Raw genomic sequence first — 230686 nt, 5'->3', positions numbered from 1 at the left:
CAACCGCATACGGTTATAACATTTAAAAACAGAAGTCATGGCAAACAGTGTATATCCGATCAATAAGGGCATTAACCAAAGTATAGAATTTATGGGGCTGAAAGCACAGTACATCTGGTACCTGGGTGGCGGCGTAGTGGCACTGCTTATCGTGTTTGCAGTATTGTATTTTATCGGCCTGCCTTCACTGGTATGTGTAGGCATTATAGGTGCGCTCGGCACTGTGCTGGTGATGAAAATTTATAGTATGAGCAATAAATATGGGGAGCATGGGCTGATGAAGGCGCTTGCCCGAAAGCAGGTGCCCAAAGCCATCCGATCCAGGAGCAGGCGGCTGTTCCTGCGTAAGAAATAAGAAGGATTTTAAAGCAAGGTAAACAAGTGGGTTATGGAAAAAGTGTTGGATGAAATTTTACCGATCATGGATGTGGAACATGACTGCATCCTGAGCAAACAGGGAGATATTACGGTCGTGTTCAAAGCTGACCTGCCGGAGCTGTTTACGCTCTCGGATCAGGAATATGAAGCCTTTCATCAGTCATGGGTGAAGGCCATCAAGGTGTTGCCCAAACACAGCGTATTTCAGAAGCAGGATTGGTTCCTGGAAAGCGGTCACCGTCCTGATTTTACAAAGGACGACACCAGTTTTCTCAACCGTGCCAGTGAGCGTTTTTTCAATGAACGCCCCTTTCTGGAACATAGCTGTTATATCATGCTCACTAAAAAGCCGGAAGGAAGAAAAGCGGCCAGTTCGATGTTCTCCAGTCTGCTGCGCAAATCCATTGTGCCGGAAGAAACATTAAAACCCGCCATGTTGCAGGATTTTTTGGACAGTACTGGTCAGTTTGGGCGCATCCTGGAGGATAGCGGTTTTGTAAAGCTTACCCGCTTACGGGAAAGCGATCTGCGCAGCGATGCCCGCAAGGCAGGACTGATCGAACGGTATTGTTACCTCTCCGGCCGAAGTGACAGTTTTATGCTCAGTGACATTGATTTTGACGAGGGGATGCGTGTGGGCGATAAGTATTGCCAGTTGTATACACTCGGTGATGCAGCCGATCTTCCGGCGCTCTGTGGCAGCCGCATCAATTACGACCGGTACAGTACCGACCGCACCAAGTTCAGTGTAGGCTTTGCTTCCACGCTCGGACAACTGCTGCCCTGCAACCATATCTATAACCAATATATTTTCATAGAGGACGCGCAGAAGACCATCCAGAAACTGGAAAGCAAAAGGCTGCGCTTACAGTCGCTGTCCTCTTACAGCCGGGAGAACAGTATCGCTAGGGATGCGACCAACGATTTTTTGAATGAAGCTATTGGCCAGCAACGCCTGCCCGTAAAGGCACACTTCAATGTGCTGGTGTGGACGGATGACAAAGAACGGCTGAAAGACCTGAAGAACATGGTCTCTTCGGCACTCGCACAGATGGACGCCGTAGCCAAACAGGAAACCATCGGCGCACCACAGATTTTCTGGGCGGGCATTCCGGGTAACGCAGCAGACTTTCCGATGAATGACAGCTTCGATACGTTTGCCGAACAGGCCACCTGTTTTCTTAATTTGGAAACCGGCTACCGTTCCTCGCTCAGCCCGATGGGTATCCGTATGGGTGACCGGCTCACCGGCAAACCCGTGCATGTGGACATCTCGGATGAACCCATGAAAATGGGCATCTGTACCAACCGTAATAAATTTATTCTCGGCCCATCAGGTAGCGGCAAATCTTTTTTCACCAATCACATGGTGCGGAGCTATTATGAGCAGGGGACACATATTGTACTGGTGGATGTGGGACATAGCTACAAGGGCTTGTGCGATATGGTGAACGGCTATTATTTCACCTATACAGAGGATAACCCCATCCGTTTCAATCCTTTCTTTATCGGTGAAGGCGATAGCCTGGACACGGAGAAAAAGGAAAGCATCAAAACCTTACTGCTGGCACTCTGGAAGAAAGATGATGAAGCGTTCAAACGCAGCGAATATGTAGCCCTGTCCAATGCCATCAGCGGTTATTACGAATATCTCTCCAAGCACAAAAACTGCTTTCCCTGTTTTGATACTTTCTATGATTTCCTACGGGATGAATACACAAAGGTGCTGGAAGGCGACCGGGTGAAGGAAAAAGATTTTGACATTGATAATTTCCTGTACGTACTGCGACCTTATTATCGCGGTGGTGAATTTGACTACCTGCTGAATGCTACCGAAAACCTCAATCTCTTACAGGAACGCTTTATTGTTTTTGAGTTGGATAATATCAAGGATCACCCCATTCTTTTTCCAACGGTGACGATCATTATCATGGAAGTATTCATCAACAAGATGCGCAAGCTGAAAGGCATCCGTAAGATGATATTGATTGAAGAAGCCTGGAAAGCACTCATGAAAGAGGGTTTTGCAGAATACATAAAATATTTGTTCAAGACCGTCAGGAAATTTTTCGGCGAAGCCATAGTGGTGACCCAGGAAGTCGAGGACATTATTTCTTCGCCAATCGTTAAACAGGCGATCATCAACAACAGCGATTGCAAGATACTGCTTGACCAAAGCAAGTACCAGAACAAGTTTGACCAGATACAGGAACTGCTCGGTCTTACTGAAAAGGAAAAAGCACTGGTACTCTCTGTCAACAAAGCCAATGACCCGACCAAAAAATACAAAGAGGTGTTCATTTCGCTAGGTGGCATGCTCAGCAAGGTCTACCGTACCGAAGTGAGCCTGGAAGAATATTTAGCCTACACCACGGAGCAGACTGAAAAAGTGAAGCTGATGGAATACGCCGCCCGGTTTGACGGTGATATCCGAAAGGGCATCGCGGCAATGGCAGCAGATATGAGAAACAAGGGATAGCAACATAAACAGAGTATTAAAAAATAAGGACATGAAACCATCATGGTTTATTCAGAACATAGGGATGAATAAACCTGATAGCTTCATCACCACTAAAAAACAAATAATAAGCAGATGAAAAAGATATGGATCATCACATTACTGGCCACCACGCTGATGGTGGTGGCACCCACGCAGCAGAGCCATGCCATCGTATGGACGGTAGTCAAGGCAGCAGCCAAAAAAGTGATCAAGGCCATCGACCTACAGATACAGCGTTTGCAGAACAAAACGGTATGGTTACAGAATGCGCAGAAAACACTGGAGAACACGCTCAGCAAACTAAAGCTGGACGAAATATCCGACTGGACAGAAAAGCAGAAAGAGCAGTACCGCAAATATTATGAAGAACTCGCTAAGGTTAAGTCCATTATTTCCTATTACCAGCGCATCCGGGATATTACCCAAAAACAGGTTCGGCTGGTGGATGAATACAAAAGAGCATGGAACCTTATCCGACAGGACAAACATTTTACGGCGGATGAAATCGAGTACATGGCATTCGTGTATTCAGGTATCCTGGAAGAAAGCATCAAGAGCATCGACCAGATAGCCCTGATCGTAAAATCATTTACCACCACCATGAGCGATGCCAAACGGCTGGAACTGATCAACCAGGCAGCAGACCAGGTGGATATCCACTATACTGACCTCGTTCAGTTCAACCGGCAGAACATGCTGCTCAGTCTCAGCCGTGCTAAAACAGCGCATGAAGTGGAAGTTGTCAAAAGATTGTATGGGTTGGATTAAAGCAATTATTATGAAATGTCCATGATTGCCAAACACTACATCAATGAGTTTAATCTGGACATTCCATATGGCCATTAAAAAAAATAATTAAACACATATGAATAAGATACTATCGTTGTTGCTGGTGCTGATGGCTGTTTCAGGCAGCGGGAAAGCGCAAACCTTTGCCGAATGGTTCCAGCAAAAAAAGACGCAGAAAAAATACCTGATCCAGCAGATCGCTGCCTTACAGGTTTATATCGGCTACGCTAAAAAAGGTTACAACATTGCTAAAGATGGGTTGAATACCATCGGTGGGTTTACAAGAGGTGAGTTTGACCTGCATGGAGATTTTATCAATTCCCTGAAAAAAGTAAATCCCGAAATCAAACGCTATGCAAAGGTGGCCGATATCATTGCCTTACAGATGAAGATCGTACAACAATCCGGCGGTGCTTACCGGCAGTTACAACGCAGCGATATGTTCTCGGCAGGTGAGCTGTCCTATGTAAACAGGGTGCTTGGAAGACTGCTGGACGATTGTGAAAAAATACTGGATGAACTGATCACCGTTACGACTAGCGGCAAACTGGAAATGAAGGACGATGAGCGCATGGCTCGTATTGACCGGCTCTACCTGGATATGCAGGACAGCTATACGTTTAGCAAAAGTTTTACCGATGAAGCGCAGTCGCTCGCCCTCTCCCGAAAAAAAGATATAACCGATGTGTCGACCAGCCGTGCATTGCAGGGCATTAAAACCAATGAGCCATGAAAAGGATAATGATTATTGTGGTGGTAGCGATAGCTATGCTACTGCCATCAGCAAAAGCTTCGGCACAGGTCGATGAGATCGCCCAACTGGTACTGAACATCGAAAAGCTGTCCCAGTTCAAACAGATACTCAGCGACATGAAAAAAGGATATCAAATCCTCAATGGCGGTTACAATACCATCAAGGATATATCACAGGGCAATTTCAGTCTGCACAAAACATTTCTGGATGGATTGATGGAAGTAAGCCCCACCGTGCGGAACTACCGCCGGGTGGTGGAGATTGCCGATTACCAGATCACGCTGGTAAAGGAATACAAAAACGCCTACACCCGCTTCAGGAGGGATAACAACTTTAATCCGGATGAACTGGCCTACCTGGGACGTGTCTATGATAAGCTCTTCAAAGCAAGCCTGCGTAACCTGGATGAACTCCTGACCGTGGTCACTGCCGGTAAAGCCCGCATGAGCGATGATGAGCGATTACAAGCCATTGACAGGATCTATGCAGACATGCAGGACAAACTGCTGTTCCTGCGGCATTTCAATAACAATACAACGGTACTGGCCGTGCAAAGAGCAAAAGAACGAAACGATGCACAGGTCTTGCAGAAAATACATGGCGTGAACGATTAAAGCAAAAGACAATGGGAAAATATAATAAGGTGCTTGTGCTGCTGTTGATGGCTACTGCCTTACCCTTTATCGGTATGGCACAGGGAATAGCGGGTGAAATGAAAGGGATGCACGGCGTACTGGAAAAACTCTACGACCAGATGATGCCGCTGTGCAGTCAATTGATCGGCGTAGGCCGTGGACTGGCAGGGTTTGCCGCATTGTGGTATATCGCTTCACGGGTATGGGGACATCTGTCGAGGGCGGAGCCGATAGATTTTTATCCGCTCTTCCGGCCTTTTGTGATCGGCTTCTGCGTGATGGTCTTTCCTTCGGTCTTAGGGTTGATCAATGGTGTCATGAAACCCACCGTAACCGCTACGGCAGCGATGGTAGAGGGATCAGACAAAGCCATCAGTGTGCTGCTCAAAAAGAAAGAGGAAGCCATCAAAAAAACAGACGTATGGCAGATGTACGTAGGAGAAACAGGGAGTGGCGACCGCGATAAGTGGTATAAATATACCCATGATGGCGAAGATCCTTCCGATGAAGGTTTCTTTGACGGTATCGGCAACGACATCAAGTTCGCCATGTCCAAGGCTTCCTACAACTTTCGTAATTCGGTCAAGGAGTGGATGAGTGAAGTGCTGCGTGTGCTGTTTGAAGCTGCATCACTCTGCATTGACACGCTACGGACATTCCAATTGATTGTGCTGGCTATCCTCGGGCCGCTGGTATTTGGCATTGCCGTGTTTGATGGTTTTCAGCATACGCTGACGGTGTGGATCGCCCGTTACATCAATATCTTTTTATGGTTGCCGGTAGCCAACATCTTCGGCAGCATCATCGGTAAGATACAGGAGGAAATGATCAAGCTGGATATATCGCAGGTGCAGGAATACGGCGATACCTTCTTTAGCCGTACAGATGTGGCTTACCTGGTCTTTATGATCATCGGTATTATTGGCTACTTCACGGTTCCCTCTGTTGCCAATTACATTGTTCATGCCGGTGGTGGTGGCGCACTCGGAAGTAAGGTAACCAGCCTGTTCAGCAGTTCTTCACGTACGGCAGTAAACACCGCCTCTGCGGGAGCAGGAATGGTCATGGATGCGATGGGCAATGCTGCCGGAAAAATGTCGCAGAGCATGGCGGGTAGCAGCAGCTCCGGGCCCTATTTCGGGGAAGGCGGCAAAACTGGTTCAGGGTATATGAGTGATAAGTTAAAAGGAAATTCATAAGCAATAAACGGAGGTGATATGTTCAAAAAAATGAAAAATATAGATACGGCTTTTCGTCATGTCAGGGGCTTTACCTTACTGCTCATCGTGGGCTGCGTGGTGATCTGCTGTTTTGCACTGTACCGGAGCTTTAACCTGGTATCGCAGATGCAAAGCAAGGTTTATATCCTGGCTAACGGCAAGGCTTTGGAAGCCTACGGCTCGGATCGTAAGGACAATATTCCCGTAGAGGCCAGGGATCATGTAAAAACGTTCCATGTGCTGTTCTTCACGCTTGATCCCGATGAAAAAGCGATACAGTCCAATGTGACCAAAGCCCTGTACCTGGCTGACGGCACCGCCAAGCGTGCTTATGATGACCTGAAAGAAAACGGTTATTTCTCCGGGCTGATCTCGGGCAATGTCAACCAGACCATTGTGGTGGACAGCGTAGCGGTGGATATCAACGAATACCCTTACCGCTTCCGCTGTTACGGCACACAACAGATCGTGCGGCCTACCAGCATCACTACCCGAAACCTGTTGACGGAAGGCTCACTGCGCAATGTGTCACGCAGCGACAACAACCCGCATGGTTTTCTGATCGAACGTTGGAATACCATAGAGAACAGGGATATCAAAACCGTAGGCAGACGATAATTATAAAATACAGGATCATGAAACGCAAGGAAAATAAAGCGCATGGAGAACAGGAAGAAAAAAGAAATATCCTGAAAGAGAAAATGAGCAAAGGGGTTCACGTAGTGCAATCCTCCTGGGCGCAGTGGATGCTCCGGCGTACCCGTAGCATCCCGCCAAACAGGATGCGGATCATACTGATCCTCTTTGTGGTGAGTGTGGGCAGTTATTGTGCCTGGCTGACCTACGGCGGCATTACCGGCAAGTCGGTGTCCTTCTTTTCGATTACGCCCATTAAAAAACCTGCACATGCAACGGGTATGGATAGCTCACAAATAATGATACCACATTTATCGGATGCGGAGTACAAACGTATCGGCCGCTTTAGGCTGTACATGGACAGCCTTGCCCGTAGCCCGACCGGGAAGCGCATTTACGACAGTATCATTCACCATCGTCCCGGACTGATGGACAGCATCGGTTATATCGAAAAATATTACAGACAATTTAAAAACAAGTAAAATGGAAAAGCAAACAAAATCACCAAAGGAAATCAGGCAGCGTAAATTTTTGCTCGTGCTGCCTTTACTGGCCTTGCCTTTTATGACAATGGCGTTCTGGGCATTGGGCGGAGGTAAAGTAGCTGAAGCACAGGCTACCGATGAGCAGGCAGGTTTTAACCTGAAGCTGCCCGGTGCAGACTTTAAAGAAGACAAACCGATGGATAAGCTTAGCTACTATGATCAGGCGCAGCGGGATTCCATCCGCTTTCTGGAACTGATGAAAAACGATCCTACTTATGGAAGCATGGCCTTTAGGGATACGGACGATTACCTGACGGGCGAAGATGATAGGCTGTTTGAAACGGAAAGCAGCCAGCGGCTGAACACTTCGGTTTACGGTGGCGGTCGCAGCAACGATCCCAACGCCGACAGGATTTACGGGAAGCTGGCCGAGCTGGACAGGGAACTGAAAAGACCTGTAGCCGATCCCATGTCAGGTACGGAAACATATCAGACGCCGGCAAGGTACGGCAGTACTTCAATGGGTTCAGCGGATGTGGACAGGCTCGAAAAGATGATGGAGATGATGAACCAGCCGGAGGCTCCCGATCCCGAGTTACAACAACTCAGCGGGATGCTGGAAAAAATACTCGATGTGCAGCATCCGGAGCGGGTACAGGAAAAACTCAAACAGGTATCCGAAACCCGGAAAGGACAGGTATTTGCCGTTTCTTCAAAAGTCCGTGAAACGCCGGTATCCCTGCTGGATGCCATTCAAACGGAAACACCCGCAACTAATGGTTTCTATTCATTGGATGATCTGAACTTGCCTGCCGATTCGCAGAATGCGATACAGGCGGTCATCCATGAAACGCAGACCATTGTGGACGGCTCAACGGTGAAGCTTCGTCTGGTGAACGATGTATTTATTAACGGTATCCATATTCCGAAGGATAACTTTTTGTTCGGTACGGCATCACTCAATGGGGAACGTCTGAACATCAAGATCGGCAGCCTGCGCTATGGCAATTCCCTGTTCCCCGTAGAACTGGCTGTCTACGATATGGACGGACTGGACGGCATCTATATTCCCGGAGCGATTACCCGTGATGTAGCCAAACAATCGGCAGACCGCTCGATGCAGGCCATTGGGCTAACCTCACTCGATCCATCCTGGCAGGCGCAGGCAGCGGGTGCGGGCATCGAGGCGGCAAAAACATTATTCAGTAAGAAAGTGAAACTGGTCAAGGTGACCGTTAAGGCAGGCTACCAGGTTCTTCTTCGTGACGAAAAACAAAAACAATCCAATTAATCATTTATTCATTCACATAAAATTCCAAAAGATGAAAACGATCAGTGCAGTAGTAACAGGAATTTTTCTTTTCCTTATAAGTGTAAGCGCTCATGCGCAACAAAATAACACCTCAGCCATCGAACCTTACCGTCTGGCAATTGCCTATTCAAAAACCACCAACATTATTTTTCCGTACGCTATCCTTAGTGTGGACAGGGGCAGCAAGGATGTGCTGGCACAAAAAGCAAAGGGCGTAGAGAATATCCTCCAGGTCAAAGCCGCAAAAGAGGATTTTACGCAGACCAATCTGACCGTGGTAACAACCGATGGGAAACTCTCTTCTTTCATCGTTGACTTTGCGCAGCAACCTTCTGTGCTCAATCTTTCATTGCTGCCACAGGAAAGCCGCAACACTATTGCCATTGCCTCAGAAAGTGTCAATCGTCAGGAGATAGAAAATTGCGCAAAGCAGGTATCTCTATCGGAGAAAAAAGTACGTGGCGGCAGGGACAGGAAGTTTGGCATACGATTGAAACTGGATGGAATCTTCATCAACGATGGGGTCATGTACCTGCGCATGAACATTGCCAACAGTACGCATATCAATTATGATATTGACCAGCTACGTTTCTATATACGTGACCAAAAGAAAGCCAAGCGTACAGCAACACAGGAACTGGAAATAACACCCATCCTTATCCATAACCAAACGGATAACATAAAGGGATATACCGATCACAGTATCGTACTAGCCGTCCCCAAATTCACCATTCCCGATAGAAAATACCTTGCCATCCAGCTCATGGAAAAGAATGGCGGCAGGCATCTGGAACTCGCTGTTAAGAACAGGACTATTGTAAAAGCTATTCCGGTTGAGTAGATAAAGTATTGTGGGCATGAATAAGGGGAGAAAGAAATACGACATTGTCTATGCAGATCCGCCCTGGGAATATAAGGTGTGGAGCGAAAAGACCGCTGGCAGGACAGCATCCAGGTATTACAATACGCAGTCTCTTGGTTATTTAGCCTGTATGGATATTGCTTCGCTTTGCAATGCCGATTGCGCCCTGTTTATGTGGGCAACCTTTCCATGTCTGCAAGAAGCGATTGTACTGGGCAAAGCCTGGGGCTTTTCGTATAAGACCGTTGCCTTTGTATGGATCAAGCGTAACCTGAACAACCAGGAACTCTTTGTCGGTATGGGCTACTATACCCGTGCCAATGCTGAAATCGTATTGCTGTTTACGAAAGGGAAACCGTTGAAGCGTATCCACAAAGATGTAAAGCAGGTGCTGGTCAGTCCCAGGGGAAGGCATTCGCAGAAACCACCTGAAATCCGTAACAGGATCGTAAGGCTGTTCGGTGACCGCCCACGACTGGAGCTGTTTGCAAGAAGCCGTGACGGACTGTTTTCCGATAGCGAGTATGATGGTTGGGATGTATTCGGAAACGAAGCAAACCATTCCATCCCTATGAATTTCAACCAGTATCTTTTTCCACTTAAAATCTGAAGCGATGAAAATCAGTACCGGAGATTACGAAACTTTTTTTAAGCACCTGACGGCCGAGCGATGGCAGGGCAATGAGTTTGTTGCCTTTCCCGATAACGAAATCATTATCGGAAAAGAATACCTCGCTTTTTTTCCTTCCCTGTACGAAGCGCAGGAATACTGCTATGAAAACACGACCGATGTTGACAGGTATGATCTGCTTTCGGTACAGTCTGCCTGTTACGCAATGTCCGATGCTGCAAGGGATAAAAACCTGATGATCGAAAACGGCGGCGTGGTGGATATTGCTGCGATGGTGCGTGAGCGGTACAAGCGAATGGAGGATACACAATTTCAGAATGAACAAAAACAAAATGTCATGAACATAAAAAATTTTGAGTACCTGCGTGACCAGGTAAAGTACACCGGTTTCGGTGAAGCGTTGGAAGGTGAGCTGAAGAAAGCCATTGAACAGGGACAGCCAGAGTTCCGGCTAAAACATCAGGCCAATTATGGCAATGACCAGGTATTTGCAGAACTGCATTTCAGCAAGTCCAAACAAAGCGATATGTATTTCTTCAATTCCTACAATGTTGCGCTGCAAAAGGGAAATAATACAGATGCGATGGAACATACCTTTTACATCAATAAAGGAAATAACATCACATTAAAAGAAGCCTATAACCTGATGGAAGGCCGGTCGGTCAACAAGGATTTGATTAACAAGGACGGACAGGTCTACAATGCCTGGCTACAGATGGACTTTAAGGAAACGGAGAAAAATGGCAACTTCAAAGTAAAGCAGTTCCATCAAAATTATGGGTATGACCTGGAAGCCGCACTTGCCAAACATCCGATCAAAGAGTTGGGGCATGATGAATATAAAAACAACCTGCTTGATTCCCTTAAAAAAGGCAACCTGCAATCGGCCACTTTTCAAAAAGATGGTACCGAGCAGAAACATTACGTTGAAGCCAATCCACGCTTTAAGACCGTTAATGTGTACGACAGCAACATGCAACGGATGGACAACCGGCAAGCGAAAACCGAACGTCAGTCTGAAGGTGAAAAGCAGGCTGCCTCTACATCCCAGAAAGCGGCAAGGCAGGCAGGTCATGAAGATGATGGCCCTGATATACCGCAGGCAAAAAAGAAACGCCGGAAGCAGTCGCAATCGGCATAAGGCATTTTGTGATCAACTTTAAATACTGGAGTCATGAACAATATACATCCCGTCAACCGTGTGGAGAACGATCTGCACCAATGGCGTTCAAGGGAGGAACGCTTCAGCAAACTGTTCTCCTTTAATCTCTCCGGCAACAAGGCTTTGCTAAAGGAGAAGCTGCGTTACTACGATAGCGTTGCATCCAAGTACAGGAATACAGCCAGTCCTGATGAACGCTTCGCCCTGCGCATGTTGAGGCAGGAAAGAAATCAGATCGAAAGAAAATTGTATCCCAACCTGTTGTTGCGTTTGCTCCGCAGGCTGATCGTCCCTGTGCGCCAGCAGTATATCCTGAAACAGGAAATAAAGCAAACAACCGCCAATACGGACGCATTGCGGAATACCCTGCAACGTACCGGCTTTGGTAATGTCATCCATAAACTGGAGGAAAATATGGCGAAGGGACAAGCACAGTTTTCGATACCCGTTTCGCAGTACGTGAATGAAAAGGAAAGACTGGACTACAATCTTTCTTTTTCCAAAGACCATAACGGCACCTACAGTTTCGATGGCTATAAGGCCGAACTATATAATGGGCAAAAACAGGATATCCGAAGACAGCAATATTTCGGTATGGATACGGATAATGAAATTACTGCATCCCAGGCATATAACCTGCTTGCCGGTCGTGCTGTGTTGAAAGAACAATATCAGAGTCAGGGCAAGTGGATGCAGCTTGATTTCAACGATAAGGATATGCAGGGTAATTTCCGGCTCCGGGAATTTCAAACAGCTTACGGATATGATCTGATGAAAGCTTTGCAACAACTACCGTTAAAAGAATTGCAGGAGCACCGCAGCACACAAAAATTATTGGATGGTCTGAAAATGGGTGATCGGCAAGCAGTCAGTTTTCTTAAAGACGGTAAAGAACAACGTTTTTATATCGAAGCTAATCCGCAACACAAGTCCATCAATATCTATGATGAACATGCTAAAAAAATCAGCTTAACGGCTGCGCTGGGTAACAAGACGATGGAAGCGGTAAAGGTGTCGCATAAGATGGGTGAAGAACAGGTTCGTTCACAGGGCAAAAGAAATGGAATGCGTGTGATGTAGCAAGTCATGTTATGGAGATGTTGAAACCCTTATCGGATTTTTTTACTGCCATTGAAAAAGATGGCCGTGTTGGCATTGCGCATATTGGTATTTATGCGGCACTCCTGCAATGCTGGAAACAGAAGGATTGTCCAAGTCCGCTTGTTGTGTTCAGCTATGAGATCATGCAGCTTGCCAAGATAGCGTCACGGGATACGTATTTCCGATGTGTAAAGGAACTGAGTGATTATGGCTACATCAGGTATGTGCCATCGTTCAAGCGGAACCAGGGAAGCAGGATATATTTTAACGATATGAGTTAGGGCTTACAGTAAGAATATTTATGAACTTGATTGAAAGCCCGCTTTGGGCTTTTGTCATTATTTAAAGGAGGTGTGAGATGGAAAATGTGAAAGAAGGAAAAAAAATAACTCCAGAAAAAGCTTTAAAGATTCTAAAAAAAGGGGGCTTGAATGTTACGTTAGAACAGGCAAAGATGATATTGGAATTTTTATATAAAATGGCTGATATTGCGATTTCGCAATGCTTTAAAAGACCGGTATAATTTCGTAAATTTACCACTGATAATTAGATAGTTTAACTAATCTTATGAAGTTATGAAAATTGCAGATTTATATATCCGGGTTAGTACAGATGAGCAGGCCGATAAAGGTTATTCCCAACGTGATCAGGAAGAAAGGCTCAGGAGATATTGTGAGATAAATTCCATACAGATTCGCAAAGTTATTTTTGAAGATCATTCTGCAAAAACTTTCAATCGACCTGAGTGGGTTAAGTTGTTATCTGATTACAAGAAGTCTAAGGGAAAATCGGATTTTGTGATTTTCACCAAATGGGATCGGTTCAGCAGAAATGCCGGAGATGCGTATCAAATGATCAGCACACTTAGGCGTTTTGGAATTGAGCCACAAGCGGTAGAGCAACCATTGGATATGTCTATTCCAGAGAACAAGATGATGATGGCTTTTTACCTGGCCGCACCTGAAGTAGAAAATGACCGGAGGGCGTTGAATACATTTTATGGGATGAGACGAGCAAAGAAAGAAGGACGTTGGATGGCAACCGCACCTGTAGGATTCATAAATAAAATTTCTGAAGATGGGAAAAAATATATTGCTATACATGAGAAAAATGCGGAGATTTTAAAATGGGCTTTTAAAGAAATTGCTTATGGTACTCTTGCTGCTGACCAGGTAAGAAAGGAGGCTAACAAAAAAGGTTTGAAATGTAGCCGAAGTAATTTTTGGACAATAATCAGGAACCCAGTGTATTGCGGTAAGATTTTTATTCCAAAACATAAAGATGAAGAAGCTCATTTTGTAAAAGGTCAACATGAGCCAATGATATCAGAAAAATTGTTTTATGACGTACAGGATGCTCTTGATGGAAACAAAAGAAAAGAAAGACCAAATACTAAAATTGCATCTGATGATAATCTACCGTTGAGAGGATATTTAGCTTGTCCAAAGTGCGGACGTATGATAACCGGAAGCGCATCAAAAGGACAATATTCGCTCTATTACTATTACCATTGCATTTCTTCCTGTGGGTTTAGAAAACGTGCGGATAAAGCCAATGAGCTTTTTGTTGATGAACTTAAAAAGTTTAAACCACATCCCGCTGTTATTGATTTATCAAAAGCAATTATAACGCAGGCATATCAATTCCATTTTAAACAAAATCAAAGCAACAACAAACAGGTTGTAGAAGAAATCGACAAGCTTAACGCCAAGCTCTCCAAAGCAAGGGAGTTATTGCTAAGCGATGCAATTGATGCAGGGGATTATAAAGAAATAAAAACGGAATGCGAATCTAAGCTGGCACGTTTGGAAGGACAGCTTGCTGACAAATCAAAAACGACATCGGTTATTAGTATTGAGAAGTCACTCGATAAAGCGGTACAAACCTTGACCATGATCGATGTGATGTTCGAAAATGGGACTGTATCTGATAGACGTGCTATAATAAGTTCGATATTTCCGGAAAAAATCACTTTTGACGGATTGGAATATCGAACTCCTCGAATGAATAGTGTTGTCAATTATATTTACCTTATTAACAGCAACTTACACCAAATAAAAAACCGGAAAAGTGAAGATTTTTTTCACCTTTCCGGTATGGTAGTCCCGACAGGGATCGAACCTGTATCTAAAGTTTAGGAAACTTCTATTCTATCCATTGAACTACGGGACCATCCTTCCTTCATGCGAACTGCATTTCCGGATTGGGAGTGCAAAAGTAAGTTTTTTCAGTTAATTTTCTAAATACTTTCAAAATCATACCTCATTGCCGGAAGGGGGGTACAGACTGTCTATTTCCTGGCGGTATTTTTCCATGATCACTTTCCGCTTCACTTTCAGGGTGGGTGTCAGTTCTCCGCCATCTACGGTCCATTCATGTGGCAGCAGTACAAATTTCTTTACCTGTTCTATATGGTTGAAGAACTGGTTGTACTTTTCTACCGCCTGCTGGAACATGGCCAGTACTTCAGGATTTTTTACCGCGGCTTCATTAGAGGTATATTCGATGCCATTTTTCTGGCACCAGTTCCGGAGATTATTATAAGAAGGTACGATCAATGCCCCGGTAAACTTACGGTCTTCGCCCACTACCATGATCTGTTCAATAAAAGGCGATTCCTTGAACTTGTTTTCGATGGGTTGTGGTGCTACGAATTTACCACCAGATGTTTTAAAGAGTTCTTTTTTACGGTCTGTTATTTTCAGGAATTTGTTATTCACCATCACGCCTATATCGCCGGTATGAAACCAGCCATCCTTGATGGCATCAGCAGTAAGGTCGGGCCGTTTATAGTAGCCAATGGTCACATTAGGGCCTTTACAGAGGATTTCTCCGTCTTCTGCTATTTTCACCTGTACATTGTCGATGACAGGTCCTACGGTACCAAACATGCGGTCGGCCACTTCAATACGGTTTACCGCTATTACGGGAGATGTTTCGGTAAGGCCATATCCTTCCATAATAGGGATCCCTGCTGCCGTAAATATCTTCAGCAAGCGTACCTGGCAGGCAGCAGCACCATTGATGATGGCCTGGATATTACCTCCCAGGGCTTCCCGCCATTTATTAAATACCAGCTTATTGGCAATACCCAGCTGGAAATTATACCAGAAGCCCAGGTTTTTGTTGATCTCATATTTTTTGCCCAGCTCCAGCGACCAGAAGAACAAGGCACGTTTGATGCCTTTTAACTCCAGCCCTTTGGCCATGATCTTTTCATACACTTTTTCCAGCAAGCGGGGTACCGTACTGAATATCGTAGGTTTTATCTCCCGGAGATTATCAGAAATAGTATCCATGCTTTCCGCATAATAAATGGGAACGCCGGAGGTAAGATAGATATAGGTAACGGTACGTTCAAATATGTGGTTCAGGGGCAGGAAGCTCAGTGCTTTGGCGTCCTTGTTTACCGGCAGGCAGGGCACGCAGGCCTCTACATTGCTCATAATATTATGATGGCTGAGCATTACCCCTTTGGGCGTACCGGTAGTACCGGAAGTATAAATAATGGTAGCAAGCTCGTCTTTACCGATCTTGTTTTTTATGTCTTCAATGCGGGGGAAGTCTTCTTCCTGCGCCATGTCCAGTATTTCTGTCCAATGACGGGCACCCGGTACTTTGTTGAACGTGAATATCTCCCGGATAGTGGGAAACTTGCCACGCAATTCCTGTACTTTATCCAGCATCTCTTTATCCTGTACAAACAGGATACTGGCAGCAGCATCATTCAGTACAAATTCCAGTTCATGTACACTGATGGTAGGATAAATAGGAGTAAGTACCGCGCCTATCTGCTGACAGGCGAGGTCAGTGATGATCCATTCCGGGCGGTTAGGTGATATCAGCGCTATTTTGTCTTTTCCTTCATTGGTAGGATCACCGGCTTTGATGCCCAGCCTTATCAGGCCGGAACTGAATCTGCGGGTAATGTCTGCTACATCCTGTGTGCTGTATTTTTTCCATTCTCCATTCTCCTTTCCCACCAGCATGTCCTGCTTCGGGAATTTTTCGAGTTGATAAGCGATAACGTCAAATAATCTTTGCGGTTGATCCATCATGCTGCTATAATTTGGTGTAGGGGAAGCGTATTACAATCCCCGTCTTTCTTGTTCGGCCTGTAGTTTTTCATACTCTTTCAACGTATCTCCAAAAGGATCCCGGTGAAAGGCATTGAAGTATTGAAAAGCTAAACCAATGCCCCAGCCTAATCCAGGCCATACGGGCCAGGGAGTACCGGAGTTATGATTGTCTGTAAAGAACCAGATGGCCCAGAATCCTGCATTTATTACCAGATAGATAATGAGATGAGATTTAAAACCGGCCCTGGCTTTGGCAATACGCCATAACCGCTCATCTCTTTGCTGAATAGTTTCCATTGTAATCAGTTTTTAGTGATAGAGGCATGACTAAATTTAATCTATTTAATTGTTTTTACCCGGTATTTTTTACGCTGGTGCCACGTTTTGCCCACCTGTAATCTACCTGGCTGCCTTTATTGTAAACGTGATGTTGACCATGGAGTTGATCAGCTTATCCTGCAGGGATTTATCTGCCCGGTAGGTCATTCCCCATAGGGTACGGTCCATATTGAAGGTAGCACTTGCCAGGATTTCACTGGCATTGATGGAGATCTTTGCAGGGAAGGCAATGTTTTTGATCACATCTTTCATAGTAAGATTACCCTGGATGGTATGGGTAGCGTCTTTCATCAGTATTTCATCTCCAACAGCCGGGCGGAAGGTAGTAACGGAGGTAATTTCGAAGGTGGCTTCCGGATATTTATCTACATCGAAGAAGAGGTTGCCTTTCAGTTCATTTTCCAGTTTTACTTTCATCGCAGGATCTGCTGCCAGGTCAGTATCTTCCAGGGAGTGCATGTTGATGATGAACTTCCCCCCATTAATGGCGCTGTCTTTTACATAAATGGTGCCTTTCAGTAGCTTAAAATACCCCTGGTGTTTGCCGGTAGGTTTGGTGCCCACCCAGGCTACCCGGCTGGTAAGGGTATCTACCACATAGGGATGACCTGTACCGGTTTCCACGATCTGTGCATCGGTTACTTTGGCCTTGTCTGCTTTAGGCGCTTCCTGGCAGGCCGTGAGCCCGCAAATAGCGATGATCAGTACGATGAAATTCCGCATACCTCAGTGAGTTTATAGTTTAATTGCAGCCCTATGGTAACGGCAGTTTGCAGTGTATAACTTCCGTCTTCCCCTGCAAACTGCCGGCTGAATACTATTCTGCCAACTCGCGGTTGCCTACCCAAACAAAGCGTTTTACAATAAACTCCTGGTTCGTAAAACTGGCATTGCCGGCCGGATTGCCGCCGGTAACATGAAAATCAGAAAAGGCAGCATGCTGGTTCACCCATATAAACCCGGTCAGGTTAAAGGACACTGGTGTAAATACACTGTTCATGGCAGCTGCTATCTGTGTTTTGGTGGTTTCGCTGGTGGTGTAGGCAGCACAGGTAATAGCACCGTGTTGCTGCGCCATTTGCCTGGCCAGCTGTATCGCATGAGCGGTATCTTTTGTTTTAATCAGTAAGATCACCGGCCCGAATAATTCTTTCTCGTAAATATGGGTATCTGCGCTGCTTACTTCCAGTATAGCCGGAGCACATACCCGTGCATTGCCAAATTCTTCATTGGACACCGCTGTGCCTTCCAATATTACTTTACCTCCCAGGTTATGTATTTCCCTGGCCCGGTTAAGGGTAGTATCATTTTGTACGGCGCCCAAAGTACCGGCACCCATTTTTGGATTGGTGGTCAGGCTTACTACGGCATCTTTCAGTTTTTGTACCACTTCGTTAAAAGGTACTATACCCGAAGGGGTGGTAATGCCTTGTTCGGGAATGAAAAAGTTCTGTGGGGCGGTACACATCTGTCCGGAATACAGGGATACGGAAAAGGCAAGGTTTTGCGTCACGGCATCCAGGTCTTTCACGGAATCGAGGATAACGGAGTTCACACCTGCTTTTTCTGTAAATACGGTTTTGCCGGGCAATCCTTCTACATAATTGCCAAAAGCGCTTCCGCCGGTATAGTCAATGAGGCGTATCGCCGGATGCTCGCAAAGGTCTTTCGTAATGAGCTGTCCGGTGCTATCGGCAGCCAGCTGGCATAAATTGGGATCTACACCATTTTCCTGCAATACCTGCTGAATGGCACCTACCACAATTGCAATAGGTAATACCGCCTGCGGATGCGGTTTTACAATAACCGGGTTGCCGGTGATGAGGTCTGCATAGATACCTGGTAAGGAGTTCCACACCGGGAAGGTAGAGCAGCCTATTACCAGACCGGTGCCTTTAGGAATCGCGCGGAAGGTCTTTTTCAGCTTGATGCTGATCTTACCCATCGGCTTTTCCCACATCAGTTCGGAGGGAAAACGCTGTAGTTCCTGATATCCCATAGCAATTGCTTCCAGGGCACGATCATTGGCGTGAGGGCCGGAAGCCTGGAAGCTCATCATATAACTCTGGCCGGTGGTATGCATGGTAGCATGTGCAATGGCAAAGAAGTGATCTTTTACTTTTTCCAGTGTTTCAATCAGGATGGCAGCACGGGTGGCAACAGGCACTTCAGCCCAGTCTTTTCCGGCAATCGCTGCTTTTTTAGTCAGGTCTTCTACGGAAAAGATAGGGTAGGTAATACCCAGCTTTTCCCGGGTATAGGGAGAGGTTTCTTCTCCTGCCCAGCCGGTTTCGCCTGTTTGCAGCAATTGTTTGAACGGTTGATGCAGCATTTGCTGGTAACGTTCAGTGCCTTTGACGGGGGCCTCTTCCCCATAGGCTTTAGGATGCTCAGGATACTGTGCAAAGAATACTCTTTCCTGGTTCGCTTTTACCGCGTTGTCAATCGTGTTTTGGTGTTTCGTAACGAGCATATGCTGTATTTAGATTTGTTGGTTATTTGCACAATAACGGCCCGCCAGCTGCTTCATTATCTCAATAACGTGAATTTCCCATCGTTATAGTATTCATCAGGCCTCAGTTTAAACGCATGACTACGTTGGAATTGGGTAAATTTGTCATACTCCTGCTTATGAAGGGTGGTCCAGGCCCTGTAGGCTGCCTGATTGGCCACTGGTCCGAAGATCCATTGATTATAGGATTCAAACAGCCCGTCCCGCAACAGCTTCCGCTGAAAATCGAACAGCGCAAAAGGGAATTTTTCCGCATGTGTACTGTACCAGTCCAGCAGAAAACGGGTACGCAGCATAATCAGCGTTTCCGGATCAATACCCCCTGTTACCACACCTATTTGTTTGCCTATAGATTGTTTGAAAGCGGCAACAAAATCGCCGGACTTCTTCCTGCTCTTTTTGCTATCCTCTTCCGGCATAATGCTGCTGAATATATCCGGATCGTTAAACAGCTTTTTATAAGATTCTATCAGCATATCCCGTACTTCTGCCGTACGGGTGGTATAGCTTTCCAGGTTTACGAAGATTTCCCCGTATAGAATACACCATACCGGATCCTTGCTATAGTAATAGGTACGGGCGGCATTGTAATAGTTGCCCGGAAAATTCGGGTCTTTTTCAATCCCTTTGATCCAGTTGGTCAGCGAGGCATCAAACATCTTGAAATTGAGCAGCAATAAGCCATTATCATTGTACAACTCCCCACTTCCCGGAAACTTTTTAATCCCGCGATCGTATAATTTCTGGGCCGTTTTCCATTCCTGCCGGGCCTGGTAAATATTGCCGGCCATCTGGAAGATCTGTACATCTGCTTCTTTTTTATTGAGCAGCGGTTCAATAATGTTTTTGGCCCGGTTCATATCCCCCTTGAGGTAAAATGCAAACCCCAGCTGCTTTTTATATTCGTAATTATCGGGCTCCAGTTGTAATGCCTGGTTTAATACCAGGATAGCATTGGAATAATCCCCGCTCCGCATAAAGTTGCTGGCTGTACTATACAACTCTTTAGCGTCCTGCCCCACGGCTGTCTGTGAAAAAAACAATCCTAAAATCAGTAATGTTTTCAATAAAGATGACCTCATATGCATTCCTGTCTGCGTTTGTTGTAAAAGTAAGGAAAATTACAGGGATAGGAATGGCCTCCAACTGTTTAAAGCTGAGTTATTTAAAATAAAATGATGATATGTTTTATGGTATGATGAAGCCGGAGCAGGAATACTTCCTGGTATCCAGCATGCATTTCCATGGCTACGTCCTTGTTTACCATAGTATAAGTTATATCTCCGCCACATATATTCCATAGATATCCCGTAGATATCCCGACTAGCTACATTGTCGGGATATCTACGGGACATATACGGGATATATACGGGATATCTACGGGATATCCCTATTGAAACGTAGTGCCATAGCAGTGTTAGGCCTAGTCCTGGTCTAGTCCTGCTATAGGTTTACACCTATTGTTAATAAATCCTGTTATGAGTTTACATTCGTTGTTGGGTAATCCTGATTGAAGTTTACAAGCTGGTGGCGGAGAAAAGGGAAGGAAACATCATTGGAGAGCAGTGTCTGCTGTCCTAAAGTGAAGGAGTGGATGCAAGGGTAGGCATTGTTTAAAATGGCAACAAGGAATGGTCAGGTACCGAATAAAAAATGGGCTGACCATTAGTGGTTGGTCAGCCCATGGTTTTCTTTTATGTGGGAAGATTATGCAATCAGGTGGGTGAGGAGTCCGTCCCGGAGTTTAGGTTCAAACCAGGTGCTTTTGGGGGGCATTACCTGGCCACTGTCGGCGATATCAAACAGCTGCTGGATGGTAACCGGGTACAGGGCAAAGGCGACCTGCATTTCACCGCTGTCTACCCTTTTTACCAGCTCCTGTAAGCCACGGATACCACCTACGAAATCGATCCTTTTATCAGTACGCTGGTCTTTAATGCCCAGGAGCTTGTCTAATACATTTTGCTGCAGGATGGTTACGTCCAGGATACCAATAGGATCGGTGGTGTAGGTGCCTTCCCGGGCTACGAGGCGGTACCAGGTATGATCCAGGTACATACTGAATTCATGCAGCATAGCCGGCTGTTGTGGCAAATGGCCAATGGCCTCTACTGTAAAATCATAATCCAGCCTGGATAATAATTCAGCTTTGCTGAGACCATTGAGGTCTTTTACTACGCGATTATAGTCCAGTATGGCCAACTGGCTGGCAGGAAAGATGGTGGTCAGGAAAAAATTGGCCGGGTCTTCGGCCGACTTTATCATTCCCTTTTCCTGGAACTCTCTTTGTACCAGTGCCGCAGAAGCAGCCCGATGATGGCCGTCGGCAATGTAGGTGCAGGGTACCTTTTGTGCAAAGAGCACGGTGATGTCCTGCACGGTGGCCGGGTCATTTATGACCCATACGGTATGCCGGATACCATCATCTGCAGTAAAATCGTATGCCGGTGACTGGCTTTGCTGCCAGTGGTCAATGATCACATTCAGCTCAGGGACGTCATTATATGCCAGGAATACATTACCGGTTTGTGCCCGGGTGGTTTTAATATGATTGATCCGGTCCAGTTCTTTGTCGGGGCGGGTAAACTCATGTTTTTTGATAATGCCGGTATTATAGTCGGTAATAGCGGAAGCACATACCAGTCCTACCTGTGCGCGGCCATCCATTATTAATTTGTAAATATAATAATGGGGGGTAGTATCCTGCAATAAAGTGCCTTCCTGGATAAAACGTTGCAGATTGGCGGCGGCTTTATCATATACGGGTTGGCTGTGCACATCCGTATCATCAGGTAAATCTATTTCAGATTTTGACACATGATAATAAGCGTAGGGATTACCGGCAGCAGCTGTTTTGGCTTCAGCAGCGCTAAGCACATCATATGGTCGTGCTGCTACTTTGGCAGCTAATGCCTCTTGTGGTCTTAATCCTTTAAACGGTCTGATAATGGCCATAGCTATGAATTAAAGATGCGTGAGTAATGTGATACTATGTTATAAAAATAAAGAAAGGCTTTGGAATATATTCCAAAGCCTGTTTAATTTATGTGGTTAATCAACGTCTGAATGTGTCGGAGTTCAGGGGTAAACCTATGTTATGATGCTGCTATCATAAGTATAGCGGCAGATCATTATGCCTTTTTAAGGCTGAAGTACTTCATGGCTTCCACCATTACTTCTACACTTTCAAGCGGCAACGCATTGTAAAGGGAGGCACGGAACCCACCTACAGAGCGATGGCCTTTGATACCCACGATATCTTCTTTTGCGCAGAATTTCAGGAATTCCTCTTCCATTTCCGGTTTGTCCATAATGAAACAAACATTCATCTTACTGCGGTCTTCCTTGGCAACAGTACCACGGAACAGGGGATTATGATCTATTTCATCATACAGCATTGCAGCTTTCTTATCATTGATTTTTTCAATAGCTGTAATGCCACCTTGTTCTTTCAGCCAGCGAAGGGTAAGCATGGAGATATATACTGCAAATACCGGTGGGGTATTGAGCATGGAACCATTTTCGATATGCAGCTTGTAATCCATGATGGTAGGTATTTTGCGGGTAATTTTACCCAGCATGCTTTTACGCACAGCTACCATGGTGGCACCAGCGGCTCCCATATTTTTCTGTACCCCTGCATAGATCAGCGAAAACTTGTTGAAGTCCATGCTGCGGCTCAGGATATCGCTACTCATGTCTGCCACGAGGGGCACATCAGTAACAGGTGTCATTTGCCACTGCGTACCATAAATGGTATTATTAGTGGTAATATGAAGATATTTGGCCTGGGGCGGAATATTAAATTGTTTGGGAATGTGATTGTAGTTGCTCTCTTTGGAAGAGGCGATTACATCTACAAATCCAAATGATTTGGCTTCCTTGATGGCTTTGTTGGACCAAACACCGGTATCCACATAAGCTGCCGTATCACCATTTTCGAGGAGATTCATAGGTACCTGCAGGAATTGCATAGTAGCGCCGCCTTGTAAATACAGGATCTCAAAGTCGTCTTCCAGTTGCATCAGTTCCTTTACCAGGCTGCGGGCCTCTTCCATCACCGCTATAAACGGCGAAGTACGGTGACCGATTTCCAGTATAGACATTCCTGAACCTTCAAAGTCGATCAGGGCTTTGCTGGCTTTGTACAACACCTCATTGGGTAATACAGAAGGACCTGCGTTAAAATTGTGCACCTTCATGTTGCGATCTAGATTAAATTCATTGTTAGCTCTTTCCACTATGTTTGGTTTTTCTAAGGAACGGAAAAAAAAGTTTGGCTTTTCAAGCACCAGATGTAAGATCTGAGGTATAGGACAAGGTTAAAAAGGATGGTATAAACAAAGATAAAATATCTTTCATTAATAATCCCTTTTAATAATAAATATTTTAACAGTTAATCTGTTATGACTGAAAAGGACTGTTAATAAGGAGTTTAGTCATGTTCCCTGCCAAGGATTTTACCGCGTTGCCATTGGAGATTCAACTGCCGGAAGGCAGCTTCGTCTTCCGGAGAGGTGGTAATACGGGTAAATGTTTTTAAGGATGGCTGGCCGGCATTTGTCCATGCAGTGTACCAAAAGGCCGCCACGGCTGCGATAGCGCCTTGCATCCGGCGTTCCACCATATTACCCATTGACCGGTGATAGGCTTTCGTATACGCTTCTGCGTAATTTCTGAGTAATACCCCGTTCCTGTTTTCAAAAGCATACCGTTGTCCGGATGGGAAAGTATTACGCAGCTGTTTTTCATATTGCAACACAGTATCTGCAGCTTGCGCACTGGCTATCAGAATTTGCCAGATATACTGGCGGGGATACTCAATATAGGTAGCTTTTCCTGCCCAGTAGCTGAAGGTACGGTCGGCCAGGAGTTCGGGGGTCCGGGTTTCCCACAATGCATGGATGCCGTGCTGGCCGGTCAGCTGGCCATTATGGTTACTGCAGACATGCAGGGGTACATGGGCGTCGGCCATGTAATGCCCCAGGTCGGCGGATAATTTAAGAATCCGTGCGGGATCCCGGGCTTCAAAGGCGCGGGTAAGCCTGGCCAGCATCGTTTCCAGGTGCCAGGGCAATACCCCGTAACGTTGCAGGGTATCTGCACTATACCGGGTTACGGCCTGGCTCCAGGACCGCGGCAGGAGGTTGAAGGGAGGCATACCGTAATAGTCCAGGTCGATAAAGTGCCGGGCACCTTCCCCCGCTAAGGCATACCTCCGCTTGTCGGGGTCTACGGCATGGATGGTAATATATTCCAGGTTAGCCTTGTAAAAGACCAGCATTTCGGGAGGCAGGCAAAAGACGGCCAGCCTGTTGATACGCTTGTGAGCAAAGAATCCCCAGGCAGATAACTTTAAAGGTAATACGGAAAAAATCAGTATCAGCAGCAGGCAACAACGGGGGTGGAGGGTTAACATACGGTTGATTTTACAGGTGAATAACAAAACATACCTGCTGCTAGGATAGCAGCAGTCTTGCAAACCTGGTTATTTTTTTTCAATCAGCCGTTAACTGTAAGTTAATGTGGAAGGTGTGCTATAGTGATATGCCCCGGTTATACTCCGGGGTCTTCGGTTTCCCTGCGTACTACGTTAGTGACCCCACCGCTTACGGCAAACTTCATCGCTTCACCTGCAGAAATGTTTTCCAGTGGTTTTACTTTTTCCTTAGGTACAATAAACACCTTACCGGTAATGGCATAGGCATGTGGTACATATACCGCCAGATAACCTTCCATACCCAGGTTGCTGACATCTGTCTGCGTGATGAAACCAATTTCCCATACATCTACCCCATAGATCTGGGCCAGCACAGGATGGTCAAATTTCTTTTTATCACCCACAAAAGCATCAAAGACATCCTTGATAGAAGTGTAGATGTATTTGATAAAAGGCGTACGTTCCAGCAGGTGGTCGAACAGGTCGAAAATACGGCCAATAATAAACGAAGAACTGAGATAGCCCACCACTATCACCAGGATCAGCACCAGCGCAAATCCTACACCTTTGTAGCGTAAAAATTCAAAGGGAGCACCTTCCGGGATGAATTCCTTGGGAATAATATTGTCAATGGTCACGAAGGCCCAATACAGGGTCAGTGCAGTAATACCAATAGGCGCAAGTATCAGTAATCCCTGGAAGAAATAACGTAATATGCGGGAGGCAAGTACCTTGAGTTTCAATTTAGGAGACATATTTTAAGATGTGCAGACACCGCAAAATTAGACATTATTTTCCATTAATGAGAGCGGGATCATGCGTGTAATAACAGCTTTAATACGGCATCTGTAGCTTCTATATGCGGATAGTGGGCAGTAGCTTCCAGTTCATAGGTATCCAGCTGTGGCCACCATTGCTGCAGCAGGCTGGTTTCAGATTCCCGGGAGATAATAATATCGTGCATGCCAAATATGGCTGCGGCTGGTATGGCAGAGGGACGCATCTGAACAGGATGCCAGGACTGACGTACGCCAAAGAAGGCAGTGGCATCAATATTATATTCAGCAGGCTGATACCAGGAAAGAAAGGAGGCCATTTGCTGCTTATCATGCCAGTAGTAATCAAACAGGCAGCCACTGTCGTACATCAGCAGGAATGCATTCTGTGTGGCAGCATCCATTTTACCATTATAATAACGCAGTGTTTCCGATAATATATCCGCCCGTTTATCCTTTTTGCCCCGGTAATAGCTGATCATATGATGAAACCGGTGAATATCGGCATGGGTAACAGAGATGTCGGGAGCGATAAAAAATACCTGCCTGATCAGTTCCGGATGCCGGTTGCATAAAAAACAGGCGGCCTGAGCGCCAAAGGCATGTGCCATTATAACCAGGGGAGTGCCCCGGTAATGCTGTAACAGAAACTGTTCTGCCTGCTCAAGATAATTATAGAAGGCATGTGCATGCTCATAAAGCGGCCCTTCCGGGCGAAGAATGGAAGGCTCATTCCATAAATGTAACTCAATGCCCGCCGCCGCAAATGGTGCTGAAAGCAGGTGCTTTTCAGGATTTGAATTAAACCCCGGCCCACCGTGGAAATAAAGAATTTGTATGCGGTTATGATTGGATGGCATCATCCTAATATACTAAATAACCCGGGTAAAACGTATTATGTTTTTGTGCAAATAATTGTTATCCACCCCTTTAGAATGATTTGGCCCAAGTATACAATAAAAACGTGCTGGAAACTTTGGTAGTTTAAAAAGTTTCCATAGTTTTGTGTGAGCATAGCATAAATCTGTTATAGAAGATACATATATGGAAGTACAGGAGCGCATATTAGACACGGCTTTCGGCCTGTTCAGGCAGTATGGCACGAGGTCTATTACCATGGACGACATTGCTAACAAGATGGGCATTTCAAAGAAAACTTTGTACGCCCATTTTGCGGATAAGGATGATCTGGTGGTAAATGCTATATCGCGCGAGCTGAAGATGATGGAGGAAAATTGTGCTACTAACCGGGACAGGTCCTCGGATGCTATCCAGGAATTGTTCCTGGTAATGAAAACACTGGAACAGCTATTCCGGAATATGAACCCGGTAGTAATGCTGGACCTGCAAAAGTTTCATGCCAAGGCATACCAGGTATTTCAGGAATACCGGAACAATTACCTGCATAATACCGTGCGTGAAAACCTGGAACGTGGGATTAAAGAGGGGATCTACCGGGCAGATATCAATGTAGATATCATGACCTTATTCCGGGTATCATCAGCCATGCTTTGTTTTCAACCAGAGGCGTTTCCCATTTCGGGATGGGACCTGAGCCAGGTGCAGAGAGAGTTGCTGGAACATTTTCTATATGGTGTGGCCTCGATGAAAGGGTATAAACTTATCGAAAAGTACAAACAACTATCGCAAACCAAATAAGCAATATGCAACTAAAAAGAAGGCACACCGGTATCGCATGCCTGGTGCTGCTGTTGATGATGATTAGCCGGGCACAGGCCCAACAACCTATTACCCCGGGAGTAGTACCATTGTCTGCCCAGCAGGCAGTGGAATTTGCACTGGCTAATCAGACAGCAGTCAAAACAGCCAAACTGGACGAGCTGATACAATTAGCCAAAAATAAAGAAGTAAGTGGAATGGCCTTACCGTCTTTGTCTGCAAATGGTATGTACCAGGATAATCCCATTATTCAGAAACAATTAATAGACGCTTCCAATTTTGATCCCAGTGTTCCTAAAGGTACACTGGTACCTTTTGAGTTTGGATTGAAATACAATGCGGTGGGCGAAGTAAAGCTCAATCAAACACTGTTTGATCCAAGTGTACTGGTAGCCTTACAGGCCAGGAAAACTCTGGAAGACCTGGTGCGGAAGAATGTACAGAAAACAGAAGTGGATGTGAAAGAAGCGGTATATAAGGCTTATTACAATGTACTTTCCGGCAGGAAGGCGCTGAGTATCCTGGAAGGGAATATTACTAACCTGGAAAAAATGCTGCACGAAGTAAAGGTGTCTTATGATAACGGACTGGTAGAAAAACTGGATGTAGACCGGCTGATGGTACAGCTGACAAATCTGCGTACTGAACAGACCAAATTAAAGAACTTACTGGAAGTAGGCACCGCAGCACTGAAATACCAGATGGGTATGCCGATCAAACAACAGATTGAGTTGACAGACTCTTTGTCTACCAGCCAGATAAAAGCAGGGGTTGCAGAGATAACCGATTTTGACTACACACAACGGATAGAATACCAGTTGCTGGATGCACAAAAGAAGGCCAATGAATATGATCTGAAAAGATATAAGATGAAAGGACTACCCACCTTATCTCTCTTTGGTACAGGAGGGGTTTCCAGGGCCAGTAATAAGTTCAATTATTTTAACAGTGAGATGTGGTACGGATATGTAGGATACGGATTAAATCTCTCCATTCCCATATTCAGTGGTTTTCAGCGGAAACGGCAGGTAGATCAGGCATTTCTGGCTGTGAAAAAATCGGAAGTGTCTATGGAAAACCTGCGGCAGAGCATAGATCTTCAGCAGGAGCAATCAGCTTCCACACTCCGGAATAATGTGTTAACACTGGAATCACAGGAAAAGAATATGGCGCTGGCACAAGATGTATATAATACTACCCAGATCAAATACCGGGAAGGGGTAGGTTCCAGTCTGGAAATGAGTACAGCGGAAACAGATCTGCTGAAGGCACAGAATAATTATTTCACCGCATTATATGATGCTGTGGTAGCTAAAATTGAATACCTGAAATCATACGGTAAACTTTAAAATACGGTTGTTAGCCTTTAGCTATCTGCTATTGGCAAAGGTTAACAGCTGATAGCTAAAGCCAATAGCTAATTTTTAAAATACAGTTTTTATGACCAAAAGATATTTCGTAGTTCCCTTCCTTACCTTATTACTGGCTGCCTGCGGTGGTGGTGATAGCAGTAAAAATGGTGCTGCCAAACTGGAACAGTTAAAGCAACAAAAAGCTAAACTGGAAACAGAAATAGCTGCTTTGGAAAAAGAAGTGAACAAGAATGATACCAGTGCCAAAGTGAAAACAGTGTCCATTGCCAGTGTAGAGGATACTTTGTTTGAGCACTTTATAGATGTACAGGGAAGTGTGGATGCCAGGGAAAATGTAAATGTGACTTCCAAAGTGCCTGGTATTATTACGGCCATTTATGTAAAAGAAGGACAACAGGTAAAGCAGGGACAAGTACTGGCCCAGGTGGATGACCAGGTACTAAAGGCAGGAATGGCTGAATTGAAAACCCAGCTGGAACTGGCCACTACCTTGTATGAAAAGCAGCAAAACCTGTGGTCACAAAAGATAGGTTCAGAAGTACAGTTCCTGAGCGCCAAAAACAATAAAGAAAGCCTGGAAAGGAAGATGGGGACCATGCAGGATCAATTGAATCAGACCCGTATCATTGCTCCTATCTCTGGTTCCGTAGATGCGGTAATTGCAAAGATTGGAGATGCTGCACAGCCTGGTGCACCGGCTTTCCGGGTGGTGAATTCCAACAACCTGAAAGTAGTGGCCAATGTGGCAGAATCTTATGCAGGCAAAATAAAAACCGGAGATGAAGTGGTAGTAGTATTCCCGGATATAGATAAGGAAATACGTACCCGCATCACGTTTGCTTCCCGCCTGATTGATCCGCTGAGCCGTACCATTAAAGTGGAAGTAGGATTGAAGCCGGATGCCGCCTTACGGCCTAATATGATTGCCCGGATCAGGATCATTGATTATGTAGCCAAAAATGCCGTAGTAATACCTGTAAATGTGATCCAGTATTCCATGGGTAAACCTTATGTAATTGTAGCAAAAGAAGCTAATGGCAAACAAATGGCACAAAGAAGGAACCTGGAAGTAGGACATACTTATAATGACATGGCAGAGATCAAGAGTGGTTTGCAGCCCGGCGATAAAATTGTAACCATGGGCTACCAGGGACTGAATGATAATGACCTGATCAAGTTATAGCTGACGCCAGTAACAGGAATATACACACGACATTACGTTTACCTGTTGTAAACACACTTTTATGCAAGACAACCTGAATAAAGAGTTTAAACCTACCAGTTGGGCCATTGATAATAAGGTAAGCATTTATGTAGCCACTATTATCATTGCCCTGGCCGGTATATTATCATATAATTCCCTGCCCAAGGAGCAATTCCCGGAGGTGGTATTTCCACAGTTTTATATCAGTACGGTATATTTTGGCACCTCACCGGAGGATATGGAAACACTGGTGACCAAGCCTATTGAAAAAGAATTGGGCGGGATTTCCGGGGTGAAAAAGATCAAGAGTACTTCTATGCAGGATTACTCGGCTATTTCCATTGAGTTTGAAGCCGGGGAAGACATGGACAGGGCCAGACAGGAAGTACGGGAAAAGGTAGACCAGGCCAAGAAAGACCTGCCAGTCACCAGCCAGGAATTCCAGGAGCCACAGATCATCAAGATAGATGTATCCCAGATCCCGATCATGAACGTGAACCTGTCGGGCGATTTTGAGTTGCAGCAGTTGAAGGAATATGCGGACGAAATGCAGGACCGCATTGAAGCACTGACAGAGATCACACGGGTGGACATTGTGGGTGCATTGGACCGGGAGATCCAGATCAATGTAGATAAGAACAAAATGGATGCGGCAGAAATAGGTTTTTCTGATATCATCCAGGCAATACAGGGAGAGAACATTACCATTTCCGGTGGACTGGTAACCATGGGAGGCCAAAAACGCACCTTGAGTGTAAAGGGGGAATATAAAGACCCTACCAAGATCGCCAATATCAAAGTGCGCGGACAATCCGGAGCTACAGTGTACATTAAAGATATTGCAGAGGTGGTGGATGGCTTTAAAGAACAGGAGAGTTATGCCCGTCTGGATGGGAAGAATGTAATCACCCTGAACGTGATCAAACAAAGTGGTAAAAACCTGATTGATGCTTCGGATAAAATCCAGGCAGTGATCAAAGATATGCAGGCCACTTATCTGCCTAAGGGATTAAATGTGACGATTACTGCAGACCAGTCTAAGTCTACCCGTGTTACCCTGCATGATCTGATCAATACCATTATCATCGGGTTTGTGCTGGTAACCGTGATCCTGATGTTCTTTATGGGAGCGGTGAACGCGATCTTTGTGGCACTCTCCGTACCGATATCCATGTTCATTGCATTTTTGCTGATGCCAATGTATGGGTTTACGCTGAACATGATGGTACTGTTCTCGTTCCTGCTGGCATTGGGTATTGTGGTGGATGATGCCATTGTGGTGATTGAGAACGTGCACCGTATATTTTATGAACGAAAGGACCTGGGGATCGTCAAGGCCGCAAAAGTAGCCGCGGGAGAAGTGTTTCTGCCCGTGTTTTCCGGCACACTGACGGTACTGGCACCATTTGTACCCTTGTTGTTCTGGCCGGGTATCATCGGTAAATTCATGTATTTCCTGCCGGTAACGTTGATCACTACACTGGGAGCATCTCTGATAGTAGCCTATATTATCAACCCGGTATTTGCGGTGGATTTTATGGATAGGCATGAAGGAGAAAACCATCCCAAGCCGAAGTTTGACAAGAAGTTTAAAATACTCACTGCTATATTCGGCGTTTTGGCACTGATTGGTTATGCCAGTGCCTTTGGTGTGGGCAACTTTGTAGTATTCGTGTATCTGCTGATTGTACTGGAGCGCTTCTGGCTGGGCGGTGTAGCCCGCCGTTTCCAACACAACATCTGGCCACGGGTACAGGAATGGTACAAACGTATTTTAAAATGGTGTATCGTAGGCTGGCGTCCGGTAGGGATCGTGATAGGTACTTTCGGGTTACTGTTTTTCAGTATCTTTCTGACTGCATTACGTAGCCCCCGGGTGGTGTTTTTCCCACAGGCTGATCCCAACTTTATTTATACGTATATCGATCTGCCTAATGGTACCGATCAGCGGTATACAGATTCTATTACACATATCATAGAAAACAGGATCACTAAAGTAGTAGGGGCAAACAATCCTATTGTAGAATCCATTATTTCCAACGTAGCAAAAAATGCAGGAGATCCATCACAGATGGACCTGAGTACACAGCCACAGAAAGGTAAGGTAACTGTAGCCTTTGTGGAATTTGGTGCGAGGAACGGACAATCCACTGTACAATATCTGGACAAAATAAGAGAAGCAGTGAAAGGTATACCAGGAGCAGATATTACGGTAGAACAGGAACAGGGTGGTCCGCCAACCGGGAAGCCTATTAATATAGAAATTACCGGAGATAATTTTGATGATCTGACGGCTACTTCATTCAGGCTGAAGCGTTATCTGGACTCCTTACAGATTGGAGGAGTGGAAGAATTGAAAAGTGATTTCCAGAGCGATAAACCTGAAATTGTAGTGAGCATTGACCGTGAGCGGGCTAACCAGGAAGGAATTTCCACCGGACAGATCGGTAGTACTTTACGTACTGCGTTGTATGGTACGGAAGCTTCCAAGTTCCGGGATGCTAAAGATGATTACGAAATCATGGTACGTTTAAGAGAGGATCAGCGGAATAATATTAATACGCTGATGAACCTGAACCTGGTTTACCGGGATATGAATATGGGAGGAGCGGTGCGTAAAGTGCCCTTATCAGCAGTAGCAGATATTAAGTTCTCCAATACCTATGCCGGTATTAAGCGGATAGATCAGAAGCGGGTGATTACCCTTTATTCAAATGTGCTTACCGGTTATAATGCCAATGAAATAGTACAGAAGATCCAGCAGGAACTTGATCATAATTTCACCCGTCCTAATGGGGTTACGGTAAGGATGACCGGTGAGCAGGAAGACCAAATGGAAACGATGAACTTCCTGATGCTGGCTATGCTGGGGGCATTTGGATTGATCCTGATGATCATGGTAACGCAGTTCAATTCTATTGGCCGTCCGCTGATCATCTTCATGGAAATCCTGTTCAGTATTATCGGGGTGTTCCTGGGCTTTGCCATATTTGGAATGGATATCTCGATTGTAATGACGGGGGTAGGTATTATGGCGCTGGCCGGTATTGTAGTACGTAATGGTATTGTACTGGTAGAGTTTACCGATTTGCTGATCCAGCAGGGAACACCGGTGCATGAAGCTGTAGTAGAAGCAGGTAAAACCCGTATGACTCCGGTAATCCTGACTGCGATTGCCGCCATTCTGGGCCTGATACCATTGGCAGTAGGATTGAATATTGACTTTGCCGGGCTGTTTTCCAGATTTGACCCACATATTTTCTTTGGGGGAGATAACGTAGCATTCTGGGGGCCGCTGGCCTGGACAATGGTATATGGGTTAGTGTTTGCTACCTTCCTGACGTTGATCCTGGTACCGGTGATGTATGCGATGAATAAGCGTTCTATTGATGTGCTGGATTATTATAATCTGCCCCGTGGGCTCAAGTATGTACCGTTCCTGGTGCTGATCCTGAAGTTGTTTATGAAGAAGGAAACGGTGCGTAAGCTGCATGATCTGAAATATGTATCTCCCAAGCCTTATGAATTTTTTAACGGGGTAGCAGATGCAGAAGAGAAAGAACATGCGCATCAGGTAAAGGGCATTTCCGTGAATTAAGCTATTAAACTTTTTTTAATACGGGTGACTGAGAGGTCACTCACACAGTGTAACAGTTGTAGGTAACAGATCGCCGTCCTGATTCTTCAGGACGGTTTTTTTTGCTTTTTTAGTAATAACATTACATTTGACAGTTATTTATTACCTTGCATATAATAACCTGTCAGAGAGAAACCAAAAACGTTAAAAAAAGCTAAAAGTTAGTATAAGGCAACCAGAAAGCGCCGCTTGTTCGGTAAGTTTGGCATTGAAAAGTAGCGAACCAGTATGTACGAAGCATCATTATCCTATGCTGAAGCGCAGGACCTGCAAGATCCACTGAATAAATACCGGGAGCAGTTTTATTTTCCACAACGTAACGGGAAAGATGCTGTTTATCTGTGTGGTAATTCACTTGGGCTACAGGCAAAAGGAGTAAAAGGTGCGATAGAACAGGAGTTGCAGGACTGGCAGGACTATGCGGTAGAAGGGTATTGGGCAGCAAAAAATCCCTGGTTGTATTACCAGCAGTACTGCAGCAAGCCTTTAACGGAGATGATGGGAGCCAGTGTAGCGGAACTGACGGTGATGAATACGCTGACGGTCAACCTGCACCTGATGATGTTGAGTTTTTACCGGCCTACGAAGCAGCGTTATAAGGTATTGATGGAGGCAGGGGCATTCCCTAGTGACCAGTATGCAGTAGAAACCCAGGTAAAGTTTCATGGATTTGATCCGGAAGTAGCGATAATAGAGGTTTCCCCCCGGCCTGGAGAACATTTGATAAGATTAGCAGATATTTTACAAATAATTGACGCGGAAAGTGATAGCTTAGCGTTAGTATTGCTGGGAGGAATTAATTATTACACAGGACAGCTTTTTGATATACAGGCCATTACCGCAGCAGCGCACCGTGTGGGTGCCTTTGCCGGATTTGACCTGGCCCACGTAGCAGGAAATGTACCCGTATCACTGCATGACTGGGGAGTAGATTTTGCCGTTTGGTGCTCTTATAAGTACCTGAATGGCGGTCCTGGCGCAGTAGGAGGAGCATTTGTTCATGAAAAGCATACCAGTACCCAGGGATTGATCCGGATGGGAGGCTGGTGGGGAAATGAAGAAAGTACCCGTTTTAAGATGGAGAAAGGGTTTGTGCCCAAAAAGACAGCAGAGGGATGGCAATTAAGTACGGCCCAGGTTTTTAACATGGTAAGCCTGAAAGCGTCCCTGGAATTGTTCGAGGCAGCCGGTATAACCGCATTACGCACTAAAAGTACAGATTTAACCAACTATCTGGAATACCTGTTGGAACAGGTGAAAGGAATAAATTTTGAAATAATTTCGCCAAATAATTGTAGGGAACGTGGCGCTCAATTATCTTTGCTGTTCCCTGATAGAGGTAAGGAGATACATCAACAAATGACAAAAGCCGGTATAATAGTGGATTGGAGGGAACCCGGAGTAATACGGGTATCACCGGCTCCCTTATATAACTCATATAGAGATGTTTTTCATTTTTATGAAATCATTGCTAGTATTGCTTCAAACGCTTAATTAAGTAAGATGAATTTTGAGAGAAATGAACGCCCCCGCAGGTACTCTTCTGATACCAACAAAGAGAATGATCCCAATAAGGAGCAACGCCCAGGAGGTTACAGACCCAACTTCAACAGTGAAAGGGAAGGCGGAAAACCCGGAGAAGACAGGCCCGCATATAACAGGGGCGACAGAGAAAACAGACCCGATTACAACAGGGGTGGAGGTGACAGCGGTGGATACCGTCCTCCAAGAGATTACAACCGTGGCGACCGTGATGGTGGCGGCTATGGTGGTGGGTACAATCGTGGCGACCGCGATGGCGGTGGCTATGGTGGTGGTTACAACCGTGGTGACCGCGATGGCGGCTACAACCGTGGCGACCGTGATGGCGGTTATAACCGCAGCGACCGTGATGGCGGTGGTGGTGGCTACAATCGCGGTGGCGGTGGTGGTGGCTATAACCGTGATGGCGGTGGTGGCGGCTACAATCGTGGCGGCGGTGGTGGAGGTGGCTACAACCGCGGTGGCGGTGGTGGTGGCTACAATCGCGGCGGTGGTGGCGGAGGTTACAACCGTGGCGGTGGTGGCGGTGGCTACAATCGCGGCGGCGGTGGCGGATATCGTCCTAATCAAGGTGGCAGACAACAACGCTTTGAACCGAAACCTGATAATAAAATATACTTTATAGCCCTGCTGCCTACAGCAGAGGTGGGTAAGGAAATCATCAAAGTAAAACAGGAATTTGCTGAAAAATATGGCCCAATGTATGCCCTCAAGGTATTACCCCATATCACGCTGCAGGTGCCGTTTACTGCTGATCCTGCCCTGGAAAAGGCTTTCTGTGATGAATTGACGGAGTTTGCCAAAACCCAGGCACCTTTTGAAGTGTCCCTGAATGGTTATGGTACCTTCCCGAACAAACAGAACCGTGTACTGTTCATCAACGTGGAAAAAAGCGAAACCATGTCTGCTATGCACCGGCAGCTGATCAACTTCCTGCGTAAGGAATTTGGTTTCAGTACCATGCTGGCACGTACCGGATTTACGCCTCACGTTACCGTGGCGTTTAAAGACCTGGAAGATGAGCAGTTTAATAAGGCATGGCCTGAATATGAAAACAAAGAAATCAAGGCTACCTTTAAGGTAAATAACCTGTATTTCCTGCGCCACAATGGCAAATCATGGGAAGTACTGCAAAAATGCAAATTAGGCGGCGCTTAATTTTAAGTACCGTGTAATGATACAACACTAAAGACCAATTACAGCATAGCTGTAATTGGTCTTTTTATTTATTGCTTTTTAGGGATATCCGGGTCCTGGCAGCCATCAGAATGCTACCTTATATCCTGCATAAGGAAATAAACCCATTTGATGATCTGTGGTAATGTCTCCGGTGTGGGGAGAAAACCAGTTGCCTAATACATTGCGTTTGCCTAATAGATTATCAGCAGCTACAAAAAATTGATGGGTAGCCTTCTGCCGGTTGATCCGGTAGCTTATTTTGAAGTCAATCCGGGAATAATCCTGATACCTGTTTGCATAAAACCCGTCCGCTGCCACTACGATTACCCGGGCCTTTCTTGACGCTGCCAGATCTATCGGTAGCTGCCTTTTATTACCTGCCTGAATGATCCTGCCGTCCAGCGACAGGGCATTTTTAGACTGCTTGCCTACCGGAATCTCCACACCTCCGCAAAAGTTAATAATGTAATTGCCATTATAAGTAGAATTGTACCACTTGGGGAGCAGGGTACGGTACTGGCTGTTGTACAAGCTGGTGGTGAGCAAAAAATAATAATGCCGGTGCAGGAATTTTTCGATGGTAAATTCTATGCCATAATTTCTTCCCAGTCCTTTGTTTACCAGGGTGTCCGGTACATAGTCATTATGTTCCAGCCCTTCATTGATAGCGGAATAGAAGGAAGGGGATACCGTTACCGGCACCTTAAAAAGATGCTGATAGTAAGCCGCCGTTTTAAACCGCAGGTACTTGTTGCAGGAGTAGTCATATTCCAGGATGGTATGGTGGCTGCCGGTAAATCCCAGTTGGGAATTAGCAGGTGTATACGTTTGTGAAATACGGTTATAGTTACGGTTGATATACATATACACGGGTTGCATCTGGTGATGCAGGCCATATCCTGCTTTCAGGCGATGTTGTTCATTGATACGCCATTCGGCGGAAAAGCGAGGCTCCAGGGCCTGGGAATGATTATAAAACAGGTGCTGGTAGTGTAATCCGGTGTTGAAGGTCAAAGCAGGAGTGAGCTGATATTGCCAGTGCACATAGCCCTGCAGTAGTTTCATCGTTACCTGGTCGTCAATATTCAGCATATAGGCATTGCTGGTATCACTCACCAGTTTGGTGAGGAAATACCGGTAATGCCTGGGCATGTAGCTGATACCTGCTTTTAATAAATGCCGGCTATTCCATTTATGTGTAAGTGTATAGCTGAGATACGTATCCTGCTCGCGGAACATGCCTTCAAAATCTTTCAGCCGGCTATGGTCGATATATTCCAAGTCCCTTTTTGACATGATATAACTGCCGGAAAGTGCAGCGGCCAGGCGGCCGGTAGTATGGGCAGAAAAGCTGTGCTCATAATGCATGCCCAGTACCCCCATATCTGAAGTAAACTGGCTGTAATTATTGACCACCTTACGGGAAAGGCCCCTGGTGTCTGTTACTTTTTCCTGGAAACTGATTCTGCTCTTACCTCCCAGGCCAAATAAGGTAAGTGCACCGTAACCTTGATCCCTGAAGTGAAGTTTGAAGGTGAGGTCCTGAAATTTTGGAGCACCATCAATATTCAGATCCACCCCTATATGCTGCAGCATTCCATAGTTCAGCAACCGGTAGCCGATCAGATAGCTGCTTTCCTGTTTTTGACTGACAGGTCCTTCTGCATTCAGCTCCAGCCCATTTAAGCCTGCCTGTGCATTGAATTCATGTTTTTCCGGGTTACCTTCCCGCAGGCGCACATCATATACTGCTGCTATTTTATTACCGTATTCGGCAGGGAAGGCGCCACTCATGAAATCAGAATTGGCCAGCAGATTATTGTTCAATACACCAAATGCACCACCTGAAGTATTAATGTACGTATAATGGTTGGGGTTAGGTATATCTATTCCTTCTACCCGCCAGAGTATCCCAAAAGGATTATTACCCCGTACAATAATATCATTATTACGGTCATCCAGATTGGCCACCCCGGCGTAGTTGGCAGCCATACGACTGGGATCGGCACGCGTACCGGCAAACCGGTTAGCCTCTTCTACCAGTACAATACGTGTACTTACATTGGCAAGTGGGTTAATGGTTTTGTCTTTATCAATCAGCCTGGGGGCCTTTACCTGTACTTCCCGGGTAAGTAAAGCACTCTCTTCCAGGGTAATGGGCAGGAGGGTTTGCTTCCCGGAAATGACCAGCACATTGGGTATTTGTGCAGTTTGGTATCCGATAGAGCGCACCTGTATTTCATGGCGGCCCACAGGGATATGCATGATCTGAAAGCGGCCATTTTCATCTGTAACGGTACCTTTTCCCGGAAGGGAGGTAATCATTACCGTAGCACCTGCTATTGGCAATAGTAAGGCTTTATCCATTACTGTCCCTTGTACAGTTTGGGTATAGGTACTGTCATTTTTAGCAGCGGTAAGCGGAGGACTTAAAATAATCTGCGTGCCTGCCTCATGAAAGGTAATTCCTGTACCCTGTAGTGCCTGTTGTAATACCGTGCTTAAAGGCTGGCCATTGGCACGAACAGTTACTTTGTGCTGTAAAGGGATTAACTGCCGTACGTAAGAGAAGGAGATGTTATAACGTTGTTGAATATTGGTCAGCAGTTCTTCCAATGAGCCATGTGTAACTACTACGCTCACACGTTGTTGCAAACGGGAGGTTGTTTGCGCTGTAGCAAAGAAGCACAGCAGCAGGAACAGCAGTGACAGCAGTTTAGCGGGCATTCCTATTATTACGGTATTTTCGTACTTATTTTATATTGGTCTTTTTCTTTTGTCCAGGTAAGGTTTGCCGATGTACAGATAGCGTTTAATGTTTCTTCCAGCCGGGGTGCATCAAAACTGCCTGTGTATTTGTACGTTAAAACTTCCGGGGTAATGACCGTGATATCCACGTTGAAATAGCTTTCCAGGGTACCTATTACGGTTGACAATGGGGTATCCTGGAAAAGTAGCCTGTTTTCTTTCCAGGCCATAAAGTTAGGGTCTGCTATTGGAATCTGCCGGATATTCTGGCCGGACTGTAAAATAGCTTTATGACCGGTAGCCAGCGTAACGGGAGACTCCTTCCCTTTTTTGTCAGAGAAAGCTACTTTCCCGCTTAATACCGCTATTTCTACCGCCTGTCCATCATATGCCTTTATATCAAAAGAGGTACCCAGCACCTTTGTTTTAGAGATGGAGGTAAGTACTACAAATGGTTTGGCCGCCTGCTGCGTTACTTCAAAGAAGGCTTCCCCCTGTAAACGTACTGTTCTTTCTGCACCGGAAAACCCCGGCGCATATTCTATACTGCTTCCCTGGTTCATAAATACTGCGGTACCATCTGGTAGGGTTATTTGTTTTTTCTCTCCCACTGCGGTGAGAACAGTAGTATCATATTGCGTAAAGAAAAGCAGGTACAGCAGCGTAGCCCCAGCCAGAACAATAAGCGCTGCCGCCACCCTGAAAATGTTGCGGTAAGTGATTACAAAGCGGGGCTGTGGGGTAGTACCTTGTTCGGCCACCCGTTGCTGAAAACGCTCCCAGTTGTGGATGGTATCAGGCGTATAATTCGGATTGGATTTGCCGGCAAACAACCAGGTGTTTTTCAGTGTTTCAAAATATTGCCGGTTGGCCACATCTTCCTGCAGCCAGTTATCCAGCTGCGCCTGTTCTGCAGGAGTGATGGTGTTTTCAATGGAGCGGGCAATGAGCGTATCTATCTGGTCAATCATATGATGCATTCCATTAAAAGTTTAAAAATAAAGGGTAAAGTGGTGTCGCTATCACCAGCAGATATGCCTGCAGATATTCCTGCAGCGAAACCCGTAATTTTTTCAGTGCGGTGATCACCTGGTTTTCTACTGTTTTGACAGAAATATTTAAGGTGTCTGCAATTTCGCGATAAGACATTTCTTCATACCGGCTGAGGATGAATATTTCCCTGCATTTTTCCGGCAGGCGGTTAATAGCCTCCTGAATATGTATTTTAGTTTGCTGGATGTTTTGTCCGGAATGTGCGGATTGCACCAATACCATTGTTTCATCCAGGGGCGTATGCTGCCCTTTTCGCCTGGTTTTATCCAGGTAATCCAGGGCCATATTAATAGCAGACTTATGGAGATAGGCTTTGAAATAAATATCCTGCAGGCTGTTACGTTTATTCCATATTTTAATAAACAGTTCCTGTGCCAGGTCTTCTGCAACAGGAGCATCCTGTACCAGCCTGTAAATGGTTTTGCATACCATAGGGAAATAGGCCTTGAACAAAGCTTCTATAAATGCCTGTTCATTTTCGGCTAACAGTTCATGTAACCTGGTATTTTCCGGCATAGTACAAAAATAGCTTTTCACACTATTGGGTGTATGTGTGCCATCGTCGATAACAGGAGATGTGTTTTTAATTGTTAGCATGTGTGACAGTCAGAAATGAATGATCAGCGTTTAATTACTTTACCGGAGCCTTGTACATTGGAATTGACCTTGCCGGGATTGCCTTTGTACTGTACATTACCGCTGCCATAAATATTCACATCCAGTTGGGTATCAACACTGATGCTTTGATCCCCGGAGCCATGCACAGTGAGAGAAGCATTATGGGTAAGCAGATCCAGTCCATTGATATCGCCGCTACCGTTAATTTCACTATTATAACTATTGGCTTTGCCTTTAAAACGCATATTACCGGATCCGTTAATAATGGTTGCTATCTGGTCGGCATTCAGGGTCAGATTAGCAGAAGCGCTGCCATTCAGCTCGTAGGTAAACTTGCTGGCCCGTATGGTATCCGTTGTATTGAGTGAGCCGCTTCCGGAGAAAATAACCCGGTTAAAAGCAGCGCTGTGAACATATACCTGTATTGTTTTATAACGGCGGAGATTAGTATGGTCTTTTATTTTTATCCGCAGGGTATTGCCGCTTACGTAGGTTTCTACTACCCGCATTACATTGTCTTCTGCCTCAATTTTAAGGGGCTGGTTACCGTCTTGCGTCAGTTGTATATCGAATGAACCATCAACAGTTACTTCGGAGAAAGGATCAATAGGACGTTCTTCTGTAATAACATGCCCGGAACCAACGATCGTATCCCGCCTGCAGCCGGACAAGATAAAGCTGAATATGGCAATCATCAGTAATAACCAGCTAATACTCAGGCTGGTGTATGTTACCACCACTTGTTTTTTTATGTCATTTTTGAGGAAGGGGTATCTCATTTTACATCGTGTTTAGTACTATGACGGTATTTTGAAGCCCTACCCCTATAAGTAGCATAAAAAAAGAAGCCGGCCATACAGAAGTATGGAACCGGCTTTTTGATTAACCCCTATGAAAACCAACTATTGCAAATGTTTATTCAGATAGCTTGATCTCACCAAGATCAGTTGCTTTCCCGTCTTCCACTTTTACATCGTTCAGTACTGCTGGTTTAAATGGTGTTTTTGCAGCTACCATTACGGTGTAGGAGCCTGCTTTGGCATCCTGAAAAGTGAAAGCGCCATCAGATACGGCTGTTTTTAGTGTATCTGTTCCCTGGATAGCCCAGGCTTCTGTAGCAGCATCAGCAGGTGTTACTTTACCTGTAATAGATCCACCGTCAATACCTTTAAATGAAAAGGTGCCAAATGCTACAGTGGCAAGTGCTATCATTGTTAATTTTAAGTTTTTCATGGCTAAAAGTTTTAAATGGTTCAACAATAAAAAATATGGTAATAATATAGGTCAGCAATTCCTGCGGTGTTTCCATTTTTATAGTAAAGGACTGCTAACAGGTTCAATGGTAATTTTGCAATTACCATGCCACCGGTGCCACTTTTTTTTCAGATCAATTGGTTTAACATTTCTTTAGAAAAGCTTTAACAATAAGGGCTTGAGTGTAATTGGCCGTGTGCGGCTGTATTTTATTGAATAAAAAAAGACTGCTGAAAACCAGCAGCCTTTTTTATCGTAAACAGATTCGTAGCAACTCATCTGCTACCTGAGATTGTTATCTTTTTTGCTGTTGTTTTTCCAATATCTCCAGCCTGTTTTCCAATGCAGTATTTTTCTTTTCGTTGGCTATGAGCTGGCGCTCCAATGCTTCATTTTTTTTGTTGCCTTCAATCAGGTATAACGTAAGTTCTTCTACTTTCTGTAACAGTTTCCTGTTCATTTCTCCCAGATCTAATCCTTCCTGTGCTACCGTAGCAGCAGTGGGCATATCAGGAAGATGTTTATTCGTGGTAATATATTGTTCTACTTCCTGTAGAGAAGGTAGCCGGTAGGTGGGTTCAAATACAAAATCCGGCCAGGCACCAAATTCTTTTACTTTTATTTTCGTAAAAATTCCCGCACCATTCACTGCCAGTTTATAACCTTTGGTATCATTAGTACCAATACCTACGTTACTATCAAAATAGGCATTACCCTGTACATCGTGGTAGGGTAGTTTGTAAAACTGGTTATTATCGAAGTCGCATTTAAGGCCATAATCTGTTGTGATAACGAGCGCACTGACGGGACGTACAAGACTAGGGGTGTATGGCGCTGTAACCATTGGGCTATCATGGAAATCGGCGATAGTACGATAAAATACATATCCCCATAAATAATTGGAAGATACCCATAAAGCGTCATTATAAACAAAGAAGGTTGCACCACGGGCATTGCCGGAAATACATTTTATTTCCATACCGTCAAAACGGGTAGTAGTACCAGGTACTTTATCCACCCGAATGCGATAGGTACTTTGATGATTAAAATAATTAGGATCGCCCTCAATGGATAGCTCTATGATACTTGAATACCGGTGCGCCGGATCATTTAGCTGCAAAAGCTTGTAGTAATAGGGGCGATAGGGAGCTACCCATTCCTGAGTATAACCCATATAAGTCCAATCTCCTGTGTTATAGGCCAGGGGGCTGATAAGCGCATTATTTTTCACCATCAGGTTGGGCATCTTTTCCTGCGGAGCTACCATATGAATGGCCGTATCCGGTGGAGCTGGTGCAGCAAATGTATTAAGGCTGACAAAGGACGTTAGTAGTGTTACTAATAGGGCAAAACATGCTTTCATAGTTGAGCGGGATAAAAGGGTTTTAAAATGATTAACAAAAATGATTAGCAACAAATATAATGGATAGGCAGACTTAATGCAAGATGCTGTATACTAAAAAGGGCCGTATCAGCATTGATACAGCCCCATTATATCGTTTTATGACGACGGTTATCTTCTGTTCAGTTTGGCCAGCAAACGGAGTATTTCCAGGTATAACCATACCAGGGTAACGAGGAGGCCAAAACCTGCAAACCATTCGAAGTATTTGGGAGCTCCCTGTGCCGCACCGTTTTCGATCATGTCAAAATCCAGGATCAGGTTCAGCGCTGCGATACCTACCACCACAAAGGAGAATATAATACCAAAGGTGCTGCCTTCATGAAGGAAAGGAATATTGATATTAAACATACGCAGGACCATCGCAATTAAATAAAATATAGCGATACCGGCAGTAGCAGTGATAATAATGGCCCTGAATTTTTCAGTAGCACGGATCACCTGGAACTTATACAATGCCAGCATAGCCAGGAAGGTACCAAAAGTAAGTCCTACCGCCTGCAATACAATACCTTCATACAGGCTGCCATAGTAAGCGGAGATAGCACCCAGGAATAAACCTTCTGCCAGAGCATAGGCCGGAGCCAGGTATGGTGCCCATTCTTTCTTAAATATAATGACCAGTGCGAGTATAAAACCACCAATAGCACCACCTATCATAAAAGGTGTTACATTTTCACCTTTGGAAAACAGTCCCCAGGAATAAACTGCAGCAGCCATTACCATCAGCAGTAAAAAAGCTACTTTATTTACGGTACCTCCGATGGTCATTACTCCGCCATCGTGTATACGGGAAGCTTCTTCAAAGGTTTTTTGTTTCAGTACAGGGTTATTCGATTCAAAAATTGCCATATAAAATATGTTTTTATTGCGGGATAAAAATACAACTAAATCGGTGAAAGTTTTGTTAAAGCGTGCTGGGCCGCGTTTTAATCAGTTGGGTCATAACTTTTGGTTATGTGGTATAACCAAATATCAATATGGACAAGTGCCAGCGGGCTATAAAGTCTACTAAGTTTGTGTACTTTTGTGGTGTAATTAGTATTATTCCGCTTACGAGTAACATTACTTCCTGGCGAATTGCTAAATTTACAGTCTTAAATGGATGAGCAATGGCTAATACTACGATACAACAGATAGAAGATGTTGTTATAAAATTTGCCGGGGATAGTGGAGATGGCATGCAGTTGACCGGTAGTCAGTTTTCAAATAATACCGCATTAATAGGAAATGACCTGAGTACTTTCCCGGACTTTCCGGCCGAAATACGTGCCCCGATAGGCACCTTGCCAGGCGTGAGCGGCTTCCAGCTGCATTTTTCTTCCAACCGTATTTTCACACCAGGCGATGCCTGTGATGTGCTGGTAGCCATGAATGCGGCAGCACTGAAAGTGAATATGAAAGGGCTGAAAAAAGGAGGGATCATTATTGCCAATACAGACGGCTTTGATGCCAAGAACCTGCGGCTGGCCAATTATCCCGAAGGCGTAAATCCTTTGGAAGATGGATCACTGGCTGATTATCAGCTACATACCATGGACGTTACAAAAATGACCCGGGAAGCGCTGAAGGATATTAACATGGGTATGAAGGAGAAAGACCGTGCCAAGAACATGTTTGTATTGGGCTTCCTGTACTGGCTGTACGACCGTAACATGGAGAACACGGAAACTTTCCTCGTGGAGAAGTTTGGTAAAAAACCGGAGATACTGGAAAGTAACCTCCGTACCCTGCGTGCCGGTTATAACTTCGGAGATACGGTAGAGGCGTTTACCACGCGTTTCCGTGTGGAGAAAGCCCGTATGGAACCGGGTACTTACCGCAGCATTACCGGAAATACAGCCCTTTCTTATGGGCTGGTGGCAGCTTCCCAAAAAGCGAACCTACCTATTTTTCTGGGTACTTATCCTATTACACCGGCATCAGACATCCTGCATGACCTGAGTAAATATAAAAACTTCGGTATCCGTACTTTCCAGGCAGAAGACGAAATTGCGGGCATTAGCTCGGCGATTGGCGCTTCTTATGGTGGGCATATGGGTGTAACCACCACTTCCGGCCCTGGTATGGCCCTGAAAGGGGAAGCCATGGGGCTGGCAGTAATGCTGGAAATACCGCTGCTGATCATTAATATTCAGCGTGGAGGCCCTTCTACGGGATTACCTACCAAAACGGAACAGTCGGATTTGTTGCAGGCTTATTACGGCCGTAACGGAGAATGCCCGATGCCGATCGTTGCGGCAGCCACCCCTGCTGATTGCTTCAACGGCATATTTGATGCCTTCAGGATTGCCGTACAGCACATGACACCGGTGATCTTCCTGAGCGATGGTTATATTGCCAATGGTTCTGAACCCTGGAGATTCCCTAAGAGCGCCGACTTACCAGCTATTGAAGTGAAATTCAAAAAGGGACTGGAAGAAGGAGAAGAAACCTTCTTACCTTATCACCGGGATGAAAACCTGGTACGCCCCTGGGCAATACCTGGTACACCTGGACTGGAACACCGTATTGGCGGGCTTGAAAAGCAAAACATCACCGGTAATGTGAGCTATGATGCAGAAAATCACCAGCTCATGGTTAAGATCCGCCAGGAAAAAGTAGATAAAATAGCGGACCATATCCCTCTGCAAAAGATTGAACTGGGCCCTGAAAAAGGTAAAGTACTGGTATTGGGATGGGGCTCTACTTTTGGATCTATTAAAAGTGCCGTGCTGGAATTGCTGGAAGAAGGCCATGAAGTGGCACATGCCCATCTCCGTCACCTTCGCCCTTTCCCTAAGAATCTGGGAGATATCCTGCACAGCTATGATAAGGTGTTGATCCCTGAAATCAATAACGGACAGCTGATCCGCATTATCCGTGATCAGTATCTGATTGATGCACAGGGATATCATAAGATCATGGGCGTACCTATTACCAAGAGTGAATTGGTAGTAAGGATCCGTGAGATGCTTGCATAATAAGGAACGATATATGTTAAAAAATTATAAAATCCTGCCTCCGGGCGGGATTTTTTGTATTTTCAGGTAATTGCAATTGCACTATTTACGTTGTAATAAGAAGTTTAAGCCCGATTATGATAAGATGCCTTTTTCGCGTATTGTTCAGCATAGTGATAGTCATTGCGGGTACCCCCATTGTTTGGGCGCAATCCTACAACTTTGAATTACGTTTTGCCAATCAAACTATCGGTACCATTGCCGCCCAACGCAAAACGAACGGTGCTGCGAAGAGCATCACTATTACCACCCGTGTACAATCATTGCTTTCCAAGGTAAATCTGGACATCCTGAATGAGTATAAGGGGGATGTACTGGTGCAGGCAAAATCAGGGCGCCAGAGCGGCAAGAATGGGGAATCCAGGGAAACTACGGTGCTCAGGGAGGGGAATGATTATAAGGTGGTGGTAGATGGTACCAGATCAGTGTTGAATAATACCGAAATCACGGATTGTGTGGCCGAACTATATTTTGCAGAGCCGAAGCAGGTAAGCCGGATCTTTTCAGAAACCCTGGGGCGTTTTCTGCCTATCCGGTCAATTGGTAAAGGACATTATGAGCTGGTGCTGCCTGAGGGGAAAAAGAATATTTATAAATATGAAAACGGCACCCTGGTGGAAGTGGAAGTTAGTCATCAGCTGGGCAAAGCACTTATTGTGCGGGTAAGTTAACAGATAAAAAAGACTGATGAGCAGAACCGCTTAACTATCTTTTTAACAGCAAGCGATATTTACTCATCAGCCCTTATTATATCAGTGGGATCAGGAAATGGTTCTTTCGATGATCTGTCCGCTTTTTTTATCTTTCAGGATCAATTTTTTAGCACCGAAGTGCGTCATTTCTTCTTTTACCAGGTAGAAGTCGGCATCAAAATCTGTTAAGGTTTTGCCATCACCTACCCCTTCCTGGCCCCGCCAGATTTCGAGATTGACAGGTTCCCATTTTTTACTTTTGGCACTCACATAAGCAGCATCCAGTATTGCATTCACGACATATCCATCATAAAATGTTTCCCTGGGAGCTTTACCACTTTCCATGGCATTAAACATGTCGGTAAACATGTGATTATAACCCAGTTCATTGAGTTCATCACCTACAGGAAACAGCCAGCCGGTGTTGCTCTCTGCCTTTTCTGCTACATAGTCGGCGCCTTTGCCGGTGGTAAACATATCAAAGCCGGTACGTAAAAAGCTGTTGAGCCAGATAGTACCTTCCGTACCCATTACTTCATCACGTAAATCCAGGCCACCCCGGAAAGTCCAGCTCACCTCAAACTGGCCGATAGCGCCATTTTCATATTTCACCAAACCAATAGCATGGTCTTCTGCATCAATGGGTTTTACCTGGGTATCAGCCCAGCACATTACTTCTATTGGTTTGATATCTTTTCCGATGAAGCTGCGTCCTATTTCCACGCAATGACAGCCAAGGTCCAGCATACAGCCACCGCCGGCCTGTTCTTTATCCCAGAACCATTCACTGTGCGGGCCAGGGTGTGTTTCGCGTGATTTAGCCCAGAGGATACGTCCTAATGCCCCATTTTTAACGCTTTCGAGCGCTTTGATGAGCTTAGGTGTATATACCAGGTCTTCCAGGTAACCATGGAAAATACCTGCCTTTTCTACCGCTTCCAGCATACGTTTGGCTTCTGCGGCATTACGGCCCAGGGGTTTGGTACAGATCACTGCCTTTTTGTGTTTACAACATAAGTTGACTGCTGCCTCATGCAGATTATTAGGCAGGGATACACATACTACTTCCACTTCCGGATGTGCGATGGCCTCCTCCATGTCCAGTGTCCAATGTGGCACCTGGTAGTCGGCTGCAAATTTCACGGCACTTTCTTCCCGGCGGGAATAAATACTTACAATTTTATCTCTGCTCCTTTGTCCTTGCAGAGAGTCTGCATAAAAGCGCCCGATGAATCCCGAGCCAAGCATTGCAATTTTTGCCATAGAATTTTTTTTAGCTGTTAGCTTTTAGCTACTAGCTGTTAGTAATTATGTTTTGTTAAGCTATTAGTGGTTAGCTTTTAGCTATTGTATGTTTTTAGTTGTTGGCTTTTGCTGGTGTTTAGCATTATGCTTATTGTACGTGTCTGTTAAGATAATAAAAAGGATGTTGCTTTTACCTGCCTCAATTGCCCAATGCAAAAAGTTAACAATTAGTTTCCATCCACATCAATGACTAACAGCTTTTTTTTCCTTAAACAACAACAGGAACAGGAGCAAAACAACCAATGCGATACCGGCAGGGATCAGCCAGATCGATTGCCAGTCATGTCCGCCATCTGCAGTTTTAAAAGCTTCTACGATAGGGCCGGAAATAATAGAGCCGATCAGCATACCCACGCCATAGGTAGCGAGGGTCACCATTCCTTGTGCAGCACTTTTGAATTTTTCACCTGCCAGGTTATCGGTATAGATTTGTCCGGTCACAAAAAAGAAATCGTAGCAAATACCGTGTAATACGATACCACCAATAAGCATCCAGTAGTTGGCATCTACATTGCCGTAGGCAAACAATGCATAACGTATCACCCATGCCAGCATACCCAGTCCCAGCATCTTTTTAACACCCAGGCGTACAAAGAATAGCGGCATCAGCAACATGAACAGCAATTCAGACATCTGCCCCATAGATTGTTTGCCCGCAGCAGCAGTCATACCTATTTCGTTCAGGTAGGGATTAGTGAAGTTATAGTAGAATGCTAAGGGAATACAAATTGCGATAGATGATACAAAGAACAGCAGGTAAGATCGGTTTTTCAATAAGCGGATCGCATCCAGTCCGAGGATTTCGCTTACTGATACTTTGGTATCTCTCTTTACAGGTGGCGTGGAGGGAAGGGTAAAACTGAATAAGCCTAACAGGGCAGAAGCGCCCGCAGCCATTTTAAAAGTCATTTCCAGGGAGCCGCTTTTTTCCCATCCCAGCCAGCCAATGGTGAGGCCGGCAATGATCCAGCCGGCCGTGCCAAACACCCGGATGGTAGGAAACTCTTTACTGGGATCTTTCATCTGCCGGAAAGATACGGAGTTGACCAGCGCCAGGGTAGGCATAAACAGGATCATGTATACCAGTAAAACAGGATAAAAAGTAGAGAAGTCTACCGTAGAAGAAGCTACCCACAGTAGTATTGCTCCTGCAATGTGGATTACACCCAGTATCAGCTGAGCCGCAAAAAAGCGGTCTGCTATCAGTCCTACGATAAATGGTGCAATGATAGCACCGATGGATTGTGTCAGGAAGGCCATGCCCACCTGTGTATCGTTGGTATTTTGTAAGCTTTTAAGCACAAAGGTGCCTAATGTTACAAACCATGCTCCCCAGATAAAAAACTCGAGGAACATCATGAAGGATAATTGTACTCTTACGCTAAATTTCATAACAGTCTGATGATTTGTTGATTGAATCTATTGGTTTCTTTGACAGATTAAGGTACGAAAATTATCGGGGGTGGTCAACAGAGGGCCGGATGAACGTTTAAGCTTCTTTTATTAACTGGTGATAGTATTTGCATGCCGGTCTCAGCCCGCATTCCCCGCATTTGGGGCTTCGTGCCACACAGATATAACGGCCATGCAGGATCAGCCAGTGATGAGCGATATGGACCTGCTCTTCCGGGATATATTTCAGGAGCTGTAATTCTGTTTGCAGGGGAGTGGTAGCATTGGTAGTGAGTCCTATCCGTGCAGACACCCGGAATACGTGTGTATCCACTGCCATGTTGGGTTGCTGATGTACCACAGAGGTGATCACATTAGCCGTTTTACGCCCCACCCCTGGCAGGGTGATCAGTTCCTTTACGGTAGCCGGAATTTCCCCGTTAAATTCTTCCATTACCTTTTGGGCCATGCCAATGAGGTGTTTGGTTTTATTGTTAGGGTAGCTGATACTGCGGATCAGTGGAAAGAGTTCATCAAACGTAGCATGGCTCAGGGTCTCTACGGTAGGGTATTTTTCAAAAATAGCCGGTGTGGTCAGGTTTACCCTTTTGTCTGTGCATTGCGCGGAGAGGATAACCGCCACCAGGAGCTGATAAGGATTATCATAAATCAGTTCGGTTTCCGCATTAGGTACATGTGTTTCGAAGTACTTGAGTACAAAGGCGAAACGCTCTTTTTTGGTCATGATGTAAAGATAATAAAAACGGAGCAGGGGGACACAGGCCAACAGATGTGTAAGGTATAGCGCTGTACCACAGCCGTGGTGCAGGGATGATTTTTTAGCCGGGTGCAAAGCGCAACTGGCAGCCAGTCAAAATAGGTGGTGATGATGTTACCAGTTACTGTTATCCGCAGATAAGGAGTTATAGGTATTTTCTCCTGCTGCATAATCAAATATTGCCTGTAAGGTAGCAGCTCTTGGTGAATAGGTGATGGTAGTTAAGGCTTTTTTAGCTTGTGCTATACCAGCCAGTTCTTCCAGTGAAAATGCAGGGTCTTCCTGTAAATATTTGGTGGAGAGTTTGCTATCAGGAACAGGATATAAGGTAATTGGTAAAAGTGGTGTAAAATTGCTCATGCAAATTATTTTTAATACAATTAATTAATTTACAACCATATAACGGCATACAGACAGAAAGTATTGTTAATTTAAGCTAATTTTTTATAACCGGCAAATAGGGGGAGCTTATTCCTTTGGAGGGGCTGTAGTGATGATGAAAAGGTCCTCATTATCTTTTTTCATGAGGTACTTTTCCCTGGCAAATTTCTCTAATTTTTCGGGGCTGGAGAGTAATTCCTGTTGTTCTTCCCGGGTTTGTGAGATTTCGGTTTGATAGAAATTTTTCTGGGTTTCCAGCTTATTGACTTCAGTCTGGAGCTGGTACTGGGAAAGGAGGTTATTTCTGTCCAGAAAAACGAGCCATACCACAAAAGCCAGGGCTGCTACGAAATATTTGTTTCGGAGTATGCCTGGAAGTGAAATGGACTTTAATGCTGACATTGGCTCGGTTTTCAGAAATTCCGGATACTGTCATAGACAGTACCCGGAATGGTTGCTCACTATTATAACGTGAAAAGCGCTTATTTCTTACCAAATTTAACAGAATTTTTCGGATAAATAGCGCAATCGCCCAGCTGTTCTTCGATGCGGAGCAATTGGTTGTATTTAGCCATTCTGTCTGTACGGGAAGCAGAACCGGTTTTGATCTGTCCGCAATTCAGTGCTACTGCCAGGTCGGCGATAGTGGTATCTTCTGTTTCGCCGGAGCGGTGGCTCATGATGGAAGTGTAACCGGCTTTGTGGGCCATGTTCACCGCGTCGATGGTTTCAGTAACGGTACCGATCTGGTTTACCTTGATCAGGATACTGTTACCGATTTCCTGGTCAATACCTTGTTTCAGGCGCAGTACGTTGGTAACAAACAGGTCATCTCCAACCAGCTGTACTTTAGCACCTACAGCGGTGGTCAGTTTTTTCCAGCCATCCCAATCATCTTCCGCCATACCATCTTCGATAGATACGATAGGGTATTTATTGCACCATTCAGCCCAGAAAGCCACCATTTCATCGCTGCTCAGCACTTTCTGAGAGCTCTTGTAGAATTTGTAAGTTTTGTCTGCATCGTTAAACATTTCGCTGCTGGCAGCATCCAGGGCAATACCTACCTGTTCGCCTGGTTTGTAACCTGCTGCTTCAATCGCTGCGAGTACAGTTTCGATGGCTTCTTCATTGCTCTGAATTTCAGGCGCAAAACCACCTTCATCACCTACGTTGGTGCTGTAACCTTTTTTCTTCAGTACAGATTTCAGGTGGTGGAATATTTCCACGCCCCAGCGTAAGCCTTCAGAAAAGGTGGAAGCACCTACCGGAACGATCATAAATTCCTGGAAATCAATTTTATTGTCTGCGTGTACGCCACCATTGATGATGTTCATTAAAGGAATAGGCAGGGTCAGTGCATTTACACCACCCAGGTAGCGGTAAAGCGGCATATTGCACTCGTCGGCAGCAGCTTTGGCAACCGCCATACTTACTGCAAGCGTAGCATTGGCACCCAGTTTTGCTTTATTGGGAGTACCATCCAGTTCGATCAGCATTTTATCAATACCAGCCTGGTCGGTTACATCCCAGCCTATCAGTTCTTCGGCAATGATTTCATTTACGTTGTTAACTGCCTGTAATACACCTTTCCCCATGTATACGCTCTTGTCATTATCCCGGAGTTCTACGGCTTCGTGCTTGCCGGTAGATGCACCGGATGGAACTGCTGCCCGTCCGAAATGACCATCTTCTGTAGTTACATCTACTTCAATAGTAGGATTGCCACGGCTGTCTAAAATCTGCCTTGCATGGATCTCTGAAATGATACTCATGGTGAATTATTGTTTTAAATCGTTAGTGTTAAATTGTTGGCAATTCTACCCGCAGCGCACTGCCAACTATTTCGTCAGTTCCCGGAAAATGTCTTCCAGACGCTGCGAATTGCTCTGCAAAGAAAGGATGTTCCGGTTATTTATCAAAGCAAATTGCAGGAGGTTTTTACGTACCTCTTCGATCCGGGAGGTAAATAGCTGCCAGGTATGGCCTTCCTGCTGCATCACACGTGATATTCCTTCAATTTGTTCCAGTTCGGCAGCGGTGACTGGTTCGCCAAAAGTAACCTGAATATAACCATTGCCGGCGCCACTTTGTTGTAAACGGGCCAGTTGATCGTCGGCAATGATCTTTCCTTTGTTGATAATGATTACCCGGCTGCAAAGGGCTTCCACTTCCTGCATGATATGGGTAGACAGGATCACCGTTTTGTTGTTGCCCAGGTCTTTGATTACCTGGCGTATATCGGCCAGCTGATTAGGATCCAGGCCGGAAGTGGGTTCATCCAGGATCAGTACTTCGGGATTGTGGAGCAGGGCCTGTGCCAGGCCTACGCGCTGTTTGTACCCCTTTGACAGGGCGCCTATCTTTTTGGCGCTTTCGGGCCGTAAACCGGTGAGATCGATCATTTCATCGATCCGCTGTTTGCCGGCGCGCCCCAGCTCATGTACGGCAGCGATAAATTCCAGGAATTCCCGTACGTACATATCGTGGTACAAAGGGTTGGCTTCCGGTAAATAGCCTACCCGTTTACGTACTTCCAGGGAATGTGTAACCACGTTGTAGCCACAAACGCTGGCCTGTCCGCTGCTGGGAGGTAAAAAGCCGGTAATCATTTTCATGGTAGTAGACTTGCCGGCGCCGTTAGGCCCCAGGAACCCTACTATTTCCCCTTTGTTCAGCTCAAAAGAAAGCGCATCTACGGCTTTTTGCTCACCATATATTTTACTCAGTTGTTGTACAGCTATAGACATGTCAGTAGCGGGCATTTAGGAGCACCAAAGTAAGGTCAAAAAAGTGAAACGGCCATACTGTTATCCTGGAATGACTGCCTGTTGCCTGCTTTCCGTGATCATGTGGGTAAGTTCGGGGAGGGAAGGAACGTGATTGCTTACATGGCGGAGGTCATTGATCAGCTGGATACGGCTGTACAGGTTGGCAGGGTCCTGGGTATTTAATTGTGATACGGTGTATACGCCGGCTGTTTCCAGTAGTTCTGCCAGCTGGTCGTCCATACCGCTGATATCAAGTAGCGCGGTGTGATGCATCCATTTCAGGATTAAACTTTCCGGTATGCCCGTAGCGGTGATCAGTAAAGCTCTGTCTGCTTCCGTGCCGGCTGCTGCTGCTAACTGCTGTAAAGTATCAATACCCTGTGCCTGTAGTTTGCTGGCATAGTAAGGGCTTATACTCATAATTTCATGAACAGGATGACTCATAATCATTGGTATTTTTTAGTGTTCTCGATCTGCATCAGCATTTGTCAGGATAAATAGTACAAGTGTTTATACGAAATCGTTATATGTACTAAGTTAATAGTTTGTTGATGGCCCTGCAACCCTTTTTTAAAAAAGTATATATATGAGGAGTGGTTTGGTGAGGGCTGAACAATGCTTACATTTGCACCATGAAGAGAATGCTTGGCCTTATCTGCCTGATACCCCAGTTGTTACAGGCGCAATACTTACCCAATAAAGATTATCCAAAAGGTTATTTCAGGAATCCCCTGAATGTACCAATAGAACTGGCTGGTAATTTTGGAGAATTACGGCCTAACCATTTTCATTCCGGTATTGACATTAAAACGCAGCAACGCGAAAACCTGGAAGTGCATGCGGTAGCAGATGGTTATGTGAGCAGGGTAGGCGTTTCGCATACCGGATTTGGAAACGCATTATACATTACTCACCCTAATGGGTATACGACTGTTTATGCGCACCTGAACCGCTTTTATCCGCAGCTGGAAAAGTACGTAAAGCAAAAACAGTATGAACAGGAAAGCTGGGCTACCAGTCTGGAAATACCTGAAGGAATGTTTCCTGTAAAGAAAGGAGAGTTTGTAGCCTGGAGTGGTAATACCGGTGGATCCGGTGGCCCGCACCTGCATCTGGAAATCAGGAATACAGCTACTGAAAAGCCATTAAACCCATTACTGTTTGGTTTTGACGTGCCGGATAAACGTGCACCGGAAGTATACCGGGTAGCCTTGTACGACCGCAGCAAAAGCCTGTATGAACAGCAACCTATTATGCTGCCGGTAAAGCTGGTCAATGGCCAGTACGTACCTGCACAGCCGGTAGTGAAGATAAGAGCAAGCGAAGTAGGGGTGGCCGTCCAGGCGATAGACCGCATGAGCAATTCTGCCAATGCCAATGGTATCTATGAAGTGGTATTGCTGGATAATGATGTGCCCAGCATTGGCTTTCAGCTGGATGATATCGGGTATGATGAAACACGTTATCTGAATGCACATATTGATTATAAAGTAAAGAAAAGCGGCGGCCCTTACCTGCAACTGGTATTTGCCCTGCCTGGTAATAAACTGGATGTATATCATGATCTGAAAGGAGATGGGATCCTGAACCTGTCTGACGGAGCGGTGCACCAGATAAAACTACTGGTAAAGGATGCTTATGGTAATACGTCTACCGTAAAATTCGGCTTACAGCAACAAGCAGGGGAAACCTCTGAAAAGGTCTGCGCCAATACCATGTATCCGGATTCAAGAAATATTTTCGAAAACAACCAGGTAGAGTTTTTCCTGGAAGAGCAGGCATTATACGACCGGATTTGTTTTAACTACCTCGAACTACCCAGTAAAAATCCCAAAGCCTTGTCTAATACCTTCCGGCTGCATACCGCATTGGTACCTGTACATAATACCTATAATCCGCGGATCAAAACCAACCGTTTAGTACCGCTGGGGCTGGAACATAAGGTGGTGATGGTGCGGGAAGGTGCCGGCGGATCAGGCGTATCTGCTACTGTGCTGGAAGATGGCTGGTACAAGGGCAGCTTCCGCGACTTTGGAGATTTCCACCTGGAACTGGATACCGTAGCGCCTAAAATTGGTGTGATATCCGGTGGTAAAGGCGGTAAAATTGCTTTTTCTATGAGCGATGCCAGCGGTATCAAAAGTTATCGCGCAGAGCTGGATGGTAAATGGCTCATGTTTGTTCGCAGAGGCAACGTACTTACTTACACTTTTGATGAACACTGTCCTCCAGGCAGTCATAACCTGAAATTAACTGTTACCGACGAGGTAGGAAATACTGCGGTACAGCATTTGAAATTTAGCCGTTAGCTATTAGCCTTTAGCTGTTAGCTTTCCTGGGTCATGTTCCTAGCGGTTAACTAATTGCAGTGACTCACTAACAAAACCTACTTGCTAACGGCTAATAACTAAAAGCTAACAGCTCAAAAGAATAACACAATAGCTAACAGCTCAAGAAATGTTACACTTAAAGGAAGGAGATAAAGCACCGGTATTTAAAGGAAAGGATCAGCATGGTAATACTGTATCGCTGAAAGATTTTAAAGGCAAAAAAGTAGTCCTGTATTTTTATCCCAGGGATATGACTCCCGGATGTACAGCACAAGCGTGTAACCTGCGTGATAATTATGCGGTATTGACCCAGAAAGGATTTGTAGTGATAGGGGTAAGTGCAGATACAGAAAAAAGCCATCAGAAGTTTACTCAAAAATATGATCTGCCTTTTATCCTGCTGGCAGATGAGGATAAGAAGATCGTGGAGCAGTATGGGGTATATGGGGAAAAGAAGTTTATGGGAAGGGTTTTTGATGGGATTCACCGTACCACTTTCCTTATTAATGAAAAAGGCATCATTGATAAGATCATCAACAAGCCCAATACAAAAAATCATACTGCTGAAATATTGAGCTGTTAGCCTTTGGCAGTTAGCTTTTAGCTGAATGCAGCGAGTGAAAAGAGCTATTAGCTTTTGGCTATTAGCTATTAGCCTAATGCAGCGAGTGAAGACAATATGCTATTTAACATAATGTGAGGAGTGCCCTTTTCAGCCATTATCCTGCCCTTTGCCAGGGATTTGGCTGGAAGCTATTAGCAGTTAGCCAATGGCTCAACTATGCTTCAAGACAGCGGAAGCAGTCTTTTGCCTCCATTTGTTTATAAACATAACACAATAGCTAAAAGCTAAAAGCTAAAAGCTATAAAAAAAGCCTCCCATGCGGGAGGCTTTTTTTGTATCCAGAAGTTGGCGATTATTATCTTTTTTGTCTTTGTTTGCGGAAGAGGTTACCTGTTTTGAACTTGTTACCTTCCGGACTACCTACACGGTCCATTGCACAACGGAAGCCCACGGTATTGGTAGCCATATCTTCCTGCATGTAGCGGCGGTTGCCTGGAGAAAGCCAGTAAGCGCGATCATTCCAGCTACCACCTTTGATTACGCGTGATTTGTCGTTGATCAGGGTAGTGATACCGTAGCCGTATTCCACCTGTGATAATGAGTCACCATCCAGGTAGTTGATCACATCCCCTTTCTGGTAGTTGAGGCGGTTGGCACTTTCTTCATCTGTCACGTCCCTCATTTTCAACTGGCCAAGACTGTCTTTTTCCAGTTCATTTTCAGCATTCTTATAAGCTGTCTGGAATTTGTTACCACGGAAGTAGTTGAAGTCATCACCATCAATGGGACTTAATGGTCTGTAAACATCCAGTACCCATTCTGCTACGTTACCAGACATATTATATACACCGAAAGTATTCGGGAAGAAAGCTTTTACCGGGCCGGGGATAGAGGCGCGGTCATTCAAACCACCCGCGATACCCATGTTATCACCGGAGCTGCGTTTAAAGTTGGCGAGGAATTGTCCCTGCCAGTTGCCCCGGCGGATATCTCTCAGCCCGCTGGTATTGGTACCCCAGGAATACACCTGACGGTTCATGATCATTTCCTCTCCGCGTTTTCCTTCTTTCTTGGAAGCGCCGGGGTTTTGACCAATCAGTCCCAATGCAGCATATTCCCATTCCGCTTCTGTTGGGAGGCGGTAGTTGGGAAGCATGATACCATCTTCAAATTGTGCAGTACGCGGACTACCATCCGGGTTCTTAAACTGATTTTTAGTTCCCTTCGACATTTTACCCGGCGTACCTTCATACAGGCCTGCCATGTAAGATTTGGTATCGAAAGAGTTGTCATCCGCCTGATTGGAAATGTCTGCTTTGGATAATAAGCCTTTATCCATCAGCAGTTTTTCATTTACACGGTTAGAGCGCCATTTGCAATAATCACTTGCCTGTTTCCAGGTTACCCCTACTACCGGGTAATCATTATAGGCAGGATGGCGGAAGTAGTATTCTACCAGGGGTTCGTTATAAGCCAGTTCGCTACGCCATACCAGGGTATCCGGCAATGCATTGCGATATACGTCCGGGAAGGATTCATTATACACCCGGCCCAGCCAATAGAGGTACTCCCGGTAGTGTACGTTGGCCACTTCAGTTTCGTCAATATAAAACGACGAAACAGTAATGCGCCTTGGAATGTTATTCCAGTCGCCCATTACATCCTGTTCGGTAGCACCCATTACAAAGGTACCACCCTGTACAAACGCCAGCCCGGGGCCTGTTTGCTGATCTTTATTTTTAGCTACGCTGAAGCCGCCCATTTTAGGGTCATTATAACTCCAGCCAGTAGCAGAGGATTGTTCCTTTTTCTTACCAAATAGTCCGCCACCACCCTTGTTACAGGCGGCCGTGGTAAGCATTACGCCAGTGCCTACGAGCAATGAAACAGCGGTTAATCTACGCATGCGATACAGCTTTTGATCGATTATAATAATGGTAAACGCAAATGTAATATTTTTTATTTTATGGCAAAAATAATTAATTTGTAAATTAATGCCTTTTAATTAAAGGACAAACAGCCATAGGACGTGGTTTCCCATAATTGCCATGAAGTTAAGGAGTCTGATTTTTTTTCTGTATTATTTTATAGTGATCCCTGTCTGGGGCAGGGATAGCCGCATGGCGGTATCTGACACAACCGGCAGATTTGCCCCCCAATCTGTACTTGCCAATGGCACCTGGTACAAAATAGCTACTGCCGCCCCTGGCATTTACAAAATAGACGTGCCCTTTTTAAAAAGCATGGGTATTCCGGCTGGCTCTCTGTCTTCCACCAGTTTACAACTGTATGGTAATGGCGGGCAAATGCTGCCGGAGGATAATGCAGCGTTCCGGTATGATGATTTGCAGGAAATCGCCATCATGGTAATAGATGGGGGAGATGGGGTACTGGATGGGAACGATTATGTGCTTTTTTATGCCCCGGGCGCGCATCGCTGGACCTATGTGCCCCCTACCGGTCAATACCGGCATGAATACAACCTGTACAGTGATACCGCCTATTACTTTTTAACAGTAGGCGATAATGGGCGGCGTATACCGGTGGAGTCTACCATACCATCCGCCACGACCACTGTGAGCACTTATGATTTTCATGCGTTTTATGAAAAGGACAGCATTAATTTTTTAAGCAGCGGCAAACAATGGTGGGGGGCATTATTCGGCAATATACCTGGTGGCAGCATACAGCGTAATTTTTCCTTCACACTTCCGGCTATTCCGGAGGGGCCGGTAAGGCTTACTGCCCGGGTTGCCGCCAGAGGGGGCAGCACCAGCCGGTTTGAGTGGCAGATGAATGGGACCAGAGCAGGCGATCTGGATCTGGGGCCTGTGAATGGGAATATTTTTGAAGCAGTGGCCACTGCAGCAGCAGGTACTTTTATGGCCACGGTTCATACCGCGAATATAGACGTGGGTGTAAACTTTGTGCCAGGTGGGAACGATGCAAGAGGGTGGCTGGATTACCTGGAAATTCAGGCCCGCAGCCCATTGGTAATGCCGGAAGAAGGCGCATTTTTTTTCCGGGATGCCCACAGTGTCACTTCCGGCGGCTATGCCCGGTTTGTGCTGCAAAATGCGGCAGCTTCAACACGGATCTGGGATGTTACAGATGTTTTATCGCCGGTACAGGTAAAGACTTCCACCGAGGAAACCAGCAGTGCTTTTGTACGCAATTGTGCCCAATTACGGGAATATATTGCTTTTGATGAAAAAAGGTGGCTGTCGCCGGTATTTAATGGTATGGTGGCCAATCAGAACCTTCACGGAGAAGCCCCGGCAGAGATGCTGATCATTACCATTCCTGCATTTTTGCCGGCAGCCAATAAGTTGGCCGCTTATCACCGGGTACATGATGGCCTGGAAATGAAGGTGGCCCTGGTACCTGATATATATAACGAGTTTGCGTCAGGCAGTCCTGATCCGGTGGCTATCCGCGATTATATGAAAATGCACTATACCCGCAGCGGTGGTAAGCTGCAATACCTGCTGTTGCTGGGGGCAGCATCTTTCGACTATAAAAACAGGGTAAAAGAAAATACCTCCTTTGTACCTTCCTGGCAAAGCCAGGCTTCGCTGGACCCTATTAATTCCTATGTTTCCGATGATTTTTTCGGTTTGCTGGAAGCTACCGGAGATATTGAACAGCCAGGCAATACTCACCTGATGAACATCGGAATCGGGCGTATTCCCGCGCGGGATGTAGCGGCAGCAGACAGAGCGGTGGCAAAAATAATCAACTATCATACCCCGGCAGGTTTTGGCACCTGGCGCAATGAAGTAACCCTGGTAGCAGATGATGAGGACAGGAACCTTCATCTGGCAGATGCGGAAGCTGTGGGGGAAGTGATTGCAGGTACAGGGAAGGCGCTGCATATTGATAAGATTTACCTGGACGCCTATGAAGCAGTAGCAGCCCCTGGCGGCAGCAGGTATCCGGCTGTAAATACAGCCATCAATCAGCAAATGCAAAAAGGGACACTGATCTGGAATTATAGTGGCCATGGCAGCAATTCCCGGCTGGCAGCAGAGGCAGTGGTAGATGATAACAGCCTGAAGGCCTGGAACAATGAGCATAAACTGCCTCTGCTGATCACGGCTACCTGCGATTTTGTGCCTTTTGATAATCCCGCTATTACTTCTCTGGGAGAAAAAATATTGTTACAGGAAAAAGGAGGAGCCATTGCATTAATGAGCACCACCCGTGCAGTATTTGCCGCCTCCAATAAAGTAATGAATGTCAATTACTTCCGGGCAGCACTCACGCCGCAGGCCAATGGCACCAAACCCAGCCTGGGGATGGCTATCCGGGCCGCTAAAAATGCTACTACCCTTCAAAACGGGGATATTATCAATAACCGTAAGTTCCAGTTAATGGGCGACCCTGCCCTTACCCTGGCTTTCCCGGAATACCGGGTGGTGACGGATTCCATTAACGGAAAAGCGATAGGTGATGACGCCGATACCCTCAAAGCGTTGGGAAAATATGTGATAAAAGGTCATATTATTACCGCTGCCGGGGAGCGGCTTAATAATTATAACGGTACATTATATACCACGGTATATGATAAGCCAGCAGTTAAACGTACCCTGGGGAATAAAGGAGATAGTTATCCGGCAGATTTTGCGGTGGAGGAACATATATTATTTAAAGGGGTACAAACTGTGGAGAATGGATTGTTTACCATTACCTTTGTGGTGCCAAAAGATATTGACTACCGGAATGGCCCGGGCCGGATTAGTTATTATACTGCCAATGCAGCTAAGGATGGCAGTGGTTTTTTTGACCAGGTAACCGTGGGCGGAGCAGTAACTGCTGCGCCGGATGACCAGCAGGGACCTGCTATTCAGGCCTATCTCGATGATCCTTTTTTCAGAGATGGCGGCATTACGGGGGAAAATCCGGTGCTGATAGCAGTGCTGGCAGACAGCAGTGGTATTAATGCTTCGGGATATGGTATAGGGCATGATATGGTAGCTACACTGGATAATGGTGCACAATATTTTATATTAAATGATTATTTTGAAGCATCTTTGAATAGCTATACCCGTGGTGTTATCCGGTTTCCCTTACCACAACTGGAGGCTGGACCGCATATTTTGGAGGTAAAAGCCTGGGATGCCAATAATAATTCCAACAGTGTGAAACTGCATTTTACTGTAGTAAAAGCAAATTCGCTGGCCATAGAAGAGGTAAGCACTTACCCCAATCCCTTTCATGATGTTACGCGTGTTGTATTTACACACAATCAACAGGGACAGGAATTGGATATTTATATGCAGATATACAACAGCAGCGGACAGGGAGTAAAAACAATGCGGCATACAATAAATGCAACCGGGAGCCGTTTTGATGGAGTACTTTGGAACGGTACGGGCGATAATGGAGCAAAGTTGTCACCCGGTGTGTATTTTTACCGGATTACCGTCAAAGGGAATGGAAATGAGAAGGTTTGGGGCGGTAAGCTGTTATTATTATAACCTATGTTCTGATCAGTAACAAGATAATAAATAAAGAGAGTATTCCCTTACCAGATCCCTTTCTTGAATAATATATAAAATTGTCATTATTTTTACAATCTGTCAAAATACAAATACTGCATGATCCGTAAGGTAACATTAGGCCTTGTGTGCATTTGTGGCACATTCATTAGTCTTGAAACCTCAGCACAAATAGGAACCGGCCAGCTGGACGGCCGTGTAAACACCATTAATACAGCTGTACCCTTTTTAAGAATTTCTCCGGATGCCCGGAGTGGTGCTATGGGAGATGTGGGGGTAGCTATTTCACCAGATGCCAATGCGATGTACTGGAATCTTTCCAAGTTGCCTTTTGCTCCTGTAAAATCTGCGGTATCCGTTACCTATACTCCCTGGCTGAAAGAACTCGTAAACGATGTTTTTCTGGCCAATGTGAGTGGCTATACACAGCTCGACGAACTGCAGGCGGTATCTGCTTCCCTTCGTTATTTTTCACTTGGTAATATAGAATTTACAGATATCACGGGTGGATCACTGGGTAACTACCGGCCCCGTGAATTTGCGTTTGATGCCGGATATGCCCGTAAACTTTCCGATCATTTTTCTGTGGGAGTGGCTTTAAGGTATATCTACTCTAATCTTGCCTCCGGCCAGAATGCAAATGGCCAGGCTATCCGTGCCGGGAAAACAATAGCAGGAGACGTTTCTGCCTTTTATACCAAAGATTTTGAAAAAGATGATGGTACGGTAAACACCCTGAACCTGGGGTTGGCACTGACCAATCTCGGTGGTAAGGTGTCTTACACCCAATCTGCGCAGAATAAGGATTTTATCCCCAGCAACCTGGGATTGGGAGCGGCGTATACTGTAGGATTGGATGAGTATAATAAACTGACCTTTGCCCTGGATATCAATAAGTTATTGGTACCCACTCCGGATAGCGCCCGAAAATACCAGGAAAAAGGAGTTGTGGAAGGTATTTTCTCTTCCTTCGGTGATGCTCCTGGAGGGTTTAAGGAAGAATTGCAGGAGCTGATGTATTCTGTAGGGATGGAATATTGGTATAATGACCAATTTGCTGTCAGGGCTGGTTATTTCAATGAAAATAAAAATAAGGGTAACCGTAAATACTTTACTGCAGGGATAGGAGTGAAGTATGATATTTTCGGGCTTAATTTTTCTTACCTGGTACCATCAGGTTCAGGCATTCAACGGAATCCGCTATCCAATACCTTGCGTTTTACCCTTACCTTTGACCTGGTAAGAAGGGATGAGCCGAGCAGAAGCGGATTTTAATGCGGCCTTGTCGCGATACAGATAACACTTATAAGCCGCAGGAAATGCGGTATAAGATATGGAAATCATTAACTTACAAATCCTCCGGGCAATTGCCGGGGGATTTGTAGTTTAACACTTAAACAAGCTAAACAGATATGAGCAAGTTACGTATTGGATTAGGAGTAGACTTTCATCAATTGGTAGAAGGCCGTGAATTTTGGTTGGGAGGTATCCTGGTACCCCATCACAAAGGCGCACTGGGGCATAGTGATGCGGATGTATTGCTGCATGCTATTTGTGATGCGATGTTGGGCGCTGCTAATCTGGGGGATATTGGTGTTCATTTTCCGGATACAGATAATGCTTATAAAGATATAGATAGTAAGATTCTGCTGTCGCAATGTGCGCAGCTCATCGGGGAAAAGGGGTATCAGGTGGTGAATATTGACAGCACCCTTTGTTTACAGGAGCCTAAAATAAAACCATATGTGCCGCAGATGCAGCAGGTAATAGCAGAAAGGCTAAGGATCAGTACAGAAGATATTTCTATCAAAGCCACTACCACGGAGCGGATGGGATTTGTGGGCCGGGAAGAAGGTATTATGGCATATGCTTCCGTATTACTGGAAAAGGCATAACGGAAGCGGGGGCTTTCTGTTTTCCCTATTCAGCTTTTAGCTTAAATAAAATATCTTTGTCCGATGGCTGAAATAATTGTAAAAATCATTAATAAGTCGGCAAATGAATTGCCGGCATATGCTACGGCAGACGCTGCAGGGATGGACTTGCGTGCACACCTGGAAACAGCGGTTACTTTACAATCACTGGAAAGAATGCTGATTCCTACCGGTTTGTTTATGGAATTACCAGCCGGATATGAGGCACAGATACGCCCCCGCAGCGGTCTGGCTATCAAGCAGGGACTGACTTTACTGAATACGCCTGGCACGATAGATGCGGATTACAGGGGAGAAATTAAGATCATTATGATCAATTTATCCGGCGAACCACAAACGATTCAGCCAGGCGACCGTATTGCACAAATGATAGTAGCTCCTTTTGTACAGGTGACAATGGCTCCTGTAGAAGTGCTGACTACCACCGACCGGGGGGCAGGCGGGTTTGGACACACCGGAAAATCCTGATAAATGCGTGTATTAGTCACCGTAATAGGGTTGGGGGGTATGCTGCTGTTAGGGGCATGCAACAGCGCCAAAAAAGCGACTGGCCCTGGCGGTATGACCATCAAAGACCCTGGTTTATTGGAACAGCGGGCCGACAGCCTGTTTTTTGCCGCACAGCGTTCTAAAATGCTGGGCGACTATAAGACAGCTATTACCCAATATTCTGATTATCTGCGGCTGAATAAACGCAACCCCACGGTGTATTACGAGCTATCCAGGTTATTTCTGGAAGTAAGAAACCCGGCTTATGCGCTGATATTTGCCCGGAAGGCCGTAACCCTGGATACCAGTAATCACTGGTTTCAGCTGGCCCTGGCAGAGGCGTTGAGTGTGAATGAGCAGTTTGATAGCGCAGCTACTGTATTTGCAGGGCTTAGCCGGAAATACCCGGAAAGTGAGGATTACCAGTTTAACAGAGGGGTATTATTAGCAAAAGCCAACAAAACCGATGAAGCCCTGGAAGTATTTGACACCCTGGAAGGAAAGGTGGGGGTGATGGAAGAGCTGGTATACCAGAAACAGAAGTTACTGCTAAAGCAAAGCCGGGTAGAAGACGCTGCCAATGAAATCAGAAAGCTCATTGCCCAGGATCCTCAGGAAGTACGTTATTACCAGTTACTGGCAGAAGTGTATGATGCCAATGACCGGGTAGCTGAAGCTACTGATATTTACAAGTTTATACTTTCCAAAGATGCACATAATCCCCGTGCATTAATAGCCCTGGCCAATTACGCCAAAAAAGACAATAACCAGCCCCTTTACTGGGAATACCTTACCCGTGCTTTTGCCAATCCGGATTACAGCATTGATGAAAAGATTGCCTACGTGTACCCTTATCTGCAAATGCTGGAAATGGATACTACCAAGCTGGAAGAAGGTTTGCTTTTAACAGATCTGGTTATAAAAGCGCATCCCACAGAAGCCAAAGCATACGCTTTACGGGCGGATATGTACTCACAGGCAGATATGCTGGACAGTGCCCTGGCCTGTTATAATAAGGCGATCAGCCTGGATGATACGCGATTTTCCGTATGGTATCAGCTGATGTGGATCTATTCCCGTAAGGAAGACCCGCATGCCTTGCTGGTGATCAGCAATAAAGTAACAGATAAATTCCCGCAGGAATTCATGGGATATTATTTTAAGGGTGTGGCCAGTTTTTTGCTGCAACAATATCCATCAGCGGTAACTACTTTAAATAAAGCGTTGACGATAGGCAGCGGGGATAAAAAGTTTATGGCCGATGTATATTCTCTGCTGGGAGATGCCTATCATGCCACCGCCCAGCATGAGTTGTCGGACAGCAGCTATGAGCGGGCGTTGATGCTACGCCCTAAAGATGCGGTAGTGCTGAATAATTACAGTTACTACCTGTCACTGCGGGGAGAGCACCTGGAAAAAGCAGCCTCCATGTCGCGCCGCTCACTGGAACTGCAGCCGGAAAGTGCCACTTACATGGATACCTATGCGTGGATTTTATTCCGCATGGATAAATTTGAGGAGGCAAGACAATGGATTGAAAAAGCGTTACAGTACCCGGTAGCGCAGGAAGATCCTAATGTGTTGGAACACTATGGGGACATTCTGTTTAACCTAAAAGAAGTAGCCAAAGCAATGGAATACTGGCAAAAGGCCAGGGATAAGGGAGCATCTTCTGTAGGATTGACCCGTAAAATTGCGGAGAAAAGATATATTCACGCATCGCAGCAATAGCTGATTCCAGCTTTTAGCAATTCGCGGCTAGTGATTAGCAAAATAATATCCTGCTAACGCAGCTAAAGCCCATTGCTAAAAAGCTAAAAAACTAACTGTCATTAAATGAAGCAAAAAGTTGTAGTACAAATATTTCTGGGGATATTATGTTTGGCCGCTATCTCATGCAGACATACCCGTCAAATTCCACGTAGCACATTTCCAGCGGTAGACAGCACCCATCTGCCTGCAGGAAAAGACAGTGCACTATCAAATGAAGATATCGCATTTAATGAAAAGCTTTTAACCGGTATTAAGGCCAACCGTATTGAGTTTAATACCTTTTCTGCCAAGCTGAAAATAGATTTTGAGAATGACAAGCAAAAGCAGCAGAATATCAGCACGAATATCCGGATGCAAAAAGACAGTATGATATGGATTTCCGTATCAGCACCTATTATCGGAGAAGTAGCCCGTGCGGTTATCACGAAAGACAGTCTGAAAGCATATGACCGCCTGAATAAGAAAGTGTTCCTGCGGGATATGACCAGTGCACAGGATTTGCTGAAAATACCTTTTGACTTTAAGACCCTGCAGGATATGATTATCGGTAACCCGGTATTTTTATCAGATTCTGTATACCGTGTGGTGAAAACACCGGCTGTTATTTCTTTCAGCTGTGACAGTACCTTATTCACCAGCCTGTTTAATGTGTTTGCGGATGATTACGTATTACAGCAAAGTAAGGTAATGGACAAGGATAGTACCGGAGAGCATAAACGTTCCTGTGAACTTACCTATGGTGATTATAAAGATACCGGTGGGCGTAAATTTGCTACGAAACGCCGGGTATTTATTGAAGAAAAGAATGTCACTAAAATAGCGATGGACTTTAACCGGGTAGAGTTTGATCAGCCTGTAACCTTTCCGTTTGTGGTGCCTTCGTCCGGATACACCATACAATAAAGGATGGCTGGTATCGGAGCCAACTGCCGGCAGGTAATAGCTAATACCTGAGAGCTGTTTACAATTATCGTTGTATATTTATCGTTTATATAGAAACGCTTTTAGCAGTTATTTAAACTATTTATGTTGTATTTGAAGAAGCTTATCCCGTTAATATTGGTGATGTGGTTAGTACCAGCTGTTTTGAGTGCTCAAAACAACAATCAGCAATCCCGGGAAGAGCTGGAGCACAGGAAACGTGAACTGCAAAAAGAGATAGATGAAGCCAATGATGCCCTTCGTGAAACTAAAAAGTCTACCAAGGAAAGTTTAGGACAGTTACGTGCGCTGCGCGATAAGATTACCCTGCGTAGCCGTCTGATCAATAACATTAATGAAGAGATCAATTTCATCAACGGTGATATTAATACGGCTGTCAGGGATGTAAAAACATTGCAGAAAGACCTCGATACCCTGAAAGCACAATATGCCCAGCTGGTGATATATGCGTATAAGAACCGCAGTTCTTATGACATGCTGAACTTTGTTTTTTCTGCAGAGAATTTTAATGACGCCATCAAGCGGTTTCAATACCTGAAACAATACCGGGAGTATCGTCGCCGGCAGGCAGAAAATATCCTGGAAACACAGTCGCTGCTCAATAAAAAGATTGAAAGCTTGCAGGGGCAGCGTAACAAGCGTTCTGATGCCCTGAAGACGGAGCAGGAGCAGCGTGCCACCCTGGAAGCAGATAAGAAGGAAAAAGATGAGGTGCTGAATAAGCTGAAAGGCCGGGAGAAGGAGCTGATAGCGGATATTAACAAACAGAAGAAGGATGCGCAGAAAGTGCAGCTGGCTATTAAGGCGGTGATACGCCGTGAAATTGAGGAAGCCCGCCGCAAGGCTGCAGAAGAGGAAGCTGCCCGCAGAAGAATAGCAGAAGAAAAACGCAAACGGGAAGAAGAAGCCAGGAAGGCCGCCATCGCTGCTGCCAATGCTGCAAAAGCTGCCAATACCAACAATGCGAATAGCAGTGCTAATAATCCACCACCGCCTCCGGTAGCTGCAGAAAAGCCGAAGGAAGAAGAGCCGGCAGCAACACCACCACCACGTAGAGAGCATGTGCTGGAAGCTACACCGGAAGCCCTGGCCTTATCTGAAAACTTTGAGGCCAACAGAGGGAAACTTCCGTGGCCGGTAGATGCCGGAACTATTATCGGAGAGTTTGGATTGCACAAACATGCCGTAGTAGATAAGATCAGCGTGGAAAATGATGGTATTATCCTGGGTACTGCCAAAGGAGCCAGGGTGAAGGCGATCTTTGATGGTGAGGTAAGAGCCGTGGTGGTAGTACCCGGATCGGGATATGTGGTATTAGTAATGCATGGCCAGTATTTTTCCAATTACATCCGGCTGCAATCTGTTGCTGTGAAGAAAGGAGATAAAGTAAAAACAGGTCAGACAATAGGAACCGCCAGCACGAATGAAATTGAGAACCTGGGAGAAGTGGAGCTGCAGATATTCAAAGGCGCAGCCAAGCAGAATCCGGCATTATGGTTAAGACGTAAATAATAAAGACATCATAAAGACAAGGGGCTGGCCATATTTGACCAGCCCCTTTTTTATTCAGTTCCTCCTTCAGGAGGTTTCGTTTCATTGTCCTTAGAGATTCATTTTTACTTTTAGCCTACGGCTTATATACTGGCAGCTTGTTGTTGCCTGATCCGGCTGCCTTTGCCTGCCAGCACCTGATCATACAATGCTTCGTACTGCGGGATAATATTGTCGATGTGGAAGCGTTGCGCCTGTTCCCAGGCTCCCTGCCGTATCCTGGCCAGCAGTTTTTCATCCTTCAGTAAATGGATGGCCTGTGCAGCCATGCCATCTACATCGCCTACAGGGCTCATATAGCCGGTTTCGCCCGGGATGTTAATTTCCGGCAATCCACCCGCATTGGAAGAGATAACAGGCACATGTGCCGCCATGGCTTCCAGTGCTGCTAATCCAAAGCTTTCATAATCTGATGGCAGCAGGAAGAGGTCGCTGATAGACATGACATCTTCCAGTTGCTCCTGCTTGCCCACAAAACGTACATCTTCACAGATACCCATGTCCCGGCACATGCATTCAATAGTAGGCCTGTCCGGACCATCACCTACCAGTAATAATTTGGCTGGCAGCTGGTCGCGCACCTGTTTAAAGATCTTCACCACATCCGGCACCCGTTTTACTTTACGGAAGTTGGATACGTGCAGCAATATTTTCTCATCATTAGGAGCAATAGCTTTGCGGAAATGGGGTAATTGCTGGCGTTTGAAACGTTGGGTATCCACAAAATTGTAGATAACATCTATTTCCTTCTCGATCTGAAAAGATTTGTAGGTTTCTTCCCGCAGGTTGTCTGATACGGCAGTAATAGCATCAGATTCATTGATGGAAAAAGTAACTACAGGGGCATAGGTTTTATCTTTGCCTACCAGGGTAATATCAGTACCGTGGAGGGTGGTAATAAACGGAATATGCTTGCCCTGTTTAGCCACGATCTGCTTGGCCAGGTAAGCAGTAGATGCATGCGGAATGGCATAATGTACATGCAGGAGATCTAACTTCTGATTAATGATTACGTCTACCATGGTGCTGCTCAGTGCAGATTCATAGGGCGGAAAATCAAAGAGGGGGTAGGTAGGCACCTGTACTTCATGATAATAAATGTTGGCATGAAACGCGTTTAGCCGTACCGGTTGCTGATAGGTGATAAAATGAACCATATGCCCTTTATCCGCCAGCGCTTTACCTAATTCTGTTGCTAATACACCACTACCGCCATAAGTAGGATAACATACTATTCCTATACGCATTTGTTATTTTTTGAGTTGAGTCATGTACTGAATACAAAGCGTGCGCTCATCGTGTATAACTAAGTGATTAAACAGTTGTGTGCCGCTATGAACGTGCCTTGTTCAGCGTTATGCATATCGAAGGTAACGTACAAAATTTAATTACGCCCGGTCGTAACGCCATTTATTTGTAAGAACACAGCTAATTAATTAGTTTTAATTTAAAATTAACCTGCAAATGAAAAAATACCTGTTGCCAATCTTTTTCGTTTGTTCCCTTTCAATAGCCCATGGACAACAGCAGGATTCTTTGCTGCTGCGTCGTCTGGCCACAGAGATGCTGACAAACAGTACTGCTTATGAAAATCTTCGTACCCTTACCAAACAGATAGGAGGCCGGCTGGCCGGTTCCCCGCAGATGCTGAAAGCCGAGAAATGGGGAGAACAGGCCTTAAAGGAGGCTGGTGCTGATAAGGTATACCTGCAGGCATGCCAGGTGCCGCATTGGGTGAGAGGGGCAAAGGAGGAAGCCCGTATCATTTCTAACCGCCGTGATTTTATTCCCCCCTTACAGGTACTGGCCCTGGGCAACTCCGTAGGCAGTGACCCTAAAGGGATTACCGCTCCTGTGCTGGAGGTGGCATCATTTGACGACCTGGAGGCTAAAAAAGACCAGGTGAAGGGGAAGATTGTTTTTTACAATTATGCCTTCAATCCCACTTTTATTAAAACTTTCTATTCTTACGGAGATGCGGTAAAATACCGGGGGCAGGGCGCCAGCAGGGCCGCTAAGTATGGTGCGCTGGCTGTTATTGTACGGTCTATGACACATAGCACCGGTAATCTGCCACATACAGGGGCCATGTCTTATAATGACTCTTTTCCGAGGATACCTGCGCTGGCCATTGGCTTACAGGATGCAGACCGCCTGAGTACACGTATTAAAACAGATCCTTCTGCCAAAGTATTCCTGCGTAGTAACAGTAAAATGCTGCCGGATGTTACAGGGCATAATGTCATCGGAGAGATCACTGGTAGTGAATTTCCGGATAAGATCATTACTGTAGGCGGCCATCTGGACTCCTGGGATGTATGTGAAGGCGCACATGATGACGGTGCGGGCTGTGTGCAGTCAATTGAGATATTGCGTGCCTTCAAGGCCCTGGGTATTAAGCCCCGGCATACCATCCGGGTAGTATTATTTGCCAATGAAGAAAATGGTACCCGGGGAGGTAAGCAATATGCCGCATTAGCCAAAGCCAATAAGGAGCAGCATGTATTTGCACTGGAAAGTGATGCAGGAGGGTTTACGCCCCGTGGTTTCTCGCTCACCATGTCGCCGGAACAAAGAGCTAAAGTCCTTAGCTGGCAATCGCTGTTCCTGCCTTATGGCGTATACGATTTTTCTGAAGAAGGCGGCGGGGTGGATGTAGGGCAGCTACATGCTGCTATAGGTACACCCATGGGTGAACTTTTGCCGGATTCGCAGCGTTATTTTGATATTCATCATGCCGCTTCCGATGTATTTGAAGCGGTGAATAAAAGAGAGCTGGAACTGGGCGCGGTAAATATGGGGGCATTGATTTACCTGATAGATAGATATGGTTTGTAAACCGTAACTTGCAAATTAGTACTGTTGCTGAATTTAACATTATTCATTCTTAATTACCCTGATACATGCGCAAATTTGTTGTTATCATCGTAGCCATCGTCTTATTGGTACTGGGCGGCTTTTTCTTTTACAAGTTTTATTTTGTGTTTGGGAGAGGGGTGAAAGCCGGAGAACTGAATTATTTCATGGAAAAAGGATATGTATTTAAAACATTTGAAGGCAAGCTGATCCAGACAGGATACAAAGGTCGCCAGGCCGGTACGATACAATCCAATGAGTTTGAATTTTCGGTAACAAATGAACGCATTGCCCGGCAGCTGATGACTGCCAGCGGGAAAACCCTGGAGCTGCATTATAAGGAATACCTGGGAGCATTGCCATGGAGAGGATTCAGTAATTATGTGGTAGATAGCATTATCTCCATTACAGACCCTACTACTAATCAGCGGGTGATTCCATAAGTACTTTGTTATTAAAATATAAAGCCGTGCAGCCATTTGGCAGGCACGGCTTTTTTATTGTAGAAAAGCTACTTGTCAGGGAGCGTACAAGAGAAATATAGCCGGCCTTTTATGCAGCTCCGGTATATTTTTCTTCCATTCTTTTACAGTTTTGGTTTTAATAAATTCTTCAGGAGCGGTGATGTCTGCCGCAATACATAATTGCGTTTGATCCTTGCAATTAGCCAGTATATCCTGCAGTACCTGGTTATTGCGATAGGGGGTTTCAATGAAAAGCTGTGTTTGTTTTTTCTTTTGAGACTGGAGTTCCAGCTCTTTGATCATTTTCACCCTTTCAGGAGGCCTTACCGGAAGATACCCCACAAACTGAAAATTTTGGCCATTCATGCCCGCTGCCATCAGGGCCAATAACATGGAATTAGGACCAATCATGGGGATCACCTGTGCATCGATGCTATGGGCCACCTGTACTATCAGGTGCCCCGGATCAGCGATGGCAGGACATCCGGCTTCGCTCAGGATGCCAATATCCGTACCGGCCAGCAGCAGCTTTTTAGCGAGGGCAGTATCCGGTGGATGATTTTCATGCATGAGCAGCAGCTGTAAAGCATCAATATTAATATTTCTGTCCAGTGCTTTTAAATAACGTCTGGCCGTACGTTCATTTTCCACGAAAAACACCGTAAGCTTTTGCACGGTGGTGGTAATATAGGCAGGTATGGTAAACAAGGCGTCGGCACTCAGTACGGTAGGCACCAGGTATACTTTTCCGGGAGCAGTCATTACAGCAGGCGTTTGTGTTGTAAATCAATAGTAGCAGCTATTACTGCATAGGAGGGAGCCAGCATCCAGCCAATTACAGGAATGAACATGAATAAATAAAATACCATTCCATTACCCAGGGCCATGCCCCGGTGCTGGCGGATAAAGGCAATACTTTGTTTCATAGTGAGCTGATGCCTTTCACAGCTATAGTCCATCATGGAAAACCCGTAAAAATAACATTCAATGAAAAAGCAGATCAGCGGTGTGGTCCAACCGATCACCGGTATAAACGACAGCACAAACATGCATAGAATGGTAATGGTTTGGAAAAACATATTGCGAAAGGACATTTTAATGCCCCGCAGAATATCTTTAAATAATTGTGCCCAGCTGAAAGGAAAGTCCCGGTGCTGCAGGATGGATTCTGTTTTTTCCGACAGGTAAGCAAAGATAGGAGAGCCTACTATCAGGAACAGATATTTGAAATATGCGAAATAGAGGAGTAACAGCACCATACGTATAGAAAAGGCCAGCAGGAAAAAGAAGAAGCTGAGCCAGCTGTTTTCCATTTCGGTAAGCCAGTTTTTTACGAGGGGCAGGTTATACATGTATTGTACAAAATCGTCTGAGTATCCCCAAACGAAGTAAACACCGGTGATAAATAGTACACAATAAATGATTCCCGGAATAAGTATCCATTTCCACAGCTTATGCTGCATAATAAAATGGTGTGCTTTTCCGTACGATTGTATTGCCGACAGCCCTTCTCTAAATGAAAACAACGCGTGATTTTTTATGTAACAGTATAATTATACCCCAGTTATATGATGGATGAACGAAACTAAGGTAAAATTATTTTCCGGGAAGGGGAAGAAACAGGAAAAAGTTATAAAGTGAAAGTCAGGCAGATGCGTTGCTTTTCTTTCACTTTTCAGGTAAAAATGTAGTCCGGCTTAGAAGCTGGGACATAAAGTTTTATACTTGTTGTTCTCGTTCTTTTGCCGGATATAGATCACAGAAAGTTCCATACCACCCCGGTAGTTGGAAGCGGGCTTAAGTGTAGACACGTTGATATCATAGGAGAGCCCTACTTTGAAGCCCGATATCTCCAGTCCCAGGTACGGATTGATCGCATCTTTCAGGCGGTACCAGCTACCTACGTAGAATACCGTAGGCGCATCGTTATTGCTGTCCATAGTGAAGCCATAGGCACCGCCGAAACTGATTTCTGAGGCGGTACTTTGTTTCATATACATGGCACTGGTATGGATTCGGTTATTACCATTTACAGGGAAGGATCCTCCTCCGTGTACCGTCCAGCGATAGCTGAGGCGGTTATTATTCTGGTTCATAAATGTTTCAATAGGCTGTGTAATATGGTAGTAGGAGGCTCCCAGATAAATATTGGAAGCTTCACCTATCAGCCCGTTGTATAGAATACCTATGTTAGGATCAAAATAGGAGATTTTGTTGTTGGTGATCAGTTCCTGGGTAGGGATGGCCGGATTATAGCCATTGTTATCGATCTGGTCTTCAAAGATCAGTTTATGAGGATCAATTGTTTTACGGACCCAGGTAGCCTGCAGGCCAATGGCCAGGGTATGGTTCCCTTCCGGGTCCAGGCCTTTGTGGTAGGCAGTACTTAACCCTACATAATTGGCTACCAGGCCGCCGGCGCCCGATTTATCGTACATAGCCATCAGCCCCACCCCCCAGATATCAGTATATGAAATTACATTTTTCAGGATGCCAAAGTCGGCAGATACAGTACCCGTAACAAAGGGAGTAGCAATACTTCTCCATTGAGAGCGGTAATTGCCGGCAATCCGGTAGTCACCGGAAAAAAGGCCTGTAAATGCAGGATTGAGTGTTAGCGGAGACGCAAAGAACTGCGAGAAGTGCGGATCTTGTGCCTTTGCCGGGTTTAGGTAAAGGATAAAGGTTAAAAATAGTAAAGCTTTTTTCATATTAGGTTAAGCTTATAGCATAGGTAGCACATATGGTTTACAAGTGAAGGTAGGGAATAGTCTTCATATTTCAAATTAAATTTATATAAAGACGATTGCTGCCAATCACTTAAATGTGCCCGCTGCCCTATTATTATTGCAGCCTGGTGATATTTACTTACTACATAGCTACTTATTGGCTAATATATAACTAATCAACAAATTAGTGGAGGTTATTGTTGCAGTTTGTTTCCGAAAGCAAGGTCGCCGGCATCTCCTAATCCCGGCACGATATATCCTTTGGCAGTAAGTTCGTCATCGATATCTCCGGCCCAGATGCTGATGGGGGTATTGGAATGGCGTAATACATATTCTATACCTACGGTGCAGGCAATAGCCACTACCAGGTGGATATGTTTGGGTTTGCCCAGATCTTCCAGGTGTTCAATGGTTTTTACCAGGGAAGAGCCAGTAGCAAGCATCGGATCTGAAATGATCAGCACCTGATCCTCCACAGAAGGGCTGGAAACATATTCCAGGCTGATTTCAAAAGAGCCATCCCGGTTATGCTTACGGTAAGCAGAGATGAAAGCATGATCCGCCTTATCAAAATAATGTAATAGTCCCTGGTGTAATGCCAGCCCTGCACGTAAGATGGTAGCCAGTACCGGCTGATGTTTCAGCACCCTGCAGGTAGCGATGCCCAATGGTGTTTGCACCTCTTTATCTTCATACTCCAGTGTTTTGCTGATTTCGTATGCTGCTATTTCACCCACCCTTTCCATATTCCGCCGGAAGCGCATACGGTCGGTTTGTACTTCCATACTTCTGATTTCACTCAGCCATTCTCCTACCAGCGAATTGGTTTCACTTAAGTTAATAATCATGTGCAAGCCATTTGGGACAGCAAAATACCATTTTTTGCCGACAATGGAAGAAAGGGCAAGAGGCTTTTACTGCTGTGTGCAACGTTACAGTTATGGTGCGCGGCATTTCAGCAGACATGTATTCCATGTATCAAATTGCTACCTTTGGCAAAATTTAGGACGATGGTATATAAGGTGATTGGCACAATGTCTGGCAGCTCATTGGATGGGCTGGATATTGCTTTTGTAGAATTAACAGAGGTGAGGGGTAAATGGGAATATGTGATCCGCGCTGCAGATTGCATGCCGTATGAACCGGAATGGGTAACGCGACTGGCCTCGGCTACTGCTTTGCCGGCGCAGGAGTATCTGTTGTTACATAGTGAATATGGGCATTATACCGGGAAAAGGATCCTGGAGTTTATTAACCAGCATCAGTTGGATCATCAGGTACATTTTATTACTTCACACGGTCATACTACCTTCCATATCCCGTCAGCAAAAATGACAGCCCAATTAGGTGATGGTGCTGCAATAAGTGCCGTTACCGGTTTGCCTGTGATCAGTGATCTGCGGGCAATGGATGTAGCATTGGGCGGACAGGGAGCACCTATCGTGCCTATAGGGGAACGATTATTATTTCCGGGTTATCAGTATTGGTTGAACCTGGGAGGAATTGCCAATATTTCTGCCACATCACCAGCAGGTTTTGTTGCTTTTGATATATGTCCGTGTAACCGGGTACTGAATGGGCTGGCCGCAGCATTGAACCGCCCGTATGATGAAGGCGGCGCATTGGCGGCAGGCGGTGTGCAGGATGTTACTTTGCTGAACGCACTGAATGCTTTACCTTATTATGCAGCAGCATGGCCCAAATCACTGGCCAATGATTTTGGTACGGATACCGTACTGCCACTGATTGATCAATATCGTATATCCATACAAGGTAAGTTGCGGACCTATACGGAACATATTGCTATACAAGTGGCCCGGGCAGTAGCTGCCTTACCGGCAACAGGCGATGCTGCACCTAAGCTCCTGGTTACAGGAGGTGGTGCATTAAATACTTTCCTGGTCAATAGTATACAGGAACAATTACAGCCGCATGGTATTACAGTAGTTGTGCCTGATGCACAGACCATTAATTTTAAGGAAGCATTGGTGATGGCGTTGATTGGCGCTTTGCGCTGGAGGCAGGAAAGTAATGTACTCAGTTCTGTTACAGGTGCTTCCCGTGATAGTATCGGTGGCGCCCTGTGGACTGTCTGAGAAAATAACGATTGTATTAAGTGGGATATATCAGTAATAAACGAATACCCACCTGTTTTAATCGGATTGCTGAATAAGAAGAGGGAGTAACAGATAGCTGCTACTCCCTCTTTTGTATGGGCAACCTGTTTATTTTTTTGCAGTAAGTTTTTCCACTTTGTTACTGGATGCCTGTAAACTATTGAGGTAGGCATATACTGCCCTCAGATCCGTAGTATCCATACCACTGTACATGGCCCAGGGCATGATGGTATTGAATGCCCCTTTTTCTACCGCTGGTGTACCATTGGCATACGTCTTAAAACGCTCCACAAAATAATCCGCCGTCCAGTTGCCGATACCTGTTGTGGTGTCCGGTGTAATGTTGGCAGAACGAAGAATGCTACCATCCGGCATTTTAAATTCGAAGCCTCCGGCCATATATTCACCGGTAATACTACCTTTTTCCTGTTTGGTATGGCACTCGCCACAACCGGCAATTGTAGTAAGGTATTTACCATAAGCCACCGTGTCGGCAGGAGTTACTGCTGCCATCGGTTCCGCTTTTTTGGGAATGGTGTTAATAATAAAGTTCATGGGGAAATCCGGTACGGAAGCAGGAATCTCTTTATCAATCGCCGGCAGGGTACGCAAATAAGCTATAATCGCTTTTACGTCTTCAGTATGCATCTGGCTGTAACTGCCATAGGGCATAACCGGAAATAAAGCGTTCCCGTTTTTGCTGACGCCGGTAGTGATGGCCCTGTAAATTTCTCCATCCGTCCAGGAGCCGAGATGATGAGGTGTAATGTTTTTTGCATAAAATTTTCCGGGAAAGCCGAATTGCTGGTCAAATATTTCACCACCGTTGCCATTGGTACCTGGTACAATGGGACCTGCAAATTTGCTGAAATCGCGGGTAGAGTGGCAATCAATACAAACCGCTACGTGATTGGCCAGATAGGCGCCTCTTTTTACGGCTTCAGGAGTCGCCTCAATCTTGATATCCGGAGCCGGGCCTATATCTGGCAGCATGTATTTTACATAAGCCAGTAATACGCCTATGCCCGAAAGGAGGACTAAAAACAGGATGCCTGTGATGCGTAGGAACTTTTTCATAAGTAAAGTGGAATAAGGGGTATTAAAGTATAAGGAAAGGCCAAAGATATATTTTTTTTTAATCAGGGTTGGCTAAAAAATAAAGGGCCAACCCTGATTATTTGCGGGGTTTGATATAAGGCTGCATACATTGGGCTGGCACTTGCCTTTATGCTGTGATTGCAGTAAAAGAAAAAGCATCCCCGTCAAATAACCCCAGGTCACTGAGTTTCAGGTGAGGGATCACTAATAGTGCCATGAATGACAACGTCATAAATGGCGCGGAAAGAGTGGAACCGAGTGCTTTTGCCGCCTGATCCAGCGCACTGTATCTTGCTGCAATGGTATAGCCATCCAGATGGCTCATGAGGCCGGCTACCGGTAAGGGTAATACTTCTGTTTGCTGCTGGTTAGCTACACTTATACCGCCTTGTTGTGCTATGACTGCATTAACCGCTTTACATAAGCTATCGTCATCTACTCCAACTGCAATGATATTGTGGCTGTCGTGTGCAACGGAAGACGCAATTGCGCCATGTTGCAGGCCGAAGTTACGGATAAAGCCCAGTGCTACCGGTGCTGGCCGGTATCTGTTTACTACGGCTATTTTTAAAATGTCTTTTTCAGGATGGGAACTGATGATGCCATCGGTAACCGGTAGGGGAGCTGTGATACAGTTGGTAATAAGCTGACCATCCAGTGCTTCAATAACTTTTACATTTACAGTACTGGCTGTACTATCCTGTACGGGCACACGAAAATCATCCGGTGTATGTAAGTTACAGTGGAAATTATTTTCCGGAACAGCAGGTACTGAAGAAATCAGTGTTTGCCCGTTTGCGGCTACTTTATTTCCATTGATATAAGTAGCCAGGATATCAAAGTCCTGCAGGTTATTAATTACAATAAAGTCTGCTGCATCATTGATACGGAGCAAACCTGTTTCCAGATTATAATGTAATACAGGGTTTATACAGGCTGCCCTTAATACTTTAAACAGATCGATTCCTTTGGCCAGTGCACGTTTTACCAGTTCGTTGATATGTCCTGCCACGAGACTGTCAGGATGTTTGTCGTCACTGCAAAACATGATCCGTTCGGGATGATCATGAAGCAGTGGAATCAGCGCTTCAAAGTTTTTGGCGGCACTGCCTTCCCTGATCAGGATATGCATACCGTATTGCAGTTTTTCGAGTGCTTCTTCTATTGTAAAACATTCATGGTCTGTACTGATGCCGGCATTGATGTAAGTACGTGCCGCTTCACCACGTAATCCCGGCGCGTGGCCATCCACGGGTTTATTGGCCTGTTTGGCTGCTGCCAGTTTGGCCATCACTTCAGGATCCTGCTGCAATACTCCCGGGAAGTTCATCATCTCTGTGAGGTATTTGATTTCTTCCCGCTGCAGCAGATTGGTTACATCCTGTACACTGATAACAGCACCTGCGGTTTCAAAAGTAGTAGCCGGCACACAGGAAGGTGCTCCAAAATAGAATCTGAATGGTACCTGTTTACCATTTTCCAGCATGTATTCCACCCCTTTTACCCCCATTACATTGGCTATTTCATGCGGGTCGGAGATCGTCGCTACAGTACCATGTACTACCGCCAGCCGGGCAAATTCGGAAGGGATCAGCATCGCACTTTCCACATGCACGTGTGCATCAATAAAGCCGGGAAGTATATACTGGTCGTACACACCATTATCCGGTATTATTTGCTGAATGCGTCCTGCTGCTATCCAAACGGTGGCAGGGTAGATACTTTGCTGCAGGATATCTATCAGATTACCTGAAATCTGGAATGTATTCATGGCGCAAAGCTAATAATAAGTTTTCTTTAACATTTAGAGGGGCAAATAGGTGCAATTATTGACCATACATTTGCCAAACAAAAAAACATGTATGAAAAACCTGAAGATATTAGCCCTTACATTGGGTATAGCAGCTACCGGTTTTGCTGCCAAAGCACAAACAACCGATGAAGTAGTCAATAAATATGTAAAAGCGATGGGTGGAGCTGATAAGCTAAAGGCAGCCAAAACCCAATATACAGAAGGGGTGATGTCTATGGGAAATATGGAGATACCCATCAAGCGATGGGTGGTACAGGATAAGGCCATGCGACTGGAATTTTCTGTGAATGGTACGAACAATGTACAGGTGATCACTAAAGATAGTGGTTGGGCACAGATGCCCGTGCAACAGCAGCCTGAGGCAAAGCCACTGGATAAGAAAATGGTAGGTATGATGCAGTCCCAGCTGGATATTTCCGGCGAACTGTTTAATTATAAAGCCAAGGGTAAGAAAATAGAATTTCTGGGAAAAGAGGCCGTAGATGGTGTGGATATGTACAAGTTAAAGGTAATTAACAGCAATGGTACGGATGGGATTGCCTATATCAATGCCAGCAATAATTATATCGTGAAGACGGTCAATAAGATCAATATGCAGGGCGCAGATGTGGAACTGGTGACTTTATTATCTGATTATAAAACCACCCCAGATGGGTATGCCTACCCGGCAGCTACCGCTCAAACACCATCCGGAATCCGGATCAGCATTAATAAAGTAGAAATGAATAAGCCTATGGCAGACAGTATTTTTGCCATGCCGCATTAAGAAAATGTACCAGGCCTTAGGGAGAGCCCTGGCCTGGTGCATTTTTATGTTACAATAGACGGCTGTGTAGCCTTTAATTCTTAGTAGCCGTTACCTGGCCGCGAATCTCTCCACCCCCATAAGCAGCGGTATGAATATTAGCATACCATTTTCCTGCCAGCAGGTCGGCACTCTGTTCAGCAGTAAGCGTACCTTGTCCGGTTATACTACTGGTAGCATTGGATGGGAAACTGGCTATGCCTAAAGCCACAGATGCATTGGCGCCCGCTGCTGCTGGCCCGTGGAAGTGCATAGCGGTGGGTACACCCGACAGGTTGCTCCAGCTAAGCGTGTAATTGATCTGGTAAGTAGTCGCATTGTAGGTACCTGTGAGTGTACCGGTTGCAGTACTGGCATTGGGAGGTACCTCTGCGGTACCGCTAAGGGTAGCACTGAGGGTGTACATATTACTGCTGGGCGGGGGCGTTTCATCCTTATTCTTACAGGCACTGAATACACAGCATGTCAGGAATATTACGCCTAACAATAGCCCTATTCGGCGATAACGGGCAGTGAATTGGAGTAGCATAACAGATATTTTCTGTTAATACGTGGCCTGAGAACAGAAGGTTGCCTGTCGGAAGAATTACTTCCTGGCAGTTGCTTTTCCATATAATTGCTGCATGTGTTGTACTTCTCCTGCTATTTTATCTACCAGCTGCCGGGGAGCAAGCACTCTTACATTGGCGCCATAGCTTAGTACCTGCATAATCAGTTCATGATTGATCACTACGTTGAGGGATATACGGCACTCTGTATCATTATCCTGTACTATTTGCTGGGAAGCATGCATGGGCTGGGTTTTTAGGTATTTAGCCTGCCTGGGAGTAAAGGCAAGTAATACTTCTTCGGGGGCTCCTTCAGGTACTGTAATACCTATGGCATGCTGGAAATGACTGGCATCATCAAAATTCTTTTCATCAAAATGATCATTGGTAGGCCACAGCTTTACGATACGGTCCAGTGCAAACGTGAGGAGGGTACCCCCTTTAGCTTTCTGGCTTTTGCCTACCAGGTAAAACCGCTGCTGGTACTCCCGTACGTGATAAGGTTCTACCCAATGTTCTTTGGGTTCGTCCCGGTCAAAACTCTGGTAGGCAATGCGGATTACTTCCAGGTTTTTAATAGCATCTACAATTTCAGGGATGTGTTCTGCTCCTTTGTAATGTGTAGCCCGCGTAAATTTGATCATCCCTTTGTGTTGCAGGGATTCCCGGTTCATTTTAAGGCTGGCTGCTATTTTTAAAATAGCGTCTTCAAACTGCTGTACTACCGGCAGGCTACGGAATTGTTCCAGTATCCCAATGGCTATTTCAAGGCCTTCCAGGTCTGCTTCATCAATAGGCATATTACTGATAGAGAAGCTGTCGTCTTCATACCGGTAAGTGCGGGAGCTGCGGTCATAAACAATCGGCGCCATATAATTCAGCTCCGGATCATGACGCATATCCTGTATATCTTTTTGTATAGTACGTGTAGAAACGGTATTATCCATTTTGTCAGACACATACTCAATCAGGTCTTCCAACGTGGGTTTGGGCAAACGCTTATTTCTTAAACGGTCATCTATCCAACGGTAACGTGATACCGCATCCTTATTCTTGGGCATTCCATTCAATTTGCAACTAAAGTACACAATTTTTTACCACGCATATTCCCTGCGTATTGTACGTATAATTTTGATACTGTTATTAAAACCAGTCAACATGAAAACGGTAAATACAGTAACAGCAACACAATATACAGCGATCTCTATTGGACAAATCATCCTGGATGATTCCAACTATTTAACTTTCTGGGGCTATCTGCAGCATCCGGATGGATGGCACCGTTGTGATTTCGTTACCAGCTATGACGTATTAAATGCCATGCTGCGTAATAATCACCATGATAAAAGTGATGCCGTGCAAATGACGATTGTGCAGAAGCTGGAAGATATGCGGCAGATCCCTGAAATGATTGACCTGGAAGCTACCTGGGGAGAGCCGGTAGTATTTGATAATATGGCATTTGAACTCACCAAACCCTGCTTTAGTGAGCATGGCAACTGGGAGGAATATGCCAACGAGGAATGCTATTTTATACAGAAAGTAGTTGCATTGCCAACGACTACTACCTTGCCACCTGCAGCCCGCACTAATTATGGACCAGCAGTAGACCAATGCCTGGAGCTGCTGTGCAAAAATTATGAGCTGTATCTGGGATATATAGAACTGGAGTTTGAAGTAGAAATGGCCCGGGAAAAAGCAGATTTAATAGATGATATGAAATACACCCTGGCATATTATGCCTGGCAGCAAAAAGAATTAAATGCATAATCCATTGTTAACCATTTTATTATCCTTGTTTTAGCCCCTGTTTGTTAACCCCTTTTATTTTTCCTTGTTAAAAACCGGTAAATTTTTTCCCTAAAGTCTATAATATTTGTAGGAAATCACTACTTTTGATAAGTAAATCGTGAAACTATGAGTTTAAGACTAGGAGATACAGCACCCAATTTTAAAGCGACCACTTCGGCAGGCGAAATTGATTTCTACGATTACCTCGGTGATAGCTGGGGCATATTATTCTCACATCCAGCGGATTATACGCCGGTATGTACTACGGAATTAGGAAAAACGGCCCTGTTGAACGGTGAGTTTGCTAAACGTAATGTAAAGGTACTTGCCTTAAGTGTGGATCCGGTGGATAAGCACCTGGGATGGATCAATGATATCAACGAAACGCAGCAGTGCGATGTTAACTTTCCCATTATTGCAGATGAAGATAAAACAGTAGCTAACCTGTATGGTATGATCCATCCGAATGCTTCTGAAACATTTACCGTAAGGTCTTTGTTTGTAATAGGCCCGGACAAAAAGGTAAAGCTCACTTTAACGTATCCGGCTTCTACCGGAAGGAATTTCCACGAAGTATTGCGTGTAATAGATTCCTTACAGCTTACGGCTAATTACAGCGTAGCTACTCCTGCCGATTGGAAGGATGGTGAAGATGTAATTGTGGTACCAGCTGTAAAAACAGAAGATATTCCGGCTCGTTTTCCGAAAGGACACAAGATTATTAAGCCTTATCTGAGGACAACACCACAGCCGAATAAATAAACAAAATGGCGTGTTATGAAGAGGTTGTTAATAATAATTGTGCGGTGGTTTACAACACCCCCTAAAAGGGACAAGAACAAGAACGAAACAAAGCCACAAAACCACAAATGGGTGGAGGGCTTTTATTCATAAGATTTTTTAATGGTTGGTTTTTGATTTTTACGAAGCGGGGATTTCTCCCCGTTTTTTTTTGCCCCTATCTCCCGGCCTCCTTTTAATGCTACCGAAGCCTGTGGTAACCCAGGCGGGTATACTGAATTACCAGCGTGTGCTTGTACATAAAGAAAATACAAAGGGCTGACTAAAAAGGATTTCCTTATTAATCAGCCCTGAAAAGCGTAACGCCGGGAATCAGCTGATGGAAGTATCAGGATTGGTTTTCTGCGCAGGTGCCTGCTTCCGCAATTGTGTTAATACGGCCTGCATGTCCTTTGGTAATGGCGCTTCCACCAGGTGCTCTTTTCCCTGCTGATCAGTAAAGGAAAGCTGTGCGGCGTGTAAGGCCAGCCTGCTTAATAAAGGCCTTTCTTCTTCCGTATGTTTTCCCAGTTTAAATTTCTTTTTGATGGCCGACAGCATTACCGGCTTATCTGAACCATATAGTTCATCCACGGCTACAGGGTGGCCCAGATGTTTCATATGCACGCGTATCTGGTGGGTACGACCCGTATGGATCTGTAGTTTTACGAGACTGAACAGGCCAAATTCTTCCTGTACCTGGTAATCTGTAAGGGCACTTTTCCCTTTTCTGTTAGTCACCATTTTACCCTTTACCACCGGATGATCCATAATCGGTTCATTCACGCTGCCTTGTTTAGGTACCAGCTGCCCGCTTACAAATGCCAGGTAAAATTTCTTTACGTTCCTGCTTTCAAATAACTGGGAATAGTATTTATGTGCCGCTTCATTACGGGCAAACAGGATGATTCCACTGGTGTCCCTGTCCAGCCGGTGCACGGTAAATATTTCACCATATGCATTTTTCATGCTGGTTTGCAGGCAAGGGAGTTCATTGTTATGCCGGTCGGGAATGGTGAGCAGGCCGGAGGGCTTGTTTACCACCACAAAATCCGGAGTTTCCAGTATAATATGTTCTTTTGATAATCGCATGTCTGAACCTTTGCAACTGTCGGTTGCCTGCTATTTCTTAAAGTGTTTTAATAGTATTACTTCCTTTTCAGAAAGGATACGCCATTTACCACGGTTGATGTTTTTCTTGGTAAGGCCGGCATACATTACACGATCCAGCTTTTCCACGTTATAATCCAGGTGCTCAAAAATGCGGCGTACGATACGGTTTTTCCCGCTGTGTATTTCGATACCGATTTGTTTTTTATCAGCATTGTCTACATAAGCCAGCATATCTACACTTGCCAGGCCATCTTCCAGGGTTACACCTGCCAGGATTTGTTCGAAATGTGCTTTGGTAAGTGGTTTATCCAGCTCTACCTGGTAAATCTTTTTGACATTGTTGCTGGGGTGAGCCAGTTTCTGGGCCAGTTCTCCATCATTGGTGAGCAAGAGCAAACCGGAAGTATTACGGTCCAGGCGGCCTACCGGATATACTCTTTCCTGTGTAGCTTCTGTAATCAGGTCCATTACGGTCTGACGGCCTTCGGGATCATCAGTGGTGGTGATAAATCCTTTGGGTTTATTCAGTAAAATGTATACCAGATTTTTTTGAATGGTGATTTTTCTATCGCCTATTTTTACCACATCATTGGCGGTTACTTTAAATGCAGGCTCCATCATAGGCGCGCCGTTTACTGTCACTTTACCCTCTTTGATATAATCCACTGCCTTTCTGCGGGAGCAGAGGCCACAGTGGGCAATATATTTATTCAATGGCATTTCACCAGTGGAAGCAGCAGTTTCTTCCCGCTCTTCTTTATGACGGCGGGAAGCTTTCTCGCCATCGTCTGTATTTCTTTGTCTTTTTTCCTTTGCTCTTTCCTGTTTATCTGCAAAGCGGTCATTGGCTTTATCGAAGAACTTTTTACGGTTAAATCCACTGGGCGTTTCCCGGTTAGGGTTGCCGCCAGCTTTTTTAGCAGCAGGTTTGAAATCACCGTGAAAGTCGCTGTCGTCGTTGAATTTTCGTGGTTCCGCAGGTTTGCTGTCGGCGGCAAAGCGGTTGCGGAAGCGTGGTGCACCTTCACTGCTGCGGGCAATGCTGTTCCTGTCGGTACCAAAAGGTTTTTTAGGGAAGCGGTCGCCTCCGCTGGTACGTGGTTTAAATTCCCTTTTGGGTCTGTCAGCACCAAAGGGTTTTTTGGTGAAACGTTCACCGGTATCTTCTTCACGGGCATCTTTTCCGAATGTTCTTTTAGGACCATCGGTACCAAAAGGCTTTTTGGCAAAACGTCCACCGGGCGCATCGCTGCGGGCATCTTTTCTGAATTCCTTTTTAGGGCTGTCGATACCAAATTCTCTTTTGGTACCATCGAAGCTAAAAGGTTTTTTATAACGATCAGGTGCACCGCTACGTTCGCGGCCATCTTTTTTATCTCCCCTGGGTTTGTCAGCATCAAAAGAAGTACGGCTGCCTTTACCGGCGGCTTTTTTACCGGCATGACTGCTTTTGTTTCCTCTAAAGGCACCAGTGCCCTTTCTGGCAGGGTTGTTTTTTTTCATATGCTGTTAGTGTATGTTCCATGGCACTTCCCCATGGCTGATAATATTTTATTTAAAAGCCTATCCTGCCGCATTGGACAGATAGGCCTCTTGGTGGCGTTTGTTATGCCTGTTGCCAGGCAGTTTTGCCAGCAGTAAATCTATTTATTGGCCAACTGGCCACAGGCTGCATCAATATCTTTCCCACGGCTGCGGCGTAGACGTGCATTCACCCTGTTCTTACCCAGGTATTGCATAAAGGTGTCTACCACTTCTTCATCTGGTTTCTGGAACCGGGCGTTCGTTATCGGATTGTATTCGATAATATTCACCAGGTCTACAGGTACCTGCCGGTAGATGCGGATCAGCTCATCTGCATCCTGTAAAGTATCGTTGAAGTTTTTGAACAGAATATATTCAAAAGAGATTTCGTTTTGGGTAGCCTTATAGAAGTAGTTGAGTGCTTCTATCAATACCTTCAGGTTGTTGGTATCATTAATAGGCATGATTTCACTGCGCTTGGCATCATTGGCGGCGTGCAGGGACAGGGCCAGATTAAATTTTACCTTGTCATCACCCAGTTGGCGGATCATCTTGGCCACCCCGGCGGTAGAAACGGTAATACGTTTGGGCGACATGCCAAGGCCATCAGGAGAAGTGATACGTTCTATGGACTGCAATACATTCTTGTAGTTCAGTAAAGGCTCACCCATTCCCATGTATACGATGTTGGTGAGTTTTTTACCGGCATTTTCCAGCGCCTGTTTATTAATGAGGGCTACTTCGTCATAGATTTCATCAAAATCCAGGTTACGTTTACGGTCCATATAACCGGTAGCGCAGAATTTGCAGCTCAGGCTGCACCCTACCTGGGAAGAAACACAGGCAGTCTGCCGGTTTTCGGTAGGGATCAGGACCCCTTCTACCAGATGGCCATCATGAAGACGGAAGCGGCTTTTTACGGTACCATCTGTACTTTGTTGTACAGTATCCACGGTAATAGCAGGCAGGGAAAAATGTTCTTCCAGATTTGCTCTTAACTGTTTGGAAAGGTTGGTCATGTCTTCAAAGCTGGAAGCATGTTTAAGCCAGAGCCATTCATAAACCTGTTTTGCACGGAATGGCTTTTCACCAATAGACTTAAAGTATTCTTGTAATTCCGATAGATTGATGTGTCGGATATTCTTCTTTGCAGACTTCATTATTGACCTTTATATGAGCAAATGGCTGCCTTACGGCAGTCGGAAAGTAACTGCAAAGGTAGGGGAAATAAATGAGACGCAGGGCTGCCGGAAAAGTAAAGCAGTTGGCACTGCATAAAGAGGGGCTGGCCAGTACTTTGGCCAGCCCCAGGGGTATCCTTAATGGTGTCAGGGGCAAGGAGCAGGTGTTATGGATGGCCACCAGCAAGGTATGATCCGGGCAAAGCGGCAAACAGCTACTATCCCTGGCGCATGTGGCTACTTCATCCAAATGGCGGAAAACAGCCCGGAATTAGCATAGCCCTGTATCCGGAATAACTGAAAGCCTTGCTGGCCCAGGCTGTTGAATTTACTTTGGTATTCGGCAGGCGACATATTGTAATAAGCATAATATGCCTTGTTTCTGGGCCACCATACGCCGCCAAACGCGGTTTGATTGCCTGATTCCTCGGCATTTACATTGATGGTCATAAAGCCTGCCTTGTGCAGATCGTCAAATTTCTTGTTAAAATCTGCCGGATTCATGCCATAGTACTCATAAAATCCGCCGGGATTGATATTCACAAACACCCCGGCATGAAGGCGTTTGCCATTTACACTATAGGCCACATGCTCGGCCACCCGCATCTTTTGCTGTTCTACCAGTGTTTTCCATTTGGTATTCCAGGCAGCATCGTCTATGTTATGCACGGCAGCAAAGGCTTCATTGGCAGCTTTCTTTTTCCAGATGACGGTAAACAAGGGGTTGCCGCTATTATCTTTTGTTACGGAAATCTGCCGGGGCATATATCCCTGGCTGCCGTATTGGTTAAAATATTGCTGATACTGGTCAGACGACATATTGATGCGGCAGTACCAGGCTGAGGGGAGTCCGTACTGGAAGGAGCCGGAGGCCAGGTAGGTATTCCCTTTTTTATGAACGCTCAGGGTTTGTAAAGCCATGCCCATACCAGTATAATATCCCCAATAGCGGGTGATGTACTGCACCGGTACATTATGAAAGGAGGGATAAAAAGGGGCAAAAAAACGATTAAAAGCGCCGTTGGCCCCTACTTCATAACATTCATTGGTGTTGCTGTTGGCTTTAGCATATACACCATAGGGATCTACCTCCATCCAGTCAACGCCGGTAGCCGGATTCGGACTTTTTACCCACAGCATAAAGTGAAGGTGGTTGTTGCCGGTATTGGGATCACTGGGCGTACCATCCTGGTTGAGGCCCCATCCTGCACCGCCAAAGCCGGTATTGCCGGCATAGGCTATTTGCTGTCCCGCATTCACATAATCACCTGCCTTCACCTTCAGTTTTTGCGCATTGGTACCCCATAGCAGGGTAGAGGGATTGGCCAGGTTGGCAAATTTTTTATACTTGGTATCCCTGGCATCTTTGTCATTGGGATTGCTGACCGCAATATTTTTTGCCATTTGGATATCGTGGTCGAAGCCATTGCGCAGGTGGAAATAGCCGGTGCGGTATTTAGTACCATTAGCTGCGGTATGTTCAATGATCACCACATTGCCGAAAAGATCATTCCACATAGCAGTCAGTACCCGGCCGGGAGCAGCCGCGTATACGCCAAAGGTAGGGTCAATGCCGGAGCCATAGGCATCTGCTGTTTTCAGGAAGTCTACTGATCCATGTCCGTTGCCATTATCATATTGCCAGGCACCTGCGGGATATACTTTACTGTTGGTATAAGGCAGATAAAAAGGCATGGCCGGCTGCAGGCTTTGTGCGAAAGCACGGGCATCATTTTCATTATTATTGAAAACGGAAGCAGGAGAGGCATAGTTTACATTTTTATTATTGTACTCATCTTTAATACCATACCAGCAGCAGCCAATAGCCACCGTGGGGGTGGTACAGAATGCAGGAGCGGTGCCATTCATCACTTTTACCGGGGCTGCCGCTACCGGCAGAAGTTGTACATTATCTACCTCCAGTTGCTTATTGGCAGCTGTAGTTAGCTGCCGGCTCCACAAAGGTGCTTTGGTAAAGCGGGCAGTATTGATACGGGCAGCATTACCAGCGGGTACAGGAGTGGGTTTCATGAGTGAAGGCTCATTCCCTTCCAGTACTTTGGCGGTGGGCTTGATAGCACGGTAATGCAGTTCCGACAGATTTGCCTCTTCTTCTTCGGCAGGCTGTTGGGCGATGAGGGTACTGGTTAACAGTAATAATGTACTCAACAACGGGGCAGTAAACTTTAGTGCTTTTTGCAGTTCGCAAACAAGGGTCAGGGGCCTGGCATACCAGGAACGCCCTGTAGTGTGGGGAGTTTTCATTTTCTGGGGTTTGATGAAATAAAGTAATTCGGTTAATAGTGGAGCAAAAATAGCCTTTGCGTTTTGCGGGCATAGCACCACTTTATAAAAGGCAGGGCTGAGCACATAACTGGTTACTTATAGCGGATGGTTGTGCTTCCTTCATTTTCCCTACCTTAGCCGGGCAATAAATTTTTCAATATCCATATGCAAGCTGCTTATATAGTAGATGCTGTTCGTACACCAATAGGACGTTATGGTGGTGCGCTCAGCACAGTAAGGCCAGATGATATGCTGGCGCTGGTGATAAAAGCGTTGTTACAACGCAATGCCAGTCTTGATCCCCATGCAATAGAAGATGTGATAGCAGGCGCTGCCAATCAGGCGGGAGAAGATAACCGGGATGTAGCCCGTATGGCTGCGTTATTAGCAGGATTGCCCGTAACGGTGGGTGGCAATACGGTCAACCGCCTTTGTGCATCCGGTTTGCAGGCCATTATGGATGCTGCCCGTGCAGTTATGTGCGGTGAGGGAGATGCTTATATAGCTGGTGGCGTAGAGAGTATGACACGCGCCCCGTTTGTGATGGCAAAAGCAGAAGGCGCATTCAGCCGTAAAACGGAAATGTATGACTCTACTATCGGATGGCGTTTTACCAACAAAAAGATGGCAGAGTTGTATCATCCGTTTTCTATGGGAGAAACTGCGGAGAATGTAGCCCGTCAGTGGCATATCAGCCGGGAAGATCAGGACCTGTTTGCCCTGCGTAGCCAGCAACTGTACAAAAAGGCACTGGATGCCGGTAAGTGGGAAAGAGAGATTATTCCCGTTCCTATTACCCCTAATAAAGAAGAGCAGGTAATCTTTTCCAGGGATGAACATCCGAGAGAAACCACGCTGGAAAAGCTGGCCGGCTTACGTCCTGCTTTTGCAAAGGATGGTACTGTTACGGCTGGTAATGCATCGGGAATTAATGACGGAGCTGCAGCGGTATTGATTGTTTCAGAAAAAGCATTGCAGGAATTTAACCTTACGCCGGTGGCACGGATAAAATCGATGGCGGTAGCAGGTGTAGATCCGGCAATTATGGGGATAGGGCCAGTGCCTGCATCTCAAAAAGCCTTGCGTCGTGCAGGTATTACGGCTGCTGATCTTGGACTGATAGAACTGAATGAGGCCTTTGCTTCCCAGGCGTTGGCGTGTATGCGTGATCTGGAACTGGATCCGGAAAAGATCAATGTAAATGGCGGGTCTATTGCTATTGGTCATCCGTTGGGATGCAGCGGCGCACGTATTACCGCTACATTGATGCAGGAGTTAAAGTTACGGGAGCAGGCAAAATACAGCCTGGCTACCATGTGCGTAGGTGTGGGGCAAGGCGCTGCTATTGTATTTGAGCGGATGTAATGATGGTGCAGCTAGCCGTTGACTTTTTATAAGATATCAAAATAGGGGCTGACTAAAAGGAAAATGAAGATACGAAGCGTTGTGTAAGCATGGTTTTTGTCTTCATTACTTCCCGGGATGGGAGGATCCTTTTAGTCAGCCCCTGCATTTAAAACAGGGTTTTTCTTCGGATAGGCATCAGCGAAAGCCTCTTATCAGTGCTGTGCAACGGCTTCATTAATGAAGCCGTTTCGTTAAAAATTGAATTGCACAGCGCTGTATATATTTCTTCCCTGCCGGGGAATACGACCCCAGTCGAGGTGATCGTAATAGTTCCGGTCCAGGATATTTTCTACCCCTGCATTTATTTCCAGTGCATGTTTTCCTAGTTTGGTCTGCCATCCTCCGCGTAAATGCAGCAGGTGATAAGCAGGAGTAGCCTGCTCTCCGGCGTATGTGGCAAAACGTTGCTGGTGTGCAGCATATTCGTGTTCGGCTTGTACATGCACGGTTTTATATTGATACCGCACAGAAGTGATGCTGCGGTAAGGTTGTATCAACGGCAAAGGTTGTTTTTCAAAAGTGCTGCCGTGTGTATAGCGGGAAATGTGTATCAACAGCCAGTTATTTGCAGGCCGTATTTTTATATTGGCTTCTATTCCTTTCAGTACCGCATAGGCGATGTTTTCATATACTCTTACCCCGCGCGCACCTGGCGTCATGGTGCTGAGTTTTTCATCGGTTTGTCCCAATATATAATGATCAATATGATTATAAAAAGCGGTGATACCGGTTTCCCATTTGGGATGCTGATAGGTGAGGTGCGCTTCAATATTACGGGCAGCTTCCATTTTTAAACCGGGGTTGCCTATATAGTCAAAACCATCCTGCCGGTTGAACAGGTAAAACCCAAATAATTCACTTACAGAAGGCAGGCGCTGTGCATACCCTGCGCTGATGCTGGCCTGTAGCTGCCAGGGCAGTTTATAGGCAATACTGCCATTAATATTCAGGGGTACTTGCGTAAATACGTTGCTGACATCGTAGTTAAAAACATGCAGTTGTTGTTTGCCCATCTCTGATGTAAGTTGGGTACGGGCATAATCTATTCTTCCGTTCATGCCCAGCGTAAGCCGTTGGTGAGCCTGCCAGGAGTAGTTAGCATAAAGGCCAGCTACTTCACGGCGTGTATGTGGCCAGGTGAGCATGTACATAGGAGATTCTTTTTCCGGGTACATGGTCATAGAGGCGTGGGAATTGTGCTGATAGGCATCTGCCCGGATCAGCAACTGATGGGCGTCCTTTCTGAATTCCATTTCGGTATAGGCTCCTGAAGTCTGGCTGTAGCCAGGCATATCCATATGCATGGCAACGGCCGGCCGGCGGGTATCATCCATAAAGTGCCCGATATTGTTGGTATAGATTTTAGCCACTATTTTTTCCAGTGTACGATTATTAAACACTTCCTGGTAGGAGAGTCCGTAGATCCTGGTGCGGGCATATCCGGCATCCATAGGCAGGCCGGGGAATCCTATGTTCCAGCCATCATCCAGCAATACATCTGCTTTCAGCCATCTGCTGGAGGATAGCCGGTATTGTGCACTCAGTTGCAGGTTACCTTTTTCATATTGAGAAAAGGGGATTTTAGTGCCCCATCCGGCGCGATAATTAGCTGCTTTACGATAGGTGCCATTCACTCTCACCGCCCATTTTTCCTGACTGTAATTGAGGGATAATGATTGTTGAAAAGCCTGTGCTGCGCTTTGATAACCGGTACGTACATACCCGCTCCAGGGAATGGCTGCATTCACGGTAGCATCCTGCAATTGCAGGTTGAGGCTACCGCCAATGGTGCTGCCCATGTGTGCGCCGCTGGTACCTGGTGTATTCTGGATGTTTTTCAGGTTGTCTGGTTCTGCATAGATCGTAACCGGATCCATTTTATCTGTACAGGCGCCAAACAGGCGCATGCCATCTATGGTCACATTGATCTGCCCGCCTCCCAGGCCACGCAGGAGTGGTTCCATACCATAGTTTCCCCGCCTTACAAGAGAGATGCCCTGCATACGTTGCAGGATATCTTCTGTAGTAACCAGGCCGGAGGTCCTGTAAAAATTAAGGGTAGCATCTTTTTTGCATCCACAACAGTTACCACTACACGTAATTTGTACTTCCTGCAGCTGGTATTGTTTCATCGTGGTATCTACCTCCTGGGCCGCCAGTGGTAATGTGCCAGAGAGCGGGAGGGCCAGGATTAAATATATACGCTTCATTGCTTCAATAGATTAAGGGTAGAAAGAAATACCGGCAGGGCATTTTTTTTGCTTGCCTTTGATTTGCCCTGCCGGACTGCTGTTTATGGCAGGGTGGTTTCAAAAAACAGTCCGGTGGTAACCGGTGCGCCTTCTTTAAAAAGGCTCATATTAATACGCCATAAACCGGTCATCGTAAAATTTACCTGACCCTTATAATGTCCTTTGCCGGTATGTACCGGGTCGATATTGTTAGGAGAGCCATGTCCCATGGAAGGCATCTCCGGGGTGATCGTTAATTTGTAGGAAGAGTCGGCAGGGAAATGCATCCCATCCTGTTTACGATGCACCGTACAAATAAAATCATTGGCTCCCACCACTAATTTGGGTGGCATGATCCAGGTAATGATCAGTGTTGTTTTATCAGTAGTGGTGGTGATCACTTTTACATTATTTTCCGGATTTTGTTTAACTGTAACGGGTAGTAATGCGGTGCCGCTGTGTTGATTTTGTTTGTTATCAACAGCTATTGCCAGTTGCCAGGTACCGGTTTCGCTGGTAGGCATCGTAAATACGACAGCACCTTCCAATAGTCCGCTGGCGGCTATTTGCGGATCCTCTTTAGGTGCAGCATGCTGGTGTGTCATCCCGTTCATCTTCATGTCCATCAGGGGATTGAGCTGCACAACGGCGTTAGTTGTTTTTTGCTGGCTTACAGAATCATACAGCACTACCGTAAGTGGATTGTAGCCGGTAGTGGGTAATTGTGCTGCCCATACTTCTACCTTAGTAGCGGCGCCGATAGCGTAGCCGCTCGCGATCAGCTGTTGGTCTTTTAAGGGATCGGGCAATACAGGAGTGGTGTTATTGTCTTTTGAGCAGGCCATCCATAAAAGGCTGGCAGCAAAAATGGAAAGGATGGAGCGGAGGTATGATGATAACATAAATTAATAATTTGTAAATAATGATCAGTTGTAAGAACCTTGCTGCATAGGCATAACAATGCCTGTTACATGCTATGACAAAGCATATAGTGCAGTTATGTGAAGCGATGTGATCAGGCTACTTCGGGCGGATGAAAAGGAGCGCCGGGATTAAAGAGGGATCTTACCGGTTGCAGTGGCAGGACGTATACCTGTAACAGCTGATGGCTGGGTGTTAAGACCGGTGTAGTTGTTACGAGGAAAGCAGGTATTTCTATAACAGCAAGGGTATCATGGGGAGGGTGGTTGGCACCGGTTTTCTGCAATTGTTTTTGCAGATAACATTGTCCGTCGCAATGTAGCTGGGGTTTATCCTTGTTTACGCAAAAAGTATTGGTAATATATGCCTTGTTGAAATTATAATAAGCCAGCACCCCTAATTGCAGGAAGCACTGGAAAACCAGCGCCAGCAGTAAGATAAAGGATGTGATTTTTTTCAGCAAGGGTAAGTATGCATTAGTGATAGTGCAAAACTAAGCTGCTGAAAATTGCAGGCCAATGATATTTGTCATGGCGCACAAAAAAACGAGCGGTCAGACATTACATCTGGCCGCCCGTCTATGGCAAGCAAAAAAAGGGTTCTATAGACAAATCTGCTTCTCCGTCATCATTTTGCGGAGATTGATCAGGCCATATCTCATACGGCCTAATGCGGTGTTGATACTCACCTGGGTGAGATCAGCAATTTCTTTAAAGCTCAATTCCGCATAATGTCTTAGAATAATTACTTCCCGTTGTTCTTCGGGGAGCATATCCAGCATTTTACGAACGCGGTCATGGCTTTGACGGGTAATCATTTTTTCTTCTGCACAACTGTCGCTGAAGCCCAGCACATTAAAAATGTCCTGGTCATCACTCGTCTTGATCATTGGCGTACGTTTTACTTTACGGAAATGATCTACGCACAGGTTGTGGGCGATGCGTATGGCCCAGGGAAGGAATTTACCCTTTTCGGTATAGCGCTCTGCCCGTATGGTATCTATTATTTTAATAAAAGTGTCCTGAAAAATATCTTCTGCCAGGAAAGGGTCTTTCACCAACAATATAATGGACGTGAATAATTTGTCCTTATGCCGGTGAACTAATTCTTCCAGTGCTGAAGTGTGTCCTTTCTTAAAAAGGTTGATCAACTGCTCATCGCTCAATTTGTACATTATTTGCATAAACTTCCACAATAGACGGGTTTGTAAATTGTATATACGGACTTTAACGTCAGTAGGTTGTTTGTAGGTAAAGTTTATGCTATAATGAGCCGTTTTTTAGTTAAAGATGATATGAATGTTCCAAGGTATAGATCTGGTCCATTGCAAATATAATTGAATAGTTCAGAAAAACAAGACCTCCCAATGAAAATTGATGGAAGGTTCATAGTGCCAGGCAGGCGGTAAATGGTAGTTGGCAGCTTAGGGCTGATAACCGGTAGAGATAAGGATATAATTAGATTTAATTTTTTTTGTGCTGTCCAAGCACCTGGTCATGAAAGTATTATTGACTGATATTCCGTTCAAAAAAGGAGGGAATAAAGGTTATAAACAGTGATGGATGTACTCCCAACTTTTAGCTAAATTTGTTCCTGTAATGGGAACAAAAGTAAAAAAGCAGGAAACCGTCATTGATCAGCAGGCAGTTAGCCCCCAGGATCAGATATATATAAAAGGCGCCAGGGTACACAATCTCAAGAATGTAAGTGTAGGCATCCCGCGCAGTAAACTGGTAGTTGTTACTGGTGTGTCAGGGTCAGGGAAATCATCCCTTACCATGGATACCTTGTATGCAGAAGGGCAGCGCCGCTATGCGGAAAGTCTCAGCTCCTATGCCCGTCAGTTTCTGATGCGGATGAACAAGCCGGATGTGGATTACATCAAAGGTATTTGCCCCGCCATTGCTATTGAGCAAAAGGTAATCACCCGTACACCCCGCTCTACCGTAGGGTCTATGACAGAGATCTATGATTATCTCCGGCTGTTGTATGGCCGGATTGGCAAAACTTATTCCCCTATATCAGGTGGGCTGGTCAAAAAACAGGAGGTAAGTGATGTGGTGGATTATATCTGTGCATTGACCACCGGCGCCAAGGTACAGTTGCTCGTACCTTTCCGTAAGCATGCCAAGCGGGATGCAAAAGAAGAGCTGAACATATTATTGCAGAAAGGGTTCTCCCGGTTGTATGCCACCGGTAAAAGCGGGGGGAGCTTATTACGTATAGAGGAGCTGCTGGAAGAAAAAAAGCCGGCGCTGCCTGAAACCACTTATGTGCTGATAGACCGGTTGGTGGTGAAAGATTTTGATGAAGAAGACAAACACCGGATAGCGGATAGTGTGCAAACCGCCTTTTATGAAAGTGAGGGCGATTGTTACCTCGAAATAGACGGGAAAGAGCTGGTGCATTTTGCCAACCGGTTTGAGCTGGACGGACTTACTTTTGAAGAGCCGGTACCTAACCTGTTCTCTTTTAATAATCCTTTTGGGGCCTGTCCTACATGCGAAGGTTTTGGTCAGGTACTGGGCATTGATGCCGACCTGGTGATACCGGATAAGCGCCTCAGCGTTTTTGAAGGCGCGATTGCTGCCTGGCGGGGGGAAAAGATGGGCGAGTATAAAGAAGCATTGATAAAAGCTGCCCGTAAGTTTGGTTTCCCTGTCCATAAGCCGGTGTCTGAACTTACAGAGGAGCAGTACAAAGTGCTGTGGACGGGCAACGAGCATTTCTACGGACTGAACGAGTTCTTTAAAATGGTAGAGCAAAACCTGTATAAGGTGCAATACCGGGTATTACAGGCCCGCTATCGTGGACGTACCGTGTGTCCGGATTGCGGAGGCGGCCGCCTGCGTAAGGAAGCGCTTTACATAAAAGTAGCAGATCGTAATATTGCCCAGCTGGTAGACTTGCCGGTACAGGACCTGCAAACCTGGTTTGCCAACCTGCAGCTGAATGAATACGACCAGCAGGTAGCCAAACGTATTTTAATAGAGATCAATCATCGCCTGAAAACATTGCTGGATGTAGGGCTAGGGTACCTTACCCTCAACAGGGTGGCCAATACCCTGAGTGGTGGGGAAAGCCAGCGTATCCAGCTGACCCGTACCCTGGGCAGTAACCTGACCAACTCACTGTATATCCTGGATGAACCCAGTATAGGACTGCACGCCCGCGATACCCACCGGTTGATCCAGGTGTTAAAAGACCTGCGTAACCTGGGCAATACGGTGGTGGTGGTAGAGCATGATGAACAGATGATGCAGGAGGCCGATTTCATTATCGATATGGGACCACTGGCCAGTCACCTGGGAGGAGAGGTAACCTTTGCGGGTACTTACGACCAGATTCTGATAGACAGTAAAAGCCTGACAGGCAAATACCTGAGCGGGGCCATGTTTATTGAGCCGCCTGCCAAAACCCGCAAAAAGAAAAAGTCTATTACCCTGGAAGGTTGCCGTCAGCATAATCTGAAGAATGTAGACGTGGATTTTCCGCTTAATCTGCTCTGCGTAGTGAGCGGGGTGAGTGGTTCCGGAAAAACTACCCTGGTAAAACAAATACTTTACCCGGCGCTGATGAAGCTGAAAGGCGAGTTTGCCGACAGGGTAGGGCAGCACCGGTCTATGAAAGGAGACATGGACAGCGTTACCCAGATAGAAATGGTAGATCAGAACCCGATCGGTAAATCTTCCCGCTCCAATCCGGTCACCTACATCAAGGCATATGATGAAATCCGTGACCTGTATTCCAAACAGCCACTGAGCAAAATGCGGGGATTCCAGCCCAAGCATTTTTCCTTTAACGTGGATGGCGGCCGTTGTGACGCCTGCAAAGGAGAAGGGGAAGTGATTGTGGAAATGCAGTTCCTGGCCGATGTACACCTGGTTTGTGAAAGCTGTGGAGGCAAACGCTTTAAGGAAGAAGTGCTGGAAGTGCATTACAAGGGGAAAAGCATTTTTGATGTGCTGGAAATGAGTGTGGATGAATCCCTTGAGTTTTTTAAGGAGGAAAAAGATGTATGCAATAAAATACGCCCCCTGAGCGACGTGGGCCTGGGATATGTGAAGCTTGGACAAAGCAGTGATACCCTGAGTGGCGGGGAAGCACAACGTGTAAAACTGGCTTCCTTCCTTGGCAAAGGGAAGGCGCAGGGGCATATCCTGTTTATTTTTGATGAGCCTACCACCGGGCTGCATTTTCATGATATCAAGAAACTACTGGCTTCTTTTAATGCATTGATAGACCAGGGGCACTCTGTGATCGTCATTGAGCATAACCTGGACGTAATCCGTAGCGCCGACTGGGTCATTGACCTGGGACCAGAAGGTGGTGCCGGCGGTGGTACCCTGCTGTATGCCGGCGTTCCCGAAGGACTGAAAAATGTGAAGGAGAGCTATACGGGCAAATTTTTATAGCTTTTAGCGGAAGAAAGCTTTTAGCTGTTAGCCTTTAGCTATTAGCTTAAATGCAGCGAATCCATGCATTTTGCCCTCTTTTAAAAGCCATCTGTTACCTTACATGTAAAGTTTTCTCAAGTGAAGGCATGGGTGTAAACCTATTTTAGGACGAGTCACCTATGCTTGAAGCATAGTTAAAGCATAGTTAAAGCATGGTTAAAGCATAGTTAAAGCATAGATAGAGTATGAATAGAGCATAAAAGGCTATGAAATGGGTTTAACAAAACTATCCTGTGGGGCAAAATTACCACACAGGCAACAGATCATTAGGATATAACTATCATTGAACCATCCGCTGCATTGAGCTAAAAGCTAACTACTAAAAGCTAACAGCTTTCATCCGCTGCATTGAGCTAATAGCTAAAGGCTAATAGCTCAATGCTATAAAAAGCTAACAGCTCTTTATCTCAGCCTATCGAGGGACTTAATCAGCCTTTCATCTTTATAAATGCCTCTGGCAGCCAGGAACAGGAAAATGAGGATTAATATGGGTAGGAACGCCGCCGGAAGATAAGTAGCGGAGCTGATGGTAAATCCTTTCGTAACCAGGTCATTGGCATTGTCCTGAACTTTCAGGTATTGCAGGGCAGTAGCTGCAATGGCAAACAGGAGGTTCACTACAGTAAGGCGGAATTGCAACTTACGGTTTTTGTATAAAAAGATACAGGTAACAGCCAGTGCTACAATGATCATATATACTACAAATACGAGGTAGCTGGACTGCGCATTGAAGTAGGTAATAGTACCATTATTGAGGGTCGCTTTCCATAAATTGAAAAACCAGGTAGCAGTACCGGCAGCTGCTGCCAATAGTAAATAAAGACTTTGGATACGTTGTATCATGTTAATTCCAAATGTTTAACGCCATAAAAGTAAGCAATATTTGTGAACCCACGCTTTCGTGCTATAAGCGTTCCTTTGATAGTTCGTATATTGCATGCCCAATAACAATCTTTATATGGCAAGAAAACTGAATAAGCAGGATGCTTTGGACTATCATGAGATGGGCAGGCCGGGTAAGATAGAAGTTATACCTACCAAAAACACCAAAACACAATGGGATCTCTCACTAGCCTACTCTCCCGGAGTAGCAGAGCCCTGTAAAGAAATTTTTAATGATGTAGAAAATGTATACAGGTACACTGCCAAAGGTAATCTGGTAGGTGTAATCAGCAACGGTACTGCCGTACTGGGTTTGGGCGATATTGGCCCCGAAGCCGGTAAGCCGGTAATGGAAGGCAAGGCCGTATTATTCAAAATATTTGCAGACATCGATGTGTTTGATATAGAGCTGAACACAAAAGATGTAGACGGATTTGTGAGTGCGGTGAAAGCGCTGGAACCTACTTTCGGAGGGATCAACCTGGAAGATATTAAAAGTCCGGAGTGCTTTGAAATTGAAGAACGGCTTAAAAAGGAGCTGAAGATCCCGGTGATGCATGACGACCAGCACGGTACCGCCATTATTTCCGGAGCGGCCCTGCTGAATGCCCTGGAGCTGGTAAAAAAGAAGATAGAAAAGGTAAAGCTGGTGGTAAATGGCGCTGGTGCTGCCGCCATGGCTTGTGTAAAGCTGTATGTAGCATTGGGCGCCAAACCGGAAAACTTTATCCTGTTTGATAAAAACGGTGTGCTGAATAAGTCGCGCACAGACCTGACGGATATGCATATGCAGTTTGCTACCACATCGAAAGTAACCGATCTGGCAGCGGCTATGAAAGGTGCGGATGTGTTCCTGGGCCTGTCTGTGGGCAATGTAGTAACACCGGAAATGATCAAGAGCATGGCTAAGCAGCCGATTGTTTTTGCGATGGCCAATCCTGATCCTGAAATTGCCTACGAAACTGCCATTGCTGCCCGGCCGGATGTAATCATGGCTACAGGCCGCTCTGATTATCCTAACCAGGTAAATAACGTATTGGGATTCCCCTATATCTTCCGTGGTGCGCTGGATGTAAGAGCTACGCAGATCAATGAAGCGATGAAACTGGCTGCAGTAAGAGCCCTGGCCGACCTGGCCAAGTCGTCTGTTCCGGATATTGTGAACATGGCCTATAACGAAAGAAGCATTTATTTCAGCCCTACCTATATTATTCCCAAGCCGCTGGACCCGCGTTTGCTGAGCACGGTAGCGCCTGCGGTTGCAAAAGCAGCTATGGAAAGTGGTGTGGCACAAAAGCCTATCACCGACTGGGATGCTTATATTGAACAGTTGAATGGCCGCCTGGGACTGGATAATCACCTGTTCCGCGTGATTGGTTCCAAAGCCCGTAAAGATCCGCGTAAGGTGGTATTTGCGGAAGCTGATAACCTGAAAGTGCTGAAAGCAGCTATCGTGGTAAGGGATGAAGGGATTGCCATTCCGATATTATTGGGCAGTGAATCACGTATACGCCGCCTGGCCGCAGAAAATGCGATTGAGCTGGATGATACCGTAATCATTGATCCAAAAGCCGACAGCATGCATGAAAAGCGCCATGAGTACGGAGAGCTTTTCTTTGCGAAACGGCAGCGTAAGGGCTTTAATCTCTATGAAGCCAAAAAGGTAATGCGGGAACGTAACTACTTCGGTTGTATGATGGTAGAAACCGGAGAGGCGGATGCACTGATTTCCGGCCTTACCCGTAAATACCCGGATACAATCCGCCCGGCACTGCAGGTAATAGGCATGGAGGCAGGGGCCAAACGTGTGGCAGGGATGTATATCATCAATACCAAACGCGGACCGTTATTCCTGGCAGATACTACGGTCAACTTTAATCCTACCGCAGAAGAACTGGCCGATATTACCCTGATGGTAGCCAAAGAAGTAAAGACCTTCAATATCACCCCGCGCATAGCCATGGTATCTTACTCCAACTATGGCTCCAGCCCTACACCGGAGGCACAGCTGGTAAGCAAGGCCCGCGAAATCGTGAAACAAAAAGATCCTACCCTGGTGGTAGATGGGGAAATACAGGCAGCGATGGCCTTTAATAAAGAAATCCTGAAAGATAATTACCCTTTCAGTGAGCTGATAGAAGGAGAGGTAAATACCCTGATCTTCCCTAACTTGGCAGCGGGTAATGTGGCATATAACCTGCTGCAGGAAGTGGCAGGATTTGATTCCATCGGACCTATCCTGCTGGGGATGAAAAAACCGGTACATATCCTGCAGTTAGGCAGTACCGTTAGGCAGATTGTAAACATGGTAAACATTGCAGTAGTAGATGCACAGGTAAAATGCTGTAAGGAAATAACAACACCTAAGAAGAAAAGATAACCAGACGCTATACATTTTTAGCAGATGATGAAATAGCTGATTGAAAAAGGGGAGGCTCTGAAAGGAGGCCTCCTTTTTTGTAAGACTTTTTCGCAAATCATCCACAATACAATAAAGTGCTATAATTTTACTTTCATTATTTAACCAGCAACTTGCGTCAGTAGTCATCAGCACATGCAAAGCATTTCACGGAAAAAAATCTTCTTCCCCCTTAATCCTGCTTTCAGGAATTACCTGAAGCTGTATGAAAGGGAGGTGAGCCTGCCGGTATCTTATGAGGAACTGCGGTATTACGATCACAGTATTTCGGTGTATGATAAGGAAGGAAAAGATACGCTGTGGGAAACGGTATTTTACCCGCAAAGCATGATGAGACCTATTCACGCAGGGTTGAAACGGATTTATTCCAACCTGAAAGCCGGAGGAGACCAGGCCGCAGAAGAACACCTGCATATAGAGCGGATCGATTACTGCACCTTTGGCAATTCCCATCCTTTCCGTATCAAGATCGTCAATAACTATAATGAGGTATACGACTATTTTTATATCAAGATAGCCGATGCTTCCCGTATATACGGGCTGGAGCTGGAACATATCCTGTCGCCCTACTGGATCAATTTCCTGGTAGATGGGAATACCCTGGTAGAAGAGCATATTGCCGGTGTACCGGGCGATCAGTTTATCCTGCATTACCTGGACCGCCTTGATTTTAACCCCAAACGTATAGCCAAAGAGTTTGTAAAGTTCAATGAGCGGTGTTTTGTACGGCTACTGGGAGATATGCGCTCCTATAACTTTGTGATTGACATCACCCCGGATTTTGATGATGTGCAATTCCGCATCCGGGCCATTGATTTTGACCAGCAGTTTTATGAAGGGAAGCGCACGCTTTATATGCCCCAGTATTTTAAAGAAAACAGGGTGTTTGTGGAACTGGCTATCAAGCACCTGAATGCGGAGGTGGTAAAGCAGTACCAGCAGGAGGAGCGGGCAGTAATAGCCCGGCGTATCAAAGCCCAGCGTCACCGGATCAAGGACCTGAGAGATGTGATTATGGTAGACCGGGTATCCCTGCCCGAAAAAATCAAGCAGCTGGGCGAAGAACTGGCACAGTACTACGACGATCCGGCCTATGCCCGTTGCAAAACCATGGGCGAAATTATCGAGCGCTGCCTGAAGCAGTTATTGGTAAAAAGCAGGCGGTAGGGGTTGGCATCACAAAAAACCTTGAACTATAAACGACGTACTATCGACTATTTCCTATCTTTGGTCAGCTATGGAGTTCAAATTCTTCTATCATTTTGGAAATTTTATATTGATGCTGAAAGGCATGTTTTCCCGCCCGGAAAATATGCGGATGTACTGGAAGCAGTTTATGCAGCAATGCGTAGATATTGGCGTAGGTTCATTTGGTATAGTATTTATCATTTCCCTGTTTATGGGAGGGGTTACTACCCTGCAAACCGCTTACCAGCTGGTAAGTCCCATCATTCCTAAAAGCACGATTGCCCAGATCGTAAGGGATACCATTATCCTGGAGTTTGCTCCTACACTTACCTGTATTGTACTGGCCGGGGTAATTGGCTCCAAAATAGCTTCTGAGCTGGGAAATATGCGTATTTCCGAGCAGATAGATGCCCTGGAGATTATGGGGATCAACACCAAGGGCTACCTGGTAATGCCTAAAATACTGGCCGCGTTGCTGATGATACCAGTACTGGTAGCCATTGCCGGGTTTTTAGGGATCTGGGGAGGTAAGGAAGCAGGGGTACTGGCAGGCATTATTTCGGAAGATCAGTTCCTGCAAGGGTTGCGACAGGATTTCCGGGCCTTTAATGTGGTATTTGCCATGTGTAAATCCTATACGTTTGCGTTTATTATCTCCAGCATATCTGCCTATTACGGTTATAATGTGGAGGGGGGCGCCCTGGAAATAGGTAAAGCCAGTACCAAAGCGGTAGTGGTGAGCTGTATATTAATATTATTTGCCGATTACGCATTATCTGCAATATTGTTGTAGGATAAATTCAAAATATGATTGAACTGCAAGACATAAGAAAAAGCTTTGGGGATAAGGAGATATTGAAGGGCGTATCGGCAGTGATGGAATCCGGTAAGGTAAACCTGATCATTGGCTCCAGTGGTAGTGGAAAAACAGTGATGATGAAATGTATTGTGGGGCTGATGGATGTAAATAGTGGTAAGATCCTGTATGATCAGGAAGATTTTACCGGTATGGATATTCGGGAAAAAATGATCATCCGCCAGAAAATAGGGATGCTGTTCCAGGGATCGGCCCTGTTTGACAGTATGACGGTAGAGCAGAATGTGATGTTTCCGCTGGATATGTTCGGTACCGGCAATCTGCGCGATAAGAAAAAAAGGGTACAGGAATGTCTGGACAGGGTAAACCTGACAGATGCCGCCAGGAAATTTCCTGCTGAAATAAGTGGTGGGATGAAAAAACGGGTAGGTATTGCCCGTGCTATCGTACTCAATCCCAAATACCTGTTTTGTGATGAACCCAACTCAGGGCTGGACCCCCAGACTTCCCTGCTGATAGATAAGCTGATCAAGGAACTGACGGTGGAATACAATATTACTACTGTGATCAACACCCATGATATGAATACCGTGATGGAAAGCGGTGATCATATCATCTATATGTATCAGGGAGTAAAGCAATGGGAAGGCAGCAATAAGGAAATCGTATTTAGCAAGGATCAGAAGCTGAATGACTTTATCTTTGCATCAGAATTTCTCCGGGATGCCAAAGAAATGCGGCAGATGGAAATGTTCCAGGACAATAGCTGGAAAGATAAGCTGAAGAAGGGCGAATAACGGGCCATCAGCAGGTTGTCATATAAGAATTAACAATTAACTATCTACAAGTAACGGATTTATGCTTTATTTTTGCCCCTCCAAAAGGCAAAAGAAGTAGGAAATACATAATAAATAAACCAATAAACCAAGCGCGATGAGTGTTTTAGTTAATAAGCATAGCAAAGTGATTGTTCAGGGATTTACCGGTACAGAAGGTACATTCCATGCTACACAGATGATTGAGTATGGCACACAGGTGGTAGGCGGTGTTACCCCTGGCAAAGGCGGCAGCACGCATTTGGAGCGTCCTGTATTCAATACAGTAGACGATGCGGTAAAAGCTACCGGAGCAGATGTATCTATCATTTTTGTACCACCGGCATTTGCTGCAGATGCTATTATGGAAGCTGCTGAAGCTGGTGTTGCTTTGGTAGTTTGTATTACAGAAGGTATTCCTGTACAGGATATGGTAAAGGCGAAGAATTTCCTGATGGGAAAAACTACCCGCCTGATCGGGCCTAACTGCCCTGGTGTGATCACCGCAGAAGAAGCTAAAGTAGGTATCATGCCTGGCTTTATCTTCAAGAAAGGCCGTATCGGTATCGTATCCAAATCCGGTACTTTAACATATGAAGCTGCAGACCAGGTAGTTAAAGCTGGTTTAGGTGTTTCTACCGCTATTGGTATTGGTGGAGATCCTATCATCGGTACACCTACCAAAGAAGCCGTAGAACTGCTGATGAACGATCCGGAAACGGATGGTATCATCATGATCGGTGAAATTGGTGGTAGCATGGAAGCAGAAGCAGCAGAATGGATCAGGGAAAATGCTACCAAACCGGTAGTAGGCTTTATTGCTGGTCAGACTGCCCCTCCGGGTCGTCGTATGGGCCACGCAGGTGCCATCATTGGTGGTGCAGACGATACTGCTGCTGCTAAGATGAAAATACTGGCAGCATGTGGTGTACATGTGGTAGAAAGCCCTGCCAACATCGGAAAAACAATGGCAGAAGTATTAAGTAAAGCCGGTGCGCTTGCTTAATTACGGTCAATATTTTTATATTAAAAATCCTTCTGGCGCACAGGCTGGAAGGATTTTTGTTTTAAACAAACCAGCAGGATGGCAGGACCCCTGTATTTCCTGTTTTATGCTTAAATTTAATAACACCTCCAAAAATTAACCTAGATGTCTATAGCCTCTAACGACGACTTAACAGGAATGATGCAGGCCAGCGAAGCCGTAGGAAAAACCCTCAAAGCCATGCGGGAATATGCAAAACCCGGCATGAGTACCCTGGAACTGGACGAATTTGGTGCAGCCATACTGGATGCTTTTGGCGCCCGTCCTGCCCCAAAGATCAGTTACGGTTTTCCGGGATGTGCCTGTATCAGCGTAAATCATGCCGTAGCGCATGGTATCCCCGCTGCCCATATCATTTTGCAGGAAGGTGACCTGGTCAATATTGATGTTTCTGCTGAACTGAATGGCTTTTTTGCCGACAATGGCGGATCATTTGTACTGGGACAGGATTTTCAACACCTGAACCCTTTGGTAGAAAGCTCCAAAAATGCCTTGCGTAAAGCGCTGCAACAAATACGGCATGGGGTAAAGATTGCAGAAGTAGGCCGTACCATTGCCAAATCCGCCCAGAAAGATGGCTTTACCGTAATAAAAAACCTGCTGGGGCATGGCATAGGCAGAAGCCTGCACGAACCGCCGCATGGGATTCCCTGTTTTTATGACCGGTTTAACCGGGGCAAGTTCCAGAAAAATGCCGTAGTGGCCGTGGAAACATTTATCTCCACCAGGGCTAACTATGCGATTGATACCGGTGATGGCTGGACACTCTCTACTGCAGATGGCAGCTTTGTAGCACAACATGAACATACCATTGTAGTAACTGATAAGGAACCGATCATATTAACCGCATCCAATGGGATATGGGACTAGTATAATTATTATTACCGCTACCCCGCCTGCAGTATTTTTTTCCCCGCTTTATGGAAACCGGCGGGTTGCCCGCATCATGTTGCTAATGCAACTAACTTTTATATAAAATCAGTTTACCCATGCGCTATTTTATAAGCATACTCACCCTTATTTTAATCATCAGCACAACATCTGTTATGGCTCAAAGCAAGTATGACGCACAATGGAAGAAAGTGGCTGCCCTGGAGGAGGAAGGCTTGCCCAAGTCGGCCCTGGAGATCGTAAATAGTATTTACACCAGCGCAGTAAAAGATAAACAGGCTGCCCAACAGCTCAAAGCACTGATTTATCAGCTAAAATACCGGGATGTTACTGAAGATAGCGCCACCCTGCAAAACCTGCAGGAGATGGATAAACAGATAAACATGGCAAGTGGCCCCTCTAAAGCCATTCTGCAAAGTATGAAGGCAGAGCTGATGCAACGTTATCTGAATGGCAACCGGTATAAATTGTATAACCGTACAGCAGTAGCAGATGATGCTGGTACAGATATTACCACCTGGAGCCTGCCTCGTTTGCAACAAGAGATCAGCACGGCATATGAAGCGTCGTTATCCAATGTAAGTGAATTGCAAAATACGGCCATCAGTAAGTATGATGCCATCATACAGGAAGGTGCCAACTCCCGGCAGTTAAGACCCACCTTGTATGATCTGCTGGCTCACCGGGCATTAGACTGGTACAAATCCGGTGAAAGCAATATTAATAACCCGGCCAATCAGTTTGAACTGGCGGATGCCACCGCGTTTGCACCGGCAACAGTTTTTGCGAAACATACTTTTACTACCACAGACTCCACCTCCCTGCAATACAAAGCGCTCCTCCTGCTCCAGGAATTACTGCGCTTTCATGAAAAGAATAAAGCCGCACTGCTCGATGTGGACATGGAGAGAGTGGGCTACATGAACCAGGTAGGCATCATGCCCGATAAAGAAGAGCTGTATATAAAGGCATTGGAACAGCAGCAGCAAACCTATGAGGGAGAAGCGGGAGTAGCCGGTGTGATGTACCTCCTGGCACAAAGCTACTGGCAGCAAGGTGTACAACAACAAGAAAACGGTACCGCCAATACTAAAAGTGAAAACTGGGTAGCCAGGGCAAAAGCACTGTGCGAACAGGCCATCAGGAAGGCGCCTACATCGCGGGGTGCAGTACAATGCGAAGAATTGCTGACCAATATCCAGTATAAACAGCTGGCACTGAAAACAGAACAGGTAAACCTGCCAGGGACGCCTTTCCGTACACTCGTTACCTACAAGAACATTAATAAACTGTATCTACGCGTAATACAGATCGATGAAGCATTCCGCAGTGCATTGCGTACGGCTAAAAATGATTATCGGGACAACCGGAGCAGTTACTGGAAACTATTGCGTGACCGTACACCACAAAAGTCCTGGGAGCAAACGCTTACTGATCCCAAAGACTATATGAGCCACCGGGCAGAGATTAAAATAGATGCGTTGCCGTTAGGGCAGTATGTTATCCTGGCCAGTGTATCACCCAATTTTGCTTTAGAAAACAATCCGCTGGCAGCACAGTTTGTACATGTGTCTGCCATCAGCTACATTAATAAAGGGAACGATTATTATGCGCTGGACCGGCAAACGGGTAAGCCATTAGCAGGTGTTACCTTAAAGGTATGGACCAGTGATGATGATTATGGCAAGCGTACGCTGCTGCAAACGGTGGTGACCAACAAACAAGGCGGCGTAAGTTTATTGCCGGTGAAACGTAGTGTGAATGCCCGGCTGGAATGGATCAACAAGGAAGACGTGCTGTACCTGGATAACTACAATTACCTGTATGTAAACCAGGAGCAGCCCGAACCAAAGGCTAAACCACGTACCTTCCTGTTTACAGACCGCGCTATTTACCGCCCTGGACAAACCCTCTACTTTAAAGGTATTGTAATTGAAAAATCAGGTAATAATCATGCGCAACAGGTAAGGGCTGATTATAAAACTACCTTGTTCTTATACGACAATAACGGTACCGTAGTGGACTCTATGAAAGTACAAACCAATGAATATGGTGCTTATTCAGGCAAGTTTGTATTACCACAGGGCCGTATGAACGGCATGTTCCGACTGGAAGATGCCGCAGAAAGCGGGCAAGGATATTTCTCTGTAGAAGAATACAAACGTCCGAAATTCTATGTGGAGTTTGAACCCGTAAAAGGCACTTACCGGGTAGGCGACAGCATCACTGTAACTGGTAAAGCACTGGCCTATGCCGGTAGTAATATAGATGGCGCTAAAGTAAAATACCGCGTACAGCGCCAGGCCCGTTTCCCTTATTTCTGGTTGTTCCGTGGTAAAGGAATGCCTTATTTTTCTGCACGTGAAATAACACAGGGAGAAATCAAAACAGATGCGAATGGTGCTTTCACTGTTACCTTTCCTGCATTGCCGGATAATAAGATAAGTGCTGATATGAAGCCGGTATTTACCTATACCGTATATGCAGATGTAACAGATCTGAACGGCGAAAATCAGAGTGGCACACAAAATGTATCTGCCGGCTATCAGGCCCTGCAGCTTACCATTAATCTCCCGGAAAGAGTGCAGGCCAAAGAACTGGATTCCCTGCACATTATTACACAAAATCTGAATGGTGTATTTGAACCTGCTACTGTAAGTATGCAGGTGAAACCATTGCAGGCTCCGTATCGTTTGATCCGCGCCCGTTATTGGGAAGAACCGGATCAGTTTGTTATGTCGCAGGAGGAATACGTAAAAGCATTCCCACTGGATGTTTATAAAAATGAAAGCGATCCGGAACACTGGCAGCGTAAAGCAGCTGTATGGCAGCAAAGTGCCACTACTACTGAAAGTGGTAATGTGGCTGCTGGTAAACAAAAACTGACACCGGGAATGTATGAACTGGAAGTAACTACCAAAGATAAATTTGGGGAAACGGTACAGCAGAAGAAGGTGTTTGAGCTGGTAGATGCCAATGCCGGTAAATTATCTTACCCTGCTTATCTATGGCAGTATGATGAACCCAAAGCATATGCGCCAGGCGATAAGATCAACATGATGCTGGGTACTACTGCCAGGGAGCTGCATGTGATACAAACCATCCAGCAGCAGGATAAAAAAGAAACCGTGTCTTTCCTGGATTTATCTGCTGCGGTAAAGGATATACCTTATAAGGTCAGCGAAACAGACCGCGGCGGATTGTCTGTAAACTTTGTTTTTGTGAAAGACAACCGCGTGTATGCCACACAACAGCAAATAAATGTGCCTTGGGATAACAAAACCCTGGATATTAAAATTGCTGCGCACCGGGATAAACTATTGCCCGGAGAAAAAGAGAAATGGTCTTTGCAGATCAAAGGATATAAAGGCACTAAAGTAGCTGCCGAAATGCTGGGAGGAATGTATGATGCTTCCCTGGATGCTTTCCGTTCTCATTCCTGGAATTTGCAGGGATTATATCCTTCTTTTTATGGCAATGGTAACTGGGAGGGGCATAACAATTTTTACGCAGCAGATGCAGAGATAAGATATAATGGAAAGGCCAGCAGCAGAACTGCTACCCCTTTTTCTTATGATGCGCTGAACTGGTTTGGCTGGACAGGCAACGGTCCGGTAAGGATTATGCTGAGAGGGAACAGAGCGCCTGCCGGTACAGACAAAAACAGGATGAAAGAAGTAGAGGTAGTGGGTTATGCGGTGCAGAAAAAGTCAAATATTACCGGATCTGTAACTACTATAGCTGATGAAGCATTGGTAGCCGCCCCTGCCCCACAGGCAGCTACAGCCGAAGCTAAAGATGCTGGTTCGGCAGGCGGAGCAGCACCAGCTATGGAAAACATTGCACCACGTAAAAACTTCCAGGAAACGGCATTCTTTTTCCCGGACCTGCGTACCGATAAAGACGGGAATATCTCTTTTGAGTTTACCGTACCGGAAGCACTTACCCGTTGGAAATTCCTGAGCCTGGCGCATACTAAAGATATGTCTGTAGGAAGTACGGAAACAAGTATTGTAACGCAAAAGCCATTGATGGTGCTGCCTAATGCTCCCCGCTTTTTGCGGGAAGGTGATAACATGGAGTTCAGTGCCAAGATCACCAACCTGGCAGACAGTACATTGATCGGACAGGCGCGCCTGGAGTTATTGGATGCAGCTACTATGCAGCCGGTAGATGGCTGGTTCCGCAATATGTTCCCGGTACAGCATTTTACCGCACAGAAAGGACAGAGCACTTCCGTGAGTTTCCCTTTGCAGATACCTAATGATTTCCAGAGTGCATTGTTGTACCGTATTGTGGCACAGGCGGGTAACTTCAGCGATGGAGAAGAAAATGCATTGCCGGTGCTCACCAATTCCATGATGGTGACAGAAACAATGCCACTGGCTGTACGGGGTGACGGTACACATACTTTTAAAATGGAGAAACTGTTGCACAGTGATACCTCCCAAACATTAAGGCAGCATGGGGTAACCGTAGAGTTTACCAGCAAACCCGTATGGTATGCCGTACAGGCATTACCTTACCTGATGGAGTATCCTTACCAGTGTGCCGAACAGGTATTTAACCGCTTTTATGCCAATACACTGGCTGCACATATCGTAGCCGTTACACCAGGCATTAAAGCGGTATTTGAGAAATGGAAAACAACAGATACTGCTGCACTGATCAGCAACCTGGCAAAGAATGAAGAATTGAAGTCCGTGTTACTGCAGGAAACCCCCTGGGTGATGGCCGCCAAAAAAGAGTCGGAGCAAAAGCAAAGGTTATCGTTATTATTTAACCTGCAACGTATGCAAAGTGAAGGCAAAGCAGCTATGCAGCAGTTGAAGGATAAACAATTACCTTCCGGCGCTTTCCCCTGGTTTACAGGCATGTGGGAAGACCGCTATATTACGCAGTATATCGTGGCAGGTGTAGGCCGTCTGCTGCAGCTGAACGCTACAGATGAGGTGGATATGGAGATGGTGGATAAAGCAATGGCTTACCTGGATACACAACTGGATAAAGATTATTATAATCTGCTGCACAGGGATAAAGTAGATATGAAAGCACAACAGATCAGCCAGATACAGATTCATTACCTGTATATGCGCAGTTTGTTTAAAAACAGGAGTATCCCGCAAAAGATAAAACCCGCCTACGACTATTTCATGTCGCAGGCTGCGAGATACTGGGTAACGCAGGATAAATATGCGCAGGGGATGATTGCACTTGCATTGTACCGTGCAGGCGACAAGATCACATCGGCTGGCATATTAAAGTCGCTCAAAGAAAATGCGATCCAATCACCGGAAATGGGGATGTATTGGAAAAGTAATACTGCCGGTTACTTCTGGTATCAGGCGCCTATAGAAATACAATCGCTGATGGTTGAAGTGTTTAACACACTCTCTGATGATAAGGATGCTGTGAGTGATCTGAAAACCTGGCTGCTGAAAAATAAACAAACCAATAGCTGGCATACTACCAAGGCCACTGCAGATGCCTGTTATGCGATGCTGTTAGGTAGCCAGCAATGGCTAGCCGCGGAGCCGGAAGTGAGTATTACATTAGGCAGTGAAACCATTAGCAGCACTACTGAAAAAGCCGAAGCCGGAACAGGGTATTTCAAGAAAAGTTTTGATGCAAAGGCTGTGAAGCCAGCAATGGGAGATATAAAAGTGAGCATGAAAAAGAGTGAGGGACAGCCGGCATGGGGCGCAGTATACTGGCAATATTTTGAGCAGCTGGATAAAATCACCGCTGCCAAAACACCATTGGTGCTGGAGAAACAATTATTCATAGAAAGGAATACAGAGAAGGGGCCGGTACTGACAAAAATTACAGATGGTAATCAGCTGAGAGTAGGAGATAAGGTGAAAGTACAGATCGTATTAAGATCAGACAGGCCGATGGAATATGTACATCTGAAGGATATGCGGGCGGCCTGCTTTGAGCCTACCAATGTAATCAGCGCCAGCAAGTGGCAGAATGGATTAAGTTATTATGAAAGCACAAAAGATGCTTCTACTAATTTCTTCTTCAGTTATCTGCCTAAAGGTACTTACGTATTTGAATATACGTTGTTCGTAACCCATCTGGGTAATTTCTCTAATGGCATCAGCACGGTACAATGTATGTATGCACCGGAATTCAGTGCCCATAGCGAAGGCATCCGGGTGAAGGTGACAGAATAAGTTATTTGCTGTCAGTAACATCAGCCACCGGCCTCAATGCATCACTTGCTTTGGGGCCGGTTTTTTATAAGGTAGTTTGCATACCGTAAGAATTCCTGTTTATTTGTAAAGCAAAACGTAAGGAGGTACATGGAACAGCGAAAAGTAGATTATCTTTTGGTAGGGCAGGGGATCGCAGGAACGATGCTAAGTTTTTTTCTACAGCAGGCAGGTAAAACAGTGCTGGTGATGGATGAAGGGAAAGCGAACAGTGCTTCCAGGGTGGCAGCGGGAATTATTAATCCTGTATCCGGGCGCCGGTTTGAGCCAGCGTGGATGTATGATACGATCTATCCGTTTGCCAAAGCTACGTATCACCAGATGGGGGCTTTACTGGGGGAGGATGTTTTTACGGAAAGGGATATCTGGATGGTATTTCCTTCGGAGCAGATGCAGCAAGCCTTTAAAACTAAAACGGCCGGAGTGCATCCCAGTCCTTATACAACAGATCCGCAGGAAGACCGGTTTGCCGGTTGGCTGCAACAGCCACATGGTGCTGCCATTGTAAAAGGTGCTACGTTGCAGTTGCGTACACTGCTACCTGCTTACCGCCAGTATCTGCTGGCCACCAGATCATTACTGGAGCAAAGGCTGGATTACCGGCTTTTAGAGGTGACAGATAATGGGGTAACTTACCAAGGCGTGAAAGCTGATAAAATTATCTTTTGTGACGGCGTGGCTACCACCAATAATCCCTGGTTTGAAAAGCTGACTTTCCTGCCCAATAAAGGAGAAGTATTGTTGGTAAAGATACCTGGGTTAATTACAGCTGATATCATCAAAAAAGGAATTACCCTGGTGCCCCAGGAGCCGGAAATATTCTGGGCCGGATCGTCTTTTGTATGGGATTATGCAGATGATCATCCCACGGCAGCGCAGGGAGCCAAACTGGAGGAGAGCCTCCGGCAGTTACTGATGGTTCCGTATGAGATATTAGATCAGCTGGCAGCAGTACGGCCTTCCGGAAATGACCGCCGCCCCATGATAGGGATGCATCCTCAGCAGACAGCTATTGGTATATTCAATGGGTTGGGCACCAAAGGGTGCTCACTGGCGCCCTTTATGGCACATCATTTTGTGCAGCACCTGGTAGGGCATAGCCCGTTGATGCCGGAAGTAGATATTAAGCGGTATTTTAAATAAAGGGAACCGGGGGATAAAAATCAGGCCTTCATCATGTATCTTTGCACCCCGGCGGAACGGTATCAGCACATGCCCCAGGACAACTGTTGCCAGTTAATCAATTGATTATCAATTGATATCTAAGCCGAAGGCCTTGCAGGCCCAGCAATCAGCAAACTATTGACCAATTTATAAATCTACAATATGTATAGGACGCACACTTGTGGTGAACTAAGAATGGAACAGGTGGGCCAGCACGTATCATTGGCTGGTTGGATACAAACAGTGAGGAAATTTGGCAGCATCACTTTTGTGGATCTGCGTGACCGGTATGGCATTACACAGCTGCTTTTTGGCGAGGCACTTAATCCGCAACTGGATGAACAGCCCCTGGGCCGTGAATTTGTATTGCAGGTAAGCGGTACGGTAGCCGAAAGGTCCAGCAAAAACAACAACATTCCTACAGGAAGCATAGAGATCGCTGTATCGGCGTTTAAGATCCTGAACGGCGCTAAAACGCCTCCTTTTACCATCCAGGATGATACGGATGGCGGAGATGAGTTGCGGATGAAGTACCGTTTCCTGGATTTGCGCCGCAATGTGGTAAAGCAAAACTTGGAATTGCGCTACCGGGTGAACCGGTCGGCCCGTAACTTTCTGGATACCAGGGGATTTATGGATATTGAAACCCCCTTTCTGATCAAATCCACACCGGAAGGCGCCCGTGATTTTGTGGTACCCAGCCGTATGAACCCGAACCAGTTCTACGCATTGCCACAATCTCCGCAAACATTTAAACAATTGTTGATGGTAAGTGGTTATGACCGGTATTACCAGGTGGTGAAATGTTTCCGGGATGAAGACCTCCGGGCAGATCGCCAGCCGGAATTTACCCAGATTGACTGTGAGATGAGTTTTGTAGACCAGGAGGATATTCTGGCAACATTTGAAGATATGTTAAAGCATGTTTTCCAGGAAATTAAAGGGATCACCTTCCAGGAGGCTTTTCCCCGGATGACCTGGGATGATGCGATGGAATATTATGGGAATGACAAACCGGATATCAGGTTTGAGATGAAGTTGTCTAATCTGACCGAACTGGTTAAAGGCCAGGGCTTTAAGGTGTTTGATGAGGCGGAATTAGTAGTAGGCATCTGTGCAAAAGGTTGCAGTGAATATACCCGTAAGCAATTGGATGAGCTGACAGAATGGGTAAAACGTCCGCAGATAGGCATGAACGGGCTGATATATGTAAAATATAATGCAGACGGTACGCTGAAGAGTTCTGTGGATAAGTTTTTTGACGAAACCAAGCTGGCAGGTTGGGCGCAGCAATGTCAGGCACAACCCGGAGATCTTATCCTGGTGCTGGCTGGCAGGGAAGAGCGGACCCGGAAAGCGATGAGTGAGCTGAGACTGGAGATGGGGGAAAGGCTGGGATTGCGCAATAAAGATGAATTTAAGCCGTTGTGGGTAATAGATTTCCCCTTGTTTGAATTTGTAGAGGATGAAAACCGTTGGGTGGCACGCCATCATCCGTTCACCTCTCCCAAGCCGGAGCATATCAGCTGGATGGATGATTTATCAAAATACGGCAGTATTAAGGCAAATGCCTACGATATAGTATTAAACGGTACGGAAATAGGCGGAGGGTCTATCCGTATTTTCCAGAGGGATTTGCAGGAAAAGATGTTTGCGGCATTAGGAATGACCAAAGAAGAGGCCTGGCATAAGTTTGGCTTTCTTTTAGGAGCTTTTGAATATGGGGCTCCTCCGCATGGTGGTATTGCGCTGGGATTTGACCGTTTATGCGCCCTGTTGGGTGGCAGTGAAAGTATCCGGGACTTTATCGCGTTCCCGAAAAACAACTCAGGACGTGATGTGATGCTGGATGCGCCTGCAGAAATAGACCAGATACAGCTGAATGAACTGAAAATTGCGCTTGTGAAATAATACCGGCACATTATTTGCAATATGCAGGTACTTTTTTATGGATCATGTCCCCTTTGATGCTATTAAAATGGTGTCAAAGGGGATTGGTGCAATTATAAGGGGGTTGAAATATTAACAAGATATTAACGGATATAGGAAATTAATAATAAACAAATATATTATATAACTTTTTAAACTATTATTGCTGTATCAACGCAGCTCGCGTTTGGCGAAAATGAGGAGAGACAAAACATGCTGAAATTACCAATACAAACAACACCACGAACAAATACTATTACTATGAGATATTTTAAACAGCTCAAAGGAAGGGTATGGTTATGTGCCATCTTTATATTGCTCAGCAATGTTGTGTCTGCACAGCATTCTACCAAGAGTTATATTAAAAAATATACGCCGGTATCCCAGGAGATCATGGAAGAAACCGGTATCCCTGCCAGTGTGATATTAGGAGTTGCGATGCTGGAATCTGGTGCAGGAAATAGTAAAAACACTAAATTGCTGCGCAATCACTTTGGTATTGTGGGCAAAAACAATCTGGCCAAGCGTAAAGCAGGTTACCGGTCAAGTTACAAGGAGTATGCTACAGACCTGGATTCCTACAAACATTTTGCCCGGTTGCTGGCCAGTAAAAAATGGTTCAGTAAAGTGCAGGGGAAACCTGATTTTGCCACATGGCTCAAACACATGAACCATGGAGGATATTCTTCGGCAGGGCAGGTGTGGATTAAAAGAGTGACTGCTATTATTAATCGTCATAAATTGTACCAGCTGGATACAAAAATGGATGTAGATGTAGCCAAGCAACCGTAGGGCTCACCTATCTCTGATTTATAAATAGCGGTACGGAAAAGAAGCATTGCCAACCACCGGCTGCCGGTTCCAGATAACAGATATACTGGTATAACCCATCCGGAAGCCGTCAGCGGTTGTGCAGCAAACAGAGTTGTTGTGTTTAACTGATATTCTACTATGTCCGGCAAAAATAAGTCCGCTTATCCCCTTTATATTATTACGGGAACCTTGCTTTGTTTGATTGCATTGTCACTGGTTAACAATAGTTTTTCCATTAACAATTTCACTACCCGCCCATTGGATATGCTGGCCGATTTCCGGAAAGCAGCCCCTGAAGAAATTATCCCTGCAGACAGTACGGAGCAAAAAACGGAAGTACGGGGAAAAGACTCCGTAAAAGTCAAAGTACTGCATTCACCTGAGGTACATGATTTTATGACTTACCAGGGAATCCTCGAGTATATGTTGCCGGTAGATACCCTGGCTACCCGCGATGATGGTATGCAGCGGTTTCTCTTAGCACTTCAGGAATTAAAATCCGGTAAGCGGAAAAAGGTGCGCATTGCCTATTTCGGTGATTCCATGATTGAAGGCGATCTGATTACTGCTGATCTCCGCGACAGCCTGCAAACATTCTTTGGCGGCTCCGGTGTGGGATTTGTGCCCATTGCCTCCGTTGTATCTTCTTTCAGAACTACCATCGCACATACCTTCTCCAGAAACTGGAAAGATTATCATTATAAAAATTCCCCTCCGGCCAACTTATTGCTGGGGTTTTCCGGTCATACCTTTTTACCGGATGGCAACAGCTGGATAAAATATGCACCTGTGCGTAAACCCCGGCTGGACCGCTTTGATGAGGTGAGTGTATTATATGGCCCTTCCAACGGCAGTAATGCCATCACCATTAATGATAAGCCTTATCCGTTACAAGGTGCTGGTCCGGTAAATAAACTCGCATTACAACAGGATACTGCTCATAAAGGCATTACCATTCAGTATGATGGCACTGCTACCTCACCATTATATGGGGTTTGCTTTGAAAGCCAGGACGGCGTATTTGTAGACAACTATTCTTTCCGTGGTATCAGCGGGGTAGAACTCAGCAAGCTGTCCGGCAACCTGATCCACCAGATGCAACAGGAACATCCGTACGATCTGGTAGTATTGCATTACGGTGCCAATGTGTTGTTCCGTCCTGAGTTAACGGATTATAGCTGGTATGAGCGGCCAATGAGAAAAGTAATGGATTCCCTGCGGAATGTGTTACCAGCTACTTCTTTTCTGATCATTGGCACTGCAGATAAAGCGTATAAAAAAAGTGATAAATATGTCACTGCACCAGGAGTAGCGGCATTACTGAAAGTACAGCATGAATTAGCAGAGCAACACGGTACCGCCTATTGGAATTTGTATGCCGCCATGGGTGGCGACGGATCCATGAGACATTGGGTGGAAGGAGATACTGTGCTGGCCAATAAAGACTACACACATTTTAACAGGCAGGGTGCAGCTAAAGTAGGGGCGCTGCTGTATAAAGCAATTATGGATGAATATAGGCAGGTGGGACAACCATAAGGCAAAGTACATATGGAGCATAGTTATTTTGTTGATGAGCAGCACAGGGAGCTTTGCACAAAAGGCGCTACCCGGACGTAATCACATTCAACAGGATACCGCACTTTATCATTTCTTTGGCCAATTGGACAAGGCAGATAGCACGGTAGTTTCCATCCTTCATCTGGGAGATTCGCATGTTCAGGCAGGCGTTTTCCCGGGTACTACCGGCACTTACCTGCAACAGGATTTTGGAAATGCCGGGCGGGGATGGGTGTTCCCCTACAACCTGGGTAATACCAACGGACCGGCTGATTACCGCTGGAACAGTGCTACCAGGTGGCAGGCTGCACGTATTGTAGACCGGTATAAAAGTGATTTACTGGGCCCGGGTGCTATTGTAATCACTTCTTCCTATGCTTCACCAGCGCTCGCTTATATGGATAAGTCGGAAGATTCATCTGATAATGATGTGCTGCAGGCACAGCTGTTGTATGATGCCGGAACAGATAACTGTACAGTTACTGCACCGGATGCTACTGTAACTATAACGGGTAACCCCTTTCCCGAAGCTACTTCTACTTTAAAGATGGCCACACTGGATTTTGCGCAGCCTTCCCGTTCATTCCAGGTAAGGTGGGAAGGTAAAGGGCCTGCGCCTTTCCGCTTCTATGGAGCGGTACTTAAAAACGGGCATCCGGGAGTCTTGTATCATGCGGTGGGGATCAATGGTGCACAGTATATGCATTATAATGAACAGAGCAGTACCTTATCGGCACAGATGGCAGTATTACAACCACAACTCGTCATTATATCATTAGGTACGAATGAAGCTTATGGTGCATTTGATGCCACCCGCTTTAAAGAAGAAATCGACAGAACGGTGGAACTGTTGCGTAGCCGTAATCCGGAAGTTGCTATTTTGTTGACCACTCCTCCCAATTGTATGCGGGTAACCCGTCATGCGCAGCGGAAGAAGGTGGGCAAAAAATATAAAACCTATTATCGTACGGCATATTACCCCAATGCCACCATTGTAGCCGTAACGCAGCAGATTAAAAGCTATGCGCAGGAAAACGGACTGGCATGCTGGGATTTTAATGCTGTAAACAAGGCCTTGTCAGGAGAGTTTGCAAGTGGGTGGGCCAATGATCGTATACATTTTAACACCAGGGGATACCAGTTGCAGGGCAAGCTGTTGTATGAGGCTTTGCAACAGTCCTATCAACAATATCAAAAGGAAACAAAGAAAAACCTAACTGTAGAAGATGTTCGACTTTAACAAGCTGTTATCGGAACTTGTATACGACAAGAATGACCCGATCTTATTTAACAGTGCTTTCTTCTTTTATTACTTTGCGGCATTCTTATTATGCTATTTATTATTTAGTCATACTAAGAAGGGCAGGGTATGGGTGTTTACACTTTTTTCCCTTTACTTTTTTTACAAAGCCTGTAATGAATATGTACTGCTGATTGTGCTGGCGGCCATTGTAGATTTTAACCTGTCGCGATGGATACACCGGGCAGAGAAGCAATCGGTCAGGAAATCCTTGCTGATATTCAGTATTGTCATTAATGTAGGCTTGCTGTTTTATTTCAAGTATACTGATTTCTTTATCGGTATCACCAATGATCTCACCAATGGGAATATACGGCCACTGCATTTATTGCTGCCCATAGGTATTTCCTTTTATACTTTTGAAAATCTGAGCTACACCATTGACGTTTACCGGGGGGAGATTGAACCGGTAGATGAATTCATGGACTATTTGTTTTTCCTTTCTTTCTTTCCCAAATTAATGATGGGGCCTATTGTGAGGGCATCTGATTTTATTCCTCAGATTTCCAAACCTTATGTACTTAATTCGGAAGATATAGGGAAGGGGATGTACCTGATTGTTAGCGGGCTGTTTAAGAAGATCGTCATATCGGATTTTATATACCAGAACTTTGTACAGTACATTTTTGATGACCCCTCCCGGCATACCGGGCTGGAATGTTTATTGGGCGTGTATGGATATGCATTAGTGATCTATTGCGACTTCTCGGGATATTCAGATATGGCGTTGGGGATAGCGCGGTGGACAGGTTTTAAAATACCGGCCAATTTTAACTCTCCTTATCAGAGCAGTTCGATTACAGAGTTCTGGCGTCGCTGGCATATTTCCTTGTCGTCCTGGCTGCGGGATTATATTTATATTCCGTTGGGCGGCAATCGTAAAGGGAAGGTGCGGCAATATGTGAATTTGTCCTTAACCATGCTGATCGGAGGGTTCTGGCATGGTGCCAGCTGGAATTTTATTTTCTGGGGAGGACTGCATGGGCTGGCCCTGGCAGTAGATAAAGTAAGACTTACCTGGCTGCATAAGAAAGGCATCCTGTTTACCGGATGGAAATCGACCGTACTGAAAGTATTGGGTATACTGATCACTTTCCACTTTGTATGTTTTTGCTGGATCTTTTTCAAGGCAGCTACCTTCCACGATGCCTGGGCATTGATACACCAGATTGTTTACGATTTTCAGCCAGGCATCTGGCAGGAATTGTATCAGGGGTATACAGCTGTTTTTGGCCTCATGTTGCTGGGGTTTGTACTGCATTTCCTGCCACCTACCAGCGAATTGCTGGCAGAAAGAACGCTTGCCAGAATGCCTGTGTGGGGTAATGTGGCTTTCCTGGTAGCATTTGTATGGGTGCTGGTACAGGTAAAAACCACGCAGCCTATGATTCCTATCTATTTTCAGTTTTAATCCCGGGAATGCGGCGTATAGCGCGTTTTCCCTAAATATTTGTACGGCAGGGAATATAAAACCATAATTACCACTACTTTTGCGCAAAATTAATACGGTAATGAACAGGGCGGGTAAGCTGGTTGCCATTATTGGGCTGCTATTGATCGCTAATGTGTCGAAAGCACAATTTCTGATGGACATGATAGATACTTCCACCAATGTGGGGAAGGGGATGTTTTCCATGTATCAGAAGTATGATGCCCTGCGGTTTAGCGGCTATATTCAGCCTCAGTTTCAGTTGGCCGAGTCGAAGGGGGCAGCATCTTATGCCGGCGGTGATTTTGGCGCACGGGTCAACAACCGTTTTATGCTGCGCCGGGGACGTTTCCGCATTGATTACGGGCGTTATAACAAAGAGCAGATGCCTACTGTGCTGTTTGCTTTTCAATTTGACGGAACCGAAAGAGGCGTTTTTATCCGCGACTTTTACGGGCGGATATTTGAAAATAAATGGAATGTACTATCCTTTACAGGAGGGATGTTTGCCCGGCCATTTGGCTATGAGGTAAACCTTTCATCTTCCGACAGGGAAACGCCGGAACGCGGGCGGATGTCACAGATCCTGATGAAAACAGAGCGTGATCTGGGAGTAATGGCCAGTTTTTCACCACAGCGTAAAGACCATCCGCTTTATTTCCTGAGAGTAGATGCAGGTTTGTTCAATGGACAAGGGCTGGCAGGTCCGTCTGATTTTGACAGCCATAAGGATTTTATAGGCCGGGTAAGTGTAAGGCCTATAAAACTAAATGCCAGGGACTGGACAGTTTCCGGAGGGGTTTCCTGTTTATATGGTGGTATGGAGCAGTTTACACCCGTGGTGTATAAGATACATGCAGCCGCTAATGGAAAAGAAGTGTTTGTCAGAGATTCTGCTGCGGACAATGTAGGACAGATAGCTCCCCGTCATTATTACGGTGCAGATGTGCAGTTCAGGATACCCAATGGCAAAGGCAAAGGAGCCACCGCCTTCCGCGGAGAATATATCCGTGGTGTGCAAACGGCTACCGCCATGGAGAGCGAAACACCAGGTACTATTCCGATGGAAAATAACAGGACAGCTCCCTTATATATCCGCAGGTTTGATGGTGCTTATTTTTATTTTCTGCAACATCTGGGAAGCGATAAACATCAGGTGGTATTACGATACGATTGGTACGATCCTAACCGGGAAGTAAGCGGAAAGGAGATAGGCGAAGCCGGCAGAAACCTAACCAGAGCAGACATCCGCTATGATACCTATGGTGCAGGTTATGTTTACTACATGAATGACCATGTAAAGATGATCTTATGGTATGATATGGTGGTCAATGAATCTACGGATCTGGAGGGCTATACCAGTGATCTGAAAGATAATATCTTTACCTGCAGGCTACAATTCCGCTTCTAAATTACTCACTGTTTCTGGCTGATTCAAGTGTAAAGCCAAAGGTGGAACCTATTTCAGGTTTGCTGCGTACATTAATGGTTTGGCCATGCGCTTCTATGATATGCTTTACAATGGCCAGTCCAAGACCTGTACCGCCGATATCCCGGCTACGTGCACGGTCCGTGCGGTAAAACCGTTCAAATACACGGGGAAGATGCTCTTCTGAAATACCAATACCATCATCTGATATTTCTATGAGTGCCCTTTTTCCATCCATATTGTAAATACTCGCGATGGTATGTCCTTCAGGCTTACCGTATTTAATGGAGTTGTCGACCAGATTGATTAATACCTGTCTGAGTTTTTCCTTATCGGCCATAACAGGTACAGGCGCTTCGCAGCCCTTTTTAATACTGAATTTAATGCCCTTGGTATTCGCTTTCAGGGATAATGTATCAAACACATCTTTAATCAGGTCCTGTACAACAAACTGTTCTTTTGCCACCGTCATTTCACCAATCTCCAGTTTGGAAATTTCATCCAGGTCATCAATCAGCCGGCAAAGGCGGTCGATATTCTTGGTCGCATTTTTCAGGAACATTTTATTTACGGCAGGGTCGTCCAGCGCACCATCCAGCAGGGTATGAATATAGCCCTGTACCGCAAAAATGGGTGTTTTTAATTCATGGGAAAGGTTGAGTAAAAACTCTTTACGGAACTCTTCATTTCTGCGCAGCATATCCAGTTCTTCCTTTTTTTGGATCGCCCATTTCTCTACATCTTCACTTACTTCTTCAATGGTTTTAAGGGGCAGGATATTTTTGTTGAAAAACTCTTCCCGCTTGGAGGCCTTTGTTTGATAAATAAATTTGTAGATCAGCTTTATTTTGCGGTAGATAAAGTTTTGCAGGGTATACAGGTACAGGTAATAAGATACAAGGAAAGTAAGCACAAAGGCAATCAGCGTAATTTTGAGGTTGCTGTCTACCAGGAGGCTACCCAATGCTATAATAACGGAAAGTATGAGGGCGGTAAAGCCTGCTAACTTTTGCGGGGAAAGATTCTTTGCTTTAAACATACTCCACAATGAGTAATTATTATAATATTGGGAAATTAAAGGAAATTTTTTACTTGCCATAATAAAGCTTAACGATAAATGCCAGGGCCAGGAATAAAAGCATAAAGCAGCAAACAAATGCTGCCGGCTTTATGGTTAATGAGCTGAGCTGTTAAACGGGTAAGGTGGGCGGATACACACTACAGCGGTGTATCATTTTACGGGGTAGAAGCCCCCCTGATATAAATTTGCTGCTACCGGTCCGGCACTACATTTCGAATTTGTAACCTACACCTTTTACAGTGGTAATAAGATCAATACCTATTTTTTGACGGATTTTACGGATATGTACATCAATGGTGCGGTCGCCTACAATTACTTCTGTGCCCCACACCTGGTTCAATATTTCATTGCGTAAAAATACCCTGCCTGGTTTAGATGCCAGCAGCTGCAACAATTCAAATTCTTTTTTGGCGAGAATAATTTCCTGGCCTTTGTAAGTGACAGTGAATTTTTCGCGGTCAATGATCAGGTCGCCCAGTTGTACCTGCATTTCTTCCGGTTTGTGTAAACGGCGGAAGAGTGCATTGATACGGCTTACCAGCAATTTGGGTTTAATGGGTTTGGCGATGTAATCATCCGCGCCCATATTAAGCCCGTCTATCTCTGACTTTTCATCGTTCAGTGCTGTCAGGAACAACACCATGGTGTCTTTAAACTCAGGAATTTTTCTTAATTCACGACAGGTGTCAATACCATTCTTGTTCGGCATCATAATATCCAGCATGATCAGGTCCGGGCGAAATATCCTGGCCTTTTGAATAGCCTCATTACCATCTTTTGCTGTTACCGTGTCGTAGCCAGCAGTTTTGAGATTGTAACTGATAATTTCCAATATATCGATCTCATCATCCACTACTAGAATTTTTCCTACTACCGCTTGGTCTATCATAATTTTCTGACTTTTAAAAAGACGGCACAAAAGTACTCCGCTGCTCCGGTGATTAATGGAAAATTAATATTATGAAATTGTTAATTCAACTGGAGCGCATTGTTACACAGTAAGTTACGTTAATTTTTGACTTGTTTCGCATAAATGAGCATCACTATAGTATGTGGCAGAATTGATATGCATATAAGGCTGATTATTAGTGTTTATTACATGTGTAATATTTTATTTTCCTTAATCAGCATGCTACTTATTGGTGGAATATATCGATAGAAAATGTGCCTTTTTATCAGTGCTGGCGGGTATATCCTTTTCCGTGTTAAGCCTTGTAACGAAGCACCACAGGCGGGTTCCAGGAATTAAGTGGTATTCCTTCAAAATTGGTCGTAAATTTGCTATAAGCTTGAGTGAAAAGTACAATTATTATAATGAGGAAATTTTTTATACTCTTTTTCCTGGTAGCTTCTCAAGGCAACTGGGTATCCGCACAGAATAGTCAAAAGATCCAGATACCCATTGGTAGGCAGGGATTTCACGACAATATTGATAAGGAACAGAACATTGCTGATAAGTTTGACGGCAAGGTGGATGACTTGGTGAAGGTATCTGACGACCAGACCCTCAACCTACAGGTAACCAATGCCCTGACGAAGCAGGTGGATGATATGCAGGTGGAAATAGAAGAAGATACCCTGCTGGACCATCGTTTGAAAACGAAGTACCTCTCCGGCATTTATGCCATTTTAAAGGATTATAATTTAAAGCGGGCCTATCATAAAATAGATGCCTCTGAAGCGCCTGTTATTATCCAGGCTTTCCGGAATATGATGCATGCCGACGAGAAAGGAAGCAGTATTATGCCTTATATCGGAGATCTTTCCTTTGAAGGTGGGGAGCGGTTGGTGGAAGTATTCCAGGGCAACCCCGGATATGCGGAAGCGAAAGGGCTGTTGTTTGCCAAGTATGCATTCAATAACCTGGAAACGGTAATGCCCAAATTGAATAACTACCTGAGCTATCCTGCTACGGATTCTATCATCGCTGCGGTAGCACGTAAATATCCCAATCAGGTACTTACGTATGCTACCTCGTATACGCCTATGGCCACCGCTATTAAAAAGAATCCCGATCCGATAGTACAGCAGATTGTAAGCATTGGTCAGTCTAACCAATCCACTAAAATATTGCCATTCATTGATGAGCTGATGGCGGGTACTACTACGGTAGAGAAGCTGGATAAGCTGGTAGCTAATGATGACCTGTATTACAAACAAATGGTAAAGGCTACCATTGCCCTGCAAAACAGGAAGAATAATGGTGAAAACCCTATCGGGTTAAAAGCCATGATGGAGAATATGCATGCCAAGTCGCTGCGGTATATCCGCGAGGTAAATGACCTGCATGAAGAAACAGCGCCTGTTCGTTTCCGTATTGTAAAGGATTTTACACCGGAAGAACTGTATTACCTCATTGTAAACGGGCAGGAAGAGTTGTATACCTCCAGTTATACCAATAAAGCCAATGCAGGTTTGTACGATCAGATGATGTTACGGATGAAACCTCCGCGTGGTGACAGTTTGCTGATGCTGATAGGTTTTGACCGGTTTAAGAAGTTTATTGCAATGGCAGCAGGTTTTAACACCCTGGATAATTTCCTGAAATCCATGGCACCGGAGAACGCCAATTACCTGATGCAGAAATACGTTCAGAACCTGGAAAAAACAGAAGATCTGGAAGATGCGGTAGATGTGGCCAACTCTTTTGGTAGTATCCGCGACGAAAAGCTGCTGGAATTCTTACGTACTGAAGTGAAAAAGAACCTGGCTTTTGTATCCAAAAAGCATGACAGACGTGGTACGGTGATCTACCAATTGCTGACCAGTTTGTTTGAAACAGAATCTGCCAGCGGCAATGATTCTTCCAAAGCCAGTGATATGGCCAGCAAATTCCAGCTGCCCCCTATTAATTATGTTACTTTCAGTACACTGGAAAGTGATAGCGGACGTATTTATCAGCAGGTATTCTTTTATGGGGATAAAGACGGACAGGAATCATTCGCAAGTTTTATGGGCAACTTCCCGTCATCAGATTGGAAGGTGAGTAAAAACCAGTACTGGACTACGATCACTTCCATCAAAGGAAAGCCTACTACTATCTATGCGAATTTGCCTATTGATGAGCCGGAGGACAAAACAGCGATCGCTAAATTGTCTGATTACCTGGATCAGCATGATATCCACCCTACTGTTTTCATTCACCGTGGGCATAGTTATCATATCAATACCACGTTGGATAACCTGCAAAGCTCTGCCAAAATAGTGGTATTGGGCTCTTGTGGTGGTTATCATAATCTGGCCACAGTATTGGAAAAATCACCGGAAGCGCATATCATTTCTTCCAAGCAGGTAGGAACCCGCTGGGTAAATGAACCTATCATCCGCAATCTGGAAGATGTGATCCGCAGCGGAAAGAATGTAGACTGGGTAAATATGTGGTCAGCGCTGGGTAAAAAGTTTGCCGGAGATGCGAGGAACAGGGAGCTGTTTAGTGATTATGTACCCCCGCATAAAAACCTTGGTGCCATATTCATTAAGGCATACAAGCAAATCATGAAAGACGAAAAGAAATAGCATATTATTATCTGCAAGAAAATCCGCTGTTATGGCGGATTTTTTTATTGGTAAATGTTATAACATCATTTGCCCAAAAAGCAGTAGGTTTGTTGTAGCAGTCCTACCCACCCAGGTGCACGCCGCCCCGGCGGACAGTGAGCCTGGAGCAGCGGCACCATTCATGCGGAACCTGTAAAGCGATATTTGTAAAGTGGATAATCTAGCGGTAAAAAAAGTTTTTAACTTCAGTTTATTAAGGCGCATCTTTTCCTTTGCAGCACCCTACAAACGGTCTTTTTATTTATCAATGTTCCTGACCGTGGTATTGGCGGCGTTGTCACCTGCACGTCCGTACCTTATCCAGCTCACGGTTGATAAATATATTGCCAATCAATGGGTGCGGATGCTGATCATTGTTACGCTGGTACAGGTAGTACTGTTGTTGCTGGAAACACTGGTACGTTTCTTTTTCTCCTATCTGACCAACTGGCTGGGGCAGTCCGTGATCAAGGATTTGCGGGTAGCGGTATATAAAAAGGTAGTACGCCTCAATCTGGCTTTTTTTGATAAAACCCCTATTGGTACCTTAACTACCCGTACCATTAATGATATTGAAGCCATCAATGATGTTTTTTCTGAGGGTATTATTTCCATTGTCGCAGACCTGTTGATGATAGTGGCTATCCTGGCGGTGATGCTGGGAGAAGACTGGCGGTTGACGCTGATCAGCCTTTCCCCTTTTCCCATCCTTATTTTTGCCACCTATATTTTCAAGGAATCCGTTAATAAGTCCTTCCACCGGGTACGGAATGCTGTAGCAGCACTGAATGCGTTTGTGCAGGAGCACATTACGGGAATGGTGGTGGTACAGGCCTTTTCGGCAGAGAAGCGGGAATTGTCGCGGTTTAAGCACATTAACAAGGATCACCGGAAGGCCAATATAGACGCTATTTTTGCTTACTCGGTATTTTTCCCGGTGGTGGAAATCATACTGGCTATATCGCTGGGGCTGATGGTGTGGTGGGGAGCCAATAAGGTGCTGAACTATGAAGTAACCCAGGGGGTGATGATCGCCTTTATCATGTACCTGAATATGCTGTTTCGCCCGTTGCGGATGCTGGCCGACAAGTTCAATACCCTGCAAATGGGGATGGTAGCCAGTGAAAGAGTATTTAAGGTGCTGGACAGCGAAGATACCATTGCAGATAAAGGGCAGCAGCTGGCTACAGATATGAAAGGAGCTATTGCCTTTGATCAGGTGTATTTTGCCTATAAGGAAGACCAGTATGTGCTGAAAAACATCTCTTTTCAGGCAAAGCCGGGAGAAACCATTGCTATTGTTGGGCATACCGGTTCCGGTAAAACCACCATTATCAGTATCCTGAACCGCTTGTACGAAATCCAGAAAGGGAGTATCAAACTGGATGGAATAGACCTTGCCGACTATGCCCTGGCCAGCCTGCGTAGTAAGATTGGGGTAGTATTGCAGGACGTATTCCTGTTTTCAGGTTCTATTTACGATAATATCACCCTCCATAATAGTGCTATCAGCCGGGAACAGGTAGAACAGGCAGCCCGGTTGATCGGGATGCATGAATTTATCATGCAGCTGCCGGGTGGGTATGATTACCAGGTGATGGAAAGGGGAAGTACCCTTTCGCTGGGGCAGCGGCAGCTGATCTCTTTTGTGCGGGCATTGCTGTATAACCCCGCTATCCTTATCCTCGATGAGGCCACCTCTTCCATCGATACGGAATCAGAAGCCCTTATACAACACGCCATTGACAAGCTCATTGCCGACCGAACCGCCATTGTGATTGCCCACCGCCTTTCCACTATCAGTAAGGCTGATAAGATCATCGTCCTGGATAAGGGAGAAATTAAGGAAATGGGTAGCCATGAGGAATTGCTGAAACAGGAGGGATTTTATTACAAACTGCATAGTATGCAATTTCAGAAAGCTAACGATATCGTATAGCGGAAAAAACGGCCTGCCAAATGCCCCTTCAAAACGATCCCGTAAAAGATTCCCTAATATTAATTTAATCAACTGATTATCACCTACTTAAAAGTGGTAGAATAGTTTTTTTACCGGGGCTTTCAATTTTGATGTAAAAATGAAGTAAAAACGTTTATCTTTGCGCAAAATTTCAGAAAAGCGGTGATTTCTATTAGTCGGTTCAAATATAGTATGGTAGCCCTTGTGACGGCCTTGTGCCTTCACGGCTTTAGTAACTTTTCTTTTGCGCAGACAGCCCCTCAGGCAGAGCATGCAACAACAGCCACCACTGGTGAAGCTGCCCATGATGCAGCAGCCCATGGCAGCGAAGCTGAGGCGCCTAAAAAATTCAATGCTAAAGAAGTGATCCTGGGTCACGTAAAAGATGCGTATGACTGGCATTTGCTCAGTATAGGCGACCTGCACGTAACCATGCCTTTGCCGGTTATTATCTACAACCCTGAAAAAGGAACTACTGTATTTTCTTCTTCCAAATTTCACCATGGGCATGATTCCTATGAAGGATATCGCCTGGTAACTGAACATTACCTGCATGAAAAAGGGCTGAAATCATCCCAATACCCTGAAGGAAAGGTGATTGCGGTGGATGCCAATGACATGCCTACCAATGCCAAGATCTACGATTTTTCCATGACCAAGAATATCACTGCTATGATTCTGGCAGCTGTGATCCTGGTAATATTGATGCTGAATGTAGCAGGAGCTTACAAATCCCGTGGTTCCAAAAAAGCACCTAAGGGTTTCCAGGGACTGGTAGAACCTGTGATTATCTTCATGCGGGATGAGGTAGTAAAACCTAATATTCCTGGTAAACACTACGAAAGATTTACCCCTTTTATACTGACGATCTTCTTTTTTATCCTCATTAATAACCTGATGGGTTTAATACCCGGTTCTGCAAACGTAACCGGTAACCTGGCAGTAACAGCTGCGTTGGCATTGATCAGCTTTATAGCTACCATGTTCAGCACCAACCGTCATTTCTGGGGGCATATCTTTAATCCTCCGGTACCATTTGGGGTGAAATTCATCCTGGCACCGGTAGAGCTGATTGGTGTTTTCACCAAGCCTGTATCCCTGATGATCCGGTTGTTTGCCAACATTCTGGCCGGGCACATCATTATCCTGAGTATCATTTCCCTGGTATTTATATTCGGATCTCTGAATAAAGTAGCTGGTTACGGATTTCTGCCTATCACCATTATATTCAACATAGTGATGATGTTTCTGGAAATACTGGTGGCCTTTATCCAGGCATTCATCTTCGCCAATCTGACCGCAGTATTTATTGGTCAGGCGATGGAAGGTGCACATGATGACCACCACTAATGGTAGTAAGGGATAAGACAACAATTGAGAACAAACTTTTTTTTAATACAATAAATACATATTCATTATGGCACTTTTGACTGTTTTATTACAGGCTGGTGAGGCAGTTGCTTCTTCAGGCATCGCACAAGCTGGTGGCGCTATCGGCGCTGGTATCGCTGCTATCGCAGCAGGTATTGGTGTTGGTAACATCGGTAAAAGCGCGCTGGAATCCATCGCTCGTCAACCGGAAGCAGCTAACGACATCCGTGCAAACATGATCCTGGCAGCGGCGCTGGTAGAGGGTGTTGCCCTGTTCGGCGTTATCGCAGGTCTGTTGGCGGTAGTACTTTAAGCCAAAAATTTTTACTGCATCCGGCGCACAGGGCAAAGGATGCAGTAATTTTATTCGCACAAAAATCCAAACTATATAAATTCTGAATTATGGATCTGTTGCAGCCCGCGTTAGGCTTGTTCCTCATTTCTTTATTGATTTTCCTGATAGTTTTCTTTATCCTGAAGAAATTTGCCTGGGGACCAATCCTGGCTATCTTAAAGGAAAGAGAATGCTCCATTGCTGATTCTATCGCTTCTGCTGAAAGGGTGAAAGAAGAAATGGCGCAAATGAAAGCAGAGCATGAACATGTACTGGCAGAAGCCAAAGCGGAAAGAAGCAAGATATTAAAAGAAGCCAAAGATGCTAAGGATCTGATCATCAGCGAAGCTAAAGCACAAGCGCAGGCAGAAGCGAAAAAGATCATTGGTGAAGCATATACTGCTATAGAAAATCAGAAGATGGCTGCTTTAACAGACGTGAAAAACCAGGTAGGTAACCTGGTGATCGAAGTAGCGGAGAAAGTATTGAGAAGAGAGCTGGCAGATAAAGGTGCACAGGAGAATTTTGTGAAACAACTGGCAGGAGAAATTAAATTGAATTAAAGCTAAGAGCCATGAGCTGCGAGCTGTGAGCATTGCTCCGGTACTCACAGCTCGTAGCTGGTAGCTCAAAGCTATATAAGATATATGCAAAATCCCCTACTGCTATAGAAAATCAGAAGATGGCTGCTTTAACAGACGTGAAAAACCAGGTAGGTAACCTGGTGATCGAAGTAGCGGAGAAAGTATTGAGAAGAGAGCTGGCAGATAAAGGTGCACAGGAGAATTTTGTGAAACAACTGGCAGGAGAAATTAAATTGAATTAAAGCTAAGAGCCATGAGCTGCGAGCTGTGAGCATTGCTCCGGTACTCACAGCTCGTAGCTGGTAGCTCAAAGCTATATAAGATATATGCAAAATCCCCGTTTAGCATCCCGGTATGCAAAATCTTTAGTGGATCTGGTGGTGGAAAAAGACCAGCTGGAAGTAGTGCAACAGGATATGTTGTTCTTACAGCGTTTGCTGAAAAGCAATCCTGATGTAGCTGCTTTGCTGAGAAGCCCTATCATTAAAGCAGATAAAAAGCAAAAAATATTGCTGGCTATCCTGGAGGGTAAAATAAGCACGGTTACAGTAGGTTTTATTAACCTGCTGGTAGCAAAGGGCCGTGAGAGCAATTTGCAGGAAATAGCGGTTGCCTTTACCAAACAGTACGACCTGCTGAAACATATCAGTAAAGTAAAGATCACAACGGCTGCTCCGCTGGATCCTGCTACGCTGAACTCCATTAAGGAAAAAGTGGCATCGGAAATTACAGATACGGTAGAACTGGAAGCTGCAGTGAATGAAGCATTGATAGGTGGATTTGTGCTGGAAGCCGGAGATAAACTGTTTGATGCCTCTATCCTGAGGGATTTGCAGGATATCAAAAAGCAGTTCAACGAGAATATTTACGTTTCTGATATCAGATAAAAGCATTTTACAGCAGCCGCTGCGTACCCGCAAAGCTGTTGTCGTTATACTTATTTTACTTTAACGACTTTTTTTAAAAGCATAAATTATGGTTGAAATTAAACCTGATGAAATTTCGGCGATATTACGCCAGCAGTTGAGCAACTTCAATGCTTCTGCCGACCTGGAAGAGGTGGGTACCGTATTGCAGGTGGGTGATGGTATTGCCCGTGTATATGGATTGAACAATGTTCGCGCCGGTGAACTGGTTGAGTTTGGAAATGGCGTAAAAGCTATTACCCTTAACCTGGAAGAAGACAATGTGGGTGTGGTATTGATGGGAGAATCAAAAGGTATTAAAGAAGGTGATAAAGTACGTCGTACCGGCAAAATCGCTTCCATTAAAGTGGGCGAAGGTGTGGTAGGTCGTGTAATTGATACATTGGGTGCTCCTATCGATGGTAAAGGCCCTATTACCGGTGAATTGTATGAAATGCCCCTGGAACGTAAAGCACCAGGTGTACTTTTCCGTGAGCCGGTAAAAGAACCACTGCAAACAGGTATCAAAGCGATCGATGCGATGATCCCCGTAGGCCGTGGCCAGCGTGAGTTGGTAATCGGTGACCGTCAGACTGGTAAAACTGCGATCTGTATCGATACCATCATCAATCAGAAAGAATTCTATGATGCAGGCAAGCCTGTATATTGTATATATGTTGCGATTGGCCAGAAAGCTTCTACCGTTGCCGGTGTAATGAAAACATTACAGGAAAGCGGCGCGATGGCTTACACTACCATCGTAGCAGCTTCTGCTGCTGATCCGGCTCCATTGCAGTTCTACGCTCCATTTGCTGGTGCTGCCATCGGAGAGTTCTTCCGTGACAGTGGCCGTCCTGCCCTGATCATTTATGATGATCTGTCTAAACAGGCGGTAGCTTACCGTGAGGTATCCCTGCTGTTACGCCGCCCGCCAGGACGTGAGGCGTACCCTGGAGACGTATTCTACCTGCACAGCCGTTTGCTGGAACGTGCGGCCAAGATCATCAGCAATGATGCGATCGCACAGCAAATGAACGACTTGCCCGAGTCTATCAAACACCTGGTGAAAGGTGGTGGTTCCTTAACCGCATTACCAATTATCGAAACACAGGCGAGTGACGTATCTGCTTATATCCCTACCAACGTAATCTCCATCACTGATGGTCAGATATTCCTGGAAGGTAACCTGTTTAACGCAGGTATCCGTCCGGCTATTAACGTAGGTATCTCTGTAAGCCGCGTGGGTGGTAACGCGCAGATCAAATCCATGAAGAAGGTATCTGGTACCTTAAAACTGGATCAGGCGCAATACCGTGAAATGGAAGCGTTCTCTAAGTTTGGCGGTGACTTGGATGCGGCTACCAAATCCGTACTGGATAAAGGTGCCCGTAACGTGGAAATCCTGAAACAAGCACAGTTCAGCCCATATGCAGTAGAAAAACAGGTAGCCATGATCTACCTGGGTACTAATGCACTGCTGCGCGAAGTGCCTGTGAAGAATGTACGTGCTTTTGAAGATGCTTTCCTGCATGAAATGCAGGTGCGTCTGCCAGATGTACTGGGTGAATTCAAGAAAGGTAACTTACCTGAAGAAGGATTGAAACGCATGGTGGCCCTGGCTAATGAACTGAAGCCAAGGTTTGCATAAGTAAAAGCTTACTTTATATATTTGAAGGCCTTTGTTACCTGCGTAACAAAGGCCTTTTTAATTCACCCCGGCCTGCCCCTGCCTTTACCGAATAATCCCCCGCTTTTACCGATTAGGCTATCCGGCCGTTTGGTTGGTATTTTAAACCCCATTAGTTTTGATAGAAATTAACCTCCTGATATGTGGAAGTTCAACCTCAATCTATTCCTGTTTGTAGCTTTACCTGTTTGCCTGCTGGGGCAACACAACATCAGCGGCAAAGTCACTGATACTAAAAAACGCCCTTTATCCGGGGTAAATATCTATATAAAAGGCAGTTATGATGGTGCCTCTTCCGGACCGGATGGCACCTTTTCTTTTACCACCAGTGCAGCCAATGATCAGCTGTTGGTAGCCAGCCTGATGGGGTATGTTACCCTGGAGCAAAAGATCAATACCGGGAGTGCGGGGCAGTTGAATATTGTGCTCAAATCATCGGCCAATGAGCTGAAGCTGGTAACGATATCAGCCGGCAGTTTTGAAGCCAGTGACGAAAAGAAAACCACCGTATTAAAGCCATTGGATATTGTTACTACTGCTGGAGCCGGTGCCGATATTGTGAATGCCATTAAGACACTGCCAGGTGCGCAGCAAACGAATGACCGGGAAGGGTTGTTTGTACGTGGCGGCACCGGATATGAAACGCAGACTTTTATTGATGGCATGCTGGTCAGAAACCCTTTCTTTTCGAGCCTGCCGGATATTCCGGGGCGGGGTCGTTTTTCGCCTTTCCTGTTTAAGGGCACCACTTTCAGCAGTGGCGGATACTCTGCACAATATGGACAGGGGCTTTCCTCTGCCCTGATATTGGAATCGCAGGACCTGCCGGACCGCTCTTCCTCCACACTCGGACTGAGTACTATTGGTGGCAGTGTAGGCATGGATAAACTGGCAAAGGATAAAAAAGGATCTTATGGCATAGAAGCAGATTACACCAACCTGGCACCTTACTTTAAACTCTTAAAACCTAAACAGGCACCTAGTACTGATCCCGAATTTTTTGGTTCTTCCGTTAATTTCAGACGTAAAACTTCTGCTACCGGTATGCTGAAATTTTATGGCTATGGCAACTGGAGTAAACTGGGATTTATCAAGTCCAGTCTTGAATACCCCGGATATGATGAGCAGTTTGAAGTGCATAACAATAACATCTATACGAATCTGACCTATAAGGAAAGCCTGGGCAAAGATTGGCGTATTAATCTTGGTGCTTCTTATAGTACCAATACAGATAAGATACTGACAGATACGCTGAAAATAAGCCCTTCCACCAACATTAAGGTGAAGTCTGAGCTGGCACAGGTAAGGATGGTATTGACTAAAAACCTGGGCCGCTTTTCTGCTTTAAGAATGGGAGGTGAATATCAGTATGGGGTAGAGCAATCTGCATTTAATCAACTGGCAGCCAATTACGTGGATAATTACACAGCTGCATTTGCGGAAAGCGATATTTACTTTACCCCGAGCTTTGTAGGCAGAATAGGTGGCCGAGTAGAATATTCTTCTGTTTTGGCAAAACCCAATGTAGCGCCGCGTTTATCATTGGCCTATAAGCTGAGTAATAACAGCCAGGTATCGCTGGCATATGGAGATTATTACCAGAAACCGGAACCACAGTATATCCGTTTTGATAACAGACTGGGGTATATGAAAGCAACACATTACATCGCCAGTTATCAGCGCATTACTACTTTCTATACTTTCCGTACAGAGATATTCTATAAAAAGTACAAAGACCTGGTGAAGACAGTTCCTGACTACAATAATAACGGTACCGGATATGCGAAAGGAATTGAGTTGTTCTGGCGAGACCGCAAAACGTTCAAAAATGTGGACTACTGGATTTCTTATTCTTTTCTGGACACTAAGCGCGATTACCTGAATTACCCGTTTGAGGTGCAGCCCGACTTTGCAGCGAAACATACTGCCAGCCTGGTGTATAAGCACTATATCCCCAAAATAACCACCAACTTTGGTCTTACTTATTCCTTTGCTACCGGACGGCCTTATTATGACCCTAATAAACCAACCGGAGCATTTATGACCGACAAAACCATTAACTATCACGCGCTTGGTTTGAGTGCCAGTTATTTAACTACCATAAGAAAAGCATTTACGGTATTTGTGCTTTCTGTGAGTAATGTAGTGGGCAACAAACAGGTATTCGGCTACCGCTATTCAACGGATAAGCTGCGCCGGGAGGAGATTACACCAAATGCCCCCCGTTTTATTTTCATTGGAATGTTTATGAGTTTTGGTATCGACAGAAGACAGGATGTTATCAATAACAATTAACCCTTTATCAATAATAATTACCTAAAAACAAGTAACGCATATGAAACGTATTATCTTATCAGTTTTTTTAATGGCGGGCATGTTTACGGCCACCTATGCACAAAGTGCACAATACAATGACGCTATGACCAAAGAAGTGGCCACACTGGATAGCAGCAGTACTTTTAATCCGGCTGCATTATTACAGAAGGCAAATACTTTTGAGCGTATTGCAGCGGCAGAGCAAAGCCAATGGCTACCTTATTATTATGCGGGATATTGCCAGGTGATGCAAGCCTTTATGCAGCAGGATAAAAGCAAGGTGGATGAGATCGTAGACAAGGCAGAACTGAATGCTGATAAAGCGGAGTCATTGAGCACTGATAATGCAGAAATACTGTGTCTGAAGTCATTGATTGCTTCAGCCCGCATAGGTGTAGATCCGATGAACCGTGGGATGAAATACGGAATGGAATCAGGCGCGTTGCTTACAAAGGCTAAAAAGATTAACCCGGAAAACCCAAGAATCTATATGCTGGAGGGGCAAGCTTTGTTATATACTCCTGAACAGTTTGGGGGTAGTAAAGCCAGGGCAAAAGAAACTTTTGAAGTAGCCTTACAGAAGTTTGCCGCATTTAAACCGGAAAGCAACATTGCACCACATTGGGGAGAGCCTTATACCAGGCAGTTGCTGGATTTATCCAAAAAGTAAGCAGCGACATTTCCGGCTGGCAGTATTAAGATACCGGTTGTTATGCTGTTGTAAAAAATATTGCCAGCCGGATTTCCAGCTGGCAATTAAACGAGATGGTGATATCAGCAGGCCGCTTAAACAGCGCCCTTTTCTGATATCAGTTCTATCTTTTTAAGAGGATTAGCGGTGTTGCTGGCGTAGGTAGCACGTTTTTCCAGTATTTCCAGGCATGAAAATATAGATTGGCGGAAGCTATCCGGACTAGCCAGGTTTTTGCCGGCAATATCAAAGGCGGTACCATGGTCGGGAGAAGTCCGAACAATGCTCAGGCCAGCTGTATAGTTGATTCCCTCGCCGGTAGCCAGTGATTTAAAAGGGATGAGGCCCTGATCGTGGTACATGGCCAGTACCCCATCAAATTGGGTATACATTTGACGGGCAAAGAAAGCATCTGCGCTATAAGGGCCAAAGCATAATATACCATTGCCCTTGGCATGTTTGATAGCCGGTGCAATATGCTGTATTTCTTCCTTACCTATCAGGCCTTCATCACCTGCATGCGGATTGAGTCCTAACACAGCGATACGTGGTTTGTCAATACCAAAATCCTTTATCAGGCTGTCTTTCATGAGTTGCAGCTTGCTCAGTATGTTTTCTTTGGTAACATATTGCGCCACTTCTGCCACAGGCACGTGTTCCGTAAGCAGACCCACCCGCATGTTTTCGGCAGTCATGAACATGAGGACATCCTTTGCACCGAAAGCATCTTTCAGGTAAGGAGTATGACCGGTATAGTTGAAATTGGCGCTTTGGATATTGTTTTTATGAATGGGAGCGGTAACCAGGCCCTGGATATAACCATCTTTCAGGCATTGAATAGCCACTGACAGTGCGCGGGCAGCATATTTTCCTCCCGTTTCATTCAGTACCCCCGGTGTAATCTGTACTTCTTCTTCCCAGCAGTTAAACACACTGATCTGCTTATGATTGATACGGGAGAAGTCTTTTATACTCTGGTAGTTGAAATTATTTTCATTCATCAGCTTCCGGTAGAAGTTGATGGTTTTGTTAGATGCAAAAATGACTGGGGTACAAAACTCCAGCATCCTGGTATCTACAAAGGTTTTAATAATTATTTCTGTTCCAATACTGTTCAGATCACCTACAGTGATGCCTATCACAGGCTTGTTGGTATTTGTAATGTTAGTCATGCGATGCCTTGATAAGGAACAAATATACGAAATAGCTGTTAGCCTTTAGCTATTAGCTTTTAGCAGCTTATACAAGACTGCCAGGCGTATAGAAGCATTAACGGACCTAAAACGGCTGGAAACCATAGTTTATCAACCTCTTATTTTGTCAGTTAATTGCCCAAAGCTAATAGCTAAAGGCTAACAGCTTTTCTGTAACTTTGCCCTCCGAATCATGAAGTATACACTTAAGAAATCACTGGGGCAGCATTTTCTGAAAGACGAGCATATCTGCCGGGAAATAGTAGGGGCTTTGCCTGTAAGTGCCGGACAGCAAGTGCTGGAAGTAGGGCCGGGAGCAGGTGCTATCACCAAATACCTGTTGCAGATACCTGATATACAGTTCAAAGCGATAGAGCTGGATGCAGAAAAGATAGCTTACCTGGAAGGCACCTTTCCGGCTATCAAAGGCAAGCTGATCCATGAAAGTTTCCTGGATGCCGCTAAACCATTTGCCGGGCAGTTCGATATCATCGGCAATTTCCCTTATAATATCTCTACCCAGATTATGTTCCGGGTATTGGACTGGAAAGAGCAGGTGCCGGTAGTGGTTGGGATGTTTCAGAAAGAGGTAGCCCAGCGTATTGCTTCCGGGCATGGCAACAAGGACTATGGTATCCTGAGTGTATTCATGCAAACCTATTATAAGGTGGAGTACCTGTTTGAAGTACATGAAAACAGCTTCAATCCCCCTCCTAAGGTGAAATCAGCTGTTATCCGGCTTACCCGCCTGGAGCATCCTCCGGAAGTAGCCAGTGAGCGGAAGTTCTATGTGCTGGTAAAAGCAGCCTTTAGCCAACGGCGCAAGCAATTGCGTAATCCACTGAAACATTTATTTGATAAAGCTTATTTGCAGGACCCCATTTTTACAAAACGGGCAGAGCAATTAAGCGTAGCCGATTTTGTAGCATTATCCCATAAGATGATATGAGCAGGAAAGTTTTAATCACCGCCAAAGTACATCCTTATTTAACAGACAAACTGAAGGATCATGGATATGAGGTTATTTATCAGCCCAGTATTACCTATGAGGAAGTGTATGCTTCCATCAAGGAGTGTGTGGGATTGATTGTAACCACCCGTATCCGTATAGATAAAAGCATTATAGACCATGCGGGGGAATTGCAGTGGATAGGCCGGTTAGGGTCGGGGATGGAGCTGATAGATGTGCCATATGCAGAGAGTAAGGGGATACATTGCGCCAGTAGCCCGGAAGGCAATTGTGATGCGGTGGGAGAGCAGGCTTTGGGAATGCTGCTGTGTCTGATGAATAATCTGCTGAAAAGCAACCTGGAGCTGCGGCAGGGAATCTGGGAGCGTGATGGCAACCGGGGATTTGAGCTGAATGGTAAAACGGTAGGTATTATCGGGTATGGTCATACCGGTAGTGCATTTGCCCATAAGCTGAAGGGGTTTGATGTGAATATACTGGCTTATGACAAGTATAAATCCGGATTCAGTACCGCTGAGGTAGAGCAGGCCAGCCTGGAGCAGATCTATGCGGAGGCAGATGTGGTAAGCACGCATTTGCCGCTGACTGCAGAAACACATCACCTGGCTAATGCCGCCTTTTTTAACGCCTTTGCCAAGCCGGTGTGGTTTATCAACACTTCCAGGGGGAAGGTGGTTCACACTGCCGACCTGATAGCGGCTTTGGAAGCAGGCACTGTAAGGGGAGCCTGCCTGGATGTACTGGAGAATGAAAAGCTGGATACCTATACTGCAATAGAAAAGCAACAGTTTGATTATCTGTTGCATGCAACTAATGTGATGCTGACGCCACACATTGCAGGGTATTCTCATGAAGCCAGTGTAAAGATGGCTAAGTTTGTATTAAAAAAACTAAACATACTTTAAAACCTGTTGTTGCCTGAACCGCAGCTAACAGGACGTTTTTCCGGCGGATGGCCGCTATATTTGATTGCTTACTACATATATACAAAGTGTATTTAATTTTAATTTACAAATGTATATATGTGTGAGCTGGCGGCTTATTATTGCTGCTCTGTAAATAAAAATTTATTATATTTGCGTTAACACGATTTACAACGCTTCTGTGCAAATGGAGGCGTTGATTTTTTTTTATTATACTATTAAAACAGAGGTTATGTCTGGCATAAACTACGTTAAGAAAGAAACCCTTGAGCAAATGAGAAACGAGCTAACGCAGCTCAAAACAAAAGGGAGGTCAGAAATTGCAAAAGCAATTGCCGAAGCAAGAGAAAAAGGGGACTTAAAGGAAAATGCAGAATATGATGCCGCTAAGGAGGCGCAAGGCATGCACGAAGCAAGGATTGCCGTGCTGGAAAATGCTATTGCCACTGCACGTATAGTAGAAGCGGATTCTATAGATACTTCCAAGGTATCCATATTGTGTAAGGTAACGATTACCAATATGGCTAATAAAAAGACGTTTACTTATCAGATCGTGTCAGAGCAGGAAGCTGATCTGAAAGCGGGTAAGATTTCCAGCACCTCACCGATAGGGAAGGGATTGCTTGGCAAGCAGATAGGGGAAGTTGCAGATGTACAGGCGCCTAATGGCACCCTGAAGTTTAAAATAGAAGATATTACTATATAGTGCTTTTCACGATATTTGCAGGGTCTGCGTTTGTGCGCAGGCCCTTTTTTTAGCTGTTAGCTATTGGCTGTTAGCCTTTAGCCACATACCGTAAAGCAGACGGTTGCGTGAAATGCTAACAGCTAATAGCTAACAGCTAAAAGCTTTAACTATGACCATCTTCACTAAAATTATCAAGGGCGAGATACCAAGTTACAAGATTGCAGAGAATGAGCATTTTTATGCTTTCCTGGATATTTTTCCTTTGGTGTTAGGGCATACCCTGATCGTGCCTAAAGTAGAGGTAGATAAGTTTTTCGATACACCCGATAATTACCTGGCGGAATGGCTGCTCTTTGCGAAACCTATAGCCAGGGCGCTGGAAGCTGCATTTCCCTGTAATCGTGTAGGCATCAGTGTCGTAGGATTGGAAGTCCCCCATGCGCATATGCACCTGATTCCTATCAATTCTATGGATGACATGAATTTCAGCCGTTCGAAGCTTAAATTATCGCCGGAAGAATTTACAGGGGTACAGGAAAAAATAATGACTATTTTGAAGGGATATTAAATCGGAAGCCAACGCCGTGCAACGTTTCCAGTTTTACGTCTGGTTCTGATTTGAAGTGTTTCCTGAGTTTGGTAATAAATACGTCCATGCTACGTCCCAGGAAGTAGTCATCCTTCCCCCATACATGGAACAGTATTTCATCCCGTTTGAGGGTTTTGTTGGGGTTATCACATAAGAATCGCAAGAGGTCGGCTTCTTTTTGTGTCAGGGCAATGGAAATGCTGTCGTTTTCATTTTTCAGGCGCAGGTCATTATAGTCAAAGGTAAGTCCTCCTATAGTATACACTTTCCCTTTTTCAGGAACAGGGGCCATGGTCCTTTTCAGGAATACTTCAATCCTCATCAGCAGTTCCTGCATGCTGTAAGGTTTGGTGATATAGTCATCTGCCCCGGTTTTAAAGCCGGTGATTTTGTCCTCATCCATAGATTTAGAGGTGAGGAACAGGATGGGAATCAGATCGTTTTTGTGGCGGATTTGCTGGGCCAGTGTAAAGCCGTCCTTTTTAGGCATTACTACGTCGAGTAAACAAATGTCAAAAGTGCGCAGCTGGAATTGCTCCCAGGCCACTTGTCCATCTATGCTATGTACTACTTCATAGCCTACCTCTTCCAGTTTTTTCTTTGTTACCGCGCCAATATGTTGATCATCTTCAACCAATAGGATTCGTGCTTTCATATCTTTTTGTGAGGATGATAAATCATAAAACTCTCTGTATGCCCGCGGTTAAGCGTTCTTGATGAACATTTTTCATAGTATAGCTTATTTCCCGGATCATAATACCAATAAGCTTAGTGGTATGGAGAATTTTAACCAAAGTAAATACAATTTCGCAATTAATGAAATAACCTTTTTATGATCAGAGCTGTTATCCATTGATCCTGCCAGGGTATTGCTGAAGGAACTGTTCCCAGCCTTTTGCCTTGGATTTACCCACCTTTCCATTTGCGGTGGAAGGTATGGTGGATAGACCAGACCCTTGAAAGAAGTGGCAAACTGCTACAGCCAGCGCATCGGATGCATCGAGGTAGTCAGGGCGTTCTGCTAATTGGAGAATGCGTTGCAGCATTAGCCAAACCTGTTCCTTATCTGCATTACCATTACCTGTAATAGACTGCTTTACTTTTTTCGGGGAATATTCTGCTACCGTCAAACCGGCCTGCATGGCAGTGGCAATGGCTACACCCTGGGCCCGGCCCAGCTTGAGCATACTTTGCACATTTTTGCCAAAAAAGGGAGCTTCAATAGCGCAACAGTCTGGTTTATACAGTTGTATCACATCATGAACACGGGCATGGATCAATTGTAACCGCTCATAATGATCCTTATGTTTCGACAATTTCACCACATTCATATCAATAATGCTCGCTCTCTTGCCCTCTACCTTTATAAGGCCATAGCCCATTACCAAGGTTCCTGGATCTATGCCGAGAATTATTTTTGAATTGTTTGCCAACCACGGTTTATTTTTGCCAAAATCTTGATGTCTGAACAAAAGTACCAAAATAATTCTCAATTACTTATTAGGGTCCGTGCTTTTTGCCTGGTTAGCCTGGTCGATATACTCACAACTGAAGCACCAACCTAACCTGCAATCGTCACTGGTACATATCATGGATACCCTGGAACAGAAAGGGTGGATAGCCATGGTATTGGTATTGCTCCTGATGTTTTGTAACTGGGGATTGGAAGCCCGTAAGTGGCAGAAACTGGTAAAACCCCTGGAAGACATCTCTTTCCTGCGATCATTCAGTGCCATCCTTTCCGGCGTATCCCTGTCTATCAATACCCCAAACCGTATAGGGGAGTACGGTGGCCGTATTCTGTACCTGAGCAACCGCAATAAATTAAAAGCTATTGCCGCTACCATTGTAGGTAGCTTCAGCCAGCTCATTGTCACTATTATCTTTGGGTTAATTGGTATGATTTACTATATCAATAACTTCCCACTGATAAAGGATGACGGCTATTTTGCCCCTAATTTCTGGGAAAAAATACTGGTAGGGGTCCTGATCTTTATTTGTCTGCTGACCATATTGTTATATTTTCGGTTGCAGATCATTGTAGCCATATTTGAGAAAATACCTTTCCTCCGTAAAGCGAAGGTATTTGTACAGATCATCCTCCGTTATTCTACCGGTGATCTGGAGAGTTTGTTACTGCTTTCGGCCATCAGATACCTGGTCTTCTCGGCACAGTATTTGATTTTGCTTGATGCATTCGGGCTGGAGTTTATCTGGTGGCAGGGATTACTGCTAAATAGCGTAATTTACCTCGTAATGGCACTGGTTCCTACGATTGCTATTGCCGAATTAGGATTGAGAGGAAAAGTGAGTATTTACTTTATGGGTCTGTTAAGTGCCAATACCGCCGCCATCGTTGCCGCTACAGTAGGCATATGGCTGATTAACCTGGTACTGCCGGCAGTTTTAGGAAGTGTGCTGTTGTTAGGGGTAAAAATTTTCAAGGAAAAATAGCTTCCATCAATGAGGTATGTTCTACTCTTACTTTTTGGGTTAACTGTTATCCCTCCAGTTAAAGCACAACAGCGTACTGACTTTTGCAGTATCAGAAATACCAGCTTTAATGCGGGAGAAAGTATCACGTTCAAGGTGTATTACAACCTCGGCAAGCTGTTTGTTGGTGCCGGAGAAGCTACGTTTAACTGCCAGCTGGAAAAGTTTGCCGGCAGGGATGTGTACCATGTCATCGGTGATGGAAAAACCTTCCGTACCTACGACTGGATCTTTAAAGTACGGGACAGGTATGAAAGCTTTATTGATACCGCTACGATGCAACCCCTTAAATTCCTGCGCAATGTAAATGAAGGGGGGTATAAAATCTATAATAATGTAGTGTTTAACCAGGCACAGCACCAGGCTACCAGTACCAATGGTACATTTTCGGTGCCCCCTTGTGTGCAGGATGTGATCAGTGCCATCTATTATGCCCGCAATATTGATTTCAGCAAATATAATCCGGGAGATAAAATCCCTTTTGCCATGTTCCTGGATGACCAGGTATATGATATCTATATCCGTTATATGGGGAAAGAGGAGGTCAGTACCCGTTTTGGAAAGTTCCGCGCTATTAAATTCAAACCCCTGCTGATTAAAGGAACCATTTTTGAAGGTGGGGAAAAAATGACCGTATGGGTAAGTGATGATGCTAACAAAGTGCCATTACGGGTGGATAGTCCCATTTCTGTAGGAAGCATAAAAGTAGATATGGTAGATTATAAAAACCTGCGGTACGACTTTACTTCGTTGCTGGATAAACGTTAACAGTCCTTCTCCAGGGCTACTGTGTGGATGATACCGGTTTAACAGACTTCCCCCTGAAAGCCACTGCTGTACACGATAATTTTTAACAAAACGTTGAAAAGACGACAGGGACTGCAACCGGCGGACTATTAAGCTGGAATCAGCAGCAAAACAAAGGCCTGACGCAACGTATACAGCGTACCTTGGCCTAAAATCCATTATATTTGTTATTAATCAAGCCATTATAACTATGGAAGAACGTAAACCAAACATATTGCTAGCCGAGGATGACACCAACCTGGGCATGGTACTGAAAAATTACCTGGAGCTGAATGACTATGAGGTAGAATTATGCAGGGATGGTATCCTGGCACTGGCAGCTTTCCGCCGGGCAAAATTTGATATCTGCCTGCTGGATATTATGATGCCCAACATGGACGGCTTTAAACTGGCGGAAGAGATCCGTGATGTAGACCCCGATATTCCCCTGTTTTTCCTGTCGGCCAAAACCATGAAGGAAGACATTATCCAGGGATACAAGCTGGGAGCAGACGATTATATTGCCAAACCATTTGACAGTGAACTGCTGTTACTTAAAATAAAAGCTATCCTGAAACGTAACCAGGAGCTGAACAATAAGGAAGAAGAACTGCATGAATTCCAGATAGGTAAATATGCTTTCAATTCCCGCCTGCGTACACTGGCCAGCGATGGAGAAACGACGCATACCCTCTCGCCCAAGGAGAATGAATTGCTCCATATGCTGTGCGAACACAAAAACGACCTGCTGCCAAGAGAACTGGCCCTTAAAAAGATATGGGGCAGTGATACTTACTTCAATGGCCGTAGTATGGACGTTTATATCGCCAAACTGCGTAAGTACCTGAAAGACGATCCTAATATCGAAATAGTAAATATCCACGGAAATGGATTCCGTTTGGTAGTAAAGGATTAGCTGTTAGCTTTTGGCTATTAGCTTTTAGCTTAATGCAGCGGATGTTATGTGTGGTAATATTGCTACACAACATGCCTTGTGCCATATTCTGTTTCATAGCTTCTTATGCTCTATCTATGCTCTAACTATGCTTTAACCATGCTTTAACTATGCTTCAAGCATAGGATAAGGTATGACCCGCAGCATTTTGCTCGCAGCTCTTCTTCGCTGCATTAAGCTAAAAGCTAACTGCTAACAGCTAATAGCTTTTTAAAAAAGCATATTCGGCCCGCCCCGATGAGGGGTTTTGCCCAGATGAGTATATGCTTTTTCAGTTACTTCACGGCCCCTGGGGGTTCTTTTGATAAATCCTTCCTGGATCAGGAATGGTTCATACACTTCTTCCAAGGTTCCCGGTTCTTCTCCTACGGCTGTAGCGATGGTGGTAATACCTACAGGACCTCCTTTAAAGTTTTCGATGATGACGTGGAGGATGCGGTTATCCATTTCGTCCAGGCCATATTCATCCACACTTAATGCTTTAAGGCTATGTTTGGCAATGTCCAGGTCAATGACGCCATTGCCTATTACCATGGCAAAATCACGTACCCGCCTTAACAAACCGTTGGCAATACGGGGAGTACCACGGGAGCGGCCGGCTATTTCCGTAGCTGCATCGGACGTGATCTTTGTTTGTAACAGCCCCGCTGCCCGCCAGATGATCTTTTGCAGGGTAGCGGTACTGTAATATTCCAGCCTGGACTTAATACCAAAACGGGAGAGGAGTGGCGCCGTCAGTAAACCTGAGCGGGTGGTAGCGCCTATCAGCGTAAACGGGTGCAGATTGATTTGTACAGAACGTGCATTAGGACCTGTATCTATCATGATATCTATCCGGTAATCTTCCATAGCAGAATACAGGTACTCTTCCACTACATTGCTGAGCCGGTGTATTTCATCAATAAATAATACATCCTTTTCCTCCAGGTTGGTAAGCAACCCCGCCAGATCTCCCGGCTTTTCAATTACCGGACCGGAGGTTTCCTTAATGTTTACGCCCAGTTCATTGGCCACAATACGGGACAACGTGGTTTTTCCCAACCCCGGAGGGCCATGAAAAAGCACATGATCCAGTGCCTCTCCCCGCATCTTAGCCGCCTTAATGAATATTTTCAGGTTGTCAATAATCTGGTCCTGCCCGGAGAAATCAAGGATCTCCCGGGGACGTATGCTGTTCTCAAATTCTTTTTCAGCGGCGCTGAGTCTGTTCTCGTCTGGTCGTAAATTTGGATTGGACATAGTAAATGCAAGTGCTCAAAAGTACATAATTATTCCCTGCCTGACAGTGTTCCCCATTTTATAAACTATCTGGAAAAATGTATATATTACCAGGTAATCTAACATCCCTTAATCTTATTGCGTATGCGCATGCTATGCCTGCTTGTTTTAACCACCCTGTTTGCTATACCCTGTTTTGCCCAATCCTATCAGTTCAACAATGGCGATACCTGGTATTGTAAAGTGTCCGGCAAGGTACAACATACTGCATTTTCACGCCAGGAGGACAGAACCTATAAGATAACGGTTACCAGCCGGCAAAAGACGGGTAATTATTTCCTGGACATTACATTACTGAACCTGCAAGTAACAGATGTACAGGGCGGACGCAAAACAATATTTGATACAGACAACCTGCATACATGGGAGTACAATGATTCCAGACTGTATGATAACCTGGCGCTGCTGCAGCAGGTAGTGCGGATCACTTTAAACAAGAACGGATCGCTACTTGAAATATGGAACCTGGATGCTCTGAAAATCAAAGGTGCGCGTAAATGGCACCTTTCAAAGAGCATGGAGGAGATCCTCGCATATAATATAGGCACGGGCTTGCAGGCCAGCCTGCAATCGCTTTTCCCACCATTACCCGTGCAACAGGAAACCGGCTTTTCCTGGCAGCAGGATAATATCACCTATACTGTTACAAAAGAAAACCCTGATAATATAAGCATACGGGGAAATGCGGTGCATAAAGGGATGACTACTTTTGCCAGTACACCACAGGCTGAACTGCGACCTTATGTTTCTTCAACAGAGATAAATTATGTTGCAGGGAAGCATATGAGCATGTTACAGCATTATCAAAGCAGCTTGGTTATGCGTAATGATACTGCCAGGGAAGAGAAAGGGAGGGCAGATAGTATGCGCTGGAATACCGTTATTACCGGGCAAACAGCGCCCTTGACAGCACCGGTACTGAACTGGGATTATATCAATACACTGATATATCTCAGCTATCAGAGCGATAGCCTGAAAGGTGCTGATGGAAGGGAAATGGACAGCGCCAAAATTGTCCGCTTTTTCCAGGTAAACGATCCGAAATATGCAGGAGACAGCACTTACCGGATGAGAAAGCTGGACAAGCTGAATAATATGCGGAGTCCTTACTTCAGAAAGTGGTACGACCAATTACTGGCAACTACACCTATAAACAGCCTTGCAGGAAGTTCCATGCATTTACATAATAAATTACAGGATGCACAGCACGAAAATAAGGATACTGCACTGGCCATTATGAAAGCATTGCATAACCAGGGAAGGCTGGTAGACTGGGTACATGATTCCTATGCCCAGGAGTTTGAAAAGAAAGATCATCCGATGGCAGATGCTATATTGCAATTGGCCATGAAAGAGAAAGACAGTCTGCTGCTGGCTACCCTGCGACCATTACACCTGTGGTCATTGGCACAGCAGGCCAATGGCGATAAAAAGCAGTTGCAGGCAGTAGCTGATGCATTTGCTGCATCCGGCAAAGCAGCGCTATGGTATGGGCGTTCCGGAAGGTACGCCATGTTAACCTGTCAACTGATGGAAAAGGCCGGCATGTCTGCTGCTGCCGCACGACTACTGGATCAGGAAATAACCAGGCTGAAAGCCGATCAGGCAGATACTACTGCTCAACGGTTACGAGATACCAGAATAATCAACAAACAACTACTGGCACATGCCTATAAACTGAAGTATGATCACGCATGGCCACAGGATAAGAAAGCCGCATTGGGCTACCTGGTACAGGCGGCTGCATATGCCCCACAGCACGAAGATGAAAAGGCATATGCCAGCTTTTATGACCGTGCGGTGCTGGGGGCTAAGGAAGATTACCGGGAAGACCTGGCCTCCGCATTGACAGATTATGGGAATCCGGAAGAAGCCTTGCAGGTAATGACTGCCCAGTTACAAACAGCTCCCTTGCGGATTAAAGATGTGGCGGCTTTTTTCCGGCAGCATTTTCCCAATAAATCATTTAATGACTACCTGCACAAAGTGATATTAAAAGGCTGGGCCACTGCACCGGATTTTGCATTAAAGAATCTGGAAGATAAGCAGGTACGGTTGGCTGATTATAAAGGCAAATGGTTACTGATAGATTTCTGGGGTACCTGGTGTAGCCCCTGCAGGGCAGAAATGCCGGAAGTCAATGCATTAGCCAAAGATATTGCTGACGGGAAATATTCTAATACTGCTTTCCTGAGTATTGCCTGTCATGATGAGCAAAACACTGTCCGGCAATTTATGGAAGCTCATCATTACACAATGCCGGTACTGTTATCAGATAATAAAGTACAGGGCAATTATAAGATCAACGGATACCCCACAAAAGTTTTAATTTCGCCGGAAGGTAAAATGGTACCTGTTGCCTTTGGCCAGGATTATAAAGCCATATTGGAAAGCTTCGCAACGATTGCGGAAGATCCGGTGGCTGGCAAAGCCATGAAGACACAGGTGAAAACAACAAATAACTAATAAGTCTATAACACCAACCAACTATGAGGCGCACACGATGTTTACTCGGACTGGCCATATGCCTGGCATATAGCTCCGCAGATGCACAAAACATTAAGAAAGAAACCGTAACCAGGATCATCAGCACACTGGCGGCAGATGATATGGAAGGCCGTAAAACATTTGAACCAGGTATTGAAAAAGCTGCCCGGTTTGTGGAAGCCGAATTTAAGAAGGCCGGCTTACAACCTTTGCCCGAAGCGAAAGATTTCCGGCAATCCTTTACGATGTTTGGATTAACACCGGCGAGTATACAACTTACTATAAATGGTGCAGTGGTAACCCGCCCATTGATTATTAAAGGTACTGCCAAAAGCATTGACTGGAACCAGGACAGCCGGGTGGAAATTACTGCTGCTGCCAGCCAGGCCGACCTTTTTAGTGTATTAAGAAGAGCACGTAAAATAGAACGCAGTGAAGTAGTGTGGGTAGATGCCTCACAAAAAGAATTGTTTAATCAAATATCCGAACACCGCCAGTATGCCAACAGTGAGGCGGAAGCAACGCAGGGGGATAGTACTAAAAGCATCGTGTTTGTATTAAAAGAAGAAGGAGATACAGCTATTCATAACTGGCAGCTGTCAGTAACACAGGAACTGAAATCATATGCCCTTAGTAATATTGTTGGAGTTATTCCTGGCAAAAGCAAAGCATCAGAATATGTGATATTCTCCGGGCATTATGATCACCTGGGTATTATGGAACCAATGGAGCAGGACAGTATCGCTAATGGTGCAGATGATGATGCATCGGGTGTTACAGCGGTAATTATGCTGGCAGATTATTTCAAAAAGCGGAAGCCTGCACCGGCACGTACGCTTGTATTTGTAGCCTTTACCGCAGAAGAAATTGGCGGTTATGGTTCACAGTATTTTTCACGCCAATTGGACCCCGCCAGTATTGTAGCCATGTTTAATATAGAAATGATAGGGAAGGAATCTAAATTTGGGAAAAACAGTGCGTTCATTACCGGGTTTGAGCGGTCTGACTTTGGTAAAATACTGCAACGTAATTTAGTAGGATCTGATTTCAACTTCCATCCGGACCCTTATCCGGAGCAGCAATTGTTTTACCGCTCTGACAATGCCACGCTGGCCAAGCTGGGGGTACCTGCACATACCATTTCTACTACACAAATAGATAAAGATGAGCTATATCATAGTGTAAAAGATGAGATAGCCAGCCTGGATATGGAGAATATCACCCGTATTATTAAGGCCATTGCAGTAAGTGCAAGATCTATTGTAGATGGAAAGGATACGCCCGAAAGATTAGGCCCCGTAAGTGAACGGGGAGAATAAAAAAAGGAACGGCTCTCTATCAGGGAGCCGCTCCTTTTTTAAGGGTCGTATGATTACAATACTTCTATTTCACTATACAAAGAGAAGTGGTCAGAAGCATATCTGCCTTTCCATGTTTCAGAGATAGTTGCATGTTTTTTTACCTTGAATTTTCCTTTCAGGAAGATATAGTCAATAGGCCGGTCGTCCCGTTCTGCAAAATGCCAGGCGTTGAAAGTACCTGTAGGGCCATAATGCGGCATCTGGCTGATAGCTTTGCTATCTGTAAAATGCAAGGGATCATTTGCATTCATGACTACCTGGATCGGTTCGTCATCCGGAGTAGCGTTAAAGTCGCCGGTAATGATAGCAGGTATTTTACCAGCGATGGTATGTACTTGCTGTAATAAGAATTTTGCACTTTCCCGGCGGGCAATTTTGCCGATGTGGTCAAAGTGGGTATTAAAATGGAAGAATATTTTTTTGGTTTTCCGGTCTTTAAATTTACCATAGGTTACCACACGGGTAATCGCAGCATCCCATCCCTTACTGCCGGGTACATCCGGTGTTTCAGAAAGCCAGAACGTTTTGCTGTCAAGCAGCTGTAAACGGGTGGTATCATAGAAGATAGCGGAAAACTCGCCTGCATTTTTACCATCATCACGTCCGCCTCCAATGTATTTATATTGTGGTAATCTTTCTTTCAGGTCGGTCATTTGTTCGTATAGTGCTTCCTGAACGCCCAGCAGATGAGCTTCATGAAATAATACCTGGCTGGCCACCTTATCTTTCCGGTGAGGCCATGCATTCAGACTGTCATGTGGTGTATTCATCCGGATATTAAAGGTCATCACATGCAAGGGTGTTTGCGCCATTAGCACGCCATTCATAAAAAACAATATACACAGCAACAATAACTTTCTCATACAAATACGGGTTTAATATAATTACGTAGATCAATTACAGATTGCAAAGTACAAATGATCACACAGGAATTAAAGTTACCATGTCATTATTTGATGACTGGTAGCTGGCATTGTTATGGTGTTGGCGTAGTATGTAGCCTTACAGTCCTCCTATGTATTGGTTCATTTGCAGGATAACATCGGGATCGGGAGAGTTTTGCAGGTATTTTTCTCTTTCGCTGTAGCGGCATACCCCTGGAAAATCACCCCGGTTGCCATAAAGGTCTTTGATAATCTGGAAGTGGAGATGTGGCGGCCAGTGCCCATTTTCGGCAGGTTGTCCAAAATGGGCCAGGAGCTGCCCGGCTGCTACCGGCATGTTTTCATACAATCCCTGAAGATTGGCCAGTCCCAGGTGTCCATATAAAGTATAGAAGGTATATCCATCGAGCACATGCTGGAGAATGATGGTAGCCCCATAGTCACCCAGGCGGTCGTTGAACCGGTAGCTGTGTATATGTCCGTTCATCGGCGCATACACCGGCGTGCCTGCGGCTCCCCATACGTCAATGCCTAAATGTAAGCGGCGGGGTTCTTCTCCGGCATCAAAATGCGGGCTGATCGCATAAATAGTACGGTGTTCGCCATATCCGCCAATGCCGAGCCGGCAGCCGGATTGCTGCAACTGTGTAGTAACGTATCTGCAAAATTTGTCCGTATCAGCAAGAATGGTTTTAGTGAGGGTAGTGTTGCCACTGGTGAAGTCCATCAGCAATAAACGCTCCAGGCCGGGCGTGATTTCTACTACCTGTTTAAACCCTGGTTGATATTTTTGTAAGATCTCCTGTAGCATATTGCCATATTGTTAGCACGCTATGAAATAACTTAACAATATACGTTTTCTCTCTTAGAATTTTATATCCGGATGAGATACTTTACAGCCGGAAGAAAATATTCTTTCCGGTAGTCAATTGATCCCGTAAATTGTGAATGAAACCAAATTACCGGCGCCGGTGCATTTTCCAGTTACGTTGCCCATATTTTCATTACAGGTACCCCTGCATGCCATCCTGGAATCTTTAGGGATGTTTGTCGGGTTCCGGTATTTCCTGTACCTGCGTAAAAGGCAGGGAGATCTTATCCCACAGGAAAACCGCATTTGGGTGATCATAGGGGCCATCTTTGGGGCCTTGTTGGGCAGCCGGTTGTTAGGTGCTCTGGAAAATCCGCTGGACATTATGCAGGTCCCGAATATCCTGTTGTACGTTTACCAGAGTAAAACAATAGTAGGTGGTTTGCTGGGAGGACTGGCAGGTGTGGAGCTGATGAAGTGGGGGATAGGAGAACGGCATTCTTCCGGGGATTTGTTTACCAGGCCATTGATACTGGCCATGATTATCGGGCGCATCGGTTGTTTCAGTATGGGGGTACATGAAGAAACCTATGGAGTGGCTACCAGCTTGCCCTGGGGAATGCATCTGGGGGATGAGGTATTACGGCATCCCGTAGCATTGTATGAAATTGTTTTCCTGGTATTGCTATGGATAGGGCTCAACTGGTTGCGCAAAAGGTATACGCTGGTATCCGGTGCGCAGTTTAAAATATTGATGATTGCTTATCTGCTGTTCCGGTTTTTGCTGGATTATATCAAACCCGGCTACCGGTACCTGCTGGGCATGGGATCTATACAATTGGCCTGTCTGGCAGGATTGCTTTATTATTCACCTTCCATTTTTTACCCAACCCGTTTAATTAAAAAGGAATATGCCTGAAAAAAAATACACTTACTACGACTTTACGGTAAGCATCTGTAGTACCTGCCTGCGCAGGGTAGATGCAAAAGTTATTTTTGAAGATGAAAAGGTGTATATGATCAAACACTGTGCACATCATGGCACAGAAAAAGTATTGATTGCTACGGACATTGCCTATTACAAAAACACGCGTAATTATAACAAACCCTCAGAGGCACCATTAAAAACCAATACACGCACGCATTATGGTTGCCCTTATGATTGCGGGCTTTGCCAGGATCATGAGCAGCATTCCTGCCTGAGTGTGATCGAAGTAACGGATCGTTGTAATCTTACCTGCCCTACCTGTTATGCGATGTCCTCCCCACATTACGGAGAGCACCGTACGCTGGAAGAGATAGAACGGATGCTGGATATTATTGTGGAGAACGAAGGGATTCCGGATGTGGTACAGATCAGCGGAGGAGAGCCTACGATACATCCGCAGTTTTTTGAAATCCTGGATATTGCCAAAACAAAGCCTATCCGGCATATTATGGTAAACACCAACGGCATCCGTATTGCAAAGGATAAAGCATTTGTGGAGCGGCTGGCCTCCTATATGCCCGACTTTGAGATCTACCTGCAGTTTGATTCCTTTAAACCGGAGGCACTGGAAAGAATGCGGGGAAAGGATATGACAGCTATCCGTAAGCAGGCACTGGCTCACCTGAATGAGTTTAACCTGAGTACTACGCTGGTAGTGACACTTCAGAAAGGCGTGAATGATGATGAGCTGGGAGCTGTCATTGATTATGCCTTGCAGCAGCGGTGTGTGCGGGGTGTTACTTTCCAACCCACACAAATTGCCGGCCGGGTGGATGACTTTAATCCGGCTACCGACAGGATCACCCTTACAGAAGTGCGGCAAAGGATCCTGGCACAATCACCGGTTTTTAATGAAAATGATCTGATACCGGTACCTTGTAATCCGGATGCATTGGCGATGGCGTATGCTTTAAAGATAGACGGACAGGTATTTCCACTTACCCGTTATGTAGATCCTGCTGTGCTGTTAAACAATTCAAAAAACACGATTGTATACGAGCAGGATGAAAACCTGCACCGGCATATTCTCAAAATATTCAGTACCGGTATCTCTACTGACGCAGCAGTAAATGATATGCAGTCATTGTTGTGTTGTTTGCCACAGGTACAGGCGCCGGGACTCGATTACAACAATCTGTTCCGGATAGTGATCATGCGGTTTATAGATGCGTATGATTTTGATGTGCGGGCTATCAAAAAATCCTGCGTACATATTGTACATAAAGATGGCCGTATCATTCCTTTTGAAACGATGAACCTGTTTTACCGGGATGATAAGGAAAACTATCTGAAGGAACTGCAAAAAGAGCGGGAACATCCTGTAATCACCACTAATACACTGTAGTTATGAGCGAGTTCTTTAAACTGGTATTGTATACTACTCTATTTCCGGGTATCCCATTGTTATTGCTGACCATTTCAAGTGATGAGGGAATTCTGATGGCCGGCATCTTTGCAATGGTAGTAGTAGCTGTGTATGTATTGGCAGCTATTGTGCTTATGATCATGGGAAAAACGCAATGGGGAAAGGTATTGTTCTTATCAGCAGGTATTATTTTGCTGGTAGGGTTATCTACCTGTGGTATTATTCTGGCCAACCTTAACCTGGGAGGAATGCATTAATATAGCAGTATAAAAAAAGCAGGGAATACAATGGTGAAATATTCACAGTTGTATTCCCTGCCAGCGTATTATTGTTTGGCTTAGATAACTACGTTAATCATCCTGCCTTTTACGATGATCACCTTTTTAGGGGCTTTGCCTTCCAGCCATTTCTGCACTACTTCATTGGCAATTACTTCTTTTTCTACCGCTGCATTATCTGCATCCAGTGCAAATCCTATTTCAGTGCGGGTTTTGCCATTGATCGCAATGGGATAATTGAAGGTGCTTTCTTTGGTGTATTGTTCATTGTACACCGGATAAGCAGCGTCCAGTATACTGGTGGTATTGCCCATTAACTGCCAGAGCTCTTCACTGATATGCGGTGCAAAAGGAGTGAGGAGTACCAGCAATGGTTCCAGGATACACCTTTTATGGCACTTCAGTGATGCCAGCTCATTTACACAGATCATAAACTGGCTTACCGCAGTATTGTAAGAGAAGTTATCACTGTCGGCATCGATTTTCTGAATGGTTTTATGCAGTATTTTCAGTTCTTCCGGTGTAGGATCATCTGATTTTACGATCAATCCTTTTTGTTCATCTGCAAAGAGCCGCCACAATTTTTTCAGGAAGCGGTGCACCCCTTCTATGCCTTTGGTATCCCAGGGTTTGGACTGCTCCACGGGGCCAAGAAACATTTCGTACATGCGGAAAGTATCAGCACCGTATTTTTCTACCAGGTCGTTTGGATTGACGGTATTGAACAAGCGTTTACTCATTTTTTCATTGAGAGAACCGCAGATATATTTACCATCTTCCAGTATAAACTCAGCATCCTGATAATCAGGCTTCCACTTTTTAAAGGCAGTCATATTTAATTCCAGGCCGTCTACGATGTTTACATCTACGTGCAGTTCATCTGTTTCGTACTGGTCTTTCAGGCCGTGTGACGCAAACTTATTCGTACCTCTGATACGATAAGCAAGTCTGGAGCTGCCCCCGATCATACCCTGGTTAATGAGTCTTTTGAAAGGCTCATCGAAACCTATATGACCCAGGTCATACAGCACTTTTGTCCACATGCGGGAGTAAAGGAGGTGTCCTACCGCGTGTTCTGTACCACCTACGTATACGTCTACCTGGTTCCAGTAGTCGGTTGCTTTCCGGTCGGCAAACGTTTTATTATTATGTGGGTCGGTATAGCGGAGGAAGTACCAGCTGCTGCCGGCATAGCCGGGCATGGTGTTGGTTTCCCTGATTACGCCGGGAGCTACATTAACCCAATCTGTTACATTGGCCAGGGGACCTTCGCCTTCTTCTCCGGGTTTATAGTTTTCCACATGGGGTAATTCCAGTGGCAGGTCTTTCTCGTCTATTGCGTAGGGGATACCGTTTTTATAGACGATTGGGAAAGGTTCACCCCAGTAGCGCTGCCGGCTGAATCCGGCATCTCTCATTTTATAATTGATCTGCCGTTTGCCGATACCCATTTCTTCCAGCTTGCTGATCACCAGTTCCATAGCAGGTTTCATTTCCATACCATTCAGGAAACCGCTGTTTTGCAATATGCCTTCTTTGGTAGGATTAGCTTCTTCGCCGGTATAATCATCGCCCACAATGTTGGTAATGGGGATATTAAAGTGCCTGGCAAAGAGGAAGTCGCGCTGGTCGCCACAAGGCACCGCCATGATCGCACCGGTACCATAGCCTGCCAGTACGTATTCGGAGATCCATATGGGAATTTCCCTGCCATCAAAAGGATTGATGGCATAGGCGCCGGTAAAGCAGCCGGTAATCTGTTTTACTTCCGCCATACGCTCTCTTTCGGAGCGGCTTTGTACGTAAGCCAGGTATTTTTCAATATCCGCCTGCTGTGCAGGAGTCGTAATCTGTTGTACCAGGTCATGCTCCGGCGCTATCACCATAAAATCGACTCCGAAAATGGTATCAGGGCGGGTAGTATATACTACCAGGTTTTGATGTACAGGCGCTCCTTTGATCGCAAACGTTATTTCTGCGCCCTGGCTTTTACCGATCCAGTTGCGTTGCATTTCCTTCATCGCATCGCTGAAAGCCACTGTTTCCAGGCCTTCCAGCAAGCGGTTGGCATATTCCGTGATCCGGAGGAACCATTGCCGCATTTTCTTTTTGATTACCGGATGGCCGCCGCGTTCGCTCACACCATTGATCACTTCATCGTTGGCCAGTACGGTACCTAATGCCGGGCACCAGTTTACTTCTGCATAAGCCAGGAAAGCCAGGCGGTAATGCATCAGTATTTCCCGTTGTTCTACCTCATTAAATGCTTTCCATTCTGTGGCGGTAAACTGTATGGTACGGTCGCCGGGGCATTCGTACCCTGCATTGCCTTCCTGCTCAAAAATAGCGATCAGCTGCGAAATGGGGGCCGCTTGCTGGGTTTGACGATTGTACCAGCTTTCAAATATCTGGAGGAAGATCCATTGTGTCCATTTGTAATAGCCTGGTTCGCTGGTGTTTACTTTGCGGTCCCAGTCGTAACAAAAGCCAATGTTATCCAGTTGCTTACGGAACGTTTTAATATTTTCCTCAGTGGTTACAGCCGGGTGCTGGCCTGTTTCCAGGGCATATTGTTCTGCCGGCAGGCCAAAAGCATCATATCCCATCGGGTGCAGTACATTAAACCCTTTGAGCCTTTTATAACGGGCATATATATCTGAAGCAATGTAACCCAGGGGGTGGCCCACATGCAATCCTGCTCCCGAAGGATACGGGAACATATCCAACACATAACATTTAGGCCGGGTACTGTTGTTGCTCACCCTGTAAGCATGGGCTTTTTCCCACTGTTCCTGCCACTTTTGCTCTATAGCCCTGAAATTATACTCCATAATCTTGATTATATAAGTTGCAATATATAGGATGTATGAGGATCCTGAATATTAAAAAATAAAAATGTTAAATTAACGTTTGGGGATGCAAAATTAAACATAACTGGTAAAATTTATTATTTTCGCCCATAAACTGTAGATTAATGGCGCAATCCGGCAAATCATCAGCAAAGAAATCTAAACCTTCATACGTCTTTTCCATCATCGGGGTAGCATTAGTGCTGTTCTTACTCGGAACCCTGGGCTTACTGGTCATCCATGCCAACAAGTTAAGTGATTACTTTAAAGAAAGTATTGAAATACAGGTGATCTTGCGTGATAATGTGAAAGAAAACCAGGCACTGGCTTTACGTGACTCCATTGCAACGAAGCCATATATCAAGTCAATTGAATATGTTTCCAAGGAAGCTGCGGCCGCTCATTTTCAAAAAGAGTTCGGGGAAGATTTCATTAAACTATTGCAATACAATCCGTTATATGCCAGTATTAACATAAAAGCGAACGCTAAATATGTGAATATGGACAGTTTAAAGATCGTAGAAGCTAATCTTACCGAAAAGAGCATCGTGCGGGAAATTTCCTATCAGCGTTCACTGGTGGCCAAGCTGAATGAGAATGTGCGCAAAATCGGATTGGTTATTCTGGCAATATCCGCATTGCTGGCGCTGGTTGTAATTGTACTAATTGATAATACCATCCGGCTGGCCATGTTCAGCAACCGGTTCCTGATTAAAACCATGCAAATGGTAGGGGCCACCCGTTGGTTTATTGCCAAGCCATTTGATATACGAAGTATTATTAACGGTGCACTCAGTGCATTGCTAGCCATAGGTGGTTTGATAGGCATCATGTATTTTGCCGACAGGGTACTGCCGGAATTAAGCGGTATGCGGGATTATTTTATGACTGGGGTACTATTCCTGGGAATGATCGTGATAGGTATTTGCATATCTTTGGTAAGTACGCACCGGTCAGTAATGAAATACCTGAGACTGAAACTGGACGATCTTTATTAATACAGCAAAGTAATTTTAACAATAATATTTATGTCTAAAACAGCTAAACCTATTGAGAATGTAACCACAGAAGGCGCTCCGGAAAAGAAAGGAGTGGCTAATGGTGATATTTTCCCGAAAGAGAACTATAAGATCATGCTGGTGGGATTAGTAGTGGTGGTAATCGGATTTTTCCTGATGACCGGTGGCAACAGCAACGATCCAAATAGTTTTAAACCTGAAGAAGTATACAGTTTCCGCAGAATTACACTGGCACCTATTGTTATTGTATTAGGCCTGCTGGTAGAGGTATATGCTATTATGCGCAGACCTAAACTGTAAAATGAGGGTAGCAACCATGAAGCCTGGCGATGAAACTTCATCGCTTTTTTTTTAATGTCATGTCTGATATCCCCACATACCCAAATGATTTAACCATTCTTCATTTTTAGTAAAAATTACGATGACTGTATTTGAAGCTATTATTATAGCAATAGTAGAAGGACTAACAGAGTTTTTGCCGGTATCATCCACCGGGCACATGATCATTACCAGCTGGTTACTGGGGATCAGCAATGATGAATTTACCAAGCTGTTTGAAGTATGTATACAACTGGGCGCCATCCTGGCGGTAGTGGTATTGTACTGGAAGAAGTTTTTTGTATTTGATAAGAACCGTCTGAATTTTTATATCAAACTGATTATTGCCGTAGTCCCTGCACTGATCATGGGATATTTGTTCAGTGATAAGATAGATGCCTTGATGGAAAGTCCGATGGTGGTAGGTGTTACCTTATTGTTGGGAGGGATTGTGCTGCTTTTTGTAGACAAGTGGTTTAACCATCCTACCATAGATACGGATGAAAAAATTGACAACTTCCGTGCACTGCGCATTGGGTTCTTTCAGTGTCTGGCACTGATACCGGGGATGAGCCGTAGTGCAGCCACTATTATTGGGGGGATGCAGCAGAAACTGACCCGTAATGTGGCCGCCGAATTTTCTTTCTTCCTGGCCGTGCCTACCATGGCTGCTGCCACAGGGTATAAACTTTTAAAAGGATATAAGCTGCTGACAGAACATCCGGAAAATCTCAAGTTACTGTTCATCGGTAACGTGGTAGCTTTTATCGTGGCGATGCTGGCCATTAAATTCTTTATCGGCACACTGAAGAAATACGGCTTCAGAATGTGGGGCTATTACCGTATTGTCGTGGGAATAGCCATTATTATAGCTATTTACATGGGGTATAAGCTGGAAGTATAATCCGTGTTCCGGAAGGCTTGCAGGTATTAGTATGATTAAATCTGCAAGCCTTTTTATCCGGTCTTTAACGCTGTAATATCAAACACCTGTACCGTAATTCACATTGTTGATCCATTATTTATGAAATATTTTTACTTATCCCTTTTGATGCTATGTAGCCTTGCTACTGCCTATGCACAGCGAAATTATATCCCCGGGGGGATTATTACCCTGCAGCAGGATTCAGTGAAAGGACTGATTGATTACCGCAACTGGGGGGTAGCACCTTCCGTTATCAGTTTCAAATCTGCAGATGGTAAGGAACAGGTATTTAAACCGGCGGATATACAGGGGTTCTGGGTAGTATCTCCTGATGAAAATTATGTGAGCAGGCAGGTAAAGCTGGATATTACGCCTCAGTCGGTGGATTACCTGAGCAGAAATGAAACCCGGATTTATCAGGAGGATACTGTATTCCTGACCCGTATTAGCAATGGCATCTATCCCTTGTATGAATACACGGATAAAAATGATCGCATACATTATATTTTTGAAGGGGCAGATCATCCTGCGGAAGAATTGCAGATGATACGTAAAAGCTATGAGGACAAGGATGGTACCAAAGGTATCCAGGACCTGCCTTATTACAAACAGCAATTATTTATCCTGTTTCAGGATTGCGAAAAGATAGCAGAAAGCACTAGCCGGTTGTCGTACCGGAAGGCCGACCTGCAGGGTATTTTTGTCCGTTATAATAACTGTAAAAATCCACACAAGGCCATTGTGGCGCAAAAGAAAGAAAAGGTACCTGTCAGCTTTGGTTTGCTGGCGGGTATATCGGCTAATAGCTATAGTTTTAAGGGGCAGCAGCGATATACAGAGGGCAAATATGATAATACTGTAGGTCCTTTACTGGGTGTGGCATTGGAGATTCCTGTTGCCAGAAACAGGCAGCAGTTTTCATTGAATGGAGAACTATTTTATAAAGAGATAAAAGCAGGGAGTGTAATTGAGGGTATTGAAAATTATAGTGTACATCATGTAGATTTTAAATTGTCCTATTTGCAATTGAACGTGTTGGCGAGGTATACTTATCCCGGTAAAGTAGTAAAACCCTATGCAACTGCAGGTATGGGGAATGCTTTTGCAGTGTCTGCAAAGGATGAAATGACCACCAACTATACAGATGGACGGGTTAAAGTAGAATCTGCTATGGATGGCGTTCGTAAATATGAGCAATCATTAATTGGGGGAATAGGTATTCATTGCAAGGGGTGGGAGATAGAGGGGAGGTACAATGCCAGCAATGGGTTCTCTTCACTCACTTATCTCAAAACTACTGTTTCCTCCTGGCAGCTGCTGGTAAGGTACATGTTATTTTAAGAAAGCAATGTATTAAACAAAGCGGCCGTTCCAGCATAAGGGAACGGCCGCTTTGTTTTTAGCCTTTTACCGCCAGGAGTAGTTCCAGGTCGGTATATTTCAGTTTGAATTTTTCGCTGAGATGGTAATTGGTAAGTGCACCTTTGTAGAGATAAATGCCATTGCGGACTCCCCGTTTGATCCATACCAGGTTTTCAAAGCCGCCATCGTCTGCTGCTTCTACCAGCAGGGGCATCAGTACATTGCTGATTGCTTCGGAAGCGGTACGCGCAAATCCGGAGGGGATATTAGGTACACAATAATGCACCACATCATACTTTTTGAAGACCGGATTTTCATGGCTGGTAATTTCAGAGGTCTCAAAACAGCCTCCCCGGTCTATACTTACATCCACAATAACTGATCCCGCTTTCATATTACTTACCATGGATTCGGATACCACGATGGGCGTACGGCCGCTCTGGGAGGATAATGCGCCCACTGCTACATCGGCATTCCGGAGTTGTTCTGCCAATACCTTGGGCTGTATAACAGAAGTAAATACACGTACGCCAATATTGTTTTGAAGCCGTTTAAGCTTATAAATATTATTATCGAATACTTTTACGGACGACCCCAGTGCCAGTGCTGTGCGGGCTGCAAATTCGCCCACAATGCCAGCGCCGATGATCACCACTTTGGTAGGGGGGATGCCGGTAATACCACCCAGGAGGATTCCTTTCCCTTTATTGCCATTGCTGAGGTACTGGCCAGCCAGCAGCATTACTGCCGCACCGGCAATTTCGCTCATTGCCCGCACAATAGGATAAGTACCTGCATCATCCTTCAGGTTCTCGAAAGATAAGAGGGTAATACGTTTGTCCATCATCTTTTGTACATCCTGTGCCTTGAGGGCAGCCAGATGAATAGGAGAGATGACAATCTGGTGGGGGCGCAGCAGCTCTATTTCGTCATTGTTGAGCGGTGCGGATTTCACAATAATTTCCGCCTTGAACACTTCTTTTTTGTCGTATACGATTTCAGCGCCTGCTTCGGAGTAATCCGTGTCATAATAATGCGATCCGTCACCGGCCTTATGTTCTACCACAATATGATGTCCATGGGCTGCTAAGATACTTACCGCATCGGGGGTAAGCGCTATGCGGTTTTCCTGGAAGGAATTTTCTTTGGGTATGCCGATGAACAAACGGGAGTTTTTTTGTGCAATATCCAGCGTTTCTTCCAGTGGTGAATAAGTAAAGCCAGCACTCACAACAGGTTTTTGCCTTTGCTCCATATGTTAGGTGTCAAGATTGTCAGTATGAAATGATCGTATTCTCCAAAGATACGTTATTTGTTAGAAGCGCCGCCGGCACGTAACATCCTTTTTTGATCGGATAAAACCTGTAATTGCAGGTGTACTGTACCGGGTGGGAGCAGGTTAGCAATAATATCCGGCCATTCTACAAAACAAATAGCCCCCTGGTACAGGCAATCCTCCACCCCGGCATTGATAGCCTCAGCTTCGTCGCGCAGGCGGTACAGGTCCAGGTGGTAAATGCTTTGTGCCTGGTCTTGTTCGTTGTTATAGGTATATTCGTTAATGATGCCAAACGAAGGACTGGCAGTAGTGCCTTTTACCCCTTTGGCAGCACAAAGGGCTTTTACCAGGGTGGTTTTGCCCGCCCCCATAGGGCCTTCCAGTGTAAATGTCTGTTTACCTGCCATCGCCGTCCAGAAAGCAGCTGCCACAGCAGGTAATTGTTCCAGCGTAAATGTCCATTCCATACCCAAAAATAGGAGTAAATACGCAGAAGTACTATAGTTACATGTTGCGGCAAACGAACCAGCTACGTGTTGTCAACCCCGGATACGCGTATTGGCTCGTTAGCAGCCGCCGGAGGCCCTGTTGCTTCTCCCAATTGACATCCCGTTGCATTAATATTTCATCGCTGTAAATAACCAATAGGTAACTTTGTATTTCCTGATCAGCGCATCTGTTGTGATGCCCCGAAAGCCTTATACCAAAATATATCAGGCGTATATGCCAATCAAGTTATACCTGTTATAACTACAAAGCTTGTTGAGAAATTATGGAAACGATCAGTTGTAAAGTACAGGGGATGCACTGCACCAGTTGCGCCCTTACTGTATCAAAATACCTGGAAAATAAAGGAATGGAGGCGGTGCATGTAAGCTTTGCCACGGAAGAGGTGAGTTTTAATGCGCCTAAAGGCACCAATGCCAAAGATGTGCTGGAAGGTGTTGCGGGAATGGGATATCGCGTGATTATGCCGGATGAACAGGTTTCCGAGGTAAGCTTTTTTACTACCCTTACATTTAAATTCCTCTTTTGTGCCGTGTTTACCTTACCCTTATTATTACATATGTGGGTAAGCTGGCACTGGTTGCATAACCCCTGGATACAACTGGCACTTACTATACCGGTATACCTGATGGGGATGTGGCATTTTGGACGCAGTGCGGTCCGCTCCCTGGCCAACCGCATGGCCAATATGGATGTATTGATTACGCTGGGGGCTACGGCAGCCTTTGTATACAGCCTTACCGGCACGCTGCAGCACCTGGGCAGTGATTATATGTTTTATGAAACCACCGCTGCTATCCTGACACTGGTGTTCCTGGGAAATGTGCTGGAAGAGAAATCGGTAAAACAAACCACTACTGCTATTGCAGCACTGGCCAGGCTGCAGGTAACCACTGCCCGTTTACTCACCGTAGATGAGCAGGGCAGGGAGCACCTGGAAGAAGTAGATAACCAGACCTTGCGTCCCGGCGACCGGGTGCTGGTAAACACCGGCGATAAAATCCCAATGGACGGTACCGTGTATTGGGGAAGCGGACATGCCAATGAAGCCATGATCACAGGAGAAAGTGCACCGGTAGCAAAGGGAGAAAAAGATAAGGTAATAGGGGGCACTATCCTGGAAGATGGCAGCATCAAACTGTTTATCACCGCTACCGGCAAGGATACCGTGTTATCTTATATCATTGACCTGGTAAAGCAGGCGCAAAACGAAAAGCCGCCTATGCAGCGGCTGGCAGACCGTATTAGTGCCATCTTTGTGCCGCTGGTGCTGTCTATCGCCTTACTTACGTTTGCAGGCTGGTTCTTTATTGGGCAGGTACCTTTTGCTACCGCTATGATGCGTAGTGTGGCCGTACTGGTGATTGCCTGCCCCTGTGCCATGGGATTGGCTACTCCGGCAGCGGTAATGGTAGGCCTGGGCAGAGCTGCCCGTCATGGTATCCTGATCAAAGGGGCGCATACACTGGAAGCGTTCAGAAATATCCGGCAGGTAGTGTTTGATAAAACAGGTACCCTCACCACCGGCAAGCTGGAACTCGGACAATACCAGTACTTTGATATGCCGGAAAGCACTTTCCGGTCAATGGTGTATAGCCTGGAAAAATACTCTGCTCATCCCATTGCCCGCTCTATTGCAGCTACCTGGAAAAGTGCCGGCGAAATACCCCTACAGCAGGTAAGGGAGCATAAAGGTCTTGGTATGCGGGCACAGGATAAAACGGGCAACGACTGGCAGCTGGGGTCTTACCAGATGGCAGCACAGGCTACAACGGATGACAGCCATAACATTTACCTGCTTAAAAACGGGCAGCTGGCCGGCTGGATTGATTTTACAGATGAAATAAGACCGGAAGCCACGGAGGTGATTACCCAATTGAAAGCCATGGGGATACAACCTGTCCTGCTCAGTGGTGATACCGCCCGTAAATGCCGGGAATTTGCGGCAAAAACCGGGATCGATACCGTGTATGCGGAACAATCTCCTGTGCAGAAATTACAGCAGATCGCTGCATTGATGAAGATAGCCCCTACAGCTATGGTGGGAGATGGCGTGAATGATGCCCCCGCGCTGGCCAAAGCCAGTATTGGTATTTCTCTGAGCGATGCCACACAGGTAGCCATGCAGAGTGCGAATGTAGTGCTGCTGCATAACAGTCTGCATACTTTACCTATGGCAATAGGCCTGGGAAAACATACCTATCTTACTATCAGACAAAATCTCTTCTGGGCATTTATCTATAACATAGTGGCGATACCGGTAGCAGCAATGGGATTGCTGAATCCTATTGTAGGTGCAGGTATTATGGGATTGTCGGATGTAGTGTTGGCGATTAATTCCGTACGGCTGCGTTATAAGAAAGTAGTGTAATGAGCGGCACGCTTTATATTTCCTTATTTTTACGGTTTCATCAAATTACCACGCTTACTTGATCACACCTTCCGCTATATTACAGCAATACTGGGGTTATCACCAGTTCAGACCATTACAGGAAGATATAGTGAATGCTGTATTAGCCGGAAAAGATACACTGGCTTTACTGCCTACGGGTGGAGGTAAGTCCATTTGTTTTCAGGTACCCGCTATGATGAAACCAGGCCTGTGTCTGGTAGTTACTCCCCTGATTGCATTGATGAAAGACCAGGTACAGGGTCTGAAAAAACGGGATATCACGGCGTATAGTATCTATTCCGGTATGCAGTTTCGAGAGGTGGAAAAAGTGCTGGAAGCTGCCAGGAGGGGAGGATGTAAGTTTTTGTATGTATCGCCGGAGCGCCTGCAAAGCAAGCTATTCCAGTCCTATTGTGATGGGTTGCCGGTGAATATGATCGCGGTAGATGAAGCCCATTGTATTTCCCAATGGGGATATGATTTCCGGCCGGCTTATCTCAAAATAGCTGATATCCGCAGCTTCTTTCCGGATGTGTCGGTATTGGCATTAACCGCATCGGCAGTACCTAAAGTGCAGCAGGATATCTGTGAAAAGCTGTTGATGAAACAGCCGGAGCTTTTCAAGAAAAGTTTTGCCCGCCCTAATCTGTCGTATAGTGTTATAGAAGAAAATGCCAAACCTGTAAAGGTGGCGCATATCTTGCAAAGGGTACCGGGTTGTGCGGTGGTGTATTGTAAAAGCCGTAAACGCACCAAAGAGATTGTGGAGCTGTTGCAACAACAGGGCATAACAGCAGGCTATTATCATGCAGGGTTACCCCAGAAAGAACGTACTGCCCGGCAGGAAGCCTGGATCAATAATGAAATCAGGGTAATGGTTTGTACCAATGCTTTTGGAATGGGGATTGACAAACCGGACGTAAGGGTAGTGATACACTTTGATATCCCTGATAGCCTGGAAGCATATTATCAGGAAGCTGGACGTGCCGGCAGGGATGAACAGAAGGCATATGCAGTCATGTTGTATAATGAAGGGGAGCTGTCTGATATGAAAGATCGGATTGATCTGCAATTCCCTTCCATGGAAGCGATCAAAGAGGTATACCAATGTATTGTCAATTACCTGCAGGTGCCGGTAGGCAGCCCGGAAGGACTGTACTACGATTTTGATATCAACGACTTTGCCAGAACATTCCAGCTGAATATCACTGTTGCCTACAGTGCTATCCGCCTGCTGGAGCAGGAAGGTATCCTGCAGCTGAGTGAAAGTGTTTTCCTGCCTTCCTATGCCGAGTTTGTAATCAATAAAGACACCCTCTATAAATTTGAAGAATTACATCCTTTACTGGAACCTTTAATAAAAACACTGCTTCGTACCTACGAAGGTATTTTTGACCATCCGGTGCCTGTTTATGAACGCCAGATAGGACGTATCCTGCTCACGGAAGATGATGAAATAATGGAGCACCTGCAATTGCTACATCAATATGGTATTATCCGTTATCAGCCACGTACAGATAAACCACAACTGTACTTTTTGCAGGAAAGAAGACAAACACAATTGCTCCGCATTGATACGGCACGGATCAGGGAAAGGAAACAGGCATATGAAGAAAGGCTGGAAGCTGTTTTTGCCTATGCCAGAAACCGTCATGTGTGCCGTACACAGGAACTGGTATCTTATTTCGGAGAGGTATTTAAAGCGGATTGTGGGGTTTGTGATGTGTGTTTAAAGAAGAAAGCCGCACCTGTTGACCGGCAGGCATTTACCAATATATCTGCCAGTGTGGTGGCGGCGCTTAAAATACAGGCACAACCTTTTACTGCATTAATTCAAACGATGCCCGAGGTAAGCGAGGACGACCTGATAGAAGTGGTACAATTCCTAATTGCGGAGGAGAAAATAAAACGTGATGCCGATGGCATATTGCATCTGTAATAATCAACTACGGATAATGCAATACCCGTAGTTGATTACGGATATTTACATATCTACTACTTTTCTTGCTTTACTGCTCTCAAAGGCCGTTTCAATCACACGGATCACTTTTATCGCATCTTCCGGTTGTACCGGAACAGGTGCACCATTTACCAGGGCTTCGTAGATACCTTGAAAATAATCCATATAATTACCATTGGAGCCCGGCAGGAATTTTTTTACTATTTCTCCATCTATTTCGGTATGAAGCAAACCCCATTCAGCAGGAGCTTCTGCACCCCAGTCGGACGCATCGGGCAACAAGCCCTTTAGCAACAATGCTTCCTGTATATCTGATTTGGTTTTGATGAAAGAACCTTTACGGCCATGTAATACATAGGCAGGCAAAGCTTCCCGTACCAGGTAATTGCATTTGAGCCGTACACGCAGATTGTTATAGTAAAGTACCAGTTCAAAATAATCATCTACCACAGAGGTGGAGCGGATGTTCCGGATATCGGCCCATAGTGCTTCCGGCATACCAAATAGCGAGAGCGCCTGATCAATCAGGTGGGAGCCCAGATCATATAATGCACCCGTACCAGGCTGCGCTACTTCTTTATGTTTTTTATAACTGAGTTCATCTTTAAAGCGGTCGTAGTGGATTTCTACTTCCAGGATATCTCCCAGTAATCCGGATTGTACTACATGGCGCACCATTTTATAGTCACTGTCGTACCGGCGGTTGTGATACACACTCAGCAACAAGCCTTTTTGTTTGGCAAGGGCTACCAGCTCTTTCCCCTGTTCGCTATGCACCGTAAAAGGTTTTTCTACGATCACATTTTTACCGGCTTCCAATGCAGCCTTTGCATAGTCGAAGTGGGTAGCATTAGGTGTATTTACAATGATCAGGTCCAGTGATTTGTCTGCCAGCATATCTGCTACACTGGTGTATACTTTTACATCCGGATAGCGCTGTTGTGCCAGGTGCTTGCTTCTTTCCACTACAGCAGCAAATTCAAATCCCGGATTTACATGCAGGAAGGGAGCATGGAATACTTGTCCGGACATGCCATAAGAACAAACGCCTGCTTTAATTATTTTACCCATTTTAATATTGTTAGTGATCGATTAATAAGTTGGATGCCCCGGGAACATCATGTTAAAAATGAGGCGCAACTGGTGTTTTAAAACCAGCTGCTTTTTTTACTGCTTTTACCCCCTAATCCCAAAGCCCCCAGAAGGCTGCGGGTAATGATACTGGCTGCAGTACGGCCGGCTTGCCGGGCTACAGAACTTTCCATAACACTTTCCAGTAAACCTTTTTCTTCTTTTTGTCTGCCCGGTTTGGCAGCAGGTTGCTGCGCTGTTTTTTCTGCTGCTTCATTCAGCTTGGCAGTAAGTATCTCATAGGCACTCTCGTTATCGATGACTTCACTGTATTTTTTTACCAGTTTGGAATTATTTACAATGTTATCAATCTCTGCATCTGTTAATACATCCATGCGGGAGCGGGGAGTAGTGAGCATGGTAGCTGCCAGTGGGGTAGGAATCCCCTTTTCATTCAGGCAGGTAATCAAGGCTTCTCCAATGCCTATTTGTGTAAGCAGCTCATCTGTTTTATAAAAATCAGATAAAGGATAGTTTTCTGCTGTTTGCTTAATGGTTTTGCGATCGTTGGCTGTAAATGCGCGGAGTGCATGCTGTACTTTTAAACCGAGTTGTCCTAATACAGAAGTGGGGACATCCATTGGGTTTTGGGTACAGAAAAAGATACCTACTCCTTTGGAACGGATCAGTTTGATAATGGTTTCAATCTGTTTAAGCAAAGCATCGCTGGCTTCCTGGAAGATGAGGTGGGCTTCATCAATAAACATTACCAGTTTTGGCTTGTCCAGATCACCTTCTTCTGGAAGCGTGGCATAGAGTTCTGCCAGCAGGCTCAGCATAAAGGTAGAAAACAGCTTGGGCCGGTCCTGGATATCTGTTACCCGGACAATGGAAATCATCCCTCTGCCATCATTACTGATACGCATCAGGTCATCTACTTCAAATGATTTTTCCCCAAAGAACAGTTCTGCTCCCTGCTGTTCCAGCTCAATTACTTTACGCAGAATAGTACCGGTAGAGCTGGTGGAAATTTTTCCATAATCCTTTTCCATCTCTGCTTTCCCTTCATCACTGGCAAATTGCAGTACTTTCTTGAAGTCTTTCAGGTCCAGCAACGGCATTTTATTGTCGTCGCAGTATTTGAATATCATCGATACAATACCACCCTGGGTATCGTTCAGTTCCAGTATTTTGGATAACAGTACCGGGCCAAATTCGCTGGTAGTAGCCCGTAAGCGGGCACCCTTTTCATGGCTGAGGCTTAACAGTTCTGTGGGATAGGCTGCAGGTACGTAGGTGCCGCCTATCTTCTGGTAGCGTTCTTCTATTTTGGCATTGGATGCGCCCGCAGCAGCTATGCCGCTGAGGTCGCCCTTGATATCCATGAGCAATACAGGCACGCTGGCATCACTCAGTCCTTCTGCAATGATTTGTAAGGTTTTGGTTTTACCCGTACCGGTGGCACCGGCTATCAGTCCGTGCCGGTTCATGGTTTTGAGTGGTAAAAATATGTCAGCGCCGGTTTGTACTTCTCCATCCAGTATTGCACAGCCCAATTTGAAATGTTCCCCTTTAAACGTGTAGCCGTTTTTGATAGATTCGAGGAATGCCTCTTTATTTGCCATGGTGAAAATTTTATTGAAGATAAAAAAAATGGCGCATAGTCATACGGATGTCCCGTAAGGTGCCTGTATTTACTAAAATGGCCTGTCTATCGTCTGCCTGCCCTGAAGACAGGCAGTATCATTGCCAGCAGCGTATTATTGAACCAGGTAAATAAGTGAGGGAAATATGCCAGGTGGTATAAGTTACAGGTCTTCTTCTCTTTCCAGCATAAGAATAGCGCCCTGGGGAACAATGTAATATCGGTCTCCCTTGTAAGTGATTTCAGTGGAACCGCTCACGAGAAAAAGCGCCAGATCTCCTTCTTTGGCCTGTAATGGAATATATTTTACTTTATCATCTTCCTGTTTCCAGGCCTCATCTTCATCAGCAGGCACAGGAATGGCATATCCGGGACCTGTTTTAATTACATATCCCTGCTGTACTTTTTCTTTTTCCTGCACGCCCGGTGGTAAATAAAGGCCACTATCGGTACGCTCGCTGGGGGTGGTGGGTTTTACCAGTACCCGGTCGCCTACTATAATCAGTTTCTTTAATTTATTATCAGGTGTTATGTGGATGGCCATATACTTATTTTCACTGCTGAAGTTATAACAAATAGCGTGCACCAGCCTGCTTTTGTGACATTATGACATAGCATCCGTAATCATATTTCGCTGAGGGGAAAAGTTTCCTTTACCCGGATCCCTTTTTCGGTTTGCTGAAGGGTACAGCATTCATTTTTAGGATCGTGTTCAAAATAAAGGATGTATTCCTTGTCTGTTGCTTCCTGCAGGAAACTTTTCTTTTCCTGGAGCGTAGTCAGTGGAAACATATCATAAGCCATTACATAGGGGAGGGGGATGTGTGCCGCAGAGGGTAGCAGGTCGGCCATATATATGATTGTTTTACCCTTATAGCTGATCTGGGGCAGCATCATGGCATCGGTATGCCCATTGGCAAAACGGATGGCTATCTGCTCCGTAAAAGCGACTCCTTCTGCATGGTGAATGAATTGCAGTTGTCCGCTTTCCTGAATGGGGAGGATATTCTCTTTCAGGAAAGAGGCTTTTTCGCGGTCATTGGGTTGGGTGGCCCATTTCCAATGGTCGGCATTACTCCAGAAGGTGGCATTTTTAAAGGCAGGTAACAGCTTATCACCTTCCCGCACAATGCTGCCTCCGCAATGGTCAAAATGAAGGTGGGTTAAAAACATGTCTGTGATATCATCCCGATGAAACCCAAGTGCGGCGAGAGATTTATCCAGGGAATCATTACCATGCAGGTAGTAATGGCTGAAGAATTTCTCATCCTGTTTGTTACCAATACCATTATCAATAAGGATAAGACGGTTGCCGTCTTCTATCAGCATACAGCGCATAGCCCATGTACATAGATTATTTTCATCTGCCGGGTTGAGTTTGTTCCATATGCTTTTAGGTACCACGCCAAACATGGCACCTCCATCCAGTTTAAAAAAACCTGTTTCAATGGTATGTAGTTTCATCACGTTCAATTTAGGTGACTAAAGCTACGCAATTTCAGACGAATGGAGGGAAGGTTGCTGCAGCTGACGCTGTTTAAGTAATGCAGCGATCAGCCATATTAACCCTATGGCAAAAAAGGAAATGAGGGCCAGTACAGAATTACGCATACTACCCGTTAGTTCATCTATAACACCAAAAGAAAACATCCCTAATACAATAGATAGTTTTTCGGTAACGTCATAGTAGCTGAAGAAGGAGGCTGTGTCAGTTGTTTCAGGCATTAGTTTGGCATAGGTAGACCGGCTGAGGGATTGTACGCCGCCCATCACCAGGCCTACTACTACAGCCAGGATATAAAAGTCGAGTGGGGTAGTAATGCGATAGGCAGCAACACATACTGCTATCCATAGGAGGATAACGCCAATCAGCACACGCAGATTTCCGAAGTGGCCGGACAACCGTGCCATACCCCATGCTCCGGGGATTGCCACCAGCTGTATTACCACGATGGTAATAATCAGGTTGGTGTCTGGCAGCTGCAGGAGTTTACTGCCAAATATAGTGGCCGCCATCATCACCGTTTGTACGCCCATGCTGTAAAAGAAAAAGCTGCGCAGGAACCGTTTTAGTACCGGCATTACTTTTACCTGGCCATACACTTTTCTTAGTTCAGCAAACCCTTCCGTAACAGCACTGGCATAATGCGTTTCTACCGTGGCTTTGGAGGGAGGCAGGCTTTTAAAGGTGATTTGCGCAAAGCCAATCCACCAGATACCTACCAGTAAAAAAGTAATCAAAACCGGTTGTGCTCCGGTAAGCCCAAATGGTTCGAGTACTACCAGGGCAAATCCTATCAACTGTAAAATAACACTGCCTACATAACCTAATGCAAACCCACGCGCACTTACCCTGTCGCGGTCTTCCGGGCTGGCTATTTCCGGTAAATAGGAATTATAGAATACCAACCCTCCGCAAAAGCCTATGGTGGCCAGCATAAAACACAGCACACCGAAACCCAGGTTATCGCCGTTAAAAAAATATAGTGCGCTGCAGCAAATACCACCCAGCAGGGTAAAGAAGCGCAGGAAATTCTTTTTATTACCCCTGGTATCTGCGATAGAGGAAAGGATAGGCGAAAGAATGGCTACCAGCAAAAATGCGGCAGACAGGGTATAGTTATATAAGGCCGAATTTACGAACACTCCTCCCAGAAAAGACACATGTTCCGGGGTTACTTTCAGAAAATAAACGGGAAAAAACGTGGATACGATTACCAGGTTAAATACAGAATTGGCCCAGTCGTACATGGCCCAACCATTGATTACTTTATTACTGGCAGTTTTCATAAATAAGCTATTAGCTGTTGGCTGTTAGCCATTAGCTGTGAATAGTCAAACAACAAAAGATAGGCACTAACTGCTAAAGGCTAACAGCTAATAGCTATTTCTTATAATCCAGAATACTGATCCGGTGAGGACACATGGCGTATTCCTGTTCATCATTGGAGCTGATGATTAACATGCGGTGGCCGCAATATTCATCGATCAGTTGACGGTAAAGCGCTATGCCTGCCATATCCAGGTTGGTACATGGCTCATCCAGCAGTAGTACCGGTACATCGGAAAATATGGCCAATGCCAGTTTAATACGTTGTTTCATCCCGGAGGAAAAATAACGGATCTGTTTATTGGCGGCTTTTTCAAGCCCCACCAGTTGCATAGCTTTACTGGCAGTGATACCCGGTAAAAAGTTTTTAAACTGCAGGTGGAACTGCAGGCATTCTGTAAGGGTAAATTCTTCTACCAGTTCCAGGTAAGGTGTTGCGATAGCACTATACCGGAAAAACGCATCGTTTTCGATGGGCTTTTCCGGTGTGCTGTAAGTAACGGTACCTTCGTTGTGATGAAGGTAACCGCTGATAACTTGTAGTAGTGTGGATTTGCCCGAACCATTGGGCCCCAGTATTGCATAACGTTCTCCATCCCTGAAAGTAAAGGTAACACCACGAAATATCCAGTCGTAGTTAAAACGCTTGCCTGTCTGGTTAAGGGAGATCGTCATTGGAACGGGAGGTATAACCTTTCATGATACCACGTCCGGATTCCCGGATGAAGGATAGTATTTCATCCCTTTCATCAGTAGCCGGAAATTCTGCTTCAATGATGCTGATCGCTTTGGATAATTTATATCCTTTTACAAAGATTACGCGGTAAATGTCCAGTATCTGGTTAATTTTTTCCAATGAGAAGCCTCTTCTTTTTAATCCGATGGAGTTGACCCCCACATAGGATAAAGGCTCTCTGGCAGCTTTTACATAAGGGGGCACATCTTTACGCACCAGTGATCCACCGGTTACAAAAGCATGTGCACCTATTTTACAAAACTGTTGAACAGCTACCATTCCTGCCAGTACTACGTGGTCTCCCACGGAGATATGCCCTGCCAGGGTGGTATTATTGGAAAATACGCAGTAATTGCCCACTTCACAGTCATGTGCAATATGGCTATAGGCCATGATCAGGCAATTATTACCGATAACGGTGCTCCACTTATCTTTGGTACCCCGGTTAATGGTTACGTATTCGCGTATGGTTGTATTATCACCAATTTGAACGGTCGTATCTTCACCCGCAAATTTGAGGTCCTGGGGAATAGCAGAAATTACTGCGCCAGGAAATATCCGGCAGTTTTTGCCAATACGTGCGCCTTCCATTACAGTCACATTGGAACCTATCCAGGTACCATCTCCGATCTCCACGTTTTTATGGATCACTGTAAACGGATCAATTTTAACATTAGGCGCCACTTTGGCGTCCGGGTGAATGTATGTAAGCGGGTGAATCATTGCTATTATTTGCTGTCTCTTGTTTTAATAATTTGAGCTACCAGATCTGCTTCCGTGGCTACTTTGTTGCCGATGAAAACAGTTCCCCGCATTTCTACAATACCCCTCCTGATAGGGCTTAAAAGCTCCATTTTCAGGATCATGGTATCACCAGGCAGTACTTTCTGCTTGAATTTACAATTATCTATTTTCAGGAAATAAGTGTCGTAATTTTCAGGATCGGGCACGGTATTCAATGCCAGCATACCACCTACCTGTGTCAGTGCTTCTACCTGCAATACTCCCGGCATTACCGGATTATTGGGGAAATGTCCCTGGAAGAAGGGTTCATTGATAGTGACATTTTTAATACCTACTACCTGGCTGTCTGTCAGTTCAATGATCTTGTCTACCAACAGGAAAGGATAGCGGTGTGGCAATGTTTTTAAAACCCGGCGTATATCAAAAACAGGCGGCTGATTGGGATTATAAATAGGAATATCCCGTGCGTGCTTGTTCTTTTTGATATATTGTTTGATTTTCCTGGCAAATTCTACGTTAGATGCATGCCCCGGACGGTTGGCAATGATATGCGCTTTGATAGGGTAGCCTATCAGGGCGAGATCGCCAATCACATCCAGCAGTTTATGACGAGCAGGTTCGTTCGGGAACCGCAGTTCAATATTGTTCAGGATGCCTTCCCGCTGTACAGAGATCTGTTCGCGCTGAAAAGAAGTAGCCAGGCGGCTCAGCTCTTCTTCGCTGATAGGCCGGTCTACTACTACAATGGCATTATTGATATCACCGCCTTTAATCAGGTTATTGGAGATCAGGTATTCCAGTTCATGTAAGAAGCAGAAAGTGCGGCAGGGAGCAATTTCCTTTTTGAACTCCTGCATACCTTTCAGATTAGCATGCTGGGTGCCTAATACAGGAGAGTTAAAGTCGATGAGGCAGGTAACGCGGTAATCCACGGCTGGCAGTGCCACCATTTCTACCTTTTTTGCTTCATCGTAGTAGCTGATATTGGTATCTATAGAATAATAGATCTTTTTAGCGTCCTGATCCTGGATGCCTACCTTTTCAATTGCTTCCAGGAAAGGCTGGGAGCTGCCATCCATAATAGGAATTTCAGGCCCGTCCAGTTCTATCAGCACATTGTCTACACCGCCGCCTACCAGTGCAGCCAGCAGATGTTCTACTGTGCTTACGCGGGCACCATTGTGCTCCAGCGTGGTGCCACGGGCGGTATCCACTACATAGTCTACATCGGCCTTTACAATAGGTTGATCAGGAAGGTCAATACGTTGAAATTTAATGCCAAAGCCAGGGGTAGCTGGTTTAAGCGTCATATTTACGTGGGCTCCAGTGTGCAACCCTACACCTGCAATGGTAATGGGACTTTTAAGCGTGTGTTGATTATCGTGCTGTTGATTATCCATCATGATTAAACGCTAATGTATAAAAGTTTGATTCAGATTACAATTTTCAAACGCCTTCCCGTTCAGAAAGCAGTTGTTTTACCATATCCTCTAATTCTTTTACCCGTTTTTCAAGGTCGGGCAAATTTCTAAAAATTGCCTGACTTTTCAGCGAACTTTTATAATCATAAGCAGGAGAGCCGGTCAGAGAGGTATTCGGGGAAGTAATAGATTTGGATAAGCCGCTCTGTGCATTTATTTTGGTGCCATCGGCAATATGGATATGTCCTACCATACCTACCTGGCCACCTATAATACAGTTCTGGCCGATTTTAGTACTGCCGGAAACACCCGTTTGGGCGGCTATCACTGTATTTACGCCTATGTCTACATTGTGTGCTACCTGGATCAGGTTATCCATTTTCACACCCTGGCGAATTACCGTAGAGCCCATCGTAGCCCGGTCAATCGTGGTATTGGCACCGATCTCTACGTCATCATGGATCACAACATTACCAATCTGAGGTACCTTTTTATAGGAACCGTCCGGTTGAGGGGCAAATCCAAAACCATCTCCGCCTATTACACAACCGGCATGCAGTATTACCCGATTGCCCACTATACAGTTCGCATACACTTTTACACCAGGGTACAGGGTGGCATCATTATTTACAATCACATTATCTCCCAGATATACACCTGGATAGATTTTTACGTTATTGCCCAGTACCACATTTTCTCCCAGGTAGGCAAAAGCGCCAATAAATACGTTTTCGCCCAGTTTTACTGACTTGGGAACGAAAGAAGGTTGCTGGATACCGGATTTATTACCGGCCATTTGCTCATATTTTTCCAGCAGCAGGGCAAAGCTGCTATAAGCATCCTTTACCCGGATCAGCGTGGGATGAACAGGCCGGTCAATGACCAGGTTTTCATTCACAATCAGAATAGATGCCTGGGTAGTATATATAAATTCTTCGTATTTAGGATTAGCGATAAAGCTGAGCATACCTTCTCCCGCCTCTTCTATCTTGGCGATATTGCTCACTTTAACTTCCGGATTTCCCTCTAGCTTACCATCGAGCATGGTGGCTAATTGTAATGCGCTAAATTGCATAAATTTTAATTGAAATGTTATTTACTAAGCTCCCGCAGATTTTATACACCTGCTCCGCCACCCGCCGATTCCCTTCTAAACGTTGTTAGCCTAGATTTTTGGATGACAAATGTAGAATTTTTTTATCGGTATAGCCAGCGTATGACTAACCAATGCATTGTCAATAGATGAAATGTCTTTTACCGTACCATCTTTAAAAAGAATATTAATCTTCTCGTCATTTACATTATATGCCCTGAGGCTGGCAGTGCCGGTAAATACAAAATAATCCAAAGCTGCTCCTTTTATCCCCCATTTTTGTGCCACTTGCTGTTTCAGTACCCCGATGGCATCTTCCCCAAAGGGCTCATTATTCAGTACTACCTTAAATAAATCCCTGTTTATCAGCCATTTGCAAAGCATAGATAACACCTGGTCTTCATGACCTGCCCAAACTTTTATGGCACTCATAATATCGTAGTCGTCCAATAAGCAGAATTGTTGCAGGCAGGATGGTTCCCTTTCAAAGTTATCTTTGGTAATAGGGTGATATAAAAAGTACTGTAATGCAGGAGAGGCAAACAGGCGGGCGCCGCCCAAAGCCAGTTCCTTGGCCCTGCAAAGTATTTTTACCAGCATGTTTTCGGCGCTGAGCACCGTTTTGTGCAGGTACACCTGCCAATACATCAGCCGGCGGGATACAATGAACTTTTCTATGGAATAAATGCCTTTCTCTTCCACCATCAACTCCCCGTTGTGCACAGTCAGCATTTTAATGATCCTGTCGTAGCCAATCACCCCTTCAGATACCCCGGTATAAAAGCTGTCCCTGTTCAGATAGTCCATTCTGTCAACGTCTAACTGGCTGGAAACCAACTGGTGCAGGAATTTTTTGTGGTAGCGTCCATTAAAGATATCCAGGGTAAGTGTCAAAGCGCCATCCATCTCCCGGTTAAGGGCTTCCATCAGCCACTGGGATATTTCTTCGTGCGATACCCCTTCAATGATACCATTTTCCAGGGCGTGTGAATAAGGACCATGACCAATATCGTGCAGCAGGATCGCCATTTTGGCCGCTACTTCCTCCTGGGGGGTAATAAGGATGCCCTTGCTTTTTAACTCCTGTAAGGCACAACTCATGAGATGGTATGCGCCCATGCTATGATGAAAGCGGGTGTGCATCGCCCCGGGATACACCAGCTGTGCGAGCGCCATCTGGTGTATTCTGCGCAAACGCTGATAGTAAGGATGTGAAATGAGATTGAAAATCAACGGATGATCTATGGTAATAAAGCCATATACCGGATCATTAACAATTTTACGCTTGCGTTCGGTCATACATTCAGTTAGTGATGAAGGCCATATGGTTGAAGCCGTTTTCTTCCTTAAAATTACAGGTATTTTATCCGTTAATTTCAACTTTAACTAATAGTGCCTGTGTGCAAAACTACGCTAGGAATTAATTATATGTAACTTTTTTAATTGTATAGACGCTTTTATTAACAAATACCCTCATCGCCGGTGCATTTTTTTACTGCTTTGGGCACCTCCCTGCTGGCTGTATTTTCATTTTTTAACATTTTATTTCGCAGTATCCGTGTTCGGGGAATGGTTTTTGACCAAAATAGATGGTAATTTCAAGCTGTTAGCAATTAGCTGTTAGCCGTTAGCTGATGTGTTTGCGTAATTAAGGCTAAAAGCTAAAGGCTAATAGCTAATTGCTCTTTTAACCATACAATTCCTTGCATGAATCAAATAAATATACTTTGGGTAGATGATGAAATAGAGTCCCTTAAATCTCAGATCATATTCCTTGAAAGTAAAGGATATAAAGTGAGTGCCCTGACCAATGGCTATGATGCACTGGAGTTTTTAAAGGAACAGGTGGTGGACGTGGTACTGCTGGACGAGTCAATGCCAGGGATTACCGGTTTGGAAACCCTCAGTAAAATAAAGGAGATAGATCAGCAGATCCCGGTGGTGATGATCACCAAAAATGAAGCAGAGAATGTGATGGATGATGCTATCGGCTCCCAGATCACGGATTACCTGATCAAACCGGTCAACCCTAACCAGGTATTATTGTCCCTTAAAAAGATCATAGATAATAAAAGGCTGGTAGCTGAGAAAACAACCATTGCTTACCAGCAGGAGTTTCGCTCTCTGTTTATGGCCCTGAATTCCAACCCGGACCATACGGAGTGGATGGATATCTATAAGAAGCTGGTGTATTGGGAAATGGAGATGGGAAAAACCAACAGCCCGGAAATGCTGGAAGTGTTCAATACCCAGAAGGCGGAAGCCAACACCGAGTTTGCCAAATTCATCAGCCGGAATTATGCCAGCTGGGTAGGCACCCGGGCCAAAGATGCACCGGTGATGTCGCATACCCTTTTTGAGGATAAGGTCGTGCCGTTCCTGGAAAAGGATGTTCCCAACTTTTTTATATTAATAGATAACCTCCGGCTGGATCAGTGGAAGGCAATCCTGCCTATTTTCCTGGAATCGTTCCGGCTGGTAGAGGAGGATACATTTTACAGCATTTTGCCTACCTCCACGCAATACAGCCGAAACGCCATTTTTGCAGGGATGCTGCCTATTGATATAGAGCATTATTTTCCGGTGCAATGGCGGAATGATGATGAGGAAGGCGGAAAGAACCTGTATGAAGAGGAGTTCTTTGCCGCACAGCTGGCCCGGTTAAAAATGGATACCCGCTTTTCCTACACTAAGGTTACCAACCATGCGGATGCACAGCATATGTTGAATGGTATACATAATCTGATGGATTATCCCCTGAATATTATTGTATACAATTTTGTGGATATGCTCAGCCATGCCCGCACAGAAATGGAAGTACTGAAAGAGCTGGCTGCTGATGAAACTTCTTATCGGTCTATTACCGCCAGCTGGTTCGAGCATTCTCCCCTGCATCAGGCGTTAAAACGGCTGGGGGATAAAAAGATCAACCTGATCATTGCTACCGATCACGGAAGTGTAAGGGTAAATACCCCGGTAAAAGTGATAGGGGATAAGCAAACTACTACCAATCTGCGGTATAAGCATGGCCGTAACCTGAATTATGATCCCAAGGAGGTATTAGCCTTCCGGGACCCCCGGGAAGCTGGTTTGCCCAGGCCTAATGTAAACTCCTCGTATATTTTTGCCCGCGGGGATGGTTATTTATGTTATCCCAACAACTATAATTACTTTGTAAATTATTATCGCAATACGTTCCAGCACGGCGGTATTTCCCTGGAGGAAATGATTGTGCCGGTGGCCAGGCTCGTCAGTAAATAACAAGCTAATGGTTTAAAGCTGATAGCTACGCGCTTTTAGCTAAATTTGCATCATGAATATCAAAATCACACCAAATAACCTCGCCCGGTTAGAAAAAGTATTTGAAGAAGCGAAGTACGTACTGCGTTTTGAAAAAGGTACTTTCACTTCAGGGTATTGTATATTGGAGCATAAAAGGGTAGTGGTGATTAATAAGTTCCTCAACATGGAGGGACGCATTAATACCTTGCTGGATATTTTATCTACCATTCAATTGGAACAGGGAATGCTGACACCGGAATCCCTGAAACTTTACAAGCAGGTATTGGATAGCAAAGCAGCTTTAAGCAGCATACCCGATGAGCCTGCAGCACCTCCGGCAGATGAGGCTGCACCCACCGAATAAAAACAAATAAGGTGGGGATGACAAGTGGCATGGCATTCATAAAATCAAATCATTTAGCAGCGTGAAAGTTACATTTCTTGGTACAGGTACATCGCAGGGGGTGCCGGTAATAGCATGCGGTTGCAGAGTGTGTACTTCCGGTAATAAAAAGGATACCCGCCTGAGAAGTAGTATCCTCATTGCATCTCCGGCAGGCAATATAGTAGTAGATACTACCCCGGATTTCCGGTACCAGATGTTGAGGGCGCAGGTAAAACACCTGGAAGCAGTGCTGATTACCCATTCCCATAAAGATCATATTGCTGGTATGGACGATATACGGGCATTTAATTATTTTCAGCAAAGCCATATTGATATTTACGCTACGGACTATTCCCAGAATGTTATCATGCGGGAGTTTGCCTATGCTTTTGCTGATTTTAAATATCCGGGCATCCCCGAAATCAACTTGCTTACTATTACGGATGAGCCTTTTGAGGTAAAAGGCATGCCGGTAACTCCTATTAATGTGATGCATTATAAAATGCCGGTAATGGGGTTCCGGATTCACGACTTTACCTATATCACAGATGCTAATTTCATTGCAGAAGAAGAAAAAGAGAAGATCATAGGATCAAAGGTGCTGGTGTTAAATGCGTTGCGCCGCGAAAAACATATATCCCATTTTACGCTGGATGAAGCGATCGCCCTGGCCACGGAGCTAAAGGTGCCCCAGGTGTATTTTACGCATATCAGCCATCAGCTGGGCCTGCATGATGAAGTGTCTGTGGAGTTGCCGGATGGTATGGCGCTGGCATATGACGGGCTGGAGATTGCGTTGTAATATATAATAAAGGTACCTGTGCTTAACCTGCGGTTAACAGATTTCTCCTTCCTGTCCCATACTTTTGTCGCAGCAATGTTGTTACCCCATGCGACCATCTTTTTTTCGATCCTACTTTCAGTTTTCCAAAGCAGAAAGAACAGGTCTGCTTGTTTTACTGGCCTTCATCGCTTTCAGTTGGTGCCTGCCCGTTGTGGGTTCTTTTTTCAGCCCCCCTGTTGCTACAGATACAACAGGATTTGCAGCCGCTGTTACCACATTTGAGCAACAACTGGCAACCGCCCTACACAAATCCCCGGCACGAACTAATAATCACTCAGGTGATTTATCTGCTTTACCGGTCAGTAATACCCCCGCTTTATTTTATTTCAATCCTAATACACTGCCTGCAAATGACTGGGAGCGACTTGGCGTGCCACCCCGTACCATTCGTACTATTCAAAATTATATCCGGAAAGGAGGGCGTTTTCATAAGCAGGAAGACCTGCAGAAAATTTATGGACTTTCACCGGTAGTATATCAGCGCCTGGTAAGTTATGTACGTATTCCTGATGAGGCGAAAGTACCTGCGGGACTAAAAAAGAGCCGGGTAGACAGCTTCCGGACCGGGAACAGGCCTGCATTTTTCAGTAGCCGGGAACGTCCCCCATTACCCCTGATTGCTATCAATACGGCAGATACCCTTTCCTGGCAGGCATTGCCAGGTATAGGCCCGGTACTTGCCAGGCGGATTGTGACATTCCGTGAGAGGTTGGGAGGGTTTTATGCCATTGCACAAGTTGCCGAAACCTACGGTTTACCAGATACGACGTTTAAAAAAATTCAAGCTTTGCTACGCCTGGATAACGGTTTACTAAGAAAAATCGATATTAACCACACAGATGAAAAATCTTTGGCAGATCATCCATATATAAGTCAAAAACTGGCTGGTCTGATAGTGCGCTATCGCAATGCACACGGGCCTTTTAGCCAATTAGACGACCTGCGCAGCATCCCGTTGGTGGATGAGATTATTTATCGTAAAATTGAACATTACATTCAGATCAAATTTTAAATACTGCTTTTATGAACTTTCAGCCTACGGAAATGCAACAACAGATTGCGCAAATGATCCGCGATTTTGGTAAGGTCCATATACTCCCGCATATGATGGAGTGGGATGAAAAGCAGGAGTTTCCTGTAGCCCTGTTTAAGCAACTGGGAGCGCTGGGGTTGATGGGAGTACTGGTACCGGAAGAATATGGCGGCAGCGGTTTCAGCTACCTGGAATATGTAACGGTAATCAGCGAGGTAGCCAGGTGCTGCGGGGGGATAGGATTAAGTGTAGCCGCTCATAATTCCTTGGGTACAGGACATATCCTGCAATTTGGAAATGAAGCACAGAAAAAGAAATACCTGCCTAAGCTGGCTACTGCGGAATGGATTGCGGCCTGGGGATTAACAGAACCCAATACCGGATCCGATGCAATGAATATGAAATGTGTGGCAAAACAGGAGGGCAATGACTGGGTGATCAATGGTACCAAATGCTGGATCACCCATGGCAAAAGCTGTGATGTAGCGGTAGTGATTGCCCGTACCGGGGAAGTACGGGATAGCCACGGTATGAGTGCCTTTATTGTAGAAAAAGGAACACCTGGCTTTAGCGGAGGTAAAAAAGAAAATAAACTGGGCATGCGGGCTTCAGAAACCGCAGAAATGATCTTTGACAACTGCCGCATTCCTGCAGAAAACTTACTGGGTGAGGTAGGGGAAGGCTTTATCCAGTCGATGAAGATATTAGACGGTGGCCGGATCTCTATTGCGGCGTTGTCGCTGGGTATTGCCAAAGGGGCTTGTGATGCTGCCATAAAGTACGCCAAGGAACGCCACCAGTTTGATCAGCCTATTGCCAATTTTCAGGGCATCTCTTTTAAACTGGCCGACATGGCTACGCAGATTGAAGCGGCGGAATTGCTGACCATGCAGGCCGCAGATCTCAAGAACAGGAAACTCCCTGTGACTCAACAGGCGGCAATGGCCAAGTATTACGCCTCAGAAGTAGCTGTGAAGGTAGCCAATGAAGCCGTACAGGTATTTGGAGGATACGGTTATACGAAAGACTTCCCCGTGGAGAAATTTTACCGTGATGCCAAATTATGTACCATCGGTGAAGGTACCTCCGAGATACAAAAAATCGTCATTGCCAGGGAAGCACTCAAAAAATAGCTAAATTTTTAGCAGGCGAAAATAATGCCTGAAAATGGAATTAATTGGAGATCAATTAGATAGCTGTAGGGCTATTATTTATTTTTTATCAGGAGTATATACATGCTAAACATGTATAATGTAAATAAGTGTAGTATGTATGTTTCCTCTTTTTTTTGACAATTAAATGAAACATTACATCTTTTGTGTTAGGGAATATTGAAAAAGGAACGTTAAATTTGGGTTAATTCATCACTCCTTTACCAATTTATCAACCTAAAACACAAAACGAAGATTGAAACATTTTTACCCTAAAAAACAAGCATCCTCTCAACCGGGATGCTTGTTTATTTAGTGCTTGTTGATAATCCCTCCTCCCGGTAGTTTTCGCTATAAAAATATCCCCGTAGTACTACTGAGTTTCCACGCATGGCCACCTGCTAATTTTGCATGGAAAATAACAAGATAATGATTCGAAAAATATTGAGATGGTCAGGCATAGTGTTGGGAATAATAGCTGTTCTCCTCCTGATTGCATATGGTGTTATCTATGGCATTACAGCACAGCGTATTAATAAAACATATGAGGTAGCGGTAAGGAGTATTGATATTCCTGCCGATTCTGCCACTATTAGTCATGGTGCACATTTATTTGCGATAAAGGGATGCGGGGATTGTCATGGCGCTAATCTGGCAGGGAAGGTGTTTTTGGATGACCCGATGATTGGCCGGCTGGTAGGTGCCAATTTAACCAGCGGGGAAGGTGGGGTACCGGACTGGTTTAGTGATAAAGACTGGTTAAGGGCTATGCGGCATGGCATAGACCATGAGGGGAAGTCACTTTTGCTCATGCCTTCTTATGAGTATGCCAGACTTGATGATAAAGATATGGCGGCGCTGATCGCTTTTTGCAAGGCACAGCCTCCGGTAAACAGTGCATTGCCACCTGCGCACATAGGTCCTATGGGAAGGATACTGACTGCCTTTGACCAGATGCCTTTACTTCCGGCAGAAAAGGTGGACCATGGCTACCAGCAACCTGCTCAGGTAGTGAAGGAAGTAACAGCCGAATATGGAAAATACCTGGCGATGTCCTGTACAGGATGCCACTATCCGGATTTAAAAGGCGGCAAAAGCCCTATCCCTGGTCAGCCACCTGTAGCCAATATTACTGCCAGTGGTCATATTGGTAAATGGTCAGTAGAGGAGTTTGTAAATACGTTACGTACCGGCACAACGCCGGAGGGTAAACAACTGAAGAATGAAGAGATGCCATGGAAAATGACTGCAGCCTATACCACTGATGAACTCAAGGCCTTATATCTGTACCTGAAAAGTATTTAGGTTCCCCAAATACAGTTGAATAAAAAAGTCCCGCACCTTTAACAAGTGTGGGACTTTTACATGTATGATCCACCTGGCAGCGCCGGTATGTATTATTTGTTACCTTCTTTTTTATCCTGGAAGATGTCGGACAGCTTATCCTTGGCATCTTTTGCAAGGTGAGTCGCTTTATCTTTGGCATCTTCTGCCCAATCTTCCACTTTATCTTTCATATCGTCCAGGAAATCACCGGCCTGATCCATGAAGCCTTCTTTTTTGGCGTCCGACTGGCTGGCCATATTGGCAAACCAGCTATCTACAGTACCGGCAATAAATGGAGGTAATTTGCCTTTCACAAATTCTTTGATTACGTCTACGGATTTCACCGCCTGCTCAGCGGTAAGGCCTGCTTTTTCCTGTAATTGCTGAATGAGTTCCTGCATAGATCAGATTTTATGGAAAGTGAATAGTGAAATGTGTTAAGCAACTTTCAACTTAGATAAGGTGGACTGCTCCAGTCTTTCCATTGCATATGCTTTGGTAAGGGTAAAGGAGGTTTCATTGGCAGATGGCAGCTGGAACATGGCCTCGCTCAGGATCACTTCACAGATAGAACGTAATCCACGTGCGCCCAGTTTAAATTCCATGGCTTTATCTACAATGTATTCAATGGCCTCGTCTTCTATGACGAAATCAATGTTTTCTACCTTAAAGAGCTTTTTATACTGTTTTACCAGCGCATTCTTAGGCGTTACCAGGATAGCTTTGAGCGTATCCCTGTCCAGCGAGTTCAGGTAGGTAACTACCGGCAAACGGCCCAGTAATTCCGGAATGAGACCGAACGTTTTCAGATCCTGGGAATTTACATAGCGCAGGATATGCTTTTTGTTTTCTTCTTCCCGGTCCTTATTTACGGTAAAGCCAATAGAATGTGTTTGTACTCTTCTGCTGATGATCTTATCTACCCCATCAAAAGCACCACCGCAAATAAACAGGATGTTTTGGGTATTTACCTTGATCAGTTTTTGTTCAGGGTGTTTACGTCCGCCTTGTGGTGGTACCAGTACTTCGGTACCTTCCAGCAGCTTCAGCAGGCCCTGTTGTACCCCTTCACCACTTACATCACGGGTAATGGAGGGATTATCGCTTTTACGGGCAATTTTATCAATCTCATCGATGTATACAATGCCACGTTCTGCTGCTTCCACATCATAATTGCACACCTGCAGCAGGCGGCTTAAAATGCTTTCCACATCTTCCCCTACGTAGCCGGCTTCCGTAAATACCGTAGCATCTACGATGGTAAAAGGAACATTGAGTAATTTGGCAATAGACTTTGCCAGCAGGGTTTTACCGGTACCGGTTTCGCCCACCATAATGATGTTGGATTTTTCAATTTCCACCTCATCTTCTTCTACCTGCTGGTTAAGGCGTTTGTAGTGGTTATACACCGCTACTGCCAATATTTTTTTAGCATCATCCTGGCCAATTACATATTCATCCAGGAATTTTTTGATTTCCATTGGCTTAGACACTTTGGGAACAAAGTGGGAAGCGGTAGTGGTACCTTTCTTGGTACCCTGGAATAATTCCTGGTCAATAATTTCCTGTGCGTTGGCCACACAGTTTTCGCATATGTGTCCTTCCGCACCTGCAATCAATATTTGCACTTCATCTTTGGAGCGGTTGCAAAAGGAACAGCGTATTTTAGATTCTTTCATCTGAAAATATTTCGTTTTTCAATGGTGCATTCACATGCAGGTAATAACAGGAATATAAAATTACGCCAAAAATCCGGGTACGGTATAAATTAAAACCGTCCCGGTTGTCCGGGACGGTTTCCGATATTATTGCGGAGTTGAATCCTGCTTTTTTCTCGGGTTTTTGTCGAGCACGTCATCAATAATGCCATATTCTTTTGCTTCATCAGCAGTCATCCAGTAGTCACGATCGGAATCTTTTTCTACTTTTTTAACGGGCTGTCCGCAATGGGTGGCAATGATTTCGTTCAGTTCTTTTTTGAGTTTGATAAACTCCCGGGCAGTGATTTCAATGTCGGAAGTTTGTCCTTCGGCACCGCCATGTGGCTGGTGAATCATTACGCGGGCATGTTTCAGCGCGGTACGTTTTCCTTTGGTACCTGCTACCAGCAGTACAGCGCCAAAAGAGGCAGCCATACCGGTACAGATAGTAGCCACATCCGGTGCAATGATCTGCATGGTATCATAGATACCTAAGCCTGCATATACACTACCTCCGGGGCTGTTTACGTACATCTGTATGTCCCTGGTACGGTCTGTAGACTCCAGGAACAGCAGCTGGGCGGTGATTACGTTAGCCACGTAGTCATTTACCGGGTCGCCCAGGAATATGATACGGTCCATCATCAAACGGGAAAAAACATCCATGGTAGCCACATTCATAGGCCGCTCCTCAATGATATAAGGCGTCAGCGAATTGATATTATGGCGGGTATAGCTATCTACAACCAGGCTACTGATTCCGCGATGTTGAATGGCGTATTTTCTGAATTCGTTATTAATGTTCATGATGGTGATGTTTATGAGGCAAATTAACAAATTGTTCTGCTGTGATGTCCTCTTCCTTCACGTTCACCTGTGTTTCGGCCCAGTCAAATAATTTCTGTGTCACCATTTCACGATAGGTCTGATCCACAAATTTTTCATCCTGTAACAGGCGATCCATGTAGCTATCCAGCCATTCTGCTCCGTCTGTTGCGGAAGCCCCCATGCCATAATAACCCATTATCTTCTGTTTGGCATTTTCTTTCAGTTCATCGAAAGAAACTTCCAGTTTGTTATCGCGGATCAGTTTATCGCTGACAAGTGTCCAGCGCAACTGATGGTCAAAATTCGGATATTCTTTTTCGGCTTCTTCGGCAGTTTTTGGTTTTTCACCACCGGTTTGCAGCCAACGTTTTAGGAAGTCTTTAGGCAACTCTATAGGCGTTTCGTGTACCAGCACTTCAAACAGGTCGTTGTGCATGTGGTTACGGCTTTCGGAGGCCCAGTATTTTTCTACTTCTTCTTTCAGTTTGGCGCGAAAAGCTTCTTCAGTAGTAATATCGGCGCCAGGGTAGATTTCATTAAAGAATGCTTCATCTAATTCCCTTTTCTCAATCAACCCTACTTTCGCAACGGTCAATTTAAAGTATTTCTGTGCAGCTTCCTTGTCGTCCTTGTCAAAGCCAAGGTCTTTCAGGATCCAGCCCAGTCTTTCCTCATCAAAGGAAGTAGCCAGCTGGAATACGATGGAAGCATCTTTTTGTTTTCCCATTAATTGCGCCTGGATAGCAGGGGTAAAGTATTTCAGCAAAATGGAGTTTTCCTTCTTAATACCACCTTCTACTACATTACCGGCAGCATCGCTTTCTTCAAAAACGACAGACAGCACGTTGTCTTCTGTATCGATGGTTTCAGGTTCGTTCATTTTGCCACCCTTGATCTGCAGGCGGGTTACTTCGTCTTCCACCATTTCATCCGTTACCTTGATATTGTACTTGGTGAGGGTGGTTTTATTACCTTCCAGTGGGGTTACCTTGATCTCTGGTTTCAGCCCGATTTCAAAATCAAAGCTGTATTCAGCAGGTACGCTAAAATCAAGATTTTTAGCTTCCTTGTCCAGAGAAATGGGCTGACCAAATATGTCCAGCTTTTCTGTTTGCAGATAGCCCATCAGCTCTTTTTCAACAGATTTCAGCACCTCATCGCCAAAAATGGCCTGACCATGCATCTTCTTTACCATGCCGGCGGGTACCATTCCCTTGCGGAAGCCCGGTATATTGGCATTTTTGCTGAATTGCTTTACTGCTTTATCAAAATTAGGAAGGTAATCTTCCTGGCTCACTTTCACAGTGATCTTATCATTCAATAACCCAATGTTTTCTCTGGTTACGGTAGCCATAATACTAGTAAATGTTCTTTATTGTAAGTGTTCAAAATGAAGCAATAATGATTCCTGATTGTTTTTCCTGCCATGACGTCACAAAGACAAGAAGGAATGGCAGCTAACGCAGAACGCTTTGCTACTTAATGCCTTAATGGCAAGTATGTATTGCAAATTATGCTAATAATACCCTGCTCCGGTTGGCAGCATTCCCTGATAATCTGGTGTATACATGACCCTCATAAATATAAAATATTGTAAATCAATATTTTCATTAAAATCAGGGTAGTTAAAATACATTTTAACGGCTGCAAAGGTAAGATATTTTGTCTGTACCGTTATGCTCCTGGAAGGATGATACGCCCCACAGGGCATAAAAAAAGGGAGAAATTATAAATTTCTCCCTGGGAAGTGCGGGTGATAGGACTCGAACCTACATGCCGCGAAGCACCAGATCCTAAGTCTGGCGTGTCTGCCAATTTCACCACACCCGCGGGCATTTCCTTAAAAGCACTCGGTTTACTTTTAAAGGATTGCAAAGGTATTATTTTTTGCGAATTAAAAAAATGAATCATGGATTCTGGGGAAAAATACCGGGAAGTGCCTCCGGTAGCACTCCTGTGCCTGCCAGGAAGGTCAGATCAGGGGGCATAGATAGGGTATCCACCTTACAAACAGGTGGCATTCCCTGTCATTTTACCTGATTAAAGTACCTATAAAGTATAGATGTGCCATAGATGTCCCGTAGATATCCCGACTGGCTATATTGTCGGGATATCTACGGGACATATACGGGATATCTACGGGATATCCCTATTGAAACATAGGCCCATAGCAGTAATTGGTCTAATCCTGTTATAGGTTTACACCTTTTGTTAATAAATCCTGATTGTAGTTTACATCCGGGTGATTTAATCCTGAATTTGGTTTACGGATGTCTTTTCTCCTTTTATAATTCCGGGTGCCGGTAAAACACTTTTTTCATAAAACCATAAATGGGTAGCATATAACTAAAACGTAAGTATGTATACCTGCTTTATATTTCGTATGCCCGATCACGTAATAATCTATTTGTTGTAACATGTTTTTAAACTGACGGAATTGCGGGAACATGAAAAAATAGTTTGCAAACACCCTGTTGAAAAAGTATTAACTGCATGGAATTGGTAGCAATACAGCAATGTTTTGTTGACACTAAAAAAATAGTTTCAAAAAAAAACGTTAAAAACTATGAAAAATCGGTTTAGCTCCTTATTTTTGGTAGGTAGCATAGAAATTGGGAAACCAAAAGAGAACCAAGTCGAACAGAACCAAATCAAACCAAACAGAACCAAAATTTAAATAGCAACCGTTTGTACTGATATGAGTAAGTAGCCCCGTGAGCAATGGATAACATGATGTACATGTCAGCGCAAAACAAGACTCTGTAATTGAAGTGTAGATGAGGACCAGTTAACACAATTTCACGTACCCACAATTTGCTTAACACATGATTGAACATTACATTCCACGTAACAGCGGCTAACAGGCCTGCTATTTAGTTTTCAATTTTGTCTCCCTGCTTACTCAGGTTTTACATTGGTCAGTATACAGGCCAGGGAGATAAATTATTGCATGTGCATTCAGTTAAAATTCCTTTTCCATAAAGGAAATGGGACCTGTTTGCCTTTTATTGCCAGAAATAAACTCAGATCAGGAGCAATGCACTTTGCCCCTCAGGCTCACTATGTCTTAAACATACTACGTATGAAATGCTTTTATTCTTTTCTGCACCGAGGTGTCTTTTTGTTAATACTACTCTTGTCTGCGTCTGCGGCGATTTATGCACAAGGAGTGTTGTATACCAGTAAAGATACCTCCAGAGCTCGTGCTGATTCAATTGCGTTTGCAAAAAGAAAAGTACTCACCTCCCGCGACTCTTCCGGTTTGTTTTACAACAATGAGTTGTTCCTCCATAATGAAGTAAATGGGGCTATCTCTTCGTTAGATATTAATGAAGTAAAGAAACTGCCTTATACCAGCATTGACCAGATGCTGATAGGAAGAGTAACAGGAGTAGATGTACGCACACCTACTGCAGAACCTGGTAAAAGAAACAGCATGTTTATCCGGGGGAGTGCTTCCCTTTTGTTGAAGAACAGCGACATCTTTTATGCACAGCCTACCTATGTAGTGGATGGCATTCCATTGATCATGGACCATGCTTTTGCCTACGAAATACAACGCTTCGACTTTAACAGGCTGGGTACAGAAACCAGCTTGCTTAACTTCCTTGACATTAATGATATTGAGAGTATAGATGTACTGAAAGACTTTGGTGCCAGCGCTAAATATGGCCCGCTGGCGGCAAATGGTGTAATAAACATTACTACCAAAGCACCGCGGGTAGGAAAGATGAAGGTATCATTAAATGCTTACGCCGGTATTGCAGTGAAACCACGAGTAGATGTGGTAAACGGTAAGTATGAAAGTGATTTCAGGCTGCCTTTTTATGATAAGTACGCTAATGAAACCCAATGGAGAAACTATCCACGTTATCTGGCAGATTCTTCCCAGGCCAGGTATTACGGACCTGCCAACTGGGACGATCTGTTTTATCACACCGGATTCAATAATGGTGTGCAGGCATCTGTAAGCGGTGGTACGCCATTGGCTAACTTCCGTTTCAGTATAGGGCAGGCATCCCAAAAAGGTGTGTATGACAAAACCGGGTTGCAGCGCTATAATGTGAACTTTGGAATCAATATCATGCCGGTGCGCAATCTGATGATCACTACCTATATCAGTGCAGCTACTGTAAACCGCAAAAGAAGTGAATTTATCAGAGACCGGGCTAATGATGAAGATTACCTGTTTAACTATGAAACACCTCCATCTCCCAATAAAGAATTTCTGCAACAATATTATTTTAATCTTGACAACGGAATTAACCGCAACAGGAATAATGCTGCCAGGATACTGGCAAATGCCAACTATGTCATATCTGATCACTTCACCTTCAATAGCCGTTTTGGAATTGACTACGGACAAAATTTCAGAGACTATTTTGTACCGGTGTCGCTGGGAGAAGGAAATAGTTTTGTATCAAATTTTGATGGGTTGAACAGAAGGCTGGTGCTGGATAATTCACTCCGGTTCAATAAAAGGTTCAACGATAAGCATCAGCTGGATATAACACTGGGCCAGTATAACCAATGGGATAAATGGCGTTATGATTATGGACGTGCTTATAAGGGTACCAGTGACTTTATCAAAATTTATCAGCCAGGAAATGATGACAATAAGCAGGGCCGGTTTACCAATATCCGCCTGATGTTTAATGCCAAGGATTTTACACAATCCAACCTGGCCTCTTTTTATGGTAATGTAGGCTATAACTACCTGCAAAAATATTTTGTAAGCCTGTATGTAAGGCGTGATGGGACCTCCTATCTGCCTGGCGAAAACCGCTGGCTTACTTCTCCTACTATTTCCGCATCCTGGAAAATCTCCAATGAAGATTTCATGAAGCAGGCAGGCTGGATCAATAACCTGAATCTTCGTGCCAGCTGGGGACGCGTAGGCCGCCTGCTAATGGACGAGCTTTATAAAGGTGGTCCTGTTTATAATGTGGATGCAGGATGGAATGGTGCTGTTAATATGTCTACCTACAATGGTTTTCCTGCTATTAATGGTGCATTTGGAACAGGATACGTAGTGCCTGGTACCAAATGGCCTTACGTGGAACAGCTCAATGGCGGTTTGGATGTAGCGATGTTCAGCAATCGCCTGCGGGTATCACTGGATGTATATTCCAAAACAGACCGCAATATGGTGTTGAAAATTCCTACACTGGAAGAAGAAGGGTATACCGGAATTATTAAAAATGGGATGGCTATCCGCAACTATGGTTATGAGTTAAGTATCAATGCAGATGTGGTGCAGGGAAAACAATTTGAGTGGTCTACCGGATTAAGCATTTATACCAACCAGAATAAGTTGATAGCAATGCCGGACGGATTAACGGACCTGGTGATCAGCAACAAACGTTTCCTGGTAGGGAAACCGGTAGATCGCTACTGGCTGCTCATTAATGAAGGCATTTATAACACGGATGCGGAAGTACCGGTAAATCCAGCTAATGGTAAAAAAATGTCTTACCAGGGAGTAACCATGAAAGCGGGTGATCCCAAGTGGAAAGACCTGGATGGTAACTATGATATCAATGATAAGGACCGTATCATGACCGGCCGTTTATCGCCAGCTGCCATGGGTGGTTTTAGCAACACTTTCCGGTATAAATCATTTGAGCTGAATGTATTGCTGAACTATGCTTTTGGACGTAAAGTGATTAACGAAGCCCTGGCCAACCGCTTTGATTTTATTAACCGGGAAGGTATAGATGATCCTAAAGGGATTAAGGAAATTACTTACTGGACAAAAGTGGAAGGGGATTACAGTAAAATACCCATGTATAATCCCTGGAGTCCGGTTTATGCCTACCAGCCCAACCAGACACTATTTATGGAAGACGCTTCCTACGTGAAACTGCGTGCGGTAACTCTCACGCATTACCTGCAATCTGCCTGGATGAAAAAATCAGGCATAGAGAGTTTGCGTATATACGCTACCGGTAATAACCTGCTTACCTGGACAAAGTATAAGGGAGGAGATCCTGAAGCGATTGGATATTTTGGTTATGACGAAGGGTATTACAACTGGGCCGCCCCCACCAGCTTTACAGTAGGTTTCAATTTTCAATTCTGATGTTAAAAAACAAGATCATGCGAAATACGGCCATTATTGGGATATTGTTATTACTGGGAGGGAGTTTCCTTTCCTGCAATAAAATGCTGGATATTCCTTCCCACCGTGCTTTAACGGAAGAAAACATGTGGCAGAATAAGAATGATGCCCGTGCAGGCTTAACAGCTTGTTATGCGCTGATGCGTGCAGCGATAGTGAATGAAAATGCGCATTGGGCTTACGGGGATTTGCGGGGAGGAGATTTTCAGGTAACCAAGCGGGGGGATCTGCAGGCAGTAAAAGAAAGCAACCTGAACGCCAACTTTACTACTATGGACCAGTGGCGCGACTGGCGCCGGTTTTATGCCGCTATTGCACAATGTAACCTCACCATTGACCGGTTACCTGGCATCGTAAAAAAAGATTACCGGTATTCACAGAATGAAATGGTGCTGGACCTGGCGCAGGCCAGGTATGTGAGAGCTTTCCTGTATTATTATATGGTGAGGATCTGGGGAGATGTACCATTGGTAACACTGCCGGCAGATGGTACTACCAAAGTGATAGCCCGGGAAAACTGGAGAAAAGTATTGGATTTTTCTATTAGTGAAGCGCTGGCTTCTATAGAAGGACTGCCCTGGAGATATAATGGCCAGTCGCCCGAGCAGCAGGGAGAATACCGTGGACAGGGGATAGGACACCACGCCTCCATATTTGCTACTAAAGGAATGGCCTATACGCTGGCAGCACATGCATATGTTTGGCAGGATGACTATCCTAATGCACTAAAGTATATTGACATCGTGATCAATAACCAGTCTCTGACAGACTATTATTTTGTGAGTGCAGATGAGCTGACCCGGTTGAATGGCTCTTTTTATGGAAGGGGAAGAAGCAATATTTTCCAGATAGACCTGAACTTTGACCATGCTGAAATTGCTTCTACCGGCCAGCTGGAGGACTGGACACTCCGGGAACCGGATATCCCGAAAAGAGAATCCGAAATTTATGTATCTAAAGACAGTATCCTCAGTATTTACAACGAAAGAAGAGATGAGCGCTTTGAACGGTATTTTACCAAGATGAATGAAACCTACCCCGTGTTTTATAAGAACAAACAACTGGATGGTGCTGTAAAGAACCCCACATTAAAACTATACTCTTCCTGTATCATCATATTCCGTTATGAAGAACTGTTCCTGCTCCGTGCTGAATGCAGGTTAAGGTTAGGTATGGACAATGCGGTAGATGATTTGAATACTATCCGCGGGCAAAGAGCATTGAAGAATATCAATGGCAACCTGGTGAAGGGAGATGCTTTGATGGATGCTATATTCCTGGAGCGGCGCCGGGAGCTGATGGGAGAAGGCTGGTATTGGTATGATCTGATCCATTTTAAGAAGATCCCTGTATATACCAATCTGACGCAGGCAGATGTAAACAATGGTGCAGCTTATTGGCCGCTTTCTCAGAGTGCACTGTCAAACAATAAATCACTGGTTCAAAATAGTTTCTGGAAATAATACGCTTGTGCCATGAAAAGAAATTTCTTCCAAATAACAATGGTAATCCTGGTGGCAGGTTGTTGTTACAGTTTTGTGGGCTGTAAAAAAACAATGGAACAATACCGGAATGCCCAGCCTAAATCGGAAGTGCCGGAGAGTACTTACGAATTTCTGAAGAAGCAGGGAGAGCTGTATGATACGCTTTTACAGCTGGTGGATAAACTGAATTTAAAGGATACGCTGAACGATGAAAAGGTCACCTTTTTTGTACCTCAGGATATTAGCATCAAAACGGCCCTCGAAAACTTAAACTTTACCAGGAGAAGATTGGGCCGTGATCCGAACTGGACGATAGACAGTGTACCATTAAATGTATGGGATTCACTGATGCGCCGGTATATCGTGCGGGGAATCATTACCGCTGATTCCATGCGATATGCCGATGGAGCAGATCTGGCTACACTTTATGATTATGATATGCATGCCAGTTTAACAGCTACCAATGCATCCGGTGCTGTAGGAGGAGGTACGCTGGTAGTGGTATATAGCGATAAAAACAGGAATAGGATCAATAAGTTCTGGACACCTGCCCGCACACAGAATGTAGATGTGAAAACAAAAAATGGGATGATGCATATCCTGGAAGGATCGCATGTGTTTGGGTTTATTTCTTTTGTGGGGATGGCGTTTCCGGAATCACTCCTGCCAATACAGGGCCCCTTCCTGGGGTATCCGGCTCCTATACCCGGAATTGTAGAGTCGGCAGATTATGATGAAGGTGGAGAAGGGTTAGCCTTTCATGATAATGATAATGGAAATAATGGTGGTAAGTACAGAGCGGGGGTAGGAGATAATGTGGACATAGAAAACTGTAGTGAAGGAAAGGGCAACGGCGATAGCCCCGGAGGTTCTTACAACGTAGGATGGACAGGCGGTGGAGAATGGATGAATTACACGGTAGACATCAAAGAAGCCGGAACGTATGATGTGGAAACAAGGTTTGCCGGAGGAGATAGTAATGGTAGAATACGGTTATTGATTGATGGTAAAGATGTGAGCGGTTTGATCAACATGTGGTATACCGGTGGCTGGCAGAACTGGGATGGAGTGCATACCACGGTGGAGCTACCAGCAGGGATACATGTTTTACAGTGTTATACAGATAATGGTGGGTTTAATATTCACCGGTTAATCTTTACAAAGAAGTAAAGAAAGTATTGCATGGAGCAAGTGGCGGGGAGCTGACAGCAACCCATTTTAAAACATTAAATGTTATCAAATGAATCGGACAAAATATCATGTGCTGCTCTGTACCGCTATCGGTATAACGTTGGCAACCACCATTACCGGATGCTACGAAAGCCTGTTGCCGAAAGAAAAAAGTTATTTCAGCGAAAATGCCAATTTAGGAAAAGACAGGTATGAGGTAAATCTGGGACGTACGAATGTATTCATCGCGGACTTTAATCCTGATTACTCTACACAACCTTTAACATTTACCATTGAGAATGTGAAGCATGAAGATAGTACCGCCGCTCCGGAATTAAGGGAGGAGATAGATACCTGGCAATGGAAAAAATATTATAAAGGGGATGAGAAAACAATTGCAGAGATAGATGCCAAACGTGAAAAAGCAAAACGTCCGGTATTGGATGTAAGACCCAATTCGGGAGATGTGATTTTCTGGAATACAGATTCCTCAAAAATAAAACCGGGTATCTACACCTTTGATATGCGGGTAAAAAATGATGCAGGACAAAAGGTATTCAGAAAAATAATCCTGCAGGTAAAACGCCCCCGTCCTTATGATCCCTATGAATTTGATGACGTAACGGGATTACAGAAAAAGGAACAGGATGGCAGACTTATTTTTCTGCACCCCGAAGTAGCAGGAATGAAAGATGAGCTGAACAATGATATCAAGCGGGAGGATGTGATTATTTATTTCCACAAAAGAAATGCAGACGGGAATTCGGTAACGTATAAATTCTTTGATAAGGATTCCATGCCCATACCCATTTCCCGTTTTAATGATATGAAATGGGATACGCTGATGTACCGGAGTCCGACTGCGGATGCCTGGGTACATTTTGGATTTAACCGGAAAATGGCAGAAGACAGTACCTCTGTGAAATATGATATCACTAATCCTTTCCCGGTATTGGCGGATGTAGGTACGGGAGGAGAAATGGCCGGCATCAATTTTACCTATACCAGGATAGCCTTTGGTCAACTCCGGAAGGCAGGACTGTCATTTGGATTTGCGATCTATGAGCCTGGCAACTGGGAGATCATTTACAAGTTTAGCAAAAACCCCAAGTTTATCAACGATTGATGGGGAATCATCATTGTCTTAGTTATGCTGTATTCGGATTCTGAAATCTTCTTAAAAAAATATGTGCCATGATTAAACGGTACTCAGGAATGTTGGTTATGCTGCTGATGCAGTTAGTACTATGCTGCACCACCGCATTTGCTCAGCAAAAAATTACAGTTAAAGGCCGCGTTACAGATGCTGCTACCAGGGAAGGAATACCAGGAGTAACGATTATTGATGTGCGTGCTAATAAGGGATTGGGGGTAACGAACCCTGATGGTAATTTTACATTTACCATAGAAAGTGATAAAAGCGTACAGTTCCGTTATGTAGGGTATAAATATGAAACGGCCAAAGTAAAGGCAGTGATGAATATCAGCCTTACCATGGAAAATAAGTCATTGAAAGAAGCAGTGGTAGTAGGATATCAGAAAAGAACCAAGGAAACGGTATCCGGTTCTGTGGCAGTGATTTCTGGTAAGGATCTGCAGGACGTGCCGGTAGGTAATGTGCAGGAATTGTTGCAGGGTAAAGTGGCTGGGTTGAATATTCAGAATAATACCGGTGCACCTGGTTTTCGTGGAACGGTTTCTATCCGTGGGGTTTCCCAGCTGAATATCTCCGGGAATGGTGATCAGGCCTACCTGGCTACCAATAACCCACTGTTGGTAATAGATAACGTTCCTATTGACTTTGATGGTGGGATCTCCCAATCTATGCTGCAACCTGGCGCTGCCACCGGGCCATTGGCGCTGATTCCTCCGGAAGATATCCAGTCTATCGAAATTATGAAGGATGCACAGGCTACCTCCCTGTATGGATCCCGTGGGGCAAACGGGGTAATTGTAATTACCACCAGACGTGGTAATTCACCTACGCCTATCATCGATATCAATAGCAGTGTATTTGTGAATAAAGCGCCTCAGCTGAGACCAACGGTAGGGGGAAATGCAGAGCGCCGGTATCGTATTAATTCAATCCTGCAGAATGCCAGAGATGAGGCGCATGCACGTAATATACTCGGGAATGGAGAACCTAACATCAATGTACAATTCCTGACAGATAGCCTCAATAGTTTTTATAACAATTCTACTGACTGGCAGGGCTTGTTTTATCAAACCACAGTAAATACAAATAATAACGTGCAGGTGAGTGGCGGGGATATCAAAATGAATTACAAGGCCAACCTGGCTTATCAAAGGAATGAAGGGGTTATCAAAAACACCGGCTTCAATAAGTACAGCCTGAACATGCAATTAAATATGCAGCCAAACAAGCGGTTGCGCATAGGAGCGCAGTTGTTTGGGGCATTAGGTCAGAAACAAAGAGGTAATGGCGGAGGGTTAACGGATAATGGTGCCGGAAGTGCATTTACCTCTTCGCTGATGCCAGGTCCTTCTTCATTCATAGGTAACTCCAAGCTGGAAGGTTACAAGAATAATATTGATGATAATAATACCGTGAATATCCGTGGATTTGTGGATGTGGATTATGAGTTTATTGATAATTTCAGAATTAACTCCACCACTTCCTATGATTACTACACAGATACCAGGGATCGTTTCAATCAGGCCTTTTCTAACAATAATCAGACAGGACTGTACGGATTTGTAGGCCGCCATGATGAACTAAATACACGTAATGGTATTAACTATAACTTCAGCAGCAACCGTACCAGTGTGGAAAAAGGGCATAATATTTATGCCAGTATATTCAGTGAAATAAATATTAAAACAGATAATCAGCATATCCGCGATGTGCGTAATGGTCCTAATGATTATTACTGGGGACCTCGCGGATATTCCCCGCGGTTTTATCCTGGTAATCCCTGGAATGATGCGGCAGGAATAAATGTGAATGGGACGCCTGTATCGTATGTATACCATGCAGCGTCCTGGGCAGGGTTTGTATCGTATAATTTCAGAACAAAGTATAGCATAGATCTGGCCTACCGTCTGGATGGTAACTCTGCTGCCGGGGTAAATAATCCTTACACTAAAAATCCATCGGTGGGTGTGCGCTGGAATTTTTCCAAGGAAAATGCCATGCGTGAAATGCACTGGCTGGACTATGGCTCTGTCCGTGTAACCTATGGTGTAAACAGCCGTCCTACCGCTACACTGCTGAACTCATTGGGGGTATATGAGCTGGGAAAACCCTATAATAATATTTCAGGTGTTACACCCCGGTTTGATGTAATGCCTAACCCTTCTCTGGAACCGGAAAAGTCTTCCCAGTTTAACTTTGGGGTAGACCTGGGTTTCCTGAAGAGCCGGATAGAAATCATTTACGATACTTATTATAAACGGAATTACAACTTGGTGCGCGACTACTATTTACCAGATGCTACCGGTTATGGTAAGGTACAGGTAAATGGTGGTGCGATGGTGAACTATGGGCATGAGATATCCATTACTGCACGGCCTATTGCATCTACCAATGTAACAGGCTTTCAATGGACCATTTCCATTAATGGTGCCTACAATAAAGGGATTCTGACAGAGCTGCCTGGTGGTGGTCAGTTTTATCGCTGGGATCAGGGCGCGCCCACCTACCAGTCTATGGCATTGAAGGTAGGCCGCAATCCGATCAGCAATTATATGTATGAAACAACAGGGGTATATCCTACTACCGATGATGTACCGGTAGATCCTGTACGTGGCGTACGCTATAAGGCATTCCTGGGTGGTGGTACACAATACTTTCAGGGAGGAGACCCTATCTGGAAGGACCTGAATGGTGATTACAACCTGGGTGCGGCAGACTACATTATTACGGGGAATCCTGATCCGGCAATCACTGGTGGATTGAACAATACTTTCAGCTACAAGAATTTTTCCCTCAGTATATTTTGTTCTTATCTGAAAGACAGGAGCATCCTGAATAATGCTATTGCAGCCAGGATATGGCGTTTACAGTATCCATGGGCGCTTACTTCAGGCGGTACTGCTGAAGGCCCGGTGAATCTGTATGATCTGAGCCTGCTGGATTCCTGGCAAAGACCTGGCGATATTGCCAAATACCCGGCGGTAGTAGGTTCCTTCCAGCATGATGGCGCAGTAGCACCCAACCGGCTGGACCAGAGTTTATATCAGGAAGATGGCTCTTACTTCAAGATCAACCAGATCACATTTGCTTATAGTTTCCGGAATTTCGGTTTTATGAAGAAGCTGAATCTGCGCATGCTGCGGGCTTATTTAACAGCGTATAATGTGGGCATCTTCTCGCCTTATTCCGGTCCCAATCCGGAAACAGTTACATCACTGGGAAGGGATGATATTAATGGTTATCCTGCTGCCAGCAGTTTCACATTTGGGATAGGTGCTCAATTTTAATGACATTATAAATGAATTCGGTTATGAAAACATGGTACAGAATTGGGCTGCTGTTGTGCTTGCTGATAAGCATGGATGGCTGTAAGAAATTTCTGGAAGTAAAACCGCTGGACACACTTTCGGGAAATGATTTCTGGAAGAATAAAGTAGATGCGGATAAGGCGGTTATAGGTGCTTATAATAAGTTACTGTCAAAGTTTACGAATAGTACATTGTATAACAATGCGGATTTTCGGGCAGGCAACTGGAACTGGTTTGGAAAGGATAATCTGCGTGCATTGGGCTTAAATTTGATGACATCCGGCTGGCTGGGAAGCAGTGATAATACCGCTGATGGTAAATCATGGGCAACCTTTTATCAGGCAATTGCAGCTGCTAATCTGTGTATTGACAGGATTCCCAAGATAGAGCAAAGCGATTTTACGACCGCAGAAAAAAATACCCTGGTAGCAGAAGCGAAGTTTATCCGTTCTTTCATTTACTTCTTTATGGTACGTATGTACGGAGATGTCCCCCTGCAATTTGATGCTTATGATATCAGTATCCGGCCAAGGGTAAAAATGGAAGAGGTATTGAAAACCTGCCTGGAGGATATGGCTTCCTGTAAAGATGATTTGCCGGTAAGTTATTCGGATCCTGCTAACCGGGCTGTAAGAGCCACACAGGGGGCAGCGCTTACCTTGATGGCACATATGAACATGTGGCTGGCAGGATTTGATAAAGCCAATGTGAATAAATACTGGCAGAATGCAGCTGATCTTTCAAAAGAAGTGATGGACCTGCACGCTTACGAACTGGTTCCCTATACCAAGGAATCATTTCAGAACATCTTTAAAGGCCGTTCCGAAGAAGGAATCTTTGAATTGTCGCTTGATATTAACTACGGAGTAGAGTTCCATTCGCTGATTTGCCAATGGACCCTGCATAAACCTATTATTAATTCAGCATTGGATAATGGTGCCAGCAGTGAAATCACCCCGATGATCAAACACCTGAACCGGATGTATCCTCCCGGAGAACCTGACAACCGTTTTACACTCTGGTTTGATGATCCTTACAGCCAGAATAACGGCAAGTCGGCCATGTTCCTGAAATTTTCTTCTGTATCTAACCCGGATACGAGAGATTATGATGCCAACTTTATCCTGTTCCGTTATGCTGACCTGATTTTATTACGGGCAGAAGCACTGGCCAATCTTAAACAGGATGGCGAAGCCATTACTTTATTAAACATGATCCGGAAACGCGCAGGGGCCAGATTGTATACTGGCAACACCGGAAAACCTTTGCAGGATGCTATTTTCCTGGAAAGAGAAAAAGAGCTGATGGGCGAAGGGCATATATGGTATGACTTAGTACGTACCGGACGGGTGATGGATAAGGAAGCGTGCGAAAACTATCTCACAACAGAACAGATGGCCAAACGTGCCTGGACATGGCCCATCTATGATGATGCCGTAAAGAACAATCCGCTGATTACACAAAATGATTACTGGGTGAAATAATGATAAAAGCGATGCTACTCACTGCCAAAAAATATGTTATGAAAAAATTATTGCCAATTGTTGGTATACTGCTATTGGGAGCAATATTGCTGAATGCATGTAAGAAGGATTATTATATAGATACCGGACTTGCTGATCCGCATTATAAGGGGACCATTTATGATTATCTCGCCAACAATCCGCTTTTGCTGGATACGATTGCTTATATCATAGAACGGGCAGGCCTTAAAGAAACTTTACAGAAAGATTCTGTGACTTTTTTCTCTCCAACGGATGATGCGATCAGGAGAGCGATGGATGACCTTAATGAATACCGGTATTTTAGTCTGGAAGATAGTGTATTCCTGAAAGATATTGATCCGGCGGTGTGGAAGCGGTTTTTATCTATGTATATTATGGATGGCCGTCATCTGGCTAAAGATTTTGCCCGGGTAGATCCCAATAATGTCTTTGCTTATCCGGGGATTAACTATGTGATGCAAAGTGGTTACATTTTTAATATAGGGTTGATATATGAGAATTATAATGGCGTAGAAGCGGTGGGCGCGCGTTTGCTGAGGATCACCGACATTTCTTTTGATCCTATGACGTTTAAAAATAATCCTTCTGAAATTGTGGCTACTTCTGATATCCAGCCAACAAACGGTGTCCTGCATGTGCTCAGTACCAGGCATACCTTTGGATTCCGGGGGAATGCATTTTTGCAGATGGCAGAAGAATACTTATTAAACCGGTGATAGGGAACCAGCGAAATATCAAATAACAAAACAAAAATGATTATGAAAGTATATACATATTTCATCCCTGTGTTGCTGGCAGCCTGCATATTAGGTTCCTGTGCAAAAGAAAGCGTTAAAAGTTCCGGTAAGGACCCATACGAAGAAATAGTACTGCCGGCGATCACCATTAAAAAAGATGGAATAAGCCCTACAGAAGGGAAAGTGAATGACGAAGTAACGATCTCCGGGAAGGGATTTGAAAAGAACAAAGATATTATGTCCGTGCTTTTTAACGGACAAAAGGCTACCGTAGTAGCTATAACGGATACTACCGTACGGGTGAAAATTCCTGAACTGGCCAGCACAGGAGGAGTAGCGATACAAGTAGGACAGCAATATTTCTATGGCCCGTTCTTTAAAGTACGGGGTGTGTTTGAAGTGGATCCGCAATTTCCCAGTTTCAGAGGCGCCAATAATATTATCTATGATATCATTCCTGATGGTGACAAATTTGTGATAGTAGGTGAATTTACAGATTATGACAATAAGAGCAAACCTGGCGGGATCAACCGTGTAGCTCGTTTTAATAAGGATGGTATTTTCGATGAAAGTTTCAATTTTGGCGAGAACTCCGGCTCTAATTCTGCCGTGATATGCATAGCGGCAGCTTCCGGAAACAGGTTTATTGTAGGAGGAGCTTTTAATAGTTTTGACAATACACCTTATGCACTGAATATAGGCCGTTTAAATCATGATGGCAGACTGGAAACCGATAAAATTACCCGGCAGATATCAGGCAAGGATGAAGTAATATCTGCTATGAAAGGTGGTGTGTCTGGTTTTATCAACGCAGTGTATGTGCAGCAGGATGGTAAAATTATTGTGGTAGGAGGTTTTCAATATTATGTAAAACCCAACTTTAACCTGATCACCGTAGATGGGTTAAGAGATTCTGTTCACCTGGATTCTACCCGTGTAAATAATATTATCCGCTTGCATCCCGACGGTATCCTGGATACAACCTACAACTATGATCTGGTGAATCACCGGGGAAGAGAAGCGGCAAATGGTTCTATCAATAAAACAATCTTCCTGCCGGATGGTAAGCTACTGGTGGCAGGTAATTTTACCAAATTTAACGGGCAGGAAGTACGCCGTATTACCCGTTTGAATACGGATGGTAGCGTAGACCCAACCTTTAATCCCGGAACAGGAGCGGACCTTGCTATCTACAATATAGAAAGGCAGCCGGCAGATGGAAAGATTCTGATCATGGGAGCGTTTAATAACTATAATGGACAAAAGGTACCGAGAGTAGCCAGGATTACTGCGGATGGTGCATATGACCCCGCCTTTAAGGTAGCCAAGGGAACAGATGGCGCTATTTATGCCGCAAGTGTAATGCCTGGGGGAGAAGTGATATTGGGTGGAACTTTTGATAAGTTTGATGGTATTCCGCGCAATAACGTTGTGGTATTGAACGCAGATGGAACTTTGCATCCTGCATACAATACCAATGGAGGGATCACCCTCGGAGAATACGGTTCAAGAGGTGCATTGGCAAAAATTTTACAGATATCCGGAGAAAAAGCAATGTTTATGGTAGGTAATTTTACCAAGTATGATTACAGTAACCATAACAGGATCGTGAAAATAAAATATCAATAACCTTTGGGGGCTGACCAAAATACTGGTCGGCCCCTTTTTAATGTGCCAGCTGACAGCAACTTTAAATCCCCGTGACCTTATTTTTACTTTTCCAGTTGGCCCGATTTATGAAATTGTGACCCTTTGTATTTGTGATTCATCCTTACGCAAACTTTTACCCGGCATATTTCTTTTACCCTAAATGTAATCCATATGAAAAAAGCCTTATTATTTGCTTTTATCCTGCTCGCAAGTGTAGCGGTTAAAGCACAGGAGAATATTACTGTCAGTTTTCATAACAACGGAAACGGTACCTTGACCTGTCAGGCCCAGCTTGCAGACAGATGGCCTTCCGGTTACCTGGTCACTAATTTTTGCTGGTGCAGTGTTACCGTTTATGAAGTATTAAGTAACGGAACGGAGGTGCAGTTATCGAATGTTGCAGGGAATAATCTTTTCAAAACCATTGATGTAGTAAATGGGATCAGTAGCACCGTTGTCTTATCATCAGGCGCGGCTTCGTCAAAGTATTATGTCCAGCTATGGCATTATCATCCCTGGGATATTCCCAGTGCCTATATGATACAGGAAACGAATACTGTACCTAAGGCGGCCATCTGACCTGAACAGTGTTTTTTTTCTTCACCTCAAATTTAATCAACATGAAAAAATTAGTATTGTTTGTTTTATTGCTGGTAGCCACCAGTACTGTAAATGCACAGGAGTATTTGTATGCCACCTACCAAAATAATAATAATGGTACCATTAGCTGCTCATTCAGGCTTTATGACAGATGGCCTGCAGGCTACCTGGTGGCCAATGATTATTGGTGCAGTTTAACGCTGGTAGAGGTATTGGCAGATAACTCAGAACATACATTATCTTATTTGTCGGTACCTTACCCAAGTGGGTTGTTCCATACCATTGATGTGGTAAATACGCTGAATGTGGATGCTACCGTATATTCAGGCGCGGCTACTTCAAAATATTATGTCCGTATCATGCAATATTATCCTTTAAGTGGTAGTTCATTATACATGGTGAAGGATACAAAAACTTATCCATCGTACGCTAACTGAGGAACCGGGATTTGTTTCAATCACCGGGTAAAAGTTTATATCTTACAAAAGGTAACGGTTGTTCCATATGCGGAGCAACCGTTACCTTTTAAGCAATTTATAATAAGTATTTAATAATTGGCAGTAATGATCAGCAGGATTACAAGCATTATTATTTTTTTATGGCTGGGCACCACTGTAGCAACCGCACAAAAGTTTTCAGGCAAGGTTTTTATCGACAAAAATGAAAATGGTCAGCCGGATGCCACAGAACAGGGAATGGGGAATATACGTGTTTCAGATGGGTTGCATGTAACAGTAACCGATGCCGGAGGGAATTATACACTGCCGGGGCATAACAGGTCCAGGTTTATATTTCTGACTACTCCTGCAGGTTATAAAACTGTTGGTACATTTTTCCGCAGTGTGGGCGAAAAGCCGGATACCTGCAATTTTGGTATCGTACCTATGCCGCAAAAAGCATCAGGAAATGCCACCTTTCTCCGGATGACAGATACAGAAACACCTATGTATGGAGCGTGGGTGACTGAGATCAAAAAATATGCGGCAACGGAAGGCGTGGATTTTCTCATTCATACCGGTGATATTTGTTATGAAGAAGGCATGAAATTTCATGCCCGTCAGTTAAACACCGGAACAATGGGGTTGCCGGTTTATTACTGCATTGGCAACCATGACCTGGTAAAGGGGGCTTATGGTGAGGAGTTATATGAAAAATTATTTGGCCCGGTGTTTTACTCCTTTGATGTAGGGAATGTACATTTTATCGTAACTCCTATGGCCTCCGGCGATTATACCCCTTCTTATACTGCGGATGATGTATACCAATGGCTGAAAAATGATCTGGCACAGGCAGACCCTGACAAGGCCATTGTCATTTTTAATCATGACCTGCTCACGTATGATAGTGCATTTGTTTTTCATTCCGGCAAAGGAGCAAGCATTGATTTAAATAAGTATCCATTAAAGGCCTGGATATACGGGCACTGGCATTTTAATTTTTCCAGGGAGCATGGCAACAGTGGTATCCGTTCTATCTGCAGTGCCCCGGCAGTTGGCGGGGGTATTGATAATAGTGCCAGCAATTTTGAGCTGATATCTGTAAATAAACAGGGGCTGGTAAAAATACAACGGCGGTATACTTACGTAGACCGGAAAATGGCATTGGTATCTCCTGCCGCGAATATGTATGTACCTGCTGGTGGTAAAGTACCGGTAAGTGTTAATGTATATCATACTGCAGCTATCGTCGATAAGGTGGTTTTCCGGTTGTATGATCAGAAAGGTCATTTGCAGCAAAGTATTCCGTTACATGCAAAAACAGACTGGAACTGGGGAGCCGTTATGCAGGTGCCCGCCGGGAATCAGTCCTGGTATACTACGGTGGAGGCTACCCTGAAAAGTGGGGAGGTATTATTCCGCAGAGACACCTTTGCACTTAACAGAAAGCCGGTTACCCTGGCAGCAGGTGCAGATTGGCCAGCGTTATTAAACAATGCACAACGCAATGGAGTGGTAGCAGCCTCTAAAAGCGGAAAGCCGGTATTGGCCTGGACTACCAATGTGGGTGGGAATATCTGGAAAGCCTCCCCGGTATATGCTGCAGGAAAGGTGTTTACAGCAACTATTGATGATGAAGAGAATAAGCATTGCGGTATTACAGCATTGAATGCTGCTGATGGTAAAATGATCTGGCAGTATAAAACACGTAATTCCATAAAACATGCCATTACCTATACCGCCAATATGATCCTGGCCACAGATGCAGAGGGGATCACTTATGCTTTAAAAGCGGACAACGGGCAGCTATTGTGGAAACATACCGGAGCGATAAAAGGATTACCGGGTTTTTATGGAGGAGGGGTAGCAGACAAAGGTGTTTATTATACCGGACAGGGAAGCAGTCTGCATGCCTTGCAGATAAAGGATGGGAGCGTGATCTGGACTAACCAATCCTGGAAGGGAGGGGATGGTACCCCCGCAGCTATGGCGCTGGAAAATAACCTGTTGGTCACATCTGCTAACTGGCAGGCGTTGTTTGCACATGACGCTATAAATGGTAAATTACTTTGGAAACGTGACGATGAAGGTATCCGTTTCAGAAGTGGTACCCCGGCTTTTTACGATGGAAAGTTGTATGTGTATGGGATCAACAAGCTGCATGTGATTGACCCGCTTACGGGAAAAACAGTAGAAGAGATAGCGATGCGGTATGACCTTAAAACAATGACAGCACCGGTAGTTACAGAAAAGCATCTGATCGTGTGTACGGCCGCTGATGGTGTGGTAGCATATGATAAGGCTACACGGGCACAGGCCTGGCAGTTTGTACCCGGAGAAGCCATGTTTTATTCTGCCCCGTATTCAAGGCCGGCTTCCGCCACAATTGAATCTACCCCGGTAAAAATCGGAGATCATTTGTATTTCGGCGCCAGCGATGGTTATTTTTATGTGTTATCAGCTGCTGATGGCAGTGTGGTAGCCAGGTATAACCTGGGCAGCCCGGTATTTGCAGAAGTAGCTGTTAGCGGTAATATGTTGTTCACTGCTGATTTTTCGGGCAACGTGTGTGCGTTCAGGCTTTAATTAAAAAATACTTATTTTCGATAGATAGCTCATTACTACCCTAATTACAAAAGTATGTTTACAATAGATGCACATCTGGACCTTAGTATGAATGCGATGGAATGGAACAGGGATTTACGGCAACCTGTATCTGCCATCCGGGAGCGCGAAGCAGGCATGAAGGATAAGCCGGACCGGGGTAATGGCACCGTTGCTTTCCCTGAGTTAAGAAAAGGAAATATCGGATTGGTAGTAGCAACTCAGATAGCGCGTTATGTAGCGCCTGACAATGCTTTGCCGGGATGGCATTCGCCGGAGCAGGCCTGGGCCCAAACGCAGGCACAGGCTGCCTGGTATAAAGCGATGGAAGATGCCGGAGAAATGGTGATGATAAAAGAAAAAGCAGACCTGGAACAGCACCTGGCCTTATGGAACGACGGCACACCAGCAGACCATAAACCTATTGGGTATATTCTCAGTCTGGAAGGGGCTGATTCGCTTATTACGCTGGATCATCTGTATATAGCATCGGCACGTGGTTTGCGGGCGGTGGGACCGGCCCATTATGGCCCTGGGCGCTATGCCAATGGTACGGATGCCACCGGGCATTTAAATGAGGATGGACGGATGCTGCTTAAAGCGATGGAAGAGCTGAATATGATTTTGGATGCTACCCATTTATGTGATGATGCTTTCTGGGATGCCATGGAGCTTTTTAACGGCCCTGTATGGGCCAGCCATAATAATTGCCGGGCATTGGTAGATCATAACCGGCAGTTCAGCGATGAAATGATCCGTGCATTGATTGCAAAAGGTGCAGTAATAGGCGGCGCACTGGATGCCTGGATGATGGTACCTGGCTGGGTACGTGGAAAATCAACACCACGGGAGATGGGCTGTGACCTGGAAAAAATGCTGGACCATATGGATCATATTTGCCAGCTGGCAGGTAATACCCTACATATAGGCATTGGAACAGATCTGGACGGCGCCTATGGTAAAGAGCAGTCGCCTTATGATCTGGATACGATTGCTGATTTGCAGCGGTTGCCCGACATGCTCGCCAAAAGAGGGTATGGACCGGAGGATATTGAGAATATTATGCATGGCAACTGGACCCGTTTTTTAAAACATGCGTGGAAATAATCCGCTGTTTACAGACATAAAAAAAGAGATCACCACAATGGTGATCTCTTTTTTGTGGAGGATATCGGACTCGAACCGATCACCTCAAACATGCCATGCTTGCGCTCTACCAGATGAGCTAATCCCCCTTTTATAACTGGTAATTCCCCTTGCGGGAGTGCAAAAATATATCTTTTCCCGGAATATCAAGCGATTTATAAAAAATCTTTAAAAATTCCTTCTATGGTTTCTTTAATATCTTTCATCAATAGTGGTTTCCGCAGGAGTTTGTATACCAAAGGATTGGCATTGGTGCGTGTAATATCACCATAATCAAGGGAGGACGACACCATGATGATGTGGCATTGTGATTTGATTTTATACGGATAGGTATCGAAAGCCCGTAGGAATTCAAATCCATCCATTTCCGGCATTTGAATATCCAGTAAAATGACGGTAGGAGGAATTTTAGGCAGAGAAATATTAGACGACAGGAATTCCAGTGCCTTGTTCGCATTGGAAAATGTGATCACGGTTCTACTGAGATGTTGAAGTGTAATCAACCGCTCATGCAGCAATAAATCGATGTCATTGTCATCTATTAATATGACACGCAGATCAGGTATCGAATTCATTTCTGTTTGGGATGGTAATTTCAAATTGTGTGCCTTCTCCGTACTTGGATTCTACATTAATTGTACCACCAATTTTGTTTAATGCTTCTTTTACAATGTACAGACCAATACCACTACCAGGTTTATTATTGTTTTTGGAGCGGAAAAACATTTTGAAAATGTTGTTCAGGTGCTCACTCAAAATGCCGATGCCATTGTCTTTAATCCATATTGTAGCCTTGTGGGGTTCTACTTTTACCGATAGGTCTACCAGCGGATTGGATTCATCCGGTTTCTGGTATTTGACAGCATTGGAGATCAGGTTATTCAGGATCACGCTGATCCTGAAGGTATCTCCTTTAAAGTCAAATGCCTGGTCTACGTTCATCTGGAACTGAATAGAAGTATCCTGAGGCTGGAATGCAATAATACAGTCGTTCAGCAGGTTATTAAAGTCGATTTTCTCATATTCTACATCCAGCCTGGAATTCCGGTAGTATTCAATGATCTTTTGAATAAAACCATCCAGTTTCAGGATGCAGGATTCTATCATACCCACATAATTGTTAGGATCCACAACGGAATTATCCAGCCTGGTCAGGTTGATGATGCCCAGAACAGACATTAATGGAGAGCGCAGATCATGAGAGGTAGAGTAGATAAACCGGTTTAGTTCATCATTGGTTTTTTCGAGTTCTTCTATTTTTTCCTTTAGCTGCTTACGGGTACGGTATATTTCGTAGGCATTATTGATTGTTCTGTGCAGTTCATTTTCATCCCAGGGTTTTTTGATATAGGAAAATATATGCCCTTTGTTGATGGCATCAATAATATCTTCCACATCGGTATACCCCGTAAGGAGAATCCTGATAGGGTCCGGGAGGGTTTCCTTTATTTCATTAAAGAAGTCGACCCCTGTGGCCACAGGCATTTTCTGGTCCGCAATGATGATGTGCACCATTATTTCTTTCAATAACAGTTTCCCTTCCTGCGCGGAGTTAGCAGTATAAATTTCATAACTTCTTCTGAAACTTGCTTTAAAGGCATTGAGGTTATGAACTTCATCATCAATATAGAGTATTCTGATACGGCTATCTTTCATTAGGGCATTTAAGATAAGGTTGAACGGTTTGCTATATCTAAAGGTAAATATATAATAAATTCTGCACCCTCGCCAGGAGCGGAATTTACAATTATTTTGCCATGATGCTTTTCAATGATACTGAAAACGATAGAAAGGCCCAGGCCAGTCCCTTCTCCTACATCTTTAGTGGTAAAGAAAGGATCGAAGATTTTTTCCCTTACCGCCGCGCTCATACCTATACCGGAATCTTTGATTTTGATGGAAATAAGGTTCTCACTTTCCCGGTTGGTAGTGATGCTGATATACTCATCACCGCCTTCCGGTTTGCTTTTAATGGCATTGAGGGCATTGGTAAAGATGTTCATGAACACCTGGTTGATTTTCCCGGCATAGCATTCTATTTTGGGAAGATCTGCATAATTTTTAATGATTTTCAGGTTGGAAGGGGTACTGTTTCTCAATAAAACCAGGGTAGAATCGAGTCCTTCATGAATATCGATGGATTTTACATCGCTTTCATCCAGGCGGCTGAAGGTACGGAGTCCTTTAACAATTTCAGCCGTACGGGTAGCTCCATCTTCGATGCCTTTAATGAGGGAGTTGATTTCCTCATGAATATAATCGATATCTATTTCCCGCTTGTAAGCTGCAATTTCTTTCAGTCCTTTTGAAATATCCGGACTGCCTTCCAGGCCCTCGTATTTGTCTAACACGCTTCTGAGGTCGGCAATATCTAGTTTCAGTGGTTTAATGTTGGAAGTAACGAAGTTAATAGGATTGTTGATTTCGTGGGCAATACCCGCCGTGAGCTGACCGAGGGAAGCCATTTTCTCTTTTTCTACCAGTTGGGTCTGGGCTTCTTTCAAGTTAGTCAGTGCAACATGCAATTCCTGGTTGCTGGATTGTAAGGCTTCCGTTCTTTCCTGTACTTTGGTTTCCAATATGATATTTTGTTCTTTCACCAGCCGTTCGTTCTCCAGGGATGCGCTCAGGGCCAGGGCCTGTGAAGTTTCTTTTTCGGCTTTCAGCACATTTATTTTATGGGCCAGGGCAAAGGAAAGTAAGAGTGCTTCCAGTGCAGAGCCAAATTGCAAAGCATAATAGGTATAGTTATTATAGGGCAGGACATTAAAGTTCCTGAGCACAAATACGCATACACTGACGAGGAAAATAGACCAGGCCGCCAGGAAAAAACGCGCGGGGGCAAAACCTGCCAGGTTAATCCGATAGGCCACTATAAAAATGAGTACTGAACCGGTAAAGGCACCTACCTGTACCCATAATTGGGCAATAGTATAATAATCCAGGAAGGTGGGGATAAAACAACCCAGATAAAAATAGATCACATAGTTCAGCAGCTTATGCCCCAGGGGGAAGTTCTCTTTTGTTAATAAGAACTGCTGCACAAACATCAGAGCGGTGAGCCCGTTCAGGATAGGTACCAATACGGTAGCATGCATGGCCAGCCAGGGAATCTCCGGATAGAGAAACCTGAAGGTATAGCCTTGCAGGGTAGCCTGGGTTAGTCCTACACAGATGTTATAGCATACGTATATCAGGTAGCTGTTGTCTCTAACGGAAATATATATGAAGAGGTTATAGAAGGTCATAGCCAGGATAACCCCGATGTATATACCAAAGATCAGTTCCCGTTCGTCATTCTTTTCAAATACAAGCTCTGCAGGGCCGATAAATACGGGCAGTTGCAGCTGTTCCCCTGCTTTTACTTTAATATAGTAAGTACGGGAGGAGTCTGTAGGGATATTGAGTGAAAAGGTATAGTTCTGGTGATTGAACGGCCGGTTATGGAAGCTGGTAAATTCCCCCAGTCGGGTAGCTTTCATCTCCCCGTTTGGCAAAGGCTCATACAGGGTGATATCATCAATGATCGGCGATTCAACTTCCAGTAATAATTTGGTAAGGGTAGATCTGTTTTCCAGTGTAAATTTTACCCAGTGGGTATAGGGAGTAATCTGTAAATTGGGCACCTCCTGATTGGCGGAGGTAAAAGTTTGCAATTTAGCCTCTTCAAATGACAGCTTGTTGCTTTTATCGGTATACAGCTCCAGGTGTTTCCCTATTTGTATTAACCGGGATTGGTTGGTATACACCACCGGATCGGCAGCTATCAAACGAAAGCTGAACAGGATGGTAAAAAGCGATAAAATAAGAATGCGTATAGGCATGTTGCTATTTCCTTTCTCGACTATTAAATTGATTAGCAGTATGCAAATTAGGGATTAGCAAGCTGTAATTTACTTCATAGGATCCTTTAGGGCCCACTTCTACTTTGGTTTGTATGGGGTTTTCCCGCAGGTCGTAAATCAGTTCCCGTTCTTTAGGATCAGCAAAGGGCAGCGCATATGCATCCTTGATGACCATTGCCGTAGCGATAAAGTCATCTTTCGGGTAGTAGAAAGTACCGTTGTTGCCCAGGGAAGTATCAATGGCGAATCCCACCCTTTTAGCCATTCTGGCGGTAATGGGAGCCCCCAGGGCATGGACGAGGTCTACCGGTAGCTGGGAGATCAGTACTACAGCCACCCTGGATAGGATCTGGCTGCCGATACCCATGCCTGCCACTTCTTTGGAGTTCCACATCCCACACACTTCTGCACTACCTTTCCTTACGTAAGTATGAATTTTAGGATCATATTTGCCGATGGCTGTTTCGATAGGCAGGGGAAGCTGGCCATCCGCCAACTGTACCCGTGCACCTCCGTATGTTTTTGTACCATCTTCATTTTCTACGATCACTACAATGGTATCCTCATGGTGCATCCAGTCAGCACTGCCGGACGTTATTTTGGCGATGCCAAAATAAATCTCCAGTAACTTCAGATGTCCTTCATAAAACCTCATACAGGCTTCTGGGTCATCCGGCGCCTTAAATACCCTTACATTAATCATGATGTTACAGAATCGCCTTTTATGCTTAGCGCATTTTGGTACGTTAAACAATCAGTTGCTCAAAATCTACATAGTACCTGCCTGAGTTGCTGAACTGATTCAGCAGGATCCTCCGGCAGGTATCAGTTACTACTGCTCCTCCCAAAACCACAGAAGATGCCAGTTGCGGCCAGGTGGTAATGGTTTTGCCAATTTCACCTAATGAAAATTTTAGTCTGTCAGACATCTTATCCATGTCCAGCATAGGCCGGAAAATGGGTATTTTCTCTGCATCTGTTAAATGGCGGAGACTCTTTATATCAATCTCCGGTATTAATCCATGCAGTAAAGGGCGATCCGGCTCGAGGTCAAAACGTTCTACATCTACCATGCCACGGTCGTTGGTGTCCATTACTACCGGTATTTTCAGTGCTTTCGCTTTAACGCGGCTTAATATTTTGATATCTACCCCATCACATTCTTCTACCAGCATATCGAGATTGCCACCATTGGTGAAAAAATCATCAAGATTTTCTTCGGTAGCGCCATCGAGATAGCATTTTACCCGCAAAAAGGGGTCCAGTTCTGCTATTTCCCTAGCCACCACCACTACTTTATGTACCTGGATATTATGCAGTCCGGTCCGGATACGGTTCATATTGGTGAGTTCCACCTTATCAAAATCGGCTAGCCGGAGTTCTCCGCAAACCCGTTCCATAGCCAGGGTAAGTGCCACAGACTGTCCTACGGAGAGGCCGATAATGCCTATTTTTTTGCTTTTCAGCAGTTTTTGTTCTTCCAGGGTGATTTTATGCATATTACGGCTGGTCCGTAAAGCGATGAATTCTGCTTCATCAACAATGTGTACCACTCTGCCGGACCATGGATAATATACCCATACCCCGTATGTTTCTATTGGTTGATTACCAAGGTGTTGCTGTACCGCGCCTGCGGTTTCTTCCGGTGAAAGTTTTCTGGTGGGATTACTTATTTTGATGAGTTCTTTTAGCTGGGACAATATCTCGTCCGTGACCTGTAAATGTGCGTTTTGACTTAATAACTCTAAAAAAGCCTGGTGATCCTGTTCCTGGTTTAAGCGGTATAATATTGGTGTGTATACTGCTTGATGGTCCGGCACCTTACTCAGGTATTGCTTCAAATTCATCATCGTACTTCATTATTAATTAACGGCATTAGCCGGGCAAATATCGATTGTATAGGCGAAAATCAGTATTAAAAAGAATTAAAGTCATTCACGGTCAACTTCCTATGGAAAGGAGGGTATAAAATTTAGCCTCCTGCTCTCTTACTTACATATGTTGGCTGGAATACTACAAGCACGTTATACACTGGGCAAAACTGCATGTTCAGTGCCAGGATAAATAGTTCCATTTTCAGCTAAAACAAATTAAATGTGTTTCCTCACATGAAGGTAATGGTAAAATAATATTATTTTGGAATAAACTGTTAATTATTCTCCGGTTTTTTAGATAAAACGAAATAATAACCTGCATCTTGGCCCATTATTGACACTTGGTGTAAAATTTGATGCTTTTTAGTTGTGATCTGTTAGCTTTGTTACTTCATCATTTTACAAACTTCAACTTAATGGTATATGGATAAAAGAGAATTTATTAAGCTGGCCAGTTTAGCAGGCGTAGCGGCGCTGGCTAATCCTGGTGCAATATTGGCCTCACCTGCTAAAGGCGCTTCGAAAACTGCTTTTCCTGCTGGTCCAAAAGCTCCTTTTGAATTACCGGCATTACCTTTTGCGGCAGATGCGCTGGAGCCCAATATTGATAAGATGACTATGGAGATTCACCATGATAAACATCATGGCGCCTATGTTAAAAACCTGAACGAAGCATTAAAAAGCTCTCCGTTGGCAAGCTTTACGCTGGAGGAAATACTGGCTAAAGTCACGGAAAAAGATAAAGCTATCCGGAATAATGGCGGTGGACATTATAACCACTCCCTTTTCTGGACCCTTTTATCGCCTCAAAAAACTACCCCTTCTGATAAAATTACCGGTGCTGTCAACAAGGCTTTTGGTTCCTGGGATACCTTCCAGCAAAAGTTCAATGATGCTGCCAAAGGTGTATTCGGTTCAGGTTGGGCCTGGCTGATTGTTACGCCAGATAAGAAATTAGCCGTTATCTCTACACCCAATCAGGACAACCCACTGATGCATAAAATAGTGAAAGAGCGGGGTACCCCGATATTAGCGCTGGATGTATGGGAACATGCTTATTACCTGAAATATCAGAATAAGCGCCCGGACTATATCGCAGCTTTCTGGAATGTGGTTAACTGGAATGAGGTAGAGAAAAGATACGTGGCGGCGATAAGTTAAGCGCCTTTAGCTATTAGCTTTTAGCTAACTGCTAAAAGCTAATAGCTCTTTTACTTTCGCTTAAAAAACACAAACCCGTTCTTTTCCCCGATTAATTCCAGGTTAGGGTGATTCCGGTAAGATTCGCTGTCTGTGATACGGCAAATAAAATAAGCCGGTTTGTCTACCGGACCATTCAGCAACCAGTCTTCATTGCGATAGTTAGGGTTGGTGGACGGCTGTTTTCTGGTGTAAAATAAGTGTGCATAGCTATGGTAGCCCAAAGCCTTTACATACACATCCTTGCCTATAAAAGACTCAAAATATTCAATCGCGGCCGCCTGGGAATATTTTTCCACTTTGGGTACAAAATGTACTACTGTTATTTGAATGGCGATAATTGTACTGGTAAAAAGGCAGAGCATCCCTGCCTGTACTTTATGACGGAACAGCAATACCCCGCTGATGATTACCAGCAGTACATAGGCTATCCCGAAGCCGGTTTCCCATACGGACCAGTTTACATCAGCCTGGAGATTAGCTTTAGCAAACTGATCGCCAATCATCGGGATCAGTTGTGCCTTATACACCCCTACCAGTGGCAGGAGTGCGATAGCAATACCCAAAACAATACCTATGAACAGCATGAGCGAGATATTCCAGCCACGCAACCTGAGCTTGCCTTCCAGTATACGGTATACCTGGGTAGCAGCGAGGTAGCTGAGCGGGAAATAACAAAGGGAGGAATAGTGTACTATTTTGGTTTTCACAATAGAGAACAGCAGTAACACTACCCAGAACAGTACCCACATCCATATACGGAAATCTTTCAGCTCAAGAGATTGTGTTAAATAGATTGATTTTTTACGGCCCTGTAAATAGGTAAACAGGAAGATGCTGGCGGGAAAACATCCTACCAGCAGTACGATCCAGTGGTAGAAGAAGGGACCGCCATGCCCGGCATCCGGTGTGGTAAACAACCTTACCTGGTAAATAACAAATTGGTTGACGAATTCCCATCCATGTGTCAGGATCTCATATCCAAACCAAAGGAGGGTGGTAAGGCTGGCAAATAATGTTATCCATAGTATATGCAGGAAGCTGATGTTTGTTTTCCCCTTTTTGTAGATCCAGTATACCATTAATGTAAGCACGGCAATAATGATAGCTGCCGGCCCTTTAGTTAGTACGGCCAGGCCGAGGAAGATACCGCTTAGTATAGCCATACGGGATGGCTTGTCATTATATGAAATGCGGTAAGCATAGTATACCGCCAGGAAAATAAAGAAGTTGAAAGTAGGATCTATGATGCCCGACTTAAAATAAAAATGGGGTAGCCAGGAGCCTGCATAAATCAGTGCCCACCAGAAGCCGAATCTATCATCTATCAGTTTTTTACCGATACCAAACAGGACCAGCAGGGTAGCAATACCGATGATGGCATTGGGAAAACGTGCCGCAAATTCATTTACGCCAAACAGGTGCATACTGATTACCTGCATCCAGATAAACAGTGGTGGTTTTTCCCAGAAGGGCTGAAAGTCTATTTGTACCTGGGTATAGTTACCACTTACAATCATTTCTCTTGCAGCTTCTGCAAAATTGATCTCATCCCAGTCAAACAAATGAACTGCTCCCAGGAAGGGGACAAATAAAAATGCCGCCACTATGGCTATCAATAGGTATTTCATGCGCAATCGTCTATTAGTGCTAACGAGCTAAATCCAAATCAGTAAAATGTTCAGGTGGCTTCTATCACATTGCCCGCTGCTGGTTGCGGGCAAACCTTTGATGCGGTTGTTTTTTCCCGAAGCTGAAACAGGTAGCATACCAGTACCGCAGAAAGGGTGCCTATAATACTGCCTACATAAACATCTGCATAAAAATGCTGTGCCAGGTACAAACGGGAGTGGGCAGCACCCAGTGCCAGCGCCATAAATAATAATCCCAGCCGTTTGTTGGCTACAATGATAGCCAGGAAACAGAACATGCCGAAAGCCCCTGCGGTATGCCCTGAAGGAAAGCTGTTACTGCCATGTACGGTTACCCATTTCACCGTATGAATGATACTGGTATCCTCAAAGTAGCTGATAGGTCTGGGGGCATTTAAAGCATGCTTCGCCACCTGTACCACTACGGTGACCAGCAAAAAGGTGGCCAATCCCATAAAAAACAGCCGGAATTTTTTCATAATCAGCAATACCACCAGCAGGATGGCAAAAGAAATACCATCTCCCAGGTAAGTGATACCGGTTACCAATACGTCGGCCCAGGGCGCGTGTGCCTGGTTAACGGATAGGAACAGTTCCTCCTTTGTGAACTTCGAGAACAGTATGCCTCCCGCAATTACCCAAAGCAGAAAGGGAAGAAAGAAGTAAGCATTCTTTCTTAACAGTGATAACATCGTTTTCAAATTACGGTGTTTTAAGTTGTAGGTAGCTTCTCTTTTTGTTTTTTCAGTTGCTGATAAAACTTTTTAATAAGCTGTAATATGCGAAAATAAAATTCTTTATTGAATAACTGTGAATCATTCATGGCCTTATAAATAAGGAAGGCCGCAATAGGAAGGAGCACAATATTGGATAGCCACATGCCACTCCAGGTAGTCATGACATCACTGCGGGCCATTTTTTCACCCACCATGAAGAAGATATTGAAGATCACAAAGAAGACTACGGCAAATACAAGCGGTGTGCCTAATCCTCCCTTACGTATGATAGAGCCCAGCGGCGCCCCTATCAGGAACATCACGATACAGGCTACGGCCAGGGTAAACTTGCGCTGCCATTCCACTTTGTGCAGGAGCATCAGGTTAAATTTATCCTGAAATTCTTTGGCGGTAGGTTCCAGTGTACTTTGGGTTTCGCGGATAGTTTGCTCTGCTCTTTCCAGAATATAACGCCTTGATTTCTCAGGTATTACTTCTTCAAAAGTAGTAGCTTTTAATGGAGGTACAGTGGCTGCCCATCCGGTGTCTTTCCATTTATAAAAAGGGTAGCGGGTGGTAACATAGGCGTTCACTGTACGGCTATAGGCGCTGATTTCTTTTTGTATGGAATCAATGGACTTATCCAGCTGGCGGATATTCTGCATTTGCTGGTTGGATGCAAACAATCCCATATCCAGGCGGCTGAAAGCCAGGGTGCTCATATCAAAGGCCTTTTTATACTGCTTAAAACCCATCCGGATCATATCTCCCGGTGCATTGTAGCCCCTGTTGTTTCGTTCTTCATAGCGCCAGCCGTCGTTCAGCACAAAATATAAAAAGCGTTTATCCTTAGACAGGACCATGGTGCCCTTTTCTGCCAGGATCAGTTTATCGCCGCCGCTGCCGGACGACTTGTCAAAGATCATTACCTGGTGGATGGTCTGGTTATCCTTTTCCTTCTGGGCAACTTTGATGGTATAATTGGGAATATCGCTGTAAAAAACGCCTGGTTTAATGTTAAATGCCGGTTTGGCGTTGGTAATATCATACAGCAGTGATTTGGACTGCAGATTGGCTAATGGGATGACATAATTGGCAAAGAGAAATGCCAGTATCGCAATGATTGTACATACGAACAGGAGGGGGCGTATAAAGCGCAAGAGGGATATGCCGGATGATTTCAGGGCAACGAGCTCAAAACTCTCCCCCAGATTGCCGAAGGTCATGATAGAGGACAGGAGCACCGCCAGCGGCAGGGCGAGTGGTACCAGGCTGGCACTGGTGTAAGTAAGCAGCTGTACGATCGTGCCGGTATCCAGGCCTTTCCCTACCAGGTCTTCGATGTACTTCCACAAAAATTGCATGACAAGTACAAACAAAGTCACAAAAAAGGTAGCGATAAACGGACCCAGAAAAGTTTTTATAATGAGTTTGTCCAGTTTTTTCACAGATGTATTACTTTAACATTACCCTCCGGCCCTAACAGCAAATACTGTTATTTTTACAGGGTATAAGGTGTAAAGTTAGCACGATTTCCCAAAGGACTGAAAAGGAATACCGTTAATTATATGGAAAATTTTTTACTGACGCCGGCAGAGCAGGAGGTAGCATACGATGCCAACTGGATTTATCTGAAAAACAGCATTATAGAAAAGGTGATGCTGCTGATGGGGCGTTTACAAACAGAACTGGCCACCCATGCAGCTGCAGCAGGTTTTCCATTTCCGGAAAACTGTCTGGAGCAGGGGGCAAAAATATCTAAGGGAGAGCGTTACCAGGAATTGCCCTATGTGATACTGGATTTTCCGCGGTATTTCAGTAAGGAGCGCATTTTCGCCTTTCGTACGATGTTCTGGTGGGGGCATTATTTCAGCTGTACCCTGCATCTGGCGGGAGAGATAAAAACAGCCTATCATGCGGCGCTGGTAGCGGGATATCCGTTACTGGCAGCAAATGACTTCCAGGTATACACACAGGAGGATCCGTGGTACCATGATTTTGAAAACGGGAATTACAGGCCTGTCGGCACTTTTACGGTTGATAAATGGGAAGCAATGGTATACCGGCAAGATTTTATTAAGCTGGCAAAACCTTTTGCATTAAACAGATGGGAAAAAATCATTCCAGATGTAGCGGCGGCTTATGCGGCACTACTTGCCTTGTTACAGTACAAAACCGGTTAATTACCGATGCGGTGAAAAAGGTCTTTTACCTGGTAGTGCCATAACTGGCTCTGGTCGGCAATTTCTTTCTTTTCGGCAAAGTCTTTAACGATCAGAATTGTTTCGCTGGTAACTTCTGAGATCTGGATACGGAATTCAAAAAATTCTCCTTTGGGTGAGTGTAACCAATGTAAGCGTATAAACTCATCCTCTTCCTGTTCCAGCACTTCAGCTTCTTCGGCATTGCCATTCCAGGAAAAAGAAAAGACGTTGTCTCTATAATCCACTTTATCGGCAAACCATTCCTGTAACCCGGCCGGGGTTGATAAAAACTCATACAGTATACCTGGTGAGCATCTTACCGGGAATTCTAACTCATATTGCACTTTCTTAGACATCTCGCGTTTATTAGTAAATCAATATCATCAAGCTGCAATTATAGAAAATATTTTATTCTGTCAAAATAATTTACGGTTTTTTTTTAAGTATTCTTATAATTCCCCCAATACGTTAATTAATTATATACTATTATTAATTTATTTAATGTTAAATAAACACACTTTGTAAATGCACCTTTATTAAGCCATCCATGCTGCTTTTAGCAGTGGAATCGTAAGAAAACTATAGTCAATCGATTTTGATTGAAAAGGATTCAAGAACGAAACATTTTTTTTGGCCACTATCTAAAAAAAGTTATTTTTGTCAGGCATTCATCTAATGTTAACTTTTTTTTAACCTGTAACTGTTCGGATCATATGTCAATGCGCCAACTCAAAATCACTAAATCAATTACTAACAGGGAATCACAGTCCCTGGAAAAGTATTTACAGGAAATTGGGAAAGTGGATTTAATTACGCCGGAAGAGGAGGTAAACCTCGCTATCCGTATTAAACAGGGTGATCAGCGTGCGCTTGAAAAGCTCACCAAAGCCAATCTTCGCTTTGTGGTGTCCGTTGCGAAACAGTACCAGAACCAGGGATTGTCACTGAGTGACCTGATTAACGAAGGGAACCTGGGGTTAATTAAAGCAGCTCAACGTTTTGATGAAACGCGTGGTTTCAAATTTATCTCTTATGCAGTGTGGTGGATACGCCAGTCTATTTTACAGGCTTTGGCAGAACAATCCCGTATTGTACGCCTGCCACTGAATAAAGTAGGTCTGAGTAATAAGATCAGCAAAGCTTATTCCCAGCTTGAGCAGGAGTTTGAAAGAGAACCTTCTCCGGATGAATTAGCCACCATCCTGGAAATCAACACAGAAGAAGTGGAAGCTACCTTAGGGGTGGCCGCACGGCACGTATCGATGGATGCACCCTTTATCGATGGAGAAGATAATTCCCTGCTGGACGTATTGGCCAATCCCAATGCCGTGAATGCAGACGACGAATTGGATCATCATGATTCCCTGCGTACTGAAATAGAACGTTCCCTGTCTACCTTAACGGATCGTCAGAAAGACGTAATTATCCTGTATTTCGGTATTGCAGTAGAGCATCCGATGTCGCTGGAAGATATTGGGGAAAAATTTGGCCTTACCCGTGAAAGGGTACGTCAGATAAAAGACAAAGCAATTACCAAGCTGCGTACTACTTCCAGAAGTAAATTGTTAAGAAACTACTTAGGTAGCTGATTATAAGCACAAAAGCATTGATGTTACGTAAAAGCTGGTAGTGTTTTGCCGGAAAGGCAATACACCATCAGCTTTTTACTTTACAGCGTTTGCTTTCCGCTCAAAAAATTATATTTTTGTAGCCCGAATGGTGAATATTCATGGATATTCACCATTCTTATTTGGGGTTTCAGGGCACAGCTGCCTTTCAGGGGCTGCCCCTCCCGGCTAGCGGGAATACCGGTAGCTATTCATTTCAACCAGTAAAATTGACTAAAAATAATGTTTGAATCATTATCAGAGCGGCTGGAGTCGGCGTTTAAACAACTCAAAGGCGAGGGCCGGATATCGGATATTAACGTAGCCAGTACCGTGAAGGAAATCCGCCGGGCATTGGTGGATGCGGACGTGAACTATAAAATAGCCAAGGAGTTTACAGACCGGGTGAAGGATAAAGCTTTGGGAGAAAAGGTAATTACCGCGATCTCTCCGGGGCAGCTGATGGTGAAAATTGTGAAAGATGAGCTGGCCGAACTGATGGGCGGTACAGAAGCAGAGCTGGATATTAAAACAAATCCTACTGTTATCCTCATAGCTGGTTTGCAGGGGTCGGGTAAAACCACCTTTTCGGGCAAACTGGCCAATTTCCTGAAAACGAAGAAAGGCAAGAAACCTTTGCTGGTGGCAGCGGATATTTACCGTCCTGCGGCAATAGACCAGTTAAAAGTACTGGGAGAGCAGATTGGAGTGGAGGTGTATAATGAGCCTGAGAATAAGAATGCCGTACAGATTGCAGAGAATGCTATCCGGGAGGCGAAACAAAAGGGAAATAACATTATCATCATAGATACCGCCGGCCGTTTGGCAGTGGATGAGGTGATGATGACCGAGGTGGCAAACATTAAAAATGCCGTTAATCCTAACGAAATCCTGTTTGTGGTAGATTCCATGACAGGGCAGGATGCCGTGAATACCGCCAAAACATTTAATGAAAGGCTGGACTTTACCGGGGTGGTACTGACAAAACTGGATGGTGATACCCGTGGTGGAGCTGCACTGACGATCAAGTATACGGTAGCAAAGCCCATCAAGTTTGTGAGCATGGGCGAAAAGCTGGATACCCTGGATGTGTTTTATCCGGAAAGGATGGCACAGCGTATCCTGGGGATGGGAGATATCACCACCCTGGTAGAACGTGCGCAGGAGCAGTTTAATGAGGAGCAGGCCAAGAAGCTGGAAAAGAAAATCCGGCAGAACCAGTTTGATTTTGATGACTTTAAAGAACAACTCCAGCAGATCAAGAAAATGGGTAACCTGAAAGATCTGATGGGCATGATACCCGGTGTGGGCAAAGCGATCAAGGATATTGACATCAGTGATGATGCCTTTAAGGGGATAGAAGCCATGATTAATTCCATGACGCCGCAGGAACGGGGAAATCCGGACATTATTGATGGTGGCCGTCGCAAGCGTATCGCTAAGGGTTGTGGTAAGGAAATCCAGGATGTGAATCAGTTCATGAAGCAGTTTGAACAAATGCGCCAGATGATGAAAATGATGAACAAATTTGGTGCAGGCGGGAAAGGATTGAAAGGAATGGGAGCTATGAGATAAATTCCATTAGGAATGTTCGGTTTTGAATTTGTAGATTTGCAGTGCAGTGGAATTCAGGATGGGTTCTCAAAGATTCGGTAAATAATTTTGAGAATATCAATTTAATGAATACATTTGCAGCCCTTATTAAACAATATTTATTCACTCGCAAAAAATAATCTCGACTTATTTATGCCAGTTAAAATCAGATTACAGAGACATGGCGCAAAGAAAAGACCTTTCTATTTTATCGTAGTAGCCGATGCGCGGGCTCCAAGAGATGGTAAATTCATCCAGAAAATAGGTACTTACAATCCTTTAACTGTTCCGGCATCTATCAATATAGATACGGAGAAAGCATTACGCTGGTTACAGAAAGGTGCACAACCTACTGATACCGTTAGAAGGATCCTGTCTTTCAAAGGTGTATTATACCTGAAACACCTGTTAAGAGGTGTGAACTTAGGTCTGTTTGATGAACCTACTGCTTACCAGAAATTTGGTCAGTGGCAGGCTGAGCACGAGCAGAAAGTTTCTGCACGTCGCGAAGGTCAGAGAAAAGCAAGAGCAATTGTTCCAGTGGTGAAAAAAGTAGAAGAAGCTCCGGCCGCTCCTGCTGCACCCGCTGAAGGTGAAGGTACTGAAGCCTAAGCCAAACGCTTAACCATACTAAAAGGAAATATTTGTACGCAAATATTTCCTTTTTCTTTTTAACTATGAGCTATGAGCCTTGAGCTTCTAGCTGCGAGTAGTGATTGAAGGCCCTGCCTTACAAAACACTAAGCTTACATTAATTTCAGACAAAAGTCATTTAAAGCTAAAAGCTAACGGCTAAAAGCTAATAGCTTCTTTAATACATGAACAATTACTTTAGCATAGGGAAACTGATCGCTACTTTTGGACTGGAGGGAGAGCTGGTCATGCGGCATAGCCTCGGAAAAAAGACCGCACTGAAAGGTGTGGCGGCTCTTTTTCTGGAAGAACACAAAAACAGCTTTATTCCCTATTTTCCCCAGAAGATTACAGCCAAGGACCATGAACATGTGTACGTGAAGCTGGAAGGGGTAGATACCAAGGAAATGGCTCAAAAGCTGGTTAAAACACAGGTATATCTTACCGAGGCTGACTTTAAGCAGCATACTGCCGCCGCAGCCCCCCTGGCATTACTGGGATTTGCGGTGGAAGACCAGCAGCGGGGACCACTGGGAGTAATTGAAGAAGTGATTGAAATGCCGATGCAGGTATTGGTAAAAGTAATGATTCAGGGAAAGGAAGCCTTGCTGCCGGTAAATGAACAATCATTATTGAAAATAGATAAGCAAGCCCAGGTGGTATTACTTGATTTGCCAGATGGACTGATTGACCTGTATATTGACTAGCAGCGTTGCTAATAATAATTGATTATCATGCGTATAGACATTATTTCCGTATTGCCGGAGTTGCTGGAAAGCCCTTTTGCCCATTCCATTATGAAAAGGGCGCAGGATAAAGGGCTGCTGGAGGTACATGTGCACCAGTTGCGGGAATATACTACCTATAAGCACAATCAGGTGGACGACTATCAGTTTGGCGGTGGCGCCGGCATGGTGATGATGATAGAGCCTGTTGTAAATGCCATAGAAGCCCTACAGGCTAAAGTGCAGTACGATGAAGTGATTTTCTTAACACCTGATGGAGAAACCTTTAATCAGAAAATAGCCAATCAACTGTCCTTAAAAGGCAATCTTTTGTTCTTATGCGGGCATTATAAGGGAATTGACCAGCGTATCCGTGACCATTTTATTACCCGGGAGATTTCTATCGGCGATTTTGTGTTATCCGGCGGAGAGCTGGCAGCAGCGGTGGTAGTAGATGCGATAGGCCGGCTGATACCCGGAGTACTGAATGATGAAACTTCTGCCTTGCTGGACTCTTTTCAGGACAATCTGCTGGCGCCTCCCGTGTATACCCGACCGGTGGAATACAGGGGCTGGAAAGTGCCCGATATCCTTTTAAGCGGCGACCATAAAAAGATAGATGAGTGGCGGCATAACCAGTCGGTAGACCGGACCCGGGAGCGTAGACCAGACCTTTTGTAGAAATTATACAGGCTAATCACTATTTATAATAAATTGATTACCTGATGTATATAGGAAAGTAATTGAATAGCACCCAATTAATTTGGTTTTTTTACCCAAGTTATTTGGAATTTGTAACCAGGTAGTGTACTTTTGCACTCCCATAAATATATTTGAAAGATGAACGCAATTTCCTTTGTTCACGAGCAACTGACAGCAAAGAAACAATATCCGAAGTTTAAAGCAGGCGACAACGTCACTGTAAACTATAAAATTGTAGAAGGTAACAAGGAGAGGATCCAGTCCTTCAAGGGTGATGTACTGAAAATCCAGGGTACCGGAGCAACTGCTTCTTTTACCGTTAGGAAAATTTCTGATGGTGTAGGTGTTGAAAGATTATTCCCTCTGCAGTCTCCCAATATCGATTCTATCGTATTGAACAAAGTGGGTAAAGTAAGAAGAGCGAAACTGTACTACCTGCGTGAACGCGCTGGTAAAGCAGCCCGTATTAAAGAAAAAAGGGTTTAGTATAAATACAGGGAAATTAGTATTAAGCGGGGGCCTATCCGGCCCCCGTTTTTTGTGTTCCTTAAAATGACATTAAAAGTGCATACGGTGCTGCCGGAGGGGGTGAAAAACTTAAATTTATCAGCTATCTTTGTTAGCTGAACTTTATAAATGATTGAGAAAATGACTGCAGTATTTGTGAAAGCACCTTTTTTACTCCTCCAAGATTTAGGTATGTCAGAACTACTTTTAATAGGAATAGTTTTCTTGTTATTATTCGGGGGTAAAAAAATTCCTGAGTTAATGCGCGGGCTTGGCAAAGGTATACGTGAGTTTAACGATGCCAAAAATAATGTACAGCGGGAAATAGAAGAGGGTATCAAGGAAAAACCCGTAACTGCTGCTACTACCGATACTACTGCCACCAGCACCACTACCTCCACTACAGAGGAAACGCATAAGCAGGCTTAATTGCATTACGATCTTCACTCCCGGTGAAGATTTTTTTTTGATTTAAATAACTAACTGGTTTGGCCTTGTCTGAATTCAGCAGTATAAGCACATTTCAAACAGCTTTATACGCCGGCAGTACTACCTGTACGGAAACAGTTACCCGTTTTCTTACCCGTATAGCAAAATCGAGGCATCTAAATGCCTATCTGGAAGTATTTGAGGAGGAAGCCCTGGAAAAAGCGCGTTTACTCGATGCCCGCATTAAAAACGGGGAACCGGTAGGGGCATTAGCCGGGGTGGTGATAGGGATCAAGGACGTGATTTGCTATAAAGGGCATAAAGTAAGTGCAGCTTCCCGTATACTGGAGAATTTCACTTCACTTTACTCCGCCACAGCCGTAGAAAGGCTGCTGGAAGCAGATGCCATCATCATTGGCAACCTCAATTGTGATGAATTTGCCATGGGGTCTACCAACGAAAACTCTGCATACGGGCCGGTGCTGAATGCACTGGATAATACCCGGGTACCCGGCGGTTCGTCCGGCGGGTCGGCAGTAGCGGTGCAGGCTGATTTATGCCATGTAAGCCTGGGAAGTGATACCGGCGGGTCTGTACGTCAACCGGCTGATTTTTGTGGCATTGTAGGGCTGAAACCTACTTATGGCCGTATTTCCCGTCATGGTCTGATCGCTTATGCGTCCTCTTTTGATCAAATCGGGATTTTTGGCAGGAATATTGCGGATGTGGCAGCTGTGCTACAGGTGATAGCCGGACCGGATGAATACGACAGCACTGCATCTCAAAAGGAGGTGCCATTATACCACGTTGGGCCTGAGCACAATAAATCCTATAAATTAGCGTATTTAAAGGATGCTTTATACCATGAAGGGCTGGATCCGGAGATGAAAGCCGGTTATGAAAGCTGCTTTGAGGAGCTGAAAGCGGCAGGAAACACTATAACACCAGCAGATTTTGCTTACCTGGATTATGTAGTTCCCGCCTATTATGTGCTTACCACAGCCGAAGCGTCGTCTAATTTATCACGTTTTGATGGGGTAAAATATGGGCATAGTACCCCGCTTACCAACCTGGACCTGGTGGGTTTTTACAAAAAAAGTAGGTCTGAAGGTTTTGGGAAAGAAGTAAAACGTCGTATATTACTGGGCACTTTCGTCCTGAGTGCGGGCTATTATGATGCATATTATACTAAAGCTCAGCAAGTTAGACGATTAGTGGTGGATAAGCTGACAACCTTGTTGTCGCAGTATGATGCCATTTTGATGCCAACTGTACCCTCTACGGCCTTTAAAATAGGGGAGAAAATGGAAGATCCCATAGCTATGTATCTGGCCGATATTTATACAGTACTAGCAAATCTGGCAGGGGTTCCGGCGATTTCCGTACCTTTGCACCGGCATTCGAACGGGATGCCATATGGGATACAGATTATCACGAAGAAGTTTGACGAAGCGAACTTGTTGAACATTGCCCAGCAGCTAATGCGGCAGGAACAGGTCACTATAGTTTAATATAAATAATGTGTATGAGAAAAATCTTTTTACTACTACTGCTGCCCTTATTGGGTTTTGTGCGCGTGGAGGCGGCAGAAAGCAACGGAGCAACTGGTGAAACAGTACTCCTGAAAGAAATGCTCGACACTACTATCCTGAATCGTAAGGTACATTTGCCGAAGGACACTACGGTACATGTTTCACCTACTACCATTGCAGTAAAAAAGGCGGCACAGAGCATGCCCGCCGTTGTACGCAATCCAAAGGTATACGAACAGATTAATAACAATCTTGTTGCCGGATATGTGAACAGCTATGCAACGCGTTATAGCCAGCATCTGCAAATTATGGTGGATAAGGGACAGCCTTATTTTGTCATGATAGAAAAAGTGTTTAAAGAGCATGGTATTCCTGAAGAAATGAAATACCTCGCTGTTATTGAATCCAGTTTTAATACCAATGCCCGCTCCAGAGTAGGTGCAGTAGGTGCCTGGCAATTTATGGCCGGAACTGCCCGCATATTCGGATTAAGTGTAGGTAAAAAAGTGGATGAGAGAAAAGACTTTTATAAATCTACCCTGGCGGCAGCACAATTCTTAAATCAGCTGTATGATCAGTTTGATGACTGGTTGCTGGTGGTAGCTGCTTATAACTGCGGGGCCGGTGGGGTACAACGTGCCATGAAAGCAAGCGGCCGCAACGATTTCTGGGGCATGCAATATTTCCTGCCTGCAGAATCCCGTAATCACGTATACAAATTCATTGCTACCGGATACATCCTGGATAGATTTAATAACTTCTTCGGTGTAGGTGATGAGAATGATTTTGTTGCCAGACAGCAGGCGGACGCTGGTGTAGTGATAGCAGATAAAAACGCAGCTTTAACAGAAGATGAGATTTATAGCACAGTAGAGTGCAATATCACCGGGAAATACCGCCTGGAGGCTATTGCCAAGAAACTGGAAATGGAAGTGAGTGAGCTGGACCGTTTAAATCCTGGTTTTGCCAAACTGATGGCAACCCCTGAAAACAGCTACGATCTGCGTATACCACAGGAAAAGATGAAACAGTTCATGGCGCAGAAAGAAGATATTCTGAAAGAGTCGGTACAAATGACCCTGGATGATAGAGCTGTTTCGGTAGACAAGTCAAGGTTCCCGCCACCGGCAAAAATTGCAGACAGGAGCGCCGATGCTAAGTCGCCACCTGCAGTTAAGAAAGCCAAAACAGGTACCAAAAAACACACCGCTTCTAAAAAGTATACTACTAAAAAACGTACTACCACCAAGAAGCATACTACCGCAAAGAAAGCTTAACAAAGCAATTATCATTATACAAAAAGAGGATCGTGTGAACGATCCTCTTTTTTATTTGATCAAATTATCGCAGTAAAATCAGCCCAGGCCAGCCGACCAGTTTTTCCTTTTCACGCTCCAATTTACAAGATCGAGTAGCGGGCCTGTCATGAAAGTAGTAGCCAGGGCCATCAGCACCATCATCGCAAATATTTCGGGCGACAAAATACCCAGGTCATAACCTATATTTAATACTACCAGCTCCATCAGGCCGCGGGTATTCATCAAAGCGCCTATAGATACTGCCTGATGCCAGGGTTGGCCCATCAGGCGGGCAGTGATAGTGCTGG

Annotated in this window: 194 protein-coding genes and 3 tRNA genes (2 of these 197 only partly in view); 115 read left to right on the top strand and 82 right to left on the bottom strand. The window is 44.9% G+C overall.

The window, feature by feature from the left end; genetic code table 11:
• From ABR189_RS14935 to ABR189_RS14855, 17 genes are all read left to right on the top strand, one after another.
• Positions 1-19, top strand: the 3' end of a protein-coding gene (locus ABR189_RS14935) for a helicase-like domain-containing protein (protein WP_354661320.1). The gene continues 5516 nt to the left of window position 1, outside the view; the window shows 19 of its 5535 coding nt (coding positions 5517-5535); its start codon lies off the left edge, out of view; it ends in the stop codon at positions 17-19.
• A gap of 18 nt (positions 20-37) precedes the next feature.
• Positions 38-355, top strand: coding sequence for a DUF4133 domain-containing protein (locus tag ABR189_RS14930; RefSeq protein WP_354661319.1), 318 nt, complete (start codon positions 38-40; stop codon positions 353-355).
• A gap of 33 nt (positions 356-388) precedes the next feature.
• On the top strand, positions 389-2857 hold the full coding sequence (locus tag ABR189_RS14925; protein WP_354661318.1) for a TraG family conjugative transposon ATPase: 2469 nt from the start codon (positions 389-391) through the stop codon (positions 2855-2857).
• A 114-nt stretch (positions 2858-2971) separates the two neighbouring features.
• A complete protein-coding gene (locus tag ABR189_RS14920) occupies positions 2972-3646 on the top strand; it encodes a conjugal transfer protein TraI (protein ID WP_354661317.1) in 675 nt (224 codons plus the stop codon).
• Between the two features lie 97 nt (positions 3647-3743).
• Positions 3744-4400: a hypothetical protein gene (locus ABR189_RS14915; protein ID WP_354661316.1), complete on the top strand. Its 657-nt coding sequence runs from the start codon at positions 3744-3746 to the stop codon at positions 4398-4400.
• Complete coding sequence (locus ABR189_RS14910; protein WP_354661315.1) at positions 4397-5035, top strand: TerB family tellurite resistance protein; 639 nt, start codon at positions 4397-4399, stop codon at positions 5033-5035. Before ABR189_RS14915 ends, ABR189_RS14910 begins: the two co-directional genes overlap by 4 nt.
• A gap of 11 nt (positions 5036-5046) precedes the next feature.
• A complete protein-coding gene (gene traJ, locus ABR189_RS14905) occupies positions 5047-6255 on the top strand; it encodes a conjugative transposon protein TraJ (protein WP_354661314.1) in 1209 nt (402 codons plus the stop codon).
• A gap of 30 nt (positions 6256-6285) precedes the next feature.
• Positions 6286-6894, top strand: coding sequence for a conjugative transposon protein TraK (traK, locus tag ABR189_RS14900; RefSeq protein WP_354661313.1), 609 nt, complete (start codon positions 6286-6288; stop codon positions 6892-6894).
• Between the two features lie 17 nt (positions 6895-6911).
• A complete protein-coding gene (locus ABR189_RS14895; protein WP_354661312.1) occupies positions 6912-7394 on the top strand; it encodes a hypothetical protein in 483 nt (160 codons plus the stop codon).
• A 1-nt stretch (position 7395) separates the two neighbouring features.
• Positions 7396-8688 carry a conjugative transposon protein TraM gene (gene traM / locus ABR189_RS14890; protein WP_354661311.1) on the top strand — a complete coding sequence of 431 codons (1293 nt, stop codon included), beginning with the start codon at positions 7396-7398 and terminating at the stop codon, positions 8686-8688.
• A gap of 31 nt (positions 8689-8719) precedes the next feature.
• Positions 8720-9550, top strand: a complete 831-nt coding sequence (gene traN / locus ABR189_RS14885; RefSeq protein ID WP_354661310.1) for a conjugative transposon protein TraN — start codon at positions 8720-8722, stop codon at positions 9548-9550.
• Between the two features lie 16 nt (positions 9551-9566).
• Positions 9567-10181, top strand: coding sequence for an MT-A70 family methyltransferase (locus ABR189_RS14880; protein ID WP_354661309.1), 615 nt, complete (start codon positions 9567-9569; stop codon positions 10179-10181).
• A 4-nt stretch (positions 10182-10185) separates the two neighbouring features.
• Entirely contained in the window at positions 10186-11343 is a 1158-nt protein-coding gene (locus tag ABR189_RS14875) for a hypothetical protein (RefSeq protein WP_354661308.1), read from the top strand.
• 33 nt (positions 11344-11376) lie between these two features.
• On the top strand, positions 11377-12444 hold the full coding sequence (locus ABR189_RS14870) for a hypothetical protein (RefSeq protein WP_354661307.1): 1068 nt from the start codon (positions 11377-11379) through the stop codon (positions 12442-12444).
• A gap of 11 nt (positions 12445-12455) precedes the next feature.
• The gene (locus tag ABR189_RS14865) at positions 12456-12746 is read left to right on the top strand and encodes a hypothetical protein (RefSeq protein ID WP_354661306.1); all 291 of its coding nucleotides are present in this window, start codon (positions 12456-12458) and stop codon (positions 12744-12746) included.
• Positions 12747-12823: 77 nt separating this feature from the next.
• Positions 12824-12988 carry a hypothetical protein gene (locus ABR189_RS14860; RefSeq protein ID WP_354661305.1) on the top strand — a complete coding sequence of 55 codons (165 nt, stop codon included), beginning with the start codon at positions 12824-12826 and terminating at the stop codon, positions 12986-12988.
• A 52-nt stretch (positions 12989-13040) separates the two neighbouring features.
• Positions 13041-14603, top strand: coding sequence for a recombinase family protein (locus ABR189_RS14855; protein ID WP_354663592.1), 1563 nt, complete (start codon positions 13041-13043; stop codon positions 14601-14603).
• Here the strand turns inward: ABR189_RS14855 and ABR189_RS14850 are convergent.
• From ABR189_RS14850 to ABR189_RS14800, 11 genes are all read right to left on the bottom strand, one after another.
• Positions 14563-14637, bottom strand: a tRNA-Arg gene (locus tag ABR189_RS14850). The two genes, ABR189_RS14855 and ABR189_RS14850, sit on opposite strands and share 41 nt — an antisense overlap.
• 83 nt (positions 14638-14720) lie before the next feature.
• Positions 14721-16523 (bottom strand): AMP-dependent synthetase/ligase, encoded by a 1803-nt coding sequence (locus ABR189_RS14845; RefSeq protein ID WP_354661304.1) that lies wholly within the window; start codon positions 16521-16523, stop codon positions 14721-14723.
• A 30-nt stretch (positions 16524-16553) separates the two neighbouring features.
• Positions 16554-16841: a 2TM domain-containing protein gene (locus ABR189_RS14840; protein WP_354661303.1), complete on the bottom strand. Its 288-nt coding sequence runs from the start codon at positions 16839-16841 to the stop codon at positions 16554-16556.
• A 102-nt stretch (positions 16842-16943) separates the two neighbouring features.
• On the bottom strand, positions 16944-17606 hold the full coding sequence (locus tag ABR189_RS14835) for a YceI family protein (RefSeq protein ID WP_354661302.1): 663 nt from the start codon (positions 17604-17606) through the stop codon (positions 16944-16946).
• 94 nt (positions 17607-17700) lie between these two features.
• Positions 17701-19356 carry a phenylacetic acid degradation protein PaaN gene (paaN, locus tag ABR189_RS14830; protein ID WP_354661301.1) on the bottom strand — a complete coding sequence of 552 codons (1656 nt, stop codon included), beginning with the start codon at positions 19354-19356 and terminating at the stop codon, positions 17701-17703.
• Between the two features lie 56 nt (positions 19357-19412).
• Positions 19413-20483, bottom strand: a complete 1071-nt coding sequence (locus tag ABR189_RS14825) for a tetratricopeptide repeat protein (RefSeq protein ID WP_354661300.1) — start codon at positions 20481-20483, stop codon at positions 19413-19415.
• A 619-nt stretch (positions 20484-21102) separates the two neighbouring features.
• Positions 21103-22350, bottom strand: coding sequence for a DUF1015 domain-containing protein (locus ABR189_RS14820; protein WP_354661299.1), 1248 nt, complete (start codon positions 22348-22350; stop codon positions 21103-21105).
• Positions 22351-22526: 176 nt separating this feature from the next.
• Positions 22527-23597 carry a 3-phosphoserine/phosphohydroxythreonine transaminase gene (serC, locus tag ABR189_RS14815; RefSeq protein WP_354661298.1) on the bottom strand — a complete coding sequence of 357 codons (1071 nt, stop codon included), beginning with the start codon at positions 23595-23597 and terminating at the stop codon, positions 22527-22529.
• 233 nt (positions 23598-23830) lie between these two features.
• Positions 23831-24814 (bottom strand): zinc dependent phospholipase C family protein, encoded by a 984-nt coding sequence (locus ABR189_RS14810; RefSeq protein ID WP_354661297.1) that lies wholly within the window; start codon positions 24812-24814, stop codon positions 23831-23833.
• 137 nt (positions 24815-24951) lie between these two features.
• Positions 24952-25590 (bottom strand): DUF502 domain-containing protein, encoded by a 639-nt coding sequence (locus ABR189_RS14805; protein ID WP_354661296.1) that lies wholly within the window; start codon positions 25588-25590, stop codon positions 24952-24954.
• A 59-nt stretch (positions 25591-25649) separates the two neighbouring features.
• A complete protein-coding gene (locus ABR189_RS14800; protein WP_354661295.1) occupies positions 25650-26474 on the bottom strand; it encodes an alpha/beta fold hydrolase in 825 nt (274 codons plus the stop codon).
• Between the two features lie 181 nt (positions 26475-26655).
• Here ABR189_RS14800 and ABR189_RS14795 point away from each other — a divergent pair, with 181 nt between their 5' ends.
• The 6 genes from ABR189_RS14795 to ABR189_RS14770 all read left to right on the top strand — a co-directional run bounded on the left by ABR189_RS14795 (position 26656) and on the right by ABR189_RS14770 (position 36205).
• Complete coding sequence (locus ABR189_RS14795; RefSeq protein WP_354661294.1) at positions 26656-27270, top strand: TetR/AcrR family transcriptional regulator; 615 nt, start codon at positions 26656-26658, stop codon at positions 27268-27270.
• A gap of 5 nt (positions 27271-27275) precedes the next feature.
• A complete protein-coding gene (locus tag ABR189_RS14790; protein WP_354661293.1) occupies positions 27276-28640 on the top strand; it encodes a TolC family protein in 1365 nt (454 codons plus the stop codon).
• Positions 28641-28731: 91 nt separating this feature from the next.
• Positions 28732-29847 (top strand): efflux RND transporter periplasmic adaptor subunit, encoded by a 1116-nt coding sequence (locus ABR189_RS14785; RefSeq protein WP_354661292.1) that lies wholly within the window; start codon positions 28732-28734, stop codon positions 29845-29847.
• A gap of 61 nt (positions 29848-29908) precedes the next feature.
• Positions 29909-33466, top strand: a complete 3558-nt coding sequence (locus ABR189_RS14780) for an efflux RND transporter permease subunit (RefSeq protein WP_354661291.1) — start codon at positions 29909-29911, stop codon at positions 33464-33466.
• A gap of 267 nt (positions 33467-33733) precedes the next feature.
• Complete coding sequence (gene kynU, locus ABR189_RS14775) at positions 33734-34999, top strand: kynureninase (RefSeq protein WP_354661290.1); 1266 nt, start codon at positions 33734-33736, stop codon at positions 34997-34999.
• A 9-nt stretch (positions 35000-35008) separates the two neighbouring features.
• On the top strand, positions 35009-36205 hold the full coding sequence (locus tag ABR189_RS14770; RefSeq protein ID WP_354661289.1) for a 2'-5' RNA ligase family protein: 1197 nt from the start codon (positions 35009-35011) through the stop codon (positions 36203-36205).
• A 105-nt stretch (positions 36206-36310) separates the two neighbouring features.
• On the opposite strand, the gene ABR189_RS14765 is transcribed toward ABR189_RS14770, so the two are convergent.
• From ABR189_RS14765 to ABR189_RS14735, 7 genes are all read right to left on the bottom strand, one after another.
• Positions 36311-38953, bottom strand: coding sequence for a carboxypeptidase regulatory-like domain-containing protein (locus ABR189_RS14765; RefSeq protein ID WP_354661288.1), 2643 nt, complete (start codon positions 38951-38953; stop codon positions 36311-36313).
• An 8-nt stretch (positions 38954-38961) separates the two neighbouring features.
• A complete protein-coding gene (locus tag ABR189_RS14760; protein ID WP_354661287.1) occupies positions 38962-39954 on the bottom strand; it encodes a FecR family protein in 993 nt (330 codons plus the stop codon).
• 4 nt (positions 39955-39958) lie between these two features.
• On the bottom strand, positions 39959-40624 hold the full coding sequence (locus ABR189_RS14755) for an RNA polymerase sigma factor (RefSeq protein ID WP_354661286.1): 666 nt from the start codon (positions 40622-40624) through the stop codon (positions 39959-39961).
• Positions 40625-40647: 23 nt separating this feature from the next.
• Positions 40648-41424, bottom strand: a complete 777-nt coding sequence (locus ABR189_RS14750) for a head GIN domain-containing protein (RefSeq protein WP_354661285.1) — start codon at positions 41422-41424, stop codon at positions 40648-40650.
• A gap of 136 nt (positions 41425-41560) precedes the next feature.
• On the bottom strand, positions 41561-41878 hold the full coding sequence (locus tag ABR189_RS14745; RefSeq protein ID WP_354661284.1) for a carboxypeptidase-like regulatory domain-containing protein: 318 nt from the start codon (positions 41876-41878) through the stop codon (positions 41561-41563).
• A gap of 316 nt (positions 41879-42194) precedes the next feature.
• Positions 42195-43262 (bottom strand): hypothetical protein, encoded by a 1068-nt coding sequence (locus tag ABR189_RS14740; RefSeq protein ID WP_354661283.1) that lies wholly within the window; start codon positions 43260-43262, stop codon positions 42195-42197.
• A gap of 150 nt (positions 43263-43412) precedes the next feature.
• Positions 43413-44153 carry a Bax inhibitor-1/YccA family protein gene (locus ABR189_RS14735; protein ID WP_354661282.1) on the bottom strand — a complete coding sequence of 247 codons (741 nt, stop codon included), beginning with the start codon at positions 44151-44153 and terminating at the stop codon, positions 43413-43415.
• 260 nt (positions 44154-44413) lie between these two features.
• Here ABR189_RS14735 and ABR189_RS14730 point away from each other — a divergent pair, with 260 nt between their 5' ends.
• Complete coding sequence (locus ABR189_RS14730) at positions 44414-46264, top strand: 2-oxoacid:acceptor oxidoreductase subunit alpha (protein WP_354661281.1); 1851 nt, start codon at positions 44414-44416, stop codon at positions 46262-46264.
• Positions 46265-46380: 116 nt separating this feature from the next.
• Positions 46381-46974, top strand: a complete 594-nt coding sequence (locus ABR189_RS14725) for a DUF6134 family protein (RefSeq protein ID WP_354661280.1) — start codon at positions 46381-46383, stop codon at positions 46972-46974.
• Positions 46975-47064: 90 nt separating this feature from the next.
• Here the strand turns inward: ABR189_RS14725 and ABR189_RS14720 are convergent, their stop codons facing one another.
• The 8 genes from ABR189_RS14720 to ABR189_RS14685 form a co-directional block, all read right to left on the bottom strand.
• A complete protein-coding gene (locus tag ABR189_RS14720) occupies positions 47065-48258 on the bottom strand; it encodes a Gfo/Idh/MocA family protein (protein ID WP_354661279.1) in 1194 nt (397 codons plus the stop codon).
• 225 nt (positions 48259-48483) lie between these two features.
• A complete protein-coding gene (locus ABR189_RS14715) occupies positions 48484-49692 on the bottom strand; it encodes a nucleoside permease (RefSeq protein ID WP_354661278.1) in 1209 nt (402 codons plus the stop codon).
• Positions 49693-49789: 97 nt separating this feature from the next.
• The gene (gene nth, locus ABR189_RS14710) at positions 49790-50437 is read right to left on the bottom strand and encodes an endonuclease III (RefSeq protein WP_354661277.1); all 648 of its coding nucleotides are present in this window, start codon (positions 50435-50437) and stop codon (positions 49790-49792) included.
• 147 nt (positions 50438-50584) lie between these two features.
• Positions 50585-50830: a hypothetical protein gene (locus ABR189_RS14705; protein ID WP_354661276.1), complete on the bottom strand. Its 246-nt coding sequence runs from the start codon at positions 50828-50830 to the stop codon at positions 50585-50587.
• A gap of 108 nt (positions 50831-50938) precedes the next feature.
• A complete protein-coding gene (locus tag ABR189_RS14700; RefSeq protein ID WP_354661275.1) occupies positions 50939-51253 on the bottom strand; it encodes an FtsB family cell division protein in 315 nt (104 codons plus the stop codon).
• Positions 51254-51333: 80 nt separating this feature from the next.
• On the bottom strand, positions 51334-52626 hold the full coding sequence (gene eno / locus ABR189_RS14695) for a phosphopyruvate hydratase (protein WP_354661274.1): 1293 nt from the start codon (positions 52624-52626) through the stop codon (positions 51334-51336).
• A 66-nt stretch (positions 52627-52692) separates the two neighbouring features.
• Positions 52693-53601 (bottom strand): gliding motility-associated ABC transporter ATP-binding subunit GldA, encoded by a 909-nt coding sequence (gene gldA / locus ABR189_RS14690; protein WP_354661273.1) that lies wholly within the window; start codon positions 53599-53601, stop codon positions 52693-52695.
• A gap of 60 nt (positions 53602-53661) precedes the next feature.
• Entirely contained in the window at positions 53662-54066 is a 405-nt protein-coding gene (locus ABR189_RS14685; RefSeq protein ID WP_354661272.1) for a DUF4332 domain-containing protein, read from the bottom strand.
• Positions 54067-54254: 188 nt separating this feature from the next.
• Here ABR189_RS14685 and ABR189_RS14680 point away from each other — a divergent pair, with 188 nt between their 5' ends.
• Both ABR189_RS14680 and bcp read left to right on the top strand, forming a co-directional pair.
• Positions 54255-55931, top strand: coding sequence for a peptidoglycan DD-metalloendopeptidase family protein (locus ABR189_RS14680; protein ID WP_354661271.1), 1677 nt, complete (start codon positions 54255-54257; stop codon positions 55929-55931).
• A gap of 148 nt (positions 55932-56079) precedes the next feature.
• A complete protein-coding gene (bcp, locus tag ABR189_RS14675; protein WP_354661270.1) occupies positions 56080-56535 on the top strand; it encodes a thioredoxin-dependent thiol peroxidase in 456 nt (151 codons plus the stop codon).
• Between the two features lie 337 nt (positions 56536-56872).
• Here the strand turns inward: bcp and ABR189_RS14670 are convergent, their stop codons facing one another.
• The gene (locus ABR189_RS14670; RefSeq protein WP_354661269.1) at positions 56873-58423 is read right to left on the bottom strand and encodes an SUMF1/EgtB/PvdO family nonheme iron enzyme; all 1551 of its coding nucleotides are present in this window, start codon (positions 58421-58423) and stop codon (positions 56873-56875) included.
• 142 nt (positions 58424-58565) lie between these two features.
• On the opposite strand from ABR189_RS14670, the gene porU reads away from it, so the two are divergent.
• The 7 genes from porU (at position 58566) to ABR189_RS14635 (ending at position 68668) form a co-directional block, all read left to right on the top strand.
• Positions 58566-61997, top strand: a complete 3432-nt coding sequence (gene porU / locus ABR189_RS14665; protein ID WP_354661268.1) for a type IX secretion system sortase PorU — start codon at positions 58566-58568, stop codon at positions 61995-61997.
• A gap of 120 nt (positions 61998-62117) precedes the next feature.
• Positions 62118-63293 carry a type IX secretion system outer membrane channel protein PorV gene (gene porV / locus ABR189_RS14660; protein ID WP_354661267.1) on the top strand — a complete coding sequence of 392 codons (1176 nt, stop codon included), beginning with the start codon at positions 62118-62120 and terminating at the stop codon, positions 63291-63293.
• Between the two features lie 137 nt (positions 63294-63430).
• On the top strand, positions 63431-63913 hold the full coding sequence (gene ispF / locus ABR189_RS14655; protein WP_354661266.1) for a 2-C-methyl-D-erythritol 2,4-cyclodiphosphate synthase: 483 nt from the start codon (positions 63431-63433) through the stop codon (positions 63911-63913).
• A 63-nt stretch (positions 63914-63976) separates the two neighbouring features.
• Entirely contained in the window at positions 63977-64420 is a 444-nt protein-coding gene (gene dut / locus ABR189_RS14650; protein ID WP_354661265.1) for a dUTP diphosphatase, read from the top strand.
• Positions 64421-64423: 3 nt separating this feature from the next.
• Positions 64424-66172: a tetratricopeptide repeat protein gene (locus tag ABR189_RS14645; protein ID WP_354661264.1), complete on the top strand. Its 1749-nt coding sequence runs from the start codon at positions 64424-64426 to the stop codon at positions 66170-66172.
• A gap of 105 nt (positions 66173-66277) precedes the next feature.
• The gene (gene lolB1, locus ABR189_RS14640; RefSeq protein ID WP_354661263.1) at positions 66278-67117 is read left to right on the top strand and encodes a lipoprotein insertase outer membrane protein LolB1; all 840 of its coding nucleotides are present in this window, start codon (positions 66278-66280) and stop codon (positions 67115-67117) included.
• A gap of 132 nt (positions 67118-67249) precedes the next feature.
• A complete protein-coding gene (locus tag ABR189_RS14635) occupies positions 67250-68668 on the top strand; it encodes a murein hydrolase activator EnvC family protein (RefSeq protein ID WP_354661262.1) in 1419 nt (472 codons plus the stop codon).
• 122 nt (positions 68669-68790) lie between these two features.
• On the opposite strand, the gene bshA is transcribed toward ABR189_RS14635, so the two are convergent.
• On the bottom strand, positions 68791-69954 hold the full coding sequence (gene bshA, locus ABR189_RS14630) for an N-acetyl-alpha-D-glucosaminyl L-malate synthase BshA (RefSeq protein WP_354661261.1): 1164 nt from the start codon (positions 69952-69954) through the stop codon (positions 68791-68793).
• A gap of 217 nt (positions 69955-70171) precedes the next feature.
• On the opposite strand from bshA, the gene ABR189_RS14625 reads away from it, so the two are divergent.
• Both ABR189_RS14625 and ABR189_RS14620 read left to right on the top strand, forming a co-directional pair.
• Entirely contained in the window at positions 70172-71545 is a 1374-nt protein-coding gene (locus ABR189_RS14625) for a M20/M25/M40 family metallo-hydrolase (protein ID WP_354661260.1), read from the top strand.
• Between the two features lie 65 nt (positions 71546-71610).
• The gene (locus ABR189_RS14620) at positions 71611-72006 is read left to right on the top strand and encodes a hypothetical protein (protein ID WP_354661259.1); all 396 of its coding nucleotides are present in this window, start codon (positions 71611-71613) and stop codon (positions 72004-72006) included.
• 75 nt (positions 72007-72081) lie between these two features.
• Here ABR189_RS14620 and ABR189_RS14615 read toward each other — a convergent pair whose 3' ends face one another.
• From ABR189_RS14615 to upp, 4 genes are all read right to left on the bottom strand, one after another.
• Positions 72082-72789 (bottom strand): SAM-dependent methyltransferase, encoded by a 708-nt coding sequence (locus ABR189_RS14615; protein WP_354661258.1) that lies wholly within the window; start codon positions 72787-72789, stop codon positions 72082-72084.
• A complete protein-coding gene (locus ABR189_RS14610; RefSeq protein WP_354661257.1) occupies positions 72789-73553 on the bottom strand; it encodes an EI24 domain-containing protein in 765 nt (254 codons plus the stop codon). The genes ABR189_RS14615 and ABR189_RS14610 overlap by 1 nt, the downstream gene beginning before the upstream one ends.
• Before the next feature lie 171 nt (positions 73554-73724).
• Complete coding sequence (locus ABR189_RS14605; protein WP_354661256.1) at positions 73725-74738, bottom strand: PorP/SprF family type IX secretion system membrane protein; 1014 nt, start codon at positions 74736-74738, stop codon at positions 73725-73727.
• Between the two features lie 212 nt (positions 74739-74950).
• Positions 74951-75604, bottom strand: a complete 654-nt coding sequence (gene upp / locus ABR189_RS14600) for a uracil phosphoribosyltransferase (RefSeq protein WP_354661255.1) — start codon at positions 75602-75604, stop codon at positions 74951-74953.
• Positions 75605-75748: 144 nt separating this feature from the next.
• Here upp and ABR189_RS14595 point away from each other — a divergent pair, with 144 nt between their 5' ends.
• Complete coding sequence (locus ABR189_RS14595; RefSeq protein ID WP_354661254.1) at positions 75749-76852, top strand: anhydro-N-acetylmuramic acid kinase; 1104 nt, start codon at positions 75749-75751, stop codon at positions 76850-76852.
• Positions 76853-76981: 129 nt separating this feature from the next.
• Here the strand turns inward: ABR189_RS14595 and ABR189_RS14590 are convergent, their stop codons facing one another.
• Positions 76982-77950: a c-type cytochrome gene (locus tag ABR189_RS14590; RefSeq protein WP_354661253.1), complete on the bottom strand. Its 969-nt coding sequence runs from the start codon at positions 77948-77950 to the stop codon at positions 76982-76984.
• Between the two features lie 148 nt (positions 77951-78098).
• Complete coding sequence (ade, locus tag ABR189_RS14585) at positions 78099-79742, bottom strand: adenine deaminase (protein ID WP_354661252.1); 1644 nt, start codon at positions 79740-79742, stop codon at positions 78099-78101.
• Between the two features lie 91 nt (positions 79743-79833).
• Here ade and ABR189_RS14580 point away from each other — a divergent pair, with 91 nt between their 5' ends.
• Complete coding sequence (locus ABR189_RS14580; RefSeq protein ID WP_354661251.1) at positions 79834-80550, top strand: hypothetical protein; 717 nt, start codon at positions 79834-79836, stop codon at positions 80548-80550.
• A gap of 73 nt (positions 80551-80623) precedes the next feature.
• Here the strand turns inward: ABR189_RS14580 and ABR189_RS14575 are convergent, their stop codons facing one another.
• Complete coding sequence (locus ABR189_RS14575) at positions 80624-81118, bottom strand: CHRD domain-containing protein (RefSeq protein WP_354661250.1); 495 nt, start codon at positions 81116-81118, stop codon at positions 80624-80626.
• A gap of 57 nt (positions 81119-81175) precedes the next feature.
• On the bottom strand, positions 81176-82198 hold the full coding sequence (locus ABR189_RS14570; protein ID WP_354661249.1) for a helix-turn-helix transcriptional regulator: 1023 nt from the start codon (positions 82196-82198) through the stop codon (positions 81176-81178).
• A gap of 97 nt (positions 82199-82295) precedes the next feature.
• On the opposite strand from ABR189_RS14570, the gene ABR189_RS14565 reads away from it, so the two are divergent.
• On the top strand, positions 82296-82907 hold the full coding sequence (locus ABR189_RS14565; RefSeq protein ID WP_354661248.1) for a hypothetical protein: 612 nt from the start codon (positions 82296-82298) through the stop codon (positions 82905-82907).
• 147 nt (positions 82908-83054) lie between these two features.
• Positions 83055-83690, top strand: a complete 636-nt coding sequence (locus ABR189_RS14560) for a peroxiredoxin (protein WP_354661247.1) — start codon at positions 83055-83057, stop codon at positions 83688-83690.
• 351 nt (positions 83691-84041) lie between these two features.
• On the opposite strand, the gene ABR189_RS14555 is transcribed toward ABR189_RS14560, so the two are convergent.
• The 3 genes from ABR189_RS14555 to rlmN all read right to left on the bottom strand — a co-directional run bounded on the left by ABR189_RS14555 (position 84042) and on the right by rlmN (position 87505).
• Entirely contained in the window at positions 84042-84800 is a 759-nt protein-coding gene (locus tag ABR189_RS14555; RefSeq protein ID WP_354661246.1) for an RluA family pseudouridine synthase, read from the bottom strand.
• A gap of 30 nt (positions 84801-84830) precedes the next feature.
• Positions 84831-86324: a pseudouridine synthase gene (locus tag ABR189_RS14550; RefSeq protein WP_354661245.1), complete on the bottom strand. Its 1494-nt coding sequence runs from the start codon at positions 86322-86324 to the stop codon at positions 84831-84833.
• A gap of 140 nt (positions 86325-86464) precedes the next feature.
• Positions 86465-87505, bottom strand: coding sequence for a dual-specificity RNA methyltransferase RlmN (gene rlmN, locus ABR189_RS14545; protein ID WP_354661244.1), 1041 nt, complete (start codon positions 87503-87505; stop codon positions 86465-86467).
• Between the two features lie 71 nt (positions 87506-87576).
• Between rlmN and ABR189_RS14540 the strand changes: the two genes are divergently transcribed.
• Entirely contained in the window at positions 87577-87720 is a 144-nt protein-coding gene (locus ABR189_RS14540) for a hypothetical protein (protein WP_354661243.1), read from the top strand.
• 43 nt (positions 87721-87763) lie between these two features.
• Here ABR189_RS14540 and ABR189_RS14535 read toward each other — a convergent pair whose 3' ends face one another.
• Positions 87764-89791, bottom strand: coding sequence for a hypothetical protein (locus ABR189_RS14535; protein WP_354661242.1), 2028 nt, complete (start codon positions 89789-89791; stop codon positions 87764-87766).
• A 186-nt stretch (positions 89792-89977) separates the two neighbouring features.
• Between ABR189_RS14535 and ABR189_RS14530 the strand changes: the two genes are divergently transcribed.
• A complete protein-coding gene (locus ABR189_RS14530; RefSeq protein WP_354661241.1) occupies positions 89978-91177 on the top strand; it encodes a thiolase family protein in 1200 nt (399 codons plus the stop codon).
• A 233-nt stretch (positions 91178-91410) separates the two neighbouring features.
• Here the strand turns inward: ABR189_RS14530 and ABR189_RS14525 are convergent, their stop codons facing one another.
• The 4 genes from ABR189_RS14525 to ABR189_RS14510 form a co-directional block, all read right to left on the bottom strand.
• Positions 91411-93429 (bottom strand): TonB-dependent receptor domain-containing protein, encoded by a 2019-nt coding sequence (locus ABR189_RS14525; RefSeq protein WP_354661240.1) that lies wholly within the window; start codon positions 93427-93429, stop codon positions 91411-91413.
• An 83-nt stretch (positions 93430-93512) separates the two neighbouring features.
• Positions 93513-94352, bottom strand: coding sequence for a FixH family protein (locus tag ABR189_RS14520; RefSeq protein WP_354661239.1), 840 nt, complete (start codon positions 94350-94352; stop codon positions 93513-93515).
• Positions 94353-94465: 113 nt separating this feature from the next.
• A complete protein-coding gene (locus ABR189_RS14515) occupies positions 94466-94834 on the bottom strand; it encodes a hypothetical protein (protein ID WP_354661238.1) in 369 nt (122 codons plus the stop codon).
• Positions 94835-94972: 138 nt separating this feature from the next.
• Positions 94973-95545, bottom strand: coding sequence for an RNA polymerase sigma factor (locus ABR189_RS14510; protein ID WP_435575340.1), 573 nt, complete (start codon positions 95543-95545; stop codon positions 94973-94975).
• Between the two features lie 424 nt (positions 95546-95969).
• Between ABR189_RS14510 and uvrA the strand changes: the two genes are divergently transcribed.
• Positions 95970-98786, top strand: coding sequence for an excinuclease ABC subunit UvrA (uvrA, locus tag ABR189_RS14505; RefSeq protein ID WP_354661236.1), 2817 nt, complete (start codon positions 95970-95972; stop codon positions 98784-98786).
• Positions 98787-99230: 444 nt separating this feature from the next.
• On the opposite strand, the gene ABR189_RS14500 is transcribed toward uvrA, so the two are convergent.
• Positions 99231-99671 (bottom strand): DUF4293 domain-containing protein, encoded by a 441-nt coding sequence (locus tag ABR189_RS14500; RefSeq protein ID WP_354661235.1) that lies wholly within the window; start codon positions 99669-99671, stop codon positions 99231-99233.
• A 115-nt stretch (positions 99672-99786) separates the two neighbouring features.
• Here ABR189_RS14500 and ABR189_RS14495 point away from each other — a divergent pair, with 115 nt between their 5' ends.
• From ABR189_RS14495 to ABR189_RS14430, 14 genes are all read left to right on the top strand, one after another.
• Positions 99787-102090, top strand: a complete 2304-nt coding sequence (locus tag ABR189_RS14495; protein ID WP_354661234.1) for an NADP-dependent malic enzyme — start codon at positions 99787-99789, stop codon at positions 102088-102090.
• Positions 102091-102264: 174 nt separating this feature from the next.
• Positions 102265-103296, top strand: a complete 1032-nt coding sequence (locus ABR189_RS14490; protein WP_354661233.1) for a hypothetical protein — start codon at positions 102265-102267, stop codon at positions 103294-103296.
• A gap of 70 nt (positions 103297-103366) precedes the next feature.
• Positions 103367-104110 (top strand): MlaE family ABC transporter permease, encoded by a 744-nt coding sequence (locus ABR189_RS14485; RefSeq protein ID WP_354661232.1) that lies wholly within the window; start codon positions 103367-103369, stop codon positions 104108-104110.
• 14 nt (positions 104111-104124) lie between these two features.
• A complete protein-coding gene (locus ABR189_RS14480; RefSeq protein WP_354661231.1) occupies positions 104125-104931 on the top strand; it encodes an ABC transporter ATP-binding protein in 807 nt (268 codons plus the stop codon).
• 136 nt (positions 104932-105067) lie between these two features.
• Positions 105068-105955: a succinate--CoA ligase subunit alpha gene (sucD, locus tag ABR189_RS14475; protein WP_354661230.1), complete on the top strand. Its 888-nt coding sequence runs from the start codon at positions 105068-105070 to the stop codon at positions 105953-105955.
• Between the two features lie 144 nt (positions 105956-106099).
• Entirely contained in the window at positions 106100-106864 is a 765-nt protein-coding gene (gene map / locus ABR189_RS14470; RefSeq protein ID WP_354661229.1) for a type I methionyl aminopeptidase, read from the top strand.
• A 119-nt stretch (positions 106865-106983) separates the two neighbouring features.
• Complete coding sequence (locus tag ABR189_RS14465; protein ID WP_354661228.1) at positions 106984-113064, top strand: alpha-2-macroglobulin family protein; 6081 nt, start codon at positions 106984-106986, stop codon at positions 113062-113064.
• Between the two features lie 129 nt (positions 113065-113193).
• Positions 113194-114246 (top strand): NAD(P)/FAD-dependent oxidoreductase, encoded by a 1053-nt coding sequence (locus tag ABR189_RS14460; RefSeq protein ID WP_354661227.1) that lies wholly within the window; start codon positions 113194-113196, stop codon positions 114244-114246.
• A 183-nt stretch (positions 114247-114429) separates the two neighbouring features.
• Positions 114430-116178 (top strand): aspartate--tRNA ligase, encoded by a 1749-nt coding sequence (aspS, locus tag ABR189_RS14455; protein ID WP_354661226.1) that lies wholly within the window; start codon positions 114430-114432, stop codon positions 116176-116178.
• Positions 116179-116457: 279 nt separating this feature from the next.
• The gene (locus ABR189_RS14450; protein ID WP_354661225.1) at positions 116458-116988 is read left to right on the top strand and encodes a glucosaminidase domain-containing protein; all 531 of its coding nucleotides are present in this window, start codon (positions 116458-116460) and stop codon (positions 116986-116988) included.
• A gap of 159 nt (positions 116989-117147) precedes the next feature.
• Positions 117148-118548 carry an SGNH/GDSL hydrolase family protein gene (locus ABR189_RS14445; RefSeq protein ID WP_354661224.1) on the top strand — a complete coding sequence of 467 codons (1401 nt, stop codon included), beginning with the start codon at positions 117148-117150 and terminating at the stop codon, positions 118546-118548.
• Complete coding sequence (locus ABR189_RS14440; protein WP_354661223.1) at positions 118520-119809, top strand: GDSL-type esterase/lipase family protein; 1290 nt, start codon at positions 118520-118522, stop codon at positions 119807-119809. Before ABR189_RS14445 ends, ABR189_RS14440 begins: the two co-directional genes overlap by 29 nt.
• Entirely contained in the window at positions 119796-121280 is a 1485-nt protein-coding gene (locus tag ABR189_RS14435; protein ID WP_354661222.1) for an MBOAT family O-acyltransferase, read from the top strand. Before ABR189_RS14440 ends, ABR189_RS14435 begins: the two co-directional genes overlap by 14 nt.
• A gap of 79 nt (positions 121281-121359) precedes the next feature.
• On the top strand, positions 121360-122709 hold the full coding sequence (locus ABR189_RS14430) for a putative porin (protein ID WP_354661221.1): 1350 nt from the start codon (positions 121360-121362) through the stop codon (positions 122707-122709).
• A gap of 1 nt (position 122710) precedes the next feature.
• On the opposite strand, the gene ABR189_RS14425 is transcribed toward ABR189_RS14430, so the two are convergent.
• Both ABR189_RS14425 and ABR189_RS14420 read right to left on the bottom strand, forming a co-directional pair.
• Complete coding sequence (locus tag ABR189_RS14425; protein WP_354661220.1) at positions 122711-123766, bottom strand: sensor histidine kinase; 1056 nt, start codon at positions 123764-123766, stop codon at positions 122711-122713.
• Between the two features lie 247 nt (positions 123767-124013).
• On the bottom strand, positions 124014-124697 hold the full coding sequence (locus ABR189_RS14420; RefSeq protein WP_354661219.1) for a response regulator transcription factor: 684 nt from the start codon (positions 124695-124697) through the stop codon (positions 124014-124016).
• Positions 124698-125122: 425 nt separating this feature from the next.
• On the opposite strand from ABR189_RS14420, the gene ABR189_RS14415 reads away from it, so the two are divergent.
• The 10 genes from ABR189_RS14415 to ABR189_RS14370 all read left to right on the top strand — a co-directional run bounded on the left by ABR189_RS14415 (position 125123) and on the right by ABR189_RS14370 (position 137172).
• The gene (locus ABR189_RS14415; RefSeq protein WP_354661218.1) at positions 125123-127324 is read left to right on the top strand and encodes a hypothetical protein; all 2202 of its coding nucleotides are present in this window, start codon (positions 125123-125125) and stop codon (positions 127322-127324) included.
• Between the two features lie 289 nt (positions 127325-127613).
• Entirely contained in the window at positions 127614-129284 is a 1671-nt protein-coding gene (locus ABR189_RS14410; protein WP_354661217.1) for an ABC transporter ATP-binding protein, read from the top strand.
• A 183-nt stretch (positions 129285-129467) separates the two neighbouring features.
• Positions 129468-130655 (top strand): F0F1 ATP synthase subunit A, encoded by a 1188-nt coding sequence (gene atpB / locus ABR189_RS14405; protein ID WP_354661216.1) that lies wholly within the window; start codon positions 129468-129470, stop codon positions 130653-130655.
• A 67-nt stretch (positions 130656-130722) separates the two neighbouring features.
• On the top strand, positions 130723-130989 hold the full coding sequence (atpE, locus tag ABR189_RS14400) for an ATP synthase F0 subunit C (protein WP_354661215.1): 267 nt from the start codon (positions 130723-130725) through the stop codon (positions 130987-130989).
• 89 nt (positions 130990-131078) lie between these two features.
• Complete coding sequence (gene atpF / locus ABR189_RS14395; protein ID WP_354661214.1) at positions 131079-131573, top strand: F0F1 ATP synthase subunit B; 495 nt, start codon at positions 131079-131081, stop codon at positions 131571-131573.
• Between the two features lie 119 nt (positions 131574-131692).
• On the top strand, positions 131693-131836 hold the full coding sequence (locus ABR189_RS14390) for an ATP synthase subunit B family protein (RefSeq protein ID WP_354661213.1): 144 nt from the start codon (positions 131693-131695) through the stop codon (positions 131834-131836).
• Positions 131837-131920: 84 nt separating this feature from the next.
• Positions 131921-132481 (top strand): ATP synthase F1 subunit delta, encoded by a 561-nt coding sequence (gene atpH, locus ABR189_RS14385; protein WP_354661212.1) that lies wholly within the window; start codon positions 131921-131923, stop codon positions 132479-132481.
• An 88-nt stretch (positions 132482-132569) separates the two neighbouring features.
• Positions 132570-134147: a F0F1 ATP synthase subunit alpha gene (atpA, locus tag ABR189_RS14380; RefSeq protein ID WP_354661211.1), complete on the top strand. Its 1578-nt coding sequence runs from the start codon at positions 132570-132572 to the stop codon at positions 134145-134147.
• Between the two features lie 180 nt (positions 134148-134327).
• Positions 134328-136481 carry a TonB-dependent receptor gene (locus ABR189_RS14375; RefSeq protein ID WP_354661210.1) on the top strand — a complete coding sequence of 718 codons (2154 nt, stop codon included), beginning with the start codon at positions 134328-134330 and terminating at the stop codon, positions 136479-136481.
• Between the two features lie 40 nt (positions 136482-136521).
• Entirely contained in the window at positions 136522-137172 is a 651-nt protein-coding gene (locus tag ABR189_RS14370; RefSeq protein WP_354661209.1) for a hypothetical protein, read from the top strand.
• A gap of 116 nt (positions 137173-137288) precedes the next feature.
• Here the strand turns inward: ABR189_RS14370 and pdxA are convergent, their stop codons facing one another.
• On the bottom strand, positions 137289-138365 hold the full coding sequence (gene pdxA / locus ABR189_RS14365; RefSeq protein ID WP_354661208.1) for a 4-hydroxythreonine-4-phosphate dehydrogenase PdxA: 1077 nt from the start codon (positions 138363-138365) through the stop codon (positions 137289-137291).
• Positions 138366-138579: 214 nt separating this feature from the next.
• Here pdxA and rsmA point away from each other — a divergent pair, with 214 nt between their 5' ends.
• The 4 genes from rsmA to ABR189_RS14345 all read left to right on the top strand — a co-directional run bounded on the left by rsmA (position 138580) and on the right by ABR189_RS14345 (position 141535).
• Positions 138580-139335 (top strand): 16S rRNA (adenine(1518)-N(6)/adenine(1519)-N(6))-dimethyltransferase RsmA, encoded by a 756-nt coding sequence (gene rsmA / locus ABR189_RS14360; protein ID WP_354661207.1) that lies wholly within the window; start codon positions 138580-138582, stop codon positions 139333-139335.
• Positions 139332-140261 carry an NAD(P)-dependent oxidoreductase gene (locus ABR189_RS14355; protein ID WP_354661206.1) on the top strand — a complete coding sequence of 310 codons (930 nt, stop codon included), beginning with the start codon at positions 139332-139334 and terminating at the stop codon, positions 140259-140261. The genes rsmA and ABR189_RS14355 overlap by 4 nt, the downstream gene beginning before the upstream one ends.
• Positions 140262-140466: 205 nt before the next feature.
• The gene (gene greA / locus ABR189_RS14350; RefSeq protein ID WP_354661205.1) at positions 140467-140985 is read left to right on the top strand and encodes a transcription elongation factor GreA; all 519 of its coding nucleotides are present in this window, start codon (positions 140467-140469) and stop codon (positions 140983-140985) included.
• Positions 140986-141136: 151 nt separating this feature from the next.
• Positions 141137-141535, top strand: a complete 399-nt coding sequence (locus ABR189_RS14345; RefSeq protein WP_354661204.1) for an HIT family protein — start codon at positions 141137-141139, stop codon at positions 141533-141535.
• On the opposite strand, the gene ABR189_RS14340 is transcribed toward ABR189_RS14345, so the two are convergent.
• Positions 141516-142211, bottom strand: coding sequence for a response regulator transcription factor (locus ABR189_RS14340; RefSeq protein ID WP_354661203.1), 696 nt, complete (start codon positions 142209-142211; stop codon positions 141516-141518). The two genes, ABR189_RS14345 and ABR189_RS14340, sit on opposite strands and share 20 nt — an antisense overlap.
• Before the next feature lie 190 nt (positions 142212-142401).
• Positions 142402-142989 (bottom strand): crossover junction endodeoxyribonuclease RuvC, encoded by a 588-nt coding sequence (ruvC, locus tag ABR189_RS14335; protein ID WP_354661202.1) that lies wholly within the window; start codon positions 142987-142989, stop codon positions 142402-142404.
• Between the two features lie 76 nt (positions 142990-143065).
• Between ruvC and ABR189_RS14330 the strand changes: the two genes are divergently transcribed.
• The 3 genes from ABR189_RS14330 to ABR189_RS14320 all read left to right on the top strand — a co-directional run bounded on the left by ABR189_RS14330 (position 143066) and on the right by ABR189_RS14320 (position 145751).
• Positions 143066-144010, top strand: a complete 945-nt coding sequence (locus tag ABR189_RS14330; RefSeq protein ID WP_354661201.1) for a lysylphosphatidylglycerol synthase transmembrane domain-containing protein — start codon at positions 143066-143068, stop codon at positions 144008-144010.
• A gap of 9 nt (positions 144011-144019) precedes the next feature.
• Positions 144020-144817, top strand: coding sequence for a DUF3108 domain-containing protein (locus ABR189_RS14325; protein WP_354661200.1), 798 nt, complete (start codon positions 144020-144022; stop codon positions 144815-144817).
• Positions 144818-145046: 229 nt separating this feature from the next.
• Entirely contained in the window at positions 145047-145751 is a 705-nt protein-coding gene (locus tag ABR189_RS14320) for a response regulator transcription factor (protein WP_354661199.1), read from the top strand.
• Positions 145752-146000: 249 nt separating this feature from the next.
• Here the strand turns inward: ABR189_RS14320 and ruvB are convergent, their stop codons facing one another.
• A complete protein-coding gene (gene ruvB / locus ABR189_RS14315) occupies positions 146001-147029 on the bottom strand; it encodes a Holliday junction branch migration DNA helicase RuvB (protein WP_354661198.1) in 1029 nt (342 codons plus the stop codon).
• A gap of 123 nt (positions 147030-147152) precedes the next feature.
• On the opposite strand from ruvB, the gene ABR189_RS14310 reads away from it, so the two are divergent.
• Together ABR189_RS14310 and ABR189_RS14305 are read left to right on the top strand one after the other, a co-directional pair.
• Entirely contained in the window at positions 147153-149534 is a 2382-nt protein-coding gene (locus tag ABR189_RS14310; RefSeq protein ID WP_354661197.1) for a TlpA family protein disulfide reductase, read from the top strand.
• A 23-nt stretch (positions 149535-149557) separates the two neighbouring features.
• Positions 149558-150874, top strand: coding sequence for a M28 family metallopeptidase (locus ABR189_RS14305; RefSeq protein ID WP_354661196.1), 1317 nt, complete (start codon positions 149558-149560; stop codon positions 150872-150874).
• Positions 150875-150927: 53 nt separating this feature from the next.
• On the opposite strand, the gene ABR189_RS14300 is transcribed toward ABR189_RS14305, so the two are convergent.
• Together ABR189_RS14300 and ABR189_RS14295 are read right to left on the bottom strand one after the other, a co-directional pair.
• Positions 150928-151779 carry an endonuclease/exonuclease/phosphatase family protein gene (locus ABR189_RS14300; protein WP_354661195.1) on the bottom strand — a complete coding sequence of 284 codons (852 nt, stop codon included), beginning with the start codon at positions 151777-151779 and terminating at the stop codon, positions 150928-150930.
• 139 nt (positions 151780-151918) lie between these two features.
• Positions 151919-152611 carry a peptidoglycan DD-metalloendopeptidase family protein gene (locus ABR189_RS14295; protein ID WP_354661194.1) on the bottom strand — a complete coding sequence of 231 codons (693 nt, stop codon included), beginning with the start codon at positions 152609-152611 and terminating at the stop codon, positions 151919-151921.
• Positions 152612-152744: 133 nt separating this feature from the next.
• Between ABR189_RS14295 and ABR189_RS14290 the strand changes: the two genes are divergently transcribed.
• The 3 genes from ABR189_RS14290 to ABR189_RS14280 are packed head-to-tail and all read left to right on the top strand — an operon-like array spanning position 152745 to position 155222.
• The gene (locus tag ABR189_RS14290) at positions 152745-153530 is read left to right on the top strand and encodes a prolipoprotein diacylglyceryl transferase (RefSeq protein ID WP_354661193.1); all 786 of its coding nucleotides are present in this window, start codon (positions 152745-152747) and stop codon (positions 153528-153530) included.
• A complete protein-coding gene (locus tag ABR189_RS14285; protein ID WP_354661192.1) occupies positions 153523-154944 on the top strand; it encodes a radical SAM protein in 1422 nt (473 codons plus the stop codon). The genes ABR189_RS14290 and ABR189_RS14285 overlap by 8 nt, the downstream gene beginning before the upstream one ends.
• A 2-nt stretch (positions 154945-154946) precedes the next feature.
• A complete protein-coding gene (locus tag ABR189_RS14280; RefSeq protein ID WP_354661191.1) occupies positions 154947-155222 on the top strand; it encodes a hypothetical protein in 276 nt (91 codons plus the stop codon).
• Between the two features lie 80 nt (positions 155223-155302).
• On the opposite strand, the gene leuS is transcribed toward ABR189_RS14280, so the two are convergent.
• Entirely contained in the window at positions 155303-158074 is a 2772-nt protein-coding gene (gene leuS / locus ABR189_RS14275; protein WP_354661190.1) for a leucine--tRNA ligase, read from the bottom strand.
• A gap of 143 nt (positions 158075-158217) precedes the next feature.
• Here leuS and ABR189_RS14270 point away from each other — a divergent pair, with 143 nt between their 5' ends.
• The 4 genes from ABR189_RS14270 (at position 158218) to ABR189_RS14255 (ending at position 161695) form a co-directional block, all read left to right on the top strand.
• Positions 158218-159090: a cell division protein FtsX gene (locus ABR189_RS14270; RefSeq protein WP_354661189.1), complete on the top strand. Its 873-nt coding sequence runs from the start codon at positions 158218-158220 to the stop codon at positions 159088-159090.
• Positions 159091-159120: 30 nt separating this feature from the next.
• Positions 159121-159411: a DUF3098 domain-containing protein gene (locus ABR189_RS14265; RefSeq protein ID WP_354661188.1), complete on the top strand. Its 291-nt coding sequence runs from the start codon at positions 159121-159123 to the stop codon at positions 159409-159411.
• 121 nt (positions 159412-159532) lie between these two features.
• The gene (locus tag ABR189_RS14260; RefSeq protein WP_354661187.1) at positions 159533-160333 is read left to right on the top strand and encodes an undecaprenyl-diphosphate phosphatase; all 801 of its coding nucleotides are present in this window, start codon (positions 159533-159535) and stop codon (positions 160331-160333) included.
• 147 nt (positions 160334-160480) lie between these two features.
• Positions 160481-161695: an outer membrane beta-barrel protein gene (locus ABR189_RS14255; RefSeq protein WP_354661186.1), complete on the top strand. Its 1215-nt coding sequence runs from the start codon at positions 160481-160483 to the stop codon at positions 161693-161695.
• A 58-nt stretch (positions 161696-161753) separates the two neighbouring features.
• Here ABR189_RS14255 and ABR189_RS14250 read toward each other — a convergent pair whose 3' ends face one another.
• Together ABR189_RS14250 and tsaE are read right to left on the bottom strand one after the other, a co-directional pair.
• Positions 161754-162971, bottom strand: a complete 1218-nt coding sequence (locus ABR189_RS14250) for an alanine dehydrogenase (protein WP_354661185.1) — start codon at positions 162969-162971, stop codon at positions 161754-161756.
• A gap of 53 nt (positions 162972-163024) precedes the next feature.
• Entirely contained in the window at positions 163025-163462 is a 438-nt protein-coding gene (tsaE, locus tag ABR189_RS14245; RefSeq protein ID WP_354661184.1) for a tRNA (adenosine(37)-N6)-threonylcarbamoyltransferase complex ATPase subunit type 1 TsaE, read from the bottom strand.
• A gap of 305 nt (positions 163463-163767) precedes the next feature.
• On the opposite strand from tsaE, the gene ABR189_RS14240 reads away from it, so the two are divergent.
• Together ABR189_RS14240 and ABR189_RS14235 are read left to right on the top strand one after the other, a co-directional pair.
• Positions 163768-165873 (top strand): heavy metal translocating P-type ATPase, encoded by a 2106-nt coding sequence (locus ABR189_RS14240; RefSeq protein ID WP_354661183.1) that lies wholly within the window; start codon positions 163768-163770, stop codon positions 165871-165873.
• Between the two features lie 58 nt (positions 165874-165931).
• Positions 165932-167833: a RecQ family ATP-dependent DNA helicase gene (locus ABR189_RS14235; protein ID WP_354661182.1), complete on the top strand. Its 1902-nt coding sequence runs from the start codon at positions 165932-165934 to the stop codon at positions 167831-167833.
• Between the two features lie 45 nt (positions 167834-167878).
• Here ABR189_RS14235 and ABR189_RS14230 read toward each other — a convergent pair whose 3' ends face one another.
• From ABR189_RS14230 to ABR189_RS14185, 10 genes are all read right to left on the bottom strand, one after another.
• Positions 167879-168925 (bottom strand): Gfo/Idh/MocA family oxidoreductase, encoded by a 1047-nt coding sequence (locus ABR189_RS14230; protein ID WP_354661181.1) that lies wholly within the window; start codon positions 168923-168925, stop codon positions 167879-167881.
• A 77-nt stretch (positions 168926-169002) separates the two neighbouring features.
• Positions 169003-170550 carry a helicase HerA-like domain-containing protein gene (locus ABR189_RS14225; RefSeq protein ID WP_354661180.1) on the bottom strand — a complete coding sequence of 516 codons (1548 nt, stop codon included), beginning with the start codon at positions 170548-170550 and terminating at the stop codon, positions 169003-169005.
• A 183-nt stretch (positions 170551-170733) separates the two neighbouring features.
• Positions 170734-171114 (bottom strand): co-chaperone GroES, encoded by a 381-nt coding sequence (locus tag ABR189_RS14220; protein WP_354661179.1) that lies wholly within the window; start codon positions 171112-171114, stop codon positions 170734-170736.
• 80 nt (positions 171115-171194) lie between these two features.
• Entirely contained in the window at positions 171195-172034 is an 840-nt protein-coding gene (locus ABR189_RS14215; RefSeq protein WP_354661178.1) for an MBL fold metallo-hydrolase, read from the bottom strand.
• Positions 172035-172058: 24 nt separating this feature from the next.
• Positions 172059-173360 (bottom strand): MFS transporter, encoded by a 1302-nt coding sequence (locus ABR189_RS14210; RefSeq protein ID WP_354661177.1) that lies wholly within the window; start codon positions 173358-173360, stop codon positions 172059-172061.
• 94 nt (positions 173361-173454) lie between these two features.
• A complete protein-coding gene (locus ABR189_RS14205) occupies positions 173455-174075 on the bottom strand; it encodes an ABC transporter ATP-binding protein (protein ID WP_354661176.1) in 621 nt (206 codons plus the stop codon).
• Positions 174059-174859, bottom strand: coding sequence for an acyl-ACP--UDP-N-acetylglucosamine O-acyltransferase (gene lpxA, locus ABR189_RS14200; RefSeq protein WP_354661175.1), 801 nt, complete (start codon positions 174857-174859; stop codon positions 174059-174061). The genes ABR189_RS14205 and lpxA overlap by 17 nt, the downstream gene beginning before the upstream one ends.
• 5 nt (positions 174860-174864) lie before the next feature.
• Complete coding sequence (locus tag ABR189_RS14195) at positions 174865-176283, bottom strand: bifunctional UDP-3-O-[3-hydroxymyristoyl] N-acetylglucosamine deacetylase/3-hydroxyacyl-ACP dehydratase (protein WP_354661174.1); 1419 nt, start codon at positions 176281-176283, stop codon at positions 174865-174867.
• Positions 176284-176326: 43 nt separating this feature from the next.
• Positions 176327-177376 carry a UDP-3-O-(3-hydroxymyristoyl)glucosamine N-acyltransferase gene (gene lpxD / locus ABR189_RS14190; RefSeq protein ID WP_354661173.1) on the bottom strand — a complete coding sequence of 350 codons (1050 nt, stop codon included), beginning with the start codon at positions 177374-177376 and terminating at the stop codon, positions 176327-176329.
• Between the two features lie 90 nt (positions 177377-177466).
• Positions 177467-178693, bottom strand: coding sequence for an HD domain-containing protein (locus ABR189_RS14185; protein WP_354661172.1), 1227 nt, complete (start codon positions 178691-178693; stop codon positions 177467-177469).
• Positions 178694-179101: 408 nt separating this feature from the next.
• On the opposite strand from ABR189_RS14185, the gene porX reads away from it, so the two are divergent.
• The 6 genes from porX to ABR189_RS14155 all read left to right on the top strand — a co-directional run bounded on the left by porX (position 179102) and on the right by ABR189_RS14155 (position 185394).
• Positions 179102-180655, top strand: a complete 1554-nt coding sequence (gene porX, locus ABR189_RS14180; protein ID WP_354661171.1) for a T9SS response regulator signal transducer PorX — start codon at positions 179102-179104, stop codon at positions 180653-180655.
• Between the two features lie 52 nt (positions 180656-180707).
• Positions 180708-181040 (top strand): hypothetical protein, encoded by a 333-nt coding sequence (locus ABR189_RS14175; protein ID WP_354661170.1) that lies wholly within the window; start codon positions 180708-180710, stop codon positions 181038-181040.
• A gap of 61 nt (positions 181041-181101) precedes the next feature.
• Positions 181102-181863 carry an MBL fold metallo-hydrolase gene (locus ABR189_RS14170; RefSeq protein ID WP_354661169.1) on the top strand — a complete coding sequence of 254 codons (762 nt, stop codon included), beginning with the start codon at positions 181102-181104 and terminating at the stop codon, positions 181861-181863.
• An 88-nt stretch (positions 181864-181951) separates the two neighbouring features.
• The gene (locus ABR189_RS14165) at positions 181952-182917 is read left to right on the top strand and encodes a ComEA family DNA-binding protein (RefSeq protein WP_354661168.1); all 966 of its coding nucleotides are present in this window, start codon (positions 181952-181954) and stop codon (positions 182915-182917) included.
• Positions 182918-182928: 11 nt separating this feature from the next.
• Positions 182929-184071 (top strand): acyl-CoA dehydrogenase family protein, encoded by a 1143-nt coding sequence (locus ABR189_RS14160; RefSeq protein ID WP_354661167.1) that lies wholly within the window; start codon positions 182929-182931, stop codon positions 184069-184071.
• A gap of 447 nt (positions 184072-184518) precedes the next feature.
• A complete protein-coding gene (locus ABR189_RS14155; RefSeq protein ID WP_354661166.1) occupies positions 184519-185394 on the top strand; it encodes a c-type cytochrome in 876 nt (291 codons plus the stop codon).
• A gap of 92 nt (positions 185395-185486) precedes the next feature.
• On the opposite strand, the gene ABR189_RS14150 is transcribed toward ABR189_RS14155, so the two are convergent.
• The 5 genes from ABR189_RS14150 to ABR189_RS14130 form a co-directional block, all read right to left on the bottom strand.
• Positions 185487-185816 carry a hypothetical protein gene (locus tag ABR189_RS14150; protein ID WP_354661165.1) on the bottom strand — a complete coding sequence of 110 codons (330 nt, stop codon included), beginning with the start codon at positions 185814-185816 and terminating at the stop codon, positions 185487-185489.
• Between the two features lie 36 nt (positions 185817-185852).
• A complete protein-coding gene (clpX, locus tag ABR189_RS14145; protein WP_354661164.1) occupies positions 185853-187094 on the bottom strand; it encodes an ATP-dependent Clp protease ATP-binding subunit ClpX in 1242 nt (413 codons plus the stop codon).
• A gap of 126 nt (positions 187095-187220) precedes the next feature.
• Complete coding sequence (gene clpP, locus ABR189_RS14140; RefSeq protein ID WP_354661163.1) at positions 187221-187922, bottom strand: ATP-dependent Clp endopeptidase proteolytic subunit ClpP; 702 nt, start codon at positions 187920-187922, stop codon at positions 187221-187223.
• Entirely contained in the window at positions 187912-189297 is a 1386-nt protein-coding gene (gene tig / locus ABR189_RS14135; RefSeq protein ID WP_354661162.1) for a trigger factor, read from the bottom strand. Before tig ends, clpP begins: the two co-directional genes overlap by 11 nt.
• Positions 189298-189691: 394 nt before the next feature.
• Positions 189692-189773, bottom strand: a tRNA-Leu gene (locus ABR189_RS14130).
• Positions 189774-189845: 72 nt separating this feature from the next.
• On the opposite strand from ABR189_RS14130, the gene ABR189_RS14125 reads away from it, so the two are divergent.
• From ABR189_RS14125 to ABR189_RS14065, 13 genes are all read left to right on the top strand, one after another.
• On the top strand, positions 189846-189983 hold the full coding sequence (locus tag ABR189_RS14125; RefSeq protein ID WP_354661161.1) for a hypothetical protein: 138 nt from the start codon (positions 189846-189848) through the stop codon (positions 189981-189983).
• Between the two features lie 1042 nt (positions 189984-191025).
• Positions 191026-194025 carry a SusC/RagA family TonB-linked outer membrane protein gene (locus tag ABR189_RS14120; protein ID WP_354661160.1) on the top strand — a complete coding sequence of 1000 codons (3000 nt, stop codon included), beginning with the start codon at positions 191026-191028 and terminating at the stop codon, positions 194023-194025.
• A 17-nt stretch (positions 194026-194042) separates the two neighbouring features.
• Entirely contained in the window at positions 194043-195527 is a 1485-nt protein-coding gene (locus tag ABR189_RS14115) for a RagB/SusD family nutrient uptake outer membrane protein (RefSeq protein ID WP_354661159.1), read from the top strand.
• Positions 195528-195539: 12 nt separating this feature from the next.
• Positions 195540-196718, top strand: coding sequence for a carbohydrate-binding protein (locus tag ABR189_RS14110; protein ID WP_354661158.1), 1179 nt, complete (start codon positions 195540-195542; stop codon positions 196716-196718).
• A 70-nt stretch (positions 196719-196788) separates the two neighbouring features.
• Positions 196789-197844 carry a DUF5007 domain-containing protein gene (locus ABR189_RS14105; RefSeq protein WP_354661157.1) on the top strand — a complete coding sequence of 352 codons (1056 nt, stop codon included), beginning with the start codon at positions 196789-196791 and terminating at the stop codon, positions 197842-197844.
• Positions 197845-197912: 68 nt separating this feature from the next.
• On the top strand, positions 197913-201161 hold the full coding sequence (locus tag ABR189_RS14100; protein ID WP_354661156.1) for a SusC/RagA family TonB-linked outer membrane protein: 3249 nt from the start codon (positions 197913-197915) through the stop codon (positions 201159-201161).
• 23 nt (positions 201162-201184) lie between these two features.
• Entirely contained in the window at positions 201185-202666 is a 1482-nt protein-coding gene (locus tag ABR189_RS14095) for a RagB/SusD family nutrient uptake outer membrane protein (RefSeq protein WP_354661155.1), read from the top strand.
• Positions 202667-202704: 38 nt separating this feature from the next.
• The gene (locus ABR189_RS14090; RefSeq protein WP_354661154.1) at positions 202705-203403 is read left to right on the top strand and encodes a fasciclin domain-containing protein; all 699 of its coding nucleotides are present in this window, start codon (positions 202705-202707) and stop codon (positions 203401-203403) included.
• A 42-nt stretch (positions 203404-203445) separates the two neighbouring features.
• Positions 203446-205053 (top strand): IPT/TIG domain-containing protein, encoded by a 1608-nt coding sequence (locus ABR189_RS14085; RefSeq protein ID WP_354661153.1) that lies wholly within the window; start codon positions 203446-203448, stop codon positions 205051-205053.
• Positions 205054-205245: 192 nt separating this feature from the next.
• A complete protein-coding gene (locus ABR189_RS14080) occupies positions 205246-205653 on the top strand; it encodes a hypothetical protein (protein WP_354661152.1) in 408 nt (135 codons plus the stop codon).
• 41 nt (positions 205654-205694) lie between these two features.
• Complete coding sequence (locus ABR189_RS14075) at positions 205695-206111, top strand: hypothetical protein (RefSeq protein ID WP_354661151.1); 417 nt, start codon at positions 205695-205697, stop codon at positions 206109-206111.
• A 126-nt stretch (positions 206112-206237) separates the two neighbouring features.
• Entirely contained in the window at positions 206238-208697 is a 2460-nt protein-coding gene (locus ABR189_RS14070) for an outer membrane protein assembly factor BamB family protein (protein ID WP_354661150.1), read from the top strand.
• A 54-nt stretch (positions 208698-208751) separates the two neighbouring features.
• Positions 208752-209822: a dipeptidase gene (locus ABR189_RS14065; RefSeq protein ID WP_354661149.1), complete on the top strand. Its 1071-nt coding sequence runs from the start codon at positions 208752-208754 to the stop codon at positions 209820-209822.
• A gap of 55 nt (positions 209823-209877) precedes the next feature.
• Here the strand turns inward: ABR189_RS14065 and ABR189_RS14060 are convergent.
• From ABR189_RS14060 to ABR189_RS14035, 6 genes are all read right to left on the bottom strand, one after another.
• A tRNA-Ala gene (locus tag ABR189_RS14060) sits at positions 209878-209950 on the bottom strand.
• Positions 209951-210016: 66 nt separating this feature from the next.
• A complete protein-coding gene (locus tag ABR189_RS14055) occupies positions 210017-210436 on the bottom strand; it encodes a response regulator (RefSeq protein ID WP_354661148.1) in 420 nt (139 codons plus the stop codon).
• Positions 210420-211517: a sensor histidine kinase gene (locus ABR189_RS14050; protein WP_354661147.1), complete on the bottom strand. Its 1098-nt coding sequence runs from the start codon at positions 211515-211517 to the stop codon at positions 210420-210422. Before ABR189_RS14050 ends, ABR189_RS14055 begins: the two co-directional genes overlap by 17 nt.
• Before the next feature lie 8 nt (positions 211518-211525).
• A complete protein-coding gene (locus tag ABR189_RS14045; RefSeq protein WP_354661146.1) occupies positions 211526-213685 on the bottom strand; it encodes a sensor histidine kinase in 2160 nt (719 codons plus the stop codon).
• Positions 213686-213689: 4 nt separating this feature from the next.
• On the bottom strand, positions 213690-214409 hold the full coding sequence (locus tag ABR189_RS14040; RefSeq protein ID WP_354661145.1) for a hypothetical protein: 720 nt from the start codon (positions 214407-214409) through the stop codon (positions 213690-213692).
• A gap of 43 nt (positions 214410-214452) precedes the next feature.
• A complete protein-coding gene (locus ABR189_RS14035) occupies positions 214453-215556 on the bottom strand; it encodes an Rv1355c family protein (RefSeq protein WP_354661144.1) in 1104 nt (367 codons plus the stop codon).
• A 447-nt stretch (positions 215557-216003) separates the two neighbouring features.
• Between ABR189_RS14035 and ABR189_RS14030 the strand changes: the two genes are divergently transcribed.
• Positions 216004-216741 carry a superoxide dismutase gene (locus tag ABR189_RS14030; RefSeq protein ID WP_354661143.1) on the top strand — a complete coding sequence of 246 codons (738 nt, stop codon included), beginning with the start codon at positions 216004-216006 and terminating at the stop codon, positions 216739-216741.
• A gap of 50 nt (positions 216742-216791) precedes the next feature.
• Here the strand turns inward: ABR189_RS14030 and ABR189_RS14025 are convergent, their stop codons facing one another.
• Genes ABR189_RS14025 through ABR189_RS14015 form a run of 3 tightly spaced genes read right to left on the bottom strand, consistent with a single transcriptional unit; the run spans position 216792 to position 220596 of the window.
• A complete protein-coding gene (locus ABR189_RS14025) occupies positions 216792-218411 on the bottom strand; it encodes an ArnT family glycosyltransferase (RefSeq protein ID WP_354661142.1) in 1620 nt (539 codons plus the stop codon).
• A 50-nt stretch (positions 218412-218461) separates the two neighbouring features.
• Complete coding sequence (locus tag ABR189_RS14020; RefSeq protein ID WP_354663591.1) at positions 218462-219124, bottom strand: phosphatase PAP2 family protein; 663 nt, start codon at positions 219122-219124, stop codon at positions 218462-218464.
• 20 nt (positions 219125-219144) lie between these two features.
• Complete coding sequence (locus tag ABR189_RS14015; RefSeq protein ID WP_354661141.1) at positions 219145-220596, bottom strand: LptF/LptG family permease; 1452 nt, start codon at positions 220594-220596, stop codon at positions 219145-219147.
• Positions 220597-220716: 120 nt separating this feature from the next.
• Between ABR189_RS14015 and ABR189_RS14010 the strand changes: the two genes are divergently transcribed.
• The gene (locus tag ABR189_RS14010; protein WP_354661140.1) at positions 220717-221331 is read left to right on the top strand and encodes a hypothetical protein; all 615 of its coding nucleotides are present in this window, start codon (positions 220717-220719) and stop codon (positions 221329-221331) included.
• On the opposite strand, the gene ABR189_RS14005 is transcribed toward ABR189_RS14010, so the two are convergent.
• Entirely contained in the window at positions 221328-221708 is a 381-nt protein-coding gene (locus ABR189_RS14005) for an START-like domain-containing protein (RefSeq protein WP_354661139.1), read from the bottom strand. The genes ABR189_RS14010 and ABR189_RS14005 overlap by 4 nt on opposite strands.
• Positions 221709-222065: 357 nt before the next feature.
• Between ABR189_RS14005 and ABR189_RS14000 the strand changes: the two genes are divergently transcribed.
• The 9 genes from ABR189_RS14000 to ABR189_RS13960 all read left to right on the top strand — a co-directional run bounded on the left by ABR189_RS14000 (position 222066) and on the right by ABR189_RS13960 (position 230357).
• The gene (locus tag ABR189_RS14000) at positions 222066-222941 is read left to right on the top strand and encodes a sigma-70 family RNA polymerase sigma factor (protein WP_354661138.1); all 876 of its coding nucleotides are present in this window, start codon (positions 222066-222068) and stop codon (positions 222939-222941) included.
• A 261-nt stretch (positions 222942-223202) separates the two neighbouring features.
• Positions 223203-224534, top strand: a complete 1332-nt coding sequence (ffh, locus tag ABR189_RS13995; RefSeq protein ID WP_354661137.1) for a signal recognition particle protein — start codon at positions 223203-223205, stop codon at positions 224532-224534.
• Between the two features lie 171 nt (positions 224535-224705).
• Positions 224706-225164 (top strand): 30S ribosomal protein S16, encoded by a 459-nt coding sequence (gene rpsP, locus ABR189_RS13990; protein ID WP_354661136.1) that lies wholly within the window; start codon positions 224706-224708, stop codon positions 225162-225164.
• Between the two features lie 206 nt (positions 225165-225370).
• Positions 225371-225892, top strand: a complete 522-nt coding sequence (gene rimM, locus ABR189_RS13985) for a ribosome maturation factor RimM (protein ID WP_354661135.1) — start codon at positions 225371-225373, stop codon at positions 225890-225892.
• Positions 225893-225919: 27 nt separating this feature from the next.
• Positions 225920-226591, top strand: a complete 672-nt coding sequence (gene trmD / locus ABR189_RS13980; protein WP_354661134.1) for a tRNA (guanosine(37)-N1)-methyltransferase TrmD — start codon at positions 225920-225922, stop codon at positions 226589-226591.
• A gap of 159 nt (positions 226592-226750) precedes the next feature.
• A complete protein-coding gene (gene rplS / locus ABR189_RS13975) occupies positions 226751-227098 on the top strand; it encodes a 50S ribosomal protein L19 (protein WP_354661133.1) in 348 nt (115 codons plus the stop codon).
• A 213-nt stretch (positions 227099-227311) separates the two neighbouring features.
• Entirely contained in the window at positions 227312-227548 is a 237-nt protein-coding gene (locus tag ABR189_RS13970) for a Sec-independent protein translocase subunit TatA/TatB (RefSeq protein WP_354661132.1), read from the top strand.
• 65 nt (positions 227549-227613) lie between these two features.
• On the top strand, positions 227614-229059 hold the full coding sequence (gene gatA / locus ABR189_RS13965; protein ID WP_354661131.1) for an Asp-tRNA(Asn)/Glu-tRNA(Gln) amidotransferase subunit GatA: 1446 nt from the start codon (positions 227614-227616) through the stop codon (positions 229057-229059).
• A 14-nt stretch (positions 229060-229073) separates the two neighbouring features.
• Positions 229074-230357, top strand: a complete 1284-nt coding sequence (locus ABR189_RS13960; RefSeq protein ID WP_354661130.1) for a lytic transglycosylase domain-containing protein — start codon at positions 229074-229076, stop codon at positions 230355-230357.
• Between the two features lie 78 nt (positions 230358-230435).
• Here ABR189_RS13960 and ABR189_RS13955 read toward each other — a convergent pair whose 3' ends face one another.
• Positions 230436-230686, bottom strand: the end of a protein-coding gene (locus tag ABR189_RS13955; protein ID WP_354661129.1) for a cation:proton antiporter. It continues 1183 nt past the right edge of the window; only the last 251 of its 1434 coding nucleotides appear in the window; the start codon falls outside the window, past its right edge; it ends in the stop codon at positions 230436-230438.

Source organism: Chitinophaga sp. H8, from assembly GCF_040567655.1.
GTDB classification, from domain to species: Bacteria; Bacteroidota; Bacteroidia; order Chitinophagales; family Chitinophagaceae; genus Chitinophaga; species Chitinophaga defluvii.
This window is presented reverse-complemented; position numbering and strand designations above follow the sequence as displayed.

Excerpts from the sequence above, each read along its gene's own strand:
- ABR189_RS14930 (WP_354661319.1), top strand. The coding sequence starts at position 38 with ATGGCAAACAGTGTATATCCGATCAATAAGGGCATTAACCAAAGTATA.
- ABR189_RS14925 (WP_354661318.1), top strand. The coding sequence starts at position 389 with ATGGAAAAAGTGTTGGATGAAATTTTACCGATCATGGATGTGGAACAT.
- ABR189_RS14920 (WP_354661317.1), top strand. The coding sequence starts at position 2,972 with ATGAAAAAGATATGGATCATCACATTACTGGCCACCACGCTGATGGTG.
- ABR189_RS14915 (WP_354661316.1), top strand. The coding sequence starts at position 3,744 with ATGAATAAGATACTATCGTTGTTGCTGGTGCTGATGGCTGTTTCAGGC.
- ABR189_RS14910 (WP_354661315.1), top strand. The coding sequence starts at position 4,397 with ATGAAAAGGATAATGATTATTGTGGTGGTAGCGATAGCTATGCTACTG.
- traJ (WP_354661314.1), top strand. The coding sequence starts at position 5,047 with ATGGGAAAATATAATAAGGTGCTTGTGCTGCTGTTGATGGCTACTGCC.
- traK (WP_354661313.1), top strand. The coding sequence starts at position 6,286 with ATGAAAAATATAGATACGGCTTTTCGTCATGTCAGGGGCTTTACCTTA.
- ABR189_RS14895 (WP_354661312.1), top strand. The coding sequence starts at position 6,912 with ATGAAACGCAAGGAAAATAAAGCGCATGGAGAACAGGAAGAAAAAAGA.
- traM (WP_354661311.1), top strand. The coding sequence starts at position 7,396 with ATGGAAAAGCAAACAAAATCACCAAAGGAAATCAGGCAGCGTAAATTT.
- traN (WP_354661310.1), top strand. The coding sequence starts at position 8,720 with ATGAAAACGATCAGTGCAGTAGTAACAGGAATTTTTCTTTTCCTTATA.
- ABR189_RS14880 (WP_354661309.1), top strand. The coding sequence starts at position 9,567 with ATGAATAAGGGGAGAAAGAAATACGACATTGTCTATGCAGATCCGCCC.
- ABR189_RS14875 (WP_354661308.1), top strand. The coding sequence starts at position 10,186 with ATGAAAATCAGTACCGGAGATTACGAAACTTTTTTTAAGCACCTGACG.
- ABR189_RS14870 (WP_354661307.1), top strand. The coding sequence starts at position 11,377 with ATGAACAATATACATCCCGTCAACCGTGTGGAGAACGATCTGCACCAA.
- ABR189_RS14865 (WP_354661306.1), top strand. The coding sequence starts at position 12,456 with ATGGAGATGTTGAAACCCTTATCGGATTTTTTTACTGCCATTGAAAAA.
- ABR189_RS14860 (WP_354661305.1), top strand. The coding sequence starts at position 12,824 with ATGGAAAATGTGAAAGAAGGAAAAAAAATAACTCCAGAAAAAGCTTTA.
- ABR189_RS14855 (WP_354663592.1), top strand. The coding sequence starts at position 13,041 with ATGAAAATTGCAGATTTATATATCCGGGTTAGTACAGATGAGCAGGCC.
- ABR189_RS14845 (WP_354661304.1), bottom strand. The coding sequence starts at position 16,523 with ATGATGGATCAACCGCAAAGATTATTTGACGTTATCGCTTATCAACTC.
- ABR189_RS14840 (WP_354661303.1), bottom strand. The coding sequence starts at position 16,841 with ATGGAAACTATTCAGCAAAGAGATGAGCGGTTATGGCGTATTGCCAAA.
- ABR189_RS14835 (WP_354661302.1), bottom strand. The coding sequence starts at position 17,606 with ATGCGGAATTTCATCGTACTGATCATCGCTATTTGCGGGCTCACGGCC.
- paaN (WP_354661301.1), bottom strand. The coding sequence starts at position 19,356 with ATGCTCGTTACGAAACACCAAAACACGATTGACAACGCGGTAAAAGCG.
- ABR189_RS14825 (WP_354661300.1), bottom strand. The coding sequence starts at position 20,483 with ATGCATATGAGGTCATCTTTATTGAAAACATTACTGATTTTAGGATTG.
- ABR189_RS14820 (WP_354661299.1), bottom strand. The coding sequence starts at position 22,350 with ATGGCCATTATCAGACCGTTTAAAGGATTAAGACCACAAGAGGCATTA.
- serC (WP_354661298.1), bottom strand. The coding sequence starts at position 23,597 with ATGAAGGTGCACAATTTTAACGCAGGTCCTTCTGTATTACCCAATGAG.
- ABR189_RS14810 (WP_354661297.1), bottom strand. The coding sequence starts at position 24,814 with ATGTTAACCCTCCACCCCCGTTGTTGCCTGCTGCTGATACTGATTTTT.
- ABR189_RS14805 (WP_354661296.1), bottom strand. The coding sequence starts at position 25,590 with ATGTCTCCTAAATTGAAACTCAAGGTACTTGCCTCCCGCATATTACGT.
- ABR189_RS14800 (WP_354661295.1), bottom strand. The coding sequence starts at position 26,474 with ATGATGCCATCCAATCATAACCGCATACAAATTCTTTATTTCCACGGT.
- ABR189_RS14795 (WP_354661294.1), top strand. The coding sequence starts at position 26,656 with ATGGAAGTACAGGAGCGCATATTAGACACGGCTTTCGGCCTGTTCAGG.
- ABR189_RS14790 (WP_354661293.1), top strand. The coding sequence starts at position 27,276 with ATGCAACTAAAAAGAAGGCACACCGGTATCGCATGCCTGGTGCTGCTG.
- ABR189_RS14785 (WP_354661292.1), top strand. The coding sequence starts at position 28,732 with ATGACCAAAAGATATTTCGTAGTTCCCTTCCTTACCTTATTACTGGCT.
- ABR189_RS14780 (WP_354661291.1), top strand. The coding sequence starts at position 29,909 with ATGCAAGACAACCTGAATAAAGAGTTTAAACCTACCAGTTGGGCCATT.
- kynU (WP_354661290.1), top strand. The coding sequence starts at position 33,734 with ATGTACGAAGCATCATTATCCTATGCTGAAGCGCAGGACCTGCAAGAT.
- ABR189_RS14770 (WP_354661289.1), top strand. The coding sequence starts at position 35,009 with ATGAATTTTGAGAGAAATGAACGCCCCCGCAGGTACTCTTCTGATACC.
- ABR189_RS14765 (WP_354661288.1), bottom strand. The coding sequence starts at position 38,953 with ATGCCCGCTAAACTGCTGTCACTGCTGTTCCTGCTGCTGTGCTTCTTT.
- ABR189_RS14760 (WP_354661287.1), bottom strand. The coding sequence starts at position 39,954 with ATGCATCATATGATTGACCAGATAGATACGCTCATTGCCCGCTCCATT.
- ABR189_RS14755 (WP_354661286.1), bottom strand. The coding sequence starts at position 40,624 with ATGCTAACAATTAAAAACACATCTCCTGTTATCGACGATGGCACACAT.
- ABR189_RS14750 (WP_354661285.1), bottom strand. The coding sequence starts at position 41,424 with ATGAGATACCCCTTCCTCAAAAATGACATAAAAAAACAAGTGGTGGTA.
- ABR189_RS14745 (WP_354661284.1), bottom strand. The coding sequence starts at position 41,878 with ATGAAAAACTTAAAATTAACAATGATAGCACTTGCCACTGTAGCATTT.
- ABR189_RS14740 (WP_354661283.1), bottom strand. The coding sequence starts at position 43,262 with ATGAAAGCATGTTTTGCCCTATTAGTAACACTACTAACGTCCTTTGTC.
- ABR189_RS14735 (WP_354661282.1), bottom strand. The coding sequence starts at position 44,153 with ATGGCAATTTTTGAATCGAATAACCCTGTACTGAAACAAAAAACCTTT.
- ABR189_RS14730 (WP_354661281.1), top strand. The coding sequence starts at position 44,414 with ATGGCTAATACTACGATACAACAGATAGAAGATGTTGTTATAAAATTT.
- ABR189_RS14725 (WP_354661280.1), top strand. The coding sequence starts at position 46,381 with ATGATAAGATGCCTTTTTCGCGTATTGTTCAGCATAGTGATAGTCATT.
- ABR189_RS14720 (WP_354661279.1), bottom strand. The coding sequence starts at position 48,258 with ATGGCAAAAATTGCAATGCTTGGCTCGGGATTCATCGGGCGCTTTTAT.
- ABR189_RS14715 (WP_354661278.1), bottom strand. The coding sequence starts at position 49,692 with ATGAAATTTAGCGTAAGAGTACAATTATCCTTCATGATGTTCCTCGAG.
- nth (WP_354661277.1), bottom strand. The coding sequence starts at position 50,437 with ATGACCAAAAAAGAGCGTTTCGCCTTTGTACTCAAGTACTTCGAAACA.
- ABR189_RS14705 (WP_354661276.1), bottom strand. The coding sequence starts at position 50,830 with ATGAGCAATTTTACACCACTTTTACCAATTACCTTATATCCTGTTCCT.
- ABR189_RS14700 (WP_354661275.1), bottom strand. The coding sequence starts at position 51,253 with ATGTCAGCATTAAAGTCCATTTCACTTCCAGGCATACTCCGAAACAAA.
- eno (WP_354661274.1), bottom strand. The coding sequence starts at position 52,626 with ATGAGTATCATTTCAGAGATCCATGCAAGGCAGATTTTAGACAGCCGT.
- gldA (WP_354661273.1), bottom strand. The coding sequence starts at position 53,601 with ATGTCTATAGCTGTACAACAACTGAGTAAAATATATGGTGAGCAAAAA.
- ABR189_RS14685 (WP_354661272.1), bottom strand. The coding sequence starts at position 54,066 with ATGAGTCATCCTGTTCATGAAATTATGAGTATAAGCCCTTACTATGCC.
- ABR189_RS14680 (WP_354661271.1), top strand. The coding sequence starts at position 54,255 with ATGAAGAGAATGCTTGGCCTTATCTGCCTGATACCCCAGTTGTTACAG.
- bcp (WP_354661270.1), top strand. The coding sequence starts at position 56,080 with ATGTTACACTTAAAGGAAGGAGATAAAGCACCGGTATTTAAAGGAAAG.
- ABR189_RS14670 (WP_354661269.1), bottom strand. The coding sequence starts at position 58,423 with ATGCGTAGATTAACCGCTGTTTCATTGCTCGTAGGCACTGGCGTAATG.
- porU (WP_354661268.1), top strand. The coding sequence starts at position 58,566 with ATGAAGTTAAGGAGTCTGATTTTTTTTCTGTATTATTTTATAGTGATC.
- porV (WP_354661267.1), top strand. The coding sequence starts at position 62,118 with ATGATCCGTAAGGTAACATTAGGCCTTGTGTGCATTTGTGGCACATTC.
- ispF (WP_354661266.1), top strand. The coding sequence starts at position 63,431 with ATGAGCAAGTTACGTATTGGATTAGGAGTAGACTTTCATCAATTGGTA.
- dut (WP_354661265.1), top strand. The coding sequence starts at position 63,977 with ATGGCTGAAATAATTGTAAAAATCATTAATAAGTCGGCAAATGAATTG.
- ABR189_RS14645 (WP_354661264.1), top strand. The coding sequence starts at position 64,424 with ATGCGTGTATTAGTCACCGTAATAGGGTTGGGGGGTATGCTGCTGTTA.
- lolB1 (WP_354661263.1), top strand. The coding sequence starts at position 66,278 with ATGAAGCAAAAAGTTGTAGTACAAATATTTCTGGGGATATTATGTTTG.
- bshA (WP_354661261.1), bottom strand. The coding sequence starts at position 69,954 with ATGCGTATAGGAATAGTATGTTATCCTACTTATGGCGGTAGTGGTGTA.
- ABR189_RS14625 (WP_354661260.1), top strand. The coding sequence starts at position 70,172 with ATGAAAAAATACCTGTTGCCAATCTTTTTCGTTTGTTCCCTTTCAATA.
- ABR189_RS14620 (WP_354661259.1), top strand. The coding sequence starts at position 71,611 with ATGCGCAAATTTGTTGTTATCATCGTAGCCATCGTCTTATTGGTACTG.
- ABR189_RS14615 (WP_354661258.1), bottom strand. The coding sequence starts at position 72,789 with ATGACTGCTCCCGGAAAAGTATACCTGGTGCCTACCGTACTGAGTGCC.
- ABR189_RS14605 (WP_354661256.1), bottom strand. The coding sequence starts at position 74,738 with ATGAAAAAAGCTTTACTATTTTTAACCTTTATCCTTTACCTAAACCCG.
- upp (WP_354661255.1), bottom strand. The coding sequence starts at position 75,604 with ATGATTATTAACTTAAGTGAAACCAATTCGCTGGTAGGAGAATGGCTG.
- ABR189_RS14590 (WP_354661253.1), bottom strand. The coding sequence starts at position 77,950 with ATGAAAAAGTTCCTACGCATCACAGGCATCCTGTTTTTAGTCCTCCTT.
- ade (WP_354661252.1), bottom strand. The coding sequence starts at position 79,742 with ATGAATACATTCCAGATTTCAGGTAATCTGATAGATATCCTGCAGCAA.
- ABR189_RS14580 (WP_354661251.1), top strand. The coding sequence starts at position 79,834 with ATGAAAAACCTGAAGATATTAGCCCTTACATTGGGTATAGCAGCTACC.
- ABR189_RS14575 (WP_354661250.1), bottom strand. The coding sequence starts at position 81,118 with ATGCTACTCCAATTCACTGCCCGTTATCGCCGAATAGGGCTATTGTTA.
- ABR189_RS14570 (WP_354661249.1), bottom strand. The coding sequence starts at position 82,198 with ATGCCCAAGAATAAGGATGCGGTATCACGTTACCGTTGGATAGATGAC.
- ABR189_RS14565 (WP_354661248.1), top strand. The coding sequence starts at position 82,296 with ATGAAAACGGTAAATACAGTAACAGCAACACAATATACAGCGATCTCT.
- ABR189_RS14560 (WP_354661247.1), top strand. The coding sequence starts at position 83,055 with ATGAGTTTAAGACTAGGAGATACAGCACCCAATTTTAAAGCGACCACT.
- ABR189_RS14555 (WP_354661246.1), bottom strand. The coding sequence starts at position 84,800 with ATGCGATTATCAAAAGAACATATTATACTGGAAACTCCGGATTTTGTG.
- ABR189_RS14550 (WP_354661245.1), bottom strand. The coding sequence starts at position 86,324 with ATGAAAAAAAACAACCCTGCCAGAAAGGGCACTGGTGCCTTTAGAGGA.
- rlmN (WP_354661244.1), bottom strand. The coding sequence starts at position 87,505 with ATGAAGTCTGCAAAGAAGAATATCCGACACATCAATCTATCGGAATTA.
- ABR189_RS14540 (WP_354661243.1), top strand. The coding sequence starts at position 87,577 with ATGAGACGCAGGGCTGCCGGAAAAGTAAAGCAGTTGGCACTGCATAAA.
- ABR189_RS14535 (WP_354661242.1), bottom strand. The coding sequence starts at position 89,791 with ATGAAAACTCCCCACACTACAGGGCGTTCCTGGTATGCCAGGCCCCTG.
- ABR189_RS14530 (WP_354661241.1), top strand. The coding sequence starts at position 89,978 with ATGCAAGCTGCTTATATAGTAGATGCTGTTCGTACACCAATAGGACGT.
- ABR189_RS14525 (WP_354661240.1), bottom strand. The coding sequence starts at position 93,429 with ATGAAGCGTATATATTTAATCCTGGCCCTCCCGCTCTCTGGCACATTA.
- ABR189_RS14520 (WP_354661239.1), bottom strand. The coding sequence starts at position 94,352 with ATGTTATCATCATACCTCCGCTCCATCCTTTCCATTTTTGCTGCCAGC.
- ABR189_RS14510 (WP_435575340.1), bottom strand. The coding sequence starts at position 95,545 with ATGTACAAATTGAGCGATGAGCAGTTGATCAACCTTTTTAAGAAAGGA.
- uvrA (WP_354661236.1), top strand. The coding sequence starts at position 95,970 with ATGGGAACAAAAGTAAAAAAGCAGGAAACCGTCATTGATCAGCAGGCA.
- ABR189_RS14500 (WP_354661235.1), bottom strand. The coding sequence starts at position 99,671 with ATGATACAACGTATCCAAAGTCTTTATTTACTATTGGCAGCAGCTGCC.
- ABR189_RS14495 (WP_354661234.1), top strand. The coding sequence starts at position 99,787 with ATGGCAAGAAAACTGAATAAGCAGGATGCTTTGGACTATCATGAGATG.
- ABR189_RS14490 (WP_354661233.1), top strand. The coding sequence starts at position 102,265 with ATGCAAAGCATTTCACGGAAAAAAATCTTCTTCCCCCTTAATCCTGCT.
- ABR189_RS14485 (WP_354661232.1), top strand. The coding sequence starts at position 103,367 with ATGGAGTTCAAATTCTTCTATCATTTTGGAAATTTTATATTGATGCTG.
- ABR189_RS14480 (WP_354661231.1), top strand. The coding sequence starts at position 104,125 with ATGATTGAACTGCAAGACATAAGAAAAAGCTTTGGGGATAAGGAGATA.
- sucD (WP_354661230.1), top strand. The coding sequence starts at position 105,068 with ATGAGTGTTTTAGTTAATAAGCATAGCAAAGTGATTGTTCAGGGATTT.
- map (WP_354661229.1), top strand. The coding sequence starts at position 106,100 with ATGTCTATAGCCTCTAACGACGACTTAACAGGAATGATGCAGGCCAGC.
- ABR189_RS14465 (WP_354661228.1), top strand. The coding sequence starts at position 106,984 with ATGCGCTATTTTATAAGCATACTCACCCTTATTTTAATCATCAGCACA.
- ABR189_RS14460 (WP_354661227.1), top strand. The coding sequence starts at position 113,194 with ATGGAACAGCGAAAAGTAGATTATCTTTTGGTAGGGCAGGGGATCGCA.
- aspS (WP_354661226.1), top strand. The coding sequence starts at position 114,430 with ATGTATAGGACGCACACTTGTGGTGAACTAAGAATGGAACAGGTGGGC.
- ABR189_RS14450 (WP_354661225.1), top strand. The coding sequence starts at position 116,458 with ATGAGATATTTTAAACAGCTCAAAGGAAGGGTATGGTTATGTGCCATC.
- ABR189_RS14445 (WP_354661224.1), top strand. The coding sequence starts at position 117,148 with ATGTCCGGCAAAAATAAGTCCGCTTATCCCCTTTATATTATTACGGGA.
- ABR189_RS14440 (WP_354661223.1), top strand. The coding sequence starts at position 118,520 with ATGAATATAGGCAGGTGGGACAACCATAAGGCAAAGTACATATGGAGC.
- ABR189_RS14435 (WP_354661222.1), top strand. The coding sequence starts at position 119,796 with ATGTTCGACTTTAACAAGCTGTTATCGGAACTTGTATACGACAAGAAT.
- ABR189_RS14425 (WP_354661220.1), bottom strand. The coding sequence starts at position 123,766 with ATGTTTAAAGCAAAGAATCTTTCCCCGCAAAAGTTAGCAGGCTTTACC.
- ABR189_RS14420 (WP_354661219.1), bottom strand. The coding sequence starts at position 124,697 with ATGATAGACCAAGCGGTAGTAGGAAAAATTCTAGTAGTGGATGATGAG.
- ABR189_RS14415 (WP_354661218.1), top strand. The coding sequence starts at position 125,123 with ATGAGGAAATTTTTTATACTCTTTTTCCTGGTAGCTTCTCAAGGCAAC.
- ABR189_RS14410 (WP_354661217.1), top strand. The coding sequence starts at position 127,614 with ATGTTCCTGACCGTGGTATTGGCGGCGTTGTCACCTGCACGTCCGTAC.
- atpE (WP_354661215.1), top strand. The coding sequence starts at position 130,723 with ATGGCACTTTTGACTGTTTTATTACAGGCTGGTGAGGCAGTTGCTTCT.
- atpF (WP_354661214.1), top strand. The coding sequence starts at position 131,079 with ATGGATCTGTTGCAGCCCGCGTTAGGCTTGTTCCTCATTTCTTTATTG.
- ABR189_RS14390 (WP_354661213.1), top strand. The coding sequence starts at position 131,693 with ATGGCTGCTTTAACAGACGTGAAAAACCAGGTAGGTAACCTGGTGATC.
- atpH (WP_354661212.1), top strand. The coding sequence starts at position 131,921 with ATGCAAAATCCCCGTTTAGCATCCCGGTATGCAAAATCTTTAGTGGAT.
- atpA (WP_354661211.1), top strand. The coding sequence starts at position 132,570 with ATGGTTGAAATTAAACCTGATGAAATTTCGGCGATATTACGCCAGCAG.
- ABR189_RS14375 (WP_354661210.1), top strand. The coding sequence starts at position 134,328 with ATGTGGAAGTTCAACCTCAATCTATTCCTGTTTGTAGCTTTACCTGTT.
- ABR189_RS14370 (WP_354661209.1), top strand. The coding sequence starts at position 136,522 with ATGAAACGTATTATCTTATCAGTTTTTTTAATGGCGGGCATGTTTACG.
- pdxA (WP_354661208.1), bottom strand. The coding sequence starts at position 138,365 with ATGACTAACATTACAAATACCAACAAGCCTGTGATAGGCATCACTGTA.
- rsmA (WP_354661207.1), top strand. The coding sequence starts at position 138,580 with ATGAAGTATACACTTAAGAAATCACTGGGGCAGCATTTTCTGAAAGAC.
- ABR189_RS14355 (WP_354661206.1), top strand. The coding sequence starts at position 139,332 with ATGAGCAGGAAAGTTTTAATCACCGCCAAAGTACATCCTTATTTAACA.
- greA (WP_354661205.1), top strand. The coding sequence starts at position 140,467 with ATGGAGGCGTTGATTTTTTTTTATTATACTATTAAAACAGAGGTTATG.
- ABR189_RS14345 (WP_354661204.1), top strand. The coding sequence starts at position 141,137 with ATGACCATCTTCACTAAAATTATCAAGGGCGAGATACCAAGTTACAAG.
- ABR189_RS14340 (WP_354661203.1), bottom strand. The coding sequence starts at position 142,211 with ATGAAAGCACGAATCCTATTGGTTGAAGATGATCAACATATTGGCGCG.
- ABR189_RS14325 (WP_354661200.1), top strand. The coding sequence starts at position 144,020 with ATGAGGTATGTTCTACTCTTACTTTTTGGGTTAACTGTTATCCCTCCA.
- ABR189_RS14320 (WP_354661199.1), top strand. The coding sequence starts at position 145,047 with ATGGAAGAACGTAAACCAAACATATTGCTAGCCGAGGATGACACCAAC.
- ruvB (WP_354661198.1), bottom strand. The coding sequence starts at position 147,029 with ATGTCCAATCCAAATTTACGACCAGACGAGAACAGACTCAGCGCCGCT.
- ABR189_RS14310 (WP_354661197.1), top strand. The coding sequence starts at position 147,153 with ATGCGCATGCTATGCCTGCTTGTTTTAACCACCCTGTTTGCTATACCC.
- ABR189_RS14305 (WP_354661196.1), top strand. The coding sequence starts at position 149,558 with ATGAGGCGCACACGATGTTTACTCGGACTGGCCATATGCCTGGCATAT.
- ABR189_RS14300 (WP_354661195.1), bottom strand. The coding sequence starts at position 151,779 with ATGAGAAAGTTATTGTTGCTGTGTATATTGTTTTTTATGAATGGCGTG.
- ABR189_RS14295 (WP_354661194.1), bottom strand. The coding sequence starts at position 152,611 with ATGCTACAGGAGATCTTACAAAAATATCAACCAGGGTTTAAACAGGTA.
- ABR189_RS14285 (WP_354661192.1), top strand. The coding sequence starts at position 153,523 with ATGCCTGAAAAAAAATACACTTACTACGACTTTACGGTAAGCATCTGT.
- ABR189_RS14280 (WP_354661191.1), top strand. The coding sequence starts at position 154,947 with ATGAGCGAGTTCTTTAAACTGGTATTGTATACTACTCTATTTCCGGGT.
- leuS (WP_354661190.1), bottom strand. The coding sequence starts at position 158,074 with ATGGAGTATAATTTCAGGGCTATAGAGCAAAAGTGGCAGGAACAGTGG.
- ABR189_RS14270 (WP_354661189.1), top strand. The coding sequence starts at position 158,218 with ATGGCGCAATCCGGCAAATCATCAGCAAAGAAATCTAAACCTTCATAC.
- ABR189_RS14265 (WP_354661188.1), top strand. The coding sequence starts at position 159,121 with ATGTCTAAAACAGCTAAACCTATTGAGAATGTAACCACAGAAGGCGCT.
- ABR189_RS14260 (WP_354661187.1), top strand. The coding sequence starts at position 159,533 with ATGACTGTATTTGAAGCTATTATTATAGCAATAGTAGAAGGACTAACA.
- ABR189_RS14255 (WP_354661186.1), top strand. The coding sequence starts at position 160,481 with ATGCTATGTAGCCTTGCTACTGCCTATGCACAGCGAAATTATATCCCC.
- ABR189_RS14250 (WP_354661185.1), bottom strand. The coding sequence starts at position 162,971 with ATGGAGCAAAGGCAAAAACCTGTTGTGAGTGCTGGCTTTACTTATTCA.
- tsaE (WP_354661184.1), bottom strand. The coding sequence starts at position 163,462 with ATGGAATGGACATTTACGCTGGAACAATTACCTGCTGTGGCAGCTGCT.
- ABR189_RS14240 (WP_354661183.1), top strand. The coding sequence starts at position 163,768 with ATGGAAACGATCAGTTGTAAAGTACAGGGGATGCACTGCACCAGTTGC.
- ABR189_RS14230 (WP_354661181.1), bottom strand. The coding sequence starts at position 168,925 with ATGGGTAAAATAATTAAAGCAGGCGTTTGTTCTTATGGCATGTCCGGA.
- ABR189_RS14225 (WP_354661180.1), bottom strand. The coding sequence starts at position 170,550 with ATGGCAAATAAAGAGGCATTCCTCGAATCTATCAAAAACGGCTACACG.
- ABR189_RS14220 (WP_354661179.1), bottom strand. The coding sequence starts at position 171,114 with ATGGCCATCCACATAACACCTGATAATAAATTAAAGAAACTGATTATA.
- ABR189_RS14215 (WP_354661178.1), bottom strand. The coding sequence starts at position 172,034 with ATGAAACTACATACCATTGAAACAGGTTTTTTTAAACTGGATGGAGGT.
- ABR189_RS14210 (WP_354661177.1), bottom strand. The coding sequence starts at position 173,360 with ATGAAAACTGCCAGTAATAAAGTAATCAATGGTTGGGCCATGTACGAC.
- ABR189_RS14205 (WP_354661176.1), bottom strand. The coding sequence starts at position 174,075 with ATGACGATCTCCCTTAACCAGACAGGCAAGCGTTTTAACTACGACTGG.
- lpxA (WP_354661175.1), bottom strand. The coding sequence starts at position 174,859 with ATGATTCACCCGCTTACATACATTCACCCGGACGCCAAAGTGGCGCCT.
- ABR189_RS14195 (WP_354661174.1), bottom strand. The coding sequence starts at position 176,283 with ATGATGGATAATCAACAGCACGATAATCAACACACGCTTAAAAGTCCC.
- lpxD (WP_354661173.1), bottom strand. The coding sequence starts at position 177,376 with ATGCAATTTAGCGCATTACAATTAGCCACCATGCTCGATGGTAAGCTA.
- ABR189_RS14185 (WP_354661172.1), bottom strand. The coding sequence starts at position 178,693 with ATGACCGAACGCAAGCGTAAAATTGTTAATGATCCGGTATATGGCTTT.
- porX (WP_354661171.1), top strand. The coding sequence starts at position 179,102 with ATGAATCAAATAAATATACTTTGGGTAGATGATGAAATAGAGTCCCTT.
- ABR189_RS14175 (WP_354661170.1), top strand. The coding sequence starts at position 180,708 with ATGAATATCAAAATCACACCAAATAACCTCGCCCGGTTAGAAAAAGTA.
- ABR189_RS14165 (WP_354661168.1), top strand. The coding sequence starts at position 181,952 with ATGCGACCATCTTTTTTTCGATCCTACTTTCAGTTTTCCAAAGCAGAA.
- ABR189_RS14160 (WP_354661167.1), top strand. The coding sequence starts at position 182,929 with ATGAACTTTCAGCCTACGGAAATGCAACAACAGATTGCGCAAATGATC.
- ABR189_RS14155 (WP_354661166.1), top strand. The coding sequence starts at position 184,519 with ATGATTCGAAAAATATTGAGATGGTCAGGCATAGTGTTGGGAATAATA.
- ABR189_RS14150 (WP_354661165.1), bottom strand. The coding sequence starts at position 185,816 with ATGCAGGAACTCATTCAGCAATTACAGGAAAAAGCAGGCCTTACCGCT.
- clpX (WP_354661164.1), bottom strand. The coding sequence starts at position 187,094 with ATGAAAGAATCTAAAATACGCTGTTCCTTTTGCAACCGCTCCAAAGAT.
- clpP (WP_354661163.1), bottom strand. The coding sequence starts at position 187,922 with ATGAACATTAATAACGAATTCAGAAAATACGCCATTCAACATCGCGGA.
- tig (WP_354661162.1), bottom strand. The coding sequence starts at position 189,297 with ATGGCTACCGTAACCAGAGAAAACATTGGGTTATTGAATGATAAGATC.
- ABR189_RS14125 (WP_354661161.1), top strand. The coding sequence starts at position 189,846 with ATGAATCATGGATTCTGGGGAAAAATACCGGGAAGTGCCTCCGGTAGC.
- ABR189_RS14120 (WP_354661160.1), top strand. The coding sequence starts at position 191,026 with ATGAAATGCTTTTATTCTTTTCTGCACCGAGGTGTCTTTTTGTTAATA.
- ABR189_RS14115 (WP_354661159.1), top strand. The coding sequence starts at position 194,043 with ATGCGAAATACGGCCATTATTGGGATATTGTTATTACTGGGAGGGAGT.
- ABR189_RS14110 (WP_354661158.1), top strand. The coding sequence starts at position 195,540 with ATGAAAAGAAATTTCTTCCAAATAACAATGGTAATCCTGGTGGCAGGT.
- ABR189_RS14105 (WP_354661157.1), top strand. The coding sequence starts at position 196,789 with ATGAATCGGACAAAATATCATGTGCTGCTCTGTACCGCTATCGGTATA.
- ABR189_RS14100 (WP_354661156.1), top strand. The coding sequence starts at position 197,913 with ATGATTAAACGGTACTCAGGAATGTTGGTTATGCTGCTGATGCAGTTA.
- ABR189_RS14095 (WP_354661155.1), top strand. The coding sequence starts at position 201,185 with ATGAAAACATGGTACAGAATTGGGCTGCTGTTGTGCTTGCTGATAAGC.
- ABR189_RS14090 (WP_354661154.1), top strand. The coding sequence starts at position 202,705 with ATGAAAAAATTATTGCCAATTGTTGGTATACTGCTATTGGGAGCAATA.
- ABR189_RS14085 (WP_354661153.1), top strand. The coding sequence starts at position 203,446 with ATGAAAGTATATACATATTTCATCCCTGTGTTGCTGGCAGCCTGCATA.
- ABR189_RS14080 (WP_354661152.1), top strand. The coding sequence starts at position 205,246 with ATGAAAAAAGCCTTATTATTTGCTTTTATCCTGCTCGCAAGTGTAGCG.
- ABR189_RS14075 (WP_354661151.1), top strand. The coding sequence starts at position 205,695 with ATGAAAAAATTAGTATTGTTTGTTTTATTGCTGGTAGCCACCAGTACT.
- ABR189_RS14070 (WP_354661150.1), top strand. The coding sequence starts at position 206,238 with ATGATCAGCAGGATTACAAGCATTATTATTTTTTTATGGCTGGGCACC.
- ABR189_RS14065 (WP_354661149.1), top strand. The coding sequence starts at position 208,752 with ATGTTTACAATAGATGCACATCTGGACCTTAGTATGAATGCGATGGAA.
- ABR189_RS14055 (WP_354661148.1), bottom strand. The coding sequence starts at position 210,436 with ATGAATTCGATACCTGATCTGCGTGTCATATTAATAGATGACAATGAC.
- ABR189_RS14050 (WP_354661147.1), bottom strand. The coding sequence starts at position 211,517 with ATGAAAGATAGCCGTATCAGAATACTCTATATTGATGATGAAGTTCAT.
- ABR189_RS14045 (WP_354661146.1), bottom strand. The coding sequence starts at position 213,685 with ATGCCTATACGCATTCTTATTTTATCGCTTTTTACCATCCTGTTCAGC.
- ABR189_RS14040 (WP_354661145.1), bottom strand. The coding sequence starts at position 214,409 with ATGATTAATGTAAGGGTATTTAAGGCGCCGGATGACCCAGAAGCCTGT.
- ABR189_RS14035 (WP_354661144.1), bottom strand. The coding sequence starts at position 215,556 with ATGATGAATTTGAAGCAATACCTGAGTAAGGTGCCGGACCATCAAGCA.
- ABR189_RS14030 (WP_354661143.1), top strand. The coding sequence starts at position 216,004 with ATGGATAAAAGAGAATTTATTAAGCTGGCCAGTTTAGCAGGCGTAGCG.
- ABR189_RS14025 (WP_354661142.1), bottom strand. The coding sequence starts at position 218,411 with ATGAAATACCTATTGATAGCCATAGTGGCGGCATTTTTATTTGTCCCC.
- ABR189_RS14020 (WP_354663591.1), bottom strand. The coding sequence starts at position 219,124 with ATGTTATCACTGTTAAGAAAGAATGCTTACTTCTTTCTTCCCTTTCTG.
- ABR189_RS14010 (WP_354661140.1), top strand. The coding sequence starts at position 220,717 with ATGGAAAATTTTTTACTGACGCCGGCAGAGCAGGAGGTAGCATACGAT.
- ABR189_RS14005 (WP_354661139.1), bottom strand. The coding sequence starts at position 221,708 with ATGTCTAAGAAAGTGCAATATGAGTTAGAATTCCCGGTAAGATGCTCA.
- ABR189_RS14000 (WP_354661138.1), top strand. The coding sequence starts at position 222,066 with ATGTCAATGCGCCAACTCAAAATCACTAAATCAATTACTAACAGGGAA.
- ffh (WP_354661137.1), top strand. The coding sequence starts at position 223,203 with ATGTTTGAATCATTATCAGAGCGGCTGGAGTCGGCGTTTAAACAACTC.
- rpsP (WP_354661136.1), top strand. The coding sequence starts at position 224,706 with ATGCCAGTTAAAATCAGATTACAGAGACATGGCGCAAAGAAAAGACCT.
- rimM (WP_354661135.1), top strand. The coding sequence starts at position 225,371 with ATGAACAATTACTTTAGCATAGGGAAACTGATCGCTACTTTTGGACTG.
- trmD (WP_354661134.1), top strand. The coding sequence starts at position 225,920 with ATGCGTATAGACATTATTTCCGTATTGCCGGAGTTGCTGGAAAGCCCT.
- rplS (WP_354661133.1), top strand. The coding sequence starts at position 226,751 with ATGAACGCAATTTCCTTTGTTCACGAGCAACTGACAGCAAAGAAACAA.
- ABR189_RS13970 (WP_354661132.1), top strand. The coding sequence starts at position 227,312 with ATGTCAGAACTACTTTTAATAGGAATAGTTTTCTTGTTATTATTCGGG.
- ABR189_RS13960 (WP_354661130.1), top strand. The coding sequence starts at position 229,074 with ATGAGAAAAATCTTTTTACTACTACTGCTGCCCTTATTGGGTTTTGTG.